Source organism: Paenibacillus sp. FSL H3-0329 (assembly GCF_037963285.1).
GTDB lineage: Bacteria > Bacillota > Bacilli > Paenibacillales > Paenibacillaceae > Paenibacillus_AQ > Paenibacillus_AQ odorifer.
In genome coordinates this window covers 173,015-403,700 of record NZ_CP150150.1, presented here as the reverse complement: position 1 = coordinate 403,700, position 230,686 = coordinate 173,015, and the positions used below count along the sequence as shown (strand labels likewise).

Genomic DNA, 230,686 nt, shown 5'->3' with positions numbered 1-230,686 from the left:
CGCGCTGGACGAAGAAAGAACCGTAAACCGTCCAATGATGTACATTGCCCTTTCCTATGATCACCGGATCGTAGACGGCTCTGAAGCGGTAAGCTTCCTCGTCAAAGTGAAGGAATTGCTGGAAGATCCAGAAGCACTGTTGTTAGAAGGCTAACGCTCTTCGACTTTTCGACGACATAAGAATATAAAGAAGGTATCCCTGCAGCTCTCGCTTGGGGGATACCTTCTTTTATATCTGGATCGACTTGCTGCCTTCCCTGCATACGATTTAACTGTATTTTATACACTTATTTATTTCTAATCTGCTCATATCCTCTTCTCTAATTGCATTCTCTACAACTAAAATCCGTAAAAACGTCTATTTCCACTAATCTAACCAGTAATAACTGTATCAAATACAACTAAAGGACCTATATACAGAATATTAGTGAACTTTAATTGCACATAATACAACTAACTTAGCGCATGCATCTACTAACTACTAACTACTAACTACTAACTTCAAACCTCAAACCTCAAACTTCAAACTTCAAACTTCAAACTTCAAACTTCAAACTTCAAACTTCAAACTTCAAACTTCAAACTTCAAACTTCAAACTTCAAAACTCTACTTCAATAGCTCCTCAGCCAGCTGTAAAAATTGCTCCTTGGTCAAAATCTTATCTCCATAGCTGGTGAATGTATAATACGCATCCTGCTTCTCGTTATACCAATTCAGATAATCATAGCTGACTTCTAAAGAGTTCTTTATCAGCTCCTATTATTTATCACACCAATTTAAGTTAATTACCGGCTCCACGCTGACAGAATATATTCAGATGACCCGGGTCCGTAATGCCCAGCAATTGCTGATTTACACCCGCCTGAAGATTTCCGAGATCGCCGGGCAATGCGGATTCAACAGTTTCTCCCAGTTCAACCGCATATTCAATAAACTTAGCGGGGTCTCCCCATCCGAGTTCCGCAAGAACCAGGTCACATCCAACACTGCTTCGACCACACTGTCCTATTGATGTACTTGCTTACCTAGTTACAAAAAATCCGCTGTGCGTCCGACAAATCTATCCACCCTCTAAATAAACATATTGAGCAGTAACGGAGGCAATGTTTAGACGCAAAAGAGAGACGAAGGGAAAGGAATGGCAAAAGTGATGGTGCAGGAACAGACGTTGGTAGAGATGCTGGTACTGGTACTGGTGCTGGTACTGGTGCTGGTACTGGTGTAGGTACTGGTACTGGTGTAGGTACTGGTACTAGTGCTAGTGCTGGTACTGGTGCTGGTGCTGGTACTAGTGCTGGTGCAGGTGCTGGTGCTGGTGCTGGTACTAGTGCTGGTGCAGGTGCTGGTACTGGTGCTGGTGCTGGTGCTGGTGCTGGTGCTGGTGCTGGTGCTGGTGCTGGTGCTGGTGCTGGTGCTGGTGCTGGTGCTGGTGCTGGTGCTGGTGCTGGTGCTGGTGCTGGTGCTGGTGCTGGTGCTGGTGCTGGTGCTGGTGCTGGTGCTGGTGCTGGTGCTGGTGCTGGTGCTGGTGCTGGTGCTGGTGCTGGTGCTGGTGCTGGTGCTGGTGCTGGTGCTGGTGCTGGTGCTGGTGCTGGTGCTGGTGCTGGTGCTGGTGCTGGTGCTGGTGCTGGTGCTGGTGCTGGTGCTGGTGCTGGTGCTGGTGCTGGTGCTGGTGCTGGTGCTGGTGCTGGTGCTGGTGCTGGTGCTGGTGCTGGTGCTGGTGCTGGTGCTGGTGCTGGTGCTGGTGCTGGTGCTGGTGCTGGTGCTGGTGCTGGTGCTGGTGCTGGTGCTGGTGCTGGTGCTGGTGCTGGTGCTGGTGCTGGTGCTGGTGCTGGTGCTGGTGCTGGTGCTGGTGCTGGTGCTGGTGCTGGTGCTGGTGCTGGTGCTGGTGCTGGTGCTGGTGCTGGTGCTGGTGCTGGTGCTGGTGCTGGTGCTGGTGCTGGTGCTGGTGCAAGGGTAGTCACGTTTAACTATATTTCATACAACTATTTTTTCACGCATCACGCCATCATTAGATATAGCTGTATTTGGTGCAACTATTTCCTTGGTTTTTTCGCCTCTAAGCAACATCTCGAGGTTTTAGTTGTACAGAATACAGCTAAAATCCGAAGATTCACTATTTCATACGGAATAGTTGCACAGAATGCAGTTACTTCTCAGATCCCATCAAAACCCCTTCTCCCAATTGAAGATAATCCGCCCAAACAAGTCTCAGCTCAGCAAGCCACCGCAAATCAAAAAACCAGGCAGCGATTCTCCACTAACCGGAGAATCGCTGCCTGGCTCTAACTTCAATTACACCTTAAGCTGTACGTTCCGTTGCTTTGAGACGCAGCGCTTTTTTCTCTTTCGACTTCGCCACTGGCGGTTTCAGAGAAATCGCGATGATGCAGGCCAGCAGGCACAAGAGGCCAAAGATAACAAAGGTTGGTTTGAACCCGCCTAGGAAGACGGCGATAAACGAACCGGAAAGGGCACCAATACCAAAACCTTGGTAGACGATTCCGTAGTTCTTACTGTGATTTTTCAGTCCGAAGAAGTCGCTGACAATGGCTGGGAACACCGTGATATTCCCGCCAAAGCAGAACGCAATGGCTGCTACACAAGTGAAGAAAAGTCCGAAATTCAGGGTCGCGTAGCTGAGGGTCAGCATAGCCGCCGCAGTTACAGCAAGCGATGCGCCTACCAGCTTCAAGCGGCTCATTTTGTCAGATAAAGCACCCAGAATTAAACGTCCCGCTGTATTAAAGATCGCAATCATAGCCACCGCACTAGCTGCTGTCTGTACATCAAGTCCAGCCAGCTGCACGCCGATATCTTTTACAATACCGATCAAATACAGACCACACATACAAGCGGTGAAAAAGATGATAAATAGCAGATAAGCTTCTTTTGTCCGCAGCATTTCTTTGACCGTATAGTCTTTCGGTGAACTCATTACTGCAGCTGTCGTTGAACCCGCTGGTGCTGGGGCCGCTTGAACCGGAGCTTCTCTTACGAGCAAGGAACCGATTACAATCATGCCCATAACAATCAAACCCCAATACATAAATGTATTAGACACACCCACTGAGTCAATCAACCCGCCGTTAATATATTTAAAGATCAAACTCCCTGTTCCATAAGCACCAACGGACACGCCGGAGATTAAACCTTTATTATTCGGAAACCATTTAATTAAATTAGATAATGAAGTGATATAAGCTGTCCCATCCGCAAAACCAACGATCACCCCAACCAATAAATAGAACATGAAGAGTGAATTGGCCTGCGAGCTAAGGATCAATCCTAGTCCGAGCACAATCCCAGCAGTAGCAGTCAAACGGCGAAGCCCGAAACGATCCTGCAGCTTCCCTGCGAACAAGGTCGCGAAAGCGAGTGCAAAGCTCGTTATAGAAAAAGTAATCGAAACGGAGTTAAGCTCCCAGCCAAATTTTGTTACCAGATGCGCATTAAATAAACTCCATGTATAGATGGTACCTAGGCCCATTTGCATAATTACTGTACCTAATACGATTAGCCACCGTTTGGTGCTTTTGCTGTCCATTGTCGTAGTCATGGTCTTTTCCTTCTTTCTCTCTCGTTGTCTGCTACAAGAGCTTCTATCGCCTCTTTATTGTAGCTAAACCAGCCGATGTTGAGAGAAATCCGGCATGAGATGACGGAAATGAAGAATGAATTGCATTTATAAGCGCATAATCTGCCTGAATTCTTTTACCTTACTACGACTTACCGGCACTTCAAAATCTAAATCATGCAGGCGCAGCAAATACGTATTGTTGAACCACGGGATGATTTCCTTGATCTTGGACAGGTTAACAATATAGGAACGATGGCAGCGAAAAAAACGATCCTGCGGCAGCCGCTGAAAGAAATCGCTAATACTAAGTGCCATGCTGTATTCCTCACCTTTAGTCATCACACTTGTACTTTTTTCCTGCGCGGAGGCGTAATAAATATCGTCGGCATTCACTACGATAATCTTTTCATTTTTCCACAGATTGACCTTGTCACTGACCGGATTACGCTCCTCTTCCCCCTGTCGTCCACGGCTGGCAAACGCATTTTCCAGCTTGTGCAGCATGGCTTTAATGCGAACCTCGCTATACGGCTTAAGAATATAGTCAAAAGCTTCAATCTCAAACGCCTCAGCGGCATGCTCCTTATACGCAGTGATGAACACTATGTAGGGTTTTACCGAGAATCTACTGATATTCTGTGCCAACAGCACCCCATCGATAGAGGGAATATTAATATCCAGAAAAATCACATCTACCGTATCACTCTGCAAAAATTTAAGCGCGTCCAGCCCATCTTCAAACTGTGCCGTTATATCGATCCCGCTGTGCGTCTCTATTAAATAAGCCAGCTCCTGTCTTGCCAGCTCTTCATCCTCTACGATGATCGCTCTCATTGGTCCTCCTTTTTAACATCAAAAAAGATGTTCGTCCCTTTATCCAATCTCTGAATGGTAAGTCCAGTCCCATAGATCAGCTTTACCCGTTGGTGTACATTAAACAGCCCGATTTTATTCTCCGGCATATCGCCAGTATAGACTTTCTCTATCGTTTCCTCGCTGATGCCAGCTCCGGTATCGCGAATGCCCACCCGTACGGTATCCCCGTGGTCTTTTACAGAAATCGTTACTGTTCCTGTCCCTCTTACCTTCAGTATGCCATGTATAATCGCATTTTCTACAAGCGGCTGAATGATCAGACTCGGAATCCGAACCTGAACCTCATCAATATCATAAAGCACGTTAAGCCGGCTTCCAAAACGCGCCTTTTCGATCTCTACGTATTGCTGGACCTGCTGTAGCTCTCGTTTGATATCAATGAATTCATCGGTAAGCTCCAGATTGTATCTCATATAACCGGACAGATTCACAATCAGCTCACGCGCCTTATCCGGATTAATTCGAATCGAGGACGCAATCGCATTCAGTGCATTGAATAAAAAATGCGGGTTAATGCTGGTCTGCAGTGCCTTCAGCTCCGCTTTGTTCGCCATTTCCTTAATGCCTTCCACCCGCGACACTTCCATCAAGGTAGAGATCATTTGCGACAGACCCACGGCCATAGCTTGAAGTGAGTAGGTAATCTTGTGGGCTTTGGTGTAATAGATTTTGAGTGCTCCCGTCACCTCACCCTTTTCCTTTAAAGGAATGATGATCAGCGACTTGATCTGCGGATTCACGTAATCACTATCATCGTTACGGATGGTAATTTCACCACTGGACAACGTTACTTTAGTTTCCTCACTGATAATATCGTTAGTTGTCTCATAATCCTCCTCACCCACACCAACATAGGCACGAATAAACCGAGTATCGGTAATGGCTACAGCGTCTGCACCGATATCCTCTTTGATAATCTGGCAGATGGTTCGCAGTGACTCCTGATTAATATTGCGAAAATACGGCAAGGTCTTATTGGCAATATCAAGCGCCAGCTTGGACTGCTTAGCCGCGATCCGTTCCTTCTCACCTTCCACGCTCTGCACTAACACAACAATCAGGCCGACACTAATCTGGCTCATAATCATCGGAAAAGCAATCTTGGACACGATATCCACACCCAGCGCCATCGGTTGAGCCATCGCTAGAATGAGCAGCATCGTCAGTGCCTCACAGGCCATTCCCGCCAAAATGCCTGCTATCCAGCGACGCTCACCAGAGGTGCGGCGATAGATTATCCCAGACACTATGCCCGCGGTGATACTCGTAATCAGACAAGGAAGAGAGGTTACCCCTCCGATATCAATCAGAAAACGGTGAACCCCTGAGATGATGCCTGTTATAAGTCCAACCCATGGCCCGAACAAAATCCCGCCAGATACGATGGCGATAATTCGTACATTCACAAGCGAACCTTCCACATTAATTCCGCTATAAGTGCCGAAAATGGCAAATAAGCTGAAGATCATCGTTGCAATAGCAAGCTCTTGCGGAGCGTAACTCCCTTTTTGAAAAACCTCTTTAAACCGCGGCAGACGAGTCAATACAAATAGACACATCAGCAATAACGCAGCTCTTTCCAACAATTGCAGTAATATAGTAAACGTATATTGCACGGTCACCGCCTCCAAAGGTCTCGATGTCGATTCATTATAAAGATAGTTCATGCCTCTGTCCATTCAGCCTGTCCCTTTATACCTCTATTGAAACTCTTGTTGTATGATATTAACAGATTGGAAGCATGAATATTAGGAGGTGGCAGTTTGCGCAAGATAGAACACGAGGCAGATATCATTCAGCTTGTACATAATGATCCCTGGATGATGGATATTTTAGAAAATGCCAGATCGCTACAGTTACCTGACTGGTGGGTTTGTGCGGGGTTTGTACGTTCAAAAATCTGGGATACCTTACATGGATTTGAAGAACGGACCCCTTTGCCAGATATTGATGTTATTTATTATGACGGCAGCAATCTTCATGAGGAAGTGGAAAAGCAATGGGAGGCAAAACTAAGAGATTTAAATCCCCATGTGCCATGGTCCGTTAAGAATGAAGCAAGAATGCATACCATTAACAACCTTGCACCCTATACGTCATCTGTAGATGCCATCTCCAAGTTTCCGGAAACAGCTACAGCGCTTGGGCTTTCCTTAGATGAATACGGTAAGGTTATCCTAACCGCTCCGCATGGGATTGCGGATGTTATTAATGTAGTGTTGCGGGCTACCCCTCATTTCAACAATAATCCAAGCTTACTCCCTATTTATGAAAAACGAATTGCACAAAAAAACTGGCAGGCAACGTGGAAGCAATTGCAGGTCAGCGCTACCTAAAGCTAAGTTGTGTTAGCATCGGAATAAAAAAACAGCAAGCCTCTGCTACAGAAGGGCTTGCTGCTGTTGCTTTATTACACCGCTAAATCAATACCCACCACGCCTACTACATCTCCCTGACGATTCCGGATTGCTCTAGATAATGTAATACAAGAACGTTTCGTAATCGCAGATACGTAAGGTTTAGAGACATATTCACCTTCATTCATGGCCCCATTCCACCAATCACGCCGCTTAGCATTCAACAAGCCAGCCGCTGGCTCGGAGTAGATAAAGGTTCCATCCGTCCGATTAGACCAAATGGCTTGTACATCTGGAATTTTCTTAATGTAAGCGTTCAAAACACCTTGATGAACTTCAGTATCTGGAGCGTAAAGTTCTTCCTTGGCGGAAATCGTCTCCAAGAGACTCTGCATTTCCTGAAGCCGGGCTGCATATTGGCTCATCTCAATTTCCGCTCTGCCCGCAATGCTAGTAACCGATTGCTGCAAGGATTGCGACTCCGCTAACAGATTGGCGCTGACTTCGTTCAGCTGCCCAATTTGATCCCGCTGCCGTGTCACCTGCTCCAGCGTAAGGTCTACATTGGCAATCGTCTCATTCACGATCGCCACCGCACCGCTCAGCTCCGTTGTCACTTCTACAATCAGCTTGCCCTGCTTCGCGGCAGCATCGATTGTTTCCGTCACGGCGCTGCCTACTTCATCTACTCTCGACGCGATATCATCGAGTCGAAGCTTCACCGTGCCGACCTCGTTCACCCCACGCTCCACTGAGACTTGCTCTTTCGTAACGGATTCCAGCACCTGCTGTACTCCATTATTAATGTCAAGCAAGATGCCTGAGGAGCGGTCTACCGAGCTCTTGCTTTGATCAGCCAGCTGCCGAATCCGGCTGGCCACTACTGCAAATCCGCGGCCCTGTTCACCGGCCCGGGCCGCTTCAATAGAAGCATTCAGCGCGAGCAATGAGGTCTCATTCACAATGGAGTTAATCAATGTATTGATCTCCTCTACCATCGCAATATGATTACTCAGGGTAGTAAACTTAGCTAACATGTCCCCACTCTGTGTTTGCAGATCCTTCATCACCCCATCTGCAATGCTCAGGGAATCTACCATTGCTGTCATTCCTTGCCGGGCATATTGCATATTCGAGCCTAGTTTTTCCGTCAATTCTTCGATATGTGCTGTAACTGAAGCTACACCGCCCATCGTCTGATAGGCCCCTTCAATATTGGCTTTAGCTTCGTTGCTGCGAATCCTTAAATCCGTTTCATACGCGTGTGAATAATCCGCTGTCTGCTGCAGCTGCTCTGTATGGCGGCTGATTTCTTCAAGTGCACCATGCAGCCGATCCGAGGTAACTACAATCTCATTGCCAAGAAGCTCCACTTTGTTCTGTGACTCCTTCAGCAGCGCTTCTTTGCGATAACCGTAGCGGGATGTATTCAGCGAGAACCATCCTAGAGAACCCATAAACAGAATAATCACCAGCTTATGAATCCAGAGCATGTCAATCAATAAGCTGTACACACTGACAAGAAGCAACAGGACGACTACAAAAATCTGGTTTGGACGGATCTGCATCTTCAATTCCACTCCACTCGATTGATGTTATGTATTCTAACATTATATCAGCAGAGTTAATTAAAGGAAATACTTTCTATAGTATTCCTTTTCGTTCAATCATTCCCCGGGCCAGGCAATCTCCCCTTATAAAGATGCTTGTTGAACTCCCGCTTCCAAGAAAGCCATCAAGAGGAAACCTGAGCTTATTGTCGAATATATAAGCATATTGCCACTGGAAAAGAGGATCACATTATGCGCGCCACACCTCAAACTCCTCGTCAGACCTATTGGAATCGTGTGCTTCTCAATTCATTCTGGATCATCCTGATTGTGTATTTAAGTATTCAGTTCATTGTTTCTCTATCCTTATGGAGCCAGCGTCCGGAAACCCCAACCAGGAACGATTATATTGAGCACTCGTTGATTTCTGATTCCATCATAGTGAGTTTGATCATTATTCTAGAAGTAATCTATAGATGGAGGCCTCTGTGGGCCCAACTCGCCATTACGGTTGCAAGCCATCTATTTGCGGTTTTGATTATCGTCAATCTCAGCGATGAGTTGCATGTTAAATCATTAATTATGCTGTTCCCGCTACTAGTCTCGATGATCTATCTGAAGAGCAGTTATATGATAGCCACTTCTGCTATTTCTCTACTGTACACGATCATTTTATTCATCAGGACACCCATTCACGAGTACTTACCGATCACCCAAACTATCATTATCGCTCTTATTTTTGCAGGCACTGCTTTGGCAGGTTTTGCAGTAATCGTTCGTGGACGTGATTTGATGCAATCCCTGCAGAACTCCGTTAAGTCAGAACAGGAATTACGCATTCAGAATATAATTATGGATCGTCTATCTAAGATAGACCCCCTGACTGATCTGTATAATCACAAGACTTTTCACGAATATTTAGGTTGGCTAATTGAGCATCAGCAGAGTAATCCATTCTCCATGCAGCTTGCCGTTATGGATATCGATAATTTCAAAAAAGTAAATGATTGCTATGGACACTCCGTTGGAGATATCGTATTACAAAAAGTCGCAGCGATTCTGCTCGAGTATATCGGTCCTGATGATTTCGCCGCGCGGTACGGTGGCGAGGAATTCATTGTCATTTTGACTACCAAAACCTTTGAGCGATCCTATGAAATCATGCAACAAATTCTAGCCAAAGTAGCCGATACCCCTTTTGCCGAAATGGAAGGTAAAAGCATAACCGTCAGTATCGGGATGCATGATTACACAGGCGCAGACTCCAAAAATTCCACTTTTCAGCAGGCTGATGATGCACTTTACGAAGCTAAAAACACCGGGAAGAATAAAATTGTCATCAGCTAGTGACAAGCTCCACAGACACTGTTTATCTGTCGGAGCTTGTTTTTTTGCAAAGACTTAATCTCAGAAGCATTACACACCAAAAACCCCCACCTTGTAGATGAGGGCTGTGTATCAACTGCTATATTCCGTAACGCTTCTGAGGTTCCAAAAGCTCCACCACTTCCTGCTTCGGAACAGGTCTGCTAACCAGATACCCCTGTACCTTATCGCAGCCCGATTTTCTGAGGAAATCCAGCTGGCTGATCTCTTCCACTCCCTCCGCAACGACCTCCAGCCCCATATTGTGTCCCAGCTGTATAATGGTCTGCACAAAAGACTGGCTGTAAGCTTTTTCCGAAAGCGAATCGATAAAGGTTTTATCCATTTTAAGCGTAGAAATCGGCAATTGCTGCAAATAACTAAGAGATGAGTACCCCGTTCCGAAATCATCCAGCGCAATACGAATGCCTTGGGATTTGAGGAATTGAAGCTTATTCACGATACTCTCAAACGATTCCATAAAGATAGACTCGGTGATTTCCAGTTCAAGACAACTAGGCTTTAGCCCGCTTTCAGCCAGACTTTCCTGCACCATCTCGACGAAATCATCCTGCAATAGTTGAATAATGGAAATGTTAACTGATATCTTGTAAGGAATGCCCATACGATCTTGAATGCCCTTCATAAAGATGCACGATTCCCTAAGCACCCATTCTCCAATATAAATAATCAGCCTGGAATCCTCGGCGATTTTGATAAAAGAAAGTGGAGATACAAAGCCCAGCGTTGGACTATTCCAGCGAATTAAAGCCTCAAAACCAGAGATTAATCCAGACTGGATATCCACCTGCGGTTGATAATATAGCTCAAACTCATTATTATTCATGGCACTGCGCAAATGCTTCTCTATATTCATCCGTTCATTAAACGCAGTATGCATGGATTTGTCATAGACCACATAAGTCCCCTTGCCATCCTCTTTTGCCCGGTACATAGCGACATCCGCATTTTTTAAGATTTGCTCGGTGGTCTCCCCATCTTCCGGATAAAAGGAAATTCCGATGCTTACGGAAACGTACAAATAACTCTCTCCGATTAAAAAGGACTGCCTGAATGCTCTCATGATACGCTCCGCCAGGTCTAACACATCCTCGTGGTTTTCTATATCCTTAATAAAAATCACGAATTCATCCCCACCGAGCCGAGAGAGCATATCCCCTTCACGCACCAACGACTGCAGCCTTTTGCTAGCCTTCTGAATGAGAACATCACCGGATTTATGCCCTAAGGTATCATTGATGTATTTAAAATTATCGGTATCTACGAACAACAGCGCCGCCTTGCCTCCTGAACATTGCAGATATTTCTCCATAGATTCCAGTAGACATACACGGTTGGGTAAATTACTAAGCTCATCCACATAAGCTAGACGATGCATGTGTTTTTGATTCTCCACCAGCATATCGTATTGCTCTACAAGCTCCTGCTGTGTGGCTGTTAGCTGTTCATAGGTTGCCTCAAGCTCCTGATAACTGTTGCTCAGCTTTAGCTCTACCTGCTTCCGCTTACTAATATCAATCAGCGAACCGATAAATAACACAACTTCATCCTTTGGATCAACGATAGCTTTACCACTTACCTCAAACCAGACGAATTGATTATCTTTGGTCCGCATGCGGTATTCCGTCTCGTAGATAGGTGTTAAACCTGCCAGATGATCATGTCTTGCCTTTTGGGATGATGGCTGGTCATCGGGATGAATAATACTAAGCACCCCATTTTCGAATGAATTAATTTCATCCTCCGTATAGCCCATGAGCTTGTACCAGCGATCCGATAGATTATACAGTCCTGTCTCCCAATCAAGCTCCCACATGTAAGCACCAGAACCCTCTGTCGCGAGACTGAACCGTCGTTCACCTACCTGCAGCTTAGCAAATTGCTCCTGTAGCTCGACCTCTGTCGCTGACAGCTCTTCGTAAGTAGCTTCCAGTTCCTCATAACTTTGCTGAAGCCTTAGCTCATTTTGTTTGCGCTCATCGATATCCACTCCTACAAGCACAAAAATATCAGCTGCCTGCTTATCCAATCCTTTTAACAAGGTGGTCCGAAATGAAAAATACCGCGCTGCTGGCGAATTGTCCGGAAGTTTATGCTCAATATTATCAACATAGTCAAGCTGAACTGCCCTTTCCAGCAGATTCCGAATAGCCGCCGTACTGCCTGCCAGACCCTCGATATCCTCAATGTTTTTGCCCACTACTTCATTCTCGCATAGGCCCGTCATTCGCTCAGCGTAATTGTTAAACCGAACTACCTTTTTATCCGCCTGCACAGCCCAAACCACCATACCGCTATGCTCTATTACATCCTCAAAAAATTGCTGTTCCGAATAAACCGCACGCCGTAAGTGATTAATATACATTTTTAGCAAAACCGCACTAATGATTAGAAGACCAAGCAGAATAATGGCTCCCACAATAAATCTATTGCGCATCATAACTTTATAATAATCTGAATGAACGAAGAAATAGTGCTGATACAGCTCTTCAAAAGCACCGGAACGATGCAGGCGATCCAATCTCTCGTTAACATAAGTTACTAGCTCCGGAGCGGATTTACTTATTGCAAAAGCAACATCCCTAGGGTAGAGATTGCTCATTTTTTTGATAATACTCCCCTTCAATTTCTGTTCAGCAATCAGATAATCGATCACTTCCTGATTCTCAAATAGAAGGTCGATTTCCCCTTTTTCAAGAGCCTTTAAAGCTTCAGGAGTCGTTGCATACTCTATGTAATTTGTAATCCCCACCTTGCTATTCAGCACGGTTGCAGAATACTGTCCATTCCCTAACCCAATCTTATAACTTCCCAACGTCTTTAAATCGATCTCATCCTCAAGCTCTCGCCTTGCATAGATGGAAATATAGTTTTTAATAACCGGATCTGAAAATAACACCTCTTGGTTACGCGACTCCGTAATTGCCATAAGACCTGCTATCTCAATATCTCCTTGAATCAGCCGACTGTAAACTTCATCCCATTGCCCAGTACTGTAGTGAATAAGATAATCCTGCTTCTCAAAAATCATCGTGCTCAAATTAATATCAAACCCGGTCAAATACCCATTTTCTACATATTTATACGGTGGATATTCCAGTTCTACTTGGTACCTTATATCCTCTCTTTCGGCGTGAGCGGCTGTAGGAGGTACGAGCAAAAGCAGAAAAATAATCAGAAGCAACATTGTGCACCGCTTCATTGCCCAATTCCCCTTTTTGCAAAAATTTAGAATTTAAAGCATTATTCTAAAAAGTATTCGACAAAATATGGTAAGATTCCTGCTAATTCTTTCCTAAAACCACACATTATACGCAAATCCCCATCTTTCGATGGACTCTTTTATTTGTAAATGATAAAAGTTACGAAGTCTTGATTTTTATATTGCTTTTTACATAGAAAATGTGGATAATAGCAATAACGACAAACGATGATAATGATTATCATTATTATAAGTGTTAATAATTTCAATTTACTATATTTAAGTTAAAAGGAGACTGATCACCCATGAACGTTACCTCTACCCGAACAACATTACAGGTTGACGATTATCTGGATCTGCTCAATCTTGCCGTTAAAGTTGGAGATTTGAAATGGCAAAAAGAAATTAAATCCAGACTGCAATACATTCTCTGTCTGCCGACAAGATAATGCTTCTGAATATACGCCGTGTTCCCTTATTGGGAGCATGGCTTTTTTTGTTGGTATGCCGACATAGCTATATAATAATAGGAGTATCTCCAGGTCACCTGATGGTTAATGATATAGTATAATTATCAGCATAATATATAGAATAAAAAGCCCTTCAGATCGGAGCGTGTCAGCTTGAAAAAGTATATAGCTTTATTCTTAATGCTCAGCCTGTTATGGATACCCGGTGCATATGCCGCTGGAATTCCTGCACAGCAGGGATTCGTTACCGATAACGCTGAAATGTTCAGTTCCGCAGAAGCCGCGTCTATTTCTGCTACCGCTACTGGAGAACTCCTGACCATCCACGTACTCACTGTAGATTCCACAGACGGTACTCCAGCTGATAAGTATGCAGACAAGGTTTACGACTCGTGGAAACTGTCCACGCGGGATCTTCTACTGCTGATCTCCGCTGGTGACCAGTCCATTGAGCTAAATTTCTTAAATCCAGACTTTCAAAGCTCGTTAAATACTTGGTCTAAGAATCAGGGAGGGTCCTCGGGAAGTTCAGCCATCCAAAAACTGCTCGACACTTATTTCATTCCTTATGCCAAAAAAGGGGACTTCGCTGGCGGGACAAAGACTTTGATTAATGCCATCCATTCTATTGGAGATCGTGCCGGCAATACTGGAGGAACCGCAGGAAGCGGGAGCGCAGTCGGCGCCGGGAATGGTGTAAACCGCTCCAGCAGCTCCATGTTTATGATTGCAGCGATTCTTATCGGAGCCCTTCTAATCCTCCTTGTACTCTTTGTAGTGGTTACGGGCCTGCGTCGTCGCAAGCAGCTTAGCGAGCAACAGAAACAGTTATCTAATTTAATGGTCCAGGCAAATCGGGCACTGGAATCGCTAAATCCTTTTCAAGGGATCGTTCAAGGCAAGACGGGAGAGCTAGTCGAGGGTATTTCTAAGCGGCTGTCTGCCAAGCTCGTTGAAATCTCTGCACTACAAAGCGAAGGTCAAGGCGTTCAGCCGGCATTTTATCGCTTGGCTGCCCTCAAGACAGCTGTGAAACAATTACAGCTGACCGAAGCTTCCTTCCGCGCAGCGCTTGAAGAGGAAGAGAAACACATTGCTGTCATCAGCGAAGCTGACCGCAATGTCAAACAGCGTATTACAGAGCTGAAAGAGGATACGCCGGAGCTTGAAGAGCAACTGCAAGGTGCAGTTAAAGAAACCGGATATGAACTTCAAGAAATTGTAGAAGAACTTAAGGAGCTTGCGGAGGAGACAGCTAAGGCAGACCAATTAGAGCTTTTTGATCCCATTGCTGCACAAGAGGTTACCGAGGATGCACAGGAACGTCAGGAAAAGATCGAACAGGATCTGAAGGATGTTGATCTCTATGATGATAAGCTAAACAAATTCCCTACGGTATTAGCTGCGGCACGTGCCAAAATCACCGGGATCATTGAACAGAATTCACTGCACAATATGAAGGTTAAGCCATATGATCACCTGGAGCAGGCCCGCGCAGAATCGTTGACTCTTGAAGCGCCACTGCGTATAGGAGATATGGATGAGGTGCGCAGAATCGGCGCCAGTCTAGACCTTCTTCTGGATGAAGCTATTGCTATGACAGAGCAACAAGCACTGCTGCGGCAGAATAACCGTAGAGATCTAGAGACATTCCGCACCACATGGAGCCATTTGAAACAGCGGCGAGACGAGCTGCAGGCACGAATTACAGAAGCACGTGTACATTTCGAAGAACAGCATGTAGCTACTATAGAGAATATTCTGACGGAGTGGAGCACACGTCTTCGGGAAGGCGCAGGTGAAGTGGCGCAAATTGAGAACTGGACCAGTGATGAACGGGGCGAATATGACAAGGCCCACGATGCGCTGGAGCGCTTGCTGTCATTGCAGGATGAAGCTGGCCGGCAATATGACGGTGTCTCTGAAAGTCTAAATGTATTAAATGAAAGACTTGATAAAGTACAACGTCTCTTCTCCGAAGGACAAAGCCGGGTAGAGACGACCCAGCGAATGCTGCACAGCAGAGGCTTGTCTTCCAGAATCCGCTTTGAGTTGTCCTTATTGCCGGAATATAGCCAGTTGGAGCAACGGCTGTCATCCCGGCCTTACAACCTAGAGGAACTGGAATCGATTGGCCGCGCTTATGACGCTCACATCACTTCCTTTGTGAATGAAGCGAACCGAATCATTCGCCAAAAGGAAGAGGAAGAACGGCTGGCCCAGCTAGCCATGATGAGAGAGCAACAGCGGCGTGCACAAGCCCGTAAACGAATGTCCTCTGGTCCTCCTTCTTCAGGCGGATTCGGTGGGGGACGTTCCTCCGGCGGCTCTTCCTGGGGCGGAGGCGGCAGTGGCGGCAAATCCTCCGGCGGTTCTTCTTGGGGCGGTGGCGGCGGCAAATCCGGTGGAAATTCATCGGGTGGCTCAAAGTGGTGATTCCTCACACTTAGATGCAAATGGATATACAAAAAGACTCTTTCGCCTATACCGGGCGGAAGAGTCTTTTTAATTATGAATTATTGCTGTTTCATTTGTGGTATGAATGTGCCATTGGAAGATAAATTGTAACGGCTGTGCCCACTCCCTTTTCACTAGCTATTGCCACATATCCTCTGTGGGCAGTCACGATTTTTTTGACAATCATGAAGCCAAGTCCATTCCCATCGCCTCTGGTCGTGTGAAAGGGCTCCCCTAATTTCTCCAGAACTTCCTTGTTCATACCCTCTCCATTATCGGTAAAGGTAATCACCTGGAATTCATCCTTCACATCAAGAGTTACTGTAATGCTCCCGCCAAAAGGCAAAGCTTCCATTGAATTTCTTAGGATATTCAGGAAAATCTGCTTAATCTGATTGCGGTCACATTCGATCTCAGCATCATAATGGATCTTTGTATTCAACGCTATATTATTCATCTCCACCTGAATCGCGAAGATATTCAATACTTCCAGAAGGATCGTACTACATTGTTCAGTCATATAATGCGCAGCCTGCGGCTTACCCAGAATAAGAAACTCGCTCACAATGAGATTCATTCTTTCCACTTCTGACATAATGAGATCATAATGCAGCAGACGTGAATCTTTATTAGCCAGTTGAAGCATCCCTTTCACCGTAGTCAGGGGATTGCGGATCTCATGTGCAATGCTCATGGCCAGTTGTCCTGCGACCACTAGCTTTTCTGTATTGCGCAGCACTTCTTCCGTTCTTTTCATCTCCGTGATGTTGCGCAAACTTCCAATCACACGCGCTAAGTAACCATTCGCATCGTAAACGGGTAGTACATCTAACATATAATGCTCGAACAACCCGTTTTTCTCCTGAATCACTTCTAACCCGGCACATGCGACATGATGTATGATGACATGTTGAAAGTATGCGCCCACATTCCTAATTTCAAAGACACTAGTTCCAACAACAGACTCTTGATGCTCACCACCCAAATGAAGCATGGCTAAACCGTTCTCATTTATATTCACGACTGTTCCGAATTGATCTGTTATGATTACCCCTAAGTAATTGGTCTCTAGCAAAATCCGATTTAATAATTGCAGCTGAGAATTTCCTCTCCGCAACAAAATCTCACGTTCAATCGAGTCAGCCATCGTACAGAGCAGAGGCAGCAAATGGGGATGGGCTACATCTATATCTGCCATAAATGAAATTGTACCTAAGATTTCCTGCCCATTTTCTTTATAAAATGGAGCCGTACAGCATACTAAATGATGCAAAATATGATGGAAATGGTCTCGTCCTGTCAGCTGGAATGGCCTCTGATATTCAAGGGCTAAAGCGATTGAATTGGTACCCACCTCTTTGTTCATCTGCACGCCTTCTTTGATGCCTACCTGTCCTACGAGATCAATAATCGTCGCATCTCCCTGGAACGCCAATAGATAACCTGCATCATCCGAAATCGTAATTAGGATCGGGTTCCCCTTTACTGAGGACAGAAATTTTTTGACAAAAAATTCGATAACCTCAATCACTTCACTATATACGCTAAGCTGCGCTCCCAATTCATCAGCAGAATATCCCTTTGCAAAGACAGGCGGTTGCTCAGAATCAATTCCTTGGTCTATACAATGCTGATTGGAAGCCTTAATAATGGTCTCATCCGTCAGTATCCCTGTTGTCTCATCCAAAGCCCTTACCCCATTCTGTATGAATCTTCAATTTTGCATTGCATAATTATGTATTCTACCTCTCTCCCTCTAATCCTTTTCAATCCTTAAAAATCAAATAATCCCAATGTTAAAAAATAACTTTCTGCACAAAAAAACTCCACCCCTGTAAAAGAGCGAAGTTTTGGAGGATTATTATTTTCTGTTTTTCTGTTAATGCTTAGTGTCATCCAAAAAAGGTTTATTCACATAATAATACATTACCCCCATCAGTACGCCACCGCCAATTAAATTACCGATCGTAACGGGGACAAGGTTATGGAACACTCCATACCACGATACCGTTCCGGGATGATCAAGTACAAGCGCAATCGCAAAGGTACACATATTGGCAATACTATGCTCATAGCCGGAGATGAAAAAACAGAATACGAATAAGACCATTGCGAACATTTTGGCCCCATCGCCTTTCATATTCATGGGTATAAAAAAAGCCATACAAACGAGCCAGTTACAAAGAATGGCCCGAAAGAAAAGCTGACCTGCCGGGGCTTCCATCTTATGCTCCACTACATATAACAAAAATCCGTTTACATCTGAGCTATAGAACAGTCCTGTCAAAAAAATCAGCAAGGCAAAAACGGCAGCTCCAAGAATATTACCGATATAACTCATGATCCACATGCGGACAACCTCAGACAATTTCATTTTCCGTCTTAGTGCCGTGTATGTGTAATAAAAAGTATCTCCGGTGAATAAATCCCCACCACCAAAAGAAATTATAATAATAGCCGCTCCGAAAGTTATCGCAGCCATTGGATATGCAAAGGGGGATTGCTCCATAAAGAAATAGTTGCCTGTCTTAAAGGCTACAATTACACCGAATCCGATAAACATACTGGCCAGCATGGCTCTGGCAATATAGCGCATTACGCTTTGCCGGAATATCTTCTGTTTCTTAAGTGCTAAATGTTCAACCTGAAGCAGCGCCTCGTTCTCCATGTGACCTCCTTAGGGATTTTGGTATTTCCAGCTGATTATGGGCTAATCGTACAGCCTTGCGTTATTATACCCAATAACCCGCTGGAAATTACTTGAACCAATTCACGCCAAAAAATCCCTGAATACTTACGGGGAAGCGAAGCTACCTCTTGCTAATTGTCTTCATTCATTTTAGCAATGGCTTCTGCTTTTTCACTGCTGGCGACGATGATAAGCACGAGTATCAAACAGCCTAAAACCATAGCCTATCCCCACTTCCTCCACATGTAGTCTTGTGACAACTTATGTATGTGGATAGGGCTTTATGTTTGGCTACAGCAAACTTCATTTGATTAGACCAAAAAAAGCAGAGCAGCGAGCCCCCAGAAACGAAGGCTCACTGCTCTGCTATATTTTTACGGTCTTTTTTTAACTAATTAGTTCAAGAAACTGCTCAGTTGGCTCTCTGCTACACCTTGTTTCAGCGCCTCAGGCTTGTCCGCTTCATTGAGACCTAGACGATTGCCCAATTGGGTATTGATCGTCGTCATTTTGGATGTATAATCCTGGCAGCTCTCGATAATACGACGGTTTGACTGTTCCGAAGTGTCTAATGCGCTAAGCAGATCGCCGATCGCTTGATTCACGGCTTCCATAGACATGGAAGGTTTGGATAGAAGCTCGGTCGTTTTTTCTGTAGTCGTACGCAGCAAGCGTGCATTTTCTTTAAACTGATCTTCAATCGTCTTATTTGTTGCTTCTACAGCATTGATAACATTCTCCTGATCGGCCAGCGACATCGCAATCATTGCCGACACTGTGATCAGATTAGAGGTCTTATCAATCGCATTATTCACGGAATCGATCAGTTTATCATTATTGTCATTGATGATATCTGTAGCAGCGATCGCTTGATTGTACAATAGAATCATCTCTGTCATGGACTGAATACGAACCATCACTTTACGTAGACCACGCTCCAGATAAGCTTTACGGAACTCATTCTCAGGCTTCGCAATCTCCACCTCGAACAGCTCTTTTAGCTTATTGCCGAAGGCAATTTTGGTCTGCAGGTTATAGATCTCCTCCATAGAGGTACGTTTCAGCTGGCGCATATTTACAATACTCTCTTCGAGGGTATCCCTGCCGTCGCGTAGACCGGTAACAATCGCATCAATATTCGTGCGGACAGACTGATATTTGTACACATAGTTCTTCATCGGACTCTTCCGCAGCATTTTGCCGAAAAAGCTAACATTCTTACTCTGTTGCAGATTTTCACACTCATTCCGCAGCTTCATAATCATGTTAGGCACTTCAACACGCTTACCGGACATCAGGTCATTTACCGGACGATCCAGAAGTTTGAGGGTTTGGCCTGCTTTCTCCTGCGTCTTCACCCCAAGCTTCCCGATATCATCCATTAAAGAATCCAACGTGACTGTATCTGTTTGGGATACCTTCTCGATCAATTGTGCCGCTTCTTCGACTACCTTTTGTTCATCTTCTTTTTTTAATTGGATCAACTGCGTGGACATGGGTTTCCCTCCTATAATTCGGAACTGCTATACCGCTGATGAATCAGTTCCGCCTTCGTCTGAAGTTCCATCAGGTCTTTATGTTCGATCGTCGAAGCAATATCCGATATTTTGGAATCAACATCTCTTAGACCGTTCAGCAGCGTTCTCCGATTCTTCGTCTTTGCTTCACCACTTAGGCGCAAAAATGGGTTAATCACACCATTCAAATCCTTCAGAATCAATCTGCGGACCGTGTGATTAATATCGCCATTATTGAGCTCCTGCAGCAGCGGAATTACACGTTGAAGTCTCGCAAAAAGCGCCAGTGATTTCTCGACAATTTCATTGTCCAGTGTATCCTTCTGCCCTTCGGAGATAATCATATCTTCCAGAATGCTAAGATACTCAACTACCGGAGCAAATTCCGGTCCAATCTTCGTCGGTTCGGCCTCAGTTCTACCACTATTGCCCGGATTAAATGGTGCAGCATTATTTGCCGCACTATTTAATTGCGGAGCATTTGCAGAGGGAGCTGGAGCAATAGGTACCGTCTCTGGACCTGCTGGCAGCACCTCAGCCGGAAGGTTGGTTCTCGGACTTCTCGTTGCAAGAACCCCTACAGCAGCACCTGCTACAGGCAACAGCAAGGAGAGTAACTCAGGCAGAAAAGAGCTCGTTAATACAGCGACAACATAGCCAATACCGGCATACAGCAATATTTTCGATTTAAATTTAATTTTTCTCACCTCTTGTGAGCGAGATTGCGAACGCTCAATTCACGGGATCCGAAATTACGGATTCGCCGTTTATTTTCATAATTAGCGGCTGCTCTACATGGCTGGCAAGCACATTATCGCCGAACTCCGCAGGCTGTACCTCTCCGCCGAGTGCACTTTTGACAGCCAGGTATGGAAAGTTAATTCCAGACAGACAAGAAATATGAAGACCTCCAGACATCCGGGGGTTAATCTCCAGCAGTTTAGGAATTCCACCACTATACTTCATTTGAATATTGAAATTGAAAGGTATTTTATATACCTCTGCTACCCGAGAAGCGATCTCCTCCAGCTCCGGAATATGCTCCATCAGCCGCAGACGGCCGCCAGCTTTACGACGGGGCACAGCCGCTAACAGTCTGCCGTTCTCATCTGACAAGCAATCTATACTGTATTCATAACCTTCCAGCAATTCCATCACCATAAGTTCAGGGAATGTAGCTTCACTTCCCAGAATACGATAAGCCTCTTCGAAGGATATCAGCGGTGTTACATGACCAAACAGCTCCTGCAGAGGACTACGTGTGTTATCAATGATACGGAAGCCGAGGCCCCCCTCTGTCTCCGTAGGTTTAAAGCATACGCGATGCCCTTTGGCTACAAGATCATGATAAGCCTCTTTGAACTGCTCTGCTGTACTGACCACATGATAATCAGGAATTGTCATAATCCCGGTTTCCTTAACACTTTCGTAGAACTTACCCTTATCCATGATGGTCTCCAACAAGTCCAAATCTCTACAGACCAGAACCTTGGTACCAATCGCATCAAACATAGCAGCATGCAAAGCTATATCCAGCATATGTAACCGTGGAATAAAGATATCGATCTCATTGCGGCGACAGAAATCCACACAAAATTGAACATATTCTATTCCAGTCAGTGCCGGTTCAGTCCCAGCAACATCAGCCCCTTGAAGTGACATATGGTGAATATCTGGGTGCGTGGCGAAGATTTGTACAGGAACGCCATCCTCATTATTGCGGATGAGATTCATATAATGGTAAGCGACGGAAAACCAGCGATTGAAATAAATGTTTACCTTTTTCATAGTGGCCCAACTCCCAATACGGTTAAGTTATTATAGATCATGTTTACATACTGTAGAATTTCATCACCAGCAAAAACACCCGCTTGCTTCGTAAAGGGATACCTTGATTTTACAAGACCACTCTGCTGCTCTGCAAATATTTCTCCATGACAAGGAGCAATCGCATAGTCCGCACTTTCTAGTAAACTCTTATCCAACAAGGAATCTCCCGATGCTACCATCGGTTCTGACCGAACCGTCCGGCGTACATAAACAATCGCATCACTTTTATTTACAGCGGCAGGAACGACATATAGCTTGCGCCCTTGTAAGGATACCCGCCAGCCCAAATCGTATAATCGCTCTGCCAGATTCGTAATCTCATCCATAGGTAATAAATCACGCACTACCACAAAGGTATAGAATAAATCATCACAATACCGCTCACTAATGATCCATTCCTCGTGCACTACAGACCTAACGTGCATTCTAACTTCTTCTGCCGCAGCCGATTCATTTTGAACAAGCCTGCCCACAGAAGCTCTCCAGCTCTTATCCACTTCGCCACCAATCAGAATATTCCCGCCATTACTAGTAATCGCGTAGTCTGGAATAATCGTGTCTTGAAACAGATTAATACGCTTATACTGCGCGATTGTACGTGTTGTAACGGGCATAAAGATAATACGGGAAGTAAGCTCCATCAGATCAGCCAATGCTTTTTGGGAAATGTATGAAACCGTCTTGCCATCCACAACCTCCGCAGGAACCAGGCCCGGAGTATTCTCCGGGACACCGATTGCATTTAGGGAATAGATTAACGTTCGGTCCAAATCACTGGCATAGATCATTCCGTCTCACCTCTCAGCGGTTTAATAATCCCGCAACAGGAATAGGTGAGTCCAGGGAATACTTCTACTGGAACCCCCCTATCCTCTGCTAAGAGAATAATATGACGGAGATTTGGATTATCCATAGTATCGACAAGAATCTTCCACGGTACTCTGCGCAGCAGCACTCGGGTTGTTTCTCCGACTCCGGGCTTGACCAAATTGATGTTATCTATGCCGAACACTTCTTGAATACTCTGAATATCACGCAGCCCCTGCCATGTAATTTCTGGCGGGGATTGCTGCATCTGTTCAGCAATCCCTTGTGCTTCTTCCGCAACGGAGGAGAAATACGGGCAGATCGCCGCAATGAATACATTAGATACATCCGTATCGAGCCATTCCTTGTAGAATTTAGCCCCATGGAATTCTTCCGGACCGATTAAATCATCGCGCAGCACTGTCCGGCTCATCAGCCCTGACACCGTAGAATTGAGGCATGCACTAGGAATAAGATAATCCTCTCTAGTACCGAACGTGCCTGAACAATTCCCGGGATCAGCCAATACGGCCAGGTCATCATTTAGCCGAATGCCATATTTCTCATACAGGCTGTTGCACGCTTCAATCAATACCTGGCGAATAGCTCCTTTCCCCGTCCATCCATCGACAAACTGCAAATCAGCGTCAAGCCCGTGCTTTTGCAGAATATAGAGGATTGCGTTCTCATCAATCCCCTTGCCCCGAATGATAGAGATACTATAATGCGGCAAATCAGCATCATATCGCTCTTGGATATAACGCTTAATCAGTACACCAATTGGTGTTCCCGCTCTTGCCAAAGAGACTAACACCGTATCAAGTCCCCGTTGAGCGACAATCATCTCAGAGACTACCGCTACTGCTAGAGCGACCTTCTCCGCAGATTGCTCCAGCGTCTCGTGAAATAACTCAATATACTGCTCAGTAGGCTGATATTCCACGGGCAGCATCTCAGAGTAATGTACACCTGATTGAATGGCGGCCTCTCTTTCGTCAGTCGCCCGCTCCAGTGAAACATCACTCAGATCCTTAAGCAAAAATATAACATCTGATGGAGAATAGCTGCCTAGCGGAACCGGTTCGGCTATACTTCTGTTTAGAATTTCTTCAGTTACTGTTCCCTTCATTGGTAGGGCCTCCACTTCTTCTTTCCGAGGTCAGTACAATAAGATGCACTTTATGGCGGGCCAGTTTCTTCAGTATATCAAGCATAGGTTTCATACGTTCATGCGGTACATCACGCTCAATCAGCACAAATATATCATCGTATTGATCAGGAGCTACATTATAGATAAAGTTTGTGATCTCCGGGTCGCCGGCTGAAGGATAGGCAGCAGCACTATGCACCCCATAATCCGGTCGACGCTCAGGGTGGATTGGACTTCTAGTGGAAGACTGATAAGCAATCCCTTCCCCCATTTCCGCCGCCACTCTCATCGGAAGATACATAAATTCCCCTACGCCCATTACCAAGGCTTTCGGTCCTCTACGCAATTGCCGCAGCTGTTCAGCTATTCGCTTCACACCCTGATCAAGCCCCGGATTATCCTGCGACACAATTCCGAAACGTCCACTATATTTCATATACGGCGCTGTGTTAATCTCACCATATGAATCGATAGAGGATACCTCCAGTCGTTCCATTCCATCTGGAGCATAAGTGGTTACAACCTCACACTCTAAAGCAGCCTCTCTATCCAGCTGCTCTGTATCCTTATTAAATACTGGTGAACCTATCACTTCAATATTCCCTTGCAGCAGACATAACGACTTAATGCGAATCCCCAGCTCCTGCTCAAGATCACTATAGTGTTGAAGATTGCTGCCGCTTCTCCAGTCCAAAAGGGAGACTACCACATATTCCTCCCGCGGGAACTTTGACTGAATATCCCGAATCGTATTGATCGCGGTTTTCCCAGTCGTAATCTCGTCATCTACCAATATAATAGGCTCTGTCCCAGATAATAGTTCGGTATCCAAGGCATAACATAGATGATCAACCGCATGAGAATGTTCTTCTACAAAACTTACAACAGACTCCAAATCAGGAATATGCTCACGCGTAGTATGAATATATGATGCCTGCTCAGCAAAGATGTTGTACACACTGTGACCCAGTGCAGTTGCCGTTTCTGCGAATCCAATAAAAACCACAGGCTTGGGCAAAACCAGCTGGGCCGCTAGCAAATGTTGATAGGCTTCCTTAGCAAATTCAGGATGAATCAGCCCATGAACCGCCATATCCAATAACTCTGTCATACGATCACTGTCCACGGAATCACCGTTCATCTCCTGATATAACAGCAGCGCCAACGCTGCTCCGCTTAGAAGTGAAGTATACGGATCGACGGGGATATGCTTGCCAAGCACCTTACTGACAAACAGAAAAGTCCGCTTTTTATTAATTCGCGCCGCCATAGAGAATAAAGAATCCAGAGGCATATGAAAGGGGTTAAAGGTTTCGGTTACATTCACTTGCAGGTTCTCGACTATGTTATACGTGCGTAAATTCGTTTTCGGGTAATAATCCGACAAAATGCTGTTGTTCATGTAACACCCCGTATATTTGAGATCGTAGTAAAGTTCGTCTTGCCCAATTGAGATGGGGCTTAATTTCATTCATTTTATTAAAATATTGACTCTTAAACACGCCCAAACTGCCATCATTACTTTCTACAATGCTTAAAGCATCAACGTATTCCTCATGCATAACCGTATACATCGCCTGAACAGGTCTGAGGTGAGAAGGATGGATAATCGTCTTGCCTACAATTCCATTCTCTTTATCTAAAATAACCTCACGAATTAGCCCGTCTACACTGCTCGAAATATAGCTATTCCGCATATCACGGCCGTTTTTGCCGTAAGTATCCTCAAATGGCGTCTGCCGTAGCTGCGGCCGGAGAACTCGATGGCCTTTATTCGCAAAATACTCCCAGACGGGTCCTGAGATCACATATCCCTCTTCAACCCGCCCAAACACATTGATAATGTCCGAGATACAGTCACGAATAGGAGTAAGATCATAAATACTAACATCAGGACTGCGACGCAGTCCGAACAGACTGGAGAAATCCGTTGCCCCAATTCTAACGTTTAGGACAAGTTCACGGTAATTACGGAGTAAATCACGGATAGATAGCAGACTGTCCACTCGACTTTCCCGATAAATAATAGGTGCAGTTTCCAAGATTGGCATCCCGTAAAGCACAGGATCATTATAACCACGCGTATTGTTGTACTCAGCTAACGTTTCAAAATATTGAATTCCATTGTCCACAGAGAACTTAGGAAAAACAAACCCTGTTAACATCGTTACCAAGGATCCCAAGCGGAAAATCATTTGCCGGAGTTGGTCCGGGTTACGTACTCGTATAAAAAGAAGCGGGAGGCTGTTTGCCGAATCCAGCTCATTTTCTGCGTAAGCAGCTAGATAAATAAGATGCTGGATAATAGACTCCTCTGCATTGTCAACCTGGTCATCTCCGATTGCGTCCTCCAGATCTATAATAACCGTCACCAGACCTGCATTCTTGAGCTTAATGATGTCTTCTGCAACACTTGCACGGGTAGCCGGCATATAGAGGGCAGCGCCGACAGCGTAGGCTAGCAGTTCCTTGTTCGTGGTATGATCAAATGAGATAGGCGGAGTGTAAAACAAAGAGTTTTCTTGTTCTTTCGTCAGGTAATCGAAGTATCTCAAATCGGTTCCCCCTTATAGTTTTGCGAAGCCAAGCAAAACAAGCGTAGACCTCTCCTCATAGAGAGTGTCAGAACCGGCAATACTGTCCCTTGGGATGGCATCTTGGCTCTCTCAAATATAAGTGAAGGCCTACGCTATAACATATACGATTACCTGAAAGAAGCAGGCGTTTCTATTCTTGCATGATCGGCTCCGACTTCTCTATGGTGCAATTACTTTTTTAATCATGCACTTTTGTGGGCATCTTTTTTCTTACGTCTAGCACTGTAGAGGATCGTACCCACGAATACCGCTATAAGGATTGTAAAGAATACGACATGCGGCAATTCAAAGCCAAAAGCACCCGCTAGCATCTTACCCGCAATAATGGCGATAAGCAGGAACGCTGCCTGTTCCAATTCAGGGAATTTATCAATAAGCTTCAAGAATACCTGCGCCACTCCGCGCATCATCAGAACTCCTAATATACCACCCATAAAGAGAACCCAAACCTGATCGCTAAGTCCAAATGCAGCAATGACACTGTCAATACTGAAAGCAATATCCATTAATTCAACAAGGAGAACCGTCTTCCAAAAAGAAGTGCCTTTATTCTCCGTATGCTCTTCGCCACTGCCCTTAAATAAACCTTTATATGCGATATAAAAGAGATACAGTGCACCAAGAACCTTAACCAAAGTAAACTTAATAAGAAATGTCCCTAGTCCAATGGCCAGGAATCTGAACAAATAAGCCCCTAAGATACCGTAGAAAAGTGCCTTTTTCTGCTGCTCCTTAGGTAGATGCTTAACCATAACGGCAAGCACAAGCGCATTATCTGCAGAGAGCAAACCTTCTAGTAGAATTAAGCTTCCGATAATCCCCCAGCTCACAGGATCAGAGAGCGTGCCTACTACATCACTCCATGAGAAAAAATGCCCGTAATTCTCACTAATATTTCTAAAAAAATCTGCGAACCAATCCATTACACTTTGCGCCTCCGGTAAAATCGATTATTTGCTGCCCGCAACCCAGCGCAGCCCCCATCCATAGGCTTCATCCATCTCACGATGACCACTGTAATATTGCACCAGCCGTTCAACACTAAATGTTTCATTGCTTACATTCCGGAATAACGCAATGGCACACATCCCTTTTCGGTTGTTATGCTCGTCCAAATTTACAATGATATCAGGTCCTCCGCCTTGTTTGATGGTGACAACCCCATCGGCCTCCGACCAGTTGGTTACCCCTTTATAAATAAAGGAAAACACTAGAATGCGTTCAATCTCGGAAATTTTGATACCATTTATACGCAAATTCTCACCAGTAGTTACGGAGCCTGTACGATCATCCCCATCAAGCATGACATAAGGAGGTTGATTTAAGGAGCCAAAGGCATTGCCTAACGCTTGTACCACTCCTTTACTGCCATTCTTCAGTTCATACAGACAAGCAAGATCTAGATCTACGCCATTTTTACGACTAAAGAGTCCGCCCTGTTTCTGGTTCCAGTTGAGATTAATCAACACTTCCCCTAAATCACCACTGGCTGATTTTTTCAAATTGATGGAATCGCCTTTTTTCTTCAGCTCGATTTTCTTCAAGTTGAGATTTATTGGCGAAGGCGGAGGTGTGGGTGGAGGGCTCTCTTCACGTTTCACTGGCTGCGCAGGCGGCGTTGCGAAGATTTGTGGTGGAATCTGCGGCTTAACCTCCGGCTGTGGAGCAGCAGGAGCAGGCTCCTCATTCGCTTCAATACCAAAGTTGCTGCATATCTCTTTCAAACCTCCGGCAAACCCCGCTGCAATGGCACTGAACTTCCATTCACTGTTATATCTATATAATTCCCCTACCACAATGGCCGTTTCCACGGAGAAAAGATTGTCGAGATCACATCGGAGCAGTTCCGCACCTGTTACTTGATTCAGAATCCGAAAATAGGCCTGACTTACTTGCCCAAAACTTTGACCCCTTTTCTCCCCATCATAGATGGTAAGTGTAAAGGCAATCTTCATCACATCGGAAGGAATCTTATCCAATTGAACTTCGAATTGCTTGCGGTCATTGAATCCTGGCACATCCTTATACCTAATATAAGAAGTGGCTGGATTATTATAAAATATTAAATCCTCGTCTTTACTTACCTTACCCTCTGATCCAAGCAGGAAAGCAGAGCTATCAATCTCCAGAGCAGCCGGAGCATTCCAGCCGATTTCTACGATTATAGAATGAAGTCCAGCATTGCCTTTGGTCAGATCAGCTTTTTGCCCTTTGACTACGTTAACACTCATTCTTACGCCACCTTTATAAATGGAGTAAACCAACCCATAATTTTGTAAAAAAGAACCCCACAAAGTGGAGTCTGTACTGCTCTAAATATTTAGAAAAAGGGCAGGATCGGTAATGACCCCGCCCACTTGGATGCTATTGCGCGTCCAGTCCATAGTTTCTGCATAAAGCGCTTAGACCGCCGGCAAAGCCACTTCCAATCGCCTGGAACTTCCAATCCGCACCATTGCGGTAGAACTCACAGAATACAACAGCTGTTTCAGTTGAGAAGTCTTCACCCAGATCAAAGCGAAGCACTTCACGATCATTAGAAGCATCTACCACACGTACAAAGGCATTGGAGACTTGTCCAAAGTTTTGTGCCCGAGTTTCGTAATCATAGATCGTTACCGTTATTCCGATGCGCTGAATATGAGCAGGGATTTTGCTGAAGTCAACAACAATCTGCTCATCATCTCCGTCCCCCTCACCCGTACGGTTATCCCCCGTATGAGTCAAAGAACCTGCGCCACCCGAGGGATTATTGTAGAATACAAAATCATCGGAGCCCTTGGCTTTACCATCTTCATGCAGTAGAAAGGCTGAAGCATCAAGGTCAAAATCTTGGCCGCCGCTATACTTATTAGTATCCCAGCCCAATCCTACTACTACCTTAGTCAAACCCGGATTAGTCTTGGTAAGATCAATCCGTTGTCCTTTAGAGAGACTGATCGTCACTGACAAAACCTTCCTTCATTATTCATTTAGTTCATCTTTGGCATATACAACGAAATTTATTGCAGGCCGTAGTCGCGAGTCAAACCGCTCAAGCCGTCTTTATAGCCGCTGCCGATGGCATTGAACTTCCACTCTGCACCATTACGATACAGTTCGCCTACAACAACACCAGTTTCAATAGAGAAATCCTCACCGAGGTCGAAACGAATCAGCTCTTCATTGTTCAGATCGTTTACGATACGTACATAAGAACGGGAAACTTGTCCGAAGTTTTGACTTCTTGCTTCAGCATCATAAATTGTAATAGTAAAAGCTACTTTGTCTACATCAGCAGGGATGTTCTGAAGATCCACTTGAACCTGCTCATCATCACCATCGCCTTCACCTGTACGGTTATCGCCGGTATGAACAACAGAAGCATTTTCATTTTGCTTGTTATTGAAAAAAATAAAGTTTGTTTCTTTATCAACTTTACCACTAGCATTGGTCAAAAAGACGGATACGTCCAAATCGAAATCTTTTCCGCCGTCATATTTATTAGTGTCCCAACCAAGACCTACTGTGATTTTGGATAAACCTGGGTTTGTTTTCGTTAAATCGATCTTTTGACCTTTGGATAGATTAATTGCCATGATTACATACCTCTTTTCTTATATTTGGATTATACGTAGCGTTCTGCAAGTTGATTGATATGAGCGGCGTGGCTGCCTTCACCAATTGCAGCGAATTTCCATTCCCCACCTTGGCGGTAAAGCTCTCCACAAATAAGTGCCGTAAAACCTGTGTAGTTGTCTGATAAGTTAAATTTAATCAACTCATTATTCCCGGCAGCATTCATTACCCGAATATACGCTGATTTGATCATTCCAAAATCCTGTTTGCGATTCACTGCATCGTAAATGTTAACGACAACCAGAACCTTGTGAACATCGGCAGGAATGGCTTTCAAATTAACCATGATTTGCTCGTCATCTCCGTCGCCTTCACCCGTCAGATTATCTCCGGAATGAATAACCGAGTTGCAAGGACTTTGCTTGTTGTGGAAGCAGATCAGGTTACCCTTCTTAGTTAGCTTACCTTCCTCATTTAATAGCAGTGCTGAGGCATCACAGTCGACATTCGCCTGTTTCTTGACTCCAAAGAATCCCCGCGAGGCTTCAATCGGATCCCAGCCTAAGCCCACAATTACATTGGACAAGCCCGCATTACCTTTAGTCAAATCAATCTTTTGACCTTTTACCAGATTAATTCCAGCCAAATCAACGTACCTCCGTTTCCGATAAAAATCATTATCTGTTAGTCTAGCTTTTAGGTGTTATATCAATGATACGATAAAGATTAAATTACGTTTCAACGAACTTTCATCTATGACTCCACCTAATTTATAAACTGAATTCGCTAGGGTTTAATCCCAAGACGCTACAAATATTCCGCACAACTGCTTTTTCATAGTCATCAAAATCGCCATCGGCCGATCCAATTGCCGAGCATACGCCCACGATTAAACGTCCTGCATCTGGTTTGCCGCTAAACTTTGCGATGGCCTTCAAAGCCTCTTGTTTCCCTATTTCCGGTGAGAATTCGAAGTTGCTTACATAATAGTTAAATTGAGCAATGACATCTCTCATGTCAAATACCTTCAATTCATTACTCATATTCATATAGCCGGCCATTTTATTTTTCTCTGCTTCTTCTATTTTACCGTCAGCCGCAGCCACCAAAGCGCAGCCCGCAACTACAGCATTCATAAAATCTTTATTTTTGAATTTTTTCACTTGATCTGTTAGTCCGCTTTTGGTTGTGTTTAACCAGTTTTTAAATGTGCTCATCGTATTCTCCCTCTATCACTGCAAGATTATGATAACAAAAGATATCCCCAGAGCCTCCTCTCCACGTTCCGACAGATTTTGCATATAAATCCCTGAAATAACCGTTACTCTTCTAATATACCTGATAAAATAACAAGATTCTACTTTCCACAAAATTACAGCACCTTTGATAGAAAAGAGCGTGTCCGTTCTTGCACAGGATTTCCGAACAGCTGCTCCGGACTTCCTTCCTCCACAATCTCACCTTGTTCCATAAACAGCACACGATCTCCCACCTCACGCGCAAAGCCCATTTCATGCGTCACCACGACCATCGTCATCCCCTCACGGGCCAGCTCCTTCATCACCGCCAGCACTTCCCCCACCATCTCCGGGTCAAGCGCTGAGGTTGGTTCGTCAAAGAGCATAATTTGGGGCTCCATAGCCAGCGCCCTTGCAATTGCTACCCGCTGAGCCTGCCCCCCAGACAATGAGGCTGGATACATCTCTTCTTTTTCACTTAGACCTACTTTTTGCAGCAGCTCCAGCGCTTTTTGCCGCGCTTTATCCGGAGACCATTTACGCACCTGAACCGGTGCCAGCATAATGTTCTCTATAACCTTCATATGAGGAAATAAATTAAACTGCTGAAACACCATCCCAAGCTCTGTACGGATATCGTTAATCTTCGTACTCGCCGCCATCAAAGAAGTGCCTTCAATTACAATCTCGCCCCCCTGCGGCTGCTCCAGTAAATTAAGGCAACGCAAAAAGGTGGATTTACCCGATCCGGACGGCCCAATAACCACCACTACCTCCTGACTGAAAATATCGATACTTATGTCGGCCAGCACCGTATTTGTTCCAAATGATTTATGTAAGTTCCGTACTGAAATCATAGGCTCCATCCTATTTCAGCCTCCGTTCAACGTAATTCAGCAGCTTGCTAAGAGAATAGGTAAGAATGAAATAAATAAGTGCCGCTGTCAAATAAGGCTCCCATATCCGCAAATATTGCCCTTTCATCGTGTTGGTCCAATACATTATTTCCGGTGCAGCCACCAAAGCCAGAAGAGAGGAGTCTTTCACAAGCACAATAAACTCGTTACCAAAAGCCGGAACCATCCGTTTGATCGCTTGCGGTAAAATAATAAATCTCATCGCTTGCCGATTAGTCATCCCCAGTGAAATAGCGGCTTCCCGTTGCCCACGATCAACCGACTGAATGCCCGCCCGAAAAATCTCAGCCGAATAAGCAGCCGAATTAAGCGACAGAGCGACAAACGCAGTGATTAGGGCGTTGGTTTTGCCGTAAAGCGGGGGAATCACTCCAAAGTGAACAATCAGAATCTGCACATACAGTGGTGTTCCCCGAAAAAAGTTGATATATGAATGAAAAGGCCAGCGCAAATACCATTTAGGAGCCATTTTGCCAAATCCGATCCCCAGTCCCAAAATAGAACCAAATAAAATAGAAACTACAGAAATACCGATAGTCAGCAATGTCCCTTTTAAAAGGACGGGCAAATAATGAATAATAATGTCCATTCTAAAATCCATAGGACTCTCCCCTTCTCTTCTTTATGTCATCTCTCTTTAAAAAAATAAGCATGCGCAATAGCTATCATTACGCATGCTTATTAGGTTCTTTCCTTATTTTGCGTTCAATAAGCTATCCAGGTTAGGTTCTTCGCCGAACCAAGTTTTGTAGATTTCCGTGTACTTTCCGTTTTCCAATACCTTCTTAATAGCCGGATCCAGTTTCGCTTTTAACTCACTGCCCTTAGGGTAAAGAATGCCGTAATATTCCGCTCCGAAGTTCTCCGTGTCTACAATCCCCACCAGCTTCTGCTTAGGATTGTTTTTCATGTATTCACGTACAATGGCAATATCCGCTACGACCGCATCGGCTCCGCCGCCATTCAGTTCCATCAATGCCACCGCATTGCTGTCAAAACGTTTCAAGTTAGGGTTGTCGACGCCCATTATTCCGCTCATCAGGTCGTCTGCAGTTGTGGCCCCTTGTATTGCAACTACTTTATCTTTAAGATCAAGTGCATTTTTGATGTCGCTGCCTTCTTTAACCATGATCATATTGGTAGATTCGAAATAAGGGATGGAGTAGTCATAGGTTTCTTTACGTTCATCCGTAATGGATACTGAAGACAGCCCTGCTTGATACTCCGTTCCCTGCTTCACACTTTGAAGCATCGTTTCCCAGCCTGTGTTCGTTACGTCATAGTCTATTCCCGCTTCTTCCATAACTGCCTTAATAAAATCGATGTCGAATCCTTTGATTTTATCCGTGTCCATGTACTCCATAGGAGCGTAGCTGGCATCACTGGCAAACTTAATTTTCTCTGCCGGGGATTCGTTACCAGCTTTACTGTTATTTGCTCCACAACCTACCAATCCAACCACCACCAATGCGATAAAAACTGACATTAAAGCGCGACTTTTTATTGTCATATCTCCATACCCCCTATTTTTGGAAATAACTTAAAGAGATTTTAACAGATTAAAGGATTCATGACAATTAACTTTTCTATTTTATGTAAGGTTATATAACATAATATTATTATTTTATAAGTTTTATACGTACATCACTCTCAAAAAATTACCATCAAACACAAAAAGGCACTGCCAGAGATTGTATTCTCCCTAGCAATGCCTTTAGATTTAACCTTAAACCTATTAAAGTGTGATATCTCCATCATAAGAACCGATCAATTTATACAAATCCGGCCGGCGGTCACGGAAGATTCCCCACTCGATCCGTCCAACTTCCAAAGCATCCAGATCGAATTCGCTTACCAGCACGGTTTGCTCATCACGTCCAGCCTCAACGATTTTATTGCCCTGAGGACCTGCAATGAATGATGAACCGTAGAAATTAATGCTCGAATCCTCATCAATTTCTTCACCAATACGGTTGGAAGCCACGACTGGAATAAGATTAGCAGCTGCATGTCCAAGCATACAGGTCTGCCAATGATCCTTGGAATCGATCGATCCATCCTGCGGTTCAGAACCAATAGCCGTTGGATAGAACAGAATTTCTGCTCCCATCAGGCTCATTACTCTAGCCGCTTCTGGATACCATTGATCCCAGCAGATACCTACGCCAATCTTGGCATAACGAGTGTTCCATACCTTAAAGCCAGTATCTCCCGGATTAAAGTAGAACTTCTCTTCATAACCTGGGCCATCTGGAATATGACTCTTGCGGTATTTGCCAAGCACCGTTCCATCAGCATCGATTACAGCAAGTGAATTGTAACGCGCGTAATTCTTTTTCTCATAAAAACTAATTGGCAGTACCACTTGCAGCTCCTTGGCTACTGCTTTGAAATGATTAATCGCCTTGTTATGCTCAAGCTCTGTTGCATATGCGTAATAATCAGCTTTCTCTTTTTGACAGAAATACGGAGTCTCAAACAGCTCCTGCAGCAAAATAATTTGCGCACCCTGTGCTGCCGCTTCTCTGACCAATGTCTCGGCTTTGCTGATATTCTCCTCAATATTGCTGGAACAACTCATTTGTGTCGCAGCTACTTTTACATTTCTCAAGAATCTGTCCTCCTTGTATATAAATGTCCCTTTGGACGTTTAGTTTCCTTCAAATTATTGCTGTGCAGGCATTTGCTGCGTAGTGCAATGTACATTCCCGCCTTCGGTGATAACGGCCATTCCGTTAACTGTACGAATCTTGCGATCCGGGAACAAATCAGCGAGCACTTTCTCAGCAAGTGTATCCGTTTCTGTCGCGGTGCCGCCAAACACAGGCAAGATAATTCCGCCGTTCACGAAATAAAAGTTCAAATAACTGAGTGTCAGACGACTGCCGTCATGATCGACCCGTGGTGGCTGCTGAATCTTGATAATCTCCAGCTTACGCCCTTTGGCATCTGTAGCGTTCTCCAGAATACGCAGATTTTCTTGCGTAATCTCATAGTTCTCATCCTGCGGGTCCTCACAGACCTGGATAATAACTTTGCCTGGTGCAGCAAAACAAGCAATATTATCAACGTGACCATCGGTTTCATCGCCGCTAAGGCCACGTCTCAGCCAGATAATAGCTTCTGTACCTGTATAGTTCCGCACGTACTCTTCGATCTCTTCGCGCTTCAGCTCCGGGTTGCGGTTTAGGTTAAGCAGACACTCTTCTGTAGTAAGCAAAGTGCCTTCTCCATCCGTATGAATCGAGCCACCCTCCATCACAAGCGGTGCATCAAAACGGGTGATCTGTGCATGCTCCAGAATCTGCGGAGCCACTTCGTCATCCAGATCCCAAGGTGAATATTTACCGCCCCAAGCATTAAACTTCCAGTTCACACCTGCCATTTGTCCTTCTTTATTAACAATAAAGGTAGGTCCATTATCACGCAGCCAAGCATCGCTATGCGCAATAGGCAGCAGCGTTACATTCGGTCCGCCGACCCGATGTTCTACCCGCTCCACGTCCTCCGGGTTCACAATGACCGTGATCGGTTCAAACTCGGCGATGGCTGTGATAATGTCAGCATAACCTTGACACACTGACTCGTGGTTGTCCGGGAAACACATAGATTCCTGCACCGGCCAGGAGATAAAAGTACGTTCATGCTTGCCCCATTCCGGTGGCATTGTATAGTTCAAATCTTTAGGATTCATGTGTTAACTACCTTTACTAATATATTTGGAGCCATTCCTACCCTTAAAACTCCTTCCTCATCATACAATAATATGTTCTAGTGCTCAATTCCCTGGGACATTAATAATGTTGGAAGGAATTTTTTTTCGCAGCCCCCATTTTACAGTTAAAAAATTTAAGTTTCATCCGTTACAACGAAGCTAACAGAACCCAATTCCCCAAAAAGCTCACTGAATTCATACACGGTAACGCTGTTGCTGACGTTGTCTAATCCCATGACAATTATTTTTTCCCTTGGCGTATTCAGCGCATCTGGCGTCCTTCTGTCTCATAGCAGCTCCAATATGCCGTTTCTAGTTAGCGGCGTCTTTCTGGGTTCCGCATTATGGTGGATGGGTTTGACAGGGAGCACCGCTTTGTTCAGAAACAACATAATGTCAGGACGTTCGAAACAGCTCATGTTCAACAAACTATCCGGATTGGTAATGTTGTCCTTTGGCATTGTCTCCCTTGTTCAATCTCTCAATCTTCAGGAGTTCCTTTAAACGATCCCTCTCACTATACGGTAATCTTTTTTACCACATTGCCTTCAAAATCCTTAACGATAAATTCCCCGCCCTCTAGAACAGCATAGGAATTCGGATTATTCTCTTTAGGCAGCGATATGGAGCCGGGGTTCAGCACGTACACTCCCTCCTTTACATCGGCAACTGGTATATGGGTATGTCCCTGAATAAAAATATCCTTCTCGGAAAGCGCCGGCAAATGCTCAATGCTAAAGCCATGACCATGTGTAGCGTAAATCCGTTTGCCTTCGTGCAAAAGCATTACATAATCGCCCATCATCGGGAATTCCAGCAGCATTTGATCTACCTCGGCGTCACAGTTTCCACGCACTGCGGTTATCGGCTTGTTTTTGTTATATGCATTAAGCTTATTAGCAACCTCTTGTGGGTTATAGTCCTTCGGCAGCGGATTTCTTGGACCATGATATAGGAAGTCTCCTAGAATAATAAGACTGTCCGGCTGCTCTTCTTCTACCTTTTCCAAAGCCCGTTCCAGCCAAAATAAAGATCCGTGAATGTCGGAAATAAACATTAACTTCATCATGTATTCTCCTTTTCAACTTAACTTAAGTAAATATGTGCTTAGACAATAATCTTAACCTTGAACATACCACAACGCAAAGCAGACGTTCCCAAAGGAACGCCCTGCTCGCTATATCTTAACACTCACGGCAAATTCGAGGATCCCATCAAAAAGCGGTCTACTTCGCGCGCAGTCTGACGCCCTTCGTCAATAGCCCATACTACAAGGCTTTGCCCGCGCCGCATATCACCTGCTGTGAACACACCTTCTACATTGGTTACTTGTGCTCCGAACTCTGCTTTGGCGTTCCCCCGCTCATCGCGTTCCACCCCAAGCTCGCCCAGTACAGTTTCTTCAGGCCCTGTGAATCCCAAAGCCAGCAATACCAGCTGCGCTTGCAGGGTCTCCTCACTGCCCGGCACTTCGACCGGTACCATTCGTCCCTGTTCATTACGAGTCCATTCAATGCTCACTGTACGCAGCTCCTGCACTTGCCCGCCCTCATCGCCGACAAACCGTTTCGTCGAAACCAGATAACGGCGTGGATCTTCTTTATACAGTGAAGCGGCCTCATGCTGACCATAGTCCACTTTAAGCACCTTTGGCCATTCCGGCCAAGGATTGTTAGGCTGACGAGTCAGCGGCGCCTGTGGCATAATCTCGAGCTGAGTTACACTGCGGCAGCCGTGGCGGATTGAGGTGGCCACACAGTCTGTTCCAGTATCCCCACCGCCGATTACAACTACATCCTTACCTGCTGCAGATAAATACTCGCCATCTGCAAGCCCTGAATCCAGTAGGCTCTTTGTATTCAGCGTTAAAAACTCCATAGCTTGATGAATCCCACGCAGATCACGTCCTTCTATCGGAAGATCACGTGCCTGTGTAGATCCACCGCACAGTACCACAGCATCATGCTCTGCCTTGAGCTGTGAAGCTGGGAGATCTCGGCCGATCTCTGTTCGAGTTACGAAGGTAATACCCTCAGCCGCAAGCAGATCCACCCGGCGCTGCACAGTCTTTTTATCCAGCTTCATGTTGGGAATACCATAGGTAAGCAGACCGCCAATCCGGTCCGCCCGTTCATACACAGTCACCGTATGTCCAGCCTTATTAAGCTGTGCCGCACAGGCAAGGCCTGCCGGACCTGAACCCACTACAGCAACCTTCTTACCCGTGCGATGAAGTGGCGGCTCAGGCACAATCCAGCCTTCTGCAAAACCTCTATCTACAATTGACTTCTCAATAGATTTAATGGTGACAGGTTTGCCGTTCATCCCTACCGTACAAGAGCCTTCACAAGGAGCAGGACAGACACGGCCTGTAAATTCAGGGAAGTTGTTTGTCTTATGCAGACGTTTTAGCGCTATCTCCCAATTTCCACGATAGACCATATCGTTCCATTCAGGAATCAAGTTGTGCAAAGGGCAGCCGGAAGCCATACCAGACAACAGACGTCCTACATGACAGAATGGCGTACCGCAATCCATACAACGTGCCCCTTGCTCGCGCAGCTTTTCTTCATCCATAGGAATCGAAAATTCATTCCAATTCTTAATTCGCTCCAATGCCTCACACTCGGAGGGTGTCTGTCGTTCAAACTCTAAAAATCCGGTTGCTTTCCCCATCTCTTTCATCCTCTCTACCAAAGAAAAGTACTCTCTGTCACTTTCTGCTGTTATGCCACTCTAAAGCGCCAAAGTAAATGCCTTAATATTAGCATCCTAGATCTTTAACGAAAATGAGTAATGTCACCTTTTTATGTAAAATAAAAGCATCCTTTCAAAAGAAAGTTCCGCGCAAAAAAGCACACAGCGCACTGTACTCATTGAGCACAATACTCCGTATGCTTTTGACGAATTATCTATAACAAACCATCTAGTTCACCGTCAGCACTACCATTCCAATCCCACTTACATTTAGCTTATTACCCGTCAGATTCTGCACAAGATCGGCTCCAAAAACCGTTTTCCATGCCCCGAGCTGTGGCAGAACCAAAGCCGTCTGTTCAACATTAGCATTAAAAAGCACATAGATATGCTTCGCCGCATCTCCTCCAGCATGGCCACGCAGCGTATAAGCTACCGAACTTACCGGTGCTTTTTCAAATACTAGATGATTCCGAATGTCATCTGCCGTTCGCATACGGAAAGCCGGATGCGCTTTTCGCAAGGCAATTAGCTGCTTCAGATAAACCACATCGTCTTGATGAGCAGCGCACAGTTCCCAATCCAATTGGTTGATCTTCACCGAGGATTTATAGCTGTTCTCCACCCCGTTTTTCGTGCGCATAAATTCCTGACCCGCATGGACAAAGGGGATTCCCTGACTCATGAACACTATCGCAGAAGCTAATCTATGCATAGATTGGCGCTGTTTGTCCGTCTCCCCTTGTGTGGACAGTAATATTTTATCCCATAACGTATGATTATCATGACATTCCACATAATTGACGGTTTGCTGAGGCTCCACGGCAAATTGTCCAATGCCTGGGGCAAAAGCAATGCCTCCCGCGACTCCGGCCTTTATCGCAAGCTCCAGACCCATCATTCCGCTGATGAAGCCCGGTTGATCATGCAGAAAAATATTCCCTTTAATTGCATCCCGGAAATCATCATTAAAGTGTCCGATTCCCGGCAAAAGCGCCGCATTCTTCTGATGGGCAAGCCGCTCCATCGGCAACTCTGTCCCCATCATCCAACCTTCACCAATCGTCATGATGGACGGGTCAATCCCATCCAGACGACGCCGGATTTCCTCCATCGTGTCGAGATCAATCAAGCCCATCAGATCAAAACGAAAACCATCGATATGGTATTCTTTGGCCCAATAAACTACGGATTCCACAATGAAGCTGGACATCATCAATCGTTCCGAAGCCACGTCATTCCCGCAGCCAGAGCCATCCGACAGGCTTCCGTCTTGCTTGTAACGCAAATAATAGCCGGGAACCAGCTTGGTAAAATTCACGCGGTAGCCATCGTACACATGGTTGTAAACCACATCCATAATGACGCGGAGGCCCCGATCATGAAGTGCTTGAATCATTGTTTTTAGTTCACGGATACGCACTCCAGGCACATAAGGATCTGTAGCATAGGAACCTTCTGGCACATTATAATTCTTCGGATCATAACCCCAGTTATAATGCGGTTCATCCAGCCTTGTCTCATCTACACTCTCTGTAGAATAATCATAAACAGGCAATAGCTGCACATGGGTTACACCGAGGTTCGCGATATGATCGAGTCCAGTGAGAATACCCTCCGGTCCGCGGGTCCCTTCTTCCGCCAAAGCAAGATATTGTCCTTTATGGGTCATACCACTTGCTGGATGGATAGATAAGTCACGCAAATGAAGCTCATAAATGATGGCATCTACAGGATCATCCAGGGGTGGTTTATCTTCCGTCCACCGCTCAGGATCTGTTTTGCGTAAATCTAAAATAGCTCCCCTATCACCGTTCACTCCTACAGCACGTGCATAAGGATCAACCGCCTCATTCCACTGTTCTCCAAGACGTACTCGGTAGGTATAGAACTTGCCATCTAAATCACCGTCAACTGTAATTCTCCACGTGCCCCGGATATCACGGATCATAGAATACTTACACTCGGCTGCTCCCTGCCATGAATTATAAAGTACCAGCTCCGCTTCTTGAGCGGTGGGCGCCCACAAACAAAAAGCTGAACTACCCGGTGAGTACGTTAGGCCAAGATCGTCCCCATCATAGCTGAATAACTGATCAAACTCCTGAGCAAACACGGAAATCCCTCTAGTAGCCGCAGGGTCCCCATAATAAATGGGTTCCTTCATTTCCCTTTGTACGGACAAAGCACCTATCCCCTTTTCCAGTTATTAACTGGATTATAGTATGATCGTCTAAGTAGTGCAAACGTTTGGACTCAAATTTTTCAAGCTATTTTGTCAGGACAACCCCTCTACCTCGATGCATCTGCAATATCTAACCCGACCATCGTAATAATGTCTTTATTTGCAAAATACGGAATACGCCGTTCTTTACCTAGAGTAACTCTACCATCCTTGTACCGCACACCATTATCGTGAACAATCAGGGTAGGACGCTCTCCGTCATCAAATACCTCATATCCTATACCTAGTACCCAATGGTAATCGTAAGTAAACTTGCCTCTCCACCGCAGACGAAACCACTTATCAAATTTAACAGCCACAGGCCGGCCGGCATCAATTTCTGTTTTATATACTTCAAAATCATTAAACGTAGTAATGAGTAACTTTTGCTGATCCTTAGGTAAAGTCGATGAATGGATATAGTTCTTCAGTTCTTTGGTAAAACAGCGCACACTCATCCCCCAAGGTCTTCCGCCGTGATGGCTGTATATGTAATTAATATGAGCGGCTTTGGAAGGAAAATGACCTTTCCCCCGAATAAAGTCCGCTCCGAAATGGGTGTTCCAATACTCCGTTAACGCTGCCATCGTAGCTGGGCCACACGCAGAGGACGGGGATTCGACCCCAACCTCCCACTGTGTATATGGCTCCGCAGGCAGTTTGTTGCTAATCCGAGGCTGTCTATGCTTCATTCAGATAGATCCCCTCTTAAAGGGCTAGACTTAGGAGTAATATGTGGAGTCGCCTCCGGAAGTAAAATCACATTTGTACCGGCATCCAATTCTCCTTCTACAGCTGTTGCCCCTTCCATTGTTGTCTCCCGTTCTTCTGTCTGCACTGTATCTTCCACATCTATCTCAGCTTTACTATCAGGATTGATCTGCAGCGTGAAATAGAAATTAGAGCCCTCTCCTTCACTGCTCTCTACAGCGATGGCTCCGCCCATCAGCTCAACGAGCTTTTTACAAATCGCCAGCCCCAATCCGGTCCCGCCATATTTGCGGTTAAACGAGGAATGCAGCTGATAAAAAGACTGAAACAGCCGATGCTGCTTCTCTAGAGGAATGCCGATTCCCGTATCCCTAACATTAAATTTCAAAGTTAATTTCTTTTGATCTGCGGACAGCTTCTGCTCTACGTAAATACTGATACTGCCCCGATCTGTAAACTTGATTGCATTGCTGACCAGATTGACCAATACCTGACGCAACCGCCCGGCATCGCCCATAATCAGTGGCGGCACTCCAGGTGCCATGCTGCATGATAACTGAATATTTTTCTCCAAAGCCTTCGCTGTAAATAGATCGATTACGCTGTCCAATACGGCTTGAAGCTGCACGGGCTCATTTACAATCATCATTTTTCCGGCTTCAATTTTGCTGTAATCCAGTATTTCATTCAAAATAGATAGGAGCGAGCTGCTGCTCTCCTTAATAATGTCAGTATATCCAAGCTGTTCTTCATCAAGCTCCGTCTCCGCCAGGAGATCCGTCATCCCTACAATTCCGTTCATCGGAGTACGGATTTCATGGCTCATAATAGCTAAGAACTCAGACTTAGCCTGGTCTGCTTTTTCCGCAGATTCCTTCGCCCGAATGATTTCCTTCTCATCCGTGATGTCCCGGAACACTACAACAACACCCTTCGGCTCCCCCTTATCAAACAGAGGGGTTACCTGATATTCCGCAAGAAAGCTAGAACCGTCCTTACGCCACAAGACCGCATCATTACTCTGATAAGATACACCTGACTTAATAGCCTTCATTAGTGGAGATTCCTGCGGCCGATAATGGCTCCCATCGAGTGCTATCTGCTGAATTTGATCCAAATAAGGATGGCCCATAATTTCATCATGTTCATAGTCCAGCATTTGCAAACCTGCAGGGTTAATGAACGTCACCTTCTCCTCCATGTCGAGTCCAAAGATGCCTTCCGAAACTGCATTTAAAATAAGAGTGTACTCATTGCTAAGCTTCTCAATTTGTTCTGTATAACGGATGCGCTCTGTAATATCACGGGAAATCCCATACACACCTACTACTTGATCATCTACAATAATCGGAATATTGGTAGTATTAATCTCTACAAAGTGTCCGTCTTTATGAATAAGCGTTAGATCATAGCTTTGAGGATAACCCTGGGCGGCTAAGTTAAAATGATACAACGTCTTCTCTATGTCCTTCTCATGGACAATGGGGCCAAAGTACATTCCGATCAGTTCATCCAGCGAATACCCGGTCAACTTCTCCAAATTCGCATTGGCGGTCAAATAATCTCCATGCAAATTCATAGAGTACACGGCAGATGGATTATATTCGAACAAAGATTTATACCGTTGCTCGCTCTCCTTAAGCTTGAACTCGAACTGCTTGCGCTCCGTAATTTCACGTCCAATCGCTATAATCTCCATGACATTCCCCTCATCATCATAGGTATAACGACTGCTCGACTCGAACCAGACATAGGTGCCATTCTTATGGCGGTAGCGGTAAGCTACAGCCGGAATAACGCCAGAGCTGCGGCTCTGCTCCATTAAACCTTGCATCATAACTAGATCATCCGGATGGAGATAATTATAGGCGCTTGTCCCAACCATCTCTTCAGGTTCATAACCAAGCAGGGTACGACTAGCCGAAGAACAATATAAGAAAATACTGTCTTTGACCGCATGACGCGAGATTAAATCCAGTGAATTCTCGGACATTAATCTATAATTGCGTTCACTTTGACGAATTTGTTCTTCCATTTGCTGCTGCTGATCCAGATGATCCACCGTTTCCTGAGCTGCGATCTTTAGTTCCGTAATATCCTCGGCATATACTATAATATACGAAGGCGCTTGTCCTTCTTCTGCTCCTAACCCAGAGAACATGAGAGACAGGCAGACGGGTTGACCTTCTTTGTTTAAAAAACAATGCTCCTTCTTCCAGCTGCCCGCTGGCGATTTCTGAAGCTCATCCATTACCACTCTATAGGAGAGCTCTTTTGAATGTGCCTCTCTATTTTCCGATTCTGTAAAAAGAGCCCCGGCAAGAAACTCGGCTTCCGTAAAGCCAAGTAGATTGCAAAAAGCCGGATTGACTTTTATCCAGTTGAAATTGCCGTTATTCGAAAACAGTACGGCCATTCCTTCTGGAGACCTCATAAATGCATGATCCAGAATTGCGTTAAATTCTACCGAGCTGCCCATTTAAGCCAGACCTCCTTTGTTGCTAGCGCTAAAGCTCTCATACCTTCTTATGTCAGTATACGATAAGAGAACTGGGGAAAGAAATGTCTAGCGCATTATTTTAAATTGGAAATATTTAAATTTAAATTATTGACGCAAGCAAATAAACAACTTATATTTAACAATAAATATATCGTTCGTGACCTATTACGATGGAAGCACCCGTAATAAAGGCTTTTGCCTTTGCTACGGGTGCTTTTTTGTTGTCTTCAGGAATACGGACAAAAGGAGGAGCGAATCAATGAACGCACTAAAGTCATTCCCCTTACTACTACTGGTGATCCTGCTATCGTTAAGCACATCAACAGGAGCTTTTGCTGCAGCAACGACTGAATTAACACCTTCTATTCAAGCGGCTTTTGATCTAACAGCTGCCACTGCCGAGGCTCCTGCAAGGATGAAGATGACTAATCTGTACAATGAATTATCTACTTTAAAGATGCAATACAATAACCGTGAGGAGCAGATCCGAACCCTTCACTATAACAATGAGCAAACACTGATTGCGGTACGTAAGCAAATTAAAGAGATTGATTTAGAAGCCGTAGCTCAGCTGGAGGTCACCGTTAAGAGCTGTAAACAGCACTATCAGCCCTTATTCGACCAATACAATGCGCTTCATAAACGTATCAAGATCGCCAAGGGTCTTAAAAATAAGACTTTGAATACCGTACTACAAGCCCAAGGCGATGCTATGAAGGTCCTGGTTCAGTTGGCTCGCAAAGAGATTAGCGACAAACAGAATCAGTTGAATGCAGCCAAACAGACACGTACCCGAAAGATAACCTATGCCCGCAAAACCTTGTCTGGCATTGATAGCCCACAAGTCTCAATTAAATCTAACAAAAGCGTAGTCACCTCATTGAATAAACGGATTTCCGCAGATTGGAGTGACTTCAAAGCAGCAATTCGCAAGCAAAACCTTACATTAACCACTCAGTCTCTGTCCTCACTCGTCTCGGGTTACCGCCAAATCGCAACGCACAAGCAAAAAATCATAGAATTAGAACAAAAGATTTCTGTTGTCATTGCTAATACGAGGAAACAGATCATTTAGTATTTTTTTTCTTCTCATTCGCTCTGCGGTAAGCCATTACTTTGCGGTACATGCTTTTATCAGAAAGATGTTTAAAAATATATGGGTCCGGACTAGTATTCACTTCAATAATCCAAGGCGTCATGGATCTATCCAATCCTACATCGACACCAATCTGTCTAAACCCAGGATATTTCTTATGGTAGAAACGTCCGGTATCTTCTCCTAGCTTTCTCAGTATCCTAAGCATTTGCGCTTGCTGAGCTTCGTTCAGATAAGGAGACAGAAGCTTTTCCATAGCAGTTAGTTTGCCGCCGCTATGATAGTTGGTAACAATCTTACCTTTCTCAGCTACCCGACCAATCAGACCGGTAGTTTCCCATTTGCCCTGCGGGCTGAGCTGGACCATCACACGGATATCAAAGCGGTGTTTCCCGTGCTTTAGCAATACTATTCCTCTCTGGATCAGGTAACTACGTCCACGCGTCGCTTTCTTTAAGGATAAATGGAAGGCGTCGAAGGTTCTAAAAGTCTTAAGTCTTGTTCCACTTTGGTACTTGTATTCTGTTCCATAAGTCTCTCTACTCTGTTCAACCTTCATCACACCATTGCCATAGGTACCGTATTCTGGTTTGACATAAACCATTCCATATTTCAGCAGCATAGCTTTCAGATTGACTTTACTGAATTTTACTGTTTCGGGAATCAACGGTGAAATTTCAGTGCTTCGCATGAGCACCTTGGTTTTAATCCATTTGCTGGTCAATGCAGACTTTAACTTCTTTCCCAACTGTCCTCTCCCCTGTCCCTCAGAAAATAATCACGGCCTTAGTAAGCCTTAGTATTTTATGCTGCAACTGTACAAATGGCATGAGTGAAACGCCCTCTCCGCTTTCGGATGTATCTACTGTTTACTGTGTTGCATATGGTGGAAGAGGATATCCATTAGCGGATAAAAGGAGGCGTGAACCATGCACATTTGTATCATTGCACCGGAGCAGTTCCCAGTTCCGGGAGACGGTTCAGTAGAAATCTGCATTTGGGCCATTGCCAGAAGGCTCGCGGAGAGACATAAGGTAACCATTGTAAGTCGGAAGTTACCTGGACTACCTGCTGCCACTATATTGGAGCAGGTCAGAATTATCCGGTTGCCCGCAAGCACCCCAGCCCATTATCTTACTTCGGTATTAGAATACATTCAGAAAGAATCCTTTGATATCATTCAGGTTGATAATCGCCCCCATCTTATGTCTGCTGTAAAGAAACAGCTTCCTCATATCCCGGTATTTCTGTTCCTGCACTCTCTTACCTTCACACCGGGTACAGATAAAGTGGCAAATGCCTTGGCAAAAGCAGATCTGATCATTGCCAACAGCCACTCCTTACAGCGAAGATTGGATCGCCGCTTCCCTCAACTGACCACAGGGATTCACATTGTCTTATTGGGAGCCGATCTTGATCGGTTTACCCCTGTGCAGACATCTGAAAAACAACAGCTTCGTAGTTTTTACAGACTTCCGCAGACCTTTACCGTTTTGTTCGTTGGTCGGGTTATACCCCGCAAAGGAGTGCCTATATTAATACGTGCTATGTCGCATTTAAACAAACACCTCCCCGCTCATCTCGTCATCGCAGGCAAGGGCAAACCGTCGTACATACGGCAGTTGAAGCTACTTGCACGGCGGCTGAGAGTGTCGGTTACTTTTCTAGGAAATGTAGCTCATGAGAATATTCACACCCTTTATCAGGCAGCAGACTGCTTTGTATGCCCTTCCCAGAATCATGAATCCTTCGGGCTTGTTAATGTAGAAGCTATGGCCTCCGGTCTACCTGTTATCGCTTCTAATAATGGGGGAATCCGAGAGATTGTCGCCTCTGGCCATAACGGTTATCTGGTAGAACGATATCGTGAGGCTTTACCCTTTGCCCGACATTTGCTGCGGATTGCCCGCAATCCACAATTGGCAGTTACCATCGGATCACAAGGGAGAACAGATGCGCTTGAAGCCTTCAATTGGCAGCGTACAGCAAACCATTTAGAACAGCTGTACCAAGCTTCTACATCACCACAGCAGGCGTACAGAACTCTTGCAGGCGGAATGCAATTGTAGACTCAACAAAAGTAGGGGGGCCCATAAGCCATCAACTGGCTGCTGGGTTCCCTTCTTTTTGGTGTTTGCTTGAGCTAAACAAACACCAATCTCCGATTGAATTAGGTCATATATGCGTATAAAAGGTAGCTATCGGACACAGCTGACCCCAAACGCAGCTTTATCCCACATTTGCAATGCTAAAGGACCCTATAACCACTATTGGCATGAAAAATGCCCAATATGAACGCATCTATAGGAATAACGTCGGTGGAGTCCGTAAACATGTTCCAAAGGCCAAAAACTAACAAATAACGTCATATGGGTCCGTAAGCCTCAGAGAAGGATTATTACTCCACGATGCAGACAGGCCATAAGCAACAACAAAAAGCAGCGATCCTCCAACACGGGAGAATCGCTGCTCTGCTTTTTTTGTGAATTTTACATTACATAGGTAAGTTTCATTCAAATCAATTGAATAACTGTAAGCACAAGCCCTACGACAAACCCGCATAAAGCTCCGTTCACACGAATCCATTGCAGATCTTTACCCACTTTATCTTCCAGCATATTCACTAGACTAGCGTCATCCATGCTGTCCAGATTCTCTTTTACCAAAAGACCTATTCTGTAGTGGTTAGCCTCTACAAAGGCAATTAATGAAGCGCGAATCCGCTCCTCCCAGCTGCTGATCCATTCTTGTTCCTTGCCAATACGACGTACAAGCAGGGTATATAACGTGAACAGCTTGCGTCCGCCAGCCGCCCGGTCTTCTTCCAGTAGGGAAATTGCTTTGCTGCGAATGTTCTCCAATTGCGTATGCAGAAATGCGGTTGCTGCTTCGCCTTCAAGCTCATTCAGTGCCCATTCTTTTAATGAAGCCAGTCTAGCCTCATCATTAACAATCTGGAACAGGGCCACTCGAATCTCACGGATAATCTCTTCACGGTATGGGCTATCCTCTTCCCGAAAATCGCGGATACCGGACTGCAACATACCTTGCAGCATTTCACCAAGCATATCTGCATCCATAAACCCGACAAAAGCCTGAAAGGCCATGCCTTTAAGTCCGCCAAGCTTCACTTCAGCCAATTTCTCGCTGGCGATCTTGCCCAGCATAGCTTTCGTTTCAGGACGTCCGCTCCAATTAGATACCCCTTCCAGCGCATAGTCCAGAGCAGCTACATCTTTACCGTCATTCATTAACTTAGTAACTATTTTATCAGCCGCAACGCCAAGCTCAGCTTCACGAACATATTCGGAGGCTGCCTTTTGCAGAAAGGGTACTGCCTTCTCTACCGGAAGACGAGACACGAATTCGCCAAGCTGCTCCAATATTTGTACTCTTGCCTTCTTTTTACTAAAAAACTTTGTCAGCAGCTTGGAGCCCATTGATATAAAGCCAAACTTACGCAGCTTGTTCTCAATGCTTTCCTTGTTAAGAAGCTCAGTCTCCATCGCGGTGATTAGTGATTGGATGATCTTATCGCGATTCTTGAGCAGTAGTGAGGTATGTGGAATACGTAATCCCATCGGATGGCGGAACAACGCCGTTACCGCGAACCAGTCGGCAATCCCCCCCACCAAACCAGCCTCGAAACCACCTCTCAGTAGAATCACGGCTAGGTTTTCAGGTAGAAACAGTGTAATCAGAAACCCACATGCCATAAAGGCGAGTGACATGGTGGCTAAGTTTTTGGATCTCATAAATAGTCCCCTTTACATAAGCAGCTGCCGATGTCCTTACGCAGGAAAAATACCGTCGGTCACATTCCTCGAACATAAGCTGACGATAGATTCGGCTAGTCGGTTAGTTTGACAACTATTGTACCACGACTGAACTATTTTCTAAAAATATAGTGTAAAAACTCTTATCTCTTGTTAGACGTTCATTATTGTGCATTTGCATGAAAATGGTTTTTGGTTTTCAGAATATTAATGATAAGATACAAGTAACGTTTCAATCCCCCTTAAAAAGTACCACTTTACCTGGAAAAGGAGCTCATACAATATGCTGATTGCTTTAGATATGGATGGAACATTACTGAACGAAGAAGGAAACATCAGTCCAAAAAACCGCGAAGCTATTATAAAAGCTCAGAAACTAGGTCACATTGTTATCATTGCTACAGGGCGCTCTTTTATGGATGCAGAACGTCAGCTTCGGCTAGCGGATCTGGAATGTCCTGTAGTCAGTCTAAATGGCGCAGTCGTCACATTATCTGATCGCACCCTCGCGGCAAGCACGCCGCTGAATAAAGCGGACATCATTCCCGCTCTGCGCTGGATGAACGAAATTCCGGACTTGTATTACGAGGTATACACTGAGGATAACGTTTATGTAGAGCTGAACAAACGTGTACGGTTAGAGAAATTATCTGCACTAAGCGATGAAGAAGTTCCTGAAGAAGTCAGTTGGCTGCTGAAAGCAATGATCGATCAACAGTTTCAACAAGCAGCGGTAACCTATGTGGAGAGTATGGAAGAGGTGTGGAGCAAGGAGGAAAATGTTATTTATAAAACATTGGCTTTTTCTCTAAACCGAGAGCTGCTCAAGGAAGCTTCCACCCGCTTCGCAGCTATTCCGGGCTTAATTATTACCGCCTCCCATGTAAATAATATCGAGATTAACCATGAAGAGGCCAACAAGGGCTCCGGTGTAACCATGCTTGCTGACCATTATGGTATCCCGCTAGCGGATGTAGCTGTCATGGGCGACAGTTATAACGATCAGCCGATGTTCGAGAAGGCCGGCTACCGGATTGCTATGACTAACGCAGCGCCAATTCTTAAGGAAATGGCGGAATTCATCACCACCAGTAATGAGGAAGACGGAGTCGCGGCAGGAATTGAGCATCTTTTGAATAGAAATTCTAAAGAATAATTTCTGTATAAAGCAGTGAATACACAAATAGCACCGTGGGCAGTTCTGCTCACGGTGCTATTTGTGGGTTTATTTTTGCTAGGTAGGGGTCTCTCATTTACACTTTAGGTTTAGCTCGTGGCGTGCCTATTGCATCCCCCGTCCCTCTCAAAGATTAGTTGTACTTCGTACAGTTAAATGCTCTCTTTTAAGAGCTAATTCGGATTTAATTGCACTCTGTACATTTATATTCAGCAAATTTATTCAAAACGCAAAAATTCGCTATTTTTAACTGTACAAACTACATCTATATCGCAAGGCATTCGCTACTCCACGAAATAGTTGCACTGGATACATCTATTTCACTTCAGCCGCGCAATCTATCCATATCTATAACAGCCTCCGGGTTAAAGCGAACTACCTTTCCATTCATCCCAAATCATCAAGGAAGCTGTCCTCCCCCTCCCATTCGGCAGACACTCGTACATAGTCATCCACCTCAGGAAATTCCAACAGTTCAATGATAATCAATTCGAGCGCTGTAATTGCCCGCAGCCCATGCTTCGTACCAGCAGGAACCGTGACCGTGTCCCCGGCGGCAACCGTATGAAGATGACCATTCATCCGGTATTCTCCATTTCCAGAAAGAAAAGACCAAACTTCTTTAGTATGTTGATGAAAATGGTAACTGGTGTGCTCACCTGCCAGAATGGTTATTTTGGAGGTCGTAACCTCAATACCTGCTGCCGTGCGAGAGAAGTCCAAAATGCGTGAGGTGCCCCAGCGTTTTTCTTCAATCATCGGCTTCGCCGCATGGCCCTCCAGCTTCTGCTTAATTCGTTTTGCCTGCTCTATCCCAGCTACCAATATACCATCTGGCCCTGCCGCCACGATTAAACCCGGGGCTCCGATAATATGCACAGGGCAAGAGAGTTCGTTGATCAAATGGGTACCTTTTGAATCCTCTGAGATACTCCCCTCGCCAATCACCGTTCCTTGCAAATGGGGAACAAGTGCATCCCAGCTGCCAATATCCGCCCATACCCCAATATAGGGGATTACTACCGCACGCCGTGTGTGTTCCAGCACCTCATAGTCAAAGCTTCGTTCTGGCAATTGATCATAATGCCCCAAAAACTCCATGTAATCTACTGGAAGATTCCGTTCCTTCATACTTGAGAGCAAATATCCTAATGAGCAGGAAAACACGCCGCAATTCCACAGTCCTCCCTGAGAAATGAACTCGGCGGCTGTCGATTCGTTCGGTTTCTCTGCAAACTGTTTAACATTAAAAAAAGAAGTCCCCCCTACCCCAGACCCTTCACCCGGCAGAATATAACCGAACTGTGTAGAAGGAAATTCAGGTAAAACACCAATTAAAGCAATGTCCGCTTGTGATTCGGCAAGTACACTAGGAAATTGATGAAGCTGCTTAAAAAAAGAAGTCTCCACATACGAATCCACCGGAATGACCACTACGATCTCTTTTGAGTCCATACCCTTCACAGAATGCAGATAACTTGCCGCCAGAGCTACTGCAGTAAAAGTCCCCCGTTTCTGCGGCTCCGCTAATAAAGGGACTTGAGCACCAACGGATTTGCGAGTAATCTCCACCTGACTGCGATGAGTCACAATGCAGCTTGAATCCAACAAGCCTACTTCTTCCAGCCCTCTGCATACCCGCTCGATCATCGACTCCACACCGCCAGCTTCTGTTGGAAGCAGCCTTAAAAAAGCTTTAGACCTGATCTCATTTGATAGCGGCCATAACCGCTTCCCCGATCCCCCTGAAAGGAGTACGATCTGCAATCCTATCGCCCCCCTGCGCTGGATTTAGCCCCCGGTGTTCTCACATACCCCTTTCGTTTATGAAAAGACAATGATCTATACTTCTCAGCCAGCTGATTCACTCTCTGCTTGGATAGCTGTCCTGCATTCATATGGAGACCTTTATTACGCGCTTTTTGAATCTTCATTCCCTCGCGATTCTTCGAATACAGGTAATTGGCATAGGTTTCGAATTCAGAAAAGGCAAATTGCTTGGAACGGTTCATACTGTGTAAAATAGCTCGATACCAAGGCATTTGGTGTTTTGCTTCTATCTCTCTTTTCATTTGAGCCAATTGACTGCGTTCAAACAGCATATAATGGGTCACAAATGACGATTTTGCGGTCACCTTGCGGCCCATGAGTTTCCTATAGGTTACAAAATACTGTGGTTGGCTCCAGTTCCGGCTGTAAAAGAGTGTCTTGCCGTCCGCCCGAAAACGGTGGGGGGTGATCAGAACGGTATCGGCATCAATAACCAGAAAATAATCCGCCGTGCAGAGCTTGTCGCCATTCAGCTTCAGCAGCTGTTGGAATAGCCAGCCGGAACGTTCCCAGGTGCGTGAGCGATAATGAATGTCTTTTTTCGTAATCGGCAGCACCGTATTCTCATCAATAAAGGTACAGCCTTTTGTGCGACAGAACTCAATCATCCGTTTCTTTTTGGGAGCAACAATTAATATCCGGCCGATGGGATGCTTAACATGCTTTCTAACAGCGTCAATCACATGGGGAAGGGTCTGTAAATCTTTTTCAATCGCGGGAATCAGTACGTCTATAGTAACGGCATGTCTGATGCGGACCTTACTGGGCGAGGGCATAGGGTCATCTCCATATCATGTTTTTGCTTTAGGATATGAGCATGATAGGAAAAGGGAATGGGCATCACAGAATTGTTCAGGGGAGTGGCAAACGTGCGCTGAACAAGTCTGCGATGCGCGGGGCGGAAATTTTTATATTATAAAAATAGAAACAGACCTGCACCCAGCGCCCTTTAGTAGGGCGAATATGCCTCTCATTTCGCCGACACTGCCACATTCCAGCCAATCTACGGGATTTACACCGTACATTTCGCCCACGCAGCCACGATCCAGCTAATCTACGGGATTTATACCGTACATTCCGTCCACGTAGCCACATTCCTGCCTATCTGCGGGATTTATACCGCACATTCCGTCCACGCAGCCACGATCCAGCTAATCTACGGGATTTATACCGCACATTCCGTCTACGCAGCCACGATCCAGCTAATCTGCGGGATTTATACCGCACATTCCGCCCACGCAGCCACAATCCTACCTATCTACGGGATTTATACCGCACATTCCGTCCACGCAGCCACATTCCAGCCTATCTACGGGATTTATACCGTACATTTCGCCCACGCAGCCACGATCCAGCTAATCTGCGGGATTTATACTGTACATTTCGCCTGCGCAGCCACGATCCAGCTAATCTGCGGGATTTATACCGCACATTCCGTCCACGCAGCCACGATCCAGCTAATCTGCGGGATTTATACCGTACATTTCGCCCGCGCAGCCACATTCCAGCCTATCTACGGGATTTATACCGTACATTCCGCCCACGCAGCCACAATCCTACCTATCTACGGGATTTATACCGTACATTTCGCCCGCGCAGCCACAATCCAGCTAATCTGCGGGATTTATACCGTACATTCCGTCCGCGCAGCCACTTTCCAGCCTATCTACGGGATTTATACCGTACATTTCACCCACGCAGCCACGATCCAGCTAATCTGCGGGATTTATACCGTACATTCCGCCCGCACAGCCACGATCCAGCTAATCTGCGGGATTTATGCCTCACATTCCGCCGACACTGCCACATTCCAGCTAATCTGCGGGATTTATGCCTCACATTCCGCCGACACTGCCACATTCCAGCTAATCTACGGGATTTATACCGTACATTCCGTCCACGTAGCCACAATCCTACCTATCTACGGGATTTATACTGTACATTTCGCCCGCGCAGCCACGATCCAGCTAATCTACGGGATTTATACCGTACATTCCGTCCACGTAGCCACATTCCAGCTAATCTGCGGGATTTATACCGCACATTCCGCCCACGCAGCCACATTCCTGCCAATCTACGGGATTTATACCGTACATTCCGCCCACGTAGCCACATTCCTGCCTATCTGCGGGATTTATACCGTACATTCCGCCCACGCAGCCACATTCCAGCTAATCTGCGGGATTTATACCGTACATTCCGCCCACGCAGCCACAATCCTACCTATCTACGGGATTTTTACCGTACATTTCACCCGCGCAGCCACATTCCAGCTAATCTACGGGATTTATACCGCACATTCCGTCCACGCAGCCACATTCCGGCCTATCTACGGGATTTATACCACCGTTGTGTCCCACTCCCACACCAATCCCCAGATTTTTACTGGCTCAATATCCAACACTTTTCCTGTGCAGCAAAAAGCTTGGGATGGTATATTGTAGATTGGCTAAATTTTCGGCACATTTTAAGATGAACTCAAACATCATAGAACTAGGTTTGTTGAGATCACTACTCTATACAGAAATAATGAAGGTGAATCTATTGAATAAGCTTTTATTTCATACTATCCCGCTGGGAGCTACTGGTGAGCGGATCCCGCAAGCGGCTGTGGCCTCAGCGCAGACAAGCCAAGAACTGGTGAAGCGGGAGGATGAGGACTCCGCTTATTTCCGCAGGCTGGAAGAAGGCGGCATCCTGCTCAACCGTCCGCAGATTTCTGCGGTACGGCATCATAAAGGGCCGCTTCTAACACTGGCCGGCGCAGGCTCCGGCAAAACCTCGGTTCTGATCTGCAGAACCGGTTATTTGTTGTCCGTGCGCGGCGTCTCGCCAAGTCAGCTGCTATTGCTGACTTTTTCGAGTAAAGCTGCGGCGGAAATGCGCGAACGGATCGCCCTATTGCCGGGAGTAGGCCCAGCGGACGTCGCGCGGCTGCAAGCCCGTACTTTTCATTCCTTTTTCTTATTTTTCTTGCGCAGACAAGGATTGCAGCAAGAAATTTTCAGTGAGACGCGGCGCCAGCACATCCTGTTGAAACAAATCATGCGTGAGCTCGGGCTACCTAAAGATGCCTATCCACCGGAAACGCTACTCTCCCTGCTCTCTTCCTGCAAGATGAACATGGGTACCGTAGAAGGCTTGCCTGAAGGAACCACCGCTGAAAAAGAAATGAAATCCATTCTGGAAATCTACGAACAATGGAAACTAGACAATTTCAAAATCGACTTCGATGATGTCCTCTTAATCGCCTATCGGATGCTGAAGGAGCGTCCAACGCTTTTGCAGGAATTGCAGATGAGATATCTATACGTGATGGTGGATGAGTTTCAGGATACCAATGCCTTGCAGTACGAGTTAGTCAAAATGATTGCTCACCCGCAGCATAATCTGATGGTAGTTGGCGACGATGACCAGACGATTTATTCCTTCAACGGGGCACGCAGTGAATTCATTCTGGAATTCGAGAAGCTGTACCCGGGAGCAAGGGTTATTACACTTGATATTAATTACCGCTCTGGTCCAGCTATAGTCGGGCTCGGCAACGGTATTATCCGGCACAATACGCGCCGGCGTTCCAAAACCCTGCAAGCTGCCAAAGGCAGCGGGAGTCAGCCCCGGTATATGCGTCCGCAGACAGCAGACGAGGAAGCTGAGCAGATGGTTGAGCATATTTTAAACGAGGTTTCGAGCGGCAAAAGAGAATATAGCGACTTCGCCATGTTATATAGAGCGTCCAGCAGCAACCGGGCCGTTCTGGAATTACTTCTTTTACGCGATATTCCCTATATTGATTATGGAGAAGGCCAATTACTGTACGAACACTGGCTAATTTCCCCGGTCGTGGATCATATGCGTCTCTCCGTGAATCGGCGGAATTTTGCGGCTATGGAGAACATCCTGCCTACTCTATATATGAACCGTGAAAAAGGTATGAATCACATCCGGCAGATGGAAGCCAGACAACCAAAGCAAGGCCCACTAATCCATCTGTTGTCCATGCCCGGCATGGAGGATTTCAAGGGCACTAAGCTTAGAGAGCGGCTGGATCTAATTCGCAATATGCGCGAGTTAACCCCAGTCCAAGCGATTCGCCAGATCCGCACGCAATTCTATGATTATTTCATCGAAGCGAATGAGCGGCATCAAGCAACCTTGCATCGCGAAACGTTAAAAGAAATGCTAGATGAACTAGAATCGTCTGCAGAGCGATTTGATAGTATTCCTGCCTTTCTAGATTTCATAGATAATGTTACGGAACGTAATGAACATAATCGTCAGCCAAGCACCAAAGAACAAGGGAATCGGATCGCGCTTATGACCATTCACAAATCCAAGGGCTTAGAGTTTCCTGTGGTCTTTTTGATTGGAGCCTCTGAAGGAATTCTTCCGCATAGCTCCGCACTGGAGGGCGACCGGCTCAAGGACCGCAAGCTGGCCGCTGCAAATAGTGGTAGTTCAAGCTTGGCTGCACTGGAAGAGGAGCGAAGACTGGCTTACGTAGCTGTTACTAGAGCCCGGGAAGAGCTATTTATCAGTTCACCTGCGAGGCATCGGGGCAAAAAAGCAGAGGTCTCCCGCTTCATGTTATCAGCCTTCCGCTCTGCTGTTTCTTCCACAGCAACGACTACGGTGAGCAGAACAGTAACAACAAGATCCTTACCTACCAGTCGCACAACTGCGACAAGAACCCATGTCGTTCCAGTATGGAATTGTACCAGCAATACCTGTCCTGGCTGGACACGCATGAAAGCGGGCGGAGCTGAGGATCATTTAACCTCAAAGCCCTGCCCGTTATGTAGTTCCTCTATGGCAAAGGACCAACGAGAAGTTCCTGTATGATTCAACGCAAAAAAAGCAAGTTTCCTCTTCCCTGGAAACTTGCTTTTTTAATAAAAATATAGGTTTAGGCTGGAGTTACTACCGCTTCTTCTTCCTCTTCTTCATGCACGGTCTTGATCTGGATCATTACGGTTGACGGTTCGGTCAACACTTCAATCCCGTCCTTAAAGATCAGATCAGAGACAAGCAATTGGTCGCCAATATCCAATCCGCTAATATCCACTTCCATGGAGGTAGGAAGATCTTCAGGCATACAGCGAACTTCCACTTCATAAATTTCAACCTGAAGCGTACCGCCTGCTTTAATACCTACGGCTTCACCTGCAAAATGAATAGTCACCTTGCTGTCCATGCTCTTTTTCATATTTACATGTTGAAAATCAATATGCAGAATTTTGCCGGACAGGGTATCCTTCTGAATGTTCTGAACCACGACCGGAACCTCTAGATCTTCCGATACCTTACCTTGCAGAATTGCGCGCGGATTCTTTTTGAGAATGTCCAGAAGTTCTTTTTCATTCACTTCCAACGTCAGAGTCTCTTTACCAATACCATATAATACAGCCGGAATACGTCCTTGCTTACGCGCCTGATTGATGTTGGACTTGGTGTCAGTCTTACGTGTGTTGAATTGAATAAACTTATTCATTGGGTTTCCCGCTCTCTTTGACCATAAATTCTTGTCACACTAAGTGTAACATGACCATATAATCTAGTCAAACCAACTGAAAGAACGCTAGGATTCATATTCGTCAAACGGGTCCGCGATCTCAATCTGATACGCTTCTGCGTCACTCACCCCTACAGACAATACCGCCCGGCCTCCTCCAAGACGTTTCAAGCCACCGCTGAAGATGACATCCTCCAGTTCTTTGCGCTTGCCCGGGCCCGCCGGAAAATCACTGCGGACTGCTATTATTTTGACCGGAGTTGCCTTATAAGTCTCAGAATTCAGCGAAAAAGCCATGGCATAATAGTGTTTGTTTCCGGCGCTATCGAAGCAAGCAATGTGGCCCAACACGCCCACCTTCCCACCCCGCAGCAGATGAGCTTCATTGGCTCCACCCCACTCTTCGGGCACGAATTGATCCTGTAGCACCTCGGCATCAATAAAGGTCTGCTCATTCAGTTCGTCCAGCGAAGGAATCACTGTGAACCCAATCTGCCCTCGCCCACCCCGTTCGCCCTGCGGCCGGGTAAATACGCCTACACTGCCATTATCAAGCTCGATAAGCCGGATATCCTTCATCGTGCCGGGGCCTGAAGAAAAGTGGGTCAAAGAATCGATGTGATAACCCCGGTAGAACTGGGTCACCCAGGAGATAATCCGATGCGGATCATCCGCTGCCGTAATCACTTCCACCCCGCCCACAATAAGTTCCCCCCTGATCCGGGTCCAGCACGGGTCCTGTAAATTGTACGTATGCGTATGCGCACGAGGTCTCCAAACCCCATCATGGCATGTAAAAAAGAAGACTTGAGAGAACTCACTGTCCCGTTCCTCAACTCTTCCCATTAGTACCTCTTCCCCGTTATACATAAACGGGGCGGTTATATTATAGACATCCCGGTGCCCAACACCGGTGAACGTCAGTTTATTTACAGTGGTTGTACCGCGTCCGGCATGATATGTATCCAGAAGCTGCTTACAGGTGGCTGTCTGTGCCGGGTTCCTTGTCATCGCCGTCCTCCTCATAATCATTTGAACGATCGATCACCCAATCGTTGTCTTCCGCATCCATGGCAATCAGCTCGCCGGGCTGGACATTAAAGTATACACATAATTTTAGCAACAGATCCCTTGGATACTGCACCATCTCATTCTTATACATTCGGCGTACCGAATCAAAATGGTAATTGATCTCTTTAGCAAGCTTGCGGATCGATAATTTCGGATCATGCCTCTCCATGACCTCACTCAGTTTACTGCGTATGACTGGCATTCATACACCTCCTCCAATAATATATCCGTACTAACCCCAAGGCGTCAATCGAATTGACAAGATAAAACGGTCATGTTACAGTTGGATTAGGAAATAATTTGCAACATTTCTAATTTTAGAAAACCAAATACCTTTCCCTATTCAGAAAATAGAGTCTTCTTTATTTTCTTTTTTTGTATCCAGACCAATCGCAAGACCATTAGGGAGGCTCTTTGAATGAAAAATACAGTCCGTAATCACAACATCGTGTTCCTGGGAACCAGTCTGCCGCGAGAGTGCGGTATCGCCACGTTCACACAGGATCTGCTAGATGAACTTATCCACCTTCCCGGCTTTAACCCGCCCCGGATTATTGCCATAAACAACAATGAAACCTACGCTTACGATCAGCAGGTAATACGGCAGATCGACCAGCATAATTACGCAGATTATATAGATACGGCCGATTTCCTCAACAATTCTGATACCGATTTGTTGGTCATCCAACATGAATTTGGCATCTACGGCGGAGAAAGCGGTGAATACCTGCTCCCCTTTGTCGAACGTTTGAACATTCCGTATGTTGTTGTTTTTCACACAGTGTTGACCAAGCCCTCCCCTAAGCAGCATCAGATCATCCGATGTCTGGCCGAGCGTAGCGTGCAGGTCGTGACGATGGCAGAATCAACCCTTACCGATTTATCTACTATTTATGAGATCCCAGTTTCCAAAATCACATTCATCCATCACGGTGTCCCTCAAGTTAGCACAGCCTCACGCACCAGCCTTAAAGCACAATACGGTTATCCAGACCGCAAGATCCTCTCCACCTTCGGCTTCCTCAGTCCCGGCAAAGGGATTGAATACAGCATCGAAGCCATGCGCGGCGTGGTCAAGCGCCATCCCGAAGCACTTTACATTGTCTGGGGCAAGACCCATCCGGTCGTCAAGCTGGAATCCGGGGAAGTTTACCGCCAGAAACTGACGGACCTCGTAGAAATGTTTGACTTGCAGGACAATGTCCAATTCGTCGATAAGTTGCTGACCCAAGAAGAAGTAATAGAGTCCTTGGTCATGTCAGATATCTATGTGACTCCTTATCTGGGTAAGGATCAGGCCGTCAGCGGCACCCTGGCCTACGGAGTCGGTTATGGCCGGGTCATCGTGTCGACCCCTTACCGCTACGCCCAGGAAATGCTGGCAGAAGGCCGCGGTCTACTGGCTGATTTTCATGATTCTGCTTCCTTGGAAGCCTGCATTTTGCGCTTGCTGAACAGCCCTGCTCTGGTGCAAACGATGGAAGACCGCACGTTGAAGCTCGGGCTCACTATGCGCTGGAACGAAATCGCCAAAATCTATGCCGCCTTGTTCCACAGCCATATCCAGAGCTCGGCGTCAGCTGATCGGAGCGTGATTTAATGGAAACCTCCACCACAGTACAGTCTAAACCAGGCTATATGCGCAGAATCACGGACGATACAGGAATCTTTCAGCATACCAAGTTTGGGGTTCCGGACCGTTCCAAGGGCTACACTACCGATGATAATGCCCGCGCCCTGATTGCTGCGGTCTTAATGTACGAGAATTCCCGGGATGCCGTGGCACTCGATCTCATTCATACGTATATCTCTTTTATCTATCATTCCCAGACAGCGGACGGCAATTTTCGCAATTTCATGGATTATAACCGCTCCTTTATAGAGGATAAAGGTTCTGAAGATTGCCAGGGACGTACCTTGTGGGCACTAGGGTTCGCCTTGTCGCATGCAGCTTCCCTGCCTGACAACCTGATGAATACCTGCCGGTATTTGATCAATCAGGCACTGCCGCATCTGGAAGCCTTGGGCTCACCTCGGGCCGGAGCCTATGCCATCATCGGCTTAAGTTATCTTACCGAAGCACCCGGCCCATTAGGTTATGCTTTTCCATACCCGCATACTGAAAACACGACCGAAGAAGCCGCCTTTCTGCCAAGGGCAACCATTGAGAGTCTGATCGAAAATATTGCGGTTCGGCTGCATAATCAATATACCCGCTATAAGGGGCACGGCTGGAATTGGTTCGAGGACAGCATCACTTATGGCAATTCCATGCTGCCCTGGGCTCTGCTTCGGGCCTACCTAATCTCCGGGAATAAAAACCTGCGGGAGACCGCCAAGGAAAGCCTGGATTTCCTAGCTTCAACCACCTTCTCCAGCAAAGGCTACTATAAACCGATCGGCAGCCATGGCTGGCTGCTGCGCGATGGGCTGGCTGCACCCTATGATGAACAGCCCATTGAAGCCTGCGAGATGCTGCTGGCCTGCCGGGAAGCAGCTGTTGTTCTTGAGGACCCCTCTTATCTTGCGCAGGCAGAATTATGCTACAACTGGTATCTAGGGCATAATTCCTTGGGAATCCCCCTAATCGATCCGCAGACTGGTGCTTGTTATGACGGTATTCATGCGGCGGGGCTCAACCTGAATCAAGGCTCGGAGAGCATTATATCCTTCACAATTGCCCGGTTGGTGATGCATCATGAATAAATATGCTACGATCCTAGCCGGCGGGGGCGGAACACGGTTTTGGCCCCTGTCCAGACAAGAAATCCCAAAGCAGCTGCTGAACATTAGTGGCAACGACATTATGTTAAACGATACGATTGAACGCTTCAAAGGGATTATTCCTCAGGAGAATACAGTTATCGTTACTAATCGTACCCAAGCAGTATTGTTGGAGAGTATTATGCACAGCAGCGTTCTCAAAGCTAATATTCTAATTGAACCTGTGGCGCGAAATACAGCCGCTAGCATTCTTTTTGCAGCATTATCTATAGAGAAGTCTCATGGCAATTCTTTAATGGTCGTCCTTCCTTCCGATCACTATATAACGGATGAGGAACAATTCCGTCTTACACTAGACGAAGCCTGTACTGTTGCCATGGAGTCAGACAAAATAGTAACCATCGGAATCAAGCCTACTTTCCCATCTACTGGCTACGGCTATATTGCCTTTGATAAGACGCCGATTGCGACAAGCCCAGTGGCTGTATATGATGTAGATGAATTTGTAGAGAAACCAAACTTTCAGAATGCACAGAGTTATCTGGCATCCGGTAATTATCTATGGAATAGTGGGATTTTTATTTGGCAGACCTCTGTCATTATTGATAATTTCAAACGTTATCTACCTCGACTCTACAAAACCATGCTGCCCATCAGTGATTGTTTGGGTACAGATCAGGAAGAGGAAGTTATTAATGCCATCTACCCAACGCTTCAGAATATTTCGATTGATTACGGCATTTTAGAACGCTCTGATGAAGTTGTCGTGCTTTCCGGACAATTTGGCTGGAATGATATCGGTAGCTGGGATGCACTGGGTTCAATCTTCCCTCCGGATGATGCAGGCAACATTATAAAAGCAAATCATGTGGGAATAGATACCCATAACTCAATCATTTATGGAAATGGCAGACTTATCACGACCATTGGTGTAGACGGGTTCATCATTGCGGATACTGGGGATGCACTGTTAATCTGTCCCAAGGATAAAGCGCAGTCAGTCAAAGATATCGTGGAGCTTCTAAAGGAACAGGGAATGACAGAATATATCTAACTAAAAAGAATGCAAAAAGACGGGCCATTGCAGTACATGCATGGTCCGTTTTTTAACTAATTATATAAGTTGAACAGTTTGTACATGTTTGGAAGCGCCAAACTTAGGTCCAAGCCCACAAGAACCCGTCTCGATCCCAAGCAATTCTCCCGCCATGGAGTTTCCGGAAAGCTTTCTTCACTTCTTTGGAGAGTGAGGCATTGCCGTTCTCATTCACAAATACAAATTGTTCTCCAAAATTCTCTTTCACATATTCAATCGCCGCCGTCTGATGCAAGGTACCCGTAAAACGAATCTCCTTCACCATCCATTCTGCTACTTCTTGTGCGGTTATTTCCATATGGATGCGCCTCCTCTCTGTGCTTACTGCTAAAATGTGCCCTCATTATAACATGAATACAGCCCAACCGGACAAACGTCCGAATTGGGCTGTATTGAAGTCATTTTACATCACTGTGGATAGATATGGTTCGAAGGATAACGGGACTTCTGTCCTCCACTCACCATCAACAGAATCCCAGTAATTAAGTGCAAGAACCAGCCCACAAAAGGAATCCATGCCAATAAAGAAGTTATAATTCCTAGCACTGAACCGTAGATAGACTCACGGTCTCTTGAAGATAAAATCAATGTAATCACATGTAGAATAAACATCAACCCCAGAACGGAATACCCCGTGCCAATAACAATAGCAGCACCCAGGATTGGAATTGCCAAAATAATTTCACAGGAACCCGTAATCCATTTCATAGCTTTAGAAGCGCTCAATAGACAACCTCCTAATTGGTTGAAATATATGATTTTTCTCGTGCTAATTATTTTATTTCATACCAACGGCAAAGGTTCTTCCACTTTGTCATGGGATTGCTTCTGCACAAGTGGAGGCAAGCCCTCCTTACTCATTGCTGCCGAAGGGGCCAGCCCCAAACAGTGGCACATTAAAGGAGCCAGTCGCAGCTGTGGCAGTACTTCTTCCTCTTTTTCCGAAGATAATACATCTACCCCAAACGTATATAATGGCACATCTCGCTCGGAAGGGGTTATCCCGCCGTGGTACCCATTTGCGTTCATTCCATGATCTGCCGTAATCATAATCTTATAGCCCTGTTCCATCCAAATGGGCAAAACAGTGGCCAACAGACCGTCAGCATTACGCACTGAAAACTCATATTCCTTGCTCTCTCCGCCATAACGATGCCCGGCGTCATCTATATTCATGGAGTGAATGTATAGGAAATGCGGATCATAGGCACTCCGTAAATACACAGCGTCGGCAAACACATGACTGTCGGGATAGTGATCCTCGAAATAAAAACTGCCATGCTGAATGGGCTTCATCACATTGTGCTGATGGCGATCAGCAAGCGGATCAAAAGGGGCCGAATTATAAAGCTCACTGACCCAATGATAGGCGACAGCAGCTGTGCGCAAATTAGCGCCCACTGCCAGATGGAATACGCTCTCTTCATGGCTTGGTCTCACAATATGGTTAGCCGTAATTCCATTTTTGGACACGGGTGTACCCGTCAAGAGCACTTCATAAAGCGGGCGTGACAGACTGGGTAATTCCGATTTCACTCGGTGACATGATATTTTCCCCTGCTCCACCAGATGCTCCATATACCCCATATATTCACGTGCGGCCTCATATCTAAGTCCGTCCAACACTACCACAATAAGTTTATTGTTCATTTCAGTCATCTTATTACGCTCCCTCTCGTTCCAGATGCAGCAGCTCAGAAGGGTTCAGAGCCAAGGTGACGTTAGCCCCTTCCACCAGCCTCAGCCAGCGTCCGTCATTTAAAAGATCAACCGTTAAAGAAATGTCTTCCACCTCTACCGTACACCTAACAATATTGCCCAATACGGAGACAGATTTAATGATGCCATCCACCAGTTGCAGTCCGGCAGCAACCTCGTGAAGTCCCGCGCCCTCATGCAGCAGCGTAACCGCCTCAGGCCGAATAGCAAATCGGTCCTTCGTGCTATCTATCCCCCGGAACAACGTCATCACTTCTGATCGGGTCAATACATTGTAACTGCCCATAAACCGGGCAACGAACTCTGTTCGTGGTGCGGAGTACAACCCCTCAGGTGTGCCATCCTGCACAATCCGGCCACCATTCATAATACAGATGCGGTCAGAAAGAATCAGTGCTTCCTCCTGATCATGCGTCACGAATAGTGTCGTCATGTTAAACCTTTTTTGAATATCACGGATTTCAGCACGTAAATTCTTGCGTATCTTAGCATCTAGTGCGCTTAAGGGTTCATCCAGCAGCAATACTTTGGGCTGCACCGCTAGAGAACGAGCCAGCGCTACCCGCTGCTGCTGTCCACCAGAGAGGGACTGCGGATATACATCCCGTTTATCCTCCAGATCGACCAATGCCAGCAATTCCGCGCAGCGATGATGGCGGGCTGATTTCGATAGTCCCCGCATTTTCATTCCATACTCGATATTTTGGCTCACCGTCAGATTGGGGAACAAGGCATAAGACTGAAACACCATTCCTACCTCGCGCTTACGGGGCGGCAAACTTCCCAGATCTTTATTTTCCAAAAGAATTCTGCCGCCATCCAGCTCTGAAAGACCGGCTATGCAGCGTAGCAATGTGCTTTTTCCACAACCGGAGGGGCCTAGCAGTGTCACAAGCTCACCTTCACGGATCTCCAAATCAACATTGTCTAACACACAGGTATTCCCAAACATTTTGCGTACACCCTGCAGCTTTAGATAATCATTCATCCCTTAATACCTCCCCCCATCTTTTTACCGAGCTTCATTAGTACCATCGAAAGAATTAGAATAAACAGAAAATAAGAGATCGCAATCGCACTGGCCAAATGTCCACTTTCACCAACCCTTTGATATAGATATACCTGAATCGTCTGAATATGTCCGCCAACTAACATGTTCGTAAGAACAAATTCGCCGAATAGAACTGAAAATGATAACAGTGTAGAGACGATAACCCCAGGCCATATATTAGGCAAAATCACATTCAAGAAGGCCGTTCTTCGGCGGGCACCAAGCAGCTCCGCAGCATGCAGCAGTTCTACGGCATTAACCGTTAACAGACTATTGCGAATGCCCTGATACATATAGGGAAGGATGACCACAAAATATGCGCCCACCAATAAATACGCTGTTCCAGCGATATCAAAAGGACCAGAGGAATAGGTACGAATAAGACCTACCGCAGCCACAACACCAGGCACCGCATAAGGCAAAACAACAATACCTTTCATAAAGCTCTCCCAGCGCGGAAAATAGAGGGTGATGACAAAAACAGCTGGCAGCATCACGGCCAGACTCAGCACCACGCTGATCAGGCATAAATAAAGCGAGGTCCAAAGCGCCTCCAGAAAGCGAATATCCTCAAACATTTCCCCAAACCAATTCAAGGTCCAAGCTCGGGGCAGCAGGGTATTCTGCCAGTCTTGTGCAAAAGCATAAATACCCGTCGCCAAAAGAGGAAGCAGCAAATACACCATGAGCAGCAGCATGAAGGTGCGTGGAGCGAAGCCTGCTTTGCGTATATTCATTGCCCTACCTCCTCACGAGCTGTCCATAAACGCCGGGGAGCTGTGGTTTTCACATCCGGTTTACTGAGCGCTTTCGTTCCGAACCTCTCCGCGCGCCGCACCATTAAATGGTTCAGATAAACCGCCAAAATCGTAGTCAGACCAAGAAGAACAGCAAGCGTACTCCCCATTTGTGGCTGTGTAACCACATCTCCGGCAACCAGTGAACCGATACGTACCGCCAACAGATTGTAATTTCCGCCAACCAATGCGTAAGCCGTGGCATAAGCACCCATTGCATTAGCAAAAAGAATTCCAAGTGTGCCAAAGATCGCTGGAGTTAGAATAGGCAGGCCAATCGTCTTCCAGAACTGCCAAGGCCCAGCCCCCAGTAAAGACGCTGCCTCTCTCCACTGCTCACGGATTCCGTAAAAGGACGGGTACAAAAGCAATAAGGCTAACGGAACCTGAAAGTATACATACACCAGTATTAGACCTGACCAGCTATATAGATCAAAATCGGCAAAAACACTCCAGCCCCACTGTTTAAATAAGAGTGTAAACACCCCATTATTTCCGAGCAAAATGATATAAGCAAACGCCAGCGGAACACCTGCGAAATTAGAGGTCATATTCGACAGCATTAGAAGTCTATCGCGTACTCTCGGGGTAAACCGGGTAATGCAATAAGCACAAAAAAGTCCGACAATGATCCCTATCAGACTTGAGGTTATGGAGATTAGCAGACTGTTCTTAATCGCCTGCATGTAATAGGCACTTTGCAACGCATGCAGATAATTGCCTAACGTAAATCCCGTTCCGTCCGCTGTGCGTAAGCTTCCCGTCAGCATGGATATTATAGGTACCAGTTGAAAGGCTAACACCATTAGTGCAAATGGAATAAGTGCCAGGATCACACCGCGGCTTCTTTGTTTCATCTTACTCGCTCCTTGTCGCGGGAATAGAACAAAGGCGCCTTACGGCATCATGACGAAGGCGCCCTGCTTCTTTTTTGGGGAGAAATGCATACTAGTTCAAATGCACAAGCACACGTTCCTGCCACAATTGAGGAATGGTTTTTGCCGTCTCTTCCCATACCTTGTAATCACCAACAGGCTTAGCGTTGACATATTCGTCTTTTGGTAGCAGCTTAGCTGCAACATCATCCGGCAACGTTACACTGTCACGGATCGGACGAGCGTAACCTTTGGCAAGATTAATCTGTCCTTCATCACTAAGGATGTATTGGCGTGTAAGCTTCGCCGCGTTAGGATGCGGCGCATATTTGTTGATGATCGTGGCATACCCGCTCACGACACTGCCTTCTTGTGGAATGGCTACAGCGAAGCCATCTTTGTTGATCTGGTCTCTATAATTCAAAGCGTTGAAATCCCACAGCAGGGTAACTTCCACTTCACCTTTTTCAATGTTGGCAAGGGAAGCCTCTGCATTGGAGAGACGTCCTTTTTTAGCTAAATCCTCGAAAAAAGCAATCCCTGGTTCAATGTTCGACTCGTCGCCACCAAAGGCAATCGCTGCGGCCAATACAGCCATCTGTGCTTGAGCAGCTTTGGTTACATCACCAACGATGATTTTGTAATTGCCGTTCTTCAGATCTTCCCAGCTCTTCGGCGGATTCGCCACGAGCTTAGTGTTAGTCAGAAAAGAGATGGTGCCTTGATAGCCTACGATCCAATTTCCGTCCTTGTCCTTAGCCCAATCAGGGATTTCATCCCAGTAGGATGTTTTATAAGGCTGTGTTACCCCTTTCTCCACGGCAACCGATCCAAACGCAATCCCCACATCTCCGATGTCGGCCGTTGGTTTGTCTTTTTCCGCATCAAACTTGGCAATTTCCTCCGCGCTCGACATATCGGTATCCGAATGTGTAAGACCATACTTACTGTCCATATCACTCCATGTATCTTTCCAGTTCGCCCAAGAATCCGGCATTCCTACACTGACGATACTGCCCTCTTCTTTAGCTTTACTCTCGATCTCAGTCAGACTTAATTCTTTGGTGCCAGCCTTTCCATTCGTTGTTTCTTCAGCCTTGGCTGAATTTCCACAAGCAGCAAGCAACAGGACGAGCAAGGATAACATTAGACCCATTGATAATTGATTTTTGATCCCTTTTTTCATGATTTCCCCTTCACTCCTATTTCTTATTTGCGGGCTTCTTTATGCTCCAACTGTTAGGCACCCAATTGCAGTATAGGCGTGTACTATTTTCGCGGCATTAAGGAGAATAGGAATATTTGTAAATAAAAAGAAACGACCTGTCGTCTTTTTTAGATGACCGCCGTTTCCCTTAGAAATATTTTTATGAAAATAATTACATTAATTACACTAAAATAGAACTTTACTGATGTATAGTAGTATTTATTCATAATAAGAAATGACCCTCAGAGGAGCTTGAAAAATGCCGTTTACAAAAATTCAGATGGTAACAGGTTTATTTCTATGTACTTTGCTTATCTCAGCTTGCAACAATGCAGCTACTCCTCCTAAAAATAACACGCCAGATACAAGTAATAAAATCATTCAAATAAACAGTGATCTTTACACCCTCCCATTACGTGATCAGAATACAGAACAATACAACTACGCTGTCAAAACCTCTGCCGGTATCGCATGGTTGCCAGCTCCAAAAATGAGCATTGCCCCTGGAACAGAAGCAAATCCATTTTATTTTCCAACAGAGCCATTCACTTTCTATTTAAGTTCTCCTAATGAAAAATCACTAGCTGTAGAAAAGTCCAAGAAGCTATTGACGTTACCTTTAAATGATGGCGATGCTGTTCTGGTGGTTAGCGGCGTTTTTGGATTAGATGATTATATCCTCTATCATACCTTTTCCATTTTCACTGATGGAGCTCAGCCGATACGAGAACAAGCTTGGGTGATGAAAGTAGACGATCCAACATCTAATAAAGAAATTGCTCAATTCCATTCATCTGGAGGTAAATTTTATAGTTATGCAGTTGATGAAAAAGAAAAACTTTATCTATCGGTTTCCATACTTCCTGGAAACGCAGATGGTAGCTATAGTTACGAAGTTTATATTTATAATCTTCTGACTGGCAACAAAGAAAAAATAAATGATTATTCTCTTAATCCCTCATCACTGGATTCCATCCAATTTACTTACAATGACAAGAAATATTCGTATAAACTTCAGTCCAAGTAAAAAACTGCCCGACATTTCCAGGCAGTTTTACATGTATGAATATAACTACCGTCTACGCGCTGCCACACTGACAACACCGTATCTGTAAAGCACCTTCTTACCGAACCAGCCAAAAATCCGATCCGTAAAGAAGCCCATAAAGCCAAGGCAGAACAACCCGACAAAGATCCAATCCGTACGGAAAAACAACCGGGAATTCCAGATCAGATAACCTACGCCTTCGTTCGAAGCAATCATTTCCGCGCCGATAATCGCCATATATGAGGTGCCCATCGCTAAGCGGATACCCGTAAAAATATAAGGAATCGTCGCCGGAACGACCACATGAATCAGAATTTGCCACTCACTGGCGCCCATACTGCGGGCTGAGCGGATTTTGTCCTCTTCCACGGACATCACACCGGTTAAAGTATTCAGCACCACGATAAAAAAGGTAGCGTACATAATTAACGCAATCTTCGACTGCTCCCCAATACCAAACCATACTAGGAACAAAGTAATGAATGCAATCGGCGGGATAAAACGGATAAAGTTCAGGAAAGGCTCCGCAAAAATACGGATCAAGTTCACCTTCCCAATGATTAGTCCTACTGGAATCGCCAGTAAACTGCCGAGTACCCAACCAATGAGCACCCGATAAAAGCTAATCCCTATATATTGCAGCAAGGTTCCGTCTTCCAGCAGCTCCCGTCCGCCCTTAAGTGTACTCCATGGTCCGGGGATCACATCGGGGCCATAGATTACAGCTCCAAGCTGCCAGACGCAGAGCGCGGTAATCCATAGAAGGGTTACGGAAACCCACTTCTTCTCCACCCATTTCCTCATCTGTCTCACCCTATCCTATTCTTCGAAATGACCTTGAATTTGATTGTATAACGAGTAGAATTCCGGTGAGGTTACGTCCCGCGGATACGGCAGTGTATTGTCATAAATATCTGTAATATTAGAGGACGGTCCTACTGACATAATGCCAATTCGTTCTCCCAGCAATAACGCCTCCTGAATATCATGAGTTACAAAAATCACCGTCTTATGTGTCTGGCGCCAAATGTTGACCAATTCCTTCTGCATCGTTCGGCGCGTCATCGCATCCAGCGCACCAAATGGCTCATCCATTAGCAGAATCGCTGGATCATTCGCCAGCACCCGAGCCAGCTGAACACGCTGCTTCATACCCCCAGACAGCTCCTTCGGGAACTTCTCCTCATGCCCGTTCAGCCCAACAAGCCCGATGAACCTATCCGATATTGTGTGCCGTTCCGCCTTTGCGATTTTCTTCATCCGCAATCCGAACTCCACATTCTGCCGGACGGTTAACCAAGGGAATAAGGAGGAATCCGCCTGCTGGAACACAACCGCCCGATCTCTGCCGGGCTTATTCACCTCTACATTATCCACCCGTAGATGCCCACCGGATTTGGAGACAAACCCGGCGATCATATTCAGCAGTGTTGATTTCCCGCAACCACTCGGCCCAAGCAGAACGAAGAATTCCCCACCTTTAATTACGAGATCTACATCTTTTATAATGTAGTGAATGTCCCCAGCAGTTGGTTCGCTGTAGCTTTTACGGAGCTGCTCAATATGAATGGTATGCTGCTTAGCAGGTAATGACATTCTGAACTCCCCCTATTTCTTGTACGTAACCTCTTCTGGCAATGCCTTCGCCAGCGGCTCAAGATTCAGCTTGCTATCCAGATCGAAATCCTTCTCGATGATTCCGTTGTCGACCATATATTTCTTCTGCTTGGTCAAACTGTCATACGCTGCTTGAGTAAATCCTAGTGCCCACGGATTATTCGGCAGGTCTTTTATCGTAGATTCCTTAGGCTGCTTCACTTCCTTATACATCAGATCAGCAACCTCATCTGGGTGAGCCTGAGCATAGGCTCCAGCTTCATCCACCGCTGCTAGGAAATTCGCTATACCTTGCGGATTCTTAGCCGCAAAATCATTTCCCGTTACAATCCCCATCCCCAATCGAACCGTGGTTTTAGACATATCCGTCAGTTCATGAACACCTTTAAGCGCATAGAGCTTATCATTCAGAACCGAACCATAAAACCATGCTCCATCCACAGCACCTTGCTTCAAAGCGATATAAGCTTCATCAAAGGCACCCTGTCCTATTAACTCCACATCACTGAGAGCGGCATTATGCTCTTTCAAATATTCATCCCAAAGGTACGGAATGAAGGTGCCGCGTATGAAACTCAGCTTCTTTCCCTTCAAGTCTTCAGCCTTCTGAATATCGTCCTGTACGAACAATTTCCATTCAGTGGACGCTTCATCAGTCGCTAATCCCGCCGAGGCGATAATAGCATAATCGCCCTTCGCCACTGCGTTCAGCAATGGGAAGTCTGCCCCGAAAGCCACATCCACCTGTTTAATAAAAAGGGCATTTACACCTTCCGCAGGGGAACCAAAGTTGACTAGTTCAGCGTCAATCCCGTGTTTGGCAAAGATGCCTTTATCTAATGCCACCCGAAAAGTGGGATTCGTATTGATGTCAGCAATTTTTATCTTTAATATCTCATCTTTGCTGTTCGCCGCTCCCTCTTTAGAGGCATTAGAGGCAGCCGCATCGCCCTTGGAGCTGCAGCCCGATAAAAGGATAACCACTGATAAAGATAAGAGCAGAAAGCTTGAGCTGATCCATGATTTTTTCAACCGACACATCTCCTCAAATTTGTTAATTCACCTTGCGGCTGCTGCCTTCATCCGTCGTCGCCACACAAGCAGCTCCTTCAACAAAGGGCAGGGTTGTCGCCACACTTACCACAGAATCCGATCCTTTAGGTGCAGCCCCCGGGACTCTGAACTGTGTTACGTCTATTGGCTCAATCGCTTGTTCAACTGGCGCTTCCAACTGTGGTACCCAGGCATAAGGCACACGGTAGGAACGATAGACCATGTTGGTATTTCTGGAGTCCGTAAATGGCGAGATATATTCCCATACCAGTTCATGTTCTGGCGTAACCTCAAAGAGTCTGCCGTTAGAACCTTCTGTAATTAAGGTATTGCCATTCGGAAGCCGTTGAGCTGAGCTGATATATGGACTGTAGAATTTATAAGAATCGGTTGGGACAGAGAAACCAGCTTCTGCCGCTGTATATTGCCACTCAATCTCAAGGGTCACGGGATTAATCTCCAGAATTCGCGAGTGGTCGCGGAGTGCATTTTTTTGCCCAAAGGGAGAAGATGGATTTGGAAGACCATAACCGCCCCAGCCCCCGTTATCGAATACAAGTAAGTTACCTTCTCCCGGCAAACCTTTCGGAATGATGTGCGCATGATGCTGGCCAATGATCCAGTCGATATGCTTCACTTCTGGCAGCGAGTAATCCGGACCGATTCTCCAAACGATGGCTCCGGTACGCTTATCCGTTATCGCAATAATATTTGCTTCCCGCGCATCCCAGATCACGTTATCCGGATGGAAACGCTCGTCACCTGCATCGTAAAACTTATTGGGTCCTACATAAGAAGCCGAATTGATATGCAGCCAGTCCCCAACACCGCCACCTAGATTTCCGAAAGAGCGTGAGTTAGGATCACGGAATAGTACATTTTTGGCAGCTTCATCAAAGCCTAGCTCATCAAAATGTTCATTTGGAGCCCACTCCCAGACGATATTCCCCTCCCAGTCCACCTCAAGGATCGTGTCATCAAGCAATTGTTTGTCGGAGATCTGAGGATTGTAGATATTTTTGTGAGCAAGAATTAGCGTTTTGCCACTGTCTACCTTGGGTTCAAGCCCTGGTGCAAAATATCCGACCGGATTGCCTTCGCGCTGATAGTCATGATGCTGGCGGGCATACCAGAGGGGTTCATAACCCGGATCTTCTATATGTTCATAGCTGTTATATTTCCACACGATGTTCCCATCCCAGTCCACCTGTACCAGATCTACATTATCCTGTATGCCGAATTTGGGATCTCTTCTTCCTGTGCTGCCCAGCACATAACCACCCGGGAAGATTTTAGCCGGAAATCCAAGCAGCCCCTTCCACAAATGCACCTCTTTACCGTTCATATCTATCAGTGCAACACCTTCTTCACCAGCTTGAAATACAGTATAGCCACTCCAGGCTTTGTCAGGGTTATATACGGTTGCTCCAGTTGGATAAATGGTTGAATGTCCCATCGTTTATCTCTCCTATGTTCAATTTTTTTAGTAGCTAAGATAATTATTTTTTTTGGTGGTTGTTCGTGGCTTCTGTTCAAGGGTTGGAGAGGTCTCTGCATTCTCCTTGGCGAGCTTCAGCAGGATATCCGAGAATCCTTCTAAATTGCTAATGATCCGCTGATAAAAGTCATTTTGCTGCGCCAATTCCTCCTCCGTAAACCCCTCAAACAAAAGCGAAATACATCGTTCTCCGATGTTGCTGTTCTGCTCCGCCAGCTTGCGGCCTTTATCCGTAATATCCAGCATTACCGTTCTACGGTCACCTTCTTTACGTCTGCGTACGGTATATCCACCCGCCTCAAGCTTATCGCTCAATGCGGTAATCGCACCTGAGGTGAAGTCTAGTTCATCCGCTAAGTCTCCTAGCCTTTGCTCACCATCGCGAATGATTTTGTGCAGAATCAGCATGCCTGGTAAGGAGATGCCTGCTACGGCGACCTTATCCCGCTCTTTCACGAATCTGCGAACCGCCTTGCGAAATGCCCAATCTGTCTCCTCCAGCTGTCTCCAATACTGTTCGCTCATGCTTACCTCTGCTTTCTCCCAATCAGCCCATAAAAAAAGACTCCCAGCACCTACCCCTGACAAGGGAAAAGTACGGGAGCCTTTGGTGGTCCAATCAGCTCGGTTGAATTATTTCACTGTTCATTTAATTACTGTTTAAGTATTGGTGATATCATATACCCCTTTATTCCTACCTGTCAAGTGCGTATTTTTAAGAATTCAAAAAAAGAGCACTCACAAAGGTGCCCTCCAACTTGTAAGCTTATTGACCACTTTCCAGTACAAGCGCATGACTGTCTTCATCATAAACCTGCATAAAAGATGATACGGCCGGTAAATAACGCTCTAACCGGTAAATATATTTTACCCGATTCCTGAAGTGGCAGATTGGAGATATTTAATTTTAAAAATTAATCCAAAATATTATATATGAAAAATCATATGAGTAGTGAGAATTTCCTTTTTTCATAGAAGAACATGAAGACTACACGCCAAAAATGACAAAAAGCAGACCAGAGTCACCTCTGCCTGCCTTTGCCATCCAATCTTATAAATTAATTATTCCATATAACAGTTTTGCGATTTCAGCGCGGGTTACTTTACCACGAGGGTCAAAGTTATTGTTGCCCTTGCCGTCAAGGATTCCCTTAGCCTGTAAATCAATGACTGCTTGCTTCGCCCACTCAGATACGCTATTCATATCCTTGAAGCTTGCAGTAGCAGCAACGGAAGCTTGCGATCCAGCTTTATACTGCATCAGTTTCTGCAAGACAACTGCCGCTTCCTCACGGGTAATTGCATCTTTAGGGCGGAACTTGCCATCACTGCCTTGGATCAATCCAAGCTGGACAGCTTTGTCTATCGACTGTGCATAATAAGCATCTTTAGATACATCTGCGAAAGCACTCTGGGCGATAGCTCCACTTGCCTCATCCAATCCGAGAGAACGAATGGCCAGTGTAACAAAGTCTGCGCGGGTTACATTCGCCTGTGGTCCATAATGCGTATCGTCAATCCCTTTAATCACATGCTTAGCCGTCAGCTTGGAAATATACAACTCTGCCCAGTGGCCAGCAGTATCCCTAAATTGCTTATGGTATTCCAGCACCGCAAAGGAGGAAAAGTGATTTGTTGTGAAGGTAACGGTATTATCCTTAAACACTCCACCCAAATATTCCAACGTGCTGCCATTTACATAATAGACACCCGCAAAATCCGTATCGAGCTTAGCAAGCTGTTCCTTAGTCAGCGTCAAGGTAACCGTAACAGTACCTTTAAGCTGATGGATAGCTGTTTCTTTGCCGCCTGCTGATGTACTGAGGTTCATCGTAACGGTAGCTCTAGCTGGACCCATTCCAGCGACATTGGCCTGTACAGAAATCATACTCATATCAATGCTTAGTAGCAGCAGATCACTGCCTGCCGGGATGGCTGGTAAGGAGCTTGTCGGTACGCTCAATGTAACGTTAGAAGACACAATATTCAGGTTCAGCTTCTTACCGATAGCCTGTTGTATACTCGCTGCATCAAGAGCAATTCTAATCTGATCTTGAGCCGAGGCGGCTCCGCCTACGCTAATCTTTAGGCTTCCCCCTGTAGCAGCTTCTTCTATCCGCTTCTTCAAGGCTGACGGATCAGCTGTATACGTTCCATTACTTCCTAATATCAGTTCAATGTTTCCTTTTTCCGCTACCGGTGTGGTGGTAGGCGTTGGAGTCACTATTGGCACTGGTGAAGCTACTGGAGGTGCCGTTGTCGCCTCTGGTGTTGGTGTCGGCGTCACTTCTGGCGATGGCGATACCTCAGGTGTCGGCGTCACATCCTCTTTTCCAGTGTAAAAGCCCCAGATATCTGAAAGCACACTGCCGGAGTGATCATCCTCGACCTTTGTGTACCATTGGTAGTAGCTATCCGGATTTAGCTTACTCCAAATGAACTGAGTCTCCGCGCCACTCTCTACTTGTTGATTGGCCGCAATTTCCTGATCGCTGTAAACCTTGACTCCGATATAGTCGGTAGCCACACGTTTAGTCACAGGCTGTAGATCCAGATCCAGAACGAACTCATCTTTGCCTGGATATTCGTCTTCATCATAGTAGTTATAATCATCCAAATAAGGCGAATAAGTCTTCACGCGAAGTTTGTTATTAGCAACATCGAACTGAAGCAGACGGATATAGCCAAGGCCTCCTTCTTCAGCACCTTGATAATCTGCCAGCATTTGATAGACACTGCGGTCTGGAATACCGTCACCGTTATCATCCAGCTCGTCTACCTTAAGCTCAGCATCATGATAATGGCCGGACAGTGCTGCGATTACGTTTTTGTTAGGTTTCACAACCATCTCAAAAATCTTATCCGCAATAGGTGCACGGTTATTAGAAACCAGCAAATATTCATGGAGACAAAGAATCGCTTTACGCTCTGGATAACGGGCAACGATCTCATTCATCCATTCGATTTCTTCCTCAGCCAATCCCCAGCCCATGTATACAATAACAAAATCATTTCCGTTCGCAGACACTAAATCGTAATGGCCCCTGTTGTTGTCATAAGAGCCACCGAAGGTCGGCATATTCTTGAATCTCCACTCCCCAAAATACTCCCAGAACTTCGTGTAATCCCCGGTTTGATGGCCTACGTCATGATTACCCGCAAGAACACCATAAGGAATGTTAGCTTCCTCCAGAACCTTCATGTTCCGGTCAGCTTCCTTCCACTCATACTCCTGATAGGATTTATCCACGACATCTCCTGTATGGATTACATATTTCAGGTTCAAGCTCTCTTTGTTGTCAGCTATCCATTCTACATTTTTACGGTAAATGTAAGGGTAGCTCTGTGAATAATATTGTGTATCAGACATCCATACAAAAGAGAAGTCATACGTATCTTGTGTTACTGTAGGTGCTGTCTTAGCTACAGAAGCAATTTCGTCCTGAACCATTACAGCAATGCTATTTCCATTAGCATATGCTCCAGCTGTAACCGTGGATTTCAGCTCAAAATCCTCTGTTCCAGCGATTAAATGATCCAGCTGTACCCATTTTTGTTGAGCAGGGCTCCAAGCGTAGAGACTTACTTTACGTCCCGGCAACGAATTCCCTTTCCATTCAATATCTACACGATCTGACGCCTTAACCGACTCATCCAGCTTAATTTCATAACGCTGATAAGGGAATTGATCAACAGCATCATTAATTAAATATTGTCCGTCCACCGCACTTATTTTACTGTAGTCGTCACCGCTAAGCGCTTGTTCGCCCGCAGGTTCGGATTGTTTCGGCGGCTCTGTATCGGATGCGTTTATAAACCCAGCAAAGCCGTGCTCTGGATGGTTAGCATCGTACTTGAATCCTCTAAAGAAGGTAACGTTTATCTTATCCTGATTAGGATCTTCAACCTTAACCTTTAAAGTCGGATTAGTACCTACAGCAGTCTCCCAGTTCGTAGGAGAAATAAGCAGTGGTGCAAATGGATTCTCATTCGGCACATGGAATGCAATTACCTTTTCTGCCTGATTGCCGATCTTATCCAAGGCTGTGATAGAAAGCGTATGATCCCCAGCGGATAACTTCCCGGATGAAGTAGCATAGGGCAGTTCAATGACATTACCGTCCAGCTTTACACTGACCTTATCTACACCCGCATAGGTATCCTTAACTTCAGCAGCAATTTCAAAATTGCCACGGTAAGTTTGTCCTTCTTCTATCGATGCTTTAATGGATGGTGGCGTGTTATCGACAATCACGTTTGATGATACTTTCGTTCCACCTTCGGTAAGCGTTACTTTATGTTCTCCGTCAGGTACTTCTTTAGTATTCCAGTTATACGCCTTTGAGCGGAACAAATCCGCTTTCAGATCAAACTGGAAGCCGAGGGATTCGTGCTTACCTGCGCTGTCCCCCATCTTGATTTCCTTATCACGTTCTGCATAAGCCGGATCCCAAATTTCGGTACCATCTGCCAGCAGGAGACGAACATTTTTCACTTCAAAATCATCCTTATTCTCCTCAGGACGAGGGTCAAAGGGGGAAGATTTAGAGCCCGCCCGAATGTAAATCACATTATCCGCGCCCACTTGTAAAGCGGCAGAAGAAATAGGAAAAGTCAATGTAGTATACGTAGTAATCGGGTCCAGAAAGGTATACAGAATACTGGCATCTCCTAGTTCTTCCGGTCCCATCGTGATGGCATTTTTAAAATAATAATCCACATTTTTGGCTTCAAATACAAAGTAGGCATCATTCTCAAGTGCAGTATATGCCTCGTTATTGCCCAGTAGCAAACTGTCGATGCTCAAGCCTAAATCATCAGCCTTAGCGGTGGCAGAGGTTCCTTTTACGGTCACAGAACCATTGATCAATTGCCCCTCCTTCACGTTCAAACGAAGTGGGGATTGATCCTGTCCTCCTGTAACTTTTACTTTTATTACTGGAGATTGTGTTTCATTCGTTCCATCAGAAACGACAAAGTAATATTGAATTTCATTTCTGCCAATCAAATCAGCAGAGGTCAATTTAAAGTGATACAAGCTGTCGTTGAAGTCTTGGGATAGATTGTGGCTAACAGCCTCCGGCTGCTTGTCCGAAGATACTCTAACCTCCACAGAAGTAACAGCTTTATTGTCATCAGCAAAAGCCTTCAAATCGAGACCCATCGACTGGTCAATCTCCGTTACGCCCGTCAGATCTTCTACTGATGGTTTCTCTGTATCCGGCTCCACATGGATCGGCGTGTTTGGAAGTTGTGTTACATCCGTATGGCCTGGTGACGGAACGGCTGAGCCCGTACTGATCTTGAGCATTTTGCTTAGTCCATTGACAGGATACTTGTATAGAAGGGCTTTATTTTCTTTAGTATCGTCACCTTTAGCTCCGCCATCGTAGGTGAGGTCTGCATCATAATACGCGGAGGAAATTTCTTTCTCCGTGTTACTTTTGATTACGACTGCCCGGCGGCCTGAGTTCGCCATACCATCGCTTTTGATCAAAAAGAGATTGGTGCCTTCAATTAAGTTTGTGTTGAATTCTGTATTGAAATCATTAGCAGTGTAAGTGCTATTTGCACTATTAATAACCCAAAACACCACGGACTGCTGTGCAGGAATCAGAAAGTTCTCTGGTGTCGAAGGCCACTTCACATCAGAAGCGTTACCTTTATCAGGATAACGATAATAGACCTTGTAGTCCTTGAAATTAACTGGTGCATCGGTATTGTTATAGACCTCAATGAATTCAAAAGCGTCGCTGCTCGTTCCTTTTACATTCGTCGAGTTTGGCAGTAGCTCTGTGATTAACAACGGTGGCACATTGTTCGGATCGAACGCCGGCAGATTCACATGAACAGAATAACTCTCTGTCACATTGTTAACGCGGATGCTGTAATGCAGCTCCGGCTCTTCCAGCGCAGCTGCAGGAATCATTGCCGCATAATCGTCCCCACCTTTTGAGGTCATGGTGATTACCGTATCTTTCACCTGAGAAGGAGAGCCATACTGTAGCTTCACTACGGGTAGTGATCCATCTGCCCCGCTTTCCAGATTAGTAATCTTCGCACTGATAGGAAGATCGGCTGGATCAACACTACTCTGTGCGATATGTTCAATCACTGGCTGCTTGTCCCCAGGAACTAGCTCAGGCACTTGTTCTGCCTCTACGGTTCCAGGCGTAGCCACAACCGTTCCCGAATTCGCCATGAGGTTCATAACAGAGCTATCTGCCTGCAAATATTGATAGAAGATCCCGTTATTCTCCTTCACCTGTTCTTTTCCATAGGAAGCAGAAACAATTAACGTATCTCCTGCATTGCTTTTAATTTGTAAATTACGCGCAGAAGTATTAGCCATCCCCCCGCCACCGTTGATCCGGAACAGATTCACTCCTTCCTGCAAAGCTGCAGAAGGACTAAAGTTTTTGATGAAATCCTCCGTAGGAACATTCAGATTATTGCCGTTCATAATCCAGAAAACAATATTTCCATGCGCCGGTATTACAGCATCACCATTAGGTGCCCATGTATCTTTGTCATTATAAAAGAAATAATAATCCTTAAAATTAACCGGCTTGTCCGTATTATTGTAGATCTCAACAAACTCGTAACCATCTACAGAGGTTCCATCTGTCCCTTTTACATTTTTAGTATCCGGAACAACTTCTGTAATCAGTAATGCTCCTGGATGGTTAGGTACCGCGTACACATCTGCCATTACAGTCGGTTGACTTAAAAGCGTGTCGAGCTCAACCTGTTCATCAAAATGCGCCTCTAATTCGGAAGATGTCTGCTCCATCTCCAGCTGCTGCTCCTCGGCATATCCTGCTGGAACCATGATTCCAAACATCAGACTGCTGGCAATTACGCTGGATAGAAAACGTTTAGCTTTTGCTGTTATTCTCAAAACTCCGAACACTCCCCATTTGTTTGATTGTGATTCAATGCATAAATATGCATTGAAGCTCATCTGGAAAGTATACCTGTGGTGTATTATCGCTATATCATAGCCGTGTTAAATCTTTAGGTTATTTTTAATATTGCTTAAGCTTCAGTTCAGCTTCACGGGTTACAATATAACTAGTTAGAACCCATTTTAAACGATACTTTAGACGGATGCTTAAGCAAGATAAGTTATTGCAGAACAAGAAAAGAGGACTCTAATGGATATAAAAAGAGTGATCATAGTCGGAACGGTAGTTGTAGTGATGTCTTTTGGAAATGCTTGGACTAGTCTTACCGCTAATGCAAGTTCGCCTGTAAAATGGTCCACCGCAGAGGTCGCGGATCAAGACGAATTATTGGAGGTACTTAACCAGCCAACGGACGAGGATCTATACGAGGCCATATATGACGGTAAGTCACTTCAAGATATTGCATCAGAACAAGGCCAAGATATTGAAGCTGTAATCGATCTACAAGTTGCCCAGCTAACGGATCAACTGGATTCACGGTTAGCCGCTGGAAGCATAACAACCGAGCAGTATGCGGCATATAAAGCGGAGCTGAGGGACATCGTTTCAGATAGTGTCCATACTTCCTTCGGTTAAGGGAATACATACAGCGACGCTGTAACATACACAAAAAACCCGGCTAGATGGACCTTCCATTTAGCCGGGTTTTGTATGTTTAATATTTATTTTATAACAGAATCCCTAAGTTCCTATCTTGTTCTCTCTATTAATCTCCAGAATATCAAGGAAGAATACAAAGATCGGAATCCCCAGAATCAGACCCCATACCCCGAGATAATGCTCAGAGAATAACAACACGATAAACGTATAGAACATAGGCAAATTCATTTTGGATGACATCAGTTTAGGATTTAGGAAGTAGCCTTCTACAAAATGCAGTACGGCAATCATTGCCAGTACGTATATCGTCATGACTAGGCCACCAATATTGTAACCAATAATACAAAGTGGGATTAGCGAGATAACAAAACCTACTACCGGAATTAAACTGAGCAAGAAGATCATAATGGATAATGCGAAAAGGTAAGGAAAACCTAAAATCCAGAGTCCGATCACCGTAAAGCATGTATTAAACAACGCGATCAGAATTTGTGCTTCGATCACTTTTCCGAAAGAGGAAATAAATTTTCTGCCAAAATACTCAAGCTCTACATAGAACCAAGAAATTTTGCTCTCTTTAAGGCGGGAAGTGAAACTAACGATCCTGTTCTTCTCAAGTATAAATACAAAGCTCAAAATGGTTGATAAAACAAAGCTGGTGCCCCAATTGCTTATTTTCAAGACATATTCAATACCGTCTTTCATGTACGACTGATAGTTCAAATCCTTAAGCTGGGCGAATATATACTGCACTATATCATTCTGCGGGATGTTCTCAGGGGTCAAATTGGTCAAAAAATTCGTTAACTGTTTAATCTGTATGAAAACCTTAGGCAGATAATTAACGAGGGTTATGACAACTACAGCGATTAAGGCAAGGTATAGAATAACAATAATCACTTTGCTGTTAACTGCTACATATTTGTTAATGCGTTTCGTGAGCAGCACTTGAAAGCTATTCATTACATACGCAATCAAAAACGTCAACAGTACCAAATTAAGCATATCTCTAATGCTGAATAGCAGCAGAGCAACCAATCCTAAAATCAAAAAACGCCGGACCGTTAAATTTGCGTAATAACGCTTAAACAATTCCATCAGTTCTCTCCATTCGCCTACCAATTAGTACTCTGTTTATAGTCTACAGTAAGGAATTCACTTATAGCAACTAGTGATTCGCCTAAAATGACGAAATTACTCACTTTTTGTAATCTCATCATCAATAAAAGTGACACTTTTCATGCTCCTGCATCCATATGAGTCAATTCAACGATTCGGCGTTTCGGATCATATTTCATATCTATATGCAGATCTTTGCATAATTGATGAAACGGAACCATCAAGGTTCCCTTCCTCATTTCAGGAGAATTCCTTACCATATTCACCTTTTGGTTGTTCAAGGTCAATTCCATGGGCAAATCGATATGCTTCATCTGATCAAGCGTCAACGCAGCGGTAAGTGTCTCACTTCCCCCGTTAATTCGTGCGGCATTCCGATCCGCTCTAGTGTTAATCCCATCCTCAATTTTGAAGGTCAGTGAAATCCCCAGCGAATCACAAACAGCCAGCAATCTGTCATTGTAGGACCCATAAGGAAAAGCAATTGCCGAATCCGTATTGCCCAATTCTTCTTTCAGCCTTTGCTCCGCCTTGGCCAGATCACGTGTAACTCTGCTGTAGTATTCAACATTCATCTCATTCCTGTTCTCATCATCAACATATAACAAAGCACTTGCAGCTGGCCGCTGCCCGCCCTCGGCATCCACAATCCCATAATGGTGTAAATCATAGGTATGACTATAAAATCCCATCCCAGCATGCTTCATTTCCCGCATTTGCTCCCAAGTGAGCTTCGGCACGCTATTCGGATCTGGGTGATCAATTGTAGATACGATAACAAAATTGACGGCTGTATATCCGTATTTTTGCAAAACGGGGAACGCCAATTCATAAAAACTTTCATATCCATCATCAAAGGTCAGCAGCACTGCATTGTCCGGAACTGCGCCGTTATTCAGCATAAATTCGCGGTATTCCGCCATGGTGATCACATGAAAACCTTCCTGCTTCAGCAGATTCATTTGATCGTCAAACCGATCAACCGATAACACCCAAGGAAACTGTGGCATGGGCTTCTCGGAAAGATGATGATACATCAGCACAGCCACCTGATCTCTGTAGTAAATGCCTTTCGGAAGCGGTCCGGATTTCTGCCAGCCGATTTGTGTATTTAGTGCCTGTTCAGCTACTGCCTTCGGGATCATAAGATCATCAGACGAGGCTGGGTTGGCAGCTATCGTCTTTATCATTTGACCATTTACGTTAATAGTAATTGTTGAAGGTTCACGTTGTGTATTCAAAATAGCAGCAAGGCTTAACAGTAGAACTATGATAACAAGCAGCATATTTTTTTTCGTTTTCAATCTCAGAATCTCCTTAACAACATTTCTTGTCCCTATGTAACTATATATTTTATGGAAGTTCCACCTGCTATTGGTTACATTTTCTTCTTATTTTTGTTTCTTTATCATAAAAAAGAGGGCGAACCTCAAGCCTGAACCGGCTTAAGGAACACCCCGCAAAAATGGAGATCTATATACAATTATGTACATCTATATGTGATTGTAGACGGTCTAGGACCTTCTCTTATCTGCGAAGTAATTCTCTTCCCCAAGCTCGTCCACGAACTGCTGCAGCCAATGATAATATTGAACGGCATGCTCCAGCTTCTCCAGATCCTTCAGGCAGAATTGCCGCTCCTCCTCAGACGTATCCACGGCTTGAACCAGTCCCTCCAGCTCAGGAATGACAACGTCCAAGGCTTGCTTCATGACATCAATCTCCCGCTGCAGCTTCATCCCAAAAAAGTTCTTAAAGGTCTGAAAGAAATCTGTTTCCACTGCATACAGATCCTTTCGGTCCCGCTTCTCCTCCAGCTTAGTGACCATCTTGGAAGCCATCAAAGAACGGACCCCATAGCTCATATTACTCTTGCTCATATTCATCACATTCTTCATCTCTTCAAGCGTCATCGGACGGTCTTCAAAGAACATAATTCCATACAGCTGCCCGAATGAATAATTCGCACCATATAGGTCCATCGTCTGAGCAATCGCATCGATCATCGGACGCAGCAGCTGCTCGCGTGGAGATAAGTCTTTATTCTCTTCACCAAAGGCTACCTGTTTCATAGCTGCACCTTCATTCCACTTATAATCTACCCTTCTATTTTACACAAAATAGCAACTACCTGCGCTAATCTCTTAAATTTTTACATAATCTCGCATCGATCTTTACGTCCACTTGACCACGCAGCTGCTCGATGAGTGTACAATTTTTTTTGAACGGAAGAGCTTTCCTCAGAATTATACCGCAAAAAACAGAAGATGGAATGGGGTATCGACAGAATAATGAAACGTTCGAGATTTATAGAGGAGTTGAAACCGGTGCTCTTCACCTTGCCGGCAATGATTCCATTCGTTGTATTTTGGCTAGCGCCATTACTTTATGTATTTTATCTCAGCTTTACCGAATGGGACTTCATGAGCCCCGAGAAAACCTTTGTCGGACTAACCAACTATCTGGATCTGTTCAGCAATCCTGCCTTCTATAAAGCACTTAGAGTGACTCTGTTATTCTGTGCGGGAAGTGTGCTGCCCGTTATTCTGATCGGACTTGGACTAGCACTCCTGATGAACGGGAAGCTGAAAGGCTCCACCCTCTATCAGGTATTGCTGTTCTCCCCTTGGGTCACGCCGACCGTGGCTGTATCCATTGTGTGGTCCTGGATCTATGAACCCGAAATCGGCCTTGCCAATACTGTACTTGATCTATTAGGTCTAGAAAAAATCGGCTGGCTTCAAGATCCTAAATGGGCGCTGCTCGGCGTTCTGCTCGTGACGATATGGAAATCGGTAGGCTGGGCGATGATTTTTTACTTGGTAGCACTACGCAATGTCCCTACGGATCTGCTGGAAGCTGCTCAACTGGATGGAGCAAATGCTGTTCAAAAGTTCATCCGCATTACCTTACCGCTTATCTCACCAACGACACTGTTTCTGTTCATCGTACAGATCATCGGGGCGTTACAGGCTTACGACCAGATTAACGTACTTACACAAGGTGGACCCTCAGGATCAACACGCACCTTGCTCTATATGTATTATCAGTCTGCTTTTGAAGCCTTCCAGATTGGAGAAGCCTCTAGTGTCGCAATGGTTCTGGTATTTATATGTATGCTGCTATCCGTAGTCTCGCTAGAGGTTAGTAAACGGACAACCCATTATCAATAACAACTGCTGTAAAGGAGAACGACTGATGAATGCAACGATCGTACGCGTGGGCAAGCTGACCCGCCATCTATTTTTTACAGCTATTGCACTGATCATGGCCTTCCCCTTCTATTGGATGGTCACCAGCGCCTTAAAAACCAATGATGAAATCTGGCAGTCTCCGCCCACAATCTGGCCTAAGGATCCGCTGTGGAGTAATTTTTCAGCCGCCTGGCACGAAGCCCCTTTCTTCAGATATATGGGCAATAGCATATTTGTCGCTGTGTCGATTGTTATTTTGCAGGTAATAAATTCCGGGATGATGGCCTATGCGCTTACGCATATGAAATTCCGCTTCAGAGGGCTGTTCTCAGGCGTTATTCTTTTCGGCTACATGGTTCCAGCCACCGCTGTTTATCTTCCCGGATATTTGGTATTGTCCCAGCTCCATCTACTGGATTCATATGCCGGATTAATTCTATCCAACTGTGTAAGTGTCTTCTCCATTTTTCTAATTCGCCAGGCCTTCCTTCAGGTTCCCCATGAGCTGGTGGAGGCTGGAGAAGTGGACGGTTCCTCACATATGCGGATTCTGTGGACCATTCTTGTCCCCATTACACGTTCTTCCTTTGCTGTGCTAGCCCTGATCACCTTCATTGATCAGTACAATAACTATTTCTGGCCGATGCTGATCACCAAAGACCCTAATCTCCAGCTAGTCTCGGCGGGTCTGCGTAGTTTCTTTACTCAAGGAGGTGCTTACGGATTAAAATGGCCGCTGATCATGGCCGCTAGCGCATTCACCATCGCCCCGTTGCTGCTAGTATTTCTACTAGCTCAGAAAACGATCATGCAAAGTGTCAACATGACCGCTGGTTCCAGCAAAGGATAAGCTAACAATTCTATTTTAATAAGAGGAGAATGATGATGAACGTATTGAAGAGACTGTCCACCCTGTCTTTGGTTGCCGGATTTACAATGTTAACAGCTTGCGGAGGAAATGCGAATACAGGCAATGTTACAGCGGCAAATGGAGCTTCTTCCTCCCCCTCCACAGAGGCTGCACCCACACAAAATGCGCCGGTAACGATTGAATTCTGGTATGGTCTCGGCGGCAAGCTTGGTGAGAATATGGAGGCACTGATTCAGAAATTTAATACCTCTCAGCAAGAGGTCATCGTCAAAGGTATCGCGCAGGCAGACTACACTGAAACCGAACAGAAGCTGCAAGCAGCTATCGCTACAGGAAAAGTGCCTGCGGCTGCTCTCTCCTCCAATGTAGATTGGGCCCGTAAAGGATATTTCGCTCCGATAGACGAGCTTATGGCACTGCAGCCAGATTTTAATAAAGAGGATTTTGTCCAAACCTTTCTAAATCAGGGCCAGGTTGATGGTAAGCAATACTTCCTGCCGATGTATGGAACAACGCAGGTCATGTACTATCGCAAAGATGTTTTTGAGAAGAATGGGATTGATGCGAGCACACTAAAGACTTGGGAAGATCTAGCTGCCGCAGCTGCGAAAATGACAGTGAAGGACGGCGGCAAAACCACCCTTTATGGTTGGGAGCCTATGTGGGGTTCAGGGAACATGATTGATGCTGTACTCAGCAAAGGAGGCACTATCCTTAGTGAGGATGGAAAACAAGTTATGGTCGACTCTAAAGAGTGGATTGAAACCTGGGATTTGTTCCGCAAGTGGATTCACGAGGATAAGATCATGCGAATTCATTCCGGCGGTCAAGGCTGGGAGTATTGGTACAAGACGATTGACGATGTAATGAAGGGTCAATCCGCAGGCTACACCGGCTCCAGCGGCGATCAGGGAGACTTGGACTTCAGCATTGTTTCGGCTATGGAGCAGCCAGGCTGGGCAGGGATCGGTGAGGGCAAACCCGTAGCCCAAGCACTTATGGCCGGCATTCTATCCAAAGCTAACGACAGTGAAAAGGAAGCAGCTATGAAATGGCTAACCTACTTCACAAATGCTGAGAATACTGCGTCCTGGTCCATTAATACGGGATATATTTCGGTGCGCCAATCCGCATTGCAAGACCCGGCATTTGTGTCATTCAGCGAAAGCAATCCACAGATTAAGGTCCCATTGATGCAAGCTTCTCATGGTTCTGCACCTTTCCAAGACCCAACTGGCGGCAAAATTAACGATGCGTTGACAATCGCCGCAGATAAGGTGCAAATTGAGAATATCCCAGCAGCACAAGCACTTAAGGAAGCACAAGAAACGGCACAAGCAGCGCTTGATAAATTAAAATAAAGGGCGGTGGACTTCATGTCTGAGCTCATCACTCCGCAAGGCAGATACACTGTAGCAGCTATTCTATTCGATAAGGATGGTACGCTGCTCCAGTTCGTATCCCTCTGGGGCAGCTGGGGCGAATGTTTTTTAGAGAGATTCACGAAGTATATGAAGGAAAAAGGACTACAGATTGCAGAAGAGCAGCTCCCTGCATTAATGGGAACTATACACAATGCCCAGGGGAGCATTACCGATTATGATCGCAACGGACCGCTGGCTATGGGGACTATGAGTGATCTTTATGCCATTCTGTCATGGCAGGGTTATCTGCAAGGTTTATCTTGGGCGGAGTCCATGGAGCTTGTCCATCAATGCCGTCTCGAAGCGGATGTTATGTTAGAAGAGAAACGCCCTGTTCACTCCCTTCCGGGACTTCATCGTTTTCTTGATGAGTGCGTGAGTGCAGGCATCCCTCTCGCCGTGGTGACCGCAGATGAAACAGAGGCCGCAGACAAACATCTCCAATGGCTGGGCATACGGCATTATTTCTCCGAAGTAATTGGAACAGATCTTGTGGATCAGGGTAAACCTTTCCCCGACATGGTGCAGCTGGCCTGCAAAAGGTTAGCCGTGGAACCCGCGTACACAGCGGTTATCGGCGATACTAACGGGGATATGCGAATGGCTAAAGCAGCGGGTGTACAGGTAGCTATCGGCCTAGCAGAAAGCGAAGGTACTAGTGCTTCAACACATATTCTCCCGGATGCAGATCTCATTGTACAATCTTATGCTGAGCTCAGAATTGAGGTTACTTCCCTGTGAGAATAGAAGGAATGTGGGCATGGATGTTTCTGACGCTGGCTATTGTGTTCGAACTCTCAGGGACCATCTCAATGAAAATATCTCAGGGGTTCACCCAGCTCTGGCCTTCCGTGCTTATGTTCCTGTTCTATGGAGCCAGCTTCACCTCCCTGAATTATGCTCTCACCTCGATTAAGGTAGGCGTAGCTTATGCGATATGGTCAGGAGCGGGAATCATTCTGATTTCCTTCATAGGAACCCTGTTTTTTGAAGAAAAGCTAACCCTATCCTCACTACTATGGATAGCCGTCATCATTGTCGGGATCATAGGACTGAACATTAGCGGCAAGACGCATTAGCGAACAGCAACAGTATTGGATAGGTTCATAGATGAAGGAGGATGCCCAAACATGAGTACGAACACATCACCTGAAGATAAACCAGTTATCACCTTTCAGATCATTACGGATACCCATGTCACTGCTGACCGCAATCATGAGTACAATCTTAACTTCGAGCTGGCACTCCGTGATATAGCAGCGCATGGGGAAGGCAGCAGCGGGATTATGCATATCGGTGATGTCACAGACCACGGCTTCCCTGCTGAATACGAAGAAATGCTTCGTATCCTCAAACAATATAAAAACGACCTGCCCGAGATTACCTTTACCTTAGGCAATCATGATGTGGGGCTCGGAAATTGGGAATCACGTTTAGGAATGTATACGTCACAGACCGGAATGTCCGGACCCTATCATGATCACTGGATCAATGGTTATCATTTTATTTTGCTAGGGACGGAGCAAGGATTGCCCAAGTTCTGTGATCTCTCCTCTGAGCAGCTTGATTGGCTGGAGCATAAGCTTGGAGAGCAAGCTTCACCAGAGCAGCCTATCTTTCTCTTCCTGCATCAACCGCTTAAAGACACCGTAGCCGGATCACTGGAATCGCAAGATTGGTATGGTGTCACACAAGATAAGGAATTAAAAGAAATTCTGTCGAGATATCCCCAGACCTTGTTATTCACTGGACATACCCATTGGGAGCTGGAGGTAAACAACACTATGTTCCCTGGCCATGGAGAGATCGCAACGATGTTTAATGCTGCTTCTGTCGCCTATCTTTGGACTAATGAAGATAAACATAAGACGGGCAGCCAAGGCTTCTATGTGGAAGTGTATAGCGATAAAGTGCTTATCCGGGGCAGAGATTTTAAGACAGGAAGCTGGATTGAGGCTGCACAATATGAGGTAGCTTACCCAGCGGTAAGCGTATATTAATGATAAGCATTTAAGCGAGAAATATAACAAAAAAAACGATTGTGCACAGGGAGTCCTTCCCCGCAACAATCGTTTTTTACTGTAGCTATTCAGCTTATCGTCCAATGGGCGCAATCCGGTAGACAGCTGTATCTCCATCCGCTGCCTTCGTATCGCTCTCGATCTGCCAACCGAAGGACAACACAGAGGCCAAACGTTCCTTCTCAGCCAAGGTTAAAGCCACCTCAGCGGCTTCCTTACCTTCCTCAAGCTCCAGAGCCGCTTCTTTGCCCAGAGCTACCCATATCCAGCTGCGAATCCCACGAATCGTATTGTATTTGATCTGATAGCCTGTCTTCACCGCTTGCCCGAACAACTCCGGCTGCTCTGACTGCAACGCGGTCAGCTGCTTATAATCAAATTGGTATTCGCTCTCGTCAACGGGCAAATCGCCCTCTGCCACTTTACGAAGAATATCCTCATCAGACCACCCCAAGGAGCGGAGTGATTCCACCAATAACGCATCCCACTGGGATAACTTTACCCGGTTTAAGTTCTCTGACATTCTGATCCCTCCCAATCTATATATAGAGTCTAATCATACCGTAAAATCATAAGCAACATAATGGCCCGGGCTTACTTCCTGTAGTGTAGAAGTCTCAGCTCTGCCGTACTCTTGCGAGTATCCGTCTAAAATAATTCTCTGATTGGCCCGCCGGGGATCCGTCTCCAAGATGGAAGACAGCAGCGCCTTTGTATAAGGATGAATAGGATTATCGTACAGCTCATCACTTTCGGCTACCTCTACTAGTCGACCGCCATACATCACGCCGATCCGGTCAGAAATATGCCGTACCATCGACAGATCATGTGCGACAAAGAGATAGGTCAAGCCAAATTCGGACTGCAAATCCTCCAGCATGTTCACTACCTGGGCCTGGACAGACACGTCCAGCGCTGAGATCGGCTCATCACACACGACAAACTCAGGTCTTACGGACAATGCTCTGGCAATCGAAATCCGCTGGCGTTGTCCACCGCTGAATTCATGCGGGAAGCGGTAGAGATGTTCTCTTTTTAAACCTACCTTTTCCAGCAATGCCGCAACAGCTTCTTTGCGTTCTTCACCTTCGTGGATGCCGTGGATTTTCATAGGCTCACTGATCAGATCAAGCACATTTAAGCTTGGATTAAGTGAAGAATAGGGATCTTGGAAGATCGACTGAATGCGTCTGCGAAAAGGTTTTAACTGCTTCTCTCCAAGCTTGCTCAGCGGCTGCCCGTCAAAAGACACTTCACCGTCTGTGTAATCATATAAGCGCAGCAAGCAGCGTCCAACCGTGGACTTGCCGCTTCCTGACTCTCCAACCAGCCCAAAGGTCTCTCCCTGACGAATCTGAAAGCTTACGCCATCTACTGCCTTAAGCACCGATGTATCGCGTCCCCACATATCCTTGCCTTTGGAGAAATGTTTTTTGAGATTATTTACGTCCACTAGAATCTTATTGTCACTCAACCGAACCGCTCCCTTCAACGCCAGCTACGGCTGAAGTCTCCTGCACACCATCTGCTAACCAGCACATCGAACGGTGACCGGGCGATAATTCGATTACCGGAGGACGTTCGCTGCAACGGGCAAAAGCATTAGGGCAACGCTCCATAAAGGGACAGCCAGAAGGAGGATTCAACAAATCCGGAGGTGTGCCTTCGATTGGAATTAGACGTTCACGCGATTTGCCGTCACGTTTCGGGATCGAGCGAAGCAGACCTTTCGTGTAAGGATGCTGTGGGCGGTAAAAAATATCCTCCACCGTACCTTCCTCCATCACTAGTCCACCATACATTACGATAACCCGTGTACATACCTGAGCCACCACACCCAAATCATGGGTGATCAGTGCTATAGCTGTACTGGTATTATTTTTTAGCTCTTTAAAAAGATCAAGAATTTGGGCCTGTATCGTTACATCAAGCGCAGTTGTCGGCTCATCCGCAATCAATAGCTCTGGCTGGCAGGAAAGAGCCATGGCGATCATGACCCGCTGCCGCATCCCGCCGCTGAATTCATGCGGATACTGCTGCAGCCGCTGCTCAGGATTATTTATACCCACCTGCCGCAGGATACTTGCTGCTTCTTTGAGCGCTTCTTCCTTATTTAAGCCGCGATGCCGCCGGATGACCTCCGTAAGCTGCTGGCCGATTTTTTTCACAGGATTAAGAGAGGTCATGGGATCCTGAAACACCATCGCTATGCGGTTGCCACGCAGTTTTCTCCACTCTTTTTCCGAAAGGTTAGATAAATTCTCACCACGAAAATTGATATTTCCAGCGATAATTTTACCCGGAGGTGTAATCAACGACATAATCGCCTTCGCAGTTACACTTTTCCCGCTTCCGGATTCACCAACAATCCCTACCGTTTCTCCAGCATCTATATGAAAGCTAACGCCACGAACTGCCTGATTCTCCCCATCTCGAGTTTGGAAGGAAACCTTCAAATTCTCAACAGACAATAGCCGTTCCGTCATGATGTCTTCACACTCCTATCTTCGGATCAGCTTCGGTTCAAAGCCAACCCGCAAAATATCGCCCAGAACATTAAAGCTCAGAACCGTTAGTAGTATCAATAACCCCGGGAACAATGCCAAATAAGGTGCCTGAGCGATATATCCCTGTGCATTGTTAAGCATACTGCCCCAAGTGGCATTCGGAGGTTGTACCCCGAACCCAAGGAAGCTTAGGGACGACTCCATCATAATCGCGGAAGCGATATTATTCGTCGCACCTACAATCACAACAGGTACTAGCCCCGGAAGAATATGACGCCAGATAATTCCGAAGTTGCTCTGGCCGGAAGCTTTTGCATATAGTACATATTCCCGTTCTTTAATCGTCATCGTCTCCGCACGAATCACACGGGCAATGTTCATCCACATTAATAGAGCAATAATTAAAATGATGTTTCCTACACTCGGCTTCAGAAATACGCTAAGCAGCAGCAGCACAAGGAAAGATGGAATGGACATCACTACATCAAGCATCCGCATCAATAGATTATCAATCCATCCGCCAAAATATCCACTGATTACGCCCACCGTCACACCTATACCCGTGGCAATGATCATTGAAGCAAAACCAACTAGCAAAGATACCCGGCCACCATACAAAGCTCGGGCAAAATAATCCCGGCCGTAATCATCCGTACCAAACCAATGATCCGCTCCGGGCGCTTTCAAACGTGCCAAAACATCCATTGCATTCGGATCATGTCCGGACAAAAAAGCAAATATAGAGCCTAGTGTGAAGACGATTAAAGTAATGAGGGCTGCGACACCCAATTTATTCGTAAATAGCTCATCTCCAACACTTTTCCATTTACTGCGATTCATGAGGTCACCTCGTTAATTTAATTCGTGGGTCCACGAAGCTATATAGAATATCCGCGATCAGATTGCCGATAATCAGCATTAAAGAAGAGAACAAAGTTATTCCCATAATTACGGGATAATCCATCCCTTTAACCGCAGTCATCCCTAAAGAGCCAATACCCGGCCATGAAAATACCGTCTCCGTTACAATTGCACCCGCCACCAGATCACCCATCGACATCCCGAGCAATGTAATTACTGGCAACAGTACATGCTTAAGCACGTGACGGAACAGAATCGTTGTCTTGCTGGATCCAAAAGCATATTGAATCTGCACATACTCTTCTTTTAGCTGTCCAATCGTACTAGAGCGGATGTATCGTACGTAACCGGCCAGAAATCCAAAAGCCAATACGGCGCAAGGCAGAATACCATGCTTCAATACATCAACCGCTGATTCCACACCAATGGTTCGCATCCCCATAATAGGCAGCAGGTGCAGCTTAATTGCAAATAAGTACATAAGTAATATGGCCAGCCAAAATAAAGGTACTGAAATTCCGATATAGGATAAAAAGTTAATTAGTTTATCCACCCAGCGGTTCCGGTTAGCTCCAGCAAGCAGACCCATCGGGATCGCCAACAGAACGGCTAAGCCGATTGCACTGCCCATCAAACCTGCTGTTGCAGGTAAACGTTCTAGAATTTGCTCCAATACAGGCTGATGATTCACAAGGGAATAACCGAAATTGCCCTGCAGTACTTCTTTGATCCATATAAAATATTGAATGTAGGCTGGCTTATCCAGCCCAAGGTTATGCCGGATGCGCTCAATATCATCCGCGTGCATATTCGGCGTAACGAAGGATAGTACCGGATCCCCCGGAGCCAGCTTAATCATCGCAAAGCACACAACCGAGACAAAAAACAGCATCGGCAGGGTTTGCAGTAATCTTCGGACGATAAGTTGTCTCATACGTATATTCTCCCAGTTCTATATCGGTAAAAAAATAAGCTGGATTGACCAGCTTATTTTTTCCCGTTCTTATTTAAGGTAGATTTTCGATAAATCTTCAAAAATAACGACAGGCTTCAAGACTGCTTCTTCTAGACCGCCGTAGTTCTTGGAGACAGCTACAATAGTCTTAGTATTAGCAATTGGATAAATCGGTGCATCGTCAGCAATGATCTCTTGGATCTTCTTATAGATCTCACCACGTTTAGTCACATCTGCTTCTCCTGCACCATCATTGAACAACTTATCGACTTCAGCATTATTATAATGCGAGTAGTTAGAGTCTGCAGTAGATGTATACAAAATTCTGTAAGCATCAGGATCGTAACCCATAATATAACCTGCAATCGCAAGTTCAAAATCTGTTGAATTCATATCACTGAATTTCTGACCATATGCCGAGGCATCCATATTTTGCAGTTCAACTTCAGCGCCAATGGCCTTTAGCTTTTGCTGCACGTATAGTGAAATGGCTTCCTGAGCTTTATTACCGCTCGATACAATCAATCTCAATTTCAGATCGCTAACCCCTGCCGATTGCAGAAGCTCTTTGGCTTTTTCTACATCATTATCAAAAGAAGGTACGTCATTAGTATAGAACAATGCATCCGGAGTCAAAAAGGACTTCGCCGGGTCTGCATACTCGTTAGAAGTATAAGCAGCCTGAATGATTTCATCACGACTTAGGGCTAGAGACAAGGCTTGACGAACTTCTTTTTTAGCAAGAGCACCTCTATCACTGTTTGCATTGAACAACAGGTAGGACAATCGGCCTTCACTATAAGGCAGGATTTCGAAATTGTTCGAAGCCTCAATCGTTCCAACATCCTGTGGATCTAGATATTTAATGTTGATCTCACCATTCTGAAGTGCGAGATTCGCAGCATTCGTATCTTTAGCAATCCGGTACGTTATAGAATCAAGATGTGGTTTGCCACCAAAGTAGTTATCAAATCTCTCGAGTGTAACATATTCGCCTGCTTTGTATTCTTTAAATTTAAATGGGCCAGATCCAACCGGAGCAGCATTCTTGGTGCTTTTCTCTAGATCCGTCTCATTCTCAAAAATATGCTTTGGAATCGGAAATACTTGCACTAGTGTAGCTTCAAAAGCTGGGCTGACCTGCGGAAGCTTGAACTCTACAGTCAGATCATCCACCTTAACTGCCTTAACGGGTTTATCACCGATGAATAGGTTCGCTCTCAACATGCTGTTTTGCTTCTCATCGAGGATGCTATCAATCGTGAACACGACATCGTCAGCTGTAAGCTTTTCTCCGTCATGCCAAGTTAGTCCACTTTTCAGTTTCAATGTATAAGTCAGGTTATCTTCGGAAAGTGTCAGGCTGTCTGCCAAGTAGAAGGTCTTCTCTCCGTTATTCACTTGGAACAATGGCGCGTAGAGCGCTTGGTCAATCGTCAGACTGACACGATCACCAGCATAGTTCGGATTTAGAATGACAGGATCTGCAGCGACCCCAATAATTAAGTTGCCACCATCTTTTGGTTCAGTGCTTGCTGTCGATCCTTCAGTAGCCGTAGGCGTCTGATTTGTATTTGTGGAAGCGGCGTTATTTCCCCCGGAGCACGCGCTAATCAAAAATGTTAACAAAACCAAAGTAATAACTCCAGATAATCCTTTACGCATAAGTTTCTCCCCCGTGTCTATATTGTCTTTGTTTGTTTTTTATATTGTATATCGGGATACTAGGAATTACAATGGATAGCATTTCACATTAATGTAATATTGAGGGAACTGATAATTCCGACCTTTTTCATGACTCATCCCCACGCTTTAAAGTATCCACATGGTCCATACCTGAAATGACTCTTCCGAATACAGTATGCCAAGGGTCGCAATACCCCCTTGGACAATAAATCCACGAACCACACGTTGGAAAGTCAGACCGTTATAAAAACCTTGATGGACCAGCTTCATCGTGACTACTCTCCTAAACTCTGTTCAGCCACCAATATGAGCTTCAGTCTTCGCTGTCTCTTCCGGTACGTATATTTCCTCAACATCCCCATCCAGCAGAGGTCGGTATTTACCTTTGAATCATACCAGAACACATCCGCACGAGGATTCATGGCCAGTAACAGATTGATTAACTACTGAGCTTTTAGCGGTGATTTATCCATAGTCTCATTCCTGTGCTCATCTGGCTGGCATTCTTATCTAATTATCCGGTAATTGTACAGCAGATCCATAAAAATTAATATATCTAAAAAGTTCAATTTATCCAACTCTCATTTCTCATTTACTATAAGAACTTTGCGAAATAAGGATTATTACTATCTAACTGTAAATATATTGAGAACATACCTATACCTCTCGGAAGAAAGGGAGAGTCCCCCAAGGAGGCCGCAATGAATAAGACACGCGTATTAATCGGCAGCCCGATCCATCAAAAGCCCAATGTGTTGCGAGAATTTCTGAATTCCCTGCTGCGCCTGAATATTGAGCAAATCGAACTGGATTTCCATCTGATTGATGACAATGATGATGAAGCGTCCAGCCGGCTGCTCCAGGAATTCAAAAGCAAGGGTGAGCATATTTTTATTCAAAGCTCCGGCTTTCACGATGCGTACATTCGCAATGATACGACCCACTTTTGGAATTCTGATTTAGTCTGGAAAGTCGCCAACTTCAAAAACCTCATGATTAACCGAGCGCAAACCCTGAACTATGACTACCTCTTCCTGATCGACTCTGACCTCATCCTCCACCCAGATACGCTAAGACATTTAATAGGGACGAACAAAGATATTATTTCAGAAGTATTTTGGACACAGTGGCAGCCAGATACCATGTTTCAGCCGCAGGTCTGGATGCATGACGAATACAATCAGTGGGAGGTACTTCCCGGCGAAAAACTGCAACCCGAGGAGATCAACCGCAGATTTCATGAATTCATAGCCAAACTCCGCAATCCTGGAATCTATGAAGTGGGGGGTCTCGGCGCTTGTACATTGATTAGCCAGCATGCGATAAAAGCCGGGGTGAGCTACAATCAGATCCGGAACATTTCATACTGGGGCGAGGATCGCCATTTCTGCATTCGTGCCGCGGCCCTTGGCATTCCACTATTTGTTGATACCCATTATCCTGCCCTTCATTTGTACAGAGATAGTGATTTGAGCAAGGTTGAAGATTTCATCAGAGAAACAACAGGGGTAAAAGCTGAATCGGCACCCACACCCATCGAGGAAAATTCCAATGAGGCTGCAGCTGCTCCTATAACCAAAAAACGCCCCAAGCTAACCCTTACCATGGTTGTAAAAAATGAAAGCGGGCGCTTCCTGCGACAGGTTCTGGAGGAACACCGCAAATATATCGATGAGGCTGTCATTATTGATGACGGCAGCACCGACAATACAGCAGCTGTCTGTCTGGAAGCACTTGACGGCATTCCCGTTCATCTCGTGCATAATACCGAATCCAAGTTCAGCAATGAAATTGAGCTGCGAAAACAGCAGTGGGAGGAAGTCCTAAAGACAAATCCCGAGTGGATTCTGAGTCTGGATGCGGATGAGATCTTTGAAACCAGCTTCGCGGAAAATATAGATACCTTGCTGTTTGCTGATGGGGTCGATCTGTTCTGCTTCCGCCTTTACGATTTATGGAACGCGAACCATTACAGGGAGGATACCTACTGGCGCTCTCATCTGAACTACCGCCCTTTTTTGCTTCGCTATAAAGAAGACTTCAACTATGTATGGAATGAATCCCCACAGCACTGTGGGCGATTCCCGGAAAATATCTTCGAGCTGTCTCATCAGCTAAGCAACCTGCGGCTCAAGCATCTCGGTTGGTCCAAAGCCGAGTTCCGGCTCGAAAAATATCTGCGTTATATGCTCCTCGACCCCGACGGCAAATACGGCTGGAAAGAGCAATATATGTCCATCTTGGATGAACAGCCTCATCTAATCCCTTGGGTGGAGTGAGGCTTACAATAAAAAGGACGTCCACAAAGCCGTTACGGTTTTGTGGACGCTTTTTTTATTCAGAACTCAATTCAGAACTCTGTGGCCCATCGACTTCTGGCTTCAGAATGGTTACCGCAAGCTCGTTGCCGGATTCATCTACCTGAATAACTGATCCCTCTGCGGCTTCACCAGCAATAATCGCACGTGCCACACGTGTCTCCAAGCTGCGCTGGATGAATCTTTTCAACGGTCTTGCTCCATACACAGGATCAAAACCTTCCTTAGCGATAAAACGCACCGCCGATTCAGTTAATGCCAGCCCGATCGCCCGTTCTGCCAGACGTAGACGCAATCCATCCACCAGTTTGTCCACAATTTTCTCGATCTCACCCAGTGTCAGCGGCTTGAACATTACAATGTCATCCACCCGGTTCAGGAACTCTGGACGGAAATGACCACTCAGTTCCTTCATCACTCTATCCTTGGCAGCTTCCGTGAGCTGACCTTTTTCATCGGTGCCTTGAATCAGATGAGGTGAACCGATATTGGAAGTCATAATGATGATTGTATTCTTGAAGTCAACCATTCGGCCTTGTGAATCAGTCAGCCGTCCATCATCAAGCAGCTGCAGCAGAATGTTAAACACATCGGGATGCGCCTTCTCCACTTCATCGAGCAGCACTACAGTATAAGGCTGACGCCGCACAGCTTCCGTGAGCTGCCCGCCTTCCTCATATCCAACATATCCTGGAGGTGCGCCGACGAGACGGGAGACACTATGCTTTTCCATATACTCCGACATATCTATACGGATCATGCCATCTTCGCGGTCAAAAAGAGATACCGCAAGCGACTTAGCCAGCTCAGTCTTCCCTACACCCGTCGGGCCAAGGAACAGGAATGAACCAATCGGGCGATTCGGATCTTTGATTCCTGCTCTTGCCCGAAGCACCGCATCGGCCACCAAGCTGACGGCTTCGTCTTGGCCCACTACCCGTTCATGCAGCGTATCCTCCAGACGCAGCAGCTTATCCCGTTCGCCTTCTACCAGTCGGCTAACCGGAACGCCGGTCCAGCGGGAGACAATATCTGCGATTTCCTCTTCAGTAACAGCCTCACGTAGCAATCTTGTATCCTGATCCTGCTGTGCCGCTTCTTCCGCTGCTTTCAACTGACGCTCCAGATCAGGAATAATGCCGTAGCTCAGTTCGGCTGACTTATTAAGATCATATTCCTCCTGTGCATCGACCAGATCCTTACGTGCTTGCTCCAGCCGTTTTTTGAGATCGCGAATCCCTTGGATGGCCGACTTCTCTTTCTCCCAGCGCGCCGTCATCCCTAGCTGCTTCTCCTTCAGGTCAGCGAGCTCGCGCTGCAATATTTCGAGTCGGCGTTTGCTGGCGTCATCAGTTTCTTTTTTAAGCGCCGCTTCTTCAATCTCCATCTGCATCAGGCGGCGGGTCACTTCATCCATCTCACCCGGCATGGAGTCTATCTCTGTGCGGATCATGGCGCAAGCCTCGTCCACTAGGTCAATCGCCTTATCCGGTAAAAATCGATCCGTAATATAACGATTGGACAATACCCCTGCGGCTACCAGGGCGCTGTCATGGATTTTGACCCCGTGGTGGACTTCAAACCGCTCCTTCAGACCACGCAAAATGGAGATCGTATCCTCTACATCGGGTTCGCTCACGAGCACCTGTTGGAAACGGCGTTCCAGCGCAGGGTCCTTCTCTATATATTTGCGATATTCATCGAGCGTTGTGGCACCGATACAATGCAGCTCACCCCGGGCCAACATCGGCTTCAGCATATTACCCGCATCCATCGAGCCTTCGGTTTTACCTGCGCCCACAATCGTATGCAGCTCATCAATAAAAAGAATAATGCGGCCGTTGCTTTCGCGAACCTCTCTCAATACCGCCTGCAGGCGTTCTTCGAATTCACCACGAAACTTCGCGCCTGCCACAAGTGAACTCATATCCAGTGAAAAAATCGTCTTATCCTTCAGACCCTCCGGTACGTCTTTGCGTACAATCCGGTGTGCCAAGCCTTCTACAATGGCTGTTTTCCCTACACCTGGTTCACCGATCAGCACAGGGTTATTTTTCGTTTTACGGGACAAAATCCGGATTACTCGGCGGATCTCGCCATCACGACCAATGACTGGATCAATCTTGCCCGCGCGAACCTCAGCTACAAGATCACGGCCGTATTTCTCCAGCACCTCATAAGTAGCTTCTGGCTCCCGGCTGGTTACCCGCTGATGTCCACGAATCTCAGCAAGCACCGACATCAGCTTCTCACGGGTCAGCCCACGGCGGACAAAAAGATCCCTTAGCTCACGATTCTCCCCGCTCGAATCTGACACCATGGCCAGCACAGCATGCTCCACAGAAACAAACTCATCCTGCATCTTCGCCGCTTCCTTCTCCGCCTGCTCCAGCAGATGAATCAGCGATTGCGAGGCGTAACGCCGTACCGTGCTTGCTCCTGACCCGCTGATGCTCGGCTTGCGTTGAAGCAATTCATCCGTGCTGCGCATCAGCTCAGCCACAGGGATATTCATCTTTTGCAGCAATCTTGGCAGCAAACCTTCTTGCTGCTGAAGCAACGCTTTTAACAGATGGAGATTATCGATCTCCTGATGACCGCTGTCTGATGCCAGCGACTGCGCCGCAGCCACTGCTTCCTGCAGCTTTTGAGTTAATTTATTGAAATCCATAGCTCTCTCACCTTTCTATTTAAGAGTGATTATATTAAATCGGCCTTTTTGGCCGGGGATAGGTTAATTTAGCGGGATTTATCCCGCTTATTTCGAGTAACTGGCTGGTTTACGCTCAATCAGCGGGATTTTTACCGCTCTTTTCGAGTAACTGGCTGGTTTGTGCTCAATCTGGGGGATTTTTGCCGCTCTTTTCGAGTAACTGGCTGGTTTACGCTCAATCAGCGGGATTTTTACCGCTCTTTTCGAGTAACTAGCTGATTTGCTCTCATTCTGCGGGATTTTTACCGCTCTTTTCGAGTAACTAGCCGTTTTGTGCTCAATCTACGGGATTTTTACCGCTCTTTTCGAGTAACTAGCCGTTTTGTGCTCAATCTACGGGATTTTTGCCGCTCTTTTCGAGTAACTAGCTGGTTTGCTCTCATTCTGCGGGATTTTTACCGCTCTTTTCGAGTAACTGACCGTTTTGTGCTCATTCTACGGGATTTATACCGCTCTTTTCGAGTAACTGGCCGTTTTGTGCTCATTCTACGGGATTTTTACCGTTCTTATCTTATAACTAGCTGGTTTGCTCTCATTCTACGGGATTTTTACCGTTCTTTTCGAGTAACTAGCTGGTTTACGCTCGTTCTACGGGACTTTTACCGCTCTTTTCGAGTAACTGGCTGGTTTGTGCTCAATCTGCGGGATTTTTACCGTTCTTTTCGAGTAACTAGCTGGTTTGTGCTCATTCTGCAGGATTTTTGCCGCTCTTTTCGAGTAACTAGCAGTTTTGCTCTCATTCTACGGGATTTTTACCGTTCTTTTCGCACATCGAGCCCCATTCGACGCACTCTAAGGCACTTTTGCCTCTCTTTTCGCCCAACGAGCCCCATTCGTCACATTCTAAAGGCACTTTTGACTTTCTTTTCGAACAACGAGCCTAATTCAGCGCTTTCTAAGGCACTTTTGCTTCTCTTTTCGCACATCGAGCCCCATTCGGCACTTTCTAAGGCACTTTTGCCTTTCTTTTCGACCAACGAGCCTCATCTAGCGCTTTCTAGTACACTTTTGACTCTCTTTTCCCACCATAGTGCCGACTTTCACCGTTTGAGCGAAAAGTTCTTTTATAGTTAGTGGCTAAATAAGTTACTGTTCTGCAACTAGCATTCAATTCAGCCTTTCACCAATCAGAGTTGATCACAAACGAGTGAAATCACCTCACCTCTACCTCTTCTACCTATCTATTAATTACCCACTTTCGCCTTTTGCCGCTGGGTGCCAGTACTTTGACGTTTAGCTCTGGCTTCGAAAGGGCTGGAGTCTGCCAGCTTTCGGTACAGATTTTTCTCCGCTTCGCTGGTGGGTTCAGGGATAACAATCTCAATACCAAATAAAATATCGCCGTTCGCAACATTCTCACGTTTTAAGCCCTTGCCGGGGATGCGTAGCGTTTTACCGCTCTGAATTCCTGCTGGAATCTTCAATTTCACGGCGCCGCCACCCGGTAATGGAACCTTCACTTCTCCGCCCAATACCGCTTGCCAAGGAGCAATTTCAACCATGCCATATAAGTCACCATCGCGAATCTCATAAATATCATGAGGAAGAATATGAAGTGCCAGCAGCACATCGCCACCCGGAGTGTTTCCCGCGATTTTAATAATTGTACCCTCATGGGATCTGGGCGGAATGTTCACATCCACCGTTTTGTCGCTGACCTGTACTCTTACAGTGGCGCCCTTATAAGCCTGCTCCAAGGTAATATCCAGCTGCGCCTGCATAGTACTGCGGGCCTCGCCCCACGGATTGCCATTCGCACGCCCCGTTCCACTTCCCGAGAAAAAATCAAAGCCAGCCCGATCCGCCGAGCCCCGATTTCCAAAAAACATCCCGAATAAATCTTCCTCCGAAATACCAGAACCTCCCGTTGAATAAGTCCCACCGTTCCAGCTTCCACTTCCACTTCCACCAAATTTTGAATCCCAAGAAGAGGCTCCACTCGCCGCCCCTCCACTAGCTCTGCCACGTTGAGCTCCATAAAGCAGCTCTTCATCATAGAGTTTCCGTTTATCCTCATTACCAAGCACTTCATAAGCTTCAGCTGCTTCTTTGAATTTCGCCTCAGCCTCAGGGGCTTTGTTAACATCGGGATGCCACTTTTTGGCAAGCTTCTGATAAGCCTTTTTAATTTCCTGTTTAGTAGCTTTTTTGCTCACGCCCAAAGCATCATAATAGCTTTTACTAGCCACTCGCGCTTCCTCCTTTCCATCCCTAATCTCATACCGACCACCATTGCACTCCGAGAAAAGACGCACCATAGCCGGAATCCTCCACTACAATGCGCCTTCTATTTCATAACACTATATTAAAAGCCCGCTGCCATCTCTAAAAGACTGAGCGGAAGTTCATCCCGCTTAATTTATGCTTATTCAGACTGCGAACCCGTAGAATTAGAATCTCCGTCTTGAATCTCGATGCGTTTACCTTGCATTTTTTGCCGTTTGGGAACTTCCAGCTTCAGCACTCCATCTTTCAAAGACGCGCGAATTTCTTCCTCTGCAATATCTTGAACATAGAATCTGCGCACATATTCACCATATCGGCGTTCTCTGCGTACAATCTGATGTTCATTGTTCTCCTCGGCATTTTCTTCCTTACGTACCGCTTTTATCGTCAAATAAGGACTGGCATAATCAATGTCGATTTCTTCTTTTTTCAAACCAGGAAGTTCAGCTTCAATCAGGTAAGCCTGCTCACTCTCATGAATATCTGTTCTGAAGGACATCGTGGAACTCTTAATCGGTGCAAAAAAATCATCATTAAAAACATCATTCAAAGACTTAGCCAGCATACCAAAAGCATCATCTCTACGTTTACCAAAAGGAACCATATCAAACATTATCCATTCTCCTCTCATTGACTTTGACTTTATTTGACCTATGACCTTATTATAGTCCCCTAACTGAGGAATAACAAAACCGATTTAAGCCGATTATCGCTCAAATTCAGGCGAATTAACTGATTTCACACGAGAAAATTAGTTCTTTTTATTTATTTGACCAATTTTGACCTTTGTTTGATCTTTCGTAAATGACACCTATATAATCATGACCCAACTTGCAGTACGATTATTATATGTTCAGACCTTCCGTTCAATACAAGCCATTAGCTTCTAATCATCTCCACGCCAGCTTTTAAACGGAGTTTCCTTACGAGCTATCAAAATTTAACGATTTAAAGATGAAGCCTGCAGAAGTGATATAATGAAAGACAAATAAAGACCATTTTCGTTACAGGAGACCAATTGTATGCAACCAACCTATGCTATGGATGATACGCAGTGGAGTAAGCTCATCCAAAATGTCGCCTATTATTTCGATGATCTTACCCTCAAGCGAGGGTTCCAATATTATAAACAAAATCGAGTGCAGCCGTTTACCATGACGGAGCCTCGTAAGATTAACGCTCTAGTTGAAGGTAGAGAGGATTACCGCGTCACCATTGATCTCGACGGCTTCACCAATTGTCATTGTAATTGTCCAGTATCAGGTCATTGCAAACATATGGCTGCTGTGCTGCTGAATTATGCCGAACAACAGAATAGATCTGTACAGGTTCTGGCCAACGCTAAAGCTGCATCCTTTTTGCCCAAAATATCAAGCACAGCAACAAATGCCTCTATTGGAGCCGATGCAACTCGTCAGCAGCAAATGAAAGAGATGGCCAACCGCATTGCTGGCGGAAAAATCACGGAGTGGCGGGAGTATTTTGAATTCTGTGTCTCCCCTTTAGCCCATACCACCCGAAATCCTGAATATGTGAGTCGGGCCTTGTCTGCAATCAATAAATTCAAACCGAAAATGCTTCCGGAAACGGAGAAGCTGTTCACTCTGCATGCTCATCTTTTCCTTTTGGAAAAGCTTGCTAAGCCTTCTGCGCAATCCGTCGGTCAGGCCGCTTACGCCCCTTCTCTTGGTTATTACACACAGGTAGCGGTCTCAGAGCTACAGGAAGTAATCACAGGTCTTTTAAAAAAGACACTTCCGCTGTCCCCCGAGCAAGAGCAGGATCTATGGCCATACGTCATCGATACTTTATCTTATCTGCGGCGCGAGATGTTGACGGAGTCACGGGATCGCTCACGGGATCAACCCTCTTTTTCTCTTAGCTATGATCTGCTGTGGAGAAATTGGATTTATCCGAATATAGGTGGAACTAAGCTTTACCTGAATGAAATCGAACAGCTGCAGCAAGCAGAAGGTGAATTAGGTGCTTCCCTTTCACAACATGCGTGGCTGTTAGCTCAGAGCCGTATGTATTACTATCTGATGGATGACCAGAAGGCTTGGGACTTATTGAATAAAGCGGCCGAGCGCCCGGGTCTCCATCCCGATGAGCTCATGAGCTTCACCTTTCCTCTGCTGGCTGCAGGGGACTGGTCCCGTTTGGTGGGTTGGCTTGCTCAAATCGGTCCACTGCTGAGCAGCAGACTCTATAATCTCAATAGCTATTCAACCAGTTGGGAAGAAGCTGTTCGCCACCTGCCTGAAGCTGAGCCGCAAATGTGGGATACACTAGCCACCATGTTACCTATCTCTGGCGAAGTCTATGAAGAGAAGCTAATCACCTATGAGAAATGGCAGACCTGGATGGATTATCAGCTGTCCATCGGTAAACAGCCCTCCGAATTTCGTGTCAAAGACCTCCAACCGGTGGAAAAGAATGCGCCTGAGGTTCTGCTGCCCTTTTACCATCAGGCCGCCGAAAGATTTGTGCTGGATAAGAACAGACATAGCTACAAAGCGGCTGTGAAATTATTGAAACGATTATCCAAGCTGTATAAAAAGCTGAAACAAGAAGAACGCTGGGAAGAGTTCCTCACTGCCTTCGCCATTAGGCATAGCAGGCTCCGTGCGCTGCAAGAGGAGCTTCGGAAAGGAAAGCTAATACCATGAACATGCATTTACGCACGCTGACCATCCGGCTTGCATTAAGCCAGTATGGCGATGCTTTAATATTTGGAATGAATGAGCGCGAAGATCTCGTGCCGGGCTTGCAGCTTAAGCAGCGGCTTTTCGCCTGGCATGAAGCGTCTTTTTATGGTACGGAGTTAACCGTGCAGCCAGCTGGCGAAGGCGTGGAGCTAGTGATTCTTCCTGCTGAGCAGGTCATCCCCTTCTTTGCCGAGCAGAAGCTTCTGGCGCATATCGAATGGAGCTGGGAGGGCGATGCCGCCCAGCTCACAGAACTGGCGCCACTTTTGGCAATATGTCTGGAGCACAAACAGTATATTCCCGACATCTCAGCCTACCGCGCCGGGAGGCTGCAATGGACTTGGGACGAAGGGGCTCTTGCGCAGGTGGCAGTGGACAGTGACACTGCTAAGGGAGCCCTTGAGGCGCTAAATGGCGGCAGCGAATTTAGCCGCGGATTACGTGCGGCGTTCTCTGCCGCCGTATCGCAGCGCTATTACAGCACGGAGGCCGAGGCCGGCGACCTCCGCAGCGAATTCCCGCTTCTCTTCGATAGAAGCGGAGCACTTGCAGCGGGCATGGATACCGCCGCGTGGCTTATCGCCATTGGCTGGAAGGCGGACACCGCGCCTTTCCGGCCCGCGCTACAGCTACTGGAGCCCGATGAGGATGAATCCTATTGGCGGCTGCAGCTGATCCTTCAGGACAAGCGCGATGAATCCGCGCTTGTTCCCATCAGGCTCGCCGATAACGGCGAGCCGTACGGCTTGTGGCCGGCCGCGTGGTCGGCTCACGTGCATGAACGGGCCGCGGGATGGCTGGAGCGCCTCCGCGGCAGTCTGCCGCCCGAGCGCTTCGCGGCGGGCGGCGATGTGCTGGCCGAACCGCTCAGCGATGCCATCGCTTGGCGGTTCTTGACGGCCGAGAGCCAGCGGCTGCTGGAAGCAGGCTGGCAAGTGCTGCTGCCGGCGTGGTGGGAAGCCGCCAGCCGGAAAAAGCCGCGCCTGCGCGCAAAGATCAGCTCCGGCGAAGACAAACGCAGCGGCGGTGAGTCGCTGTTCGGTCTCGATTCGATCATCGATTTCGATTGGCGAATCTCCATCGGCGACGCGGATCTCACTGAGGCCGAATTTGCCGAGCTGGTCGCAAGAGGGGAACGGCTCGTCCGCTTCAAGGGCAAATGGGTCTCGCTCGATCCGGCTCTGCTGGCGCAGATCCAAAGAGCCATGGCGGGAATGGACAAGTCGCAAGGCTTGTCCTTCCAAGACGTGCTTCAGCTCCATTTGCTAGGAGCAGGTGAAGAGGCAGACGCTGAAGCTACGGAAGAGCAGCTGCAAGAGGATGCCGCGCGTCTGCGTCTGGAGGTAGAGCTGAACGAGCATTTGATCAGCCTTATCGGTCAGCTGGGCCAGCGCTCAGAATGGCCTAAGCCGCCCGTACCTGCAAGCCTTAAGGCGGAGCTGCGCACCTATCAGCATGAAGGATTCGCCTGGCTGACCTTTCTGCGCCGCTTTGGGCTGGGGGCCTGCCTAGCCGATGATATGGGACTAGGCAAAACAGTACAGCTCATCGCCTATCTGCTACACATCCAAGAGAACACGGATGCAAGCTCAGCCCGGCGGCAGACCGACCCACCAAGTTGGCCTTCATTGATCATCTGCCCGACCTCCGTGTTAGGCAATTGGCAGAAGGAGCTGCAACGCTTCGCGCCTTCGTTGAATGTTATGCTTCATTACGGAAGCCGCCGTCTGGACGCAGGATTCTTCTATGGCGCAGCTTCGCAAGCCGATGTGGTACTCACCTCTTATGCGACTGCCGCGCTTGACCAGGAGCTGCTGAAGGAATTCACTTGGGCGACGATCTGCCTGGATGAAGCTCAAAATATTAAAAATGCCCAAACCAAACAATCCGCTGCTGTGCGTAGTTTTCCAGCACTACACCGGGTTGCCTTAACAGGGACGCCTATAGAGAACAGATTATCCGAGCTGTGGTCCATTTATGATTTTATAACCCCAGGTTATCTGGGCAGCGCCAAGTCTTTTAATGACCGATTCACGAATGCTATTGAGAAGGAACACGACGCGAAACGTACAGCGGACCTACAAAATCTAGTGAAACCTTTCATGCTGCGCCGCAAGAAAAAAGACCCTAATATACAGCTCGATCTACCTGATAAAAACGAAATGAAAACCTATGTTCATCTGACTGCCGAGCAAGCAGCGCTTTACGATCAGACCGTAAATGGACTCTTGGAACGGATGAAGAAGCTGGAAGGCATTGAGCGCAAAGGGGCAATTCTTGGAGCTCTGACCGGGCTTAAGCAGCTATGCGATCACCCGATGCTTGTAACAAAAGAGGCTATCCCTGAACTGGATACGGACAACAAGCTGGATACCAGCTTTCTTATTAACCGTTCCTCCAAACTCGAAAGACTGCTGGATATGGTCAAGGAGCTGCGCGCGGAAGACGAGCGCTGCCTGATTTTTACTCAATATGTGGGTATGGGAAAAATGCTTCAGGCGGTTCTCCAGCAGGAGCTGGGCGAACCTGTCCTTTATTTGAACGGAAGCACCTCCAAACAGGCGCGCGACCGTATGATCGAGCGGTTTCAGACACCAGCCCCTGCTGCGGAAGATGGGTCTACACGTCCAGACGCACCGCCGTCTGATCAGCCGAATGTATTCATCCTTTCACTCAAAGCTGGGGGAGTTGGCCTGAACTTAACTGCAGCCAATCACGTATTCCACTTCGACCGCTGGTGGAATCCAGCGGTGGAGAATCAGGCAACTGACCGCGCTTACCGCATGGGCCAGACTCGTGATGTCCAGGTGCATAAGTTCATCGCCCTGGGTACACTCGAAGAACGGATTGATGAAATGCTGGAGAATAAGCAGCAGCTCAGCGACAATGTGATCTCCAGCTCAGAAGGCTGGATTACCGAGCTGTCCACTGAGGCTCTGAAAGATCTCTTTACCTTGCGTAGAGACTTAAATGACTAGCAAAAGGAACATTCGCGTAGATGCGAATGTTCCTTTTTCACAAGAATAATTACCATTGCTCGGACATTTTAAAGGTGACTGCGAGATCATCCCCGCCCGAGAGGGAGTTTACCACCAATGTGACAGGTTCATCATGGAACTCGTATGAGAGTCGCTCATTAAGCAAATTGACCGCCAGATTCGCATACGCACCAGAAATCCCTGATCCTGTACCTTGCATAATAACTTTTCCACCCGTGACCGTAGTGCAGGTATAGTTCACTAGCAGTGCCGTGTCCGTGGCAGGAATATTCGTAGTCGGTGTAGGATAATTCTCGAAGGTCCCATCAAGTGTCCCGCCTGCAACGATCATATAGCGCACTGGTCTTTTGGACATAACATCTAAAGCCGCCGGTCGAATCTCAGCCGCAAGACCTTGTGGAATAGCAAAGCCGGGACGCCTCATAAAGCTGATTGCTGCGAAGTCAGTCGATGTAACGGTCACGTTATCACGTATTTCCGAGGTTATCCGGCTCACTTGAAACACTTCAAGATCAACGGCGGTCCATACACCGTCCACATCAACAAGAAAAACCTGAATCTTCATCTTCTCCTGCGAATATACAAAATTAAATTGGAATAAATCCTCTACCATGACATAGGTCTTGCTTAAGGTCTCCTGATATTGCAGCTCAAATAACTCTTCAACAAAAATGGCCTGGGGACTGACACTATTGGATAAGCCCGTAATATAACAAAACGCGCCAGCCGATCCATTGTTAACAACTTTGATCACTACTTGATCTATTGGCCGAGTACCGTCGACAGGTAAATTAATAATGGTGTTTGTGGACAGAACAGGCAATTTCATCACACCTCCTATATATCAATTCATATATGATATGTAAACATTGTTTAGAATTATTGGATGTAATTAAAATACAAGAGATGTTCCAGAGCCTAAATAGAGATTTGCCACTAAATAACGAATGTGGTAAACTCGACTTAACTTTTTATGAACGGAGGGTTACGTGTGATAGACTTTATCCGAGTTAGAACTTTGCGCGGCTAATTGAATAGCGCTAAAGCTCTGCCCATGTGCAGAGGACTCAGGATTGGTCTACCCATTTTTAAAGGTAACCCGATAATTTAACAACAGCGTGTAGGGAGGATTCTCTTCACCTCCATTCCTTTAAGAATTGAACATCCATAGAAGCCGATTAGCCAACTGCTGCTCGCAAGGGATCAAAGTGCCTCTTCCCTGCGACTGGACTGTTGTTTAATTCATTCTACCTATGGAAGGCCCTAACTCTGACGTCCTCTAACGAACCGTAAGCACAGGCAGATTGCCTGTGTTTTTTTGCGTTTATTATTTACTATTGGAGGATGAATAAATATATGGAACAAATACGAGAAAAAGCAATTATAGTCGGTGTCCAGCTTCAGAACGAAACGAATTTCGCCTATTCGATGGAAGAGCTGAGCAATCTGGCAGCTGCCTGTGACCTTGAAGTCGTAGGAGAGCTTAGTCAAAAGGCAAGTCGAATTAACCCCTCCCATTATATCGGGACAGGTAAAATCGAGGAATTATCGGCACTTTTAGAAGCACACGATGCTCCTATTGTTATTTTTAACGACGAACTGTCACCTTCACAGATCCGCAATTTGGAGTCCGCACTGGACCGTCAGGTCATTGACCGGACCATTCTAATCTTGAATATTTTTGCGGAAAGAGCGAAGACCAAGGAAGCACAGCTGCAAGTTGAAGTAGCCAAGCTGCAATATATGCTGCCGCGCCTCACAGGTCTTCGTGAGTCGCTGGGCAGACAAGGTGGCGGAGCTGGACTTAAAAACAGAGGTGCGGGTGAAACCAAGCTAGAGCTGGACCGCAGAAGAATTGAAGAGCGGATCACTGCTTTACAGGTTGAACTGCAGCAACAAGTAGCAAGACGTCAAATCCAGCGGAAACAACGGCATAAAAATGAAGTTCCCGTCGTCTGCCTTGTAGGCTATACGAACACCGGAAAGTCCAGCTTAATGAATGTCATGGTAGAGACTTACCATCCAGGTTCCAATAAACAAGTATTCGCCAAGGATATGCTGTTCGCTACACTAGAGACATCGGTTCGCAGCATTGAGCTGCCTGATCACAAAACCTTTTTATTAACAGATACTGTCGGATTCGTCAGCCAGCTTCCCCATCATCTGGTCAAAGCGTTCCGCTCCACTCTTGAAGAGGTTACCGAAGCGGACTTATTGATTCACGTAGTCGATATTTCCGATCCGCAGCATCAACAGCATATGGCGGTTACGGATGAGACGCTTAAAGCACTCGGTGCTGACCAGATTCCAACGATCTATGCCTATAATAAAGCTGATTTGACTGATTTGCCTTACCCGCAAATTGAAGGTGACAATGTCTACCTTTCCGCCAAGCAAAATAGTGGAATGGCTGAACTTACCGCTCTGATCCGCAGCCATGTTTTTACGGACTATGTCCAGTGCGAGATTCTGGTTCCATTTGATCGGGGTAATGTAGTCTCTTATTTCAATGAACATGCCCATGTTCAATCTACTAGCTATGAAGAAACAGGCACACGCCTTGAGCTGGAATGCAGAAAATCTGATTTCGAGAAATTCCGCAACGATTTTATTGAGCTATAACAAATTAGAAACGACGTGGTAGTCCTTAATTAAAAAAGAGGGATAGAGTTTTCAGAGTTATCTGAAGCTCCATCCCTTTCTTTTGTGAATAAAAAATGAACAATACAAAAGTGCCCTCTCTTTGCATTGCTCAGTAAGTATACAATAGGCAGACGCTATATCTTATAAATATAGTTTCTAGACCCTATTCTTGAACATACAGTGTATCGGAAGCTTCTATTGTTGGCTGCCGGTAAAACCGTTCCTGCAGATAACCGCTGTAAGTAATTAAAGTCTGGATGCACCGATTCATCCGTTAAATAGGCCGAGATATCACTCCCATATACTCTTTCCTGATTCAGAGAGTCTATGATGATCTCTCCAGTAGTAATCCCTATGCCATGGCCGTAGAACAGATCATTTTCAAGCTTAATTGCATTCTCGCCCTGCCATTCTGGCTTGCTCGGAGCATGATCGGGATTCTTGAAATATACAACGTCTCCCCGCTGCGTGTGGTCCTTGTTGTAGTTTGTGATTAAGCGTAAATTCTCGTCATAATTCCAGTCCCATAAGAACAAGTCCTTAAAATACTTATTAAAGGCTCCTTCACCTATAGCTTCAATTGTCGCCCTATACAAAACAATAACCATGGCTGTCGCGCATTCGAAGGCATATAAATGTCCATTCCGAAAAATATCTTTAATCCCCACTGTGGGTTCCACGCCAGCGTTCAGCTGAAGTCCACCAATCTCTGTACGTGTCCAAAACAGCGGATTACAGCGGGAATCATCAAATGTTGCAAAATCCACTCCACTTTCATTTAAAGCTTCAGCCGATTCCACGATGCTTTCTCTCATTTTGCGCTCAAAGTCAAGGGCATCGGGTGAACGAACTTCCTTCACCATGCTTAGTCCCTCCAATGTTATAGGTTCTAAATATAGGTTATTGTACGTGTTCGTCACCGGGTTGGTGCTTAATTCTCATGATTCCCAGGCATCGACAAACCATTGGTTAAGCTGCCGTGTCTCTTCCGTCAAAATATCGAGGAAAATAGAAGTCCGATAACCCGTATCCTTCAAGCTTTTACCCGTAATCTCTGCGATTCGGTTTAATCTATAAAGCAATGTATTAGTGTGTATATGTAAAAAAGCCGCAGATTCCTTTAAATTGCCGCTTAATGATAAATAGACAGCGATGGTTTTGAGAAAATCACTTTTATGCTCGCGATCATGTTCTTTTAGCGGATATAGCAACGGGCTTTTACGAATTCGACTGCGCTTTTGCTCCATAATAGCCGGTATATATGCCCAAAATCCAATCTCCTCGTACAATAGCAGCTCCCGCCCATGAAAAGGCAGCAGCTTTTTGATCTCCACAATGGATACCGCTTCCCAATAGGCAATAGCCGCGGACATATATTCAGTGTAATCGAGACTACAGCCAGCAGCCAGTGTGCAGCCTTCACTCTTATACATATCCTCCATTGTTTTATGCAGGAATGAAGATAATCCACCCGCCCCCTCGATCACAAAGCTGAAGGAAAACAAAATAATCAGCCGATTGTGCTCAGCCGTCAGAAATAATAATTGCAGGCCGGAATAAGAAGCCATAACCTGCCGAAACCGGAGTATTAAATGATCATCGATTATCTTGTCACTCTCAAACACGCTAATATAATATTTTTCCGGCAAAAGAATGGACCAAAATTCCGCATCCTTTTTAATATTTGCTTCGTTGTCGTAGTGGGAGGTAATCAGCTTCCAGAAAAAATCCTCATGCGTTTTATCCTGCTTCGTTTTCCAGCCTCGCTGCTTAAGTAAATAACGGCCTACGATACCTGCCGCTTTCTCAACGATATTTTCGGCATGCCCTTCTACCAGGTTGCCTGTATCTACTACCCATATGTACCCGAGAATTTCCTTCTGATGTTTGATACAAATGGCCAGCCGGGGACCAAGTCCCACCTCCAGCACCGCAGGAATTCGAATGGGATGTGCCGCGCTCTCCAGCTGCTGCATAATCCCTTTTTTGCGCAAGCCAATAATCACAGCGTTAGGTACACGCTTCCCGATAATCGTTGAAATCCGCGCGGAGTCACTCTCAAATTCATGCGAGCTGTAGCCAATCACATGATGATTGCTGTCCTCAATGGTAACTTGAGACTGGAGCGATTCACTTATCGCATCTGCCAATGATTCCATACTGTCGAAAAAACGATCAAATAATGGATCTTTATCTGTCACTAGCTTCACTCCCACCTGAAGAATAACCAAATCCTGTACTCTAGAGTGATTTCATTATAGTATGCATCCCCCTAACTGACTATAAGATAAATAGCTGGTTTAGGTGAGGGACGAGATCGGCTAGTTGAGGAAGGTGTTTGGGACGGGGATGTTTGGTGGGGGTTTTGTTGGGGGTGGTGTGGGAAGTTTTGTGGGGAGTTTTGTCGGGTGTTTGGGAAGGTTTAATAGTTGTTGGTGTTTACCGAATGTTATAGATGGTTTTTAGGGAACATCGCCCGGAAATTCTGTGTTTTAATCATCACACGATCATAATTAGGGAAATCCTCCCTAATATTCTGCACTTTAAGCATCACACGATCATAATTGGGGAAATCCTCCCTGATTTTCTTCCGTTTTGCGTATAAACAGGCGTATTCCTCGTTTTTTAGGGAGGAATTCCCTAATAACAGCATTTATAAGCTATTTTCGCGTTTTTTTAGGGAGAATTTCCCTAAAGCATCTCTCCATCAAAGCCTTCACCATCGCAGAAGCAAAAACTAATCAAAACTAGCCTGTTCTAGCCAACTTCACTACATAATCTTTCCACCATCACACCACACGAGCAAACACCTAATGTATCTAATCACACTGAAACGCAATCTATTTACTTTAACACCGTACTGACAAACTTCCACCCGATCTCCTCCGCAAGAAACGCCAAACAGCAAGCTCCCCGCAGAGAGCTTGCTGTTTGGCTCATTCCATTATGGAACGTGTTTATTTTAGATCAATGTGAATGTCTGCTCCATGGCTTGCTCAACCGAATAAGGTGTCTCACCCAACGCTTCGGCAACAGCTTGGCAGGTGATTCTGCCATTGGCTACATTCACGCCGCTTCTTAGGCCGTCATTATCCTGAATCGCCTTGATCACACCTTTATTGGCAATTTGCAGGGCATATGGAACTGTAACATTTGTTAAGGCAATAGTTGAGGTCTTAGGAACAGCGCCCGGCATATTAGCCACGGAATAATGCAGCACGCCGTGTTTCACAAACACGGGATTATCATGTGTCGTCACTCTGTCGATGGTTTCTACAATGCCACCTTGGTCAATGGCCACGTCAACGATCACTGATCCCGGCTTCATAGTCTTAACCATTTCTTCAGTAACCAGCTTCGGTGCTTTGGCACCCGGAATTAACACGGCACCTACCAGCAGATCCGCTTCAGCCACTGCTTTGGCAATATTATAAGGGTTAGAGATCAACGTATTGATCTGTGCTCCAAAAATGTCATCTAATTGACGTAGTCTCTCCGCACTGAGGTCAACTATCGTAACATCTGCACCTAAGCCAATAGCCATTTTAGCTGCATTAGTACCTACTACACCGCCGCCAATAATACTCACTTTACCTCGGCTAACGCCAGGAACACCGGAAAGAAGAATACCTTGTCCGCCGTAGTTCTTTTGCAGGAACTGCGCTCCCAATTGGACGGACATCCGGCCAGCTACTTCACTCATCGGTGTTAACAGCGGCAAGGTGCGTCCATGAACAACCGTCTCATATCCGATCGCAAAGACACCTTTGTCTTTAAGCGCAGCAGCCAAGGCAGGCTCTGGAGCAAGATGAAGATACGTAAATAGAATAAGATCTGGACGGAAATAGGGGTACTCCGTTGCCAATGGTTCTTTTACCTTCATCACCATTTCAGCGGAGCTCCAGACTTTTGCTGCATCCTCAATCAGTTGTGCTCCGGCAGAGACATACTCTTCGTTAGGAAATCCACTGCCCACACCGGCTCCAGCTTCTACGAGCACTTGATGACCTTCAGTAATTAAACTAACTACACCCGCAGGGGTTATGGCAACACGATTTTCATTGTTTTTAATTTCTTTAGGTACTCCGATAATCATCATTCATCTCTCCCATCTAATGTAGATCCCTTATGTAAAGAATAATAACATATGATTAGCATTCCCATTTTGTTAAAAAATTAAAATATTATCTACCATGATTGTGTTTTTACACAAAGGATCTGACTTAACTGCCCATTAATCTTTAACCACTTTGGTACTCAACACAACCATCTTTATTATCTCATAAAAAAAGACACCCTATAGAGTGCCTTTTTGACGATTTTGTATGAAATTAAAGCGACTACCATATCGCATAATGTTATATTAAGTTACATGGACTATCTTGATAATAACAACATCACTGTTTCTAACACTACATTTACCCCTTTTTCGCAGTCTTCATAAGAGGTTAGTTCCTCTTCACAATGGCTTTTACCATTCACGCTAGGCACGAACACCATTGCGGATGGCAGAAAGCTGGCTACGAACTGTGCATCATGCCCTGCACCACTTGCGATCTTTCGACTGGAATAACCTAAGGTTTGAGCCGCTTGCTCCACCAAATCACACACATTCTGATCAAACCACACCGTATCTCGGCCCCAAAGCTTAGTTTTGCTTACTTCACAATCCAGCAGTTGCTCTGGCAAACTGTTAATAATGGCTTCCACTTCACGCACAATCTCCATATCTTTATGTCTGGCTTCAATGGTGAAAATCACTTTATTGGGAATGACGGTATGGATATTAGGAAGCACATTCATTCTGCCCATGGTATACACAAGCTCGGAATCGAGCGCCCCCAGCTTGCTCCGCAGCTCAATAATCAGATCTGTGGCAGCAAACAAAGCATCTTTGCGCATCGCCATTGGGGTTGTGCCCGCATGATCGGATTCTCCCGTCACCTCAATCTCGTAACAGGCCATACCAACTACACAGTCAACCAGCCCAATCGTCAGCTCCTCTTTTTCAAGAACAGGCCCTTGCTCAATATGAAGCTCCAAATAAGCGGTGGCTTCGGTGATACGATTGCTCATTTCTCCCTTATATCCACTCTTCTCCAGCGCTTCACCAAAGCTAATGCCCGCTGGATCCTTTTTGTTCAACATAACACTTTTATCAAACTTTCCGGATAGCACACCAGAGGCCATCATCGATGGCTCAAAACGTGCCCCCTCTTCATTCGTAAAATTCATAATCGTCACCGGAACCTTCGGCTTAATCCCGTGATCTACAAGCGTCCGCACAACCTCTAGACCCGCGATAACCCCTAGGACGCCATCGAATCTGCCCCCTTTTTTCACAGTATCCATATGCGAGCCAATCACAATCGGAGGCCCGGAAGTTTCGCCTGCCAATGTGGCATACATCGTCCCCATATCATCCATCTTCACAGACATTCCGAGCTCTTCACAACAGGCACGAAAATACTCCCGAACTTTAAGATCCTCTTCCGTCAGCGATAATCGGGTCACGCCATTTTTATCTGTACGCCCATAATCGGCAAATGCCTCGATTGTACTCTTCAGTCTCTCACCGTTCACGAATATTTTTTGCAGCTGCATCCCAGATCCCTCCGCTTCGAACGTTTTGTTGGCTTTCTATCTATGTTAAACCAAACCATAATATTTTCATTTTACATATTGTAATAATTATTATTCACATGATGCTACAACGAGTAGAGCCAGCAATAAGTAAACTAAAGTAGTATATACAATCTTTTAATACGAGGGGTAAGCTTAAGATAGCTTATCATCCCGTTTTACACAGGAAAGGAGCGAGCCCATGAATCTAAGCCTTGTGATCCCGGTATACAATATAGAGCAGTATATAACCCCTATATTCAATTCACTCCTTGACCAAAGCGATCCGCATTTCGAGGTCATCATCGTAGATGATGGCTCTACGGATAACACTTACAACGTTATAGAAAAGATTCTTTCGCGTAATCCCGGCCTTTTCTGTAAAGTCATTCGAACGGAGAATCATGGAGTAAGCGCGGCTAGAAATAGGGGTTTAGCTGAAGCCACAGGTAATTATGTTCTTTTTGTAGATGGAGACGATTATGTCTCCGCAGACTTGGTCTCAACCCTTCAGTCTTATACCCAAGATGAACAACCCGAGATTATTTGCTGGGGTTATAATCATGTCTCCGAAGGCAGAGAAACTCTATTGAGCTGTACCTCTGATTTCAGCGACGTGACGGGAAGTGAAGCACTGGCGCGGATTTTCGTGAACAAGAGCTTGCGAATATGGACAGGGAGTATCGCTTATAAGCGAGAATTCCTACTTCTCCACGAGCTAGGTTATACAGAACGCTGTGTGAATGGAGAGGATCAAGAGTTCATCTACAAAGCCTTGTCCAGAGCGGCCAGAGTCATCTCAATCCCGGATATACTATCATTTTATTTACAGAGAAACTCCTCCATCTCCAACAGCTATAACGTGAATAAATTTGATGTAGTGGATGCTTTTAAAAGGGTGGATGAATATTTCAAAACCTATCCCTTTGCTGAACTAGATACGATCTCCCCATTGTTAATGAACCGGGAGCTGATTGAGAACTACTTTTTCAACCTCAAAACCTGTCTAAATGGTACGGAAGGGGTAAGCATTCAGGAATTACTTCGTGACATCAACCATACCTATCCCAAGCTCAATCAAGAAATGGATGAACTCATAAGACGTTATAGAGGAGATAATCGCAGATTAACCCTTTATATCAGAACATTTTTAATCTCCCCGCTTCTATATCACAGATTCATCTCTGTGGAGAGAAGCTTATCCAGGTTCAAGCGAAACCTACTTAAAGGGAACGGAACCCGAAAGGAATCTAGAATATGAAAAAAATGCTGATATACGCCTATACTGAATTTAATCTGGGCGATGATCTATTCATTAAGGTGCTATGCGAAAGATATCCGGATACCAGATTCAGAATTTGCGCACCACGCCTCTATAAACTATGTTTCAAAGAGATCCCTAACCTCAAAGTGTATCCTTCCGATTCCCTTCTTCTAAGAGGCATTGGCTATATTTGCAGGAAGCTAAAGATACATAATGTGGCTCACAAATATCTGGCAGATCACTCAGATGGCGTCGTTCATATCGGCGGCTCGATTTTCATGGAGGCAGACCACTGGGCAGAGCATTTCAAGAATGCAGAAGTCATTCGTAATCAAAATAAGCCTTACTATCTGTTAGGATCTAATTTTGGCCCTTTTACAAATCAAGAATACTATGATGAGCACAAGCGGATTTTCAAGGATTATACAGATATATGTTTCAGAGAACAGTACTCTTATGATTTATTTAAGGATCTGGATAATGTCCGCTTAGCCCCAGATATTATTTTTCAGCTAGACCCGCCAGATATTCCAAACGAACCGGAGGATTACATCGTCTTATCCGTTATTAAGCCTTCTGCGAAAGGTCTGAACGGTTTTGACAACCTCTATTATGAAAAAATGAAAGAACTCGCAATTTATTTCATTGAAAAAGGTTACGCGGTTCATTTCATGTCATTTTGCGAACACGAAGGCGATCAACTGGCAATTGAAGAGATTCAGCGCCTTATCGGTCCCTCCTACAAGGATGCTATGCAAGTGCATTTATATAAAACGAACATGGAAGAAGTATTGTCCGTGTTAGCTAATGCCAGATCTATTGTGGCTTCAAGATTCCATGCAATGATTCTGGGCTGGGTATTTAATAAACCGGTATTCCCCGTAGCCTACAGCAAAAAAATGATCAATGTAATGAAAGATGTTGGGTTCACAGGTCTGTATGCCGATTTCAATACGCTGGAACAGGTCCAGCCTGCACAGATTTTTGAAAGTATGATCACCTGCTCTATGGATGTCACATTGCAAGCAAAACAAGCCGAAAGGCATTTCGAGCATCTAGATACGTATTTATCGCTTTACGAAAGGGGGATTCGTTATGAAAGCCAAGCGGAGCATTCTTAACTTATCCTTTGGACTGGGAAGTCAACTCATCACGATCATCCTCGGTTTTTTTATACCCAGACTGATAATGGTCAACTATGGCTCTGAGGCCAATGGGTTGATCGCTTCGATTGTGCAGATTATTAGTTATTTGGCGCTGCTGGAAGCAGGTGTTGGAGCGGCCTCGATCCAAGCGCTTTATAAGCCGGTAGCTTCGAATAATAAAAACAATATTAACTCTATTCTGGCTGCCACCTCCAGCTATTATAAAAAAACAGGCATTTACTATTTCTTCGCCGTACTGCTACTCGCCATCGTGTACCCGCTGGTGATCTCTTCTGAGATCGATAAATTATCGATTATGGTCATTATTTTGCTTACAGGGATGGGCGGAGCGATCAATTATTATTTTCAGGGAAAATTCAAGGTCCTGCTCGCTGCGGAGGGAAAAAGCTATGTAGAGACTTCTATTGTCACTGTAGCTAATATTATGAACAGCCTGATCCGGATTCTGTTATTACTGCAAGGTGTGGACATTATTGCCGTTCAAGCTTCCTATTTTATCTTAACCTTACTTCAAATTATCGCTTTCTATATTTATATGAATAAGAATTACAAGTGGATCAACCTGAATCTCAAACCAGACTATGAAGCTATTGGCCAAAAGAATTCCGTATTAGTCCATGAAATCTCCTACTTGGTGTTTAGAAATACGGACGTACTTATATTAACCATCTTTACGAATCTAAAAATCGTCAGTATCTATGTTATGTACAATATGATTTTTACGATCGTGGATAATATCGTCCAGACCATAAACGGAAGTGTGAAGGCTGCCCTCGGGCAAAGCTACCATGAGAGCAAAGAAGCATTTATTAAATTTTATGATGCTTACGAAGTGTATTTCATGGGGCTTATCTTCTCGATTCTAACGGTGGCTTACATTTTGATTTTACCCTTTATGAAATTGTATACCGCTGGGGTAAACGACGTGAATTACATTGATATGTGGCTGCCGATCCTGTTCGTAGTCATCAAATTATTAACCAATGCCAGAACGTCTTCCAATAATGTGATTACCATCGCTGGACATTTCAAAAAAACACAAAACCGTTCCATTCTGGAATCCGCCATTAATCTGGTGGCTTCTATTGTCTTCGTAATCTTCATGGGAATTTACGGTGTACTAATGGGAACGATAGCTGCCCTCTTATACCGCTCCATAGATATTGTAATCTATGCCAGCAAACATTTGCTGGCACGCAGTCCATGGGTCACTTTTAGAAGATGGCTTACGAATGCAGTAGTTTTTGTAGGTATTATTCTCATCACGACTGCCATCGACATCCCGATCCATTCCTATCTGGGGCTTATGATCTGGGGTGTACTTCTAGGACTAGTGATCTTGCCTGTATATTTTGTAATCGGCTCTTTAATGGAACGGGAAGTCTTCCTCTATACATGGGAACATCTCAAAAAGTATCGATATAAACTCAAAAATAAAATTAACGCTCAGCCTGAGGTAAGTGGTTTATCCAAATAACACAACAGGAGGACTGGAAATGGATCATAGCGAGGTTTTGCAGCAAGCCTGTTACGTCTTTTTAAATGACCTAAATGATGAAATAAACCATTCACCCACCATCCAAATAGATGATACAGAACTATTGCAAAGATGCCGCCAGATCATAGATCAAGAACAAAATGTACAAATCAAACCTTATCTGGAAACCTTATCTGAGGTTATTCATGCTTATCTCACGGGGAGGGCTTCAGAGGATACCTTGAAATTCTATTTATCTGAACAATTCAGCATTGTTGCCAGCGATATCGCAGGTTTAATTCAAGGGTTGGTTAAAATGGAAAGCCGCATTTCGGATACGGAAATTTCCTATCCAACGGTCCAGTCCTTAGCCGATTCCCCCAAGATCAGTGTCATTATCACTACCTATAATAGAAAAGCATTCCTATACCAAGCGATCCAAAGTATCTTAATGCAGGACTATCCCAATAAAGAGATTACAGTGATTGATGATTGTTCTACAGATGGCACGGAAGAGTTAATGCAGCAACACTTTGGGGCGGAACCACGGGTCATTTACATGCGCAATGCTACCAATAGCGGACCTGGAAATAATCGCCGAAAAGCTTTCGCTGCACATGGTGATGGGGAATATGTTCTTTTTCTCGATGATGATGATTATCTGATCGACATGAATTATTTCAGTAAAGCGGTTCGCTTCCATCTCCTTCATCCCGAAATATCATTTGTAGCTGCGAATGTGTTCCTGGAGTATTCCAAAGCCAAACAACTAAAAATCTCCAATCTGCAGCTTAGCAGCATTATTAAGAAACGCGATTATTTCATGAATTTCGAGAAAAAAGGATATCCAAAACCCGCCTCTACTTTAACTACTGTCTTTAAACGAGAGGCCTTAATGGCTATGGATATCCTAGATATGAATATGGTCAACGATGCTTCCATCTATTTGCGTTCCCTGCTGGTAGGTGATGCGGGCTTCATTGATGTGATTGCCGGCGTGTACAGAATACACGGGAATAATATCACCTTTAATCTGAGCCAAGGATTCTTAATTGAGAATCTGGAAGAAAAGAAACTCATTAAGAATATGGCCGTGCAGAAATATGGATATAACGCACAGGAAATGACGGAATGGTTCAACCATAATGCTTACGATACGATCTCATACTATTTATTAAATTCTGCAAAAGATGCTACAGACTTTAAATTCATGTACCATTGGGCGCTTAACCATTGCCCGCTGATCTACAATCAATTAAAAAATGAGTTTCGCATGAAGCTTATTAAAAAACAATTATTACGAATCTCCTTACTCCGTACGCTACTCGGCAGATGATTCGCTCATTAGCTTATCGAGCAGCAGAAAAAACTCTCTAAGCTTTTCTTTTGGGATGTCGGCATACTTGTCTCCAATGCTGATCTCACAATAAGAAGTATGTTCCCCGGTAGCTCTTATACCCGCGCTTAAACCGATTCCTGTCGCCTCATACACCGCTGACAGGATCGGTTCAATTTGTTCCTTAGACATTTGAAAATGCATGTGAAACATATTGGAGACAGGTTGAGCGGGCAGAGTGGTTACGTCGTGACATTGATTAACCCAAGCAGCAAGCTCCTTCGCGCCTTCATAATACTGCTGCATCCTGCCCTCTCTTTGCCGGAAATAATAATCAGAAGAAATGATGTACGGATATAAGCTGATTAAGTCTCCACCATGCCGCCGTTTCCATATCTTTGATTGCTTCGTAAAGTCTTCGCTGCCTGCAAGAATTGCCCCGGCGATTCCTCCAATTCCTTTATAAAAGGATATATACACACTATCAAAGAGTGCAGAGATTTCAGCTGCTGACTTCCCGTAATACGGAAGAATCTCAAATAATCTCGCCCCATCCAAATGCAATTTAATGCCGCGTGCACGGCAATGAGCAGAAATAGCTTCAAGCTCCGTGTACTCTGGCAGCTGACCACCAATCTCGCGCTGGGGTAATTCCAGCAACAGACAAGCGATATCGTCCTTTAGATTCGCCACATCCTCCAAAGTGATTAATCGGTCCTTATCCGCAAGCAAGATAGGCTCAATATGATGTAATTCCTTCATGCCATCCTGCTCATGAATCTCCAAGTGGCATAAGGGATGATAGGCTACTTTTTTCACCTCTTTTTCATCGCACCAGATTCTTAAAGCGATTTGCTGCGCCATCGTTCCGCTCGGAAAGAAAACTGCGGTTTCTTTGCCCAGGATATTCGCCATTTTCGTCTGGAAATCTTCAATCACTTCGCCCGTTCCATAGATATCAGATGCCATACTGTTCTCTACGGCTGCCAAGGCTTCCTTCAACACTTGCACATCTCTATTCCCATTCCCTGCGATTCGATAGGCCGTTTCATTAAAAGCCTCTTGTACTGATTTTTTTCCGTTCATTCGTTGAATAACCCCTTCCGGATTTGCCTTGTCCCTAATATAGACGAATTTCCAAAAATCCCATCTTAATTTTACCCGATCTAAGGTGAAAAAACATGAGCGCTGTGCTACAATATTGGAATTGCAACGGCAATCTTAGGGAGGGTTATTGAATCACATGCTCATTATTGGTATCGCCGGCGGCACCGGCTCGGGAAAAACAACCGTAGCCCGCTCCGTCATTGACCGTCTTGGAACGGGAAAGGTAACTTTCATATCTCAAGATAACTACTATAAGGATCACTCACATCTCAGCTTTGCTGAACGTGAATCCATTAATTACGATCATCCTTTCGCTTTCGATAACGAGCTGCTCATTGAGCATCTTAAATCTCTGCGTGAAGAACAGACCGCATTCGCTCCCGTGTATGACTTTACAGTCCATGCCCGCTCCACTACAGAGACGGTAGAACTGAAGCCAAACAATATTGTAATCATTGAGGGACTCCACGTCCTTTCTGACGAGAATCTCCGTGAAATGCTCGACATCAAGGTATTCGTGGATGCCGATCCTGATGTGCGTATTCTCCGCCGGGTCCTTAGAGATATTGAAGAACGTGGACGGAGCATCCAGTCGATCCATCATCAATATTTGAGTACAGTTAAACCCATGCATGAAGCGTTTATCGAACCATCCAAAAAATACGCTGACCTGATCATCCCTGAAGGTGGCCATAATGAGGTTGGTATTCAGTTGTTGTCCATCCTAACGGAGAAGCATTTATATAACGATTGGACGTCTTAAAGTCTTAATTAAGCGCTTCTAGCTAGCTGCAGAGAATCTCTCTGCGGCTTTTTTGGTGTGTATGAACCCATCTATGGATCAGAATAATCCCACCTCATTATGGTAATAGCTATATTTACAGCACCAGCGGAAGAGGGATAACAACAATGGGATTTCTGAACAGAACAATAACAAAAGTTTTTAAGAACCCTTCATTAGGGCACCCCAACCCCACTAAAGAATTACCTAAGGAACTTATTAAAGAAAAACTTCAAGATAATATTCAATATATAAAAACAAGACTCGGCAATAGTACAGATCTTGTGATTAGAGAATTCTTTATTGGTTCCAAACACCAGATTAAAGCAGCTATTTTCTATACAGATGGATTGGCGGATAGTAAAGCTATTCAGGATTTCATTCTGGAATCACTAATTTTAGAACTTCCAGATCCAAGTCTTGATACACAAACAGCCAACTATCAATTATTAAAAGATCACATGCTCACTGTAGGGGATATTAAAGATGCGACGGAGTTCAATTCTTTATTCACCTCTCTATTATCCGGAGATGTGATCCTCTTACTCAATGGATATACCAAAGGGTTCACCATAGGCATGCGTGACTGGAAAGACCGTGGCGTAACGGAAAGTGCCACTGAAACGGTGATTCGTGGACCAAAGGAAGCCTTCACAGAAAGCTTACGCACGAATACCGCATTAATCCGGCGGAAAATAAAAGACCCCAATCTTTGGTTAGAAACACAGCAAATTGGACGTGTAACACAGACAGACGTAGCCCTCATGTACATCAATGGCATTGTTAGTGATGAGATTCTGCAAGAAGTACACTCACGTTTAGATCGGATCGACATTGACGGTATCCTGGAAAGTGGCTATATCGAAGAATTAATCGAGGATGAAACCTATACCCCATTTCCAACCATCCATCATACGGAACGTCCTGACGTTATAGCTGCTGCTCTTATGGAAGGAAAAGTAGCCATATTAGTAGATGGGACTCCTATAGTAATGACGGTGCCTACCTTATTCGTTTCCTTCATGCAGACAGCGGAAGATTATTATCAACGTGCCGATGTCAGCACCTTAGTACGGATGCTTAGATACTTCAGTATTTTCATTTCACTACTAGCCCCATCTTTGTATGTAGCTATTACTACCTTTCATCAGGAGATGCTGCCCACAACCCTGCTGATCAGTCTAGCTGCACAACGGGAGGGCGTACCGCTTCCAGCATTTATTGAAGCACTCTTAATGGAGCTCGCCTTCGAGATTATAAGGGAAGCGAGTGTACGAATGCCTCAAACCATAGCCCAATCTGTATCCATTGTAGGCACCCTGGTGATTGGGACTGCGGCAGTTGATGCCGGCATTGTTTCTGCTGCCATGCTTATTGTCGTCGCTATTACTGCTATCTCCAGCTTTGTGCTGCATCCTTCGATCTTGCCCTGACCATCAGAATGCTCCGTTTCCCGATGATGTTCCTTGCTGCATCTTTTGGTTTGTTCGGTATCATCATCGGGGTTATTGCGATAGTTCTTCACATGTGCAGCTTACGTTCCTTTGGCGTTCCTTATTTGAGCCCGTTTGCTCCCTATAATCTCGCCGATCAAAAGGACACCTTTTTCCGAATGCCACATTGGGCTATGTTTACCCGCCCTAAGCTAATCAATAAAAAAAATATCGTTCGGGAAAAGAGCACACCACCGGAAAAACCGGGAGATCTCACAGAGGAATAGCCCCTGAAACCTTGACCTATGAAGTGATAAATTGGAGTGAACAAAACCATGTATAACATCGCAAGGCGCATATCTGTAGGTGGAATCTTTGAGTATCGAGTGTTAACCTATTACTACACTTGGTTTTGTTAAGCGCAGTAATGTTCAGAAGAGCACTGAGCAAAGACTTAATATCTCGAAACTAGATGGTTTGGGAGGTTGTGAATATTGGGTATAGTAGTGATTCTCATAGTTGTAGCCATTATAGCAGCCATTGAAGTTCCCCTGATGTGGAGGAAAAAATTAATCAAGGAGATGTGGATTTTCTCATTTCTTCTGTTGCTGGGAACTTTCTTCAGTCTTATTAATGCGTTACATATTTCGTTCTCTAACCCACTGGGATGGATGATATTTATCTATAAACCCGTCTCGGATATGGTAAATGCCTGGTTATCCTAAAATGGGACTGAACCATTCCCTTGAGATGGCTTAGTCCCCATGATTAAACGACGTTGCCAAATCAGCAAGCGCCCTAAAGTTTGTTGCTAGCCGTTCACGCGCCAGCCAGTAATAGACTTCCTGGCCTCTCTTTTTATGGTCAACAATGCGGGCATCCCGTAGGATTTTGAGATGATGTGAAATCGCTGGCCTGCTTATTTCGAATTCACCTGCAATTTCCCCAACATTCAGCCGACCTTTATTCCCTAATAACGTAACAATCCGAATCCGAGTAGGATCACCAAATGCGGTGAGAAACCGTGTGATGCTGTTGATATCGTTAGGTTTAATCTCTTGCGGTTCTATCTCCCCACCCCGATTCGTAAATAAACTTAAACATACTCACTTGTTGAAACTACAATAAAGACCTCGTAGATTCTCTAACTATTAATTCTGCCGGGAAAATCTGATGCGCATGATTAACCTTCTTATTGATGAGATCAAAAAGAATCTTAATCGTCGCTTCCGCAATCTCTACTACCGGCTGTTTGATGGTAGTAATAGAAGGATTATAATAGAAGGAAATATCCAATCCGTCATAACCAGCAACCGAGTAATCTTCCGGGACTCGCTTGCCCGCTTCAAATATCGCCTTACAGGCGCCAATAGCCATACTATCTGATAAGGTGAAAATAGCGGTGAACTCTTCTCCTAACTCTAGCAATTCTTTTGTAACCGCATACCCATTTTCCATACTGTAACTGTCGATATCTTCTTTCATCCGCCGCACTAGCCGTTCATTATAAGCGATTCCATGATCAGCTAAAGCCTTTTTATACCCTTCATATCTCAACTTACCGATACTTACATCTTCTTCTGGTGCAGTAATGACCGCGATTTTCTCATGCCCTAGATTACATAGATAGTCGACAATTTTATAACTCTCATTAAAGTCATCTACAGATACAGAGGAATAGTCGCTCAAATCAAACTCTTCCGTCATCCCAATCGTACTAAGGACAAATGGAACCGTTAATTGCTGTAATTTCTCTTGAGAGTGTGAGAATAACCCCCCTAAGAAGACAATTCCCTTCAACCGTTTTTCTTTCTCCAGCTCAATCGCCACTTCGATCTCATCTTGATTCTCATCAACTCGTTGTAGGATGAAGGAGTATTTCTTGCGTTGAATCTCTTTTTCGAACACTTTGATCATCGGGCTAAAAAATGGATTGGATATCCCTTTAATCAATACTGCAATCGTTTTCGAATCAGAACGTTTTAAATTTCTTGCACTGTTGTTCGGAACATAATGATTTTCTTTGATAACCCTCATAACCATCGCTTTTGTTTCTTCATTAATATCCGGATGATTGTTAATAGCCCTTGATACAGTAGTCACGCCAACACCGCATAATTTGGCGATGTCTATAATAGTCAGTCTCTCCATTTCTATCTATCCTTTACTTGTTAGTATCTATCAAACTCCTTAATCCTTATTCAACTTCATAGTCAAAATAAGAAAGCAGGGGATTCCTGATGGTCACCCATCAAGAAAAACACCCTACTCGCTTCTTACATGAATATTAATTTATTTAACGAGGTAGATCAAGCTTAACCCTTAACCGCACCTGCAACGACACCTTCGATGATGTACTTTTGACAAGTCAGGTAGAAAATGATGATTGGCACAATAGCTAAGACCAGCATCGCCATCATAGCTCCCATGTCAATCGATCCGTATCCACCTTTTAGGTACTGGATCGCAATAGGAATCGTTTTATACTCTGTACCAATCAGCAGGTCTGGCAATAGGAAGTCGTTCCATACCCACATTACATTAAGGATAGCTACAGTTACAGCAATAGGTTTCAGGATGGGCAATACCACTTTAAAGAAGGCCTGAGGTGGATTACAGCCATCAATCATTACCGCTTCTTCAACTTCAAGCGGGATAGACTTCACAAATCCGCTAAACATAAACACAGACAGCCCTGATCCAAACCCTAAATAGATTAAGATAATCCCAATCGGATTGTCGAGATGCAGCACGTTTGCAGTCTTAGTCATTGTGAACATAACCATTTGGAAAGGCACGATCATCGAGAATACAAACGCATAATACATCATACCTGTGAATTTGGACTTCACCCGGGTAATGTACCATGCAGTCATGGAAGTAAATAACACGATCACAGCCACCGAGCATACCGTGATAAACAAGGACATTCCGAAGGCACTGAAAAAATCAATCTTTGCTACACCACTAGTATAGTTCTTTAAACCAACAAATGTAGTCTCATTAGGGAATAAAAACGGCGTATCACTAATGTAGAACTTACCCTTGAAGGAGTTCATCAGAACAATAAAAATAGGAGATAAGAACGCAATGGCCAAGACCAACAAAATGGTGAATATGGAGTAATCTTTTGCTCTAGTCTTTTGCATTAGTTCTCAACCTCCTTTCTTCTAGTAATGACAAGTTGTATTAAGGCGATTAAGGCTACTAAAGCAAAGAATACGACGGCTTTCGCTTGACCGACACCTTCCCATCCTGATTTTCCGTAGAATGTATTGTAGATGTCCAGTGCTAACATGGAGGTCTGCTTAGACGGAGCACCAGCGGTTAATGCTAAGTTCTGGTCAAACAATTTAAATGAATTAGATAAGGTTAAGAATAAACAAATAGTAATGGACGGCATTACGAGTGGAATAGTCACATTACGCAAAATCTTAGAACGTGAAGCTCCATCAATTCTTGCGGCTTCTACTATATCTTTAGGAACATTCTGAATACCTGCAACATAGATAATCATCATGTACCCTATCAATTGCCAATTCATAAGAACGATTAGTCCCCAAAATCCGTACGTTGCATCAGAGGTCAAAGTGACACCAAATTTGTACAAAATCCCATTAAAAATCAACTGCCAGATGTATCCTAATACGATACCACCTATCAAGTTAGGCATAAAGAAGATCGTTCTAAATACGTTGGTACCTTTTAGCTTTCTAGTTAACAACATCGCCAAGATGAAGGCGAACACATTAATAGTAAGAACAGATAAAACTGTGAATTTAACGGTGAAACCTAGTGCATTTAGAAACTCTTGATTCGAAAAAGCTTTAGCGTAATTGCCAAACCCTATCCATGTTGCATCATTGACTGTAGTAAACTCTGTAAAAGACAAATATATACCCAAAAGAAAAGGGATCACAAATGCAATTCCAAAGGCTATTATGGTCGGTAATGCAAAAAGAGCAAAATATTTTTTTATCGATTTTTCCATGGAGTCTTCTCCTATCTCAGTATGGAAAATGATGAAACGTAGCAAGATCCACTCAAATTGTTGCTTAGTGCCACTGAATCCCGAGGGAGCCCAGTGGCACTAAGCTTTTATCTGTATGACAACTGAGAGTTATTCAAGCATCTTTCCATGCATTTATTATTTTGCTTTTTCAGCCTTCCAAGTGTCCTTGAAGATGGTTACAACTTCATCCCAAGTTTTGTTTCCTTGAGCGTATTGCAAGAGGGCATCACCAAAGACGTTTTTGAATTCTTCACTTGGGAATGCTGCGAATGTCCAAGCTACAGAAGTAAGATCTTTTTCCATCCAAGCAGATACTTCTTTAGCAAGTGGATCTGCTGGTTTTTCGCTGTCTTCAAAGGTATTGAATGGAGCGATGAAACCTAGATCGTTAGTTACATAAGCTTTACCTTTTTCACTGGAGAACAACCATTCCAAGAAAGCGATAGAAGCTTGTTGGTTCTCAGCAGATACTTTGCTGTTGATTGCGAAATAGTTTTCTGTACCTACAGCCAGACCTTGTTTTTCTTCGCCTTCCATACCGGTGTAAACAGGCAAGAATTTGATTTCTTCAGCTTTAACTACGTTACCGTCAACATCGTTGATTTGTGACCAAGCCCAGTTACCGTTTTGAACCATTGCTGCGTTACCTAGTGCAAATTCAGCCATGGAGTCAGCTACGGATTTACTACCCAGCAAGGATTCTTTAGTTACAGAGTTCTTGATGTACAGATCGAAAATATTTTTAAATTTATCGTTGTATTTGAATTCAACTTCTTTAGAAGCTAGACCCGCAAGAACGGTGTTGTCAAACTCAGTATTGTCTTTGAATTCATAGTACAACGGCAAGTTTGCAAGGTGAGTCTGCCATCTCCATTGCTCGCCAGCAGCGAGGGAAGTGGAGGCGAATACACCTTTAATGCCCAGTTGGTCTTTTTTAGCCGTCATATCTTCTACTACTGCCTTCAAAGTATCGAAGTTATTGATCTCAGTTGTGGTGGAGATCGATACCGCTTTATCAGCCAAAGCGAAGTATTTCTTCATAATTGCGTCGTTGTAGATGATGCCGTATCCTTCAACTACGTAAGGGATACCATACACGCCTTCACCTTCAGTTACAGCCAAGCTTTTGTCGGACAGATAGCTGTAAAGCTTAGTATCTTTCAAATCCAAGGTGTAATCTTTCCAGGATTGAAAACCAACAGGTCCGTTAATTTGGAAAATAGTTGGCGCTTCAGACTTGGAGATTTCGGATTTCAATTTAGTTTCGTAAGTACCCGCAGCAGCCGTTACGACTTTTACCTTAACCCCTGTTTCTGCTTCGTAATCCTTAGCGATCTTTTCATATATTTCTGCAATCTCAGGTTTGAAGTTCAAGAAATAAACTGACCCTTTTTTACCAGATGTAGCGTTTCCATCATTGGATGCAGAATTATTTTCTTTATTCCCACATCCTGCCGCTAAGACAACAACCATAGACATTACTAACATGAGCCCTAAATATTTTTTGATATTCTTCATTCTTCTTCCCCCTCGTACTTTTTATTAGATTACTTCGCATGAAGACGTTCCGATGCTCTCAGTGAAAATTATGTCAGCGTTTTCATTTGCTTAAGTAATCCCCAGCCTACTTTTTGGTATCCTTATCGGTATCCTTATCGGTAACGTTTTCAATTGAAATATTAGCACACCATTTTGAACTTTTCAATAGCTAATCTTTTAGAATCATTTTATGGAAAAACTGCCCACGGCAAACCTTGCAAGCGTTATAATAGATTCATCCTTATTCATGAATGGTGAATGCTTAGGACATACTAATGGTTAACGACCCATTAAATAACTATGAATAGGTGATTGCATATTTTATCTCTGATCGAACAGTATGAGCTACAATTCTCCAATAATAATTATTTTGGCGATATCGGGGTAGATCCCTCCTACTCGATTGTAGAAGGCTCCCTTCCTGTACTTGTCTCAGCTCCACATGCCATTAACCATTTTCGAGAACATGCTGTAAAACCAGCTGACATGTATACAGGCTCCCTTGCCCTCTTGTTACAAAAGCTCACAAATTGCTACTGTATTTATTCGAATAGCTTCTCCAAAGAAGACCCAAATTACATCTTAGGTGGAGAATATAAGGCTGCGCTACGAGCGCTTGTCAAAGAACATCGCATTCAGTTTGTGATCGATCTGCACGGGGCTTCCAAACTTCGGGAGTTTGATATTGACCTAGGGACACTGTACGGAACCTCTATACGAGAGAATAATTTAAATGACGTCATAGGCATCTTTAACAATAATGGTATTACCAAAGTTCGACAAAATCATACATTTTCCGCTTCCCATCCTGGAACGATTACTTCATATTGTGCTAAGGAATTGTTAGTTCAAAGTATTCAAATTGAAATTAATCGAAATTATCGTAACCCGAATGCGTTTGATTTATTCCAAAAAACCATTCATTCCCTTGAACAAATCATTAAACTATTGGGCGGTGTCTGACATTATTATCGAGCAAACCTTTACTATTCTAGACAAACAAAGCCTTCAACCTCGTGAAGAAATCACAATGAACTCTGAAGAGTTAAAGGAATTAGGTTTAGTCCAGCATATCTTCGTTGATCTTACAGCAGAGAATGGTGTGAAAGTCAGCTGTTTAATTTTATCGGCAGATGAGGTGCCAAGAGGTACAATCCAATTATCCAAGCGGGCAAAGGACAAGCTCGGGGACTGCCTCACTACAGGATTAACTATAACGAAGCCAGAATACGACACAGTTCTTCGGGGAATTCCTAAAGTGGACGAGATTGCCAAACCCTATGTAAAAGCCTGTCCAGCACTCGTCCGTAAATATACGAATCAAGTGGAACTAATCAATCCCACAAACGGCTTCCGGGTAAACCTAACTTTACGAGAAGATAGCACAGCCAAACCGAATACCCTTTACTTCAACAGATACATCATGTTATTGCTTGAAACCCATTCCGAGGGGCATGACCCATTAATCATTACTCGCGCTAGGACGCGTTCCCAACCCAAGCCAGGTATACATAAACTTATCAATCAACTGATCCAACGGCCCTTAAGTGCATTAGGGAACTTTTTTATTGGCAAAAGAGAGCTCACCCTCAGAGTGGGCCATCCTTACCCTTTTGATGAGCACCAGAATTTATGCAGAATTCATCCGAATGTTAGAAAACTGCTAGGCATGGAAGAAACAGATCAGATCGTGATCTCCTATAATTCAAAACAAATCACCATCCCCATCTTAGACATCGATACGGAGCATATTGCCCAGTCGGTCAAGCTTCATGCGGATAATGAGCAGCTTAAATTTATCGACAGCCACTTATTTATCGGAATCACCGCCTTATCGCGTAACGAGTTAGAAATTCCAAGCATCGGCACATCAGTTACCGTAAAAAGAAGTATGTACTCCTTATTCCTAAAGCACTTAAACAAATTGGTCTTACCTGTTATCGCTTTGTTGTTCACCATAGTACAGCTATATAAAGATTTGAACTGGAGCATCGCTCTGACCGTCATCATTTCTCTTGTGTTACTTCCGATTATCATCTACACAACACTATCTGAGGAACGCGCCAAAATTAATTAAATGGAGGGATTTCCGTGGAATTCACTTCACAATCCCAAGTTGAAGATATGATCTACAGCTCTTATCTAAGAGCCATTAACAACATTACACAAACTTTGGATGAAGAAGTTAGAAAACCGGAGTTAACCAGAGTATTACTGGATGCAGTTGGAAGTCCGGATCGTAATCAAAAATACATACTGGTCACAGGCAGTAAAGGTAAAGGCTCCACCTCTAGATTTATCTCCTCTCTGTTAAGTCACTTGGGATATAAAGTGGGGTTATTCACCTCCCCTCACCTGGTGGATTTCAACGAAAGAATCCGGGTCAATGGGCAGGCAATAGCCACCGAAGATTTTGTACGATTAGGTAATGTAATTCGCGGGGGCTTCCACCAGATTGAGGAGCAGCTTGCTGCTGACGAATATCAAGGTCCGGTTGGGGTTGCTTTGGCTATTGCGGCTTTGTACTTTAAGGAGAAGGGTACAGATATCAATGTGATTGAATGCGGTAGAGGGGGAAGGTTTGATGACACCAATGTCCTGAGCAATGACTGGGCTGTCATTACCCCAATTATGGAAGAGCATGTAGCCCATTTGGGACCTGATCTGAGCAGCATTACACTGCACAAGCTGGGGATTGTCAAAAACAACACAACAAATGTCTATGTTAGCAAACAGAAATCGGGAGTTCTTGCGATCATGAAGGACAACCTCTCCTCCAACCCTGTGCAATATTATGAAGAACAGTTTTTAGCTGAATCTATCACAACCACTTCTATCGGGACTACTTTTGATGTCCGGACGAAGCAAGCCATTTATCCATCCTTGACCCTCCCGCTATTGGGACAGTTTCAAGCGGTCAATGCTGCTAGCGCAGTGTCACTTTGTGAAGAGATTACAGGGGGACCCTTGGATCAGGAGATCGTACACCACTGTTTTGAACAATTACAATGGCCGGGGCGTTGTGAAGTTATCTATCATGACCCGCTGACGATTATTGACGGAGCTATTCATAGAGATTCTGCAAGCTATCTGGCTGAACTTATTCAATTAGTGAATCCTGAGCGCAGCCGTACCGTCACATCCATCATCGGTGTCCCTAAGGATAAAGATTACACAGGGGTCATCGAAGTCATGAGCACAGTCTCGGATCAACTAATCGTAACCAAACCCGATATAAGCCATCTAATTTTCCCTACGGATGCCCTGCTAATCGCCAAAAGTTTTCTCAAAAAAAGTTCCGAATTCCCTTGTTTAGAGGATGCTCTTACGTATCTTAAAGAACAATCACCTTCGGAGATTATTGTAATCGTGGGTACGCAAACTCTAATCGGAAATGCCAAAAGATTATTCGGGCAATCGCTGCTGAATATCGGCTTATAACTGATTCATACGCTGAAGAATAACTTCCCTGTAAAGGTCTGAGAGGCCAGGTACTTCACTTGGATTTTGCTTGCAATATTCATCTAACATCACCTTATGGTTAACCTCAATCACCATCAAGCCTTGATTTGTCTCTAAGATATCTACTGAGCAGAAATCAAGGCCCAGCGCTTTAGAGGTCCGGGAGGCAAGCTCCGCCAGCGCCTCTTGTTTGGCCTGATCTTTCACCTCAATCGTAACAGCCCCGTTAATCAAATTATGCTTCCACGAACGAACTCTTTTTTTGCCAAGGAATACACGCGCCTGATGATTAAAGGTTACAATTCTATACTCAATCTCCGCTTCATAATAAGGACCTATTGCCCCATTAAGCTGTAAAGAAAATAATAAATCGAGCTTTTCGTGCAGATCGGCTATCTCATTGATTTTGTACACATGCTTTCCCTGCGCCCCGTTATCCTGCTTCATAACTACCTCCCCATTGCGCGCTTGGAAATAACGCTCAGCCAATGGATAAGGATTCAAATTGCTAAATTTGGAGTCAGGATGCGGCAAATAAATATGTTCTACGGCTGGGATATTCGCCTTATGCAAAACATCATAAGTTAGAGATTTACTCATGGCAATAATCGTAGAAGCACTGTTGTTTAGTCCGATCTCAGCGTCTACCATCACAAATGATTTCACTCCATCTGTCGCTCTATATACGAAATTTGGTGTAATTTCCTCAAAGCTAATCCCTGAGGCTGTAACAGAATGCTGGATCATTTTTAAGTAAGGTCTAGTCGTCATTCAGTTTCCTCATTTCTAACAAAATATGACCAAACCTAATCATAGCATGAGAAATATCAATAAAAAATAATAACATTACGTTATAATAGTTAACACATTCATCCCTCGAATCTTGTTTTAGGTCCGTTTTTCACAAAAATCGCAGAATATATGTTATGTTTAATGACTGATAGCGCTTTTACAGTTAAAATAAGTGTTGATTATTTAGTGATCATCCTCTATGATAAACTTATTAAAGCGAATCAAAAAGTTAAAGCGGTTAAACTTTAATCTCTAGGCGCCTAGTATTATTGCTAATTAATAGTGTTAGTTTGATTAAAAGTTAAAGCGCTTATACTTTTAAAACGAGAGGTTGGTGTGTCATGATCAATCGCGAGAACAGGCGGCAGACGTTCTACATGTATCTGTTCATTTCTCCTTGGATTATCGGCTTCCTAGTATTCGCCCTTTATCCTATCTTATCATCGCTTTACTTCAGCTTTACTGATTATGACATCATACACCCACCTAAATTTATCGGGCTCGCTAACTACACAGAGATGTTTCACAATGACCTGTTCTGGAAATCGGTGGTTGTCACGCTGAGATATACCTTCATCGGTGTACCTATCCAACTTGTGCTTGGTCTCGGCTTTGCACTATTGCTTCACCAGACCATTCCTCTGCGCGGCTTTTTCAGAACAGCAATGTATTTTCCAAGCATGGTATCCGGCGTGGCCATGTCCCTGCTGTGGTACTGGATCTTCAACCCGCAGATCGGGCTCTTCAATTACATCCTTTCCTGGTTCGGTATTCATGGACCGGCTTGGCTAATGAACCCAGACACTGCGCTATATGCCTTGATTATCATGACTTTCTGGACAGCAGGCTCAGGAATGATTTTATTCCTCGCAGGTCTGCAAGGCGTACCGGCAAGCTTGATCGAAGCCGCTAACCTTGACGGTGCTGGGCGCTTCAGAATCTTCCTGAACATTACCTTACCGATGATCTCTCCCGTGCTGCTCTTCCAACTAATTATGGGACTGATCGATTCCTTCCAAGTCTTTACCCAAGCTTTTGTCATGACTCAAGGGGGGCCGAATTACTCTACCTGGTTCTATGTCTATAATCTCTACACCAGCGCCTTCAAAGAATATCGTGCCGGTTATTCCTCAGCCTTGGCATGGGTGCTCCTTATCGTAGTTATGCTGTGCACCGCACTAATTATGAAATTGTCTAACCGTTATGTTCACTATGAAGGAGGCGGACGCAAATGAGTACAGTCAGAGCGCTAAACCCCCGGACTAAAGGAACAAAACGCCGCCGGAAAGCGGAGCCTGTTAAGATTTTCAGCTTTATTACTCTAGTAGTTACAACATTTCTGATGCTGCTTCCTTTGTTCTTCATGGTCTCCACTTCACTTAAGTCCAAACGTGAGCTGCTGAAGTTCCCACCCACCTTTCTTCCGGAGAGCTGGCAGTGGAGCAATTACACAGAAATATTTGATACCCTGCAGTTCGGTACACTTTATAAAAACAGTCTGATTATCGCCGGCTTTAGTGTTGTGGGAACCTTGATTTCTTCGGCGCTAGTCGCCTATGGATTCGCCAGATTCAGAGGTACAGGTAATCAGGTGTGGTTCATCCTGCTGCTTAGCACCATGATGTTACCTTATCCAGCCATTATGATTCCGCAATTTGTACTCTTTTCGCAAATGAATTGGATCGATACCTTTTTACCCTTGATCGTGCCTGCTTTCTTCGGCTCAGCCTATAATATTTTTCTGCTGCGCCAATTCTTCTCCACATTGCCTGAAGAGCTGTTTGATGCGGGACGCATTGATGGCTGTGGCGAAATACGGATGTGGGCTACCATAGCAATCCCACTCTCCAAACCTGCACTTGCAACCGTAGCTATCTTTGCTTTTATCTACAACTGGAATGATCTGCTTACGCCAGTGCTTTACTTAAGCTCATCAGATAAGTTCACGCTACCCGTCGGGATGGCTTCTCTTACCTCATCGAGGTTCCGCATTCCACCTTGGCATCTGCTAATGGTTGCTTCGGTTCTAGCTATGGTCCCAATCGTTACGCTGTTTGCTGTAGCCCAGAAACAGTTCGTCGAAGGGATTGTACTTACAGGGATTAAGTAATAATCCGCCATAAGGCGGCCAAATATACTTGAAATCATGGAGGGTTTAGCTAATGAACAAGAACAGGAAAAGTATTGCACTTTTACTTGCAGCAACCATGCTCGTTGTTCTAGCCTTATCAGGCTGTAGCGGCGGCAAATCGGCGGGTAACGCCCTATCTGAAGGAGACGGTAGCTCTACTAATTCTGGAGGCAAAGCAGAAACGGTAACGATTACCCATTACACAATAGATTCAGAAGACCGCACATTTGTCGAAAAGTTAATCCCTGATTTCGAGAAGCAGCATCCGAATATTAAAGTGAAAGTGGAAAAAGCGCCATATGAGCAGTTCGACAGCAAGCTGCAAACGCTAATTGCCGGCGGCAAATCGCCCGACGTGACAAGTCACTGGGGGTATGGAGGTTTCGCAGAATACTACAATAAGGGTATGTTGCTCGATATGACCGACCTTATGAAAGAGGATGGTTTCAAGGCAGAGGATTACAGCATCCCAGAGAATCTGATGGGCATCTACAAGGTTAAAGATCACACTTACGGCATCCCGGTCAATATGTATGTCACCTTAATGCTCTATAACAAAGACATGTTTGATGCCGCCAAACTGACTTATCCAACAAGCGATTATGAAGATAAGAGCTGGACGTTTGAAAAAATGGTCGACGAAGCTAAACAAATGACGCTTGTATCCGATGATATTGCCAAAACTCAATATGGCGTAGACTTCACTTGGTCCGAACGCGATATGCGGCCATTATATTTTGGAGCGGAGCCTTACTCAGAAGATACATGGACTAATGGCGGCGTGCCTTCCGAGACTTATTTTGACTCCCCCGAGGTGATCGCTGCCTACAACAAGCTTTTTGATCTTGTCTTTAAGGATAAAGTCTCTCCTTCTTCCGAATGGAGCAAAAGCGTAGCTGGACAGAACGGTGATCCCTTTGTTGCTGGTAAAATCGGCATGTCTATCGGAGGCTCATGGAACCTTGCAGGCGCAAATGACTTCCCCTTCAAAATTGGCGTTGCTGCTGTCCCATGGGGAGGCAACGATAAGGTACGCAGCACCCTTTATGTCGATCCGCTGCTGATCTTGAAGGACTCCAAACATCCGAAGGAAGCTTTTGAATGGATCAAATACCTGATCACAAGCGAAGTGCAAGAGAAATCCATTGAGCTTAGTGGCGGTAACCCGCCAGTCAACACCGAAGCTGCAGAAGCTTACTATAAACATTTTGACGGTATCGATCCACAGGATATCAAAAATGTCTACGAGGGTGCTGTTAACTACGGCTTCGAATCCTATAACCACTTAATCACCAACTACTCGCAAATTAATGACATGTTCATTAATGAATTGCAGCCAGTAGAAACTGGACATAAGACGGTTGAAGAGGTGATGGCGACGATTCAGAAGAAGGTTACAGAGATCATTCAGCGATAACTGTTTGGCAGGTATACCGCCCCCTTTAGGGACGGTATACCTGCGTGAAATCATACGTTTAGCGGACAGTCTGCCAACCCTGTATACTGAAAGTAGAAAACAGGATCGGAAAATCTGCCGTGAGGAGAATTAAAGATGAAAGTGAGTATTTTTGATGTAGCCAAAAAATCCGGATTATCCGTTGTAACCGTATCCCGGGTGTTAAATGGGGCCGAATCGGTGCGTGAGAATAATCGCCAAAAGGTACTGGAGGCAATTAAAGAGCTGGATTACCGCCCTAATGCTGCGGCACGCAGTCTGGCAAGCGGTAAGACGGGAATTATCGGCATTATTGTCACTACCCTGCAAGATTCCTTTTTTGACGCAGTGGTCAAAGAGCTGAATGAAATATTAGCGATGCATGGTTATTTTTTAGCCATATCTATCTCAACAGGCATCGAATCGGATGACAGCCATTATTTAATTCAGGAGGATCGTGTAGACGGTTTAATTCTGCTCTCTCCAATGGAAGAGGACAATTATATTGTGGAGTTAAAACGGCGGGGTATCCCTTATGTGCTGATAGATAATCAGAAGCCCGAAAATGATACCTACTCCATCACGATCGACAACTTCAAGGGGGGATATGCAGCTACGCGTCATCTGCTGGAGCTGGGACATACTTCAATCGCTCATCTCTGCGGTCAGGAAATGTTCCGGAGTACGCGGGAGCGGCGCAGTGGATTCCTACAGGCGCTTCAGGAACAAGGGCTGACCCCCTTTGAGATCGTACCAGGTGATTTCGATATTGGTATGGGATACGATACCTGCAAACGTTGGCTGAAGGAAGGAAAGCTGCCCACCGCCGTATTCGCCGGGGATGACAATATCGCGCTAGGAGTCATCAATGCCCTGATGGAAGCGGGTATTCAGGTACCCGAAGAGGTGGCAGTGGTCGGCTATGACGATCATTATATTGCTTCACAGCTTCATCCACATCTGACAACAATACGTCAGCCTGCGGATAAAATCGGGCTGGCAGCCGCGGATATGCTGCTCAAACGCATCTCTGGAAAGATGAAACGCGGAGCCGGGATGCGGATTGATCCGGAACTTATCGTACGTGAGTCTACCGGAGCTGAGTAGATTAAATTTTATACACTAGGAGTGACGACCATTGACTTACTACTTGGGGATCGATGGGGGAGGCACGAAAACCTATGCTCTGCTAAGCGATGAACATGGCAATGTTCTTGGTAAAGGCAAGAGCGGTAACGGCAACCACCAGACAGGCGCCCTTGAGGCCGCCAACAGTATTCAAGAGGCCACATTCGGGGCACTGGCTGAAGCCGGACTCCGGTTGGAAGACATCCAGCATACCTATCTCGGACTTGCCGGTGCTGATCGCGAGGCCGACTACGCTATTCTCCATCCGATGATACGCCAGATAGGATTCACCAAATACACTATTAACTGTGACACTATGATCGGTCTACGCGCCGGAACGAATCGCCCATATGGTGTCGCGCTCATCTGCGGCACCGGCACCAATTCAGCAGGCAGAAACCTGCAGGGAGAGCATTATCAATGCGGCGGCTTTGACTATATGTACGGTGATTTTGGCGGAGGTGGCGCACTCAATATTGAGGTGTTTCGTTCCGTTATCCGAGCTTGGGACGGCCGGGAACAGCCCACCCTCTTAACAGGCTTACTGCTAAAAATGCTAGGTTATGAGGAAGTTGGGCATATGTTTCACGATTTCCTCGATCATTGGAAAAAAGTCCCTGTAAATGTTGCTCGCCTGCTCTTTGAAGCAGCAGCTGAAGGAGATACCGTAGCGTTGGAGATTTTACATCGGCAAGGGGTTGAACTAGGTAAGTCTGCGGCAGCTATCATTCACAAGCTAGGCATGGAGCAGGAGACCTTCGATGTGGTGCTGGCAGGAAGTCTGCTAACCCGAGGGGATCGCGGTTGGATTCGCCAGCCTATCGAGAAAGCTGTACATGCTGCAGCCCCTCAGGCAACCGTGGTTACCCTTGCCACAGAGCCTGTAGTCGGTGCAGTATGGTCAGCTATGGATCAAGATGGATTGGCCCTTAGTAGTGAAGTATATGACAAAATGCGGAAATTTCAGGATTATGAATCGATCAAACAAACTACAAGACAGGAGTGATTAATCTTGGCAGCTAACCAAGGATTAAAGATTGCAGTTATCGGTGGAGGTTCTTCGTATACCCCAGAATTAGTAGAGGGATTCATTCTTCACTATAAAGAACTTCCCGTGCGCGAATTATGGCTTGTAGATATTGAGCCTGGTCTTCGCAAGCTGAATATTGTAGGTAATTTGGCAAAACGTATGGTGGAGAAATCCGGCCTTCCGATTGAGGTTCATCTGACAACAGACCGCCGTAAAGCTATCGAAGGCGCCGACTTCGTCAGCACCCAGATGCGTGTCGGCATGCTTGATGCCCGTGCCCGTGATGAGTCGATTCCGCTCAAATATGGCGTTATTGGCCAAGAAACAACAGGTCCTGGGGGAATGATGAAAGCACTGCGCACCATCCCTGTTATTCTGGATGTATGCCGTGATATCGAGGAACTGGCTCCCAACGCATGGCTGCTCAATTTCACTAACCCTGCTGGGATGGTCACCGAAGCCGTTCTGAAATATTCTAAGGTTAAAAGTATTGGCCTGTGCAACGCACCTATCGGCCTGATCAAGCAAGTCTCTGCCAAATATAATGTAGCAGCAGACCGCGTATATGCCGAATTTGTGGGCCTCAACCACTTGCACTGGATTACTCGTATCGATGTTGAAGGTGAAGACAAGCTGGATGATATGCTTGCAGATACAACCAGCTACAGCGCTAAGAACGTACCGGCAAGAGAATGGAACCCGGAATTCCTGCAATCCCTTCATGCACTGCCCTCATACTATTTAAAATATTTCTATATGACCGATGCCATGCTCGAAGAGCAGATGGAATCCCATAAACAAGGCATTAACCGTGCTGAAGTCGTCAAACGTGTAGAAGAAGAGCTCTTCGAGCTTTATGGCAATCTAGAGCTAAGCGAGAAGCCGAAGCAGCTGGAACAGCGCGGCGGTGCTTTTTACTCAGAAGCAGCTGTTAATCTCATGAGATCGCTCCATAACGGATCAAACGACATTCAGACCCTAAATGTCGCTAACCGCGGCATATTGGACTTCCTGCCAGATGACGCCAGCATTGAAGTGAACTGCGTGGTCACCAAAAACGGCCCGCTACCTCTGCCACTGACCAAAATTCCAACCATGGCTAAAGGACTCATTCATGCTGTCAAAACCTATGAACAGCTGGCGATTGACGCCGCTGTAACCGGAGATCGCGCCCTTGCCCTTCAGGCGCTCGCACATCACCCGCTTGTTCCGTCCGTGGACGTAGCGATTCGGATGCTGGACGAAATGCTGGAAGCTAATAAAGAGTTCCTGCCGAACTTTTTTGCGAATTAATTCATACCTCCTATCGAGAAATAACTAAAAGAGACCGAACCCGGTCTCTTTTTTTTGCTGTTATAAATCTTCAATAGTCCTCTAAATATAGTGAAGTCACAGCGAGCATTGATTCTCCCCTAACAGGAGGTTCTATACTTGGATTCAGGACGGCAGCCAGAAAAGAAAACCAAGGAGGATTATAGATTATGAGATTACTTGAAATCACACTTGTCTTATTTAATGTATTGTTGTTGGGATGGCTAACCCTAGGACGGCCCAAATCACAGCGCAGGTGGCTGATCGGCAGCGGGATTTCTGCTGCTTTACTGCTTATCCATGCATTCGTGGAAGGGTTGCGGTGGCCGATGATTCCAGTGTATCTGATCACACTATGGGCAATCGTGGGCGGAACAAGACTTTTCTTCCGATCCGCAGCAAAGGCAGCAAGAAAACCGCAACGGCGTTGGAAAACACTAGTGCTGACTGGAGTTGGGGCGGTTTATGCTGCCGTTTCCATTGCTCTGCCCCTCCTGTTCCCTGTATTTTCTTTTGCGGAGCCCACAGGTCCTTACAAGATAGGAACCGTCACCTACCATTGGACCGATTCTGCACGGGAAGAAAAGTTCACAGAAACATCCGGTGACTCCCGCGAATTAATGGTGCAAATCTGGTATCCAGCAAGTTCAGAGTCTACAGGGAGCCCGGCGCCATATTTATCTGATCCTACTCCGTATATAGAAGGGCTGCATGAATTTTTACAATTGCCGGAGTTTTTATTCTCAGGATTAAAACTGGCCAACACCCACGCTATTGCGAATGCCGGTTTGGCAGATACGGAAACTAAATATCCGGTGCTTCTTTTCTCACATGGATTTATGGGCTACAAGAATCAGAACACCTTTCAAGTCGAGCAATTGGCAAGCCACGGCTATATTGTCGTAGGGATTGAACATGCTTATAGCAGCGTAGCTTCGGTATTTCCAGACAAGTCTGTGGTAACGTTTGATTCAGAAGGAAAAACAGGCTATGAGCAAATGAAGTATTCTTTTATGGATCGGCGTAATGAAGTCTGGGTAGAAGATGCTAAGTTTGTGCTGGATCAAATGGAGACCTTATCTGCGGACGATCCTAGTGGTCTGTTTACAGGCCGGATCGATCTTGAACATATGGGTATGTTCGGTCATTCCTTTGGGGGAGCCACGACGGTGCAGATGCTGATGGATGATCAAAGAATACAAGCAGGCATTGATATGGATGGGGTACTTTACGGTGAAAAACGGATTCCTGCAGACGGCTTGAAGAAACCTTTTTTGCTCATGAGTGCCGATGACACCTTAAAAGGAGTAGACCAAACCAGCGATGCTGAAATCGCCGCACTACGGACGGATAGGAAAGAGATTACAGCCTACTATAATGAGCTATTCGCCCGGTATGAGCCAGTAACTGCAGGCGGGAACTATTGGCTGACTTTCAAACAAAGCAAGCACATGAGCTTCTCAGATCTATATCTGCTTACCCCCTTGTTTGAATGGATGGAACATGTGGATGTGCGCGGAACACATGAGCTGATTAATGAGTATACGCTGGATTTTTTTGACCATTATTTAAAAGGACAGCCCTTGCAATATTTGAATAACAACCTGGGAGACCATCCGAAGTATACACTTCAACAAGGTGCGGAATGAGAATTCTCCTGCGCAAGCTTCCATTCTAGCCCTTCCATCAGCAAGGCGTTGCCTCTCACAATAACATCCCATTTGGGATTGAGGAGCAAGCATAGTTTATTAAAGCGTTCTATCCGTTCGGTAACAGCAGTTTGCATCAAATGAGCATATTGGCGGAAAAAGGCAGCTTTATCGCGGAACTGCTCTGGACCTGCATACATCATCACAAAATCTTCAACAATTGCCTGTACAACAGCGCTGTCTGCTGATAGTTTTTGTTGCAAGGCTGCTTCTACCCGAATTCGGATATTCTCCAGCGTCCGAATCCAAACCGCAGCGGGAACGCGGGGATGTCTAACCATATTGAAAAAAGGCAGCTCAAATCGGACAAGCTCCTCCATGTACTGTGTATCGTTCATAAGTGCTTGTAGTTCGTTCCAAGCTACGGTTTGCGCGGCTGTCACTTTGACTTCATTCATAATATATTTATTGAACAAATATAAAAAGGTATCCCGCCATTCGGACGGCAATTGACCGAGCGGCTGTATTTCTTCTATTTTACTGGAGATGAACTGGGTTCGCTTATCAGCATTCATGGACAAAGAGTCCACCAGCTCATTCATGTAATCCATGGAATCACCTGTTGAGACATGCTCTTGGGCTTGGCGCAGAATCGAAATCATATTGGTCAGCGTACTGACCTGGGTCTCCAAAGCTTCAATCTGCCAGTTGAGTGCTGTAGTGAGCTGGATTTCTCCAGCGATAACTTGGCGAATCTCGTCAATGCCGAAATCCAAATAACGTAACGTTGTGATCAGCCGCAGGCGGGAAATATCTTCAGGAGTATATAAACGGTGTCCGCCTTCGCTGTGGCTGGATGGTTTCAATAGATCGATATCGTCATAATAACGAACGGTTTTAATAGTTGTGCCCAGCAGCTTAGCCACCTCGCCGATGGTTTTCGTATCTTTACGCAAGTGATCACCCTTTTTGATGGAATCATACGATGTTGGAATGGATTGTACCGAAAGGAACGACAACTTTCAATTTGCTTGTTGCTGATACTCGCTACCCAAGCAAAGATGGATAAAGCATCTTGGTAATTTGCACTTAGCCAATTCGATATCGGACACAGCTGACCTTAAAAGCGGCTTTTTCCCACTTTTAGAGTGCTATCGGACCCCATAGCCGTTGTTAGCGTGAACACCACTCAATATGACCACTTTCTACTTGAATAGCGGCGCTGGGGTCCGAAACTCTGCTCCAAAGGCTAAAAAATAGCAAATAACGTCATCTGGGTCCGCATGACTCGGCGGAAGATTGCACCAGAAAATGTGTTCGGATATTTATAGAGAAACCAGGGATTACTGACCTTTTATTATAGATGGCTCCCAGCATTTCCACCATTATTATCCACTGATTTATCGCTGCGCTCTCAGCGTATTTCTTGCATTACCTGTTCAATGCCAGAGCGAATATCCGGCTCTTTTACACTGGATACATTAAGCTTTAGAATCTTCTCTTTATTAAAAGAGGGCAAATAACCGCTGTCCGCCATTTCGATGCGAATGAACTTTTTTTGCAGACGTTTGATCATCTGTTCTGTCTTTACGCTGTCACCAAGCTTCAGATACGTATGCACGCCAAGCTGGCCGGTTGGATGGTAAGAATAATGCTGTGCTGTTGCTGTATCTAACTCTCTCATAATCGATTCATGGAGCAGCGTGGATCTTTTTTCGTAGCAGGAACGCATCTTTTTTCGGTGGCGCTCGAACATTCCGCTTTTCAGATACAACTCCAGGGCAGCCTGAGACAGCATAGAGCTATCTATATCCATCAGTCTTTTGAATCGGTTAAAAGAGTCACACAGGACCTCTGGCAGTACAGCGACACCGACACGCAGGCCCGGAAAAATAATTTTGGAAAAGCTTTTCAAATAGATCACATGGGAAGCATCGTCATAAGCGTAGATCGGATCCTCTTTTGCATCCTGCTCCAAGTCCGCCATGTAGTCATCCTCAACGATGTACACATCGTATTTAGCTGCTAGCTGAGCAATCGCCTTCTTCTGGGTACGGGTATAGGAGACGCCAAGCGGATTATGAAATCGCGGGACGGTATAAAAGAACTTGAACTTGCCTGTCTTAAATAACCGCTCTAATTCATTCAAGTCAATCCCAGCATCCGAACGCTTTATCCCCTCTGTCTCAATGCCATACGTCTTCAGATATTCCATAAACAACGGGTAACCCGGCTGCTCAATCAGCACTCGCTGCCTGCCATTCGGAAAAGGAATTCGGGTCAATACGCCAAGCGCCTGCTGCACACCTGAGGTAATAAAAATCTGATCCGGATTGGCAAATACCTGATAAGAAGCCAGATGGCGCTGCATTTCACGAATAAGAGAAGGAAGCCCCTGCGGCGTTCCATAGATGAACAAGTCATTGCGGTACATATCAATCGCTTTATTAATACAATGTTGGAAATCCAGATACGGAAAAATATCCGGGTCGGGTGCAGACACCGTAAAATCGATCCAATGTGCACCTTCGTCTTTTCGCTGTCCGCTTCGTTTCATGACATAATAACCACTTTTTGAGGCGGCATAGATTAAATGTTTGTCCTGAAGATCCTGCAACGCGCGAATAACCGTACTTTTACTACATCCATAACGTAAGGACAACTCCCGGATAGACGGTAATTTATCCCCCTCACGATACGTATCCTCGGCGATTTGCAATTCCAGCTCGTTGATTAACTCCGAATACTTATACATCCCTTTCACCTTCCTCCAAGCTTATTCTGTACCGGTACAGATGAATAATAATTACATTGTAGCACAGCTACTCTAGCCTTAGAATAAAGAGCAGAACAGGACCGGTACCTAAATGCGCGCAACACTTTGGAGGTCTTTACTAATGAATACATCTTCTACTCAAAAAGCGATAGCAGCAGCTGTCTTGAATGCTATTATTGTCGGGTTTTCCTTTATATTTGTAAAAATGGCCCTAACCGTCTCGGATCCTTTTGATACGCTAGCTCATCGCTTCACGTTATCTTTCCTTGCCGCTTCTTTATTTACTTTTCCAGGGTGGGGGCGGGTGAAGTTTGGAATATCCAAGGCCGCAGTGATCATCCCACTGGCTTTAATGTATCCAGCGTTGTATTTCACCCTTCAAGCGTATGGACTTCTGTATACAACCTCCGCTGTAGCGGGTATTATTCAGGCAACAATGCCCATCTTCACCATCCTTTTGGCGGCGATGTTCTTGAAGGAAACCACGAGCAGCTTCCAAAAGATCTCTACATTAATCTCAGTTGCAGGCATTATTCTTATCTTTGCCATTCCAGGTTTGAGTATCTCTTCTTCTAGTCTTTGGGGCGTCTTGCTCATCCTAATCTCAGCTTTATCCCTTGCCGGTTATAATGTTGCGGCTCGAAAGCTGACACGTACCTGGAGTCCCAAAGAACTTACCTATATGATTACTTTGTTCGGATTTATATTTTTTAATGGACTGGCGATCATTAAGCATGGTTCGGCAGGAACCTTGGATCAGTATTTCACACCTTTTCAAGAGCCCAAATTTATATTCTCCATGCTCTATCTCGGCGTACTCTCCTCCCTCGTTACCTCCTTCCTCTCCAACTATGCTTTATCACGGATGGAAGCTTCACGCGTGAGCATTTTCGGCAGTCTTTCAACAGTTGTCTCTATTCTCGGTGGTGTACTTCTGCTGAATGAGCAACTGGAATGGTACCATTGGACTGGTACAGTGATGATCATCGCCGGGGTGATCGGTGTGAACTGGCGGAAGCAAGTAAGGGCCAAAGGCAAAGCGTGAAGATTGATATGCATACAAAAAAGACACCCGCGAGGTGTCTTTTATCTTTACCCTTTTCAGTATCTCTATTCTGTATCAAGCCTCGCTAATCACCGTTATTTGGCTGTTTCAAGCTCCTTGATCTTCTCTTTATATTGGTCCAACAAATTAGCTAAAGCTTCCTTGATCACAGTCGCATCTTTGGATTTAACGGCACTATTCAGATCATCTTGAGCTTTGAAAAAAGCTTTATCCGCGTCGCTAAGATCTGGAATGGAAATAGCAATTGAAGTCGCGTCTACAGCTTTAATTGAAGTAGTAATATTGCTATCTACCTTCATATCATCGACTACAGGTACTACTTCAAGGTTACGACCAGCTTCAATATATCCCGCAGGTAGAGCTTCGGTGGATAGTATTTCTTTTGATAATTGAACTCCCTCCACCAGTTCCGCAGGCACAAGCTCGGCAACTCCGGTTACACTAAATCCAGCAACCTTATAATACTGATCCAAGGTGTTCTTCCAGTCTTCTTGGGTATTAGGTGCGTAGGTCTTAGCCAACTCCAGGGGATCTACCCAATCAATAGTGGTCACTTTAGTGGCAATTGTTCCTTTAGAGGCAGCAGTAACCACCGCTGCGGCCGTTGTTTTCGTGTTTCCGTCTTGTGCTCCACTTGCTGCGTTCGTTGCAGACGGTGCAGCAACGGCGGACACTAGCAGGGCGGACAGCGCTAACTTTTTAAATAACATCTGTTGATTCATAAATACAACACTCCTCGTCGATTCGAATGATCTTACAAGACCAAGCTTACAAAATGGGTGTGGCAGAACATTGGTTAATTTGTGGAAAAACGATGGCAGCCACCCCTACCCACCTCTGGATTGATATACTTGTAGGAGAATAATTTGGAGGTAACCTGAAATGAATAATCCATACCTCATTGCCGTAGTCGACGATGATGAACATATACGCAATCTTGTTGAAGCTTATTTACAAAAAGAAAATTACCACACCATCGGCCTTGGCAGCGCTGAGGAAGCATGGACCTTGTGGCAGACAAGCCCCCCGGATATGTGGGTACTCGATGTTATGCTCCCCGGCATGGATGGTTATGAGTTCTGTAAAAGGATTCGTAACGAAGCCGAAGTACCGATCATTATGATCTCCGCAAGAGATAATGAAGTGGATAAAATATTAGGATTGGAGCTTGGCAGTGACGATTATCTAGTCAAGCCGTTCAGTCCTCGTGAGTTAGTCGCCCGGATCAAACGTCAGCTTCAACGCTGGTACAAAATGAGTAATCAGGCCGAAAAATTGAACAGTCAGGCCACTTCCACCCGTCTTGAAATTGACCAGCTTCTACTATTGCCGGAAGAAAGACGTGTATTCTGGTGTGGTGAAGAGGTGGACTTGACCAGCAAGGAATTCACCATGCTAAAAGTATTCGCGGATGCCCCTAACCGGGCATTTACAAGAGATGAGCTGCTGAGCTATGTGTGGGGAGACGACTATTTTGGAAGTGATCGCGCCGTGGATCATCTAATTAAACGGATGCGCAAAAAACTGGAGCATTTGCCCATTGAGGCAGTATGGGGACACGGATACCGCATGAGAACAGATGGGGGTGAGCATACGAATGAAACTAGCACATCAGATTAATTTAGCCTTTAGTATTGCATTGGTATTGCTACTATCTATTACTGCTGTCGTGATCCATTTTGTACTGCTCAACCATTTTGTCGGAACACAAAAAGAGGATTTAAGAACCATTGGTGCGGCGATGTCAGCTACATTGACTGAAGAAAGTAAATACATCGGGGAGATTGGCACTCAGCTGGAAGCTCTGCCCGTGACCATACCTTCTCTAAGCACTGCAGGCGTCGAAGCCATTCTTAGCGATGAAACAGGAAAAGTCTTGTCCACATCATCAGAGATGAGTTCAATTGCAATAAACTACGATGCCAAGAGTGTCACAGGCCAAGCCACTGAGCTCCAGAACATTTGGAATGGAACAGATACACGGTATATTACTGAAGTGAAGGCTACACCTATAGGCACGCTAACTTTACTAACCCCTATGAGCGCAGTCACTGCTATTGAACAAGCTTTGCTCAAAAGACTGCTGATCGTTTTCAGTGCAGCGGGAGCATTTATGTTCCTATTTGGCCTATTTATCACCAAGAAGCTGATTCAACCTCTAATGAGGCTGCAACAAGAACTCCGCAAAGTCAAAGAACGCCGCTTCTCAGATGTTAAATTAATTAAAGCTGGTGGAGAGCTTGGATCCGTCGCTCAATCGGTATATGACATGGCAGATGAATTAAATCGTTTCAACCATGTGCAGAAACAATTTTTCCAGAATGCGTCTCATGAATTAAAAACCCCCTTAATGTCCATTTCCGGCTACGCTGAAGGGATTAAGGATGGTGTTTTTGAAGGTGAGAATGTAGTAAAAGGGCTAGACATTATCATGAGCGAAAGCAGCCGCTTGAAGAAGCTCGTGTCCGAAATGACTTTACTTGCGAAGCTGGACAGCGAGGAAGATATATTCAAGCCTACGGAAATTTGTTTAAAAGATCTACTGACAGAAACCATCGAAAGAATGAACCCTCTATTAATGAAAAAAGAATTAACCCTCCATATCTCCCACGATCATCAAGATTCTCTTACGATCCTCGCGGATAGGGATAAGCTGCTACAGGCGCTTCTTAATGTAGTATCCAATGCAACACGTTACGCTAACCAACATATCTATATCCATGTTTCGGTCAAGGAGGGCCGGGCCCTGTTATCCGTTAGTGACGATGGCCCTGGAATTTCTGACGATCTGCTTCCCTATCTCTTCCATCGGTTCGTAAAAGGAAAAGACGGAGAATCCGGACTTGGACTGGCTATTTCCCGCGCAATCATCGAGCGTTGTGGAGGTCAGATCAGCGCAGGCAACCGAAGAAATGGCGGTGCGGTCATCTCGATGGGGTTTCCCTTATAATTATTCGTAAGAGGCTGTCTCAAAAGTAGTGAACTCTACTTGGGGGCAGCTTCTTTTTTATGGAATGGAATTGAAAAGAAAAGTAATGGATTTTACTGTGCCATATGACACCACGCGTAGTGTTCTATGATATTGGGTTGGGCGGTTGGGCGGTGGGCGATAGGCGGTGGGGCGGTGAGCGGCGGTGAGCGTAGGCGGTGGGCGTAGGCGTGGGTGTAGGCGGTGGGTGTAGGCGGTGGGCGTAGGCAGTGGCCGGTGGGCGTAGGCAGTGGCCGGTGGGCGTAGGCAGTGGCCGGTGGGCGACTTGCTAGGTGTGATTTTCGTACGGCTTGCGGTAGGGTTTAAACTAATTAGGGAAAAACTCCCTGAAAATAGCCGGTATTCGCTCTAAATGAACGAAATCAGGGAATTCCTCCCTAATAATTAGGGGGATTTCTTAATTAGTTACTAAATCGGCCGAAAATCAGGTAAGTTTTCCCTAATTATAAGTCTGATGAACAGAAACCTCTGAATTTCAGGGAGAAATTCCCTAATTACTCTATAAATATTTCACTTATTGCATCACTTGCAGCATCACTTGGTGCGACACATGAATCATCAATTGCTCATCAATTGGTGCGCCGCTTAATTCAATCGCTCAACATGTACATAAGAGCTGGAATAGGCGTCATCAGCTGCTGAAACATTCATCATCCCCCTCTATATTCATCTTGGGAAATGATGCCGTTTCTACTTCATGGTAAATATAGCTACTATTTTGGGTAATATATAGTCGAAGTAACAATTACACCTTACCTCGAATAAGAGTTAGATACTACATTTTTTCACAAAAAGGAGATCACAACATGAGCAGACTTGCAGGAAAAGTAGCTATTATTACTGGTGGAGCAGGCGGCATTGGTAAAGGGATGGCCCTAGCTTTTGTTAAAGAAGGCGCTAAGGTAGCCATTATTGACCTCAATGAAGAAACCGGTAAAGAAACAATTAAAGAATTGCAAGAACATCAACCTGAGTCTATCTTTATTCAAGCTAACCTCAAGGAACACAATAAACTAGCTAACCTTGTTAGACAAGTAGCTGATAAATTCGGAAAAATAGATATTTTAGTAAACAATGCCCACGCATCCAGAATGAAATCTATCGAAGAAACTACACAGGCTGATTTCGATTTATCTTTTGATACAGGCTTCTATCCAACCTTCTATTTCATGCAAGCAGCACTACCCTATTTAAAAGAAACTCAAGGTAAAATTATTAACTTTGCATCGGGCGCCGGTCTCAACGGTGACACCAATCAAGGAACATATGCTGCTGCAAAAGAAGCCATCCGTGGAATTACCCGGGTAGCCGCTAATGAATTTGGTCCATTTGGAATCAACGTAAACATCATTGCTCCAATTGCTAATTCCCCTGGCATGATTGAATGGGCAGAAGCAAACCCTGAGTATTACCAAAACATGATTTCAAAAATTCCTTTGAGAAGATTGGGTGAACTGGAAAGTGATATTGGTCGTGTTGCGGTATTCCTAGCGAGTGAAGATTCCGATTATATTACGGGCCAGACTATCATGGTAGATGGCGGATCTATTAAGCTTCGTTAATTTCAAGCAGATTCTCGTAGACCTTAAAATGAATAAATTTGATGCTAAATAAATAAGCCGGAAGTGAACATCGTAAAATGTTCGCTTCCGGCTTTACTACTTTCTATTTAATCGTGATTTCGTCCACATATACGGTAGCACTACCCACCGGATCGGTTGCTGTGGTCATGACTTGTACGCCAATCGCTTGGGTCAAATTACGATCTGCTACCTTGCTGATATCCAGTGTTAGTGTAGTAAATCCATTGGCATCTACTGGTGCAGCCGTAGAAGCAGTCCATGTTCCCCAGCTTGAGCCACTTTGGGTAAACAGCTGAGCCATTACACCGCTAACATCGCTTGCTTCAATAGGTACAACCTTGATTTTAAGCGTAATTGTTGATGCATTCGCTAAGTTGGTAACCACCATACGACGCAGCTGGAATTGCCCTCCATTCAATGTTAAGTCCGCTTGCATCGAATGAGTTCCCTCAGCATACACAGCATTGCTCACAGATAGATTCTGAGCCAGTGCTGTATTATATTTATTATTTTCATCCACATTGATGCTGAAGCCTTGCAGTGTATTGTCCTCGAAGCCATAGACGACAGCTTCAGGTGCGGTACCATTCTTCAGGGTCCGAACATCATCCAGATACAGCGTAGAAGTTCCCGTACCGCTGAATCCCTCGAGCTTGATACCTATGGCTTTTACACTATTAAGATCAGCAATACCTGCCAAGTTGAGCGAAACCGTAGTAAATCCACTCGAATCTACTTTCACAGCTCCACTGTCAGCCCAAGCCCAGGTTGATCCCGTCTTAATATACAAACGTGCATCCGCTGTTCCGTTCGACAGTTTAATTTGTGCGCTTAATTTATCTACCGCGCTCAGATCCAGACTGCCATTTTTGCTGAGCTCAAAAGCTCCACCTGAATCGAGTGAGAACAAGGAGCTTAACGAATGAGTTCCTTCAGCAGCCTCATCAGTCGAGATCACTGCCGCGCTTGCACTGGCATTATTTTGCTCTACTGTCCAGTCCTGAGTATCTTTTTCGAAGCCATACAACAGCTTCGCCTGTTCTGGCGTGCTGCCAGGACCTTCGCCCCCGTTAGGGACGCCACCCGTTCCATCATTAAACGCTGTAATATCGTCAAAGTACAGCGTACCAGACGTACTTGCTACTGTGTCCTTTTTATTTACGTAGATAGACACTGCCCGAATGTCCTTAAGGTTCTCTTTAGTGATTACTTTACCGGCATTTCCTGTATCCCATGGCGCTGGAGCGAACTGGCTGAATGGAATTTCCACCATGCCAGGTGTCGTACCTGCCAGTGAAGGATAAGCTTCAAAAGAGATGCCGCTTGCATTGACCTGAATAACAAGTTTGTGGTCGCTGCCATCAGGTGCAATCCAGAGCTTCAATTTGTTGGCGTCCGACCAGTCGGCATTATTCATGTTTTTGGTACGACCTGTATAACCCTGGCCGTCCACATTATAATCGAATCTAAGGCCATACTTGCCATCATTTTTATGGTCCGCATCAAGTGAGATCTTATTTAGATCACCCGCAGGACTTAATGCCGCACGAAGTAATTCATCATTGCCTTTGTAATTCTCAAAAGTATCTACAATCAATGGGTCCCCAATGCCCTGCACGTCACTTACAAAGATTTGGATCGTTTGTGAAAGTACAGAACCATCCTTTGCATAGGACTTAACAGTAAGCATCACGCCTGATTCGTCGAAGGCTACACCTGGTGTCCAATCTGCCAAGTAATAGAAACCTTCTGTGTCAGCTGCCATACTGTACTCTGTTGTGTCATCCCCAATCAGATAGGTTACTTTATCCACGTCCTGATTCAACACACGAACACGAAGGGTCGATGCTTTTGTCGTGGGCACTGTTTGGTTTGCGGTTGGTGAGGCAATGTGTAAAAAAGGTTGCTCGGTTTCTGTAGTTACCTGTTTCGAATACGCATCCGCAACAGCCACTTCATAGCTGAAGCTTGTATACGGATCCTTATAATAGTCTACGAAATCAGGGAGCAGTTCATGATCTCCTAGTCCGTTTGGAGCATTTCTATAAGGGACAAAGATAGAATCTGTATTGAAATTCGCCCAAGTCTGCATGTACGCCATCCGTTTAGCATCCGGATCAGACTGCAGCGCAGCGATTAGCTTGGTAAAGAATTTCAGGTCCTTCGTTCCAGTTGGCTTCACACCCGAATAACCGAACTCAGTAAATGCTGCAATTTTTCCCTTATCATCCGCCAGCTTCGAAATCAGCTTAGCATCCTTCACAACTGAATCAAACCAACCCTCAGTGGTTCCGTCATAATAATTATCGAAGCCAAGGATATCAACATAGTCATCTCCCGGATACGTCTCAAGGAAGGTCGCATCTGTGCCGTTAAATGGACTTCCCGGTGAGAATGCATATAAGAAGTTATGCACATCTTTTTTGTCCCTTAAGTATTCAACGGTATAACGATAGATTTCAGCATACTGCTCCTTCGTACGGTAAGGCGCACCCCACCAGAACCAGCCACCATTTTGCTCGTGGAATGGACGGAAAATGACTGGAATAACTTTACCATCATCATCTTTTAAGTTATTCGCAAAGTCCGCAATCATATCCAGGAATGCATTAAATTCTGCATGCTTGTCACCGCCGGGTAATATATGCGTAAGCACATTTCCTTTGGTGTCATAAAAGTCCTTTCCTGTGACGAAGTTCGGCATATGCGAGCTTAATGTAAGCACGCCGCCTTTTTCATAAGCAGACTTCATCACGCCGATTAATTTATCACGATTCTCCAGCTTGGTTGCGCCTAAATCTCCCGGTTTCTCAAAACCTTCAAGACTAAGTGTATCCCAGCCGAACAGCCCCGGAAGGTCGCCTACTGCATTCTCGACCTCAGACTGCGTTCCGTCCTTTTCAGTAATAGAAAGTCCTTCTGTAGTAGCATGCTGATGTCCAAACAAGATCTCACTGCCGCGGATATCCTGTAAGTAGGCGAATAGTGATTTAGTCTCACTACTTGCATCAACATCCGCTAAATTCTCGATACGTCCCACAGGACCCGTCGGGTCGGTCGGTGTCGGTGTTGCTGTTGCTGTTGGTGTTGCCGTTGGTGTCGGTGTTTCCGTTGCTGTTGGTGTTGCTGTCGCTGTAGGTGCCGCGGTTGGATTAGTCGGACCTGCCGGCGTTATTGATGAGCCTGATGCCGAGGTAGGCGCTGGGGTAGCCGTTGCTACAGGACCTTGATTGCCTTTGATAATGACAATTGTGCCAGGAGCAATGGGCTTACCGTTCAACGTTACTCCTGTTGCCTTAACGTCCGCTTTTGCAATGTCGCCCTGACCGGAAATGGTGGTTCCAGTCGCTTTATCAGCAACGTTTAGATTTGCAATCGATGCGCCTTCACCTAGGATCAGTCCCACAGTTCTATTTAGAATTCCCGTGGTGATCATCGTCCCAATTCCAAACTCCAGCCTTGCTAGACTATCTACCGTTAGCTGAGAGATTTGGGTTGTACCACTCGTGAGGACACGAACCTCACCCTCTTTACGATTTATATTTACTTTGCCTAATGAGCTATTCTTAATAAGAATGGAGTTTACCCCGCCACCTGCAATAAATGTGGTGCCCGTAACCTTAATGCCCTCAAGGGTCACTTCGCCGTTACCGATCCCAGCGGTTAGATACAGGTTTCCGTTTATCGTTGCATTTTTTAACACAACACCATCCTGATTAACGACTACATTTCCAGAAACTATTCCTCCTTCAAAACTTCCAGATTGCGAGTAATAACTCTTCACTATTTTATTAATTAACGTTATAACTTCGGCACGGGTGATCCTTCCAAGCGGCTTAAAGGTTCCATCCTCATAACCTGTGATCAATCCTGAGAGCGCATCAACTGCATCCTTAGCATAAGCTTGAATCTGAGAGGAATCATTAAATCCACTCAATGATGAAGCGCTTTCAGTAGCTTGAAGAGTAAATATCCGAGCCAACATCGTCACCGCATCCTGACGCGTTATATAATCAGTAGCTTGTGCTTTATTCTCTGAGTATCCTTCATAATACCCAGCATATCGTGCCAACGAAAGCTGATCTGCATACCAATCGGTCGCTTTTACATCGGAAAAAGATTGATCTGACTTCATATAGAAACCAAATACCTTATTCAAGATCGTAGCAAACTCAGCTCTTGTAATTCCTTCATTGGGATGAAAAGAACCATCCTGATACCCGTTTAAAACGCCATTTTCTACCCACTTCGCAATATTTTGTTGTGCCCAGTGACCCTGTGTATCACCGAATCCAACAGTGGATGGTGCTGCTGCAGAAATTACAGAAGGGATAGGAGACATTATCATTGCACAGGCAAGTATACTCCCCAGCCACTTTTTCGCTTTTTTCATTCCTAATTCTCCTTCGAAAATAAATGGATTTGATAATAAGAATAGCCAACCAGCTGTTATGAACCCAATAACTATCTGTCCTTATAGAAGACAATTACAGACCTACTCGCTAACTATTCACCTCCACATCTCCAACTTTGTTATTGATAACAAACGCTAACAAAAACTTCTTATTTCGTTACATATTCCGGTATATGCAAGATTATAGCGGTTACATTGGCATAAAACAATCAAAATATTGCCTCTTGTTATAATTATTTTATATTTTACGTTAGCATATATGTTAGCTATTCCGTAAATAAATAACAAAATTCAATACAATATAACAAAAATAGACACCCCGCAGGAGTGCCTCCCAATAATCATATAGATGAGATCCAATTCATTTATCATGTTTTATTGGTGGCACGGAAACACAGATGTTCCTTCCCGCACCTCTTTCGTCAGATCGTCCATAGTGACAAGATTATGTGTAGTTCCGAGAACGATAATGACATAATACGATTGCCCACTTGAATCCTCGAGCACTACCTGATAACCTGACCCTCCAAATAAGGGTTTGCAAATCGTTGCAACTCTCAGCGATGCACTTTCCGTGTACTCTTTACGCACATAATCCATTCCAAGACTTCCTGCTGCCCGCTTGTTCTGACGCTCCGAGCTTCCGTGAATTACTGCTATTATTACCGCTCCAATAATTATGATAATAAGGATTAGATAACCCAATTGGTTTTTTCTCATCTTTCCTTCCTCCTTATTACATAGAGTACAATTGGCACAGCAGCGGGGCGATTAGCAATAATCTCGTTTCTGTAGGCACCCTATCCCGCGATTAAGTGCCAAAGCCAATAGCTATATGAAAAATTTTACCACTACAGTATTTCAAAAGCTTACCCTATATAAAAACAAAAGGCACCCCCAAGGGTGCCTTCATTATCACTGCATATTAGTTGTGCTAGTTATTTATAAGACTCTGCCAGCGAGTTCGCTACCACTATCGCATTGTACACATCTTCCGAAGTAACCGGGAACGGCATATTGCCCATTGTGTCTCCTTCTGCACAAGCAGCTTCAGCAACTTGGCGCCATTCGGATTCGATAAATTCCGTACACCCCAGATCGGCGAGGGTTAGCGGAAGATCTACATCCTTGATAAGCTTAATGACAGTTTCCAGCTCCTCATTTGAGGCATTTTCCAGTACTAGCTGGGCTAAAAGACCAAACGTAACCTTTTCACCATGCTGAGCTTTGTGTAGTGAAGGAACGGCTGTCATCCCATTATGGATAGCATGCGCGGCAGCCAGACCACCAGATTCAGCACCCACACCACTTAGATAAATTGTCGCTTCAATAGTTTCCTCCACCGCGCGTGTATAGAGCTTCTGATCAACCGCACGTTTTGCTTTTACCGCATTCTTAAGTAGAGCTTCATAACAAAGTCTTGATATACCTAGACCCGTTGTAGAAGGTTTCATGACTACGAGATTGTCGCCATTAGAGGCATAACAAGCACGGGCTTCAAAATAAGTAGCCAGTGCATCGCCAATTCCAGCTGCGAAAAAGCGGGAAGGCGCTGAAGCTAAAATCGCTGTATCAGCCAAGACTACATCCGGATTACTTGGGAGGAATAAGTATTGATCAAATGAACCATCTTTATTATAAATGACAGCCAGCGCTGTACATGGTGCATCAGTAGAAGCGATCGTCGGAAAAATAACTACAGGCAGCTTCTCATAATAAGCAGTAGCTTTGGCGGTGTCCAGTGTTTTACCTCCGCCGATACCGACGATGATATTCGCCCCAGCTTTACGGGCAAGTTCCCGATTACGATTAATCTCTTCCTGAGTACATTCATAATTGAATTTTTCAAAAGTAGCCTTATTGCCCGCACCTTCGATGGAACTTCCCGCCTCTTTCTTAGCACGTTCCAAAATGAACTCATCACAGATCACATAGGCATGATCGCCAAACGCCTTAATATACTCATTCAGATCTGAAAGTAAGTTATGGCCGGAGATAAATTTCTTTGGTGAAGTAACGGATCTAACGAAATGTGACATTGTGCAAGACTCCTTGTTGTGTGTTTTAGTAAGCATAAAGACGCAATTCCTACATATTATTACCCCGCTACCCAAGAAATACTCAAGTTGTATTCTCCAAAGGCACTCATCAGAGCATGCAAAAAAGACACCCCTCAGGGTGTCCTTTGATTTTTTTATATCTATTATATAACACGATGCTGAACCCATTTTTTGCCCATAAATCGCCGCAGGAAAATCAGACCTCTGATCCCCCACTCACAATTCATCGCCAGCCAAACGCCGAGTATACCAAAGTTCAGAACAATACCTAAGATGTATCCGAGCACTACACGGAACAGCCACATCGTAAGCATCGAAACCATGGAGGTAAACTTGGAATCCCCTGCCGCTCTAAGCGCCGAAGGCGTAATAAAGCTAATGGACCATAGCGGAATTTGCGCAATCGTATTGATGAGCACAATCAGGAAGATATCTCCCACAATCTCAGCAGGAGGATGGAACATCGACACTAATGGATTGAAAAAAGGCATAATCAGCAACCCCATTACCACCAGGGAAAGAGAAGAGGTGACAAGGAATGATTTAATAAATTTTCGAGCATCCTTAACATTATTGCTTCCCATACATTGTCCCACCACTGTAATAATCGTTAAGGACAACGCATTCCCGGGGATTTGCATAATCCCTGCAAAGGAGGAGGCAATCGCATTAGTCGCAAGTGCATACGTACCCAGACTAACGATAAAGATCTGAGTCAGAATTTTACCACCATTAAAGAACATCTGCTCCGCCGCAAACGGCATCCCGATGAACATTATTTTTTTCAGCATAGACAGCTTAACCACTACAAGATCGCGAATACGGATATGCAGATCGTTGTCCAATCGGAATAGATAATAAAGTGCGCAGAACGCCCCCAGGTATCTAGCTATATTTATAGAAATGGTCATCCCCAGAACACCCATATGCAACAGGTTAATAAAGACGAGATTCAATAAGACATAAGTTAAATTCATAATTAGCGAAAGCACAAGCGAGGCCCTCGTTCTACCAATTCCACGAAGAGCACCACATACCGCCTCCACAACAGCTATACCAAGATAAGAGATACAGCTCCCAATCAAATATATTCGGGCGTTCTCCATAACCTCTGGTGAGGCCGCTCCAAATAGTAAATTTAACAGCGGATTGTGAAAAAGAATTCCGAACATCCCAATAGCAAATGCCATCAGCGAAACAGATGACGTAGCACCTGCCGTAGCTTTTGACACCATGAGGTCATTGCCGCTCCCTTTATACTGCGCAACAACAACCGTCCCACCTGTTGAGACGGCAATAAACACACTAATGAGAAAAATATTAAGAGAATCTATCATATTGACCGCACTGATAGCTGCCACACCAGACGAGCTTATCATAGCTGTATTCACTAGATTAAGACCCACCACAAAGGCCTGATCCACTAGGATAGGGATGAATAAAGCAATCATCTGACGATAATCTATCGATTCACCAGAGAAATACTTTTCCAGAAACCGCACACTTTGCTTCGTATTTACACCTACATTAGGCTCCATCTTTGCTTCACTTCTTTTACATAGAGTTTGTCAAATTGAATTATGCGTATAAATAGAAAAAGGCTCTTCAGGTTGAAGAGCGATTCAAAAGTATTGCCTGTTTATATGCACTTAGGTATGCGGTCGAGAGGACTCGAACCTCCACGGGGGTTAGCCCACACGGACCTGAACCGTGCGCGTCTGCCAATTCCGCCACGACCGCACAAAATATTAAAAAATACAGTGCAGAATATAAGTTAACATGATTTCACAGAAAGAGCAACAACAAATTTAACAAGTAAAAGCGCCATCGGCGTCCTTGTAAGGACAGTAAGCGTTTAAGGGAAGACCATAAGAGTATTGGTGCCACTTATACTTTCTTATATTTAAAAAAAGTGTATCGATGCCCTCACGAGGATCATCGATACACTTTTAGTTAGAACAATAGAATTATGATACTTGTCCAAGCATGCGATAGATGATAACCGCTGCTTGAGCGCGATTAGCTATACCCTTAGGTGCAAATTTCCCACCATCAACACCGTTGACGATTCCCAATTGAGTTAGCTGTGCGATAGCCTCTTGTGCATAAGGAGCAATACTGGATTTGTCTGCAAACTTACCCAATGCTGCATTTTTATCAATTGGCTGTAGTTTGTCTTTCAGTGCGTTAGCAACCATAATGGCCATTTCTTCACGAGTCACTTCACGACCCGGTTCAAATTTGCCATTTCCAGAGCCTTGTACAAGTCCAGCCTTCACCGCAAGGGCGATAGAATCCGTGTACCAAACTCCTTGTTTAACATCGTTGAACGAACTGGTTGTTGCTGAACCCGTAAGATTCAGTGCGCGTACCAGCATCGTAACGAACTCTGCTCTAGTCACTGTTTTGGTTGGCGCAAAAGTATTTGCATCCAGACCTTTCAGAATGCCCTTAGCAGCCAATGCTTCAATAGCTTCTTGCGCCCAAGCTACCTTACCCAGATCCTTGAAGTTTGCTGCTGGCGCAGTAGTTGGTGCAGGTGTTACCGTTGGTGCTGTTGGTGCTGTTGATGGTGCTGGTGTTGCTGTTGGTTTCGCGGTTGGAGTAGGCGTTGGAGTTACACCGGTAGAACCGCCTCCACTGCCATTGCCCGATCCCGAATCAGCCTTTAATTTATTAATAATACGTCCTTCAATGGCCGCTTTAATCTCTTTGCCATTAAACGTTTTTACAATGTAGTCGTAGAATACGTCCAAATCAATAGGTCCAGCCAATGAATCACTAGCTTGAGTCAGAACCTTGTAGTTATCTCCACCCGCAGCCATAAAGTTATTTACTACTGCTGTATATTTCTGCGTAGGATTAATTGGTGTTCCATCAGTTAGTGTGAGGCTCGCAATACGATCAGCTACTGGCAGATACATATTCGCTGTATATTTCAGTCCGGAAATTTGCAGCGTTTTGATATCTGGTGTTCCATCAGCTTTTACATTCCATTGCTGTTGCAGCAATGTTTTGATTTGCGCTCCGGTTAGTGTCAGCTTCACAAGCGTGTTGCCGAATGGCTGAATTTTAGCCAGATCGCCGAAGGTTACAGGACCTTTCGGAAGGTCCGCACGGATACCGCCTGGATTCATAAAGGCGAAATCGGCAGCTTTTGCACCATCGCCGAAGTCAGCATTACGCATAGAGTCAGCAATCAGATTCCCAAGTGCAGCCTCATTATTGTAAGCATCGGTACGAGTGATAGTTCCGTCCGTTGTACCTACTGGTTGGGTAAGCTCAGGATGCTTCTCAAGGTAAGCATTAACCAGTGCCACACTTTCCGGATCTGGTGTTACACCCTCATGGAAGGTGGAAGTTACCACAGCAGACTTATCCTTCACATCACCTGTTTTAGGATCAATGATCAACTTGATATCCTCAAATGCTGTACCGTAAGAATAAGCTTGTACAATCAGCTTGCCGTTTACTGTTCCATTTGCAAGTGCATGGTTATCACCAGCAACGATAACATCAACAGGGGATTCCGCAGGAAGCGCATTGGCCAGATCAGCCGCTTCACCTGTAGTCACACCATCTTTGGTCGTTGCAGGATCATGTGCAAGCACGATAATCGTCTCAACACCTTTAGATTGAAGCTCCTTAGCGTATTTCTCCACAGCCGCCACTTCCTCCTCAGGCGTGAGGAAATGCACGCCGGCCGTACCGGAAGGCGCTACCTTGCTTGGTGTGGATTTTGTTACAAGACCAATAAAGCCAATTTTCACACCGCCTACTTCTTTGATTACATAAGGATTAATAATTGGCTCGCCAGTTTTGGCATCCACTGCATTCGCATTAACATAATCAAAATCAGATCCAGCATGGTTAACTTTATTATCCTTAGGGTCGATACCACCATAAAGCTGTGTCATCAGTGCATCAACACCTTGGTCAAATTCGTGATTACCAAGAGAACCCACATCAAATTTCATCATGTTCATCCAAGCATGAGTCGGCTCATCGCGCTCAAGGGATGATACTGGAGCGGATGCTCCAACGGAGTCACCATTATGGAAGAGTAATGAGTTCTCATACTTTGCACGAGTTGCTTTCAAATAAGTCGCGAGATAGGCTGCTGTGCCTACAGACTTATTGTTCACTGTAGAAACAGTGTCGAGTTGACCGTGGAAGTCATTAATTCCAAGAAGGTGAACCTCCACATCTTCCGTCGGTGCAGGTGTCTTCACACTTAGATCTAGCTTGAAAATTCCAAAGCCCTTATTATCTTGCTGTCCAGTATCGGAAATGTTCGCTGGGAGTACATTTGCCGCTTTAGGTGTTGTTGTAAATGTAACATCAACATTGCCTTTGATAGGTGCCAAGGACCAGTTACCATCAGCAGTTGGATCAATCATACCAGCTTCACTGATGTAGTCCATCAGAACCTGACGATTCTCATCTTGAGAGTCTACAACCAGCTCTGCACCTTTAACACCCGGGAAGTTCCCGCCACCACTTGCGCGGTAATTGTTAGTAACAACAATGAAATCCTGATCTAGATCTAAAGGTTGATCATTGTAAGTGACATCCGTTACACGACTCGAAGAAGCATCATTAATCGTACCATCCGGATTGTACTTCGCGTTTTTCGTCACATCAATTTTATATTGAACCCCATCGATTACATCGAAGTTAAAAACCGAAAATTTCGTATTCAACAGAGACTGCGGAGTCGAGATCCCTGGTTTGATGCGGTTAAATGCGCCCGCACTCATTTCCAACCATTCTTTCACAACAGAACCCTTAACTTTGATTGCTTTAAGGGTATTATCATATAAATACAGGTCACTTGCGCTACGAATAGTCAAGTCACCCTTATCAATACTGGTGTACTCATCAGGTCCGTTGCGTCCTGCTTTAAAAGGAGCACCAACACTAAGAATGGCAAGGTCCTTATATTGAGGAACATTGATATCAATATAATTCTGAACGTACCACTTTTGTGCATACGTAACAAGTTGAACCGTAGGATCATCCTGAACCATTGCGAAATAGCTGTTCATCGGAGCTGTTGTAACACCCAGCTTTTGTCCAGTATAAGCAATAGTAGCCTCATGTGCTGCTGCAACAGCTGCATCTACAGCCGCATCAGGCTCAACCAGTGGTATATTCACTTTATTCTCTGTCTTATAAATAGAACGAGCAGAAGCTTTTGAACTTTGCTTGTCTACCGTCCAGTCATTACCATCGTATACAATGTTCAGATCGATTAGACCCAAATAAGCTCCGCCGTAACCAGCTTGTACAGCAGGCGTACCGTTAATGTGACCATTCACATTATCGATCACAGCCTTTTCGTTTGCATACGGTTGTTTAGTAACAGGATCTTTGAACGACGCGTCCAACGTATCGTTATTCCCTGTTGGGAATACCTTATGCGTATGAGAGAACGTAATCGCATCAATATCAGGAACCTTACTCAAAGCGTTAATATCATTCTCAGAACCGTCTCCTGTAACGGCGTTAACATCAAACCCCGTATGGGCCATAGCAACAATAACATCTGCTCCCTTAGCTTTCATTTCAGGAACAAATTTTTCTGCCGTTTTAGCAATATCTTCAACGACAACTTTGCCTTCCAGATTAACCTTGTCCCACTCCATGATTTGAGGAGTAACTAGGCCGATTAGACCAACTTGAATCGTCTGCTCATCGCCGTTACTATCCGTAACTTTCTTAGGAAGAATAACATAAGGCTGATAAGCATTTGTAACGCCATCCATTTTATATATATTCGCATTCACATAATCAAAATTGGCTCCAGTAGTCATCTCATTACCAGTGCTACCGTTTATCGTACGATCTAAAAATTGTAATCCATAATTGAATTCATGATTACCAAAAGTCGCAGCATCATATCCCATAGCGTTCATGGCTGCAATCATCGGATGGATATCAGTAACATTAGTAGGGTCCTTCAGATCCGATTCCTTCGCCACATAAGTACCTAGCGGAGTTCCTTGAATCAAGTCCCCATTGTCGAGTAGGAGGGTGTTGGGTTCTTCACTTTTGGCTTGTTTCACCAAGCTTGCTGTGCGGTCAAGACCGACAGTTACTGAAGCTGCATTCTTAAAATAGTCCCAGCCGTAGACATTGGTGTGCACGTCCGTCGTGCTCATCAGCCGGAGTTTGGCTGTGGCTGCGGATGCTGCTTCAGCTTTATCTGTACCCCAAGCTGCACCCAAACCAATACCTCCAAACACCTGCAAAGAAAGCACTGCAGTTGCTAATACAGAAGCAATCGGCTTATTCCATCGTGTCTTCCATCCCATAATAATATTAGTCCTCCCTATCATTTTCACATAATTTCTGTGATATTATATCACACAAACATAACCAATTATCATATAATTGTAAAAATAATATAAAACAATGTTAAATATAATAACATAAGAAGAAAGACCTAGACTTATGAATCCGTTTTTATAGGTCAAGAGTCAATAGATGCAAAAAGAACACATCTTCACCAGATGTGTCCTAAAAACAATCCTATATAAAGTCTAGAAAAGTCGAATCTATATCCGGCACTACTTTTTACCCATTCATAGCAGTAATCCCAAAACAGATTGCAGTTATTAGAGATAAGGGTGTCATCACAAGTTTTTCTTTCATGCTCCTCGACAATAAGTTCATTATAGTATTAAGAATTAAATAGACTGCGAAAAAATAACATACCCTTCTATCAAAAGGTAATCCAATAGAGATCACATTACCTGCCTGCAATAAGTACAGGATGGCAATTAGCTGTATCACTACTGAAACTCCACACGCGACTCTCATTTGTGGAGGCATAATTCTATGCCTTCCTCCCATTGCAAATTCCCCATAAGGCAGTCCCAGAGACAGCAGTACATAAAGAATCACTGCTCCCAAATATTTTTTTATGATGAACCAGCACAAGCAACACAAAAATATCTGAGTAATATAGAAGTAAATAGACCAATGAGGTGATCCACAAATGGCAAATACAACGAAGATTCGCAAACGTGCTGAACAGCTGAAAGGTAGACCCGTGTGTATTACGTTACATGATGGACGTACGTATATAGGATGGATAACCGGCCTCGATAAGAATGGACTGACCCTTTCCAAACCGCGTAAAAACAAACACAGAAAATCAAAAAAACACTCTTCTTCCCGCTCCCGGAAAGCAAACGTATCAGGATTAATGCCCTTATTCGGCTCACTTTTCGGAATGGGTGGAGGCGCTCTAGGCTCCGCAGGAGCAGGGGCTTCCAGTTCTGGAGGCGGTGGATTTGGCGGATTTGGGGGGTTCGGGGGAATCGGCAACTTTATTGGAATGGTACAAAAAACTATGCCGGTTATGAAGATGGGCTACAATATGATTAAATCTATTTCCCCCTTCCTTAATGGGCTAAAAGGATTAATGGGATAATCAAAAGACACCCCTCAAGGTGTCTTTTATTTTTGCTCATAATCTTATCAGGTTCTTTAACAATCTGCCTGCAGATCTTAACCGTGGACGTTTTAGATGCTCCTGTACATAACGATAATTCGTCAATTCAACCTTAGCATCACTGAGGGCATAGGTAAAATCATCATCAAAGGGCAACTTATACTCCCAAACTCGCTTACTCCAGTGCGGAATATTTGCTTGCATCCATGGATCGTCTATCCCGGGATGAATATAGGTCTCACTAACGCCATCCGGCAACGAATACAGCTTAGCAATAATAGATCTTTTAAAACTTTCATACGTCTCGCCTTCCTCTACACCAAAAGGATGCGATAGCAAATAGTCGGGAATCGGCACCCCAAACGTATCCGCCAGCCCTGCTCCAAGGGCAACTGGTCGTTTAATATTTTTCAGCGATGCCAAAAGCGGATCCTCAGCATGGATGTATCTGAAGAATCGTGAGGGCAATCCCCAGCGCGAAATTTTCCACAACGTCTGCGGTAGCAAGCTGCGTCCTGTTTCCATTCCGTATAAACTACCCATGTGGTTGTCTACATGGCTAATCACTATTCCCGACTGTTTTACTCGCTCGTACTGCGCATCTATCTCCTTTAGTACGGCTTTTGTCTGCGCTCCCTGTTCGAACTCTTTTACCGTCCTATATTGATGTCCGCTCTCGTCGTGAAGAGAAGTCTCTCCCGTCAGGCTCGCCCAGCGCAAAGCCTCAAATTCACTAGTCATCGTCAAGTGAAGTCCCACATTTCGTTGTTGCCTGCGACTACACCATGCAGATGCCTCCTCAAACCCAGGGGCCACCGCCATAATCGTTGCGGAGGATACTTTTTCCTCTTCCAGCAGATGTTTAATCGCCTGATTCATGGGGGGACTTTGTCCAAAATCATCACAATTGATGATTAATTTTTTGTTCATAGTCAGCCTCACCTCTCAAAGAGTCCATAAATGTAAATTTCATTGTGAAGGATATGACAACAGCTATGGCCAACAGACATAATGGCACCACACTTATTAAATACCTAAATGTCGCTTCAGGATTGGACCCTGGGTCATCACCGCCTTGATAGCCAAAGATCATACCTACAATGAAAAAAGCTAACGCAGAGATTAACCCGCTTGAACGAGTAATGAATCCGCTTACAGCCGTGTAGATTCCTTCTCTTCTCAGACCTGTTTTTTCCGCATCCTCATCAATAATCTTGCCACCTACTATTGCTGGGGTCACTAGAAATCCGGCTAATCCGAAACCGACAACTACGCCAGCAGCCACACCACTTAAGAGATCATAACCAAACCATAACGGAATTACCGATAACGCATATAAAATCAGTGATAACCGCCACGCCTTGACCCCGTCCATCTTACGAATCATCCAGTACCACACGAATACTAATGGAATGACCGAAACAAACACAGCTGCGAGTAAAATCGATACCTGAGCCTCTGAGATATGAAGTACATATTTTGCATAAAAAGGAATCATCGAGCTTACAAGTCCATTCACCGTTTGAGCAAAAGAGTTCGAAATATTAAACACCCAAAACTTTTTATTCCGAATGGTCTCCCGAAAAGCTGGAATCAACTTCAAGGGTTCCTGCTCTGTGGGCTCCTTCTTTTCTTGGACATTCATCATACATAAAAACATAAATACTCCAAAGAGACAGGCATACACTATAGCCATATTAGAGAAATTAATAGCTGCAAAAATAATTGGCGTTAAGGCAGTACCGATTAACAAAGCAACGACCTGATAGCCTTGCTGAATCGCGGAAGCTTTTGCCCGAATACGGTCTCCTCGGAAGAGCTCCGGGAGTAACGCTCCATAGTTCACCCACAACACAGTAGCGACTGCCTCATAGAAAATAAGTGTGACTAAAAACCAAGTGAACAATCCATTCTCAGATAATCCGCCGGGAGGGGAGAAAACCAGTACAAATGCCAGCATAAATAACGGAATTGAGCCAAATACCCATGGTCTGCGTCGACCTAAACGAGTCTCTGTGCGATCTGACCAATAACCAAATAACGGATTGTTTACCGCATCCCAGATCAGAAAGATTGTTCTGGCTAATGTAGCTAGTCCAATGCCCAATCCTAATTTTTCTACATAAAAGTAACTGTAAAATGAACTAAATGCCTGACTTGGAACCATCATCGCAAACATCCCTAAAGCAAAGGTGTACGGCGAATTGATCCATTTACGCTTCACTCACATACCTCCCATATGGAAAAGATCCGGTTGTAATATATTACCATACCAATGAGAGAACGCCATCAATTTTTTCCTTCGTAGAATCTACGGATAAAAAAAAGAGGCTCCGCAGACCATCAATAAATGGCTGCGGAGCTTTTTCACAACTAGACTATAAAACATCCTTCAGCTTGCTCCGGCTCTGAACATCCAGGGCTAGATAATCACGGATTTCGCATCTTTTCCCATTGATATCTGTAAGAATGATTCGCTTATGACTTGGATATTGCATATGCTCGTGCAGGTTCCGCATAACGATCCGGGTCTGGCCCAGATTCGTTTGCAGCTCCCAAATCCACATATCCGCTTTTTGCTTAATAGAATCAATGCGGGTTACAACCGGAAGAAAATACCGCAGCCGGAGCTCTGTGTCCACTTCCACGCGACTTTCTTCATCGAGCTGATCAATGTCACGAATGACTCCGATCTCCTCACTCTTGGAGTTACGAACTGAGATATACTCCGTGGTATATTGGAATGGAAATATACGAAAAAGAATTAATTCCTCATAGACCTGACCCTCCACTACTCCTTGAAACACGCCACCTTGACTGCGGCTAAAAGAGATTGCACCCGGTTCAAGAATGTTAATCTCATAGGGATCTTTAGGATTCAATTCCCCGTTAACAAGATTCGGATCACTCATGCATCTCAACCCCCTTAATCTGCGACATTTCCTTCTGTGCCTCAACTAGCTTGAAGTAAGCACCTTCTGCAGCAAGCAATTCCTCATGTGTACCCACTTCAATGATCTTACCGCGTTCAAGCACTACAAGCCGGTTCGCATTTCTTAGCGTGGATAATCGATGGGCAATAGCGAATGTCGTTCTGCCTTTTACCAGTCGCGAGATCGCTTCTTGAATTTGCCGCTCGGTCACTGTATCTACAGAAGCTGTTGCTTCATCTAGGATTAGAATTCGTGGATCGTGAATTATTGCTCGGGCAATAGACACTCGCTGCTTCTCTCCACCAGACAATTTATGTCCACGTTCCCCAACTCTTGTATCATAGCCATCCGGCAATTGAACGATAAAATCATGGGCGTTGGCGATTTTTGCAGCGCGCATGATTTCTAATTCCGTAGCGTCCGGTTTAGAATAGGCAATATTCTCAGCAATCGTTCCGTCGAATAGAAACGTCTCCTGCAGCACTACACCGATCTGACTACGCAGATCTGACTGGCTGATATTTCGGATGTCCACACCATCGATGGTAATGGTTCCCTCATCTGTGTCATAGAAGCGACAGATCATATTAATGAACGTCGACTTACCGGCACCTGAATGTCCGACCAGACCAATCATCTCGCCCGCACCCACTTTTAAATCCACGTTCTTGAGCACAGGATGATGTTTTTCGTATCCATAAGTAACCCGCTTAAACTCAACCTCACCATTTACGCGGCCGATGGCTGCTGGATTTACTGTATCAGGCACATCTGACGGAGTATCCATAATCTCAAAGACCCGATCTGCTGCTGAAATCGCATGGCTGGCCCAGTTGATCATTTGGCTCACCCACTGCAAAGGTCCGAGAAGCATCCCAAGGTAGGTCACCAAAGCAATTAGCGTACCGATGGATAATTGACCCTCCAGCACCGTTTTTCCGCCATAAAACCAAATTAATAACGTACCAACACCAGCAACCAACGCAAAAGCAGGAAACATCCCCTGCCATAAGCCTTCGATCCGAATATTATGCCGCACCAACTCCTTATTGGCGACCGTATAACGTGACATCTCTGTTGTTTCCTGGCCGAATGCTTTGACTACACGAATCCCCTGCAAAGAATCGCCAACCAAAGCGTTTAATCTAAAAATAGATCTCCACTGCTGGTACCAACGTCTGCCAATCATCGGCCATAACACGGTCGACAGCACCACCATAAGCGGCATAGGCAGCATAGCAAGCAGCGTTAGCTTCCAATCCATACTGAACATAATAGTGAAAATAGCGATTACCCGCAGCGATTCACCCGAGACCCAGATTACACCGTCAGTCATAAATTGCCGCATCGCCTCTGAATCATTATTCACCCGTCCAATAAATTGCGAAGATTGTCTTCGGTCGAAAAAAGATAAAGATAATTTCATCAAGGAATGATACACATCATGACGAAGATCACCCATGATTTTGGAACCAATCCATACCCCTATAAGTCCACGTACAGTCTGCATTAAAGTTATTACTAAGGACGTGGCTGCTAGCCCGATCACAATCCATAGAAGCGTCGAGCCCATATCCTTTTCTGTCAACACATTATCAACGATCATCTTCGTCAAAAATGGTGGAACAAGCTCTACCAATGTAGTAAAAATCAACATAATCGCCGCAGCGATCATTTGGATCTTATAAGGCTTAGCGTAACTCAACATCCGAAATAGAACCTTGCCGTTACTCTTGCACACCGGACAAGCTTGTGAATCTTCCGGCAGCGGATTGCGGCATTTTGGACAATTTCTTGGAAACTCTTTTTCAGAAGCGGTTGGCCGTTCCTCGCCTTTAGCTACAGCGCCAATTAATTTAGCAGCAAAACCAAATATAGAGGTAAGTGATGCTGTATAACGTATAAGTATAATAGGCCCCGCTTGGGTATCCACAAGCAACGAACCGCCGCCTACCCCGCCTACTACCCGGGCATCGGTAATATTCGAGACTAGAAGCTTTGAGACCAGTTTCCCGTCCGTCCCCCAAACGGAAACCTCCTTCTCAGTCAATACAAGCCACTGCTCACCGAATTGCCCATCTTTCATTAAATCAGATACAGAGTGAAATAAAGGTTGTTCTGTAAGCTGTATTTCTATAGACTTGGGAAGTTTATCAATAGATGTCATACATTTCTCCCCTTTCTTTACCCACCTATTTACTCACATATATTTACAGTGGTAAAGATGAAAAAATGATTATAATTGTTTTGTATGCTTACTTGAATCGAGTAGGAGGGGGCGGCTAGCCCCCGACCTCTCACACCACCGTACGTACCGTTCGATATACGGCGGTTCATGAAATATTCCGTAAGGAGTTGTATCTGTCCAATACACTCTTTAATCCATTGGCTTCCCAATATTGGTTATTCAATGCATGTTGTAGAATTGGACTCCCTGCAATTCGCCAATACCCTTTTCGGGTATTTCCCCACTCATAGGCTTTATCCTTAGGTACCCCTAAGGATATAAGTCTTTTGACTTTGGTTCTAGGGGTCTTCCACTGCTTCCAGAGGCACATTCGTAGCCTTCTTCGTATCCATTTATCCATATCTCGAAAGGTACTTGGGGTATCCGCCAGCGAGAAATAACCGCACCATCCCATGAGGTAGTGGTTTAGTTCCTTGATTCGCTCTTCCATCTTCATCGATCTCTTTCGAGAGGATATCTCCTGTATTCGAACCTTGACTCTCTGTAAGGACTGCTTCGCAATTCTCACCTTTGGTTCTTTGTCCACACTAAAACTAAATCCTAGAAACTTTCGTTTCCAGGGACGGTCTACCGCGCTCTTTACTTGGTTCACCTTCAGCTTTAGCCTCGTCTCGATGAATCGGGTGACCGTTGTCTTGACTCTCTCTCCTGCTCTTAGCGTTTTCACGTAAATATTGCAATCATCCGCATAACGAACGAAGCGGTGCCCACGTTTCTCGAGTTCTTTGTCGAGCTCATCTAGGACAATGTTAGATAATAACGGACTCAGTGGACCGCCTTGCGGGGCACCTTCCGTTGTCGGGGTTACTAACCCGTTCTCCATCACACCTGACTGAAGATATTTGCGGATAAGCAGGAGAACTTTCTTGTCCTCCACTTTCTCCGAAATCTTCATCATCAGTCGGTCATGGTTGACGCGATCAAAGAATTTCTCCAAGTCTAGGTCGACTACGAATCGATATCCTTCTTTCATAAAGGTTCGAGCTTTCCTCACCGCATCATGCCCTCGTCTTTTCGGACGGAATCCATAGCTATGGTCGGAAAACTCTGGATCAAACAATGGAGTTAACACCTGCGCGATTGCTTGTTGAATCATTCGATCTGTCACGGTAGGTATTCCTAGTAACCTAACACCTCCGCCACCGGGTTTCGGGATTTCGACTCGGCGCACGGGGCTCGGTTCATAGGTTCCTTCTTCTATGGCATGCCGCAAGGTCTGCCAGTTTTGTACGATGTGTTCTCGTAAGGATTTTACGGACATCCCATCTACGCCATGACTTCCTTTATTCGCTTCAACACGCTTTAAGGCTTGCAGAAGATTTTCCCGTGATAGCAGTTGCTCCAACATTTTTTTTTAACCTCTCTTTACGTGATTTATACCTTCCATTTGTGCCAAAGATGAACTCCGCCCTGCTGAAGTCCCCCACGGGATTCACCGTTTCCTTCTTCAGTCAGGTCCTTTCGGATTTTTTTTTCTGCATTCATCGCTCATCTTGAACGCCTGGATGTATAAATCCTATTCCATGTTCAGCCCTTCCGCAGCTGTTGCAACAGCTTGCGTACTATGGCGTCTGCTGACTTCTGTGCACTCAGCCTACTCTCACAAGTAGGGTTACGAAGTATACTCGCCTATCACACAGATCTCCCCAGGTAAGAACGCTATCTTCCTCTCCATCTATCTGCTTCATTTACTCTCGTACGCCTTTGGCAGTATGGACTTTGGTTTGTTGTGCAACCTCATCCAGCCTACGTTAGCCTTGTATGAAGTTCGTATTCCTCAGACCGGAGATTTGCCGCTGGCTTCCTTCAGATTCCACCTCGCGGTGGACACCCTTGCCTTAAGCTAATGGCTACTACTGCCTTCGCCATTCGGGACTTCAACCCTATAGATAGCGCCCATGCTGGGCGCACACAAATAAAAAGACACCTCTAAAGGTGTCTTTTTGTATTACTTCCTATGGTACTGGCTATACGTTTATTTCAAAGCTTTCCATACCCAGTTCTCTACTTCTGGCAAATCAATACCCTCTTCACGAATGAATTGGTGATGTTTCTTAACGATAGCATCCATTTCATCTGCGATCGCTTTATAGTCGTTAGCATTAGGCAAGCTCAGAACAGCTTCCTTCGCCAAGTCAAAGCGGTCCATTTGATTCAATACGCGCATATCGAATGGTGTTGTGATATCGCCATTCTCGCGGTATCCGTGTACGTGCAGGTTATGGTTATGGCGATCAAAGAACAAGTCTTTAATCAGACCTTCATATCCGTGGAAAGCGAAGATAACTGGTTTATCTTTTGTGAAAAATTGATCAAACTCTTCGTCAGATAAGCCACGCGGATCTAATTTTTGACTTCTCAGTTTCAACAAGTCTACCACGTTGATATATCTAATCTTAAGGTTCGGCAGTTTTTCATGCAGGATAGAGATTGCAGCCAAGCTTTCGATAGTTGGTTCTGTACCTGCAGAAGCAAAGACAACATCAGGCTCTCCACCTTGATCGGTGCTTGCCCAGTCAATAATCTTCAGTCCTTTATCCACCAGCTCTTGTGCTTCATCCGCACTGAACCATTGTGGACGAGGATGTTTGGAAGAAACGATCAAGTTAATTTTTTGACGGTCATTTAAGACGGTGTCAAAGACAGCCAGCAAGGAGTTCGCATCAGCCGGCAAATACTCACGGATAAATTCTGGTTTTTTATCAGCCAAGTGACCTAGCAAACCTGGATCTTGGTGAGTGTAACCATTGTGGTCTTGTTGGAATACAGTTGAAGTTGCTACCACATTCAATGATGGAATATCCGCACGCCAGCTTTGATCTGTTGCTTTACGCAGCCATTTGAAATGCTGAGTAATCATCGAATCCACGACACGCAAGAAAGCTTCATAGCTTGCAAAGAAACCATGGCGACCTGTCAATACGTAACCTTCAAGCAAACCTTCTGCCTGATGTTCAGACAATTGGGAATCGATAACACGGCCATAAGAAGCTAGGAATTCATCATTCGGCTCAATCACTTGATCCAACCATTGACGTTTCGTCACTTCAAAGACAGGTCCCAGACGGTTGGACATTGTTTCATCCGGTCCGAAAATTCTGAAATTGCGGTTCTCTTCGTTCAGAGAGATAACATCTTTCATGTATTTACCCAGAACGGCCATATCTTGTGCTATTACTTCACCTGGTTTGGAATTATCAAGTGCGAACTTACGGAAATTCGGTAAGTTTAGATCTTTAATTTGGTTGCCAGCATTAGTAACTGGGTTCATTCCCATACGTCTGTCGCCAGTTGGCAGGATCTCAGCAAGTTCAACATTCAGACGACCATTCTCATCAAATAATTCTTCTGGTTTATAGCTGTTCATCCACTCCAATAACGCTGGAGCGTGCTTCATATTCTTTTGATCCACTGGAATCGGCACCTGATGGGCACGGAACGAGTTCTCATTCGGAACACCATCCCATTGCTTTGGACCCGTCCAGCCCTTAGGAGAACGGAAGACCAACATTGGCCAAACCGGACGCGTAAGGTCATTGTTGTCACGTGCATTCTTTTGAATCGCTTCAATTCTTTCTACGATGGTATCAAGCACCTTAGCCATTTCTGGATGCATTAGATCAGGATTTTCGCCTTCAACGAAGAACGGTTCCCAACCCATACCTTTAAAGTATGCAGTAATTTCTTCTTTGGATTGACGAGACAGAATCGTTGGGTTACTGATTTTGAAACCATTTAAGTGCAAGATCGGCAGAACTGCACCATCAGTAACTGGATTGATGAACCGGTTGGAGAACCATGAAGCCGCTAATGGGCCAGTTTCAGCCTCTCCATCACCAATAACAACAGCGGAGATCAAATCTGGATTATCCAGAATAGCACCTACACCGTGGGATAGAGAATAACCTAATTCGCCACCTTCGTGGATCGATCCAGGTGTTTCAGGGGCAGCATGGGAAGCAACTCCACCTGGGAAAGAGAATTGTTTGAACAATTTCTTCAGACCTGGGATATCTTGTGTAATTTCCGGATAAATTTCAGTATAGCTACCATCGAGATAGGAGTTTGAAACCATGACCTGACCGCCATGACCAGGACCCTCGATATAGAACATATTCAAATCATATTTAGTAATGACCCGATTCAAATGGGCATAAATAAAGTTCTGGCCGGGAATAGTTCCCCAGTGTCCAATTGGCTTAATCTTTACGTCTGCTTCTTTCAGCGGTTCTCTTAACAACGGATTATCTTTCAAATACAGTTGACCTACAGAGATGTAGTTAGTTGCGCGCCAGTATGCATCAAGCTTCTCTAAATAAGTTTTTGATGAGTAATCAACATCCATGGATAATACCATTTCTTCCACTCCCCAAAATTTTTTCTGTGTCTACATTGCCGTAATTTCTTCCACAAGTACATCATACCGCCGCCAAAAATTAATTCAACCTTTTCAACAAATGATACGGTCCAATTTTGTGAAAATATGAACATAGTATGAAAAACGGTGTCAATTGTCTGTAAAAATACGTCAATATTAATATATATGTAAAAATATGGGCTGAAGTTTGCGGGAGATATTTGCTGCTTTTCCTTCATCTATTTTACGCAAAATAAAAAAAATAAGACCGAGAAAAATTCCCCAGTCTTACTTTTAATGAACGGACACAAAGGTATTAAATTTTAAGTATTTATAGTGGAAACGCATATGGGAGAATTCAAAGGGTGTGCCATTATCTAAAAAGAAAATCCCTTCCATAATGCTTACTGGCTCATTCGCCTGCAAATGCAGCAGCTCTTGATCCGTAGCCTCAGAGGGTTCTGCGGATATCGATAAAAAGGATTTGGTTACCGCCAGGTTCCGTGAATCCTCCAAATAATTAAAGATAGATCCTTCAATAATAGTCTGATTTAAGTTCTGCACGATTTTGATTGGGATATAACCCGTTTCAATCATAAAGGGTTCATCATCAAAAAGACGCAAGCGAACGATTTTGTATACAAAATCATGTGGTCCTAAAAACAGATCCCGTTGCAGTTCTTCCGTTGGTGGAATGACCTCGAATTTCAGAACTTTAATCTTTGGCTTCTTCCCATTCATTTGAAAATTGTCGGTGACACCTAAATTAGAGCCTTCGTAGTTAAAAATAGATTCATTTTTTATGTATAAAGGATTTATAAATGTCCCTGAGCCACGCTTTTTAAAAATAATGCCGGCATTTGCCATTTTAGTCAGAGCACTTTTAATAGAACTACGACTCACTTGATAAGTTTCACTAAGCGTTCGTTCATCCGGTAATTTCATATCGGGAAACTGCCCAGCAAAAATTTTCATTTTTAAGTCATCAATAATTTGTTTGTAGACAAACTGTGTCATGAAGTACTCCTTTTCAGGTCGATACAAGTTTTATTTCAATCTTTACTATAACATAATAACCAGACGTTTATAATCTATCCGGCCACCTTATTTACGACGGCGATTTGTCATGCGATTGTACATCACTAAACCGGCAATGACCATGCCCAGCGTCCCCATACTACTAGCTGCTTCAGCCTGCATACCAAACAAAATGCACAGGTTAGTGACCAAGCTTTTTGTAAGTACAGCAACAATAATTAACATCAACGGGCGCCAAATGTTGTATCTTCTCATCCAGGCAACACTCCTAATCCAATTTTCTCAAACTATTGATCGATTTCATCTATTATATCACAAGATAGTAACCGCATTCATTTCCTATAACCGTAAAGGAATCGAAACACACCTGCATTTTTTACTTCCCTCTATCTTTTTCTGTATTCTAGCATAGCGAACATGACGTCTATGCGTCATATTCGGTTTCAATTCCTCCGCTCCTCCTATCCGTCAATTACGCCTTTATTCGACTTTTGGTCTGGACTTATCCTTTTTCACGGATTATAATAACGAATGCACACCAAAAGACGAACATTAAGGCGGAAATTATGAGAAAATATATGCAAATATTCCTAGGCACTTCATTTTCTAGCCTATCCCCAAAAGAAATTCAAATTTTAAAGGACCATCTCTTCTGTATCAACACGGATGGGATGATAGAAATGATTGTTGCACCGAAGCACCCCGACTATCAACCCTTGCTTGATGCTTATCAAGGTCAGGACAATTTTCATGTATTAGCTGAAGGCCAGTATTTTTTGCCCGGCTTTATCGACCTGCATGTTCACGCGCCACAATGGGCTCAATCTGGAACTGCATTAGATATTCCACTCTATGATTGGCTAAATACTTATACCTTCCCACTGGAGTCTAAATTCTCGGACCTGGCTTTTGCAAAAAAAGTCTACGATGACGTGGTTGGCACTTTGCTCGCAAACGGAACAACTACAGCACTTTATTTTGCAACGGTGCATAAAGAGGCCAGTTTATTATTGGCTAAAATATGTGCGGAAAAAGGGCAACGTGGACTCGTTGGAAAAGTGGTTATGGACGATCCGCAGGGAAATCCTGAGAATTACCGCGACTCCGACACCCACACCGCACTAGTGGATACGGAAGAATTTATACTAGCTGTACAAGAACTCGCTAAATCTACTAAACAAGGCGTATATCCGGTAGTGACACCAAGGTTCATTCCAAGCTGCACTAATGAGGCTTTACAAGGCTTGGGAGAACTAGCCGCTAAATATGATACGTATGTTCAATCGCACTGTAGTGAAAGTGATTGGGCGCACGGTTATGTGCAAGAACGGTTCCAGAAGAACGATGCTTTTGCCTTGCATGATTTTGGTCTGCTCAGTGATAAATCTGTAATGGCACATTGTAATTTTTTAGATGAAGATGATGTGAATTTGTTTGCAGAGACAGGAACAGCTATTGCTCATTGTCCGATATCCAACGCGTATTTTGCCAATAGTGTTATTCCGATCGCTGACTTCCATGCCAAAGGCGTGGAGATTGGTTTAGGCTCTGATATTTCCGGAGGTTTTTCACCTAGTCTCTTCGATAACATTAGACAAGCCGTAATGTCTTCAAGAATGCTGGAGGATGGTGTGAATCCTTCCCTGTCTGCACCAAATCGCGGAGTACCCGGATCACGGATTACGATCCATGAATCCTTTTATCTTGCTACCGCTGGCGGCGGGGAAAGCTTAAGCTTACCTATCGGCCGGTTACTAGAAGGTTATACCTGGGATGTTCAAATTATTGATACGAAATTACCGTCGGCGAAATTGCCCATCTTTGATGAGAATGAGGATTTGCAAGATATTTTTCAAAAGATAATGTATCTGGCCCGGCCTGAAAATATCCGTGAAGTCTGGGTACAGGGTGAAAAAGTTCATTCGCGTTAAAGATTAATTAAACTAAAAAACTTAAGGTGGGCATCGGAGTGAAAACACAAGCAAACGTACAAGAGCAAGCACATTTGGAATCACAGCTATTAACTGTCCTACCCGATGAAAAAGTTTCATTTAGTAAATCCGTCATTCTCGGTTTTCAACATGTATTGGCTATGGATGCCTATGTAGTGCCATTCCTTATTGCGATGTTAATCGGCTTACAACCCAATCAGTCCAGCGCGTTAATCCAATCCACCTTTATTGCCGCAGGACTTGCAACGATTGTGCAAACCTATTTCTGTATGAAGCTGCCTATCGCTCAAGGTCCTTCTTATGTTCCGCTTGGTGCGATCGTCAGTATTTATGCGGCTAGTGGTGGCGGGGAGCTCGGTTGGAGCTCCGTGTTGGGTGCCAGCTTAATCGGGGCCATCCTGGTTATTATTTTGGGCTATGCTGGAATTTTTAATAAAATCGTCAAAAACTTTATCCCACCTATCGTAGGAGGCACAATCATTTTCATTGTAGGTCTATCTTTATTGCCTGTTGCGATCAGAGATAATATCTACGGAGCCTCCGGCGCTTCAATTAATCAAAACGTATTATTAGCCCTTATTTCAGGCGCTACACTGCTTATTTTTGTGATTCTCGGTACTTTGTTCCGTAATAAAGGATCTATCTTCCGAATTCTTTCCGTAATGATGGCGTTAGTAGTCGGATGTATTTCCGCTAATATTATGGGCGTTTTAGATTTCTCAGCGATAAGCAACGCTAAATGGTTTAGCATGCCGCGGATCGCTTTTGTTGATTTCGGCTTTTCCTTCAACTTTTCAGCTATTATCACCATGGTTATTATTTATATCGTGCTGCTGGCTGAAACAACAGGCACCTGGTTTGCGGTCAGCAATGTAATCAATAAACCTTTGACAGACAAAAATATTAACCGCGGCGTAATTGGAGAAGGAATTGGCTGTCTTATTGCCTCTGTGCTCGGTTCGACTCCTGTTACAGGTTATTCAACTAATGCAGGGATCATCTCCATTACAGGTGTTGCCAGCCGCCGGGTCTTTCTCGCTGTAGGAGGATGGTTTGTCCTCTTTGGTTGTTCTGGTAAACTCGCCGCTTTGATCTCTTCCATTCCATCCGCTGTAATCGGCGGCGTCTTCGCCATCATCTGCGGCATCATCGCAATTAATGGTGTGCAAGTAATGAAGAATGTAACTATCGGCGAAAAAGAAATGTACATTATTGCCTTACCTATGATCATCACCTTGGCGTTGGTACTCATTCCTGGTGACTACTTGAACTCTTTACCTACATTCGTGCAGTATTTATTAGGCTCACCTATCCTAGCTGCTTCATTGGCAGCGATCTTATTGAATAAATTATTACCTAGTGGAAAATAGAAAATAAAAAGGAGCAGCCCCTAAAGGAATCGATAGATCTCCTTTAGGGGCTGTCTTTTTTAAAGATCATCCCATATTGGCCCCTGTCCACTGCCTATTTCGATCCTTAAAGGCGTTTGACTAGACCAGGCTAAAGTCCCTGAATATATTGTTATTATTTATCCTATTCAAGGGCTTTTATTAAATGGTGGGGGTGATCATTCTGGCTATCCGTTACAGCATCATAATTCCAACCTATAACCGACTTCAGCAGCTGCTACTTACACTCACTTCATTCGAGACACAGACCTATCCGAAGGATCGATTCGAGGTGATCGTCGCAGATGACGGTTCTACAGATGGTACCAAGGAAATGGTCGAAAGCTTTCAAACTTCTTATCCGCTTATTTATGTCGCTCAGCAGGAACAACGCGGCCGTTCTGCCGTGAGAAATCTGGGGCTGAGTCAGGCAAAAGGGAAATACGTCATCTTCTGCGATGCTGATTTTCTAGTATTCCCTGACTTCATTAGGATCGTAAACCAGTATCACCGTAAATATCCTAAGTCCATAATTTCAGGTATTCCACACTCATGGGATGACGCTTATACCCACTACTACCCAGACTTTTCTCCTGAAGAAAAAGAGCATTGCCGCAATACACTTTCGGCTTCTAACTTATGGAATCCCGACTTCGAATCAGCGACTGAAATCATCCCATTAATCACACCCAATGATATCCTTCAGCAGACGGAGACGTTATCAAAAGTCACCTTTCCCTCAAGAGTTCCTCCAAATACTAAAAAGCAATTTGCCAGCACAGATGTAGCCCCTTGGATGTTACTCGTCACACGTTGTGTGTCCATAAGACGCAGCCAATTAACTCGTGCTGGAGGTTTTAATGAACAGTTTATCCTCTATGGACTCGAAGATTGGGACCTTGGGTATCGACTGCATCGATTAAAAATCCCTTTTCACAGCATCAAAGAAGTTGTCGGCGTTCACCAAGAACATCCAACCCACTTCAGAGGAAATCTCATAAATATTGAGAATCTAAAAATCATGTTCAAAAGCTACGGATTCAATGACTCCTCCCTAAATCTGTTCGCCCTTGTTCCCCCAAACGAAGACTTAGAGAAGTACAAACATACTATACGGGTCTTGCGCAGAGGATACCGAACGAAGTTAACACGTTCATCAGCAATATTAATGAGAAGAACGTTACGGATTGCCGCCAAACAGCTCTATGAACCCAAGGATACCGCCGTATACCAAGAGTCGTTAAGACGAATAAGTGTAAAAGTAAAGAGAAGAAAAAGCCGGGTTGCCCGTGTTTTGCGAGAGATTTTGGTGAAGGCTGAAAAGCTGGGAGAATAATACCTAAAAATACATTAAACCGGGCATCAAATGATGTCCGGTTTTCACTTATTTTCTCAATTTATTGGGTAGCGGAATATGCCTAATCGACTCAATGGGATGATAGAGCAGCATCCACGGACCAGAAAAACGCATAACCCCTTTAATTCTTTGGCGATAATCCGGTTTGTAACAATGAACAGGACATTTGGCACAAGCTGTTTTCTCTTCACCAAATTTACAATAGGCTAGCCTCTTCAGCGCATACTCATTTAATTCCTGACATTCCTCACAAAACCCCTTATGATGATGTTTTTTCTTACAATATATACGAATCATTTTGGTAACAAGCTCTTGTTCTTTTTGAATTTTAGGACCCTCATTTAACTGCCGGTTTACCTTTGTTATCATATATGAACCCCCTTGTAACTTGTACAATAAGATCTCATGTAATTATAAAGGGTAAACCTACTGTGAAACCAGCCTTAACGCTGAACTTCCTTAATTCCCTCACATACCGGGGTTGAAAGCGATAATTGTATAAATCAATTTTTTTAAAAAAACTTGTAACGTTTATAGCTTTTTACGGATATATAACTTGAGGAGGTGAATGGATGCAGGACAACGAGCAATTATACAGGGAATATTCAACCCAAGTATATAAATTCGTATTTAGCCTTTGTCATAATCACTTGCTGGCAGAAGAAATTACCCAAGAAACTTTTTATAGAGCTATAAAATCGATAGACAAATACGATGGGACCTGCAAAGTATACGTATGGCTCTGTCAAATTGCTAAACATGTGTGGTATCAGGAGCTGGACAAGCAGCGCAAGCGGAAGTCTGAGGAATTAGAAGACGCTTCTTTGGCTAACGCAAATTCAACAGAATCCCAGTTCATTTTTGCTCAGGACAAAATGGATTTATTTAAACAACTTCATTTACTTGATCCAAATACCAAAGAAGTATTATATCTGCGTTTAACCGGAGAATTCAGTTTTCGGGAAATTGGCGAAATTCTTGGAAGAGATGAAACCTGGGCAAGAGTTACCTTTTACCGTGGAAAACAAAAATTGATGAAAGGAAGATCTTCATGAAATGCGAGATTATTCAGGATTTATTACCTTCCTATATTGAAAAGCTAACCTCTGTACATAGTAACGAAGAAATCGAAAAACACCTGCAATCCTGTGAAAGCTGCCTTCAATCCTATAATGAAATGACCGCCACAGCAAATCTAAGTGTGCCTATTATTGATAAAGAGGAAGTTAACAAACTCAATTATTTTAAAAAAGTGAAAAAAAAGAATATAAAAACTCTCATTTTTTCCGTCTTATCGGTACTTATACTGGCTACGGCCCTTATTGGATTTTTTGTTATCGGTTTCCCTGTATCCTCTAAAGATGTAGTCATAGATTATCAGAAGACAAAGGATCGTTTGGAGGTTCATCTAACTTTGGAAAATGGCAAGGACCTCGTGTTCTCAGGAAAAACTAAATTTATCCGCGATGAGAATAATAATGTAATCGGTTCTGAAACTAGGTATACGCCTAGAGGTTTACTTCATAATCCCTTTGATAATGTAGGCAAAAAAGTTATGTTGGGGACGGAGATTCATACCGATCTGGATTTTCCAAACAAGTTTATTCTTGAATTCAAAGATAAAACTATGACGTTTGTTAATGGTGTTTTAGTGGAGTAGACATGCCGCAAAAATAAAAAAAGACACCTTTCAAGGTGTCTTTCGCTTTACACCTACCAAAAAAGTTAGCATTTTTGTTCGTTTTTTCGCTAAAATATAGGGTTATCGATTTACTAAAAGTATCTTATAATAAAATTACACATGGATATTTGACCCCTTTGTGAACGCGCGTTTATAGATTGACCCATTAACCACTTAATAGGAGGAATGGTTATGCAATATGGTTATTTTGATGAAAAAAACAAGGAATACCTCATTACCAAGCCGAATACGCCTGCCCCTTGGGCGAATTACCTCGGCTCGCCGGAATATGGCGCGATCATCTCAGGTAACGCAGGCGGTTATAGCTTTGTAAAATCTGGCGCAAATGGGCGGCATATCCGTTACCACTTCAACTCTAAGGACGAGCCCGGACGCTATATTTACGTGAGAGATTTGGAGAACGGGGATTATTGGTCCGGCTCCTGGCAGCCTGTGGGTAAAGATCTGGAGCAATATAAGTCCGTATGCCATCATGGAACCGGATACACGAACCTCGTCTCGGATTACGATAACATCCATACAGAATCATTATATTATGTGCCACTGAACAAAACCTACGAGGTGTGGCGCATGAAGGTGCGCAATGATGACTCCAAAGCACGCAAGCTGGCTCTCTTCGGATTTGTTGAATTAACCAACAATAACAACTACGAGCAGGATACCGTCAACCTTCAGTACACTTTGTTTATTTCACGGACCTACTATAAAAATAATATGATCCTTCAAGTCATCAATGAAAACACCCCCGAAGAACAGACCTGGAGATTCTTCGGCGCTGCAGGTGCAGAAGTTACCGCTTATGACGGTGACCGGGATACGTTCCTAGGCGATTACCGCAGTTATGGCAATCCAGCCTCTGTCGAGAACGGCCAATGCTCCAATTCATTAAACTACAATACTAACTCCTGCGGTGCCCTGCAGCTTAACGTAGATTTGCAGCCGGGAGAAGAGAAAGAAATCGCATTTCTACTGGGACAGTATGATGAGAAAGGCGCTTCCGAGATTCTCAGCCATTATAAAGACTTGTCCGTGGTAGATAAAGAACTCGAAGAGTTAAAAGCATTCTGGCACAGCAAGCTTAACCGCTTCCAGGTCCAGACACCAAGCGATAACCTGAACAACATGATCAACACTTGGAATGCATATCAATGCTTTATCACTTTCATCTGGTCACGAGCAGCCTCTTTCCAATACTCCGGTCTTCGTAATGGACTGGGCTATCGGGATACGGTGCAGGATATTCAAGGCATCATTCATCTGGATCATGAGATGGCCCTTGAACGTCTTAGACTGATGATATCCGCCCAGGTTTCCAACGGCGGTGGACTTCCGTTGGTGAAATTTGACCACAATCCTGGGCATGAGGGCACACCGGATGATCCGGAATATGTACGGGAAACTGGTCATCCCCATTATCGGGCCGATGACGCTTTATGGCTGTTCCCAACCGTCATTAAATACTTGAATGAAAGTGGCAACTGGGATTTTACAGATGAAATAATCCCTTATTCGGATAAAGGTGAGGGCACTGTGTACGAGCATTTGCGCCAGGCGCTTCAGTTCAGTCTGGATCGTATGGGCGCACACGGCATGCCGGTTGGGCTTCATGCCGACTGGAACGATTGTCTACGGCTTGGAGCGAAGGGCGAGTCGTTGTTCGTCGCATTCCAGCTGTATATGGCATTCAAGGTGTTCATGGAAATTGCACAAAATAAGAACAAGCCTGAAGACATTCAATGGGCGCAGGGCCTGCTTGATGAGCTGGACGATAACATTCAAAAGCACGCTTGGGAGAACGATCAATTCGTCCGCGGATTTACAGAAGACAACTATACCATCGGCTCCTGGGAGAATGATGAGGCCAAAATTTGGCTTAATCCGCAAAGCTGGGCCGTATTAAGCGGTGCAGCCCGCCCGGATCAGGCGAAGCTCTCCATGGACAAAGTGTATGAGAATCTGCGGACCGATTACGGCACTATGTTATTCTACCCACCGTTCCGTGAATACGGTTTGCCAGTAGCGTTGATGGCTCTTTTCAACGCCTCAACTAAGGAAAACGGCGGCATCTTCAGCCAGCCGCAGGGATGGCTCATTCTGGCGGAAACCATGATTGGCAACGGTGGGCGCGCGTTCGAATACTTCCTGAATTGCAGTCCGGCCAGCATGAACGATAAGGCCGAAATCCGCAAACTCGAGCCTTATGTACATGGCCAGTTTGTCGAGTCCAAGGACAGCCCATATCAAGGCCGGGCCCATGTCCACTGGCTGACCGGCACCGCTTCAACCGTGATGGTCTCCTTGGTGGAAGGTATTATGGGGGTTCAACCGCAATTTGATGGCCTTCGCCTCAACCCGTGTGTTCCTTCCGACTGGACAGACTTTTCCATGGTCCGGGAATTCCGTGGGAAGAAGCTGAACATCCAGGTGGAGAACAAGAAAGGTGTACAAAAAGGGGTTACCCATATCGTTATTAACGGTGAAGAAATTCAAGGCAACCTGATCCCCGTCGCCAAAATGGCGCCAGAAAACAACGTGCTCGTTATTATGGGTTAAAGCGTATTTATGAGGAATAGATAGGAGGACGGACCGATAAGGTGCGTCCTCCTGTTTTTACAATTAGAACGAGGTTATTTCAAAATTTTATTTAACTCCTCAGCTTGTTTCCTGCTATTAATTCTGGCGTAGAAATAGAAAGCTATAGTGTGCAGTATAACCGATAACAACAACATTCCAGGCAACCAGGGGCTTATGAAGTTGAACATTTCTTTTGAGAATAACCACACCATTCCCATTCCGCCAAATATACTGAAGGTCGAAGAAATCAGAATATTCCAAAGCGGTCTTAACGTGAAATAGTTCCACAACACATTGTACATCACTCCGAATATCCCCGCGGAAATAATGGCGATACCTGCAATACGCCATAGATATAACATATCAATAGATTGATCCTTGAAAAACACAGTTAACAGTAGCGTTATCCATAAAGAAGTTAAAGTAAACACCTGAAAAAATGAATTTTTTAATTGATTAACCATGATAGTTCCTCCTGAAATTTTTAATATAATAGCGGCTGACAAAATAACAAGAACCATTCGTCAGAATCACTTTTATTCTCGCATTATCCGTTGCTGAGAACTCTTTTATGTAGCTGGTGTTGATTATGGTCTGATTATTAATTTTTATAAACTGAGGTGAATTCAGAACTTCTTCAACAAATTTCAATCGTGTATTAAGAAGAAACATTTCTCCCGTAATTACACGTACACTGCACATACGGCCTTCCGGCTCTATGACCGCGATTGAGCTGGATACAATCGAGACATTGCGATCATTTTTGGCGTTGATGACCATGATCCGTTTCTCCGATGTTTGAATGGCTACTTCGATATTTGCCCAATGTTCCTTTTCAGCCGGGTGGGTTGTTACTTTCGTAGTACCCCGGTCCATTTCTATGTCCTCTTCAAAAATGATTTCCAAGTTGTGCTGCCTCCTCTCAGGTTTCATATTATTATCAAAAAAGGCCTATGACCACTATCTTACGTTTTCTTGCATTAATTTGTCTGTTTGTTGCAAGATAGCTGTTTCCGCTTCCTCCCCGAACGAAAAAAAGACTGCCGGGACCTTCCCGACAGCCTGAACTCATTCTCATAATTGGCAAACCAAGTTTCTTCGCCTGTAACAATCCTCTACAACCTCGGGTCGATCTCTTTCTCTTTCGTTACCTCGAATAACAAGTTTGCTGCAATTTGCTTGTAGTCCTCGTTGTCAGACGAGATCTCATCCAGCTTCACTTCTAGCATTTGTCTGCCCAGCCGGTGTTCGATTAAGGACGTACGAAGCTTAGGAGCGATATTCTTCTGCTTCATCAGCTTGGCATACTTATGTGGAAACTTGTAGTCGTACCCGTAGATGATCGACAGGTAGCCCGGATTGCGGACCTTCATGTATGGGACTACCCCCTGCTGTTCTTGCTCCGGTTTGATTACAATTCCCTCCATATGTTTCTCTACCGTTATCTTTGCGAAATACTCCTCTGCTCTGATGTAAGCATCAGGCTCTTTCAAGTCCAGAACCAGAGATTCATCCTCGTTTAAGAACCTGTATAATTCGGAGGTTTTGCCGTCAGGTACCCGTTCAGCGCCATTCTCCAGCACTTCCTTCAGGATTGCAAAAGGTTTGTATGTTAATTCCGCATCACCCGCATACAGCTCCAGTTGCTGCTTGTATACTCGGTAGGCTTCGTCACGCTGGTCAAGATCTACATACGATTCTCTTATGTCACGGACATGCTTAAAAGTCTGGTAAACATGAGACCCATAGTTATTGTTAAGCGTCTCTTTCGACATATGGTGCTGGTCTTGTTCAAACCCGCTTACTTCAAAATCCTGTATCAGTTTACCCAGTGACTCCTCAAATCCATATTGTCTTAAGAAATCCAGCTCTGTCTCCAGCGCTTTGCCAATTGGCCGGAACTGACGCTCAATTAACCCATCCCCAAGCGCTTTCCAAGGCAGCAGCTCGCCATCCAGTAAAAGCACACGGATCCCCTGCTCAGCCATATAGGTTCCGAATTTATGAAGCAGCTGTTCGTAGATAGGCGTCAGATCGACCGCCTGAACCTTATAGCCGTTCCGGCTAATTGCGTAACACTGCTCTATATCCCGATAAAGGTACAAACTACAGCGTGATCCCATATATTTAGGCTGCAGAACGACTTCTGAAATACGACGTTCGGCAAAATAATCCAACCCTTTTTGCAGAGACTCAAGCTCACCGGCAGCCACATCCTTATCCGCAGGTGACATCGTCCCGGAGATGAAGTTGACCCGGTTCTGCGAGGAATACTGCAGTCTGCGCACAGACTCGTAATCAAGCTCCAGCAAGGATACGGTTTGCTTTTCCCGGAACAGGATAGTTAGCTCTTCGTGCACCGTAGTCACATGCGATTTTTGACTTTTATAGAAAGGTTTAAACGACATGCGAACAGAAGTTAGTTCATTACCCTGCGCACTCCCTGTGTCGAGGTGGAGTTTGTTTTTGATCCGAAAAGTCTGCTTGGCTGCAATATGTCCGAAGAGATGAAAGGGGTGATTACTCACAGCCTCTTGCTTTAGGAAATCAAGCTGTTCCTCAAAGGAAACCTCACGATCCAGCCGAAAGTTACGCTGATGGCGTAGTGAATTCGTATCCAGCTTACCAATGTACTTATTACGGCAAGGAGCATGGGTAACATAAAAAGAAGGACCTTGCATACCGATATAGCGGTAAAAGGACTGGGATTGCTCCACTAAAGCCGAAAATTTACTAAAAAGCGCGGGATCCTCCTTAAGCACTTGGGTGGAATCAAAGTACGTTCTTAGCAGTTCCGGATCGGTTCCTTGAATCTCCCCCTTTACGTACTTGTATACAAAGTTCTCGTGATTGCCCATAACAAATAGGAAATGCTCGCGGTTATCAAATAAGAACTCAATCGTCTCCCGCGTCTTTTTACCCTTATCAATCCAGTCACCAGCAAGAATGACTCGTGTGTTACTGAGCTTATCTGTTGCACTTAACTTACCTTCGTGCTCCCGATAGCCGTAATTACGTAATAGTCCCTGAAGCTCTTCGACACACTCATGAACATCCCCAACCACAATATACTCTTGTGCTTGTAGAAGTACCGTAGATGCGTAAGTATCCCAATCCTGTATAATCACCCGGTAGTCCGGATTAGGTATCCCTTCACCCTCGAGAATAAAATCTTTAGCACGCACTTTATGAATCTTGTTGTAACCTTCCCGTGACAGAACAGGCAAGACTTCTTTTCTGAGCCGGTTTAAATGATTGGAGATCAGCTTCTTCGAGCGCTCTGAGGCGTAGTAATCCTCCCGTTTGCGGTAATCAAACAGAATAACCTCCAGATTGTAATTATTTTGCCCGGCGATCTCACGGACTTTACTACGATAATCTTCGGATAGCCCAATGGTATCCATCACCACAAACTCCGCATTAATCGGAAAAGAAGTGACTAACTTCAATCTCTCAAACAATAATTGAAAGGTATGCGAACTCGCCTCCAGCATAACCTGATCATACTTATCATAGTCGTAGCCCAATATCTCCTGACGGATACTATCCGAGGATAAGTACTGCACATTCGTACGTAACCCTTTAGAAACATCCTCTAGTTTTAACTGCGGGATCAGAACTTCTTTAGCAAAGGTCGATTTCCCACATTCCGTTGCTCCTACAAGCAGAAATATGGTATGTACACGTGTTTGAATTTCCACTGTCTATTCCTCCTTTCTTCGCACAATAGCGCATTGCGTCGTACGGATCTCGCCAACCCGGTCACCAACCATCAAATATTCGACCTCGACTGCTAAACCTTGAATCGTATCCAAAACCCATTGCCCGAACGCTTGCTGTCCCATTTCCCACTTGTGATCCTCATGCCGGAATCCTTCCAGCTCATAATAACGATTGAAATCAGCATTCGGTGTGGTCACAATAAGCTGTTGAAAATTCACATTACCGATTATTTGCTGAATAAGCTCTGCTGCCTCACCTTCGCTCATGTGTTCTACAACTTCTGTTAGAATCACATCAACCTGCTCCCCGTTGTACGACTCCAGAAAATGGTCCAGTGAGCCAAAGGTTGCAATGTTATCAATGTCCTTAGCTTTCGCTTTCCGATTCACAACCTCCAGCAGCTCCTCAGCTATATCTACCGCATAATAGGTACTCTCTATTTTCCCGGCAAACGGAATTGCATAGAAACCTTCTCCGCAACCGATGTCCAGAATCGGCTTATTGAATGGAAGCACACTCGAAATAAAAGTACGCCGCTGCATCGCAGTACCGCCATACTCCAGCCCAATAGAATACTGGTCCGTTTGTTCGATGGAGGCTTTATATCGCTTGAACCGTTCCTTTGAGGTAAGGAAATTCCTTGCAAATAGACTTCTTATATAAAAGGGTGCATCAATGACGTTAAGGCTGCGGATATATTTATCCAAAATAGCATCCGAAATATCTATGTACTCATCCCCAAATATGGATAAGAACAAGGACAGCACACCAACAACATGCAAGAGGTGATACAAGCTTTTATGTGTGGTAATCGTCAGTGAATAGCTCTTATGTGCCTGATGCTGCAAGGAGAAGGTATATCCCTTTAAATGCTTTTGGAAAAATTCAATATAGTGTATCCGCTCAACCTGAACCATATTAATGAAAAAAGAATGCTCATATCCTTCCGCATCCCGTTCATCCTGGGCTTTGAAGGGTGTAGAGAAAAACTCATTGACCGCATTAAGCGGAAATAGAGGTGTATTAAACCGGGAGACATTTAAATACTCAAAGCTCTCGCTTCCGTTCTGCTTGTAGGATATATCGTTATCTGCATCCTTAAAATAAACGTTATAAGTTGCCTCATCAGAATACCATCCATAAGCCACTCCCTGACGAACCGGACGAAGCTGCATACCTGTCACTGGATTTTTTTTAATTAAAAAAGTGAAGTTTGGATTCGTAGATTTCAGTTGTACAATAGCCACTACCATCTTCCTCCTATCAATCTTTCTATAGGGCCCGTCCCCATACTTCCTGTAAAGCTTCTCGAAATAGAGCATCCAGCTGATGATCTCTGTTGTTCTCCTTAGCATTCAAGGACGCCGCCACCTTATCCAACACTTGGAACTGTTCTTCTAAATAATCGTTAATCACGGTTAGCTGCGGTCCGTAGTCTAGTTCTTCACCGGATTTTTTTCGTGCCAGCAATTGCTGAATCACCTGCCACAGCTCTTCATCCTTCGGAATAAGCCGCTCTACCAGTACATCGAACTCCATCGGCGGCATCTCTCCATATCGGTGAGTCCACTCACAAGCTAGAACGGGACGAAGCACATAAAAGTACTTTTTGATCTTGACCTGTTCGCCTTGCAGATAATCACGGTAGTTCCCTCTTGCCATGTTTAAATAATGGTACATACAAGACTTCGGCGAAAATGTGTACGGGGAGATGCTTCTAAGCTTCTCTGCTATACTGTACTTTTCGGCATATTGAATGGGTGATTGCAGCCACTCCAGCAGCGGTGGATTTGACTTCCGGAATAAATTCAGTGCTTTACGCAAATCCCAGCCATTGATATCAAGCATATTGTTAATAGGACGCTCGATCACATCCCGCTTATCAAAAATAGATAGATACCATTCCGGTTTATGCAGATAAATAAATCTCACATCATAATCACTATCCTGCGATGGGAATCCCCAGGCCCGGCTGCCTGATTCGCAGGCATACAATATTGTAACTTGCTCCTCATATTCAATCTGTTCCAGCTGCTCACAGATAAGCTTGTTTATAGGATCCATCTTCATCCCTCCAGATCGGTTACTTCCCTATTCTCTACCATTGATACTATTCGAACGCCTCTTCAGAATTGCTTCGGCTTCATGGATCTATCTTCGCTCATCTTCCCTGTAACGAACAGGGCGGAAGTATGGCGGCGGCCAAAAATACTTCCATTTTATTCAACTCTGGTGCTTAATATAATAAGTACTACTATTTCTAATGGATTCGCTACAGGCTGGAGGGATACAAATGGCCCGGGAAAGTTTTGACAAGGAGATTCAATTTCTTCGCATGCTCTCTTTAGCGGGGGGAGCTTACAGCAGACAACAATTCGCCGATCGTCTCGGCATTTCTGTACATACCTATGACAAAACGCTGCGCAACCTGAAGGGCATGGTAACCGTCTTACAACAAGACCTGCCTACAGAACAAGGAACGGAACTCTCTGAGTGGCTCCGCTATAACTATTATGAATCTGCCGACCCGCTGCTCCTGTTCTTGTTCCGGGCGAAGTCGCTTAAGGAAACGGAGAGCATCCGGCTTACTCTACTATTAACTGCGCTTCAGACTCAGGAGCTAACGGCTAAAGATCTACAGGATGTCTGCAGTGAGCAAATGCCAACCGATTGTCCAATGCCCGATGAGAAGACCATCCGTGGAGATCTGAAATATCTTGAGGAAGTTGGCGTTATTCTTCGTGTAAATGAGGGCCGTCCTTATCGATACAAGGCTGCTAACGATCTGATTGATCAATTATCGGGCGATCAGCTCTTGGATCTTTACGACTATGTTGATGTCATCGCCAACACGCAGACTCCGTCGGTGCAAGGTTACCTGCTGCGCGACACCTTAAAAAAGGTCCTGCGGAAGCGGGGTTATAACCCCGAAGCTACGGAAACCCATAGATACAAATATAATTATCATTCACGTATTCTTGACGAGGCACACCTATACACAATTTTTGCAGCGATTCAGCAGCGAAAAAAAATTAAGTTTCTATATCTATCCCCTAAAAAGGGCAAAAACTACGCCTCTCAGAATACCAATCCTCTCTTTGAGCGGGAAACAAGGGGCGTCACAGAAACCGTTCTTCCGCTCCGCGTCATCTATGACCATCAATATGGGCGCTGGTATTTAATCGGACATAATTCACGTATGGGCATCATGAAATTCCGAATGGAGGGCCTTACTCAAATTGAGGAGGGCGACACTGTGGAAGAAGCAGAGTTTGCTCAGAAACTCAGCAATCTGGAAGAGCAGATGACAAACAGCTGGGTTATAGATACCACCCGTGCAATTAAAGTGGTGGCGAGATTTTATAACCCCAATCGCTCTGGTGTTAATTTTATTCGGGAGCGGGTTGAAGCGCAGGGACAGTGGGGAGTAATTACGGAAGAGTCCGATTCTACATTCCTTTATGAGATCACAGTGAATGGTATTTATGAAATTAAGCCGTGGTTACGAAGCTTTGGTTCGAGCTGCGAGGTATTAGAACCCCCTTGGCTGCGTAAGCAATTTATCGCGGAGTGGAAGGAGATTCACAGCTATTATGAATCCATTTGAGAAAATATTTAACTTCCAAATCATTTCACGCCTCGACGAAGTGGGTTCATTAGCGCTGACCTCCCAGGAACGTTCCTGGCTGAAAACCATGTTAATGCACCCGGCCTCAGAAGCAGCTTTTACACTGGATACCTTAAGTAAATTGAACGCCATATTGGAGGCAGAAGCGTCCACAGAAGTGCGGCAAATTATTATGGAGAAAGCTAAAAGCAAAGAGCGGCAGGTCTATCATCCAATGCTTCGTACACTCCGCTGTATAATCATGCAGAATCAAGCGATCCTTATTACTTTCCATATTAAGCATGGAGGCCAACGAACTGACCAAGCCGGGTTCCCTCATAAGCTGGAATACAACATGTATAAGCGGGAGTGGTATCTGCAATGGTATAGCACCCGGCAACGTTCTCTTATGTCCACTAAACTAAAAAACATTGTTTCTGTCGAAGCAGCTCCCTTCCCTGCCAAACGGATTGATGACTTAAAAGCAAGAATAACGCGATTATTAGAGGATCAGAAAGAATGTGCATGTATTCAAGTCATTCCCACCTTTAATGCTGAGCTGTCACGAATTCTGTACGCCTTTTCCTGTTTTGATAAGTCCGTGTCCTTTGATGAAAATTCGGGCATCTATCGAATCAAAGTCATCTACATGAGAGACGATAGCGAATTCCTATTGTCCAAAATCCGTTTTCTTGGCCTGCGCGTAAAAATCGTCGAGGGTGAGCATCTTAAGCGGCGCATGCTGAAATCCGCAGCTATGGCGATTGACCGGTATGGGGAATAACCGAGAATTAGTATAGGCTGGATTGAACTATCACGCTTATATAGTAAAGTAAAAGACACAGTTAAGATGTCTTTTACTTTACTTACAGCAGCTTTCTTAAAAACTGAGAGGTTTATTCTCATGAAAAGAAAATCCGTCTTATGCGTATAGTCAAGATGAAAACTCAGAGTTAGTGAGGCGATTAGAAGTGGGAAAGAGAGTTATAGTAAAAATATCAGAATTGACTAAAAAACATAAGATTTCCCTACGAGAATTGTCCAGAATATCCGATGTCCGACATGCTGCATTAAGTGAGTTAGCTAATGGAAAAAGGGAGAATATTAACTTTAGTCATATAAGCAAAATTGCAGAAGCTTTAAATATTGAGGATATTCGTGAGATTATTGATTTGGTTGATGATAAAGATTAATCAAATAAACACAAAATTGATAGTTTTTCAATCGACAATAACTCAAGTAATAAGACCATAAGAAAAAGCAAAGAAAAGCGACCCCTACAGGTCGCTTTTCTGATACTCCATATTAAAGTAGAGGCGGTCAGTTCCCTATTCCAGCTTCATATAATACAGATTCGCCGTACTATCTTTTGTAATGGTATGCGCACCTGCGGCCAGAGAGACAGTGGCAATGCCATTGGTTATAGGGTAACTTGTTCCATCCACTTTGATTTTCGTTCCCTCTGTGTTGAACACTAGGGTTAGCGCTGAAGCTTTAGCAGAAGTGAATTGAATGCTGGTTGCACTCTCAATTTTTAGACATTGGGATAGGGTTAAACCCTGATATGCCACAGTTCCCTTACTTGTTGAGAGATTGCCTTGGATATTGAAGAAGCTGCTTGTTGTTCCATCAGTAGTAAAGTTGTGAACGGTTGCTCCCGCTGTCGGCACTGGCGTTGTCGTCGGTGCTGGAGTCGCCGTTGGTACAGGAGTTGCTGTTGGAGCTGGGGTCGCTGTTGGCACAGGAGTTACTGTTGGCGTAGGTGTTACTGATGGAGTCGGAGTCGGATTCGTTGGGTTTGAATTCCCCCCTACAGAGACAAGTCCCGTTGTGTAGCCTCTGATTGCAGACATCAGCGCTGTATTCAGCGCATACGAAACGTCATCCACTGAATCATTAAATTCCCATGTGAAGTCTCCGCCATTCAGACGTCCGGCTTTTGCCATAACAATCTGTTCAACATTGCTTACGTTATCAATATTAGATACGTTCACTCCTGTATTTACGCTCGTGTCGAAGTTATTATAGGCTGTTCCGCCTTTTAGTGCTTTGTATGAGCTTGGGACGGTTTCATTTCTTGACGAAGCTAAGTAAGCATCAAATGAGGTAGCATTAGCAGGAGCTGTCCCTGTGTTTGAATTCGCATAGATGAGACTTGAAGCCTCTACAATAAGATTGTTATAGGCTTTAATCACACCTCCATTTTCGCCTGAGAACGTACCCTCCCCTAAAGCATCTGTACCTTGTAAGGAGATCATCATTGGAAATTTAGCATGTCTAAAATAATTAGATTCTACAAAAGCTGAAGCACCTGTAGTTACACCCACACCGTATTTGGAGATACCATCGAAAAAGTTGTTATAGATATGGACGGAAGCCACTCTAATCCGCGGATGACGGGAGTCCGAATGGTCAAACCAGTTGTGGTGGAAGGTAACAAAAAATTCAGCCGGCTCACTCAAACCAACTAGCGAGGATTTTCCGGAATCCCAGTAATGGTTGTAAGAGATTGTAATATAGTTGGATCCATTTTTAAGGTCTGTGGAACCGTCGCCCTTGGCTTGGTCTGCATCGCCTCCAGCAGCTCCATAAAAAATATCATTATTATGCACCCAGACATTCATATTGCCGGAATCCATTGAAATGCCATCGTCAGGGAATAACATTACACCCAGGTTTCTTACTTCCACATTACCTACATATCTTAGAAGCATTCCCCAACCGTACGCGTAAGCATCATTCCCGATACCTTCAATAGTAATATTCATTTCCGAATAATTGTTTTTACCTTTGACTTCAAGATACCCACTGCTGTTAAGCTGTCCACTCAGATCAGCAGCTGTAACTTTTCCGATAATTCGGATCGCAAGTGGAGTTGTATCATAACCTTTTTGTCTCAGTGTCAGAATACCACCCAGACCAACCCCTGTTTGTACAGCGCCGGAGCTGTTGATTTTCACACCAAGGGTTACGGTTTGCGCATTCTGAGATGTTATATACAGCACTTGAGCACCATTCTTGAGGGTTCCATTCTCATTATAAGCCCCTGATCCTGTACCATATTGCGAACTAGTCGAAAAAGCAAATCCTGAGCGGTCATATGACGTTACGGATAGTGGATTTGAAACCGCACTTACCGTCCCACCCCCTGACAAGGTAGCTTCAACTTTCATCACATAATTACCGGCTGCAAGCCCAACAGCATCTGCTCTCCAGTAGGAAGAATATTTGCGGATTAACTCATTATTAATTTGTTGATACCCAGAATCCGCTGCACTTGCCAATTTAACATAAACGTTATACCCTGTCGCATTGCTTACAGGTGACCATTCCACATATGCCGTTTCATTCCAGCCTCCACTGCCTGTTACCGCAAGACCAGCAGCATGCACCACCGTATTTGTCCATCCACCTACTATTAAAGAAAGAGCAAGAGAAAACAACACAACAATACTGGTTACCTTTGCAACTCTTTTTTTCATTTTATTTCCTCCCGATTTAATTTGTTGCAGATATTATTGTAACCGCTTGCAAAAAATGAAGTTTCTCTTTTCACCTCCTAAATATTTAGAAAGAGATCCTGCATCTAGCCCCTGTATCCCTTCGAAAATAATACAAATTCTGGAACCAGAACACGTTCAACATATCAAAACTAAAAAAGGTTCCGAAACAATCATTTACTCATATCTCCCATATCTAACCGTGTTCTGAGCTAATGATTATAGGACAGCGAATGGATTGTGATCATACAACACGAATAGCCACACAGTAGCCAGCACATAATAAAATTCACAACCATTAGGTAAACAAGGAGGAATTTTCAATTGAGCGCAAATAAACCAGACAAGAATCTGATCAACACTGTAAAAGATTTGGAAGCCACGCCCGTAAACAGCCTGGAAGCCCAACAGCAGCAACAAGCCCGTAATGATCGCCGCAAGCAATCTCAGCATGACAGCGACGGCAAATTCACGGAAAATGAAACCGGGAACTTTCATTAAAGTCGGGAATACTGTTGGAATCTTCTTTTTAAGCTGCAATAACGTAAAAAGACACCCTTCAAGGTGTCTTTTCTTTTACTACCTATGGAGCCGCATCATAATGTATTTCCTTTAATCAATACGTATCAACTGCTCATCCTGTAATCCAAGCAATGATTTTTTCACGGTCTCACGCGCCGTTCCTGTCATATCCGCCAGGTGTTGATGCGTTAATTTCAAATCGATTAGAACACCTTCATCAGAGGGCACTCCGTGCTGTTCTGTTAGACGCAACAACACGCGAGCAATACGCGTACGCACGTCGATAACGGTTAAGTTTGTTATTAATTTATTGGCATCACGCAGACGATCTAATGCTGTTTCCAAAATGCCGATTAGTATTTCCGGATTACTTTTTAGTAAAGTAATGAATCGCGTTTTTTCAAAATACATAAGGTAGACTTCTCAATGGTCCTTGCAGAAGCAGAGCGCGCTCTTTCATTTTGCAACAAAGCCATCTCTCCAAAGAAATCACCTACTCTAAAAATAGAGAGTACTACATCCCTAGAGTGGTTATCTTGATAGATTTGAACAACTCCAGATAGAACCAGATAGAGCTCCTCTCCCTCTTCACCCTCAAAAAGATGGACTCTCCTTTTATATAAGTACGCTCGCCACATACCTTAGTAATTTCAGCTAAATATTCATCATCAAGATGTTCAAAGAACGGAAAATCCTGTAACAGTTGTGGGTTCATCTTCTAGAGGTTCCTCCAGTATAAGTAATAATTTTTTTATGATTGAATCGCGAACCTATCCTATATTGCAATACTTTTAATTCAAGATAAATAGCGACAGCTTCATTAAATTATTATGTGACACAAATTTTCCAAATGCACCATCGTAAAATGGAAGGTTTTGGTTGCTGAGAACAAGAATAAAGTTAAGATTCTAAAATTCAAGAAGTGAGTTGATGAACATGAGTGATAAGATGGTGGCTGTTTTAAGAAGACAGTTTGATCCAACCGTAGAAATGTTGAAGAATCTTATCGAAGTATGTCCTGATCATTTTTGGAAGAATGCCAAGCATAAATACTGGAAGCATATATTCCACGCTACAACCAGCATGAAATTTTGGTTTAGGCAGCAGAAGGATGAAGAATTCAAAATACCTGACTTCGGTAAAGATATAACAGAAGACTTAGATAAGGAGTGCTCTGACTACCCTACTAAGGAGGAAATGACGACGTACCTAGAGGAGATATTGAGTGTGGCTCGTAATTTTTTTGATGAACTTACTGACTGCAGATTATTGGAACCATGTGTACTATACGAAGAAATAACTAAAACTGATGTTATCCTCATGCAGATAAGGCATGTTCAACATCATATAGGTTATTGCAACAGCATATTGAATTCGAATCACCTAGAAACAGCAAAGTGGCTATGATAAAATGAGTGACCGAAATCAGCTTCTTTACCACGAGGAGTGTTATTTAATATGGTTTATGAATTTGATAGTGAGATAAAGCTGCTGGAAGGTAAAATGAAATGGAAAGTAGTCTATTTCCCCTATTCAGTAAGGGAGATATTCAATACTAATGGTAAAGTACCTATTCAAATCTCTGTTGACGGGTACGAATTTGACCATACTTTATTGCCGTCAAAGAATGGGCATTATTTTGTTTATAACGAATTTATTCGAAGAGCATTACAAAAAGAGCTCGGTGATACATTACATATAATACTTAAGAAATGCGAGGAAAATCGTAAACTGATTGTGCCAGATTACATTACTACAAACCTTGAAGAGTACCACATGCTGAATACATTTCTAAACCAGCCTGATTACATTAAACGAGAGCAGATTAATTATATTGAGCTTGCTAAAAAGGAAGATACAAAAAATAGACGAATACTAGCTCTAATTGATAAACTTAAGGATTAATAAAGGGACGACAATAAAGTTGAGGTAAAATGAAGACATCAGAGTTAAGCAACGAATATTGATATTTCGCTAAACCCCAACAATCATTTTTAAATGAGCACCAAACTTTAAAAAATCACAAAAAGGCGATGAGAAACAACCCTCATCGCTTTCACATTACTAAAACCAGACTTGTTACAGCAAACCTCTGCCTAGTAATAGGTGATCGTTTAAGAGTCAGCAACCATCTGCCCCCTTACGTGGTGCTAGCACGTCGATCAGCAAGCGCCATCGCGGCGGCATAGCCGGAGCTCCAGGCCCATTGCAGGTTATAGCCGCCGCAATCTCCATCGACATCCATCACCTCACCTGCCAAATACAGTCCAGGGACTAACTTAGATTCCAACGTTCCTTCGGTTAGCTCCGTCGTATCGATGCCACCAGCTGTTGTTTGTGCATTAGTAAAGCTATTGGTATCGGTCACTTTAAATTCCCAACGCTTCAAGATTTTATAAAATATTTTTTTTGTTTTCCACGAAAGATCCTGACAAAGCAGGTGCAACTGTTGATCAATTCCAGCCTCCTTCAGCAGAACTGGAATCAGTTTCTTGCTGACGATACCTATAAGGGAATCGGCAACCGTCCGGTGTCCGAAGATCCCCCAGTGGATCTCCAGAAAATCAATTAACTCTTCCTCCGTGCGCTCCGGCATTAAATCAACCGACAATGTCACCGATTCTCCTATTCCGAGATTATACGCAGCCTTTCTGCTGAGCTGAAGTATGGGCGGGCCCGAAATACCATAGTCCGTAAAAAGAATCTCACCAGACTCAGTGCGGATGACTTCATTGTTTACGATAACATGGGCCTCTCCCTCAAATTTGATGCCCGATAGTTCCTTCAAATACGGATAATCCAGCTTCAATTGTACAATACCTGGCACCGGGTTGATCAAGGTGTGCCCCAGACGTTGGACAAGCATATAACCGGAGCCGTCCGTTCCCGTTTTGGGAGCGGTAAGGCCGCCTGCACATAGAAAAAGATAGTCGCTGGTATACACAACCTGTTCCTCTGTCTCCGTCTGGCAGGTTATCGCGAACCGCGGATGTCCCGCCGAAACGGTAACATCCAACACTTTATGTTTATAATATACGGGAACATTCCGATCCTCCAGCGCCAGCTTAAATACACCCGGCACCGAAGCCGCCTGCAGCGACATCGGATACATCCGGCCATTCTCCAAGCTTACAAAAGGAAGCCCGAGCGAGGAGAAAAATTCGATCGTTTGGCGGACACCGAATTGCCGCAATACATGTATTGGGAATCCTTCCTGATTACTGTGATACTTGCGTGATAAAGCGGCCGCTTCATCCGTACCGGTGGCGGTGGATTGGTTCGTAATGTTGCAACGCCCGTTACCCGTCGTTATTATTTTCTTCCCCAGCCGGTCATTGCTTTCAATAATTGCTGTATCAATACCTTGATCCCTCGCTGTAACTGCAGCCATTAGACCTGCAGCACCCCCACCGATAATGAACAGCTCGTGGTGCTTAGAAGTCTGATCCTTATACATGTTAATTGATGCATCCCTTTTCCTAATAAATTTATTGAATTGACTTAGCTAGCGCCATGGCGGCCACATATCCGGAACTCCAGGCCCATTGTAGGTTATAGCCGCCGAAGTCTCCGTCCACATCCATCACTTCGCCAGCCAAATAAAGCCCAGGTACTAGCTTGGATTCCAGCGTTCCTTCGATTATTTCCGACGTATCGATGCCGCCAGCTGTCACTTGTGCATTCGTAAAGCCATTGGTATCCGTCACTTTAAATTCCCAGCGCTTCAAGATTCGATAAAATTTCTCCTTAGTTTTCAACGACAGAGCCTGGCAAAGCAGCTGTGGCTGCTGATCTAAGCCGGTCTCCTTGAGTAGGATCGTAACAAGCTTCTTGTTAAAGATGCCAACGAGAGAATCTGCAACCGTCCGGTGTCCAAAAGTCTCCCAGAGCCTTTCTAAAAACTCAACTAACTCTTCCTCCTTGCGGCCAGGCATCAGATCCACCGATAATTTCACCTGTTCTCCTCTTGCAAGATGATACGCAGCCTTCCTGCTTAGCTGGAGAATTGGCGGACCAGTAATACCATAGTCCGTAAAGGCAATTTCGCCCTGTTCACTGCCGATGACTTTACCGTTTACAATAATATGAGCTTGTCCCTGAGATTTGATAGTGGACAGTGCTCTCATATTCGGATATTGCAGCTTCAGTTGCACAATGGCCGGTAAAGGCTCAATCAGGGTGTGTCCCAGACGTTCAGCAAGTGTATACCCAGGAGGTTCTTTTCCCGCATTTGGACCGGCAAGGCCACCCGCAGATAGAAGTAGATAGTCGCTAGTATAAACAACCTCCTCCTCTGTCTCCGTTTGGCATTTTATCTTGAAGCGCGGATGATTCTTCGAAACAGTAACATCCAACACTTTGTTATTGAGGTACACCGGAACATTCCGATCCTCCAGCGCAAGCTGGAAAATATCCAGCACCGCTGCTGCCTGCAGCGACATCGGGTACATCAAGCCATCCTTCAATCTTGTAAGCGGAAGCCCGAGAAAGGAGAAAAAATCAATGGTCTGACGGATGCCAAATTGCTGCAATACCGCAAGTGGAAATCCGGCCTGATTACTGTGATACTTGCGCGATAAAGCGATTGCTTCATCTGTACCCGTTGCAGTGGATTCATTTGTAATGTTGCAGCGCCCATCACCTGTCATTAATATTTTCTTTCCAATCCGGTCGTTACTCTCCAGAATGGCAGTATCGATACCCATATCCCGCGCGGTAACAGCGGCCATTAATCCAGCAGCACCTGCGCCGATAATAAACAGCTTGTGGTGCATAGAAGTCTGATTCTCATACATGGTTGATCAATGCATCCTTTATTCCAATTTTTCTAAAAGCACAGAAGCACTTTATTAAATTATAGCATAAGTGTACTGGTTTTCATTTATCTCCTTATGTACTCATCACATCTTAGGTTAGCCTTTTATCCCTTGACTGCAATTTAGTCCATAAACAAGAAAAAAACCGCTTTATCAGCGGGTTTCAAATAGAGCCTAGGAGTCGAACCCCTATCCAAAGATAACGGCACATAAGCTTCTACGAGTGTAGTTACAGTTTTGATGTTCCCTAGAAGCATTCTAACCACTTTTTGATGAGTCATTCTGATTAAGGAGACTGATCATAGGAATAACTCCTTAGTATAGTGATCCAATTATATAAGTTAATCCTGAATATACCGGTTCTTCACAGTGCTTCTTCAATACGCAGAAAGTACCTTTGGCGCTACAGATGATGGCTGGATCCTTTTAATTTTTAGAAGTTGCTAATTCCCTGCGGAATCAAGATACGCTTCAGCTTCTTCTATCGATTCGTACAAGTTTGCAATATCTTTAAACATACGATTCATTTGCGTTTTGTAGAACGCGGTAGGCGCAACATACACCCATTTATGTTTTGTAGAGATTCCAGCTTTCACAGCATCTTCACCAGTTGGAGCAAGAATTGCCATCACCTCTTGCTTAAATACCAGGCCACCAGTAATTACAGTCATACCTGTAAACCCTCGCTTAGTTTTCTTCAGTACTTTCGGAAATTGTTCTGCGTACGCAAAGGCATCCTCAACTTCCATACCGTCCGATGTTACAATAATTCTGTTTTTATTTTTAACATAATCAATAGTAAAACTCATAATAGTAATTCCTCCGAATGTTTTTGCTTTTGAGTGCTTAATGCCATAATCTAATCTTATATCAGTTCGAGCTCTTATAGATGTAGTTTCGGAAAATGTGCCACTAATTATTAACTTCAAAGTGAATGATCTAATTTTAGACGTAGACAACATGTCTACAAAAATGAATATATTAGTTCCCCATAATTCATTGTCTGCATTCGGTCTACAATTCAATCACTAAACAGCAAAAAACCGCTATCTCAGCGGTTTTTTGCTTATGGAGCCGAGGGAAGTCAAACCCCTGTCCGAAGATAACGGCACATAAGCTTCTACTAATGTAGTGTAGTTACAGTTTTGATGTCACAAAATTCATGACTCCCACCAGAAAATTGTTTACGGTGTAGTTGTAATTCTAAACTCAAAACTGTGCTATAGCGAAAAATCGGTAACACCCTTTTTATAGGAAAATTTAAGACTATATGTTTCTTCTTTTCCATAGGGCATTGTAGCAATTTTTATACGAGTATAATCAAGCCTGCTATCTCTTAACACTCTCTTTATCAAGGCTATACTCCGTTCTTCTTCCGTAATGATACAAAATATATTAAGAGCATATTTTTTCGGGTCGGAAATGCATTTACCCATATCAAAGCCATCAACACAACCTAAGTTAGTATCTACTAGAGATATGTCCAGGTATTCCATGACTTTATCTCTTAACCAGTTATCACGTTGGCTTCCTTTTTCACTTTTTAGAGGATACTGTACTACTAACCAAAATTTCTCACTCATTCATAATCACCAGCCAATGAAGAGATTTATTATAATAATTATAACAAAGAAACTTTGCAAAAGGGTACCGTTAACCATAGTATGGGAACCATCCTCATGCGGATGGTATTCGTGGTGGTAGAGAAATCTTTTGCAGTTTAAAAATATGCATACCAAACATTCCGAGACCTCATAGTAGACATGATAAACCACAAGTACACATGTGAAATTGGCTGAAATCATTAAAAAGCATTGCCTAACTTTAATTATGAGGATACAAAAAAGCGACCCCTAAAGGTCGCTTTTTCTAAAACTCCATATGGAGCCGAGGGGAGTCGAACCCCTGTCCGAAGATAACGGCACATAAGCTTCTACGAGTGTAGTCACAGTTTTGATGTCACCCGAGTATCGCCCCGTAACCGGCTATACGTTGGGTCAGCCTGATTGTCTTCTTCAGCTCACCGCAGGCGGAGATGAGACAGCGTATCCCACTATTTGTTAGCCCCTATCCCTGTCACATGGGCGATGCAGAGTAGAAGCACGCACACAGTTTCTTAGGCTGCGAAAGCGTAGTTGTTTTGTTGTTTGCCGTTTAATAGGCTTTAGCGTTGATGAAGCGGACGCGTCCCCACTACTCGCTACTCATGCTCGAACTACCCCCGTCGAATCCAAGAACGGCCCCTCATTAAAAAGGGCGCTTCGGATCAAGCGGATCTTCCAAGCAAGAGAGATCCAATCTACAGCTTCTTATTCAAGAAAACTGTAACGAAGCAATAACTAACTTACTTACTCAGTATAGCACATTTATCAACACTTTAACACGTGGGTTAAAGGAATTGAAGGTTGAAACTGGAACTCATTTGAATCGTCTAGTTCTCCCAGATTATCTGGCGATCTTTTGCTTATCACGCAGTACACGCTGGATATCACGTTGAGCATCTCGCTTGGCAGCCGAGTCACGTTTGTCATACTCTTTTTTACCTTTACCAAGACCAATCAGCAGCTTCGCATAGCCATTCCGCACATAAATCTTAAGTGGCACAATCGTAAACCCATCTCGCTTGGACAAGCCCAGCAGTTTATGAATTTGCTCCTTATGCATTAACAATTTACGTGTGCGTGTGGGATCGGTAGGATTGGCACGGTTACCTTGTTCAAAAGGACTGATATGCATGTTGTGAATCTGAATCTCGCCATTACGGATCGTAGCAAAAGCATCTCCAATATTAGCGCGGCCATTACGCAGCGACTTGATCTCTGTACCCGTCAGCACCAAGCCAGCTTCATAAGTATCCTCGATAAAATAATCATGGGAAGCTTTCTTGTTCTGGGCAAGTACTTTCCCGTCTGCTTTTTTACCCATGAGAATCACTCCTTGAATCATATTCATAAGTTAAAGTAACCATGTCTGTCTAATCTTAAACGACACAGCCATCGAACGTCTGATCTATATTGTAACAAATGGAATCAAGTGAGCGCAAGGAACCTTCAACCAAATATACTTCACCTAATTTGTCATAGAGTTGTCAGTAACATTACCCAATATCTAGCATTTGTTACAAAAAAGCATTAAGCTGAGTTGATCTGGAGTTTTTCCACTAATCTCCACATATCTATATCCATCTACCCTATTTACTTATTACCTATTTGTTCTCAATTATCCGCTTCCCTCTTCTTGGATATACATCTATTCGACGCCTATTCAAATAGTGCTGCTTTTACCTATACTGTGCAATCCTATACTGTACCTATCCTATCCTCTACCTATTCACTTGCTATCACCTACGTTTTTCTATATAAATGTATTTCGTGCAACTATTTAAGCCTTATCACCGCCAAAAAACTAATTAGTTGCACTTTCTGCAGCTAAAAAAGCGAAATCGGACCAATTATGGGTAACTGATCAGATTTAGATGTACAAAATGCAATTAGCTACCACTTTTACTACATAACCCAAATTTAACTGCACATAATGCAATTAACCATGTTGATGATTAGTTAGTTAAAAAGCACCGCCACAGGAGGGACGGTGCTTAGTATCGTTATAGAGTTATGCAGCGTATAACCGTCATTTATTTCTTTTTACGCTTACGTGGTGCTCCTTCTGGAACGCCGCCATTATTGTCACTTCGTTTAGAAGTGACTTGCTCAGATGTCTCTACATTGCCTGGTGTCACGGACTGGCCGATGAACACCCCGCCCTTGGTTTTCTTTTTGCGGCGGCCTTTGCCTGTAGGAGCGCCGTTACGGCCTTCTCCACCGCCAAAGTTACCCCCGCGATCCTCGCGGCTGCGGAACTTCGTGCTGCCGTCCACGCCCCGCGCTTCGCCGCCGGAGGAGTCGGACGCAGGAGCGCCGTATCCGCCTTTGCCGGAGCCAAAGCCGAAGCTGATGCCGCGTCCACCACCGGCACCGCCGGTGTCTCCGCCGCGGCCTCGCCCGCCGCTGCGCTCACGCGGCGCGCCTGCGTTGCCGCCGGCTTCGCCTCCGCGCTCTGCGCCCGGCGCAGCAACTACCCGGCTCGCATCCTCGCCGGCCTCGCGCCCGCGCTTCCGCTTACCGCGTCCGCCCGCTGCGCCAACACCGGCCGCTTCGCGCGGTACATCACCGGCGCGCACACCTGCGCCCGGCTTGCCCTTGCCCACGCCTGCAGCAGCGCCGCCCGGCTTGCCTTTACCGCCGCGTCCCTTGCCCGCGGCGCCTTTGCCCCCGGCCGGCTTAATGAAGCCGCCGCCCGAACGGCCGCCCTTGCCTCCGCGGCCGCCCGCAAAGCCACCACCGCGGTGCTCGCCTGGCGCGCGTGGCTTCATGTCGACCAACTCGAAATCGATCGTGTGGTCATCCATATTTACTTTGGCGACTCGGATCTTCACCTCGTCACCAATGCGGAACACACGCGATGTGCGCTCGCCAATGAGCGCCATATGACCTTCGTCGAAGTGATAATAATCGTCGCTCATTGCACTGAGACGAATAAGACCTTCGACGGTATTATCCAGCTCGATGAACATTCCGAAGCTGGTCACACTGCTGACCATAGCCTCGAATTCCTCGCCTACTTTATCCTGCATGTATTCTGCTTTCTTCAGTTGCTCCGTATCGCGTTCAGCTTCTACCGCCACACGCTCGCGTTCCGAAGACTGCTGAGCAATGTCAGGCATCCGGCTAGACAAATAATCATGCCGCTTCTGGGTCAGTGCCCCTCCATTCTCAATCACTTCACGCATTACGCGGTGAATGACCAGATCGGGGTACCGGCGAATTGGAGAAGTAAAGTGAGAATAATATTCCGCAGCCAGTCCGAAATGGCCCGTGCTCTCTGAATCATACTTTGCCTGCTTCATGGAACGCAGCATCATCGTACTGATGACCGTTTGCTCCTTTGTGCCTTGGATTTGCTCCAACAGATCCTGCAAAGCACGTGGATGAACCGAATTGCCACGGCCCTTCACGTGATATCCGAAGTTGGCCGCAAAAGCCATGAAATTCTGCAGCTTCTCTGGGTCTGGATCTTCGTGAATCCGGTAAAGGAACGGAACCTTCAACCAGTGGAAATGCTCAGCAACTGTTTCATTTGCCGCCAGCATAAACTCCTCGATAATCTGTTCCGCTACAGAACGTTCACGCTTCACGATATCTACAGCCTTGCCGTTCTCATCCACGATGATTTTGCTCTCTTCAAAATCAAAATCAACCGCACCCCGGCGCATCCGCGCATCGCGCAGCTTCATCGCCAATTCTTTCATGAGGTGGAAATCGTCAATCAGTGGACTATAACGTTCCAGCAGCTCTGGATCTTCGTCTTCGAGAATTTTACGAACATTGGAGTAAGTCATTCTCTCTTTGGTGCGAATCACGCTCGTAAAGACATCGTGCTTCACAACCTTCATTTGCTCGTTAAACTCCATTTCACAGGACATTGTTAACCGGTCTACCTGTGGATTCAAGCTGCAAATTCCGTTCGATAGACGGTGCGGCAGCATCGGAATAACCCGGTCTACTAAATACACACTACAACCGCGATCATAGGCTTCTTTATCCAGCTCAGAGCCTTCACGCACATAATAACCTACGTCTGCTATATGGACGCCCAGCTTGTAATGTCCATTCTCCAAGCGCTGTACGTTTACCGCATCATCCAAATCCTTAGCATCTTCGCCATCAATCGTAACAATGTTCAGTCCGCGCAGGTCGCGTCTTCCTTGCTCCGCAATCTCCTCTTCTGTAATTGAATCAGGAGCGCTATCGGCTTCATCCAGTACTTCAGCTGGAAATGCCTCAGGTAATTGATGTTTGCGGATAATGGAAAGAATATCAACACCCGGATCATCCTTATGTCCGAGAATCTCAATAATTTCACCTTCTGCCGCTGCTCGGCCTTCCGGATAACTCACAATACGCACAACGACCTTTTGACCATCAACAGCACCTTTAAAGGATTGCTTCGGAATAAAAATATCACGATTAATCCGCTTATCATCAGGCAGCACGAAACCATAGGTCTCCAGGTTCTGAAATATACCTACCGTCTGCAACACGCCACGTTTTACAATACGTACTACTTCGCCTTCCATACGTCCGCCGGACGGACTTTTAGAGGTAATACGAATCAGAACGATATCGCCATTCATAGCTCCCTTAAGATCATTTGCATGGATATATACGTCAGGATGATCACGATCATCCGGGATTAGAAAAGCAAAACCCTTCGCATGTGCTTGTAAACGTCCACGCAGCAAATCCATCCGTTCTGGCACGCCATAACGTGCAGTACGGGTTAATACAATTCTTCCATCCTGCTCTAATTCAATCAGCAGTTCCTCGAACTTTTTAAACCCCTCGCTATCCTCTAGAGCAAAATGACTCACCAGCTCTTCATAAGTCATTGGTTTATATGCAGTTTCCCGCATGAAATCGAGTAATATTTCTTGTGTTATCATGTTCGTCACCCCAGCCCTCCGCGGCTTCAAGCCGCTGGCAAATATGTATATCTTGTCCTGCCATGCAGTAATGCCAAGTAAATTTTACCTTTACTACTTCATACCCTAGTATACACGAAATCAATCCTGCGCATCCCTGTTACTGTCATCCAAAGGTTAACACAGTACAAAATTTCCTTTAAATGCTGAAATACATCCATGCCGACTGCAGGTTTACTTCCTATCGATCCAGCCTTTTTCTTTGCGAATATGAAAAGAAAAGCACCCTTAGGTGCTTTTTAACTCCTTTTAATATAACAAAAAAGCCTCCGCTCTATTCCATTTAGAACAGAGCGAGGGCTTACGGTAGATCTTTTAGTCGATTAGAACTGCAGCTAGAATCGCCATGATAAAGAAACCAGCAGCAAGTCCAACAGTTACACGTTGTAGTACGAGCTCCATACCACGAGCTTTTGTTTTACCAAAGAGATGCTCAGCACCGCCAGAGATGGCACCGGAAAGACCCGCGCTTTTCCCCTTTTGCAGAAGAACGACCGCAATAAGACCGACGGAAAAAATCAGGAGCACAACTTTCAAAAAGATATCCATTCACTTCCACCTCCTACGCCTAAGCATCACTATCTATGGTAATTTAGGTTATCACGATACATAAACAGTATTCTTATTTTATCATAGCGCTGTCGGTAATACAACAGCTTAGACTGTTAAGTCGTAGCTTTTCTTGCAAGATAAGGATAAACCTATTGAAGTCTATCTTCTTCAAATCATAAAAAAGACCCACCATAACGGCGGGTCTTAGAAGTCTGCTATAAAAGCAGATTATCTTTTGAGGTTGTAGAAGGATTTCAGGCCGTTGTATTGAGCCAATTCACCCAACTCATCTTCGATGCGAAGCAATTGGTTGTATTTAGCAACACGGTCTGTACGGGAAGGAGCACCTGTTTTGATTTGACCAGCATTAGTCGCAACAGCGATGTCAGCGATTGTGCTATCTTCGGATTCACCGGAACGGTGGGAGATAACTGCTGTGTAACCAGCACGTTTAGCCATTTCGATAGCATCAAAAGTTTCAGTCAATGTACCAATTTGGTTAACCTTAACCAAGATGGAGTTACCGATACCTTTTTCGATACCTGTTGCAAGACGCTCAGTGTTAGTTACGAACAAGTCGTCACCAACCAATTGGACTTTGTCGCCCAATTTTTCAGTAAGCAATTTCCAGCCATCCCAGTCGTCTTCGGACATACCGTCTTCGATTGTGATGATAGGATATTTTTCAACCCATGAAGCAAGAAGGTCAACATACTCAGCGGAAGTGTAAGATTTACCTTCGCCAGCAAGGGTGTATTTACCGTCTTTGTAGAACTCAGTGGAAGCAACGTCCATACCCAAGAATACGTCAACACCTGGTTTGTAACCAGCTTTTTCAATAGCTTCGATGATTGTAGTGATTGCTTCTTCATTCGAACCAAGGTTCGGTGCGAAACCACCTTCGTCACCAACAGCTGTGTTCAGGCCTTTGGATTGAAGTACGGATTTCAAGTTGTGGAAGATTTCAGCACCTGTGCGAAGAGCTTCTTTGAAGCTTGGAGCTCCTACAGGAAGAACCATGAACTCTTGAACGTCGATGTTGTTATCCGCATGCTCACCACCATTGATGATGTTCATCATTGGTACTGGAAGAGTTTTAGCGTTGAATCCGCCCAGGTATACGTACAAAGGAATATCCAAAGCTGCTGCAGCTGCACGAGCTACTGCCATGGATACAGCTAGGATTGCGTTAGCGCCCAATTTACCTTTGTTAGGAGTTCCGTCCAAAGTAATCATCAATTTGTCGATGCCCACTTGGTCAAGAGCGTCCATACCGATAACTTCTGGAGCGATGATTTCATTTACGTTCTCAACAGCTTTCAGAACGCCTTTACCCATGTAACGGGATTTGTCGCCATCACGAAGTTCTACAGCTTCGTGAGCACCAGTGGAAGCGCCGGAAGGAACGATAGCGCGGCCTTTAGCACCGGATTCCAGATAAACGTCAACCTCTACTGTAGGGTTACCACGGGAGTCAAGGACTTCGCGAGCATATACATCAGAAATAATAGTCATGTAAGTTAATCTCCTTTTAACATTGTTTTGGTCTTACTTGTATAGCTTAAAATCAAAGGCGTTATACCTTACCTTACTTACGGCTAGCAATCATGGATTGTCCGGTCATTTCCGCAGGTTGAGGAAGTCCCATCAAATCTAGGATTGTTGGTGCTACGTCTGCAAGAATACCGGATTCACGCAATACAACATTCTCAGTAGTCACGATGAACGGAACAGGATTGGTTGTATGAGCTGTGAACGGGCGACCGTTCTCGTCAAATACCATATCTGCATTACCATGGTCAGCGATAATAATTGCAACGCCACCTTTGGCAACAACCGCATCCACTACTTTACCCACACACTCATCCGTCACTTCTACAGCCTTGATTGTTGGTTCCAGCATGCCGGAGTGTCCAACCATATCAGGATTGGCAAAGTTAAGAATGATAGCATCCTGTCTTTCCGCTTCGATTTCCGCTACGCAGGCTGCAGCCACTTCGTATGCGCTCATCTCAGGTTGAAGATCATAGGTTGCCACTTTAGGAGAGTTGATTAAGATCCGGGTTTCCCCAGGAAGCTCCTCGTCACGTCCACCGCTGAAGAAGAAGGTTACATGCGGATATTTTTCAGTTTCCGCGATGCGCAGTTGCTTCTTGTTTTGTTGAACAAGCACTTCACCCAATGTGTTATCCAGGTTCTTCGGTGAGTAGGCTACATAACCTTGTACCGTTTCGCTGAAAGTAGTTAGGCATACGAAGTGCAGGTTTTGCGGGAACAAAGGACCACGGTCGAAACCGCGGAAATCTTGATTCGTGAACACTTGTGACAATTGAATAGCACGGTCAGGACGGAAGTTGAGGAACACGACGGAATCGCCGCTCTCTACTGCCGTTACAGGTTTGCCTTCACTGTCTACAATTACACTAGGTTCAACGAATTCATCAAATACCGAGTTTTCATAAGATGAAGTGATGGCTTGCACAGCATCCGTGTATTTAGGGCCTTCACCATAAACCATAGCACGGTAGGCTTTCTCTACACGTTCCCAACGTTTATCACGATCCATTGCGTAATAACGTCCGGACACCGTTGCAATTGTACCCACGCCAACCTCTTCGATTTTAGCTACTAGATCTTGGACAAACTTCTTCCCACTATCAGGAGCTACGTCACGGCCGTCCATAAAAGCATGGATATACACTTCATGCATATCTTCTTTTTTAGCCAGGTCAAGCATAGCAAACAGGTGGTTAATATGGCTATGTACCCCTCCGTCGGATACAAGCGCATATAGGTGAAGCTTTTTGCCAGTGTTCTTAGCATTTCTCACTGCACTAACCAGGGTTTCGTTATCGAAGAACTCGCCCTCGCGGATCGATTTATCGATACGAGTCAAATCCTGATAAACGATCCGGCCTGCACCAATATTCAAATGCCCTACTTCGGAATTGCCCATTTGCCCTTCCGGAAGGCCTACAGCTTCACCGCAAGCAGTGAGTGTAGTGTTAGGATATTGTTTCAGGTAACGGTCATAGTTAGGTTTGTTGGCTTGAGCAACGGCATTACCTTCTGTCGTTCCACGCAAACCAAAACCATCCATGATGATCAAAGCTACGGGTTTTGGAGCTGACATCTTACTTCGCCCCCTCAACCAATTGAACGAAGGAATCCGGTTGTAAGCTGGCACCGCCAACAAGCGCACCATCGATGTCGCTTTGGCCCATGTACTCAGTTACATTCTCAGGCTTCACGCTGCCGCCGTATTGAATACGAACAGCTTCAGCTGTTGCTGCATCATACAGATCTTTTACAAGACTGCGGATGTAAGCAATAACTTCGTTAGCATCTTGGGAAGTGGAAGATTTACCTGTGCCAATAGCCCAGATAGGTTCGTATGCAATAACAACTTTTGCTGCTTGCTCGGCACTAAGACCTTGGAATGCAGCTTCAGTTTGTACTTTACATACTGCTTTAGTTTGATCAGCTTCACGCTCTTCGAGCTTTTCGCCAACACATACGATAGGAGTAATTCCGTGACGGAATGCAGCATGCATTTTCTTATTCACGATTTCATCCGTTTCGCCAAAATAAGCACGACGCTCAGAGTGGCCAATGATAACATAGTCCACACCAAGATCACTTAGCATTACACCACTGATCTCGCCTGTGTAAGCACCGTTATCTTCAAAGTGTAGGTTTTGTGCACCAATCTTGATGTTAGTACCTTTTGCAGCTGCTACAAGTGCAGGCAGGTTAGTAAATGGAGCGCAGATTACAGTCTCAACGCCTTCTACTTCTGCTTTGCCTTTAATTTCAGCAATAAAGCTTTCTGCTTCAGGAACTGTTTTGAACATTTTCCAGTTACCTGCAATAATAGGTGTTCTCATGACTTATGTTGCCTCCTTCTTAGGTCTTACTTATCGTTCAGTGCTTCTACGCCAGGAAGCGCCTTGCCTTCCATGAACTCAAGGGATGCACCGCCACCAGTGGAGATATGATCCATTTGATCAGCCAGGTGGAATTTCTCTGCTGCTGCTGCGGAATCTCCGCCACCAATAACAGTGTAACCTTCAGTAGTTGCACAAGCTTTTGCTACTGCAAGTGTACCTTCAGCGAATTTATCGATTTCGAATACGCCCATAGGTCCATTCCAGACAACCAGCTTGGAGTTCTTGATAATATCGGCATAAAGTTCACGAGTCTTAGGTCCGATATCAAGTCCTTCCCAACCTTCTGGGATTTCATTGTAATCAACGATCTTAGTGTTAGCGTCAGCACCAAATTTATCAGCAACAACAACATCAACAGGAAGCATGAAGTTTTTACCAAGTGCTTTTGCTTTTTCGATGAATCCAAGAGCAACGTCAAGTTTGTCGTTGTCTACTAGTGATTTACCGATTTCAAAGCCTTGTGCTTTAGTGAATGTATAAGACAATCCACCGCCGATCAGGACGTTATCAGCCAAAGACAACAAGTTATCAATAACATCAATCTTGTCTTTAACTTTCGAACCCCCGATGATCGCAGTGAAAGGACGTTCTGGGTTAGAAAGAGCTTTACCAAGAACGGACAATTCTTTCTCCATCAAAAGACCGGATACAGCCGGCAGGAAATGAGCGATACCTTCTGTCGATGCATGTGCACGGTGAGCCGCGCCAAACGCATCATTAACAAACAAATCAGCCAGTTCAGCGAATTGTTTAGCCAGTTCAGGATCGTTTTTCTCTTCACCTGGGTAGAAGCGAACATTTTCAAGTACAAGTACGTCGCCTTCGCCTAGCTCAGCGATTTTTGCTTTTACAGCTTCGCCAATTGCTTCGTCAGCTTTAGCTACTGGTTTGCCAAGAAGCTCGGACAGACGTTCAGCAGCAGTAGTCAAACGCATGGAATCTACGAATTCGCCTTTAGGACGACCCATATGACTCGCAAGAATGATCTTTGCACCGTTCTCGATCAAATATTTAATGGTTGGAAGTGTTTCGCGAATACGAGTATCATCAGTAATTTTACCGTCTTCTACAGGTACGTTGAAATCCACGCGTACAAATACGCGCTTACCCTTTACTTCTACATCACGGACGCTTTTTTTGTTCATGATTAATTCCTCCACACCCAAAATTGTTTCTAGCAGGAAACAAGAAATACATTTAGAAAGAGCGGAAACAAGGAATTTCTGTTTCCGCTCTATAGATGTTGCTTATATCAAGTCAATTACTTAGCGATTTTAGCGAATTTCTCCAAAGTACGAACCAATTGTGCAGTGTAGGACATTTCATTGTCATACCAAGCAACAGTTTTAACCAGTTGTTTGTCGCCAACAGTCAATACTTTAGTTTGTGTAGCATCGAACAGGGATCCGAAAGTCATACCTTTGATGTCAGAAGATACGATTTCATCTTCAGTGTAACCATAAGTGTCTGGATCGGAAGCTGCTTTCATTGCTGCGTTGATTTCTTCAACAGTAACGCTCTTATCAAGAACAGTTACAAGCTCAGTCAGGGAACCAGTTGCAACTGGAACACGTTGAGCTGCACCATCCAATTTACCTTTAAGTTCTGGAATAACCAGACCGATTGCTTTAGCAGCACCAGTAGTGTTAGGAATGATGTTCTCAGCTGCTGCACGAGCGCGTCTGAAGTCACCTTTAGCATGTGGAGCATCCAAAGTGTTTTGGTCGCCAGTGTAAGCATGAATTGTAGTCATCAAGCCTTCAACGATACCGAACTTGTCGTTCAGTACTTTTGCCATTGGAGCTAGGCAGTTAGTTGTGCAAGATGCGCCGGAAATAACAGTCTCAGTACCATCAAGAATGTCATCGTTAACGTTGTAAACGACAGTTTTCATGTCGCCAGTAGCTGGAGCGGAGATAACTACTTTCTTAGCTCCACCTTTCAAGTGTTTTTCAGCTGCTTCTTTAGTTGTGAAGAAACCTGTGCACTCAAGTACGATATCAACGCCTAGGTCGCCCCATGGCAATTCTTCAGGGTTGCGGTTAGCAAGAACCTTAACTTCTTTACCATTGACTTTGAAGAAGCCATCATGCACTTCAACATCACCTTGGAATTTACCTTGAGTTGTATCATATTTAAGCAAATGAGCAAGCATCTTAGCGTCAGTCAAATCGTTGATTGCTACCACTTCGATACCTTCTACATTTTGAATACGGCGGAAAGCAAGGCGTCCAATACGTCCAAAACCGTTAATTCCAACTTTTACACTCATTGAATAGTTCCTCCTAGAATTCGTTTTATTTATTCAAAACAGACGGTGAGGTCTGTCATGACAACAATGTTAAGTATGATGCAAGAAGTATGTTATTGCCTGCAATCTAAAAACTACGAAGATAGCTGTAGTTGATTGTCAATTTCCTTGCCTATTTCTACTGCGGCAGCCTCGTCCGTGACGAGAATATTCTCCTGCCCGAAACGCAGCATGGCATGAATGGCTTTGGCCTTGGGTTTGCCTCCTGCAATACCGATGACTTTCTCTGTCCGAATAATATCTTCTAGACGTAGACCCATCGTAAGCATGGTATGGACAACCTGACCCTCTTCATTGAAATAATAGCCAAAAGATTCGGCCACTGCCCCTTCACCCTGGATTTCCGAGACTGTAGCCTCGTCCAGTTTGCGGCGGCGGGTCATTTCAATGGCATCCCCAATCCCATGTACAATAATACGCGAACTGCGGATGGTTTGTACAATCTCTCCAATATTAGAGTCAAGTGCCAGCGATTGGTATGCATCCCCACTAAGCAAATCAGGGACATGCAACAACCGGTAGTTGGCTCCAACCCGCTTTGCCATTGTTGAGGCAATCGTGTTGGCTTGAATCTCCATACTCTCTCCTAATCCTCCACGCGCCGGAACAAACCAAGCGTTCTTATAGGAAAGGGACAACGGCGGTGTCAGTTGATCAGCCATATCGGCAAGCGTCGATCCACCTGTGACGGCAACTGTATCATCTGCGCGAAGTATACTCAGCAGCGCTTTCGCACCCGCCCGGCCAAGCTCTCGTTTGGTGAACGGCGATGACTCACAATCACCCGGTACTACAATAACTTTATCCAGACCATACGTTGCTCGAATTTTCTCTTCCAGCTCATCCAGACCAAATAGGCTCTTAACAACCGGCTCTAGCAAATCAAGCAGTCTACGTCCAGCAGCGCTAATGCGCATGCCAACACTCTCGATCTCAATAAGCCCTTGCGATTTCAGAAGATCCGTCTCGGCACGCAGTACCCGCTCAGTCATATCTAGCGAAGCGGCTAGCGTTCTGCGCCCAATAATATCGGACAGCATGATCTGATGAAGAATCGTGTACCGTCTCTTAAGGGTTTCCATGAGATCAGGCAGAAGCTGCTTTTGGATATCTAATAAATTACGCATACTTTCACTCCTGCAACTTCGTCTTCCTCTATTCCCTTGTTCATGGTCTCAAAACGTCCCGGGTAAACTTTTTAAGTCCCACCCATATTCTAACCAAATATTGCTCGAAGCGCAAGTCTTCCGAGAGTAGAATTCTCAAGCACTTGTCTTCTTATACATTAATAAGGTCAGAAAAAGATATAGCACCCGATGCCTGCCCCTAGAGCGCTTGTCCAGTATTAATATTACATTGCAATTGTGTAAAAATTGTATTATAATCATTTTTGTTGCGCCCGTGGTCCAATGGATATGACGTAGGCCTCCGAAGCCTGAGATCCAAGTTCGATTCTTGGCGGGCGCGCCATTAATTTGATTTTTGCACATAATTTAGTAGTGCCTATACTACTACTTAACCAAAGAGCCGCTTGTCGGCTCTTTTTTTCGAATATAAGTTTGACTTTCTTTGACTTTTTGTTTGAATTTGTTTATCATGTGGGTAATACGGCAAGAGTAAAAATGAATACATTTGAAGAACCAATATCAAGGAGGTTTTCCACGTGAGTTATATTCCTATGGTAGTAGAACAGAGCAACCGCGGCGAGCGCGCTTATGACATCTATTCCCGCCTGCTGAAGGACCGCATCATTTTCCTTGGAACGGAGGTTAATGACGTGGTAGCCAATTCTATCATCGCACAAATGCTGTTCTTGGCTGCCGAAGATCCTGACAAGGACATTCACCTTTACGTGAATAGCCCAGGCGGTTCCATTACTGCAGGTATGGCTATTTTTGATACAATGCAGTACATTAAACCAGACGTTTCCACCATCTGTGTGGGTATGGCAGCTTCCATGGGAGCTTTCCTGCTAAACGCTGGCGCCAAAGGCAAACGCTTCGCACTGCCTAACAGCGAGATCATGATCCACCAGCCTCTGGGTGGTGCTCAAGGTCAAGCAACGGACATTGAAATCCGTGCCCGCCGCATCCTCAAATTGCGCGATAAGCTGAACCGTATTCTAGCAGAACGTACGGGTCAACCTCTAGAACGTATTGAGAAGGATACAGATCGCGACTACTTCATGACTGCTGCAGACGCGGCTGAATACGGTATCGTAGATAAAGTAATCGAGAAGACATTGCCTAGCGGTGTGTAAGCTATAAAGTAAAAATATAAAGAGGCTGTGCTCTAACCATAACGGATAGGGCACAGCCTCTTTATATTTTATAGAAGACCTAAATCCAATCAATTCAGCCCGCCATAACCTAGTGCATCCAGCTTCTCGGCAATTACGCGATAACCCCGGCCATTCGGATGCAAATGATCAATGGATAACAGCCCTCTCTCATTTCCTGCGAACTCACTGTAAATCGAAGCAAATCCACAGACTCGGCTGCTGTACTGTGCTGCGTATTGATTAAACTGTCTGACCCACTCTGTCGCACCAACCACCTGAGGATAGGGATTATATAATCCCACAATTCTAATGATAAAAGGTCTACGCGTCCTCGCCTTCAATTGTATAAGGATATTCATAATTGCAGAGAAATTTTGTTTGCATTCCTGAAGCGATCTGCGCAGTTCTGCGGATAAGTTCCCTTGCTGTCTTGCTGCTGATTTGGCCGCGTGAATCAAATCATTACCACCGATAGACACAGTGATGATATCGGCTTCTCGAACGGCCTCACGCATCATGGAATTTCCGCGCAGCCGCTGCTCCAGCTCTGAAGTAGTCATTCCGTTCACGCCTAAATTCGTAGAGGCTACAGTAGTCCGCAGTCTCCCTTCTGCCATTCTACGGTACACCGGAACAAAACCGTTACCTGGCAGAGCACCAAATCCAGTCGTCAAGGAATCGCCAATTGCAGTATATTGGTAGCCCATAGCTCTCCCCCGTTCATAAACTAGTTACTCCCTTTAGCATATGAACTAGAGACAACTCCGGTAAGGGGGAGATGCCTTGTGCTGACATTAGCGGAGACGAGGTATCTCCATTTATTTCATGCCAGCAAACGGGCTGCTGTCATCCGGCAAAAGCTCTTTGAAACTAAAGGTATACTCAGGGAAGCCTGCAGCATACGCTGTGTACTCATATAATTGGAAGAACAGAACAACCTTGTCATCCTTCAGATAGAAATATTTCTCCGTATTCAATCCGTTGAATCCTCCCAAATAACTATCCTCTGCCTTCAGCAGCTTGCTCAGCTTAGCATTCAGCTGTTTTTTGTAGTTTGGATTAGCTCCAAACAGGTCGCCCAACAATAGACGTTTACCATCTTTAAGCGAGAAGGTGAATGCCTCACGGTTAGTCATTCCATGAGCGCCGCCCGTATCACTATACTGATGCATCACTATGCTGATCACACCATTCTGATTGTAGGTCACTACATAACCTGAATCATAGGTGTATTTGGGCTCTGCTCCATCTCGATCGGAGATATCCTGTTCTGCACCCGCCGCGAATTTCATAACACTTTCCTTCAAAGTATTATTAATAGCTTGTTGCGCACTGGAATTGCCCAATCCACTGATCTTCGGATAATCAAGCTGAATAAAAGCTTCTGTCCGATCTTTAGCATAAGTTTCCGTGGTTACCGTCAGCGCGTTCTGCGGTCTGTTCACCACATTCAGCTTACTGGCGGCCCGACTCCAATCTACCTTATAACCCATATAATCATTTAACAATCCTGATGGAACGTAGAGGCGATTATTAATTAACTTCCCTTCATACTCTCGAATGAAATAGTTATTCACCCACACAGAAGTACCGTAACTGGATAACATCAACTTCGCCGTGGCCGATCCTTTTCCAATCATGTACGCATTTTCCTTCTTATCATACGCAAGCGGTAATCTCAACACATCTCGCATAAAAGTTATGGGAATCCAGGCCTGTCCTTCCTTCAAAATACCTTCCTGTAACGAATTTATCCCGTTTGCCTTTAAAACGATACGCGAATCAATAGCTTTATTCTCCGTTTTACTAGCTGCTGCATAACCCGTTTCGCTGGGCAGCAGACCTCCACCAAACAATAAACCTGCCGACATCAGACCTATGCCCCATTTGCGTACTGATTCTTTTGAAATAATATTCATCATCTTATTTTTCCTCTCCTTTCCAATTTATTAAACAGAATCGTAGAGAACTTACACAAAAAAAGAGGCGCCCCCCACTATTACTAGTGGAAGATCACCTCTCCTCTCTGCATTCACCTTGTTCTGATACTATTTCAATTCATACATTACGCTTAGCTGAGTTGTAACTTTAACTACTCCGGGTTGCACGGATGTGCTTGCACCAGCATCTGCTGCAGCCATATTCATTTTTAGATTCTGTTCAAAATAAACCGGAGTGACATCGCCATCATTTTGGCTGACCGTGATCACTTGACCCAAGCTGCGTTTAGCTGCCTTAGCAATAGCCCCTGCTTTAACATCTGCATTCGCCATCGCTTTTTCAATCACCTGAGCTTCAAATGCAGAAGTATCTTCCACAGAAAAACGTGCATTTCCGATATTATTCGCCCCTGCCGCAGATGCAGCGTCCAGCAATTCACCAACCTTGGTCAGATCTCTATAAGACACTAACAGCGTATGATTGGCGTTGTACCCCTTCACTTGCTGTCCTTCTTTTTCGCTGTAACTATAATTGGGTTGCACATAAAACTGCGTGCTTTGAATATCTTTATCTGCAATTTTCCAAGTATTCTTCAGTAAAGTCATAATCTTCTGAATTTTAGCGGCATTGGTCTTCTGCGCTTCTTGCGCAGTTGTGGCCGTAGTATCCACACCGATGGTCAAGTATACGATATCCGGCTTGAGGGACAATTCGCCTTTACCTACTACACTAACGACATTTTTCTGCACTTCATCTGCGTAAGCCTTTGCAGGACCTTGGAAAACACCACTCATGCTGATCCCTCCAATTAACAAGCTCCCTACGATCATCACTGAACCAATTTTCTTCAATAAACCTTTCATATTTGCCAGCCCCTTTCATTTCTTGTGATTTGTTATTATCCTCTAGACGAGTCATTTTGGTAAATGTTGCACGTCTCAATCTATTTTTTGGTATTAAAAAAAGCCCCGAAGGGCTTTTGGTCATGCGATAAATAAAGTCTTCCTAGCAGAAACGATGTTGTCTTCCTATTATTGGTTCTCAAGCTCTTCTTTGCTGACCAGACTTGTCAAAGCGTTTACAGCTTGATCGGCATCCGCACCGTCCGCGCTAATGTAAATCTCCGTGCCGGAACTGATAGCGAGGCTCATAATCCCCATAATACTTTTAGCATTTACTTTTTTATCATCTTTTTCCACGAAAATCTCCGACGAAAACTTGTTAGCTTCTTGCACAAACAATGCTGCCGGTCGGGCATGAAGCCCTGTCTTCAACCGAACAACTACCGGGTGCTTTGTCATGAAACGCTTACCCCCTAATTGAGTTCTCCCCAAAAGTTTCACATTAATTTTATATTATTATATCATTATAACGTAAACCACACTAGAAAAAAAGTAATTAGCCGCCTCGAACCTTGTCCGCCAGCTCATCAATCTTACGAAGCCGATGATTTACTCCCGACTTACTGACTGTACCTTTGAGCATTTCACCAACCTCCTTGAGGTTGATATCTGGATGCGCCATTCGAATTTCTGCTACTTCACGCAGTTTATCCGGCAAATTCTCCAGTCCCATTTCTCGCTGCAACAGCTTGATATTCTCAATCTGCCGCACCGCAGCACTTATTGTTTTGTTGAGATTTGCGGTCTCGCAGTTCACGATCCGATTCACGGAATTACGCATATCGCGCATAATTCTTACATCCTCAAATTTGAACAACGCCTGATGCGCTCCAATCAAACTTAAGAATTCAATGATCTTCTCGCCTTCTTTAATGTAAAGAATGAATCCTTTTTTACGTTCAATGCAGCGTGCATTTAAGTGGAATTCCCCAGCCAGATCCACTAATGCTTTACAATGTTCCTCATACATCGAGGAAATCTCCAAATGGTAGGAGGAGCCTTCCGGATTATTAACCGATCCGCCAGCCAGAAAGGCACCACGCAAATAAGCACGCTTGCAGCAGTTATTCCCAACAATCTCATCATCAATACCATCGGTAAAAATAAATCCTTCCGACACAATTCTAAGATCCTTTAGGATCTCTTGTACACGGTTTGGAATTCTGACGATATAGACGTTATTTTTCTTCAAACGCATTTTTTTACGCACGAGTAGCTCAATATGGACCTGGTAATATTTCTTAAGTAAAGAATATACCCGCCTTGCAATCGCGGCGTTCTCCGTCGAAATGTCGAGAATAACCTTTTTGCTTGAAAGCTGCACAGATCCATTCATACGGATAAGCGCTGACATTTCCGCCTTCTCGCAGCAGGGTTCACTCTCCACCATCGTCAGCTCTTTTTTGGTAAGGGCCGCAAAAGACAAGGGTCTCACCTCTTTCTTGATAAGTACTTCATTCTCATCTATAAGTTATACCCTAGGGTTTCTGTTTATCCAATCCTGCACAAGCTGATAAATGTGATGGCTAAGCTTATCGGTATCATGTCTCAAATAAGTTCGGAATAAAACCAGTTTATCGGCTATAACCTTGTATCCATTGCCATCCAGCGCTTCTTTATCAAGCTGCACCGGGCGCGCGCCCTTCTCGGCGTACTTCGTCTGGACCTGTTCCGGAATCTCACCGTCATTAACAATAACATAATCGAATAAATCAATCCCGATATGATCATATACAGCTTGAAGATGATCGCTGACGGTATAGTTATCCGTTTCACCCGGCTGAGTCATTACGTTGCAGACGAAAATTTTGATAGCATTCGAAGATACAACCGCTTCTGCCAGTTTCGGAACAAGCAGGTTGGGAAGAATGCTCGTATACAGACTGCCAGGACCCAGCAGGATCGCATCTGCATTCCGAATCGCCTCAAGCGCTTCGGGCAACGGTTCTACATCTGGCGGCTCCAAGGACACTCGTCTGATGATCCCGCCAGCTTCAGGGATTTTGGACTCCCCTGTGATAATCGTGCCGTCCGACATTTCTGCATGCAGGATTACAGCCTCACCGGCCGCAGGCAATACCCGCCCGCGAACAGCGAATAATCGACTAAGCTCCCGAACAGCCGTAACGAAATCGCCGGATATATCCGTGAGCGCAGCAAGAATCAAGTTGCCGAGACTATGACCAGCTAGTCCCTCACCCGTGTTGAAACGGTATCTCATAATCTCTGCCATGAGCGGCTCAACATCAGCCATAGCTGTCAATACGTTGCGGATGTCCCCAGGAGGAGGCATTTGCAGTTCACTGCGTAAAATACCAGAGCTTCCCCCATCATCGGCAACGGTAACAATAGCAGTAATATCTAATGGCTTCTCTTTTAAACCACGAAGCATGACAGATAACCCCGTGCCACCGCCCATAACGACGATACGCGGACGCTGTCTTTGTTCTTCAGCCACTATGACCCCTTCTCTCTAGTGCCGATCACGCTCGGAATCCCGATGACTAACGGTTACGGATTCCGTCTCGCTAACGCCCAGCATTTTACCCAAATACTCGGATATGGCTACAGAACGGTGTTTACCTCCCGTACAGCCAATGCCAATGATAATCTGGGACTTACCTTCCTTACGATATTGCGGAATTAGAAAATGAAGCATATCGAGCAGTTTGGTCAGGAACACCTGTGTTTCAGGCCACTTCATTACATAATCGTAGACTTCACTGTCCTGGCCGGTTTTAGGCCGCAGATGGTCCACATAATGTGGGTTAGGCAAGAAGCGGACATCGAAGACAAGATCTGCATCAATAGGAATACCGTACTTAAATCCGAAGGATGTAATATTGACGGAAAGCGTACTTTTTCCTAGATGCGAAAACCGTGAAATGATCTTCTCCTTAAGCTGCACGGGCTTCATACTGCTGGTATCTAAACATAACGTAGCTGAATTTTTCAATTCTTCAAGCATCTTACGTTCTAGCTTGATACCATCAAGCGGTAGCCCTTTAGGTGCTAATGGATGATGACGTCGACTTTCCTTGTAACGCTGAACAAGTACTGAATCTGTAGCATCCAAAAACAAAATCTCACAGCCAATGGTTGACTCATCCTTGATATAGGCAAGAGACTCAGACAAAGCAGTGAAGAATTCTCGACCACGCAGGTCAATTACAAGGGCTACCTTGGCAATCTTACCCTTCGACTGTTCAATTAGCTCTGCGAACTTGGGAATCAGTACCGGTGGTAAATTATCGACACAGAAGAACCCTAGGTCTTCCAGACTCTGTACAGCAATTGTCTTCCCCGCACCTGACATTCCCGTAATAATAATCAGGGTGGCTCCAGCCGTTGGGGTATTGTCCAATTCGGTCATAAAAGCGTCCCCTCCCTAGATTTAGTATATGAATACTTCCCGTCTTTTAAGAACGCAGCAAAAGGCCGGCAGCCCCAACAATACCTGCGTCATTGCCAAGCTCAGCTGGAATAATCGAAACACCAGTTTGAAGCGGAGCCGGTGTCAATTTCGCAAACACACGACGAACCTCATCAAATAGAATATCTCCAGCCTTAGACACGCCGCCGCCAACGATAAATACTTCAGGGTTAAGCACAGCCGCAACAGAAGCCATGGATTTACCCAGATAGTACGCTGCACGATTCACTATACGGATAGCTACTTCATCGCCAGCCTTAGCCGCATCAAAAACTTCTTTCGCAGCAATCTTCTCTACCATAGAGAGGGAAGTACGATCGCCACGAGCTACTGCATCATTAGCCATGCGGATAATACCTGTAGCGGAGGAAACGGTTTCCAGACAGCCCATGTTGCCACAGCCGCATTGAATAGCTTCCAGATCCGGCACTACTGTGATATGTCCAAGCTCACCAGCTAGTCCCGCAAAACCTTGATAAATCTTTCCATTAATAATGATTCCGCCACCGACACCTGTTCCAAGCGTATAGCAGACACAGTTATCAACGCCACGTCCCGCACCACTCCAAGCTTCCCCCAGTGCAGCCACATTCGCATCATTGTCTATTTTGACAGGCTTGTTCCAACGATCTTCCAAAATGGAACGGATCGGCACATCTCTAAATCCTATGTTAGGCGCAAGGATGATGATTCCTTCACGAATATTTGTGAACCCGGCTACACCCGCTCCTACACCTGCAAGCTGATCCCAAGAGTACGGGGAATCCTCCACAATTTGGCGTACATACTTCTCGATATTATCGATAACAGTATCGACACCCTCTGCAGTTCCTGTAGGTCCCTCATAAGTATGTAGCAGGGTACCTTCAGCATTACAGATTCCAACCTTAATTGCAGTTCCACCCAAATCCACGCCAACGTAGATATTCTCAGACATGTAACAAGCCACCTTTTTTTATACTAAAATAGTTAATCCTAAGTACCAACTATAATAGAAGCCCTCTCTGTGGTCAAGGAAAGACAACACACCCGGGAATTCCTTATTTTAAGAGTATACTCTATTATATTCTAAAAAGACCCCCTTACACCTAAGTAAGAGAGTCTTGTACCTATATTATTATCTGGAAAATAACCCAACGTACCGATTTATTCTGATAAAATGCGCTTTTGTCCCTCTAGTGCTCGGATTGGAGCGATATTCTGTGTGAACTCTAGCGTGCCCATATATTGGCCTGACTCGTCTCGTACAGCGAAGTAACGGATGTAGATAAACTTATCCTTGATGTTGATCCAGAAGTCTTCAGCATCCTTACGACCTGCCTTAAAGTCTTCCAAAAGCTTCTCTACCACATGAACACTTTGCGGGGGATGACAGTTCTGTACTGTACGGCCGATAACCGCTTTAGTTCGAGCAAAGATACGTTCCTTCCCGTGTGAAAAATATCGAACGACATCATTCTCGTCAATGAAGGTTAGATCTACAGGCAGATGGTTGAGTACGGTCTCGAGCTGATGCAGTGACAACAACCCTGTCTCAAAACGGATGAACCCGCCTTGCGGCGTCGCTCCTTCTGTTTCTTCCGGCACTGCGCCTTCCGGCTCTGCAGCCCGCTCAGGGATCCACTCCTGCTCTGGTGCGGTTAGGCAGAACCCGATCTCATCGCTCTCCCGGGCGATTTTGACCCATTCATCTTCCGTCAGTTTGTCCAGGGCCATGGGCAGTAGAATATTTTCTTCCTTAAAGATCATTTCATTAACTTCCTTGATGATCTCCTCAAGCTGAACGCCTATTTCTGCTGCATTTCCGCTATAAGTGCTGAGCGCTGCTTTTGCCTCTTTAATCATACGGCGGATATTATCATCCACTCCCCACATTACCTTGGTTGGGCCATAAATGCCGTATTTTTCGAGGTATGGGAACAGCAGATTTTCTTTTCGGCTATAGTGCTTATCAAGATCCAGCAGCAAGCTAAGATCCTCCAACAACTTGAAGATCAATTCCTCACTATCGTTCTTTTGAAACTTTGTTGCGTGCAGATCCATGCGGAAGTTAACAAGTCTTTCGATCTCACGATTCTCCAATTTGAAGGTGTGTACTGGATGGCCTGGCTGCTCCTCGGGCTTAGACGAGCGGTGAATCTGCTCAATAGAGCCTTTAAAGATGGCTGTATGCACCGAACAAAGACGTTGGACCTCGGATACCGGAATTCCTTCTTCGGTCATTAATGAATGCTCCATCGCGGAAATCTCCGCTACGGTAACATCACCCACAGCTTCGGCGAACCGCGCCTTAACCTCTTCTACACTTTTGCCTGCATGCAGCTCTTTAATAATTTCCTTAAGCATAGCCTGGCGACGAGTCTGTTCCGGCACATCAACTTCACGGTTGTTAATTAGTTCGCTCATATTAACACTCCTTTATTAAATAATCTCGAAACCATGACGTTCAAAAGTTAGCTTCACGTGCTCGAGATCCATTTTCTTCAGCTTAATTCCTTTGGATAAGGTCATGAAACGGCCAGCGGTCTGCAGCATGCCAGGCTTGGCAATATCCTTAAAGCCCAGCTCTACCATAATCTCGATGACCTCCGGATGCCGTGATACCATCTCGAATATAGATTCATCCAAACTCAGCACTTTTTCCATTTGACTCTTCTCCTTTATGTGAGAACTATTCTCAATAAAAGATTAGCACAGGCCGTACAGGACCATTGTGATTGCAATCACTAATTTCCAAGAATGCAATTATCGTTCTTTTAAAGACGAATTATGTATGCTTTGAACCTAAAAAAAACTGTCCCCTACGCTTAAAAAGCATAAGAGACAGCCTGATCTGTCATTAATTAATTATTTATTATAGCGTTACTCCTGTTTTGAATATGGAGATCTCACGGAAATTATTCTTTTCATTATTAACCCATTCACCGCTGGCCACCGAAATAATATAGTTTATGAAGCTGCGCAGGACCTCATCTGGAGAACCATCTTCCACCAATACACCTGCATTAAAATCGATCCAGTGACGTTTGCCTTCATACAATGGGGTATTGGTAGATACCTTCATCGTTGGCACGAATGTACCAAATGGTGTTCCCCGCCCGGTCGTAAAGATCACCAATTGGCAGCCAGCAGCAGCCAGTGCAGAGGAAGCCACTAGATCATTGCCAGGTGCGTTAAGGAGATTTAAGCCTTTGTTAGTGATAAGCTCTCCATACTTGAGTACATCCATCACTGTAGCGTTCCCGGATTTTTGAGTACAACCCAATGATTTATCCTCAAGCGTAGTAATCCCTCCGGCTTTATTCCCTGGAGAAGGATTTTCATATACCGGCTGTTTATAGTCCATAAAATACTGCTTAAAGTCATTAATGAGATCGACAATTTTGTGGAAAATATTTTCGTCCGCAGCACGTTCCATTAGAATTTTTTCGGCACCGAACATTTCAGGTACTTCAGTCAGTACAGTGGTCCCGCCTTGAGCAGCCATATAATCAGACAGACGTCCAAGGAGCGGATTCGCAGTAATACCGGATAACCCGTCGGAGCCTCCACATTTCAGACCGATTTTCAGCTCAGAGAGTGATACCTCTTCCCTTTGATCGCCTTGGACATTATTATAGATTTCCTTCAGCAGCTTCACGCCTTCTTCAATCTCATTCCCAACCTCCTGGGAGACAAGGAAACGCACACGATCCTCATCATAACTGCCAAGCATATCTTTAAAAATATGCAAATTGTTATTCTCACAGCCCAATCCGAGCACAAGCACGCCGCCCGCATTCGGGTGTTTAACCGCGTTAGCCAGTATCGTACGTGTATTGTCATGATCATCGCCCAGCTGGGAGCAACCGTAGTTATGCTTAAGCACGAGCACGTTATCGAAAGGTGCGATATCCCCAACCTCTGCTTTGAAAATATTGATGATCTGCTCCGCCACTCCATTCACACAACCAACAGTAGGGACGATCCACAGCTCATTGCGGATACCTACAGATCCATCAAAGCGGCGATACCCCTTAAAGGTCAAATTCTCCGCTGCAAAAGGATTCGGCGTCAGCTTCTGCTCAAAGGTATATTCCTCTACCCCTGTTAGGTTTGTCTTAGTGTTATGGGTATGCACCCACTGCCCCGGCGCGATAGACGCTATAGCATGACCAATGGGGTAACCATATTTCAATACGTTTTCACCTTCGCTAATGCTGGACAGTGCAATTTTATGGCCTCTAGCGATATCTTCAGTAATTTTAATCTCTTTTGAACCAATCACAATGGTGTCGCCTGCTTTATAGTCTTTAAGTGCAACAGCGACATTATCAGCCTCATTAATCTGCAATACTTCTTTCATCGTCTTGATCATATCATTGTCACCTCCAGGGTATTAGTTGTGTGCCGGTCTCTTCACGAACGCTTTTAAGGCTTGCTTCATGCCATTTTTCTCAATCGCAATCAGCCCTTCTGTCACCTTGTCAGTAAGTCCAGCCACTTCATTCAGATCACAGCCCCAGCGATTGGTTGCGGCAAGTACTTCGACGGCCAGTGCGCGCAGCCCGGTGTCTGTGCCATCCCATCCTCCCCATAAGGAGGCGATCCATTCCAAAATATCCGCATCATCAGCCAGTTGAATGTTTTCTTCCCCTCTGCGTCCTCTATAGAAGGCAATTAATGCGCTTAATGAGAAGACGAGCTTTTCAGGCAATTGTCCTTTGGCCTCTACATATTGCAGTAAAGAAGGCAGATCTCTTGTCTTAAACTTCGATATAGAATTAAGGGAAATGCTCATCAAGTAATGCTGCACATAAGGGTTCAGGAATCTTTCTAATACCGCGTCTGCAAAAGAATTCAATTCTTCTGCCGGCAGATCCAGCGTTGGAATAATTTCATCATAGATTAAAGACTTCACGTACGCCCCAACCTCTTCGTGCTCAATGGCCTCAGCAACCGTATCAATACCGTACAAATACGCTACTGGTGTCATAGCTGTATGAGCTCCGTTTAAAATCCTCACTTTTCGAGTGCGATAAGGGGCCATATCATCCACCACCAGCACATTAAGACCTGCTAGTTCAGCCGGGAACTCCTCTTTAATCCACTGCGGTCCTTCAATCACCCAAAGATGGAATTGCTCGCCGACAACGACCAGCTTATCCTCATAACCCAACTCTTCTGTAATCTCGGCAATGCTGTCTCTTGGATAACCGGGAACAATGCGGTCCACCAGACTGCAGCAGAAGGTATTAGCTTCATTCAACCAGTTCACAAAACCTTCTCCAAGATTCCACAGCTCAGCATATTTCAAAATAACCTTCTTGAGCTCATCGCCATTCCGGTCAATCAGCTCGCATGGAATGATGATAAAACCTTTAGAAGCATCCCCATTAAAAATTTGATAACGTTTGTACAATAAGGCCGTCAGCTTGCCCGGGAAACTACTCTGCGGCGTATCGGTTAACTTGTCACCGGCTTCAAAAGCAATTCCCGCTTCAGTAGTATTAGACACGATAAAGCGCAGCTCAGGGTTCTCAGCCAGCTTCATATACTCCTCATGCTGTGAATAGGGATTAAGCGTCCGCGTAATACAATTAATTACCTCGTGTTCTTTTACAGCCGCTCCGTCTTTAATGCCTTGCAGATAAAGGGTATACAGCCCATCCTGATCATTTAGCATTTCCGCCAGTCCGTTAGCCAACGGCTGTACAACAACCACTCCACCATTGAAATCCGTTTTTTGATTCATAGTATGAATCTGCCAATCTACAAAGGCGCGCATGAAATTGCCTTCGCCAAATTGTAGAACCTTCTCAGGATACTGCTTGTAAGCTGTCCAATTATCACTATTTAATCTTTTCATATTAACGCCTCCTAATAGTGAATGCACACGATAAACTAATTAAAGGAACTATATAAAATCATATTTATATTGATAATTAATTAAATATATGCACACGTGAAAATTTTAGATAGCAACCCTTCACGATAGTAAAGGATTAGGCTGCTATGCGCAGCCTCTACTTCTGCAACTTCCTGACTGATTCTCTGGCAATAAGCTCTGTCTCGATCGAGATCCGCCCGTCTTTTTCTGAGGGCTCCTTGACCAAGCTTAACAGCTGGCGAGCGCCTTGCTCACTAATCTTCTCAATAGGACGTTTGACCGTGGTGAGTGAAGGATTGGCAAAAAGTGAAAACCCAATGTCGTCAAAACCAACAACAGAGATATCACTTGGCACCTGCAGCCCTCGCTCAAACACACCTTTCATAGCCCCAATTGCCATATCATCATTGGAGCAAAATACAGCAGTTGGTGGTTTCTCGAGATCCAGTAGCTTGCCCATCGCCTCATATCCACTTTGCATATCATAATTACCACTTATCATGTAGTCATTACGAACAGGGATATTATGGTCAATCAAAGCTTTTATAAAGCCATCTCTGCGTTCCTGTGTGGATTTAAAGCCCTCGACACCTTCAATAATTGCAATGTCTTGATGCCCGTTTTCGATCAGGTATTTGCCTGCATTATAAGCACCTTCCCGGTCGTTCGAGATGATGTTGATAATGGAGCGGTCATCAATTTCCCGGTTCAGCACAACGATTGGAATGCCTTGCTGGACAACATGGTAAATGAATTTATTATCTGCTTCACTCTGGCTCATTAGAATAATTCCATCAAAACGTTTGCGATGAATAGAGGAATATTCCGCATAATCGTCGATCCCACGGATGAACAGATTGTACTCTACATCTATGACACTATTTACACCACGAATCGTGTCAGAGAAGAAACCCGAAGTTGTGCCGTTGGCAATACTCGTGAAGAACAGACCAATGGTATAGGATCGCTGCATCACAAGGCTTTTGGCATTGTAATTAGGGACGTAGCCCACTTGCGCAGCGATCTCGGCAATTTTTTTACGTGTGACCTCTTTAATTAGTGGACTATTGTTAAGTGCTCTCGATACAGTTGTATGCGATACATTCGCCAATTTGGCGATATCCTTGATTGTAGGTGCCATGGGTCAACCTTCCTTATCAAACGGGTTTGGCTCTTC

Annotated in this window: 186 protein-coding genes, 2 tRNA genes, 1 other RNA gene and 2 pseudogenes (1 of these 191 only partly in view); 64 read left to right on the top strand and 127 right to left on the bottom strand. The window is 44.9% G+C overall.

Going from position 1 to position 230,686, the window contains the following annotated elements:
• From odhB to NSQ66_RS01785, 3 genes are all read left to right on the top strand, one after another.
• Positions 1-154, top strand: partial view of a 2-oxoglutarate dehydrogenase complex dihydrolipoyllysine-residue succinyltransferase gene (gene odhB / locus NSQ66_RS01795; RefSeq protein ID WP_076142330.1) — the 3' end only. Its footprint begins 1,133 nt before the window's first position; the window shows 154 of its 1,287 coding nt (coding positions 1,134-1,287); its start codon lies beyond the left edge, outside the window; it ends in the stop codon at positions 152-154.
• Between the two features lie 574 nt (positions 155-728).
• On the top strand, positions 729-1,013 hold the full coding sequence (locus NSQ66_RS01790; protein ID WP_081383738.1) for a helix-turn-helix transcriptional regulator: 285 nt from the start codon (positions 729-731) through the stop codon (positions 1,011-1,013).
• Positions 1,014-1,262: 249 nt separating this feature from the next.
• On the top strand, positions 1,263-1,958 hold the full coding sequence (locus NSQ66_RS01785) for a hypothetical protein (protein ID WP_339279518.1): 696 nt from the start codon (positions 1,263-1,265) through the stop codon (positions 1,956-1,958).
• Positions 1,959-2,300: 342 nt separating this feature from the next.
• Here the strand turns inward: NSQ66_RS01785 and NSQ66_RS01780 are convergent, their stop codons facing one another.
• The 3 genes from NSQ66_RS01780 to NSQ66_RS01770 all read right to left on the bottom strand — a co-directional run bounded on the left by NSQ66_RS01780 (position 2,301) and on the right by NSQ66_RS01770 (position 6,013).
• A complete protein-coding gene (locus NSQ66_RS01780; RefSeq protein WP_143760543.1) occupies positions 2,301-3,557 on the bottom strand; it encodes an OFA family MFS transporter in 1,257 nt (418 codons plus the stop codon).
• A 126-nt stretch (positions 3,558-3,683) separates the two neighbouring features.
• Complete coding sequence (locus NSQ66_RS01775) at positions 3,684-4,412, bottom strand: LytTR family DNA-binding domain-containing protein (protein ID WP_076101193.1); 729 nt, start codon at positions 4,410-4,412, stop codon at positions 3,684-3,686.
• A complete protein-coding gene (locus NSQ66_RS01770; RefSeq protein WP_269473521.1) occupies positions 4,409-6,013 on the bottom strand; it encodes a sensor histidine kinase in 1,605 nt (534 codons plus the stop codon). Before NSQ66_RS01770 ends, NSQ66_RS01775 begins: the two co-directional genes overlap by 4 nt.
• Positions 6,014-6,274: 261 nt before the next feature.
• Between NSQ66_RS01770 and NSQ66_RS01765 the strand changes: the two genes are divergently transcribed.
• Positions 6,275-6,790 (top strand): nucleotidyltransferase family protein, encoded by a 516-nt coding sequence (locus NSQ66_RS01765; protein ID WP_051491511.1) that lies wholly within the window; start codon positions 6,275-6,277, stop codon positions 6,788-6,790.
• Positions 6,791-6,864: 74 nt separating this feature from the next.
• Here the strand turns inward: NSQ66_RS01765 and NSQ66_RS01760 are convergent, their stop codons facing one another.
• Complete coding sequence (locus NSQ66_RS01760) at positions 6,865-8,379, bottom strand: methyl-accepting chemotaxis protein (protein ID WP_051491509.1); 1,515 nt, start codon at positions 8,377-8,379, stop codon at positions 6,865-6,867.
• Between the two features lie 234 nt (positions 8,380-8,613).
• Here NSQ66_RS01760 and NSQ66_RS01755 point away from each other — a divergent pair, with 234 nt between their 5' ends.
• Entirely contained in the window at positions 8,614-9,708 is a 1,095-nt protein-coding gene (locus NSQ66_RS01755) for a GGDEF domain-containing protein (protein WP_038568323.1), read from the top strand.
• Positions 9,709-9,826: 118 nt separating this feature from the next.
• Here the strand turns inward: NSQ66_RS01755 and NSQ66_RS01750 are convergent, their stop codons facing one another.
• The gene (locus tag NSQ66_RS01750; RefSeq protein WP_076141399.1) at positions 9,827-12,949 is read right to left on the bottom strand and encodes an EAL domain-containing protein; all 3,123 of its coding nucleotides are present in this window, start codon (positions 12,947-12,949) and stop codon (positions 9,827-9,829) included.
• Between the two features lie 305 nt (positions 12,950-13,254).
• Here NSQ66_RS01750 and NSQ66_RS01745 point away from each other — a divergent pair, with 305 nt between their 5' ends.
• Positions 13,255-13,398, top strand: a complete 144-nt coding sequence (locus tag NSQ66_RS01745; RefSeq protein ID WP_167348483.1) for a hypothetical protein — start codon at positions 13,255-13,257, stop codon at positions 13,396-13,398.
• Positions 13,399-13,572: 174 nt separating this feature from the next.
• On the top strand, positions 13,573-15,855 hold the full coding sequence (locus NSQ66_RS01740) for a TPM domain-containing protein (RefSeq protein WP_076101188.1): 2,283 nt from the start codon (positions 13,573-13,575) through the stop codon (positions 15,853-15,855).
• A gap of 91 nt (positions 15,856-15,946) precedes the next feature.
• Here NSQ66_RS01740 and NSQ66_RS01735 read toward each other — a convergent pair whose 3' ends face one another.
• From NSQ66_RS01735 to NSQ66_RS01640, 20 genes are all read right to left on the bottom strand, one after another.
• Positions 15,947-17,563, bottom strand: a complete 1,617-nt coding sequence (locus NSQ66_RS01735) for an ATP-binding protein (RefSeq protein ID WP_076141400.1) — start codon at positions 17,561-17,563, stop codon at positions 15,947-15,949.
• A 192-nt stretch (positions 17,564-17,755) separates the two neighbouring features.
• Positions 17,756-18,544 (bottom strand): formate/nitrite transporter family protein, encoded by a 789-nt coding sequence (locus tag NSQ66_RS01730; RefSeq protein WP_339279517.1) that lies wholly within the window; start codon positions 18,542-18,544, stop codon positions 17,756-17,758.
• A 416-nt stretch (positions 18,545-18,960) separates the two neighbouring features.
• Positions 18,961-20,061, bottom strand: coding sequence for a toxic anion resistance protein (locus NSQ66_RS01725; protein ID WP_038568314.1), 1,101 nt, complete (start codon positions 20,059-20,061; stop codon positions 18,961-18,963).
• 11 nt (positions 20,062-20,072) lie between these two features.
• Positions 20,073-20,780, bottom strand: coding sequence for a hypothetical protein (locus NSQ66_RS01720; RefSeq protein WP_036687454.1), 708 nt, complete (start codon positions 20,778-20,780; stop codon positions 20,073-20,075).
• A 34-nt stretch (positions 20,781-20,814) separates the two neighbouring features.
• Complete coding sequence (locus tag NSQ66_RS01715) at positions 20,815-21,870, bottom strand: ATP-grasp domain-containing protein (protein ID WP_036687430.1); 1,056 nt, start codon at positions 21,868-21,870, stop codon at positions 20,815-20,817.
• Complete coding sequence (locus tag NSQ66_RS01710) at positions 21,867-22,700, bottom strand: HAD family hydrolase (RefSeq protein WP_038568311.1); 834 nt, start codon at positions 22,698-22,700, stop codon at positions 21,867-21,869. Before NSQ66_RS01710 ends, NSQ66_RS01715 begins: the two co-directional genes overlap by 4 nt.
• Positions 22,697-23,848 carry a cysteine protease StiP family protein gene (locus NSQ66_RS01705; protein ID WP_038568308.1) on the bottom strand — a complete coding sequence of 384 codons (1,152 nt, stop codon included), beginning with the start codon at positions 23,846-23,848 and terminating at the stop codon, positions 22,697-22,699. The genes NSQ66_RS01710 and NSQ66_RS01705 overlap by 4 nt, the downstream gene beginning before the upstream one ends.
• Positions 23,829-25,139 (bottom strand): phosphoribosyltransferase family protein, encoded by a 1,311-nt coding sequence (locus tag NSQ66_RS01700; RefSeq protein WP_038574026.1) that lies wholly within the window; start codon positions 25,137-25,139, stop codon positions 23,829-23,831. The genes NSQ66_RS01705 and NSQ66_RS01700 overlap by 20 nt, the downstream gene beginning before the upstream one ends.
• 76 nt (positions 25,140-25,215) lie before the next feature.
• Positions 25,216-26,424 (bottom strand): HpcH/HpaI aldolase/citrate lyase family protein, encoded by a 1,209-nt coding sequence (locus tag NSQ66_RS01695; RefSeq protein WP_235219550.1) that lies wholly within the window; start codon positions 26,422-26,424, stop codon positions 25,216-25,218.
• Between the two features lie 224 nt (positions 26,425-26,648).
• Entirely contained in the window at positions 26,649-27,389 is a 741-nt protein-coding gene (locus NSQ66_RS01690) for a TerC family protein (protein WP_036687425.1), read from the bottom strand.
• 27 nt (positions 27,390-27,416) lie between these two features.
• On the bottom strand, positions 27,417-28,697 hold the full coding sequence (locus tag NSQ66_RS01685) for a TerD family protein (protein WP_038568304.1): 1,281 nt from the start codon (positions 28,695-28,697) through the stop codon (positions 27,417-27,419).
• A gap of 133 nt (positions 28,698-28,830) precedes the next feature.
• Entirely contained in the window at positions 28,831-29,412 is a 582-nt protein-coding gene (locus NSQ66_RS01680) for a TerD family protein (protein ID WP_036687422.1), read from the bottom strand.
• A 56-nt stretch (positions 29,413-29,468) separates the two neighbouring features.
• Positions 29,469-30,044, bottom strand: a complete 576-nt coding sequence (locus NSQ66_RS01675; protein ID WP_036687420.1) for a TerD family protein — start codon at positions 30,042-30,044, stop codon at positions 29,469-29,471.
• A 29-nt stretch (positions 30,045-30,073) separates the two neighbouring features.
• A complete protein-coding gene (locus NSQ66_RS01670; RefSeq protein WP_036687418.1) occupies positions 30,074-30,670 on the bottom strand; it encodes a TerD family protein in 597 nt (198 codons plus the stop codon).
• Positions 30,671-30,794: 124 nt separating this feature from the next.
• On the bottom strand, positions 30,795-31,241 hold the full coding sequence (locus NSQ66_RS01665; RefSeq protein ID WP_036687417.1) for a tellurite resistance TerB family protein: 447 nt from the start codon (positions 31,239-31,241) through the stop codon (positions 30,795-30,797).
• Positions 31,242-31,396: 155 nt separating this feature from the next.
• Positions 31,397-32,119, bottom strand: a complete 723-nt coding sequence (locus tag NSQ66_RS01660; protein ID WP_076141451.1) for an amino acid ABC transporter ATP-binding protein — start codon at positions 32,117-32,119, stop codon at positions 31,397-31,399.
• Between the two features lie 10 nt (positions 32,120-32,129).
• Positions 32,130-32,780, bottom strand: a complete 651-nt coding sequence (locus NSQ66_RS01655; RefSeq protein ID WP_036687415.1) for an amino acid ABC transporter permease — start codon at positions 32,778-32,780, stop codon at positions 32,130-32,132.
• 93 nt (positions 32,781-32,873) lie between these two features.
• Positions 32,874-33,689, bottom strand: a complete 816-nt coding sequence (locus NSQ66_RS01650; RefSeq protein ID WP_036687413.1) for a transporter substrate-binding domain-containing protein — start codon at positions 33,687-33,689, stop codon at positions 32,874-32,876.
• A gap of 225 nt (positions 33,690-33,914) precedes the next feature.
• On the bottom strand, positions 33,915-34,790 hold the full coding sequence (gene aguB, locus NSQ66_RS01645; protein ID WP_076107380.1) for an N-carbamoylputrescine amidase: 876 nt from the start codon (positions 34,788-34,790) through the stop codon (positions 33,915-33,917).
• Positions 34,791-34,844: 54 nt separating this feature from the next.
• Positions 34,845-35,873, bottom strand: a complete 1,029-nt coding sequence (locus NSQ66_RS01640) for an agmatine deiminase family protein (protein WP_076141401.1) — start codon at positions 35,871-35,873, stop codon at positions 34,845-34,847.
• A 210-nt stretch (positions 35,874-36,083) separates the two neighbouring features.
• On the opposite strand from NSQ66_RS01640, the gene NSQ66_RS01635 reads away from it, so the two are divergent.
• Entirely contained in the window at positions 36,084-36,398 is a 315-nt protein-coding gene (locus tag NSQ66_RS01635; RefSeq protein WP_081386805.1) for a LysE family transporter, read from the top strand.
• Positions 36,399-36,411: 13 nt separating this feature from the next.
• Here the strand turns inward: NSQ66_RS01635 and yfcE are convergent, their stop codons facing one another.
• The 5 genes from yfcE to NSQ66_RS01610 form a co-directional block, all read right to left on the bottom strand.
• A complete protein-coding gene (gene yfcE / locus NSQ66_RS01630; protein WP_076141403.1) occupies positions 36,412-36,960 on the bottom strand; it encodes a phosphodiesterase in 549 nt (182 codons plus the stop codon).
• Between the two features lie 125 nt (positions 36,961-37,085).
• Positions 37,086-38,570: a glutamate synthase subunit beta gene (locus NSQ66_RS01625; protein ID WP_076141404.1), complete on the bottom strand. Its 1,485-nt coding sequence runs from the start codon at positions 38,568-38,570 to the stop codon at positions 37,086-37,088.
• Positions 38,571-38,820: 250 nt separating this feature from the next.
• A complete protein-coding gene (gene pulA, locus NSQ66_RS01620; protein WP_036687405.1) occupies positions 38,821-40,776 on the bottom strand; it encodes a type I pullulanase in 1,956 nt (651 codons plus the stop codon).
• Between the two features lie 107 nt (positions 40,777-40,883).
• Positions 40,884-41,507 (bottom strand): C39 family peptidase, encoded by a 624-nt coding sequence (locus NSQ66_RS01615; protein WP_036687404.1) that lies wholly within the window; start codon positions 41,505-41,507, stop codon positions 40,884-40,886.
• Positions 41,504-44,005, bottom strand: coding sequence for a PAS domain-containing hybrid sensor histidine kinase/response regulator (locus NSQ66_RS01610; protein WP_051491506.1), 2,502 nt, complete (start codon positions 44,003-44,005; stop codon positions 41,504-41,506). The genes NSQ66_RS01615 and NSQ66_RS01610 overlap by 4 nt, the downstream gene beginning before the upstream one ends.
• 280 nt (positions 44,006-44,285) lie before the next feature.
• Here NSQ66_RS01610 and NSQ66_RS01605 point away from each other — a divergent pair, with 280 nt between their 5' ends.
• Positions 44,286-45,101, top strand: coding sequence for a hypothetical protein (locus tag NSQ66_RS01605; RefSeq protein WP_051491505.1), 816 nt, complete (start codon positions 44,286-44,288; stop codon positions 45,099-45,101).
• Here NSQ66_RS01605 and NSQ66_RS01600 read toward each other — a convergent pair.
• A complete protein-coding gene (locus NSQ66_RS01600; RefSeq protein ID WP_036687402.1) occupies positions 45,094-45,870 on the bottom strand; it encodes a YheC/YheD family protein in 777 nt (258 codons plus the stop codon). The genes NSQ66_RS01605 and NSQ66_RS01600 overlap by 8 nt on opposite strands.
• Positions 45,871-46,051: 181 nt before the next feature.
• Here NSQ66_RS01600 and NSQ66_RS01595 point away from each other — a divergent pair, with 181 nt between their 5' ends.
• Positions 46,052-47,191 carry a glycosyltransferase family 4 protein gene (locus NSQ66_RS01595; RefSeq protein ID WP_076101179.1) on the top strand — a complete coding sequence of 380 codons (1,140 nt, stop codon included), beginning with the start codon at positions 46,052-46,054 and terminating at the stop codon, positions 47,189-47,191.
• Positions 47,192-47,635: 444 nt separating this feature from the next.
• Here the strand turns inward: NSQ66_RS01595 and NSQ66_RS01590 are convergent, their stop codons facing one another.
• Positions 47,636-48,877: a DUF445 domain-containing protein gene (locus NSQ66_RS01590; protein ID WP_076134791.1), complete on the bottom strand. Its 1,242-nt coding sequence runs from the start codon at positions 48,875-48,877 to the stop codon at positions 47,636-47,638.
• A 304-nt stretch (positions 48,878-49,181) separates the two neighbouring features.
• On the opposite strand from NSQ66_RS01590, the gene NSQ66_RS01585 reads away from it, so the two are divergent.
• Positions 49,182-50,054: a Cof-type HAD-IIB family hydrolase gene (locus NSQ66_RS01585; protein WP_076141405.1), complete on the top strand. Its 873-nt coding sequence runs from the start codon at positions 49,182-49,184 to the stop codon at positions 50,052-50,054.
• A 408-nt stretch (positions 50,055-50,462) separates the two neighbouring features.
• Here the strand turns inward: NSQ66_RS01585 and NSQ66_RS01580 are convergent, their stop codons facing one another.
• Both NSQ66_RS01580 and NSQ66_RS01575 read right to left on the bottom strand, forming a co-directional pair.
• Complete coding sequence (locus NSQ66_RS01580) at positions 50,463-51,842, bottom strand: sugar phosphate nucleotidyltransferase (RefSeq protein WP_076141406.1); 1,380 nt, start codon at positions 51,840-51,842, stop codon at positions 50,463-50,465.
• Between the two features lie 2 nt (positions 51,843-51,844).
• A complete protein-coding gene (locus NSQ66_RS01575) occupies positions 51,845-52,681 on the bottom strand; it encodes a DUF6492 family protein (RefSeq protein WP_076101176.1) in 837 nt (278 codons plus the stop codon).
• A gap of 1,768 nt (positions 52,682-54,449) precedes the next feature.
• Between NSQ66_RS01575 and NSQ66_RS01570 the strand changes: the two genes are divergently transcribed.
• Positions 54,450-56,747 (top strand): UvrD-helicase domain-containing protein, encoded by a 2,298-nt coding sequence (locus NSQ66_RS01570; RefSeq protein ID WP_076141407.1) that lies wholly within the window; start codon positions 54,450-54,452, stop codon positions 56,745-56,747.
• A gap of 64 nt (positions 56,748-56,811) precedes the next feature.
• On the opposite strand, the gene NSQ66_RS01565 is transcribed toward NSQ66_RS01570, so the two are convergent.
• The 3 genes from NSQ66_RS01565 to NSQ66_RS01555 all read right to left on the bottom strand — a co-directional run bounded on the left by NSQ66_RS01565 (position 56,812) and on the right by NSQ66_RS01555 (position 58,690).
• Positions 56,812-57,396 (bottom strand): 50S ribosomal protein L25, encoded by a 585-nt coding sequence (locus NSQ66_RS01565; RefSeq protein WP_052096720.1) that lies wholly within the window; start codon positions 57,394-57,396, stop codon positions 56,812-56,814.
• Positions 57,397-57,483: 87 nt separating this feature from the next.
• Positions 57,484-58,428: a DUF1861 family protein gene (locus tag NSQ66_RS01560; RefSeq protein WP_076141408.1), complete on the bottom strand. Its 945-nt coding sequence runs from the start codon at positions 58,426-58,428 to the stop codon at positions 57,484-57,486.
• Positions 58,394-58,690, bottom strand: coding sequence for a helix-turn-helix transcriptional regulator (locus NSQ66_RS01555; RefSeq protein WP_051491502.1), 297 nt, complete (start codon positions 58,688-58,690; stop codon positions 58,394-58,396). The genes NSQ66_RS01560 and NSQ66_RS01555 overlap by 35 nt, the downstream gene beginning before the upstream one ends.
• Before the next feature lie 216 nt (positions 58,691-58,906).
• On the opposite strand from NSQ66_RS01555, the gene NSQ66_RS01550 reads away from it, so the two are divergent.
• Genes NSQ66_RS01550 through NSQ66_RS01540 form a run of 3 tightly spaced genes read left to right on the top strand, consistent with a single transcriptional unit; the run spans position 58,907 to position 62,266 of the window.
• A complete protein-coding gene (locus NSQ66_RS01550) occupies positions 58,907-60,088 on the top strand; it encodes a glycosyltransferase family 4 protein (RefSeq protein WP_036687342.1) in 1,182 nt (393 codons plus the stop codon).
• Positions 60,088-61,194 carry a glycosyltransferase gene (locus NSQ66_RS01545; RefSeq protein ID WP_076107360.1) on the top strand — a complete coding sequence of 369 codons (1,107 nt, stop codon included), beginning with the start codon at positions 60,088-60,090 and terminating at the stop codon, positions 61,192-61,194. The genes NSQ66_RS01550 and NSQ66_RS01545 overlap by 1 nt, the downstream gene beginning before the upstream one ends.
• Entirely contained in the window at positions 61,187-62,266 is a 1,080-nt protein-coding gene (locus NSQ66_RS01540) for a mannose-1-phosphate guanylyltransferase (protein ID WP_036687341.1), read from the top strand. Before NSQ66_RS01545 ends, NSQ66_RS01540 begins: the two co-directional genes overlap by 8 nt.
• Positions 62,267-62,369: 103 nt before the next feature.
• On the opposite strand, the gene NSQ66_RS01535 is transcribed toward NSQ66_RS01540, so the two are convergent.
• The 7 genes from NSQ66_RS01535 to NSQ66_RS01505 form a co-directional block, all read right to left on the bottom strand.
• A complete protein-coding gene (locus tag NSQ66_RS01535; RefSeq protein ID WP_036687339.1) occupies positions 62,370-62,606 on the bottom strand; it encodes a hypothetical protein in 237 nt (78 codons plus the stop codon).
• Positions 62,607-62,716: 110 nt separating this feature from the next.
• Positions 62,717-63,034: a hypothetical protein gene (locus NSQ66_RS01530; protein WP_036687337.1), complete on the bottom strand. Its 318-nt coding sequence runs from the start codon at positions 63,032-63,034 to the stop codon at positions 62,717-62,719.
• A 57-nt stretch (positions 63,035-63,091) separates the two neighbouring features.
• Positions 63,092-63,967 carry an alkaline phosphatase family protein gene (locus NSQ66_RS01525; protein WP_052096718.1) on the bottom strand — a complete coding sequence of 292 codons (876 nt, stop codon included), beginning with the start codon at positions 63,965-63,967 and terminating at the stop codon, positions 63,092-63,094.
• Positions 63,968-63,971: 4 nt separating this feature from the next.
• Positions 63,972-65,015 (bottom strand): ABC transporter ATP-binding protein, encoded by a 1,044-nt coding sequence (locus NSQ66_RS01520; protein ID WP_038568274.1) that lies wholly within the window; start codon positions 65,013-65,015, stop codon positions 63,972-63,974.
• On the bottom strand, positions 65,012-65,815 hold the full coding sequence (locus NSQ66_RS01515; RefSeq protein WP_051491499.1) for an ABC transporter permease subunit: 804 nt from the start codon (positions 65,813-65,815) through the stop codon (positions 65,012-65,014). Before NSQ66_RS01515 ends, NSQ66_RS01520 begins: the two co-directional genes overlap by 4 nt.
• Positions 65,812-66,732: an ABC transporter permease subunit gene (locus NSQ66_RS01510; protein WP_076101167.1), complete on the bottom strand. Its 921-nt coding sequence runs from the start codon at positions 66,730-66,732 to the stop codon at positions 65,812-65,814. The genes NSQ66_RS01515 and NSQ66_RS01510 overlap by 4 nt, the downstream gene beginning before the upstream one ends.
• Positions 66,733-66,823: 91 nt before the next feature.
• Positions 66,824-67,936, bottom strand: a complete 1,113-nt coding sequence (locus tag NSQ66_RS01505) for an extracellular solute-binding protein (RefSeq protein ID WP_076141409.1) — start codon at positions 67,934-67,936, stop codon at positions 66,824-66,826.
• Positions 67,937-68,216: 280 nt separating this feature from the next.
• Between NSQ66_RS01505 and NSQ66_RS01500 the strand changes: the two genes are divergently transcribed.
• On the top strand, positions 68,217-68,984 hold the full coding sequence (locus NSQ66_RS01500) for a hypothetical protein (protein WP_038568271.1): 768 nt from the start codon (positions 68,217-68,219) through the stop codon (positions 68,982-68,984).
• Positions 68,985-69,029: 45 nt separating this feature from the next.
• Here the strand turns inward: NSQ66_RS01500 and NSQ66_RS01495 are convergent, their stop codons facing one another.
• The 6 genes from NSQ66_RS01495 to NSQ66_RS01470 all read right to left on the bottom strand — a co-directional run bounded on the left by NSQ66_RS01495 (position 69,030) and on the right by NSQ66_RS01470 (position 80,074).
• Positions 69,030-69,809, bottom strand: coding sequence for an ABC transporter permease (locus NSQ66_RS01495; RefSeq protein ID WP_076141410.1), 780 nt, complete (start codon positions 69,807-69,809; stop codon positions 69,030-69,032).
• A 15-nt stretch (positions 69,810-69,824) separates the two neighbouring features.
• Positions 69,825-70,601 (bottom strand): ABC transporter ATP-binding protein, encoded by a 777-nt coding sequence (locus tag NSQ66_RS01490; RefSeq protein ID WP_038568268.1) that lies wholly within the window; start codon positions 70,599-70,601, stop codon positions 69,825-69,827.
• Positions 70,602-70,613: 12 nt separating this feature from the next.
• Positions 70,614-71,654 carry an ABC transporter substrate-binding protein gene (locus NSQ66_RS01485; RefSeq protein ID WP_036687322.1) on the bottom strand — a complete coding sequence of 347 codons (1,041 nt, stop codon included), beginning with the start codon at positions 71,652-71,654 and terminating at the stop codon, positions 70,614-70,616.
• A 22-nt stretch (positions 71,655-71,676) separates the two neighbouring features.
• Positions 71,677-73,131: an aryl-sulfate sulfotransferase gene (locus NSQ66_RS01480; protein WP_076141411.1), complete on the bottom strand. Its 1,455-nt coding sequence runs from the start codon at positions 73,129-73,131 to the stop codon at positions 71,677-71,679.
• A gap of 27 nt (positions 73,132-73,158) precedes the next feature.
• On the bottom strand, positions 73,159-73,698 hold the full coding sequence (locus NSQ66_RS01475) for a MarR family transcriptional regulator (protein ID WP_076141412.1): 540 nt from the start codon (positions 73,696-73,698) through the stop codon (positions 73,159-73,161).
• A gap of 526 nt (positions 73,699-74,224) precedes the next feature.
• On the bottom strand, positions 74,225-80,074 hold the full coding sequence (locus NSQ66_RS01470; protein ID WP_076141413.1) for an S-layer homology domain-containing protein: 5,850 nt from the start codon (positions 80,072-80,074) through the stop codon (positions 74,225-74,227).
• Between the two features lie 256 nt (positions 80,075-80,330).
• Between NSQ66_RS01470 and NSQ66_RS01465 the strand changes: the two genes are divergently transcribed.
• Complete coding sequence (locus tag NSQ66_RS01465) at positions 80,331-80,717, top strand: hypothetical protein (RefSeq protein ID WP_038568262.1); 387 nt, start codon at positions 80,331-80,333, stop codon at positions 80,715-80,717.
• A gap of 105 nt (positions 80,718-80,822) precedes the next feature.
• Here NSQ66_RS01465 and NSQ66_RS01460 read toward each other — a convergent pair whose 3' ends face one another.
• From NSQ66_RS01460 to NSQ66_RS01450, 3 genes are all read right to left on the bottom strand, one after another.
• Positions 80,823-81,839 (bottom strand): AI-2E family transporter, encoded by a 1,017-nt coding sequence (locus tag NSQ66_RS01460; RefSeq protein ID WP_076101160.1) that lies wholly within the window; start codon positions 81,837-81,839, stop codon positions 80,823-80,825.
• 140 nt (positions 81,840-81,979) lie between these two features.
• Complete coding sequence (locus NSQ66_RS01455) at positions 81,980-83,164, bottom strand: polysaccharide deacetylase family protein (RefSeq protein ID WP_081384015.1); 1,185 nt, start codon at positions 83,162-83,164, stop codon at positions 81,980-81,982.
• Positions 83,165-83,374: 210 nt separating this feature from the next.
• Complete coding sequence (locus tag NSQ66_RS01450) at positions 83,375-83,932, bottom strand: transcriptional regulator (protein WP_036687313.1); 558 nt, start codon at positions 83,930-83,932, stop codon at positions 83,375-83,377.
• A 219-nt stretch (positions 83,933-84,151) separates the two neighbouring features.
• Here NSQ66_RS01450 and NSQ66_RS01445 point away from each other — a divergent pair, with 219 nt between their 5' ends.
• From NSQ66_RS01445 to NSQ66_RS01420, 6 genes are read left to right on the top strand one after another with little or no spacing between them, the layout of a single operon-like run.
• Entirely contained in the window at positions 84,152-85,033 is an 882-nt protein-coding gene (locus NSQ66_RS01445) for a sugar ABC transporter permease (protein ID WP_076141414.1), read from the top strand.
• Between the two features lie 25 nt (positions 85,034-85,058).
• Positions 85,059-85,904 (top strand): carbohydrate ABC transporter permease, encoded by an 846-nt coding sequence (locus NSQ66_RS01440; RefSeq protein ID WP_051491496.1) that lies wholly within the window; start codon positions 85,059-85,061, stop codon positions 85,902-85,904.
• Positions 85,905-85,939: 35 nt separating this feature from the next.
• A complete protein-coding gene (locus tag NSQ66_RS01435) occupies positions 85,940-87,286 on the top strand; it encodes an ABC transporter substrate-binding protein (protein WP_081389413.1) in 1,347 nt (448 codons plus the stop codon).
• A 15-nt stretch (positions 87,287-87,301) separates the two neighbouring features.
• Positions 87,302-88,090, top strand: coding sequence for an HAD family hydrolase (locus tag NSQ66_RS01430; RefSeq protein WP_038568255.1), 789 nt, complete (start codon positions 87,302-87,304; stop codon positions 88,088-88,090).
• Between the two features lie 11 nt (positions 88,091-88,101).
• Positions 88,102-88,428 (top strand): multidrug efflux SMR transporter, encoded by a 327-nt coding sequence (locus NSQ66_RS01425; protein WP_038574002.1) that lies wholly within the window; start codon positions 88,102-88,104, stop codon positions 88,426-88,428.
• Positions 88,429-88,479: 51 nt separating this feature from the next.
• The gene (locus NSQ66_RS01420; RefSeq protein ID WP_038568251.1) at positions 88,480-89,349 is read left to right on the top strand and encodes a metallophosphoesterase; all 870 of its coding nucleotides are present in this window, start codon (positions 88,480-88,482) and stop codon (positions 89,347-89,349) included.
• Between the two features lie 94 nt (positions 89,350-89,443).
• Here NSQ66_RS01420 and NSQ66_RS01415 read toward each other — a convergent pair whose 3' ends face one another.
• From NSQ66_RS01415 to NSQ66_RS01385, 7 genes and pseudogenes are all read right to left on the bottom strand, one after another.
• Entirely contained in the window at positions 89,444-89,893 is a 450-nt protein-coding gene (locus NSQ66_RS01415) for a hypothetical protein (RefSeq protein WP_036687301.1), read from the bottom strand.
• A gap of 33 nt (positions 89,894-89,926) precedes the next feature.
• Positions 89,927-90,844 (bottom strand): ATP-binding cassette domain-containing protein, encoded by a 918-nt coding sequence (locus NSQ66_RS01410; RefSeq protein WP_280513446.1) that lies wholly within the window; start codon positions 90,842-90,844, stop codon positions 89,927-89,929.
• Positions 90,837-91,856, bottom strand: coding sequence for an ABC transporter ATP-binding protein (locus NSQ66_RS01405; RefSeq protein WP_038568246.1), 1,020 nt, complete (start codon positions 91,854-91,856; stop codon positions 90,837-90,839). The genes NSQ66_RS01410 and NSQ66_RS01405 overlap by 8 nt, the downstream gene beginning before the upstream one ends.
• A gap of 15 nt (positions 91,857-91,871) precedes the next feature.
• Positions 91,872-92,717 carry an ABC transporter permease gene (locus NSQ66_RS01400; protein WP_036687295.1) on the bottom strand — a complete coding sequence of 282 codons (846 nt, stop codon included), beginning with the start codon at positions 92,715-92,717 and terminating at the stop codon, positions 91,872-91,874.
• A 4-nt stretch (positions 92,718-92,721) separates the two neighbouring features.
• Positions 92,722-93,672 carry an ABC transporter permease gene (locus NSQ66_RS01395; protein ID WP_076107345.1) on the bottom strand — a complete coding sequence of 317 codons (951 nt, stop codon included), beginning with the start codon at positions 93,670-93,672 and terminating at the stop codon, positions 92,722-92,724.
• A gap of 69 nt (positions 93,673-93,741) precedes the next feature.
• A complete protein-coding gene (locus tag NSQ66_RS01390) occupies positions 93,742-95,358 on the bottom strand; it encodes an ABC transporter substrate-binding protein (protein WP_076141416.1) in 1,617 nt (538 codons plus the stop codon).
• Positions 95,359-95,485: 127 nt separating this feature from the next.
• Positions 95,486-95,646 (bottom strand): annotated as a pseudogene (locus NSQ66_RS01385) (peptidylprolyl isomerase); the annotation flags it as partial.
• 434 nt (positions 95,647-96,080) lie between these two features.
• On the opposite strand from NSQ66_RS01385, the gene NSQ66_RS01380 reads away from it, so the two are divergent.
• Positions 96,081-97,658, top strand: coding sequence for a glycosyltransferase (locus NSQ66_RS01380; protein ID WP_076141417.1), 1,578 nt, complete (start codon positions 96,081-96,083; stop codon positions 97,656-97,658).
• Between the two features lie 55 nt (positions 97,659-97,713).
• Here NSQ66_RS01380 and clpB read toward each other — a convergent pair whose 3' ends face one another.
• The 3 genes from clpB to NSQ66_RS01365 form a co-directional block, all read right to left on the bottom strand.
• Positions 97,714-100,368, bottom strand: a complete 2,655-nt coding sequence (clpB, locus tag NSQ66_RS01375) for an ATP-dependent chaperone ClpB (RefSeq protein WP_076141418.1) — start codon at positions 100,366-100,368, stop codon at positions 97,714-97,716.
• 1,226 nt (positions 100,369-101,594) lie between these two features.
• Positions 101,595-102,599 carry a J domain-containing protein gene (locus NSQ66_RS01370; protein ID WP_170914215.1) on the bottom strand — a complete coding sequence of 335 codons (1,005 nt, stop codon included), beginning with the start codon at positions 102,597-102,599 and terminating at the stop codon, positions 101,595-101,597.
• Between the two features lie 176 nt (positions 102,600-102,775).
• On the bottom strand, positions 102,776-103,249 hold the full coding sequence (locus NSQ66_RS01365; protein ID WP_076101144.1) for an Hsp20/alpha crystallin family protein: 474 nt from the start codon (positions 103,247-103,249) through the stop codon (positions 102,776-102,778).
• Between the two features lie 409 nt (positions 103,250-103,658).
• Between NSQ66_RS01365 and NSQ66_RS01360 the strand changes: the two genes are divergently transcribed.
• Together NSQ66_RS01360 and NSQ66_RS01355 are read left to right on the top strand one after the other, a co-directional pair.
• Positions 103,659-105,305 carry an SWIM zinc finger family protein gene (locus NSQ66_RS01360; protein WP_076101143.1) on the top strand — a complete coding sequence of 549 codons (1,647 nt, stop codon included), beginning with the start codon at positions 103,659-103,661 and terminating at the stop codon, positions 105,303-105,305.
• On the top strand, positions 105,302-108,322 hold the full coding sequence (locus NSQ66_RS01355) for a DEAD/DEAH box helicase (RefSeq protein WP_076141419.1): 3,021 nt from the start codon (positions 105,302-105,304) through the stop codon (positions 108,320-108,322). The genes NSQ66_RS01360 and NSQ66_RS01355 overlap by 4 nt, the downstream gene beginning before the upstream one ends.
• 49 nt (positions 108,323-108,371) lie before the next feature.
• Here the strand turns inward: NSQ66_RS01355 and NSQ66_RS01350 are convergent, their stop codons facing one another.
• Complete coding sequence (locus NSQ66_RS01350) at positions 108,372-109,172, bottom strand: hypothetical protein (RefSeq protein WP_076141420.1); 801 nt, start codon at positions 109,170-109,172, stop codon at positions 108,372-108,374.
• Between the two features lie 527 nt (positions 109,173-109,699).
• On the opposite strand from NSQ66_RS01350, the gene hflX reads away from it, so the two are divergent.
• Positions 109,700-110,965, top strand: a complete 1,266-nt coding sequence (hflX, locus tag NSQ66_RS01345) for a GTPase HflX (RefSeq protein WP_036687269.1) — start codon at positions 109,700-109,702, stop codon at positions 110,963-110,965.
• A 155-nt stretch (positions 110,966-111,120) separates the two neighbouring features.
• Here the strand turns inward: hflX and NSQ66_RS01340 are convergent, their stop codons facing one another.
• The 4 genes from NSQ66_RS01340 to NSQ66_RS01325 all read right to left on the bottom strand — a co-directional run bounded on the left by NSQ66_RS01340 (position 111,121) and on the right by NSQ66_RS01325 (position 116,590).
• Entirely contained in the window at positions 111,121-111,849 is a 729-nt protein-coding gene (locus NSQ66_RS01340) for a hypothetical protein (RefSeq protein ID WP_036687267.1), read from the bottom strand.
• 75 nt (positions 111,850-111,924) lie between these two features.
• Positions 111,925-113,187: a helix-turn-helix domain-containing protein gene (locus NSQ66_RS01335; RefSeq protein ID WP_339279516.1), complete on the bottom strand. Its 1,263-nt coding sequence runs from the start codon at positions 113,185-113,187 to the stop codon at positions 111,925-111,927.
• Positions 113,188-113,948: 761 nt separating this feature from the next.
• Complete coding sequence (gene ald / locus NSQ66_RS01330; protein WP_076101139.1) at positions 113,949-115,082, bottom strand: alanine dehydrogenase; 1,134 nt, start codon at positions 115,080-115,082, stop codon at positions 113,949-113,951.
• A gap of 281 nt (positions 115,083-115,363) precedes the next feature.
• Positions 115,364-116,590 (bottom strand): Zn-dependent hydrolase, encoded by a 1,227-nt coding sequence (locus NSQ66_RS01325; protein WP_076101138.1) that lies wholly within the window; start codon positions 116,588-116,590, stop codon positions 115,364-115,366.
• A gap of 220 nt (positions 116,591-116,810) precedes the next feature.
• Between NSQ66_RS01325 and NSQ66_RS01320 the strand changes: the two genes are divergently transcribed.
• From NSQ66_RS01320 to NSQ66_RS01305, 4 genes are read left to right on the top strand one after another with little or no spacing between them, the layout of a single operon-like run.
• On the top strand, positions 116,811-117,869 hold the full coding sequence (locus NSQ66_RS01320; protein ID WP_076101136.1) for a glycosyltransferase family 2 protein: 1,059 nt from the start codon (positions 116,811-116,813) through the stop codon (positions 117,867-117,869).
• Complete coding sequence (locus tag NSQ66_RS01315; RefSeq protein ID WP_076141422.1) at positions 117,866-118,993, top strand: polysaccharide pyruvyl transferase family protein; 1,128 nt, start codon at positions 117,866-117,868, stop codon at positions 118,991-118,993. The genes NSQ66_RS01320 and NSQ66_RS01315 overlap by 4 nt, the downstream gene beginning before the upstream one ends.
• Positions 118,968-120,515, top strand: a complete 1,548-nt coding sequence (locus NSQ66_RS01310) for a sugar isomerase (protein WP_076141423.1) — start codon at positions 118,968-118,970, stop codon at positions 120,513-120,515. The genes NSQ66_RS01315 and NSQ66_RS01310 overlap by 26 nt, the downstream gene beginning before the upstream one ends.
• A gap of 19 nt (positions 120,516-120,534) precedes the next feature.
• On the top strand, positions 120,535-121,851 hold the full coding sequence (locus NSQ66_RS01305) for a glycosyltransferase family A protein (protein ID WP_052096714.1): 1,317 nt from the start codon (positions 120,535-120,537) through the stop codon (positions 121,849-121,851).
• Here NSQ66_RS01305 and NSQ66_RS01300 read toward each other — a convergent pair.
• The gene (locus tag NSQ66_RS01300; RefSeq protein WP_076141424.1) at positions 121,837-122,937 is read right to left on the bottom strand and encodes a beta-eliminating lyase-related protein; all 1,101 of its coding nucleotides are present in this window, start codon (positions 122,935-122,937) and stop codon (positions 121,837-121,839) included. The two genes, NSQ66_RS01305 and NSQ66_RS01300, sit on opposite strands and share 15 nt — an antisense overlap.
• A gap of 157 nt (positions 122,938-123,094) precedes the next feature.
• Here NSQ66_RS01300 and udk point away from each other — a divergent pair, with 157 nt between their 5' ends.
• The 3 genes and pseudogenes from udk (at position 123,095) to NSQ66_RS01285 (ending at position 125,897) form a co-directional block, all read left to right on the top strand.
• Complete coding sequence (gene udk, locus NSQ66_RS01295) at positions 123,095-123,721, top strand: uridine kinase (RefSeq protein ID WP_036687251.1); 627 nt, start codon at positions 123,095-123,097, stop codon at positions 123,719-123,721.
• A gap of 146 nt (positions 123,722-123,867) precedes the next feature.
• Positions 123,868-125,459, top strand: a pseudogene (locus NSQ66_RS01290) (spore germination protein).
• A gap of 207 nt (positions 125,460-125,666) precedes the next feature.
• Complete coding sequence (locus NSQ66_RS01285) at positions 125,667-125,897, top strand: hypothetical protein (RefSeq protein WP_235219548.1); 231 nt, start codon at positions 125,667-125,669, stop codon at positions 125,895-125,897.
• A gap of 394 nt (positions 125,898-126,291) precedes the next feature.
• On the opposite strand, the gene NSQ66_RS01280 is transcribed toward NSQ66_RS01285, so the two are convergent.
• The 4 genes from NSQ66_RS01280 to NSQ66_RS01265 form a co-directional block, all read right to left on the bottom strand.
• Positions 126,292-127,323: a LacI family DNA-binding transcriptional regulator gene (locus NSQ66_RS01280; protein WP_036687244.1), complete on the bottom strand. Its 1,032-nt coding sequence runs from the start codon at positions 127,321-127,323 to the stop codon at positions 126,292-126,294.
• A 164-nt stretch (positions 127,324-127,487) separates the two neighbouring features.
• Positions 127,488-128,321 (bottom strand): carbohydrate ABC transporter permease, encoded by an 834-nt coding sequence (locus tag NSQ66_RS01275; protein WP_036687243.1) that lies wholly within the window; start codon positions 128,319-128,321, stop codon positions 127,488-127,490.
• Positions 128,321-129,163, bottom strand: coding sequence for a sugar ABC transporter permease (locus NSQ66_RS01270; protein ID WP_036687240.1), 843 nt, complete (start codon positions 129,161-129,163; stop codon positions 128,321-128,323). The genes NSQ66_RS01275 and NSQ66_RS01270 overlap by 1 nt, the downstream gene beginning before the upstream one ends.
• A 156-nt stretch (positions 129,164-129,319) precedes the next feature.
• The gene (locus NSQ66_RS01265) at positions 129,320-130,702 is read right to left on the bottom strand and encodes an ABC transporter substrate-binding protein (protein WP_036687237.1); all 1,383 of its coding nucleotides are present in this window, start codon (positions 130,700-130,702) and stop codon (positions 129,320-129,322) included.
• A gap of 333 nt (positions 130,703-131,035) precedes the next feature.
• On the opposite strand from NSQ66_RS01265, the gene NSQ66_RS01260 reads away from it, so the two are divergent.
• The 3 genes from NSQ66_RS01260 to NSQ66_RS01250 are packed head-to-tail and all read left to right on the top strand — an operon-like array spanning position 131,036 to position 134,164.
• A complete protein-coding gene (locus NSQ66_RS01260; protein WP_076101130.1) occupies positions 131,036-131,686 on the top strand; it encodes an N-formylglutamate amidohydrolase in 651 nt (216 codons plus the stop codon).
• Entirely contained in the window at positions 131,652-132,800 is a 1,149-nt protein-coding gene (locus NSQ66_RS01255) for a hypothetical protein (protein ID WP_141118492.1), read from the top strand. The genes NSQ66_RS01260 and NSQ66_RS01255 overlap by 35 nt, the downstream gene beginning before the upstream one ends.
• Before the next feature lie 14 nt (positions 132,801-132,814).
• Positions 132,815-134,164, top strand: coding sequence for a Mur ligase family protein (locus NSQ66_RS01250; RefSeq protein WP_076101127.1), 1,350 nt, complete (start codon positions 132,815-132,817; stop codon positions 134,162-134,164).
• Here NSQ66_RS01250 and NSQ66_RS01245 read toward each other — a convergent pair.
• Positions 134,159-134,956: a hypothetical protein gene (locus NSQ66_RS01245; RefSeq protein ID WP_076107309.1), complete on the bottom strand. Its 798-nt coding sequence runs from the start codon at positions 134,954-134,956 to the stop codon at positions 134,159-134,161. The two genes, NSQ66_RS01250 and NSQ66_RS01245, sit on opposite strands and share 6 nt — an antisense overlap.
• A gap of 362 nt (positions 134,957-135,318) precedes the next feature.
• On the opposite strand from NSQ66_RS01245, the gene NSQ66_RS01240 reads away from it, so the two are divergent.
• From NSQ66_RS01240 to NSQ66_RS01210, 7 genes are all read left to right on the top strand, one after another.
• Positions 135,319-136,212, top strand: coding sequence for a sugar ABC transporter permease (locus tag NSQ66_RS01240; protein WP_042184117.1), 894 nt, complete (start codon positions 135,319-135,321; stop codon positions 136,210-136,212).
• Entirely contained in the window at positions 136,209-137,087 is an 879-nt protein-coding gene (locus NSQ66_RS01235; RefSeq protein ID WP_076141425.1) for a carbohydrate ABC transporter permease, read from the top strand. Before NSQ66_RS01240 ends, NSQ66_RS01235 begins: the two co-directional genes overlap by 4 nt.
• 52 nt (positions 137,088-137,139) lie before the next feature.
• Complete coding sequence (locus tag NSQ66_RS01230; RefSeq protein WP_076141426.1) at positions 137,140-138,525, top strand: sugar ABC transporter substrate-binding protein; 1,386 nt, start codon at positions 137,140-137,142, stop codon at positions 138,523-138,525.
• A 135-nt stretch (positions 138,526-138,660) separates the two neighbouring features.
• Entirely contained in the window at positions 138,661-139,650 is a 990-nt protein-coding gene (locus NSQ66_RS01225; protein ID WP_076101123.1) for a LacI family DNA-binding transcriptional regulator, read from the top strand.
• A gap of 31 nt (positions 139,651-139,681) precedes the next feature.
• Entirely contained in the window at positions 139,682-140,677 is a 996-nt protein-coding gene (locus NSQ66_RS01220) for a BadF/BadG/BcrA/BcrD ATPase family protein (RefSeq protein WP_076141427.1), read from the top strand.
• Between the two features lie 6 nt (positions 140,678-140,683).
• Complete coding sequence (locus NSQ66_RS01215) at positions 140,684-141,994, top strand: 6-phospho-beta-glucosidase (RefSeq protein WP_076101120.1); 1,311 nt, start codon at positions 140,684-140,686, stop codon at positions 141,992-141,994.
• A 188-nt stretch (positions 141,995-142,182) separates the two neighbouring features.
• Positions 142,183-143,661, top strand: a complete 1,479-nt coding sequence (locus NSQ66_RS01210; protein ID WP_076141428.1) for an acetylhydrolase — start codon at positions 142,183-142,185, stop codon at positions 143,659-143,661.
• On the opposite strand, the gene NSQ66_RS01205 is transcribed toward NSQ66_RS01210, so the two are convergent.
• Positions 143,643-144,680 carry a MerR family transcriptional regulator gene (locus tag NSQ66_RS01205; protein WP_249267709.1) on the bottom strand — a complete coding sequence of 346 codons (1,038 nt, stop codon included), beginning with the start codon at positions 144,678-144,680 and terminating at the stop codon, positions 143,643-143,645. The two genes, NSQ66_RS01210 and NSQ66_RS01205, sit on opposite strands and share 19 nt — an antisense overlap.
• A 395-nt stretch (positions 144,681-145,075) precedes the next feature.
• Positions 145,076-146,416 carry a PLP-dependent aminotransferase family protein gene (locus NSQ66_RS01200; RefSeq protein WP_076141429.1) on the bottom strand — a complete coding sequence of 447 codons (1,341 nt, stop codon included), beginning with the start codon at positions 146,414-146,416 and terminating at the stop codon, positions 145,076-145,078.
• A gap of 142 nt (positions 146,417-146,558) precedes the next feature.
• Between NSQ66_RS01200 and NSQ66_RS01195 the strand changes: the two genes are divergently transcribed.
• Entirely contained in the window at positions 146,559-147,482 is a 924-nt protein-coding gene (locus tag NSQ66_RS01195) for a DMT family transporter (protein ID WP_076101113.1), read from the top strand.
• A 95-nt stretch (positions 147,483-147,577) separates the two neighbouring features.
• On the opposite strand, the gene NSQ66_RS01190 is transcribed toward NSQ66_RS01195, so the two are convergent.
• On the bottom strand, positions 147,578-148,225 hold the full coding sequence (locus tag NSQ66_RS01190) for a hypothetical protein (RefSeq protein WP_076141430.1): 648 nt from the start codon (positions 148,223-148,225) through the stop codon (positions 147,578-147,580).
• 160 nt (positions 148,226-148,385) lie between these two features.
• On the opposite strand from NSQ66_RS01190, the gene NSQ66_RS01185 reads away from it, so the two are divergent.
• From NSQ66_RS01185 to NSQ66_RS01175, 3 genes are all read left to right on the top strand, one after another.
• On the top strand, positions 148,386-149,123 hold the full coding sequence (locus NSQ66_RS01185; protein WP_036687211.1) for a response regulator transcription factor: 738 nt from the start codon (positions 148,386-148,388) through the stop codon (positions 149,121-149,123).
• Complete coding sequence (locus tag NSQ66_RS01180) at positions 149,101-150,453, top strand: HAMP domain-containing sensor histidine kinase (protein WP_036687209.1); 1,353 nt, start codon at positions 149,101-149,103, stop codon at positions 150,451-150,453. The genes NSQ66_RS01185 and NSQ66_RS01180 overlap by 23 nt, the downstream gene beginning before the upstream one ends.
• 845 nt (positions 150,454-151,298) lie before the next feature.
• Positions 151,299-152,054 carry an SDR family oxidoreductase gene (locus NSQ66_RS01175; protein WP_036687207.1) on the top strand — a complete coding sequence of 252 codons (756 nt, stop codon included), beginning with the start codon at positions 151,299-151,301 and terminating at the stop codon, positions 152,052-152,054.
• A 103-nt stretch (positions 152,055-152,157) separates the two neighbouring features.
• Here the strand turns inward: NSQ66_RS01175 and NSQ66_RS01170 are convergent, their stop codons facing one another.
• The 6 genes from NSQ66_RS01170 to NSQ66_RS01145 all read right to left on the bottom strand — a co-directional run bounded on the left by NSQ66_RS01170 (position 152,158) and on the right by NSQ66_RS01145 (position 164,866).
• A complete protein-coding gene (locus NSQ66_RS01170) occupies positions 152,158-156,468 on the bottom strand; it encodes a glycosyl hydrolase (protein WP_081388086.1) in 4,311 nt (1,436 codons plus the stop codon).
• Positions 156,469-156,864: 396 nt separating this feature from the next.
• Positions 156,865-157,209, bottom strand: a complete 345-nt coding sequence (locus NSQ66_RS01165; protein WP_036687205.1) for a hypothetical protein — start codon at positions 157,207-157,209, stop codon at positions 156,865-156,867.
• A 218-nt stretch (positions 157,210-157,427) separates the two neighbouring features.
• The gene (locus NSQ66_RS01160; RefSeq protein WP_036687204.1) at positions 157,428-158,528 is read right to left on the bottom strand and encodes a glycerol dehydrogenase; all 1,101 of its coding nucleotides are present in this window, start codon (positions 158,526-158,528) and stop codon (positions 157,428-157,430) included.
• A gap of 164 nt (positions 158,529-158,692) precedes the next feature.
• On the bottom strand, positions 158,693-160,087 hold the full coding sequence (locus tag NSQ66_RS01155) for an MATE family efflux transporter (protein WP_036687203.1): 1,395 nt from the start codon (positions 160,085-160,087) through the stop codon (positions 158,693-158,695).
• A gap of 118 nt (positions 160,088-160,205) precedes the next feature.
• Positions 160,206-160,289, bottom strand: a tRNA-Leu gene (locus NSQ66_RS01150).
• Between the two features lie 227 nt (positions 160,290-160,516).
• Positions 160,517-164,866, bottom strand: a complete 4,350-nt coding sequence (locus NSQ66_RS01145) for a bifunctional 2',3'-cyclic-nucleotide 2'-phosphodiesterase/3'-nucleotidase (RefSeq protein ID WP_076141431.1) — start codon at positions 164,864-164,866, stop codon at positions 160,517-160,519.
• A gap of 686 nt (positions 164,867-165,552) precedes the next feature.
• Here NSQ66_RS01145 and NSQ66_RS01140 point away from each other — a divergent pair.
• Positions 165,553-165,990 (top strand): hypothetical protein, encoded by a 438-nt coding sequence (locus NSQ66_RS01140; protein WP_076141432.1) that lies wholly within the window; start codon positions 165,553-165,555, stop codon positions 165,988-165,990.
• 36 nt (positions 165,991-166,026) lie between these two features.
• Here NSQ66_RS01140 and NSQ66_RS01135 read toward each other — a convergent pair whose 3' ends face one another.
• The 5 genes from NSQ66_RS01135 to ltrA all read right to left on the bottom strand — a co-directional run bounded on the left by NSQ66_RS01135 (position 166,027) and on the right by ltrA (position 172,540).
• A complete protein-coding gene (locus NSQ66_RS01135) occupies positions 166,027-166,941 on the bottom strand; it encodes a polysaccharide deacetylase family protein (protein WP_076141433.1) in 915 nt (304 codons plus the stop codon).
• A complete protein-coding gene (locus tag NSQ66_RS01130; protein ID WP_076141434.1) occupies positions 166,913-168,235 on the bottom strand; it encodes an MFS transporter in 1,323 nt (440 codons plus the stop codon). The genes NSQ66_RS01135 and NSQ66_RS01130 overlap by 29 nt, the downstream gene beginning before the upstream one ends.
• Positions 168,236-168,389: 154 nt before the next feature.
• A complete protein-coding gene (locus tag NSQ66_RS01125) occupies positions 168,390-168,923 on the bottom strand; it encodes a DUF1854 domain-containing protein (protein WP_051491493.1) in 534 nt (177 codons plus the stop codon).
• Complete coding sequence (locus tag NSQ66_RS01120) at positions 168,916-171,111, bottom strand: ABC transporter ATP-binding protein (protein WP_076141435.1); 2,196 nt, start codon at positions 171,109-171,111, stop codon at positions 168,916-168,918. The genes NSQ66_RS01125 and NSQ66_RS01120 overlap by 8 nt, the downstream gene beginning before the upstream one ends.
• A 166-nt stretch (positions 171,112-171,277) precedes the next feature.
• Positions 171,278-172,540, bottom strand: a complete 1,263-nt coding sequence (gene ltrA / locus NSQ66_RS01115) for a group II intron reverse transcriptase/maturase (RefSeq protein WP_036681916.1) — start codon at positions 172,538-172,540, stop codon at positions 171,278-171,280.
• 364 nt (positions 172,541-172,904) lie between these two features.
• On the opposite strand from ltrA, the gene NSQ66_RS01110 reads away from it, so the two are divergent.
• A complete protein-coding gene (locus NSQ66_RS01110; RefSeq protein WP_256720279.1) occupies positions 172,905-173,039 on the top strand; it encodes a hypothetical protein in 135 nt (44 codons plus the stop codon).
• 128 nt (positions 173,040-173,167) lie between these two features.
• Here NSQ66_RS01110 and NSQ66_RS01105 read toward each other — a convergent pair whose 3' ends face one another.
• From NSQ66_RS01105 to NSQ66_RS01095, 3 genes are all read right to left on the bottom strand, one after another.
• Entirely contained in the window at positions 173,168-175,549 is a 2,382-nt protein-coding gene (locus tag NSQ66_RS01105; RefSeq protein ID WP_170914216.1) for a phosphoketolase family protein, read from the bottom strand.
• Positions 175,550-175,843: 294 nt separating this feature from the next.
• Positions 175,844-176,566 (bottom strand): GntR family transcriptional regulator, encoded by a 723-nt coding sequence (locus NSQ66_RS01100; protein ID WP_036687196.1) that lies wholly within the window; start codon positions 176,564-176,566, stop codon positions 175,844-175,846.
• Between the two features lie 87 nt (positions 176,567-176,653).
• A complete protein-coding gene (locus tag NSQ66_RS01095) occupies positions 176,654-176,842 on the bottom strand; it encodes a hypothetical protein (protein ID WP_076101096.1) in 189 nt (62 codons plus the stop codon).
• A 311-nt stretch (positions 176,843-177,153) separates the two neighbouring features.
• Here NSQ66_RS01095 and guaD point away from each other — a divergent pair, with 311 nt between their 5' ends.
• From guaD to NSQ66_RS01080, 3 genes are all read left to right on the top strand, one after another.
• The gene (gene guaD, locus NSQ66_RS01090; RefSeq protein WP_038568158.1) at positions 177,154-178,518 is read left to right on the top strand and encodes a guanine deaminase; all 1,365 of its coding nucleotides are present in this window, start codon (positions 177,154-177,156) and stop codon (positions 178,516-178,518) included.
• Positions 178,519-178,556: 38 nt separating this feature from the next.
• A complete protein-coding gene (locus NSQ66_RS01085; RefSeq protein ID WP_076141437.1) occupies positions 178,557-179,909 on the top strand; it encodes a solute carrier family 23 protein in 1,353 nt (450 codons plus the stop codon).
• A 202-nt stretch (positions 179,910-180,111) separates the two neighbouring features.
• On the top strand, positions 180,112-181,263 hold the full coding sequence (locus tag NSQ66_RS01080) for a glycosyltransferase (RefSeq protein WP_036687347.1): 1,152 nt from the start codon (positions 180,112-180,114) through the stop codon (positions 181,261-181,263).
• 48 nt (positions 181,264-181,311) lie between these two features.
• Here NSQ66_RS01080 and NSQ66_RS01075 read toward each other — a convergent pair whose 3' ends face one another.
• Positions 181,312-181,653: a nitrous oxide-stimulated promoter family protein gene (locus NSQ66_RS01075; RefSeq protein WP_036687189.1), complete on the bottom strand. Its 342-nt coding sequence runs from the start codon at positions 181,651-181,653 to the stop codon at positions 181,312-181,314.
• Positions 181,654-181,856: 203 nt separating this feature from the next.
• Here NSQ66_RS01075 and NSQ66_RS01070 point away from each other — a divergent pair, with 203 nt between their 5' ends.
• From NSQ66_RS01070 to NSQ66_RS01060, 3 genes are all read left to right on the top strand, one after another.
• A complete protein-coding gene (locus tag NSQ66_RS01070) occupies positions 181,857-182,339 on the top strand; it encodes a sigma-70 family RNA polymerase sigma factor (RefSeq protein ID WP_038568157.1) in 483 nt (160 codons plus the stop codon).
• Entirely contained in the window at positions 182,336-182,944 is a 609-nt protein-coding gene (locus tag NSQ66_RS01065) for a zf-HC2 domain-containing protein (protein ID WP_076141438.1), read from the top strand. The genes NSQ66_RS01070 and NSQ66_RS01065 overlap by 4 nt, the downstream gene beginning before the upstream one ends.
• A 213-nt stretch (positions 182,945-183,157) precedes the next feature.
• Positions 183,158-185,539 carry a N,N'-diacetylchitobiose phosphorylase gene (locus NSQ66_RS01060; RefSeq protein WP_076141439.1) on the top strand — a complete coding sequence of 794 codons (2,382 nt, stop codon included), beginning with the start codon at positions 183,158-183,160 and terminating at the stop codon, positions 185,537-185,539.
• A 74-nt stretch (positions 185,540-185,613) separates the two neighbouring features.
• Here NSQ66_RS01060 and NSQ66_RS01055 read toward each other — a convergent pair whose 3' ends face one another.
• The 5 genes from NSQ66_RS01055 to NSQ66_RS01035 all read right to left on the bottom strand — a co-directional run bounded on the left by NSQ66_RS01055 (position 185,614) and on the right by NSQ66_RS01035 (position 191,347).
• The gene (locus NSQ66_RS01055; protein ID WP_036687183.1) at positions 185,614-186,024 is read right to left on the bottom strand and encodes a hypothetical protein; all 411 of its coding nucleotides are present in this window, start codon (positions 186,022-186,024) and stop codon (positions 185,614-185,616) included.
• Complete coding sequence (locus NSQ66_RS01050; RefSeq protein ID WP_038568151.1) at positions 186,017-186,466, bottom strand: LytTR family DNA-binding domain-containing protein; 450 nt, start codon at positions 186,464-186,466, stop codon at positions 186,017-186,019. The genes NSQ66_RS01055 and NSQ66_RS01050 overlap by 8 nt, the downstream gene beginning before the upstream one ends.
• A gap of 209 nt (positions 186,467-186,675) precedes the next feature.
• On the bottom strand, positions 186,676-189,261 hold the full coding sequence (locus tag NSQ66_RS01045) for a metallophosphoesterase (RefSeq protein WP_076141440.1): 2,586 nt from the start codon (positions 189,259-189,261) through the stop codon (positions 186,676-186,678).
• Between the two features lie 3 nt (positions 189,262-189,264).
• Positions 189,265-190,530, bottom strand: a complete 1,266-nt coding sequence (locus NSQ66_RS01040; protein WP_076141441.1) for a class I SAM-dependent methyltransferase — start codon at positions 190,528-190,530, stop codon at positions 189,265-189,267.
• 25 nt (positions 190,531-190,555) lie between these two features.
• The gene (locus NSQ66_RS01035; RefSeq protein WP_076141442.1) at positions 190,556-191,347 is read right to left on the bottom strand and encodes a nucleotidyltransferase domain-containing protein; all 792 of its coding nucleotides are present in this window, start codon (positions 191,345-191,347) and stop codon (positions 190,556-190,558) included.
• 229 nt (positions 191,348-191,576) lie between these two features.
• On the opposite strand from NSQ66_RS01035, the gene NSQ66_RS01030 reads away from it, so the two are divergent.
• From NSQ66_RS01030 to NSQ66_RS01020, 3 genes are all read left to right on the top strand, one after another.
• The gene (locus tag NSQ66_RS01030) at positions 191,577-192,890 is read left to right on the top strand and encodes a WYL domain-containing protein (RefSeq protein WP_076141443.1); all 1,314 of its coding nucleotides are present in this window, start codon (positions 191,577-191,579) and stop codon (positions 192,888-192,890) included.
• Positions 192,877-193,674, top strand: coding sequence for a WYL domain-containing protein (locus NSQ66_RS01025; protein ID WP_076141444.1), 798 nt, complete (start codon positions 192,877-192,879; stop codon positions 193,672-193,674). The genes NSQ66_RS01030 and NSQ66_RS01025 overlap by 14 nt, the downstream gene beginning before the upstream one ends.
• Positions 193,675-193,861: 187 nt before the next feature.
• Positions 193,862-194,083 (top strand): helix-turn-helix transcriptional regulator, encoded by a 222-nt coding sequence (locus NSQ66_RS01020; RefSeq protein ID WP_036687168.1) that lies wholly within the window; start codon positions 193,862-193,864, stop codon positions 194,081-194,083.
• Positions 194,084-194,218: 135 nt separating this feature from the next.
• Here NSQ66_RS01020 and NSQ66_RS01015 read toward each other — a convergent pair whose 3' ends face one another.
• The gene (locus NSQ66_RS01015) at positions 194,219-196,372 is read right to left on the bottom strand and encodes a pectate lyase (RefSeq protein ID WP_076101088.1); all 2,154 of its coding nucleotides are present in this window, start codon (positions 196,370-196,372) and stop codon (positions 194,219-194,221) included.
• Between the two features lie 342 nt (positions 196,373-196,714).
• Between NSQ66_RS01015 and NSQ66_RS01010 the strand changes: the two genes are divergently transcribed.
• Positions 196,715-196,891 carry a hypothetical protein gene (locus NSQ66_RS01010; RefSeq protein ID WP_169744731.1) on the top strand — a complete coding sequence of 59 codons (177 nt, stop codon included), beginning with the start codon at positions 196,715-196,717 and terminating at the stop codon, positions 196,889-196,891.
• Between the two features lie 111 nt (positions 196,892-197,002).
• Here the strand turns inward: NSQ66_RS01010 and NSQ66_RS01005 are convergent, their stop codons facing one another.
• Together NSQ66_RS01005 and NSQ66_RS01000 are read right to left on the bottom strand one after the other, a co-directional pair.
• Complete coding sequence (locus tag NSQ66_RS01005) at positions 197,003-197,323, bottom strand: Crp/Fnr family transcriptional regulator (protein ID WP_080742373.1); 321 nt, start codon at positions 197,321-197,323, stop codon at positions 197,003-197,005.
• Positions 197,324-197,426: 103 nt separating this feature from the next.
• On the bottom strand, positions 197,427-197,627 hold the full coding sequence (locus tag NSQ66_RS01000) for a hypothetical protein (RefSeq protein WP_244886414.1): 201 nt from the start codon (positions 197,625-197,627) through the stop codon (positions 197,427-197,429).
• Between the two features lie 221 nt (positions 197,628-197,848).
• Here NSQ66_RS01000 and NSQ66_RS00995 point away from each other — a divergent pair, with 221 nt between their 5' ends.
• Complete coding sequence (locus NSQ66_RS00995; protein WP_162164288.1) at positions 197,849-198,319, top strand: DinB family protein; 471 nt, start codon at positions 197,849-197,851, stop codon at positions 198,317-198,319.
• 51 nt (positions 198,320-198,370) lie between these two features.
• The gene (locus NSQ66_RS00990) at positions 198,371-198,817 is read left to right on the top strand and encodes a YdeI/OmpD-associated family protein (RefSeq protein WP_036687161.1); all 447 of its coding nucleotides are present in this window, start codon (positions 198,371-198,373) and stop codon (positions 198,815-198,817) included.
• A gap of 235 nt (positions 198,818-199,052) precedes the next feature.
• Here NSQ66_RS00990 and NSQ66_RS00985 read toward each other — a convergent pair whose 3' ends face one another.
• From NSQ66_RS00985 to NSQ66_RS00920, 14 genes are all read right to left on the bottom strand, one after another.
• On the bottom strand, positions 199,053-200,369 hold the full coding sequence (locus NSQ66_RS00985) for an NAD(P)/FAD-dependent oxidoreductase (protein ID WP_076141445.1): 1,317 nt from the start codon (positions 200,367-200,369) through the stop codon (positions 199,053-199,055).
• A 31-nt stretch (positions 200,370-200,400) separates the two neighbouring features.
• Complete coding sequence (locus tag NSQ66_RS00980) at positions 200,401-201,708, bottom strand: aminoacetone oxidase family FAD-binding enzyme (protein ID WP_170914217.1); 1,308 nt, start codon at positions 201,706-201,708, stop codon at positions 200,401-200,403.
• A gap of 464 nt (positions 201,709-202,172) precedes the next feature.
• Complete coding sequence (locus NSQ66_RS00975; protein WP_036687158.1) at positions 202,173-202,538, bottom strand: hypothetical protein; 366 nt, start codon at positions 202,536-202,538, stop codon at positions 202,173-202,175.
• Positions 202,539-202,949: 411 nt separating this feature from the next.
• Entirely contained in the window at positions 202,950-203,312 is a 363-nt protein-coding gene (locus tag NSQ66_RS00970; RefSeq protein ID WP_036687156.1) for a hypothetical protein, read from the bottom strand.
• 296 nt (positions 203,313-203,608) lie between these two features.
• Positions 203,609-203,973: a transfer-messenger RNA gene (gene ssrA, locus NSQ66_RS00965) on the bottom strand.
• 201 nt (positions 203,974-204,174) lie between these two features.
• Complete coding sequence (gene smpB / locus NSQ66_RS00960; protein WP_036687155.1) at positions 204,175-204,654, bottom strand: SsrA-binding protein SmpB; 480 nt, start codon at positions 204,652-204,654, stop codon at positions 204,175-204,177.
• A 709-nt stretch (positions 204,655-205,363) separates the two neighbouring features.
• Positions 205,364-208,231, bottom strand: coding sequence for a ribonuclease R (gene rnr / locus NSQ66_RS00955; protein ID WP_076141454.1), 2,868 nt, complete (start codon positions 208,229-208,231; stop codon positions 205,364-205,366).
• A gap of 354 nt (positions 208,232-208,585) precedes the next feature.
• The gene (gene secG, locus NSQ66_RS00950) at positions 208,586-208,819 is read right to left on the bottom strand and encodes a preprotein translocase subunit SecG (RefSeq protein WP_036687153.1); all 234 of its coding nucleotides are present in this window, start codon (positions 208,817-208,819) and stop codon (positions 208,586-208,588) included.
• 231 nt (positions 208,820-209,050) lie between these two features.
• Positions 209,051-210,337, bottom strand: a complete 1,287-nt coding sequence (gene eno, locus NSQ66_RS00945) for a phosphopyruvate hydratase (protein WP_036687130.1) — start codon at positions 210,335-210,337, stop codon at positions 209,051-209,053.
• A 73-nt stretch (positions 210,338-210,410) separates the two neighbouring features.
• Complete coding sequence (gene gpmI / locus NSQ66_RS00940) at positions 210,411-211,955, bottom strand: 2,3-bisphosphoglycerate-independent phosphoglycerate mutase (protein WP_036687125.1); 1,545 nt, start codon at positions 211,953-211,955, stop codon at positions 210,411-210,413.
• Between the two features lies 1 nt (position 211,956).
• Positions 211,957-212,709, bottom strand: a complete 753-nt coding sequence (tpiA, locus tag NSQ66_RS00935) for a triose-phosphate isomerase (protein WP_036687124.1) — start codon at positions 212,707-212,709, stop codon at positions 211,957-211,959.
• A 26-nt stretch (positions 212,710-212,735) separates the two neighbouring features.
• A complete protein-coding gene (locus tag NSQ66_RS00930) occupies positions 212,736-213,917 on the bottom strand; it encodes a phosphoglycerate kinase (protein WP_036687122.1) in 1,182 nt (393 codons plus the stop codon).
• Between the two features lie 116 nt (positions 213,918-214,033).
• Positions 214,034-215,044 carry a type I glyceraldehyde-3-phosphate dehydrogenase gene (gene gap, locus NSQ66_RS00925; RefSeq protein WP_036687120.1) on the bottom strand — a complete coding sequence of 337 codons (1,011 nt, stop codon included), beginning with the start codon at positions 215,042-215,044 and terminating at the stop codon, positions 214,034-214,036.
• A gap of 113 nt (positions 215,045-215,157) precedes the next feature.
• The gene (locus NSQ66_RS00920; protein WP_036687118.1) at positions 215,158-216,210 is read right to left on the bottom strand and encodes a sugar-binding domain-containing protein; all 1,053 of its coding nucleotides are present in this window, start codon (positions 216,208-216,210) and stop codon (positions 215,158-215,160) included.
• Between the two features lie 268 nt (positions 216,211-216,478).
• Between NSQ66_RS00920 and NSQ66_RS00915 the strand changes: the two genes are divergently transcribed.
• Positions 216,479-216,553, top strand: a tRNA-Arg gene (locus NSQ66_RS00915).
• 193 nt (positions 216,554-216,746) lie between these two features.
• A complete protein-coding gene (gene clpP, locus NSQ66_RS00910) occupies positions 216,747-217,343 on the top strand; it encodes an ATP-dependent Clp endopeptidase proteolytic subunit ClpP (RefSeq protein WP_036687113.1) in 597 nt (198 codons plus the stop codon).
• 89 nt (positions 217,344-217,432) lie between these two features.
• On the opposite strand, the gene NSQ66_RS00905 is transcribed toward clpP, so the two are convergent.
• From NSQ66_RS00905 to NSQ66_RS00845, 13 genes are all read right to left on the bottom strand, one after another.
• Positions 217,433-218,071, bottom strand: a complete 639-nt coding sequence (locus NSQ66_RS00905) for a GDSL-type esterase/lipase family protein (protein WP_036687110.1) — start codon at positions 218,069-218,071, stop codon at positions 217,433-217,435.
• Between the two features lie 111 nt (positions 218,072-218,182).
• Positions 218,183-219,286 carry a DUF4163 domain-containing protein gene (locus tag NSQ66_RS00900; protein ID WP_051491492.1) on the bottom strand — a complete coding sequence of 368 codons (1,104 nt, stop codon included), beginning with the start codon at positions 219,284-219,286 and terminating at the stop codon, positions 218,183-218,185.
• 126 nt (positions 219,287-219,412) lie between these two features.
• Entirely contained in the window at positions 219,413-220,168 is a 756-nt protein-coding gene (locus tag NSQ66_RS00895) for an SIMPL domain-containing protein (RefSeq protein ID WP_036687108.1), read from the bottom strand.
• Between the two features lie 168 nt (positions 220,169-220,336).
• A complete protein-coding gene (locus tag NSQ66_RS00890) occupies positions 220,337-220,606 on the bottom strand; it encodes an HPr family phosphocarrier protein (protein WP_036687106.1) in 270 nt (89 codons plus the stop codon).
• Between the two features lie 97 nt (positions 220,607-220,703).
• Complete coding sequence (whiA, locus tag NSQ66_RS00885) at positions 220,704-221,633, bottom strand: DNA-binding protein WhiA (RefSeq protein ID WP_036687104.1); 930 nt, start codon at positions 221,631-221,633, stop codon at positions 220,704-220,706.
• Positions 221,634-221,678: 45 nt separating this feature from the next.
• A complete protein-coding gene (locus tag NSQ66_RS00880) occupies positions 221,679-222,626 on the bottom strand; it encodes a YvcK family protein (RefSeq protein WP_169744815.1) in 948 nt (315 codons plus the stop codon).
• A gap of 54 nt (positions 222,627-222,680) precedes the next feature.
• Complete coding sequence (gene rapZ, locus NSQ66_RS00875; protein WP_036687099.1) at positions 222,681-223,580, bottom strand: RNase adapter RapZ; 900 nt, start codon at positions 223,578-223,580, stop codon at positions 222,681-222,683.
• 46 nt (positions 223,581-223,626) lie between these two features.
• Positions 223,627-224,577, bottom strand: coding sequence for an ROK family glucokinase (locus tag NSQ66_RS00870; RefSeq protein ID WP_036687097.1), 951 nt, complete (start codon positions 224,575-224,577; stop codon positions 223,627-223,629).
• Positions 224,578-224,786: 209 nt separating this feature from the next.
• A complete protein-coding gene (locus tag NSQ66_RS00865) occupies positions 224,787-226,046 on the bottom strand; it encodes a DUF438 domain-containing protein (protein WP_076105203.1) in 1,260 nt (419 codons plus the stop codon).
• A 15-nt stretch (positions 226,047-226,061) separates the two neighbouring features.
• On the bottom strand, positions 226,062-226,286 hold the full coding sequence (locus NSQ66_RS00860) for a DUF1858 domain-containing protein (protein WP_036687092.1): 225 nt from the start codon (positions 226,284-226,286) through the stop codon (positions 226,062-226,064).
• A 208-nt stretch (positions 226,287-226,494) separates the two neighbouring features.
• Complete coding sequence (locus NSQ66_RS00855) at positions 226,495-227,985, bottom strand: altronate dehydratase family protein (RefSeq protein WP_036687136.1); 1,491 nt, start codon at positions 227,983-227,985, stop codon at positions 226,495-226,497.
• A 33-nt stretch (positions 227,986-228,018) separates the two neighbouring features.
• Positions 228,019-229,488, bottom strand: coding sequence for a tagaturonate reductase (locus NSQ66_RS00850; RefSeq protein WP_076141446.1), 1,470 nt, complete (start codon positions 229,486-229,488; stop codon positions 228,019-228,021).
• 157 nt (positions 229,489-229,645) lie between these two features.
• Positions 229,646-230,650 carry a LacI family DNA-binding transcriptional regulator gene (locus NSQ66_RS00845; RefSeq protein ID WP_076141447.1) on the bottom strand — a complete coding sequence of 335 codons (1,005 nt, stop codon included), beginning with the start codon at positions 230,648-230,650 and terminating at the stop codon, positions 229,646-229,648.
• Positions 230,651-230,686 lie beyond the last annotated feature (36 nt).

What these genes read in the sequence shown, in the direction of transcription:
- NSQ66_RS01780 (WP_143760543.1), bottom strand. Translation starts at nt 3,557, where the DNA reads ATGACTACGACAATGGACAGCAAAAGCACCAAACGGTGGCTAATCGTA.
- NSQ66_RS01775 (WP_076101193.1), bottom strand. Translation starts at nt 4,412, where the DNA reads ATGAGAGCGATCATCGTAGAGGATGAAGAGCTGGCAAGACAGGAGCTG.
- NSQ66_RS01770 (WP_269473521.1), bottom strand. Translation starts at nt 6,013, where the DNA reads ATGTGTCTATTTGTATTGACTCGTCTGCCGCGGTTTAAAGAGGTTTTT.
- NSQ66_RS01765 (WP_051491511.1), top strand. Translation starts at nt 6,275, where the DNA reads ATGATGGATATTTTAGAAAATGCCAGATCGCTACAGTTACCTGACTGG.
- NSQ66_RS01760 (WP_051491509.1), bottom strand. Translation starts at nt 8,379, where the DNA reads ATGCAGATCCGTCCAAACCAGATTTTTGTAGTCGTCCTGTTGCTTCTT.
- NSQ66_RS01755 (WP_038568323.1), top strand. Translation starts at nt 8,614, where the DNA reads ATGCGCGCCACACCTCAAACTCCTCGTCAGACCTATTGGAATCGTGTG.
- NSQ66_RS01750 (WP_076141399.1), bottom strand. Translation starts at nt 12,949, where the DNA reads ATGAAGCGGTGCACAATGTTGCTTCTGATTATTTTTCTGCTTTTGCTC.
- NSQ66_RS01745 (WP_167348483.1), top strand. Translation starts at nt 13,255, where the DNA reads ATGAACGTTACCTCTACCCGAACAACATTACAGGTTGACGATTATCTG.
- NSQ66_RS01730 (WP_339279517.1), bottom strand. Translation starts at nt 18,544, where the DNA reads ATGGAGAACGAGGCGCTGCTTCAGGTTGAACATTTAGCACTTAAGAAA.
- NSQ66_RS01725 (WP_038568314.1), bottom strand. Translation starts at nt 20,061, where the DNA reads ATGTCCACGCAGTTGATCCAATTAAAAAAAGAAGATGAACAAAAGGTA.
- NSQ66_RS01715 (WP_036687430.1), bottom strand. Translation starts at nt 21,870, where the DNA reads ATGAAAAAGGTAAACATTTATTTCAATCGCTGGTTTTCCGTCGCTTAC.
- NSQ66_RS01710 (WP_038568311.1), bottom strand. Translation starts at nt 22,700, where the DNA reads ATGATCTATGCCAGTGATTTGGACCGAACGTTAATCTATTCCCTAAAT.
- NSQ66_RS01705 (WP_038568308.1), bottom strand. Translation starts at nt 23,848, where the DNA reads ATGAAGGGAACAGTAACTGAAGAAATTCTAAACAGAAGTATAGCCGAA.
- NSQ66_RS01700 (WP_038574026.1), bottom strand. Translation starts at nt 25,139, where the DNA reads ATGGCGGCGCGAATTAATAAAAAGCGGACTTTTCTGTTTGTCAGTAAG.
- NSQ66_RS01690 (WP_036687425.1), bottom strand. Translation starts at nt 27,389, where the DNA reads ATGGATTGGTTCGCAGATTTTTTTAGAAATATTAGTGAGAATTACGGG.
- NSQ66_RS01685 (WP_038568304.1), bottom strand. Translation starts at nt 28,697, where the DNA reads ATGAGTGTTAACGTAGTCAAAGGGCAAAAAGCTGATCTGACCAAAGGC.
- NSQ66_RS01675 (WP_036687420.1), bottom strand. Translation starts at nt 30,044, where the DNA reads ATGGCAATTAATCTATCCAAAGGTCAAAAGATCGATTTAACGAAAACA.
- NSQ66_RS01665 (WP_036687417.1), bottom strand. Translation starts at nt 31,241, where the DNA reads ATGAGCACATTTAAAAACTGGTTAAACACAACCAAAAGCGGACTAACA.
- NSQ66_RS01660 (WP_076141451.1), bottom strand. Translation starts at nt 32,119, where the DNA reads ATGATTTCAGTACGGAACTTACATAAATCATTTGGAACAAATACGGTG.
- NSQ66_RS01655 (WP_036687415.1), bottom strand. Translation starts at nt 32,780, where the DNA reads ATGGATTTTAGAATGGACATTATTATTCATTATTTGCCCGTCCTTTTA.
- NSQ66_RS01650 (WP_036687413.1), bottom strand. Translation starts at nt 33,689, where the DNA reads ATGACAATAAAAAGTCGCGCTTTAATGTCAGTTTTTATCGCATTGGTG.
- NSQ66_RS01640 (WP_076141401.1), bottom strand. Translation starts at nt 35,873, where the DNA reads ATGAATCCTAAAGATTTGAACTATACAATGCCACCGGAATGGGGCAAG.
- yfcE (WP_076141403.1), bottom strand. Translation starts at nt 36,960, where the DNA reads ATGAAGTTAATGTTTATTTCCGACATTCACGGATCTTTATTTTGGCTG.
- NSQ66_RS01625 (WP_076141404.1), bottom strand. Translation starts at nt 38,570, where the DNA reads ATGGGGAAAGCAACCGGATTTTTAGAGTTTGAACGACAGACACCCTCC.
- NSQ66_RS01615 (WP_036687404.1), bottom strand. Translation starts at nt 41,507, where the DNA reads ATGAAGCATAGACAGCCTCGGATTAGCAACAAACTGCCTGCGGAGCCA.
- NSQ66_RS01610 (WP_051491506.1), bottom strand. Translation starts at nt 44,005, where the DNA reads ATGGGCAGCTCGGTAGAATTTAACGCAATTCTGGATCATGCATTTATG.
- NSQ66_RS01605 (WP_051491505.1), top strand. Translation starts at nt 44,286, where the DNA reads ATGAACGCACTAAAGTCATTCCCCTTACTACTACTGGTGATCCTGCTA.
- NSQ66_RS01595 (WP_076101179.1), top strand. Translation starts at nt 46,052, where the DNA reads ATGCACATTTGTATCATTGCACCGGAGCAGTTCCCAGTTCCGGGAGAC.
- NSQ66_RS01590 (WP_076134791.1), bottom strand. Translation starts at nt 48,877, where the DNA reads ATGAGATCCAAAAACTTAGCCACCATGTCACTCGCCTTTATGGCATGT.
- NSQ66_RS01585 (WP_076141405.1), top strand. Translation starts at nt 49,182, where the DNA reads ATGCTGATTGCTTTAGATATGGATGGAACATTACTGAACGAAGAAGGA.
- NSQ66_RS01575 (WP_076101176.1), bottom strand. Translation starts at nt 52,681, where the DNA reads ATGCCCTCGCCCAGTAAGGTCCGCATCAGACATGCCGTTACTATAGAC.
- NSQ66_RS01565 (WP_052096720.1), bottom strand. Translation starts at nt 57,396, where the DNA reads ATGAATAAGTTTATTCAATTCAACACACGTAAGACTGACACCAAGTCC.
- NSQ66_RS01560 (WP_076141408.1), bottom strand. Translation starts at nt 58,428, where the DNA reads ATGACAAGGAACCCGGCACAGACAGCCACCTGTAAGCAGCTTCTGGAT.
- NSQ66_RS01555 (WP_051491502.1), bottom strand. Translation starts at nt 58,690, where the DNA reads ATGCCAGTCATACGCAGTAAACTGAGTGAGGTCATGGAGAGGCATGAT.
- NSQ66_RS01550 (WP_036687342.1), top strand. Translation starts at nt 58,907, where the DNA reads ATGAAAAATACAGTCCGTAATCACAACATCGTGTTCCTGGGAACCAGT.
- NSQ66_RS01545 (WP_076107360.1), top strand. Translation starts at nt 60,088, where the DNA reads ATGGAAACCTCCACCACAGTACAGTCTAAACCAGGCTATATGCGCAGA.
- NSQ66_RS01540 (WP_036687341.1), top strand. Translation starts at nt 61,187, where the DNA reads ATGAATAAATATGCTACGATCCTAGCCGGCGGGGGCGGAACACGGTTT.
- NSQ66_RS01535 (WP_036687339.1), bottom strand. Translation starts at nt 62,606, where the DNA reads ATGGAAATAACCGCACAAGAAGTAGCAGAATGGATGGTGAAGGAGATT.
- NSQ66_RS01525 (WP_052096718.1), bottom strand. Translation starts at nt 63,967, where the DNA reads ATGACTGAAATGAACAATAAACTTATTGTGGTAGTGTTGGACGGACTT.
- NSQ66_RS01520 (WP_038568274.1), bottom strand. Translation starts at nt 65,015, where the DNA reads ATGAATGATTATCTAAAGCTGCAGGGTGTACGCAAAATGTTTGGGAAT.
- NSQ66_RS01515 (WP_051491499.1), bottom strand. Translation starts at nt 65,815, where the DNA reads ATGAATATACGCAAAGCAGGCTTCGCTCCACGCACCTTCATGCTGCTG.
- NSQ66_RS01510 (WP_076101167.1), bottom strand. Translation starts at nt 66,732, where the DNA reads ATGAAACAAAGAAGCCGCGGTGTGATCCTGGCACTTATTCCATTTGCA.
- NSQ66_RS01505 (WP_076141409.1), bottom strand. Translation starts at nt 67,936, where the DNA reads ATGAAAAAAGGGATCAAAAATCAATTATCAATGGGTCTAATGTTATCC.
- NSQ66_RS01500 (WP_038568271.1), top strand. Translation starts at nt 68,217, where the DNA reads ATGCCGTTTACAAAAATTCAGATGGTAACAGGTTTATTTCTATGTACT.
- NSQ66_RS01495 (WP_076141410.1), bottom strand. Translation starts at nt 69,809, where the DNA reads ATGAGGAAATGGGTGGAGAAGAAGTGGGTTTCCGTAACCCTTCTATGG.
- NSQ66_RS01490 (WP_038568268.1), bottom strand. Translation starts at nt 70,601, where the DNA reads ATGTCATTACCTGCTAAGCAGCATACCATTCATATTGAGCAGCTCCGT.
- NSQ66_RS01480 (WP_076141411.1), bottom strand. Translation starts at nt 73,131, where the DNA reads ATGGGACATTCAACCATTTATCCAACTGGAGCAACCGTATATAACCCT.
- NSQ66_RS01475 (WP_076141412.1), bottom strand. Translation starts at nt 73,698, where the DNA reads ATGAGCGAACAGTATTGGAGACAGCTGGAGGAGACAGATTGGGCATTT.
- NSQ66_RS01465 (WP_038568262.1), top strand. Translation starts at nt 80,331, where the DNA reads ATGGATATAAAAAGAGTGATCATAGTCGGAACGGTAGTTGTAGTGATG.
- NSQ66_RS01460 (WP_076101160.1), bottom strand. Translation starts at nt 81,839, where the DNA reads ATGGAATTGTTTAAGCGTTATTACGCAAATTTAACGGTCCGGCGTTTT.
- NSQ66_RS01450 (WP_036687313.1), bottom strand. Translation starts at nt 83,932, where the DNA reads ATGAAACAGGTAGCCTTTGGTGAAGAGAATAAAGACTTATCTCCACGC.
- NSQ66_RS01445 (WP_076141414.1), top strand. Translation starts at nt 84,152, where the DNA reads ATGAAACGTTCGAGATTTATAGAGGAGTTGAAACCGGTGCTCTTCACC.
- NSQ66_RS01440 (WP_051491496.1), top strand. Translation starts at nt 85,059, where the DNA reads ATGAATGCAACGATCGTACGCGTGGGCAAGCTGACCCGCCATCTATTT.
- NSQ66_RS01435 (WP_081389413.1), top strand. Translation starts at nt 85,940, where the DNA reads ATGAACGTATTGAAGAGACTGTCCACCCTGTCTTTGGTTGCCGGATTT.
- NSQ66_RS01430 (WP_038568255.1), top strand. Translation starts at nt 87,302, where the DNA reads ATGTCTGAGCTCATCACTCCGCAAGGCAGATACACTGTAGCAGCTATT.
- NSQ66_RS01425 (WP_038574002.1), top strand. Translation starts at nt 88,102, where the DNA reads ATGTGGGCATGGATGTTTCTGACGCTGGCTATTGTGTTCGAACTCTCA.
- NSQ66_RS01420 (WP_038568251.1), top strand. Translation starts at nt 88,480, where the DNA reads ATGAGTACGAACACATCACCTGAAGATAAACCAGTTATCACCTTTCAG.
- NSQ66_RS01415 (WP_036687301.1), bottom strand. Translation starts at nt 89,893, where the DNA reads ATGTCAGAGAACTTAAACCGGGTAAAGTTATCCCAGTGGGATGCGTTA.
- NSQ66_RS01405 (WP_038568246.1), bottom strand. Translation starts at nt 91,856, where the DNA reads ATGACGGAACGGCTATTGTCTGTTGAGAATTTGAAGGTTTCCTTCCAA.
- NSQ66_RS01400 (WP_036687295.1), bottom strand. Translation starts at nt 92,717, where the DNA reads ATGAATCGCAGTAAATGGAAAAGTGTTGGAGATGAGCTATTTACGAAT.
- NSQ66_RS01395 (WP_076107345.1), bottom strand. Translation starts at nt 93,672, where the DNA reads ATGAGACAACTTATCGTCCGAAGATTACTGCAAACCCTGCCGATGCTG.
- NSQ66_RS01390 (WP_076141416.1), bottom strand. Translation starts at nt 95,358, where the DNA reads ATGCGTAAAGGATTATCTGGAGTTATTACTTTGGTTTTGTTAACATTT.
- NSQ66_RS01380 (WP_076141417.1), top strand. Translation starts at nt 96,081, where the DNA reads ATGAATAAGACACGCGTATTAATCGGCAGCCCGATCCATCAAAAGCCC.
- clpB (WP_076141418.1), bottom strand. Translation starts at nt 100,368, where the DNA reads ATGGATTTCAATAAATTAACTCAAAAGCTGCAGGAAGCAGTGGCTGCG.
- NSQ66_RS01365 (WP_076101144.1), bottom strand. Translation starts at nt 103,249, where the DNA reads ATGTTTGATATGGTTCCTTTTGGTAAACGTAGAGATGATGCTTTTGGT.
- NSQ66_RS01360 (WP_076101143.1), top strand. Translation starts at nt 103,659, where the DNA reads ATGCAACCAACCTATGCTATGGATGATACGCAGTGGAGTAAGCTCATC.
- NSQ66_RS01355 (WP_076141419.1), top strand. Translation starts at nt 105,302, where the DNA reads ATGAACATGCATTTACGCACGCTGACCATCCGGCTTGCATTAAGCCAG.
- NSQ66_RS01350 (WP_076141420.1), bottom strand. Translation starts at nt 109,172, where the DNA reads ATGAAATTGCCTGTTCTGTCCACAAACACCATTATTAATTTACCTGTC.
- hflX (WP_036687269.1), top strand. Translation starts at nt 109,700, where the DNA reads ATGGAACAAATACGAGAAAAAGCAATTATAGTCGGTGTCCAGCTTCAG.
- NSQ66_RS01340 (WP_036687267.1), bottom strand. Translation starts at nt 111,849, where the DNA reads ATGGTGAAGGAAGTTCGTTCACCCGATGCCCTTGACTTTGAGCGCAAA.
- ald (WP_076101139.1), bottom strand. Translation starts at nt 115,082, where the DNA reads ATGATTATCGGAGTACCTAAAGAAATTAAAAACAATGAAAATCGTGTT.
- NSQ66_RS01325 (WP_076101138.1), bottom strand. Translation starts at nt 116,590, where the DNA reads ATGCAGCTGCAAAAAATATTCGTGAACGGTGAGAGACTGAAGAGTACA.
- NSQ66_RS01320 (WP_076101136.1), top strand. Translation starts at nt 116,811, where the DNA reads ATGAATCTAAGCCTTGTGATCCCGGTATACAATATAGAGCAGTATATA.
- NSQ66_RS01315 (WP_076141422.1), top strand. Translation starts at nt 117,866, where the DNA reads ATGAAAAAAATGCTGATATACGCCTATACTGAATTTAATCTGGGCGAT.
- NSQ66_RS01310 (WP_076141423.1), top strand. Translation starts at nt 118,968, where the DNA reads ATGAAAGCCAAGCGGAGCATTCTTAACTTATCCTTTGGACTGGGAAGT.
- NSQ66_RS01305 (WP_052096714.1), top strand. Translation starts at nt 120,535, where the DNA reads ATGGATCATAGCGAGGTTTTGCAGCAAGCCTGTTACGTCTTTTTAAAT.
- NSQ66_RS01300 (WP_076141424.1), bottom strand. Translation starts at nt 122,937, where the DNA reads ATGAACGGAAAAAAATCAGTACAAGAGGCTTTTAATGAAACGGCCTAT.
- udk (WP_036687251.1), top strand. Translation starts at nt 123,095, where the DNA reads ATGCTCATTATTGGTATCGCCGGCGGCACCGGCTCGGGAAAAACAACC.
- NSQ66_RS01280 (WP_036687244.1), bottom strand. Translation starts at nt 127,323, where the DNA reads ATGGAGAGACTGACTATTATAGACATCGCCAAATTATGCGGTGTTGGC.
- NSQ66_RS01275 (WP_036687243.1), bottom strand. Translation starts at nt 128,321, where the DNA reads ATGCAAAAGACTAGAGCAAAAGATTACTCCATATTCACCATTTTGTTG.
- NSQ66_RS01270 (WP_036687240.1), bottom strand. Translation starts at nt 129,163, where the DNA reads ATGGAAAAATCGATAAAAAAATATTTTGCTCTTTTTGCATTACCGACC.
- NSQ66_RS01265 (WP_036687237.1), bottom strand. Translation starts at nt 130,702, where the DNA reads ATGAAGAATATCAAAAAATATTTAGGGCTCATGTTAGTAATGTCTATG.
- NSQ66_RS01245 (WP_076107309.1), bottom strand. Translation starts at nt 134,956, where the DNA reads ATGACGACTAGACCTTACTTAAAAATGATCCAGCATTCTGTTACAGCC.
- NSQ66_RS01240 (WP_042184117.1), top strand. Translation starts at nt 135,319, where the DNA reads ATGATCAATCGCGAGAACAGGCGGCAGACGTTCTACATGTATCTGTTC.
- NSQ66_RS01235 (WP_076141425.1), top strand. Translation starts at nt 136,209, where the DNA reads ATGAGTACAGTCAGAGCGCTAAACCCCCGGACTAAAGGAACAAAACGC.
- NSQ66_RS01230 (WP_076141426.1), top strand. Translation starts at nt 137,140, where the DNA reads ATGAACAAGAACAGGAAAAGTATTGCACTTTTACTTGCAGCAACCATG.
- NSQ66_RS01225 (WP_076101123.1), top strand. Translation starts at nt 138,661, where the DNA reads ATGAAAGTGAGTATTTTTGATGTAGCCAAAAAATCCGGATTATCCGTT.
- NSQ66_RS01210 (WP_076141428.1), top strand. Translation starts at nt 142,183, where the DNA reads ATGAGATTACTTGAAATCACACTTGTCTTATTTAATGTATTGTTGTTG.
- NSQ66_RS01200 (WP_076141429.1), bottom strand. Translation starts at nt 146,416, where the DNA reads ATGTATAAGTATTCGGAGTTAATCAACGAGCTGGAATTGCAAATCGCC.
- NSQ66_RS01195 (WP_076101113.1), top strand. Translation starts at nt 146,559, where the DNA reads ATGAATACATCTTCTACTCAAAAAGCGATAGCAGCAGCTGTCTTGAAT.
- NSQ66_RS01190 (WP_076141430.1), bottom strand. Translation starts at nt 148,225, where the DNA reads ATGAATCAACAGATGTTATTTAAAAAGTTAGCGCTGTCCGCCCTGCTA.
- NSQ66_RS01185 (WP_036687211.1), top strand. Translation starts at nt 148,386, where the DNA reads ATGAATAATCCATACCTCATTGCCGTAGTCGACGATGATGAACATATA.
- NSQ66_RS01180 (WP_036687209.1), top strand. Translation starts at nt 149,101, where the DNA reads ATGAAACTAGCACATCAGATTAATTTAGCCTTTAGTATTGCATTGGTA.
- NSQ66_RS01175 (WP_036687207.1), top strand. Translation starts at nt 151,299, where the DNA reads ATGAGCAGACTTGCAGGAAAAGTAGCTATTATTACTGGTGGAGCAGGC.
- NSQ66_RS01170 (WP_081388086.1), bottom strand. Translation starts at nt 156,468, where the DNA reads ATGAAAAAAGCGAAAAAGTGGCTGGGGAGTATACTTGCCTGTGCAATG.
- NSQ66_RS01165 (WP_036687205.1), bottom strand. Translation starts at nt 157,209, where the DNA reads ATGAGAAAAAACCAATTGGGTTATCTAATCCTTATTATCATAATTATT.
- NSQ66_RS01160 (WP_036687204.1), bottom strand. Translation starts at nt 158,528, where the DNA reads ATGTCACATTTCGTTAGATCCGTTACTTCACCAAAGAAATTTATCTCC.
- NSQ66_RS01155 (WP_036687203.1), bottom strand. Translation starts at nt 160,087, where the DNA reads ATGGAGCCTAATGTAGGTGTAAATACGAAGCAAAGTGTGCGGTTTCTG.
- NSQ66_RS01145 (WP_076141431.1), bottom strand. Translation starts at nt 164,866, where the DNA reads ATGGGATGGAAGACACGATGGAATAAGCCGATTGCTTCTGTATTAGCA.
- NSQ66_RS01140 (WP_076141432.1), top strand. Translation starts at nt 165,553, where the DNA reads ATGGCAAATACAACGAAGATTCGCAAACGTGCTGAACAGCTGAAAGGT.
- NSQ66_RS01135 (WP_076141433.1), bottom strand. Translation starts at nt 166,941, where the DNA reads ATGAACAAAAAATTAATCATCAATTGTGATGATTTTGGACAAAGTCCC.
- NSQ66_RS01125 (WP_051491493.1), bottom strand. Translation starts at nt 168,923, where the DNA reads ATGAGTGATCCGAATCTTGTTAACGGGGAATTGAATCCTAAAGATCCC.
- NSQ66_RS01120 (WP_076141435.1), bottom strand. Translation starts at nt 171,111, where the DNA reads ATGACATCTATTGATAAACTTCCCAAGTCTATAGAAATACAGCTTACA.
- ltrA (WP_036681916.1), bottom strand. Translation starts at nt 172,540, where the DNA reads ATGTTGGAGCAACTGCTATCACGGGAAAATCTTCTGCAAGCCTTAAAG.
- NSQ66_RS01110 (WP_256720279.1), top strand. Translation starts at nt 172,905, where the DNA reads ATGGACTTTGGTTTGTTGTGCAACCTCATCCAGCCTACGTTAGCCTTG.
- NSQ66_RS01105 (WP_170914216.1), bottom strand. Translation starts at nt 175,549, where the DNA reads ATGGTATTATCCATGGATGTTGATTACTCATCAAAAACTTATTTAGAG.
- NSQ66_RS01100 (WP_036687196.1), bottom strand. Translation starts at nt 176,566, where the DNA reads ATGACACAGTTTGTCTACAAACAAATTATTGATGACTTAAAAATGAAA.
- NSQ66_RS01095 (WP_076101096.1), bottom strand. Translation starts at nt 176,842, where the DNA reads ATGAGAAGATACAACATTTGGCGCCCGTTGATGTTAATTATTGTTGCT.
- guaD (WP_038568158.1), top strand. Translation starts at nt 177,154, where the DNA reads ATGAGAAAATATATGCAAATATTCCTAGGCACTTCATTTTCTAGCCTA.
- NSQ66_RS01075 (WP_036687189.1), bottom strand. Translation starts at nt 181,653, where the DNA reads ATGATAACAAAGGTAAACCGGCAGTTAAATGAGGGTCCTAAAATTCAA.
- NSQ66_RS01070 (WP_038568157.1), top strand. Translation starts at nt 181,857, where the DNA reads ATGCAGGACAACGAGCAATTATACAGGGAATATTCAACCCAAGTATAT.
- NSQ66_RS01065 (WP_076141438.1), top strand. Translation starts at nt 182,336, where the DNA reads ATGAAATGCGAGATTATTCAGGATTTATTACCTTCCTATATTGAAAAG.
- NSQ66_RS01060 (WP_076141439.1), top strand. Translation starts at nt 183,158, where the DNA reads ATGCAATATGGTTATTTTGATGAAAAAAACAAGGAATACCTCATTACC.
- NSQ66_RS01055 (WP_036687183.1), bottom strand. Translation starts at nt 186,024, where the DNA reads ATGGTTAATCAATTAAAAAATTCATTTTTTCAGGTGTTTACTTTAACT.
- NSQ66_RS01035 (WP_076141442.1), bottom strand. Translation starts at nt 191,347, where the DNA reads ATGGATCCTATAAACAAGCTTATCTGTGAGCAGCTGGAACAGATTGAA.
- NSQ66_RS01030 (WP_076141443.1), top strand. Translation starts at nt 191,577, where the DNA reads ATGGCCCGGGAAAGTTTTGACAAGGAGATTCAATTTCTTCGCATGCTC.
- NSQ66_RS01025 (WP_076141444.1), top strand. Translation starts at nt 192,877, where the DNA reads ATGAATCCATTTGAGAAAATATTTAACTTCCAAATCATTTCACGCCTC.
- NSQ66_RS01015 (WP_076101088.1), bottom strand. Translation starts at nt 196,372, where the DNA reads ATGAAAAAAAGAGTTGCAAAGGTAACCAGTATTGTTGTGTTGTTTTCT.
- NSQ66_RS01005 (WP_080742373.1), bottom strand. Translation starts at nt 197,323, where the DNA reads ATGTATTTTGAAAAAACGCGATTCATTACTTTACTAAAAAGTAATCCG.
- NSQ66_RS01000 (WP_244886414.1), bottom strand. Translation starts at nt 197,627, where the DNA reads ATGAACCCACAACTGTTACAGGATTTTCCGTTCTTTGAACATCTTGAT.
- NSQ66_RS00995 (WP_162164288.1), top strand. Translation starts at nt 197,849, where the DNA reads ATGAGTGATAAGATGGTGGCTGTTTTAAGAAGACAGTTTGATCCAACC.
- NSQ66_RS00990 (WP_036687161.1), top strand. Translation starts at nt 198,371, where the DNA reads ATGGTTTATGAATTTGATAGTGAGATAAAGCTGCTGGAAGGTAAAATG.
- NSQ66_RS00985 (WP_076141445.1), bottom strand. Translation starts at nt 200,369, where the DNA reads ATGTATAAGGATCAGACTTCTAAGCACCACGAGCTGTTCATTATCGGT.
- NSQ66_RS00980 (WP_170914217.1), bottom strand. Translation starts at nt 201,708, where the DNA reads ATGTATGAGAATCAGACTTCTATGCACCACAAGCTGTTTATTATCGGC.
- NSQ66_RS00975 (WP_036687158.1), bottom strand. Translation starts at nt 202,538, where the DNA reads ATGAGTTTTACTATTGATTATGTTAAAAATAAAAACAGAATTATTGTA.
- NSQ66_RS00970 (WP_036687156.1), bottom strand. Translation starts at nt 203,312, where the DNA reads ATGAGTGAGAAATTTTGGTTAGTAGTACAGTATCCTCTAAAAAGTGAA.
- smpB (WP_036687155.1), bottom strand. Translation starts at nt 204,654, where the DNA reads ATGGGTAAAAAAGCAGACGGGAAAGTACTTGCCCAGAACAAGAAAGCT.
- rnr (WP_076141454.1), bottom strand. Translation starts at nt 208,231, where the DNA reads ATGATAACACAAGAAATATTACTCGATTTCATGCGGGAAACTGCATAT.
- secG (WP_036687153.1), bottom strand. Translation starts at nt 208,819, where the DNA reads ATGGATATCTTTTTGAAAGTTGTGCTCCTGATTTTTTCCGTCGGTCTT.
- eno (WP_036687130.1), bottom strand. Translation starts at nt 210,337, where the DNA reads ATGACTATTATTTCTGATGTATATGCTCGCGAAGTCCTTGACTCCCGT.
- gpmI (WP_036687125.1), bottom strand. Translation starts at nt 211,955, where the DNA reads ATGTCAGCTCCAAAACCCGTAGCTTTGATCATCATGGATGGTTTTGGT.
- tpiA (WP_036687124.1), bottom strand. Translation starts at nt 212,709, where the DNA reads ATGAGAACACCTATTATTGCAGGTAACTGGAAAATGTTCAAAACAGTT.
- NSQ66_RS00930 (WP_036687122.1), bottom strand. Translation starts at nt 213,917, where the DNA reads ATGAACAAAAAAAGCGTCCGTGATGTAGAAGTAAAGGGTAAGCGCGTA.
- gap (WP_036687120.1), bottom strand. Translation starts at nt 215,044, where the DNA reads ATGAGTGTAAAAGTTGGAATTAACGGTTTTGGACGTATTGGACGCCTT.
- NSQ66_RS00920 (WP_036687118.1), bottom strand. Translation starts at nt 216,210, where the DNA reads ATGCGTAATTTATTAGATATCCAAAAGCAGCTTCTGCCTGATCTCATG.
- NSQ66_RS00905 (WP_036687110.1), bottom strand. Translation starts at nt 218,071, where the DNA reads ATGGGCTACCAATATACTGCAATTGGCGATTCCTTGACGACTGGATTT.
- NSQ66_RS00900 (WP_051491492.1), bottom strand. Translation starts at nt 219,286, where the DNA reads ATGATGAATATTATTTCAAAAGAATCAGTACGCAAATGGGGCATAGGT.
- NSQ66_RS00895 (WP_036687108.1), bottom strand. Translation starts at nt 220,168, where the DNA reads ATGAAAGGTTTATTGAAGAAAATTGGTTCAGTGATGATCGTAGGGAGC.
- NSQ66_RS00890 (WP_036687106.1), bottom strand. Translation starts at nt 220,606, where the DNA reads ATGACAAAGCACCCGGTAGTTGTTCGGTTGAAGACAGGGCTTCATGCC.
- NSQ66_RS00880 (WP_169744815.1), bottom strand. Translation starts at nt 222,626, where the DNA reads ATGGGCGGTGGCACGGGGTTATCTGTCATGCTTCGTGGTTTAAAAGAG.
- rapZ (WP_036687099.1), bottom strand. Translation starts at nt 223,580, where the DNA reads ATGACCGAATTGGACAATACCCCAACGGCTGGAGCCACCCTGATTATT.
- NSQ66_RS00870 (WP_036687097.1), bottom strand. Translation starts at nt 224,577, where the DNA reads ATGTCTGAGAATATCTACGTTGGCGTGGATTTGGGTGGAACTGCAATT.
- NSQ66_RS00865 (WP_076105203.1), bottom strand. Translation starts at nt 226,046, where the DNA reads ATGAGCGAACTAATTAACAACCGTGAAGTTGATGTGCCGGAACAGACT.
- NSQ66_RS00860 (WP_036687092.1), bottom strand. Translation starts at nt 226,286, where the DNA reads ATGGAAAAAGTGCTGAGTTTGGATGAATCTATATTCGAGATGGTATCA.
- NSQ66_RS00855 (WP_036687136.1), bottom strand. Translation starts at nt 227,985, where the DNA reads ATGAAAGAAGTATTGCAGATTAATGAGGCTGATAATGTCGCTGTTGCA.
- NSQ66_RS00850 (WP_076141446.1), bottom strand. Translation starts at nt 229,488, where the DNA reads ATGAAAAGATTAAATAGTGATAATTGGACAGCTTACAAGCAGTATCCT.
- NSQ66_RS00845 (WP_076141447.1), bottom strand. Translation starts at nt 230,650, where the DNA reads ATGGCACCTACAATCAAGGATATCGCCAAATTGGCGAATGTATCGCAT.